The organism is Micromonospora globbae (genome assembly GCF_003610785.1).
GTDB lineage: Bacteria > Actinomycetota > Actinomycetes > Mycobacteriales > Micromonosporaceae > Micromonospora > Micromonospora globbae.
The window spans coordinates 1-173,445 of sequence record NZ_RAQQ01000017.1; the positions used below are offsets into that span (position 1 = coordinate 1).

156 protein-coding genes, 1 tRNA gene and 4 pseudogenes are annotated in these 173,445 nt (G+C 73.4%); 91 read left to right on the forward strand and 70 right to left on the reverse strand.

Annotated features, from left to right (window positions below):
* Positions 1-183 precede the first annotated feature (183 nt).
* The 3 genes from D7I43_RS21860 to D7I43_RS21870 all read right to left on the reverse strand — a co-directional run bounded on the left by D7I43_RS21860 (position 184) and on the right by D7I43_RS21870 (position 2,644).
* On the reverse strand, positions 184-876 hold the full coding sequence (locus D7I43_RS21860; protein WP_120330427.1) for a winged helix-turn-helix domain-containing protein: 693 nt from the start codon (positions 874-876) through the stop codon (positions 184-186).
* Between the two features lie 296 nt (positions 877-1,172).
* The gene (locus D7I43_RS21865; protein WP_120330428.1) at positions 1,173-1,835 is read right to left on the reverse strand and encodes a DUF305 domain-containing protein; all 663 of its coding nucleotides are present in this window, start codon (positions 1,833-1,835) and stop codon (positions 1,173-1,175) included.
* A gap of 8 nt (positions 1,836-1,843) precedes the next feature.
* Entirely contained in the window at positions 1,844-2,644 is an 801-nt protein-coding gene (locus tag D7I43_RS21870; RefSeq protein ID WP_120330429.1) for a DUF3105 domain-containing protein, read from the reverse strand.
* Between the two features lie 99 nt (positions 2,645-2,743).
* On the opposite strand from D7I43_RS21870, the gene argS reads away from it, so the two are divergent.
* From argS to D7I43_RS21915, 9 genes are all read left to right on the forward strand, one after another.
* Complete coding sequence (gene argS / locus D7I43_RS21875) at positions 2,744-4,411, forward strand: arginine--tRNA ligase (protein ID WP_120330430.1); 1,668 nt, start codon at positions 2,744-2,746, stop codon at positions 4,409-4,411.
* 3 nt (positions 4,412-4,414) lie between these two features.
* A complete protein-coding gene (gene lysA / locus D7I43_RS21880) occupies positions 4,415-5,800 on the forward strand; it encodes a diaminopimelate decarboxylase (RefSeq protein WP_120330431.1) in 1,386 nt (461 codons plus the stop codon).
* A gap of 8 nt (positions 5,801-5,808) precedes the next feature.
* A complete protein-coding gene (locus D7I43_RS21885) occupies positions 5,809-7,128 on the forward strand; it encodes a homoserine dehydrogenase (RefSeq protein ID WP_192902240.1) in 1,320 nt (439 codons plus the stop codon).
* A 203-nt stretch (positions 7,129-7,331) separates the two neighbouring features.
* On the forward strand, positions 7,332-8,381 hold the full coding sequence (gene thrC / locus D7I43_RS21890) for a threonine synthase (protein WP_120330433.1): 1,050 nt from the start codon (positions 7,332-7,334) through the stop codon (positions 8,379-8,381).
* 314 nt (positions 8,382-8,695) lie between these two features.
* Positions 8,696-11,974, forward strand: a complete 3,279-nt coding sequence (locus D7I43_RS21895; RefSeq protein WP_120330434.1) for an efflux RND transporter permease subunit — start codon at positions 8,696-8,698, stop codon at positions 11,972-11,974.
* Between the two features lie 234 nt (positions 11,975-12,208).
* On the forward strand, positions 12,209-13,453 hold the full coding sequence (locus tag D7I43_RS21900) for an MFS transporter (RefSeq protein WP_120330435.1): 1,245 nt from the start codon (positions 12,209-12,211) through the stop codon (positions 13,451-13,453).
* 98 nt (positions 13,454-13,551) lie between these two features.
* Positions 13,552-14,496: a homoserine kinase gene (gene thrB, locus D7I43_RS21905; RefSeq protein WP_120330436.1), complete on the forward strand. Its 945-nt coding sequence runs from the start codon at positions 13,552-13,554 to the stop codon at positions 14,494-14,496.
* Positions 14,497-14,793: 297 nt separating this feature from the next.
* Positions 14,794-16,818: a transcription termination factor Rho gene (rho, locus tag D7I43_RS21910; protein ID WP_120330437.1), complete on the forward strand. Its 2,025-nt coding sequence runs from the start codon at positions 14,794-14,796 to the stop codon at positions 16,816-16,818.
* A gap of 280 nt (positions 16,819-17,098) precedes the next feature.
* Positions 17,099-20,578: a phosphodiester glycosidase family protein gene (locus tag D7I43_RS21915; RefSeq protein WP_120330438.1), complete on the forward strand. Its 3,480-nt coding sequence runs from the start codon at positions 17,099-17,101 to the stop codon at positions 20,576-20,578.
* Positions 20,579-20,637: 59 nt separating this feature from the next.
* Here D7I43_RS21915 and D7I43_RS21920 read toward each other — a convergent pair whose 3' ends face one another.
* Positions 20,638-21,534, reverse strand: a complete 897-nt coding sequence (locus D7I43_RS21920) for a phosphatase domain-containing protein (RefSeq protein ID WP_120330439.1) — start codon at positions 21,532-21,534, stop codon at positions 20,638-20,640.
* 313 nt (positions 21,535-21,847) lie between these two features.
* Here D7I43_RS21920 and rpmE point away from each other — a divergent pair, with 313 nt between their 5' ends.
* Both rpmE and prfA read left to right on the forward strand, forming a co-directional pair.
* The gene (gene rpmE / locus D7I43_RS21925; RefSeq protein WP_120330440.1) at positions 21,848-22,072 is read left to right on the forward strand and encodes a 50S ribosomal protein L31; all 225 of its coding nucleotides are present in this window, start codon (positions 21,848-21,850) and stop codon (positions 22,070-22,072) included.
* Between the two features lie 126 nt (positions 22,073-22,198).
* Positions 22,199-23,287, forward strand: coding sequence for a peptide chain release factor 1 (prfA, locus tag D7I43_RS21930; RefSeq protein WP_120330441.1), 1,089 nt, complete (start codon positions 22,199-22,201; stop codon positions 23,285-23,287).
* A 50-nt stretch (positions 23,288-23,337) separates the two neighbouring features.
* On the opposite strand, the gene D7I43_RS21935 is transcribed toward prfA, so the two are convergent.
* On the reverse strand, positions 23,338-24,888 hold the full coding sequence (locus tag D7I43_RS21935) for a GGDEF domain-containing protein (RefSeq protein WP_120330442.1): 1,551 nt from the start codon (positions 24,886-24,888) through the stop codon (positions 23,338-23,340).
* A gap of 71 nt (positions 24,889-24,959) precedes the next feature.
* On the opposite strand from D7I43_RS21935, the gene prmC reads away from it, so the two are divergent.
* The 4 genes from prmC (at position 24,960) to D7I43_RS21955 (ending at position 29,383) form a co-directional block, all read left to right on the forward strand.
* On the forward strand, positions 24,960-25,880 hold the full coding sequence (gene prmC, locus D7I43_RS21940; RefSeq protein ID WP_120330443.1) for a peptide chain release factor N(5)-glutamine methyltransferase: 921 nt from the start codon (positions 24,960-24,962) through the stop codon (positions 25,878-25,880).
* Between the two features lie 26 nt (positions 25,881-25,906).
* Entirely contained in the window at positions 25,907-26,548 is a 642-nt protein-coding gene (locus D7I43_RS21945) for an L-threonylcarbamoyladenylate synthase (RefSeq protein WP_120330564.1), read from the forward strand.
* Positions 26,548-27,159 (forward strand): arsenate reductase/protein-tyrosine-phosphatase family protein, encoded by a 612-nt coding sequence (locus D7I43_RS21950; RefSeq protein WP_120330444.1) that lies wholly within the window; start codon positions 26,548-26,550, stop codon positions 27,157-27,159. Before D7I43_RS21945 ends, D7I43_RS21950 begins: the two co-directional genes overlap by 1 nt.
* Positions 27,160-27,271: 112 nt before the next feature.
* Positions 27,272-29,383, forward strand: coding sequence for a transglycosylase domain-containing protein (locus tag D7I43_RS21955; RefSeq protein ID WP_120330445.1), 2,112 nt, complete (start codon positions 27,272-27,274; stop codon positions 29,381-29,383).
* On the opposite strand, the gene D7I43_RS21960 is transcribed toward D7I43_RS21955, so the two are convergent.
* A complete protein-coding gene (locus tag D7I43_RS21960; RefSeq protein WP_120330446.1) occupies positions 29,358-30,845 on the reverse strand; it encodes an SDR family oxidoreductase in 1,488 nt (495 codons plus the stop codon). The genes D7I43_RS21955 and D7I43_RS21960 overlap by 26 nt on opposite strands.
* Positions 30,846-30,880: 35 nt before the next feature.
* Between D7I43_RS21960 and D7I43_RS21965 the strand changes: the two genes are divergently transcribed.
* From D7I43_RS21965 to D7I43_RS22025, 13 genes are all read left to right on the forward strand, one after another.
* The gene (locus D7I43_RS21965) at positions 30,881-32,170 is read left to right on the forward strand and encodes a serine hydroxymethyltransferase (RefSeq protein WP_204985260.1); all 1,290 of its coding nucleotides are present in this window, start codon (positions 30,881-30,883) and stop codon (positions 32,168-32,170) included.
* Entirely contained in the window at positions 32,163-32,594 is a 432-nt protein-coding gene (locus D7I43_RS21970) for a hypothetical protein (RefSeq protein ID WP_120330447.1), read from the forward strand. Before D7I43_RS21965 ends, D7I43_RS21970 begins: the two co-directional genes overlap by 8 nt.
* A gap of 182 nt (positions 32,595-32,776) precedes the next feature.
* A complete protein-coding gene (locus tag D7I43_RS21975; RefSeq protein ID WP_120330448.1) occupies positions 32,777-33,013 on the forward strand; it encodes an AtpZ/AtpI family protein in 237 nt (78 codons plus the stop codon).
* A gap of 11 nt (positions 33,014-33,024) precedes the next feature.
* Positions 33,025-33,822, forward strand: a complete 798-nt coding sequence (gene atpB / locus D7I43_RS21980; protein ID WP_120330449.1) for a F0F1 ATP synthase subunit A — start codon at positions 33,025-33,027, stop codon at positions 33,820-33,822.
* Positions 33,823-33,889: 67 nt separating this feature from the next.
* Positions 33,890-34,129 carry an ATP synthase F0 subunit C gene (locus D7I43_RS21985; RefSeq protein WP_120330450.1) on the forward strand — a complete coding sequence of 80 codons (240 nt, stop codon included), beginning with the start codon at positions 33,890-33,892 and terminating at the stop codon, positions 34,127-34,129.
* A 27-nt stretch (positions 34,130-34,156) separates the two neighbouring features.
* On the forward strand, positions 34,157-34,693 hold the full coding sequence (locus D7I43_RS21990) for a F0F1 ATP synthase subunit B (protein ID WP_120330451.1): 537 nt from the start codon (positions 34,157-34,159) through the stop codon (positions 34,691-34,693).
* Positions 34,693-35,514 (forward strand): F0F1 ATP synthase subunit delta, encoded by an 822-nt coding sequence (locus D7I43_RS21995; RefSeq protein WP_120330452.1) that lies wholly within the window; start codon positions 34,693-34,695, stop codon positions 35,512-35,514. The genes D7I43_RS21990 and D7I43_RS21995 overlap by 1 nt, the downstream gene beginning before the upstream one ends.
* A 93-nt stretch (positions 35,515-35,607) precedes the next feature.
* On the forward strand, positions 35,608-37,257 hold the full coding sequence (gene atpA, locus D7I43_RS22000) for a F0F1 ATP synthase subunit alpha (protein WP_120330453.1): 1,650 nt from the start codon (positions 35,608-35,610) through the stop codon (positions 37,255-37,257).
* Between the two features lie 9 nt (positions 37,258-37,266).
* Positions 37,267-38,196, forward strand: coding sequence for a F0F1 ATP synthase subunit gamma (locus D7I43_RS22005; RefSeq protein WP_120330454.1), 930 nt, complete (start codon positions 37,267-37,269; stop codon positions 38,194-38,196).
* A complete protein-coding gene (gene atpD / locus D7I43_RS22010) occupies positions 38,196-39,632 on the forward strand; it encodes a F0F1 ATP synthase subunit beta (RefSeq protein ID WP_120330455.1) in 1,437 nt (478 codons plus the stop codon). The genes D7I43_RS22005 and atpD overlap by 1 nt, the downstream gene beginning before the upstream one ends.
* 219 nt (positions 39,633-39,851) lie before the next feature.
* On the forward strand, positions 39,852-40,988 hold the full coding sequence (locus D7I43_RS22015; RefSeq protein ID WP_120330456.1) for an LCP family protein: 1,137 nt from the start codon (positions 39,852-39,854) through the stop codon (positions 40,986-40,988).
* A gap of 73 nt (positions 40,989-41,061) precedes the next feature.
* Complete coding sequence (locus D7I43_RS22020) at positions 41,062-41,346, forward strand: F0F1 ATP synthase subunit epsilon (protein ID WP_120330457.1); 285 nt, start codon at positions 41,062-41,064, stop codon at positions 41,344-41,346.
* Positions 41,347-41,358: 12 nt separating this feature from the next.
* On the forward strand, positions 41,359-41,814 hold the full coding sequence (locus D7I43_RS22025) for a DUF2550 domain-containing protein (protein ID WP_120330458.1): 456 nt from the start codon (positions 41,359-41,361) through the stop codon (positions 41,812-41,814).
* A gap of 6 nt (positions 41,815-41,820) precedes the next feature.
* Here D7I43_RS22025 and D7I43_RS22030 read toward each other — a convergent pair whose 3' ends face one another.
* Positions 41,821-42,240, reverse strand: coding sequence for a VOC family protein (locus D7I43_RS22030; protein ID WP_120330459.1), 420 nt, complete (start codon positions 42,238-42,240; stop codon positions 41,821-41,823).
* On the reverse strand, positions 42,216-42,788 hold the full coding sequence (locus tag D7I43_RS22035) for a cob(I)yrinic acid a,c-diamide adenosyltransferase (protein WP_120330460.1): 573 nt from the start codon (positions 42,786-42,788) through the stop codon (positions 42,216-42,218). The genes D7I43_RS22030 and D7I43_RS22035 overlap by 25 nt, the downstream gene beginning before the upstream one ends.
* Between D7I43_RS22035 and murA the strand changes: the two genes are divergently transcribed.
* Together murA and D7I43_RS22045 are read left to right on the forward strand one after the other, a co-directional pair.
* A complete protein-coding gene (gene murA / locus D7I43_RS22040) occupies positions 42,787-44,226 on the forward strand; it encodes a UDP-N-acetylglucosamine 1-carboxyvinyltransferase (RefSeq protein ID WP_120330461.1) in 1,440 nt (479 codons plus the stop codon). The two genes, D7I43_RS22035 and murA, sit on opposite strands and share 2 nt — an antisense overlap.
* 80 nt (positions 44,227-44,306) lie before the next feature.
* Positions 44,307-45,155 carry a 3-hydroxyacyl-CoA dehydrogenase family protein gene (locus D7I43_RS22045; RefSeq protein WP_120330462.1) on the forward strand — a complete coding sequence of 283 codons (849 nt, stop codon included), beginning with the start codon at positions 44,307-44,309 and terminating at the stop codon, positions 45,153-45,155.
* 58 nt (positions 45,156-45,213) lie between these two features.
* Here the strand turns inward: D7I43_RS22045 and D7I43_RS22050 are convergent, their stop codons facing one another.
* Both D7I43_RS22050 and D7I43_RS22055 read right to left on the reverse strand, forming a co-directional pair.
* Positions 45,214-46,059, reverse strand: a complete 846-nt coding sequence (locus tag D7I43_RS22050; protein ID WP_120330463.1) for an ABC transporter permease — start codon at positions 46,057-46,059, stop codon at positions 45,214-45,216.
* Positions 46,056-46,904 (reverse strand): ABC transporter ATP-binding protein, encoded by an 849-nt coding sequence (locus D7I43_RS22055; RefSeq protein WP_120330464.1) that lies wholly within the window; start codon positions 46,902-46,904, stop codon positions 46,056-46,058. Before D7I43_RS22055 ends, D7I43_RS22050 begins: the two co-directional genes overlap by 4 nt.
* Before the next feature lie 151 nt (positions 46,905-47,055).
* Here D7I43_RS22055 and D7I43_RS22060 point away from each other — a divergent pair, with 151 nt between their 5' ends.
* The gene (locus D7I43_RS22060; RefSeq protein WP_120330465.1) at positions 47,056-49,062 is read left to right on the forward strand and encodes a protein meaA; all 2,007 of its coding nucleotides are present in this window, start codon (positions 47,056-47,058) and stop codon (positions 49,060-49,062) included.
* Between the two features lies 1 nt (position 49,063).
* Here the strand turns inward: D7I43_RS22060 and D7I43_RS22065 are convergent, their stop codons facing one another.
* Positions 49,064-49,360: a DUF1540 domain-containing protein gene (locus tag D7I43_RS22065; RefSeq protein ID WP_120330466.1), complete on the reverse strand. Its 297-nt coding sequence runs from the start codon at positions 49,358-49,360 to the stop codon at positions 49,064-49,066.
* Between the two features lie 510 nt (positions 49,361-49,870).
* Between D7I43_RS22065 and D7I43_RS22070 the strand changes: the two genes are divergently transcribed.
* Positions 49,871-50,461 (forward strand): hypothetical protein, encoded by a 591-nt coding sequence (locus D7I43_RS22070; RefSeq protein ID WP_120330467.1) that lies wholly within the window; start codon positions 49,871-49,873, stop codon positions 50,459-50,461.
* A gap of 58 nt (positions 50,462-50,519) precedes the next feature.
* Here D7I43_RS22070 and D7I43_RS22075 read toward each other — a convergent pair whose 3' ends face one another.
* Positions 50,520-51,137, reverse strand: a complete 618-nt coding sequence (locus tag D7I43_RS22075) for a DUF4126 domain-containing protein (RefSeq protein ID WP_120330468.1) — start codon at positions 51,135-51,137, stop codon at positions 50,520-50,522.
* A 71-nt stretch (positions 51,138-51,208) separates the two neighbouring features.
* On the opposite strand from D7I43_RS22075, the gene nucS reads away from it, so the two are divergent.
* A complete protein-coding gene (gene nucS, locus D7I43_RS22080; RefSeq protein WP_120330566.1) occupies positions 51,209-51,868 on the forward strand; it encodes an endonuclease NucS in 660 nt (219 codons plus the stop codon).
* Positions 51,869-51,886: 18 nt separating this feature from the next.
* Here nucS and D7I43_RS22085 read toward each other — a convergent pair whose 3' ends face one another.
* A complete protein-coding gene (locus tag D7I43_RS22085; RefSeq protein WP_120330469.1) occupies positions 51,887-53,383 on the reverse strand; it encodes an aldehyde dehydrogenase family protein in 1,497 nt (498 codons plus the stop codon).
* Positions 53,384-53,657: 274 nt separating this feature from the next.
* Between D7I43_RS22085 and D7I43_RS22090 the strand changes: the two genes are divergently transcribed.
* The 5 genes from D7I43_RS22090 (at position 53,658) to D7I43_RS22110 (ending at position 58,592) form a co-directional block, all read left to right on the forward strand.
* The gene (locus tag D7I43_RS22090) at positions 53,658-54,074 is read left to right on the forward strand and encodes an FHA domain-containing protein (protein ID WP_120330470.1); all 417 of its coding nucleotides are present in this window, start codon (positions 53,658-53,660) and stop codon (positions 54,072-54,074) included.
* A gap of 166 nt (positions 54,075-54,240) precedes the next feature.
* Complete coding sequence (locus D7I43_RS22095) at positions 54,241-55,305, forward strand: alpha/beta fold hydrolase (RefSeq protein WP_120330471.1); 1,065 nt, start codon at positions 54,241-54,243, stop codon at positions 55,303-55,305.
* A 254-nt stretch (positions 55,306-55,559) separates the two neighbouring features.
* A complete protein-coding gene (locus D7I43_RS22100) occupies positions 55,560-57,350 on the forward strand; it encodes a 3-hydroxyacyl-CoA dehydrogenase family protein (RefSeq protein ID WP_120330472.1) in 1,791 nt (596 codons plus the stop codon).
* Between the two features lie 38 nt (positions 57,351-57,388).
* Complete coding sequence (locus D7I43_RS22105; protein ID WP_120330473.1) at positions 57,389-57,715, forward strand: hypothetical protein; 327 nt, start codon at positions 57,389-57,391, stop codon at positions 57,713-57,715.
* 67 nt (positions 57,716-57,782) lie between these two features.
* Positions 57,783-58,592 carry an alpha/beta hydrolase gene (locus D7I43_RS22110; protein WP_120330474.1) on the forward strand — a complete coding sequence of 270 codons (810 nt, stop codon included), beginning with the start codon at positions 57,783-57,785 and terminating at the stop codon, positions 58,590-58,592.
* Between the two features lie 67 nt (positions 58,593-58,659).
* On the opposite strand, the gene D7I43_RS22115 is transcribed toward D7I43_RS22110, so the two are convergent.
* The 5 genes from D7I43_RS22115 to mce all read right to left on the reverse strand — a co-directional run bounded on the left by D7I43_RS22115 (position 58,660) and on the right by mce (position 66,606).
* The gene (locus tag D7I43_RS22115) at positions 58,660-59,925 is read right to left on the reverse strand and encodes an AI-2E family transporter (protein ID WP_192902234.1); all 1,266 of its coding nucleotides are present in this window, start codon (positions 59,923-59,925) and stop codon (positions 58,660-58,662) included.
* A 324-nt stretch (positions 59,926-60,249) separates the two neighbouring features.
* The gene (locus tag D7I43_RS22120; protein ID WP_120330475.1) at positions 60,250-62,526 is read right to left on the reverse strand and encodes a hypothetical protein; all 2,277 of its coding nucleotides are present in this window, start codon (positions 62,524-62,526) and stop codon (positions 60,250-60,252) included.
* A gap of 175 nt (positions 62,527-62,701) precedes the next feature.
* Positions 62,702-63,958, reverse strand: coding sequence for a DivIVA domain-containing protein (locus tag D7I43_RS22125; protein ID WP_120330476.1), 1,257 nt, complete (start codon positions 63,956-63,958; stop codon positions 62,702-62,704).
* 494 nt (positions 63,959-64,452) lie between these two features.
* A complete protein-coding gene (gene ccrA, locus D7I43_RS22130) occupies positions 64,453-65,808 on the reverse strand; it encodes a crotonyl-CoA carboxylase/reductase (protein WP_120330477.1) in 1,356 nt (451 codons plus the stop codon).
* A 318-nt stretch (positions 65,809-66,126) separates the two neighbouring features.
* On the reverse strand, positions 66,127-66,606 hold the full coding sequence (mce, locus tag D7I43_RS22135) for a methylmalonyl-CoA epimerase (protein WP_120330478.1): 480 nt from the start codon (positions 66,604-66,606) through the stop codon (positions 66,127-66,129).
* Between the two features lie 61 nt (positions 66,607-66,667).
* On the opposite strand from mce, the gene D7I43_RS22140 reads away from it, so the two are divergent.
* The 6 genes and pseudogenes from D7I43_RS22140 to D7I43_RS22165 all read left to right on the forward strand — a co-directional run.
* Positions 66,668-67,867 (forward strand): acetyl-CoA C-acetyltransferase, encoded by a 1,200-nt coding sequence (locus D7I43_RS22140; RefSeq protein ID WP_120330479.1) that lies wholly within the window; start codon positions 66,668-66,670, stop codon positions 67,865-67,867.
* Between the two features lie 92 nt (positions 67,868-67,959).
* Entirely contained in the window at positions 67,960-68,895 is a 936-nt protein-coding gene (gene meaB / locus D7I43_RS22145; RefSeq protein WP_396844436.1) for a methylmalonyl Co-A mutase-associated GTPase MeaB, read from the forward strand.
* A gap of 83 nt (positions 68,896-68,978) precedes the next feature.
* Positions 68,979-69,392 (forward strand): Asp23/Gls24 family envelope stress response protein, encoded by a 414-nt coding sequence (locus tag D7I43_RS22150; RefSeq protein WP_120330481.1) that lies wholly within the window; start codon positions 68,979-68,981, stop codon positions 69,390-69,392.
* Positions 69,393-69,503: 111 nt separating this feature from the next.
* Positions 69,504-71,192, forward strand: a complete 1,689-nt coding sequence (locus D7I43_RS22155) for a coenzyme B12-dependent isobutyryl-CoA mutase large subunit (RefSeq protein WP_120330482.1) — start codon at positions 69,504-69,506, stop codon at positions 71,190-71,192.
* Between the two features lie 205 nt (positions 71,193-71,397).
* Entirely contained in the window at positions 71,398-72,303 is a 906-nt protein-coding gene (locus D7I43_RS22160; protein ID WP_120330483.1) for a tetratricopeptide repeat protein, read from the forward strand.
* 84 nt (positions 72,304-72,387) lie between these two features.
* Positions 72,388-73,434 (forward strand): annotated as a pseudogene (locus D7I43_RS22165) (arginase family protein); the annotation flags it as partial.
* Between the two features lie 155 nt (positions 73,435-73,589).
* Here D7I43_RS22165 and D7I43_RS22170 read toward each other — a convergent pair.
* On the reverse strand, positions 73,590-75,551 hold the full coding sequence (locus D7I43_RS22170; RefSeq protein ID WP_120330484.1) for a penicillin-binding transpeptidase domain-containing protein: 1,962 nt from the start codon (positions 75,549-75,551) through the stop codon (positions 73,590-73,592).
* A 289-nt stretch (positions 75,552-75,840) separates the two neighbouring features.
* Here D7I43_RS22170 and D7I43_RS22175 point away from each other — a divergent pair, with 289 nt between their 5' ends.
* Complete coding sequence (locus tag D7I43_RS22175; protein WP_120330485.1) at positions 75,841-80,898, forward strand: NAD-glutamate dehydrogenase; 5,058 nt, start codon at positions 75,841-75,843, stop codon at positions 80,896-80,898.
* Positions 80,899-80,958: 60 nt separating this feature from the next.
* Here D7I43_RS22175 and D7I43_RS22180 read toward each other — a convergent pair whose 3' ends face one another.
* Positions 80,959-81,657 (reverse strand): class F sortase, encoded by a 699-nt coding sequence (locus D7I43_RS22180; protein WP_120330486.1) that lies wholly within the window; start codon positions 81,655-81,657, stop codon positions 80,959-80,961.
* On the reverse strand, positions 81,641-82,642 hold the full coding sequence (locus D7I43_RS22185) for a hypothetical protein (protein ID WP_147427278.1): 1,002 nt from the start codon (positions 82,640-82,642) through the stop codon (positions 81,641-81,643). The genes D7I43_RS22180 and D7I43_RS22185 overlap by 17 nt, the downstream gene beginning before the upstream one ends.
* Positions 82,643-83,259: 617 nt before the next feature.
* Here D7I43_RS22185 and D7I43_RS22190 point away from each other — a divergent pair.
* A complete protein-coding gene (locus tag D7I43_RS22190) occupies positions 83,260-85,002 on the forward strand; it encodes a glycoside hydrolase family 6 protein (RefSeq protein ID WP_120330488.1) in 1,743 nt (580 codons plus the stop codon).
* Positions 85,003-85,114: 112 nt separating this feature from the next.
* Here D7I43_RS22190 and D7I43_RS22195 read toward each other — a convergent pair whose 3' ends face one another.
* The 5 genes and pseudogenes from D7I43_RS22195 to D7I43_RS22215 form a co-directional block, all read right to left on the reverse strand.
* Entirely contained in the window at positions 85,115-85,498 is a 384-nt protein-coding gene (locus D7I43_RS22195) for a hypothetical protein (protein ID WP_120330489.1), read from the reverse strand.
* A gap of 174 nt (positions 85,499-85,672) precedes the next feature.
* Positions 85,673-86,023: a hypothetical protein gene (locus D7I43_RS22200; protein ID WP_120330490.1), complete on the reverse strand. Its 351-nt coding sequence runs from the start codon at positions 86,021-86,023 to the stop codon at positions 85,673-85,675.
* A 16-nt stretch (positions 86,024-86,039) separates the two neighbouring features.
* Positions 86,040-87,696 (reverse strand): annotated as a pseudogene (locus D7I43_RS34280) (sodium:solute symporter family protein).
* A 151-nt stretch (positions 87,697-87,847) separates the two neighbouring features.
* The gene (locus tag D7I43_RS34425) at positions 87,848-88,873 is read right to left on the reverse strand and encodes a hypothetical protein (RefSeq protein ID WP_120330491.1); all 1,026 of its coding nucleotides are present in this window, start codon (positions 88,871-88,873) and stop codon (positions 87,848-87,850) included.
* A 13-nt stretch (positions 88,874-88,886) separates the two neighbouring features.
* Positions 88,887-89,522, reverse strand: coding sequence for a hypothetical protein (locus D7I43_RS22215; protein ID WP_240033095.1), 636 nt, complete (start codon positions 89,520-89,522; stop codon positions 88,887-88,889).
* A gap of 482 nt (positions 89,523-90,004) precedes the next feature.
* Between D7I43_RS22215 and D7I43_RS22220 the strand changes: the two genes are divergently transcribed.
* From D7I43_RS22220 to D7I43_RS22250, 7 genes are all read left to right on the forward strand, one after another.
* A complete protein-coding gene (locus D7I43_RS22220; protein WP_120330492.1) occupies positions 90,005-92,374 on the forward strand; it encodes a sensor histidine kinase in 2,370 nt (789 codons plus the stop codon).
* Positions 92,374-92,796, forward strand: coding sequence for a roadblock/LC7 domain-containing protein (locus D7I43_RS22225; protein WP_120330493.1), 423 nt, complete (start codon positions 92,374-92,376; stop codon positions 92,794-92,796). Before D7I43_RS22220 ends, D7I43_RS22225 begins: the two co-directional genes overlap by 1 nt.
* Complete coding sequence (locus D7I43_RS22230; protein WP_120330568.1) at positions 92,786-93,172, forward strand: DUF742 domain-containing protein; 387 nt, start codon at positions 92,786-92,788, stop codon at positions 93,170-93,172. Before D7I43_RS22225 ends, D7I43_RS22230 begins: the two co-directional genes overlap by 11 nt.
* Positions 93,153-93,755 (forward strand): GTP-binding protein, encoded by a 603-nt coding sequence (locus tag D7I43_RS22235; RefSeq protein WP_120330494.1) that lies wholly within the window; start codon positions 93,153-93,155, stop codon positions 93,753-93,755. Before D7I43_RS22230 ends, D7I43_RS22235 begins: the two co-directional genes overlap by 20 nt.
* Positions 93,756-93,906: 151 nt before the next feature.
* Positions 93,907-94,944: a lactonase family protein gene (locus D7I43_RS22240; protein WP_120330495.1), complete on the forward strand. Its 1,038-nt coding sequence runs from the start codon at positions 93,907-93,909 to the stop codon at positions 94,942-94,944.
* A 155-nt stretch (positions 94,945-95,099) separates the two neighbouring features.
* Positions 95,100-96,845, forward strand: coding sequence for a substrate-binding domain-containing protein (locus tag D7I43_RS22245; RefSeq protein WP_120330569.1), 1,746 nt, complete (start codon positions 95,100-95,102; stop codon positions 96,843-96,845).
* A 297-nt stretch (positions 96,846-97,142) separates the two neighbouring features.
* Positions 97,143-98,618 carry a sugar transferase gene (locus D7I43_RS22250; RefSeq protein ID WP_240033096.1) on the forward strand — a complete coding sequence of 492 codons (1,476 nt, stop codon included), beginning with the start codon at positions 97,143-97,145 and terminating at the stop codon, positions 98,616-98,618.
* Positions 98,619-98,625: 7 nt separating this feature from the next.
* On the opposite strand, the gene D7I43_RS22255 is transcribed toward D7I43_RS22250, so the two are convergent.
* Complete coding sequence (locus tag D7I43_RS22255) at positions 98,626-99,756, reverse strand: PP2C family protein-serine/threonine phosphatase (protein ID WP_120330496.1); 1,131 nt, start codon at positions 99,754-99,756, stop codon at positions 98,626-98,628.
* 57 nt (positions 99,757-99,813) lie between these two features.
* Here D7I43_RS22255 and D7I43_RS22260 point away from each other — a divergent pair, with 57 nt between their 5' ends.
* Positions 99,814-100,389 carry a MarR family winged helix-turn-helix transcriptional regulator gene (locus D7I43_RS22260; RefSeq protein ID WP_240033097.1) on the forward strand — a complete coding sequence of 192 codons (576 nt, stop codon included), beginning with the start codon at positions 99,814-99,816 and terminating at the stop codon, positions 100,387-100,389.
* Between the two features lie 75 nt (positions 100,390-100,464).
* Here D7I43_RS22260 and D7I43_RS22265 read toward each other — a convergent pair whose 3' ends face one another.
* Positions 100,465-101,703, reverse strand: coding sequence for an ROK family protein (locus D7I43_RS22265; protein WP_192902235.1), 1,239 nt, complete (start codon positions 101,701-101,703; stop codon positions 100,465-100,467).
* 75 nt (positions 101,704-101,778) lie between these two features.
* Here D7I43_RS22265 and xylA point away from each other — a divergent pair, with 75 nt between their 5' ends.
* The 3 genes from xylA (at position 101,779) to D7I43_RS22280 (ending at position 105,944) form a co-directional block, all read left to right on the forward strand.
* The gene (xylA, locus tag D7I43_RS22270; RefSeq protein WP_120330498.1) at positions 101,779-102,966 is read left to right on the forward strand and encodes a xylose isomerase; all 1,188 of its coding nucleotides are present in this window, start codon (positions 101,779-101,781) and stop codon (positions 102,964-102,966) included.
* A 10-nt stretch (positions 102,967-102,976) separates the two neighbouring features.
* A complete protein-coding gene (gene xylB / locus D7I43_RS22275; RefSeq protein ID WP_120330499.1) occupies positions 102,977-104,446 on the forward strand; it encodes a xylulokinase in 1,470 nt (489 codons plus the stop codon).
* Positions 104,447-104,516: 70 nt separating this feature from the next.
* Positions 104,517-105,944: an MFS transporter gene (locus D7I43_RS22280; protein WP_120330500.1), complete on the forward strand. Its 1,428-nt coding sequence runs from the start codon at positions 104,517-104,519 to the stop codon at positions 105,942-105,944.
* A 46-nt stretch (positions 105,945-105,990) separates the two neighbouring features.
* Here the strand turns inward: D7I43_RS22280 and D7I43_RS22285 are convergent, their stop codons facing one another.
* The 5 genes from D7I43_RS22285 to D7I43_RS22305 all read right to left on the reverse strand — a co-directional run bounded on the left by D7I43_RS22285 (position 105,991) and on the right by D7I43_RS22305 (position 112,290).
* Positions 105,991-107,652 carry a glycoside hydrolase family 13 protein gene (locus D7I43_RS22285; RefSeq protein ID WP_420870230.1) on the reverse strand — a complete coding sequence of 554 codons (1,662 nt, stop codon included), beginning with the start codon at positions 107,650-107,652 and terminating at the stop codon, positions 105,991-105,993.
* An 80-nt stretch (positions 107,653-107,732) separates the two neighbouring features.
* Complete coding sequence (locus D7I43_RS22290; RefSeq protein WP_120330501.1) at positions 107,733-108,797, reverse strand: LacI family DNA-binding transcriptional regulator; 1,065 nt, start codon at positions 108,795-108,797, stop codon at positions 107,733-107,735.
* Between the two features lie 63 nt (positions 108,798-108,860).
* Positions 108,861-109,826: a carbohydrate ABC transporter permease gene (locus tag D7I43_RS22295; protein ID WP_120330502.1), complete on the reverse strand. Its 966-nt coding sequence runs from the start codon at positions 109,824-109,826 to the stop codon at positions 108,861-108,863.
* 1 nt (position 109,827) lies between these two features.
* Complete coding sequence (locus D7I43_RS22300) at positions 109,828-110,874, reverse strand: carbohydrate ABC transporter permease (protein ID WP_120330503.1); 1,047 nt, start codon at positions 110,872-110,874, stop codon at positions 109,828-109,830.
* Positions 110,875-110,943: 69 nt separating this feature from the next.
* Positions 110,944-112,290: an ABC transporter substrate-binding protein gene (locus tag D7I43_RS22305; RefSeq protein WP_120330504.1), complete on the reverse strand. Its 1,347-nt coding sequence runs from the start codon at positions 112,288-112,290 to the stop codon at positions 110,944-110,946.
* 245 nt (positions 112,291-112,535) lie between these two features.
* On the opposite strand from D7I43_RS22305, the gene D7I43_RS22310 reads away from it, so the two are divergent.
* Positions 112,536-113,312, forward strand: coding sequence for a M23 family metallopeptidase (locus D7I43_RS22310; RefSeq protein WP_120330505.1), 777 nt, complete (start codon positions 112,536-112,538; stop codon positions 113,310-113,312).
* 261 nt (positions 113,313-113,573) lie between these two features.
* Here D7I43_RS22310 and D7I43_RS33110 read toward each other — a convergent pair whose 3' ends face one another.
* Genes D7I43_RS33110 through D7I43_RS22325 form a run of 4 tightly spaced genes read right to left on the reverse strand, consistent with a single transcriptional unit; the run spans position 113,574 to position 115,351 of the window.
* A complete protein-coding gene (locus D7I43_RS33110) occupies positions 113,574-113,717 on the reverse strand; it encodes a GPGG-motif small membrane protein (RefSeq protein WP_167363573.1) in 144 nt (47 codons plus the stop codon).
* Positions 113,718-113,722: 5 nt separating this feature from the next.
* Positions 113,723-114,484 (reverse strand): metallophosphoesterase family protein, encoded by a 762-nt coding sequence (locus tag D7I43_RS22315; protein ID WP_120330506.1) that lies wholly within the window; start codon positions 114,482-114,484, stop codon positions 113,723-113,725.
* A gap of 10 nt (positions 114,485-114,494) precedes the next feature.
* Positions 114,495-114,770 (reverse strand): hypothetical protein, encoded by a 276-nt coding sequence (locus tag D7I43_RS22320; RefSeq protein ID WP_120330507.1) that lies wholly within the window; start codon positions 114,768-114,770, stop codon positions 114,495-114,497.
* Entirely contained in the window at positions 114,767-115,351 is a 585-nt protein-coding gene (locus D7I43_RS22325) for a nucleotidyltransferase (protein WP_120330508.1), read from the reverse strand. Before D7I43_RS22325 ends, D7I43_RS22320 begins: the two co-directional genes overlap by 4 nt.
* Before the next feature lie 156 nt (positions 115,352-115,507).
* Here D7I43_RS22325 and D7I43_RS22330 point away from each other — a divergent pair, with 156 nt between their 5' ends.
* Complete coding sequence (locus tag D7I43_RS22330; protein ID WP_120330509.1) at positions 115,508-116,233, forward strand: dTMP kinase; 726 nt, start codon at positions 115,508-115,510, stop codon at positions 116,231-116,233.
* Here D7I43_RS22330 and D7I43_RS22335 read toward each other — a convergent pair.
* Complete coding sequence (locus D7I43_RS22335) at positions 116,218-116,910, reverse strand: SDR family NAD(P)-dependent oxidoreductase (RefSeq protein ID WP_120330510.1); 693 nt, start codon at positions 116,908-116,910, stop codon at positions 116,218-116,220. The two genes, D7I43_RS22330 and D7I43_RS22335, sit on opposite strands and share 16 nt — an antisense overlap.
* Before the next feature lie 296 nt (positions 116,911-117,206).
* Here D7I43_RS22335 and D7I43_RS22340 point away from each other — a divergent pair, with 296 nt between their 5' ends.
* The 3 genes from D7I43_RS22340 to D7I43_RS22350 all read left to right on the forward strand — a co-directional run bounded on the left by D7I43_RS22340 (position 117,207) and on the right by D7I43_RS22350 (position 120,559).
* A complete protein-coding gene (locus D7I43_RS22340) occupies positions 117,207-118,121 on the forward strand; it encodes a MurR/RpiR family transcriptional regulator (protein WP_120330511.1) in 915 nt (304 codons plus the stop codon).
* On the forward strand, positions 118,118-119,077 hold the full coding sequence (gene murQ / locus D7I43_RS22345; RefSeq protein ID WP_120330512.1) for an N-acetylmuramic acid 6-phosphate etherase: 960 nt from the start codon (positions 118,118-118,120) through the stop codon (positions 119,075-119,077). Before D7I43_RS22340 ends, murQ begins: the two co-directional genes overlap by 4 nt.
* Before the next feature lie 492 nt (positions 119,078-119,569).
* A complete protein-coding gene (locus tag D7I43_RS22350; RefSeq protein ID WP_192902242.1) occupies positions 119,570-120,559 on the forward strand; it encodes a sigma-70 family RNA polymerase sigma factor in 990 nt (329 codons plus the stop codon).
* A 72-nt stretch (positions 120,560-120,631) separates the two neighbouring features.
* On the opposite strand, the gene D7I43_RS22355 is transcribed toward D7I43_RS22350, so the two are convergent.
* Positions 120,632-121,603 carry a C40 family peptidase gene (locus D7I43_RS22355; protein WP_120330514.1) on the reverse strand — a complete coding sequence of 324 codons (972 nt, stop codon included), beginning with the start codon at positions 121,601-121,603 and terminating at the stop codon, positions 120,632-120,634.
* 544 nt (positions 121,604-122,147) lie between these two features.
* Between D7I43_RS22355 and D7I43_RS22360 the strand changes: the two genes are divergently transcribed.
* Entirely contained in the window at positions 122,148-122,633 is a 486-nt protein-coding gene (locus D7I43_RS22360; RefSeq protein ID WP_120330515.1) for a DUF6232 family protein, read from the forward strand.
* 88 nt (positions 122,634-122,721) lie between these two features.
* Here D7I43_RS22360 and D7I43_RS22365 read toward each other — a convergent pair whose 3' ends face one another.
* Complete coding sequence (locus D7I43_RS22365; RefSeq protein ID WP_120330516.1) at positions 122,722-123,048, reverse strand: DUF3817 domain-containing protein; 327 nt, start codon at positions 123,046-123,048, stop codon at positions 122,722-122,724.
* A gap of 25 nt (positions 123,049-123,073) precedes the next feature.
* Positions 123,074-123,496 (reverse strand): hypothetical protein, encoded by a 423-nt coding sequence (locus tag D7I43_RS22370; protein WP_192902236.1) that lies wholly within the window; start codon positions 123,494-123,496, stop codon positions 123,074-123,076.
* Between the two features lie 130 nt (positions 123,497-123,626).
* Between D7I43_RS22370 and D7I43_RS22375 the strand changes: the two genes are divergently transcribed.
* From D7I43_RS22375 to D7I43_RS22385, 3 genes are all read left to right on the forward strand, one after another.
* Positions 123,627-123,968, forward strand: a complete 342-nt coding sequence (locus tag D7I43_RS22375) for a DUF6158 family protein (RefSeq protein ID WP_120330518.1) — start codon at positions 123,627-123,629, stop codon at positions 123,966-123,968.
* Positions 123,965-124,294 carry an SRPBCC family protein gene (locus tag D7I43_RS22380; protein WP_120330519.1) on the forward strand — a complete coding sequence of 110 codons (330 nt, stop codon included), beginning with the start codon at positions 123,965-123,967 and terminating at the stop codon, positions 124,292-124,294. The genes D7I43_RS22375 and D7I43_RS22380 overlap by 4 nt, the downstream gene beginning before the upstream one ends.
* Before the next feature lie 134 nt (positions 124,295-124,428).
* Positions 124,429-124,980: a DUF1360 domain-containing protein gene (locus D7I43_RS22385; RefSeq protein ID WP_120330520.1), complete on the forward strand. Its 552-nt coding sequence runs from the start codon at positions 124,429-124,431 to the stop codon at positions 124,978-124,980.
* A 60-nt stretch (positions 124,981-125,040) separates the two neighbouring features.
* Here D7I43_RS22385 and D7I43_RS22390 read toward each other — a convergent pair whose 3' ends face one another.
* From D7I43_RS22390 to D7I43_RS22400, 3 genes are all read right to left on the reverse strand, one after another.
* Complete coding sequence (locus D7I43_RS22390) at positions 125,041-125,244, reverse strand: hypothetical protein (RefSeq protein WP_120330521.1); 204 nt, start codon at positions 125,242-125,244, stop codon at positions 125,041-125,043.
* Positions 125,245-125,272: 28 nt separating this feature from the next.
* Positions 125,273-125,497, reverse strand: a complete 225-nt coding sequence (locus D7I43_RS22395; RefSeq protein WP_120330522.1) for a hypothetical protein — start codon at positions 125,495-125,497, stop codon at positions 125,273-125,275.
* Positions 125,498-125,759: 262 nt separating this feature from the next.
* A complete protein-coding gene (locus tag D7I43_RS22400) occupies positions 125,760-126,854 on the reverse strand; it encodes a 3-deoxy-7-phosphoheptulonate synthase (protein ID WP_120330523.1) in 1,095 nt (364 codons plus the stop codon).
* Between the two features lie 363 nt (positions 126,855-127,217).
* On the opposite strand from D7I43_RS22400, the gene D7I43_RS22405 reads away from it, so the two are divergent.
* On the forward strand, positions 127,218-127,430 hold the full coding sequence (locus tag D7I43_RS22405; protein ID WP_120330524.1) for a hypothetical protein: 213 nt from the start codon (positions 127,218-127,220) through the stop codon (positions 127,428-127,430).
* On the opposite strand, the gene D7I43_RS22410 is transcribed toward D7I43_RS22405, so the two are convergent.
* Complete coding sequence (locus D7I43_RS22410) at positions 127,397-128,143, reverse strand: phosphodiesterase (protein WP_240033098.1); 747 nt, start codon at positions 128,141-128,143, stop codon at positions 127,397-127,399. The two genes, D7I43_RS22405 and D7I43_RS22410, sit on opposite strands and share 34 nt — an antisense overlap.
* Before the next feature lie 113 nt (positions 128,144-128,256).
* Between D7I43_RS22410 and D7I43_RS22415 the strand changes: the two genes are divergently transcribed.
* From D7I43_RS22415 to D7I43_RS22445, 7 genes are all read left to right on the forward strand, one after another.
* Positions 128,257-129,549 (forward strand): M16 family metallopeptidase, encoded by a 1,293-nt coding sequence (locus tag D7I43_RS22415; protein WP_120330525.1) that lies wholly within the window; start codon positions 128,257-128,259, stop codon positions 129,547-129,549.
* A complete protein-coding gene (locus tag D7I43_RS22420; protein ID WP_120330526.1) occupies positions 129,546-130,886 on the forward strand; it encodes a M16 family metallopeptidase in 1,341 nt (446 codons plus the stop codon). The genes D7I43_RS22415 and D7I43_RS22420 overlap by 4 nt, the downstream gene beginning before the upstream one ends.
* 323 nt (positions 130,887-131,209) lie before the next feature.
* Positions 131,210-132,235: an aspartate-semialdehyde dehydrogenase gene (locus D7I43_RS22425; protein ID WP_120330527.1), complete on the forward strand. Its 1,026-nt coding sequence runs from the start codon at positions 131,210-131,212 to the stop codon at positions 132,233-132,235.
* Between the two features lie 23 nt (positions 132,236-132,258).
* Positions 132,259-132,699 (forward strand): PPOX class F420-dependent oxidoreductase, encoded by a 441-nt coding sequence (locus D7I43_RS22430; protein WP_120330574.1) that lies wholly within the window; start codon positions 132,259-132,261, stop codon positions 132,697-132,699.
* Positions 132,700-132,793: 94 nt separating this feature from the next.
* Complete coding sequence (locus tag D7I43_RS22435; protein WP_120330528.1) at positions 132,794-133,210, forward strand: CBS domain-containing protein; 417 nt, start codon at positions 132,794-132,796, stop codon at positions 133,208-133,210.
* A 267-nt stretch (positions 133,211-133,477) separates the two neighbouring features.
* A complete protein-coding gene (locus D7I43_RS22440) occupies positions 133,478-133,846 on the forward strand; it encodes an SCP2 sterol-binding domain-containing protein (protein ID WP_120330529.1) in 369 nt (122 codons plus the stop codon).
* Positions 133,846-135,906, forward strand: coding sequence for an amylo-alpha-1,6-glucosidase (locus tag D7I43_RS22445; protein WP_120330530.1), 2,061 nt, complete (start codon positions 133,846-133,848; stop codon positions 135,904-135,906). Before D7I43_RS22440 ends, D7I43_RS22445 begins: the two co-directional genes overlap by 1 nt.
* 45 nt (positions 135,907-135,951) lie before the next feature.
* On the opposite strand, the gene D7I43_RS22450 is transcribed toward D7I43_RS22445, so the two are convergent.
* Positions 135,952-136,599, reverse strand: a complete 648-nt coding sequence (locus D7I43_RS22450) for an alpha/beta hydrolase (RefSeq protein WP_120330531.1) — start codon at positions 136,597-136,599, stop codon at positions 135,952-135,954.
* 154 nt (positions 136,600-136,753) lie between these two features.
* On the opposite strand from D7I43_RS22450, the gene D7I43_RS22455 reads away from it, so the two are divergent.
* A complete protein-coding gene (locus tag D7I43_RS22455; protein WP_120330532.1) occupies positions 136,754-137,503 on the forward strand; it encodes a lysophospholipid acyltransferase family protein in 750 nt (249 codons plus the stop codon).
* 15 nt (positions 137,504-137,518) lie between these two features.
* Here D7I43_RS22455 and D7I43_RS22460 read toward each other — a convergent pair whose 3' ends face one another.
* From D7I43_RS22460 to D7I43_RS22480, 5 genes are all read right to left on the reverse strand, one after another.
* Entirely contained in the window at positions 137,519-138,244 is a 726-nt protein-coding gene (locus tag D7I43_RS22460; protein ID WP_120330533.1) for a hypothetical protein, read from the reverse strand.
* Between the two features lie 87 nt (positions 138,245-138,331).
* Complete coding sequence (locus tag D7I43_RS22465; RefSeq protein WP_120330534.1) at positions 138,332-139,045, reverse strand: response regulator; 714 nt, start codon at positions 139,043-139,045, stop codon at positions 138,332-138,334.
* Positions 139,018-140,172 (reverse strand): hypothetical protein, encoded by a 1,155-nt coding sequence (locus D7I43_RS22470; protein ID WP_240033102.1) that lies wholly within the window; start codon positions 140,170-140,172, stop codon positions 139,018-139,020. The genes D7I43_RS22465 and D7I43_RS22470 overlap by 28 nt, the downstream gene beginning before the upstream one ends.
* A gap of 112 nt (positions 140,173-140,284) precedes the next feature.
* On the reverse strand, positions 140,285-141,463 hold the full coding sequence (locus tag D7I43_RS22475; RefSeq protein ID WP_120330535.1) for a sensor histidine kinase: 1,179 nt from the start codon (positions 141,461-141,463) through the stop codon (positions 140,285-140,287).
* Between the two features lie 198 nt (positions 141,464-141,661).
* Positions 141,662-142,555 (reverse strand): septum formation family protein, encoded by an 894-nt coding sequence (locus D7I43_RS22480; protein ID WP_120330575.1) that lies wholly within the window; start codon positions 142,553-142,555, stop codon positions 141,662-141,664.
* A 254-nt stretch (positions 142,556-142,809) separates the two neighbouring features.
* On the opposite strand from D7I43_RS22480, the gene D7I43_RS22485 reads away from it, so the two are divergent.
* Positions 142,810-143,553 (forward strand): class I SAM-dependent methyltransferase, encoded by a 744-nt coding sequence (locus D7I43_RS22485; protein ID WP_120330536.1) that lies wholly within the window; start codon positions 142,810-142,812, stop codon positions 143,551-143,553.
* Between the two features lie 31 nt (positions 143,554-143,584).
* Here D7I43_RS22485 and D7I43_RS22490 read toward each other — a convergent pair whose 3' ends face one another.
* On the reverse strand, positions 143,585-144,421 hold the full coding sequence (locus D7I43_RS22490) for an SDR family NAD(P)-dependent oxidoreductase (protein WP_204985261.1): 837 nt from the start codon (positions 144,419-144,421) through the stop codon (positions 143,585-143,587).
* 108 nt (positions 144,422-144,529) lie between these two features.
* Between D7I43_RS22490 and D7I43_RS22495 the strand changes: the two genes are divergently transcribed.
* Positions 144,530-145,126: a TetR/AcrR family transcriptional regulator gene (locus D7I43_RS22495; protein ID WP_120330538.1), complete on the forward strand. Its 597-nt coding sequence runs from the start codon at positions 144,530-144,532 to the stop codon at positions 145,124-145,126.
* Positions 145,127-145,130: 4 nt separating this feature from the next.
* On the opposite strand, the gene D7I43_RS22500 is transcribed toward D7I43_RS22495, so the two are convergent.
* The gene (locus tag D7I43_RS22500) at positions 145,131-145,658 is read right to left on the reverse strand and encodes a hypothetical protein (RefSeq protein ID WP_147427279.1); all 528 of its coding nucleotides are present in this window, start codon (positions 145,656-145,658) and stop codon (positions 145,131-145,133) included.
* Between the two features lie 434 nt (positions 145,659-146,092).
* Between D7I43_RS22500 and D7I43_RS22505 the strand changes: the two genes are divergently transcribed.
* Positions 146,093-146,668 (forward strand): TlpA family protein disulfide reductase, encoded by a 576-nt coding sequence (locus tag D7I43_RS22505; RefSeq protein WP_240033100.1) that lies wholly within the window; start codon positions 146,093-146,095, stop codon positions 146,666-146,668.
* Between the two features lie 129 nt (positions 146,669-146,797).
* Here the strand turns inward: D7I43_RS22505 and D7I43_RS22510 are convergent.
* A tRNA-Arg gene (locus D7I43_RS22510) sits at positions 146,798-146,873 on the reverse strand.
* A 231-nt stretch (positions 146,874-147,104) separates the two neighbouring features.
* Here D7I43_RS22510 and D7I43_RS22515 point away from each other — a divergent pair.
* On the forward strand, positions 147,105-147,791 hold the full coding sequence (locus D7I43_RS22515) for a hypothetical protein (protein ID WP_120330540.1): 687 nt from the start codon (positions 147,105-147,107) through the stop codon (positions 147,789-147,791).
* A 49-nt stretch (positions 147,792-147,840) separates the two neighbouring features.
* Here the strand turns inward: D7I43_RS22515 and D7I43_RS22520 are convergent, their stop codons facing one another.
* Positions 147,841-148,872, reverse strand: a complete 1,032-nt coding sequence (locus D7I43_RS22520; protein ID WP_120330577.1) for an alpha/beta hydrolase — start codon at positions 148,870-148,872, stop codon at positions 147,841-147,843.
* A gap of 879 nt (positions 148,873-149,751) precedes the next feature.
* Here D7I43_RS22520 and D7I43_RS22525 point away from each other — a divergent pair.
* From D7I43_RS22525 to D7I43_RS22535, 3 genes and pseudogenes are all read left to right on the forward strand, one after another.
* Positions 149,752-149,919, forward strand: a pseudogene (locus D7I43_RS22525) (single-stranded DNA-binding protein); the annotation flags it as partial.
* A 19-nt stretch (positions 149,920-149,938) separates the two neighbouring features.
* Positions 149,939-151,468 (forward strand): recombinase family protein, encoded by a 1,530-nt coding sequence (locus D7I43_RS22530; protein ID WP_120330541.1) that lies wholly within the window; start codon positions 149,939-149,941, stop codon positions 151,466-151,468.
* Between the two features lie 57 nt (positions 151,469-151,525).
* Positions 151,526-152,200 carry a hypothetical protein gene (locus D7I43_RS22535; RefSeq protein WP_120330542.1) on the forward strand — a complete coding sequence of 225 codons (675 nt, stop codon included), beginning with the start codon at positions 151,526-151,528 and terminating at the stop codon, positions 152,198-152,200.
* A 21-nt stretch (positions 152,201-152,221) separates the two neighbouring features.
* Here D7I43_RS22535 and D7I43_RS22540 read toward each other — a convergent pair whose 3' ends face one another.
* From D7I43_RS22540 to D7I43_RS22600, 13 genes are all read right to left on the reverse strand, one after another.
* Complete coding sequence (locus tag D7I43_RS22540; protein WP_147427280.1) at positions 152,222-152,536, reverse strand: hypothetical protein; 315 nt, start codon at positions 152,534-152,536, stop codon at positions 152,222-152,224.
* Positions 152,537-152,777: 241 nt separating this feature from the next.
* On the reverse strand, positions 152,778-153,551 hold the full coding sequence (locus tag D7I43_RS22545; RefSeq protein WP_147427281.1) for a hypothetical protein: 774 nt from the start codon (positions 153,549-153,551) through the stop codon (positions 152,778-152,780).
* A gap of 11 nt (positions 153,552-153,562) precedes the next feature.
* Positions 153,563-153,799, reverse strand: coding sequence for a hypothetical protein (locus D7I43_RS22550; RefSeq protein WP_120330545.1), 237 nt, complete (start codon positions 153,797-153,799; stop codon positions 153,563-153,565).
* Positions 153,796-154,341, reverse strand: a complete 546-nt coding sequence (locus D7I43_RS22555) for a hypothetical protein (RefSeq protein WP_120330546.1) — start codon at positions 154,339-154,341, stop codon at positions 153,796-153,798. The genes D7I43_RS22550 and D7I43_RS22555 overlap by 4 nt, the downstream gene beginning before the upstream one ends.
* Positions 154,342-154,614: 273 nt before the next feature.
* A complete protein-coding gene (locus D7I43_RS32795) occupies positions 154,615-154,764 on the reverse strand; it encodes a hypothetical protein (protein WP_158610133.1) in 150 nt (49 codons plus the stop codon).
* Between the two features lie 12 nt (positions 154,765-154,776).
* A complete protein-coding gene (locus tag D7I43_RS22560) occupies positions 154,777-155,016 on the reverse strand; it encodes a hypothetical protein (RefSeq protein WP_120330547.1) in 240 nt (79 codons plus the stop codon).
* A complete protein-coding gene (locus D7I43_RS32800; protein ID WP_158610134.1) occupies positions 155,013-155,888 on the reverse strand; it encodes a hypothetical protein in 876 nt (291 codons plus the stop codon). The genes D7I43_RS22560 and D7I43_RS32800 overlap by 4 nt, the downstream gene beginning before the upstream one ends.
* 355 nt (positions 155,889-156,243) lie before the next feature.
* Positions 156,244-156,435, reverse strand: coding sequence for a hypothetical protein (locus tag D7I43_RS22575; protein ID WP_120330549.1), 192 nt, complete (start codon positions 156,433-156,435; stop codon positions 156,244-156,246).
* A 458-nt stretch (positions 156,436-156,893) separates the two neighbouring features.
* On the reverse strand, positions 156,894-157,121 hold the full coding sequence (locus tag D7I43_RS22580; RefSeq protein ID WP_120330550.1) for a hypothetical protein: 228 nt from the start codon (positions 157,119-157,121) through the stop codon (positions 156,894-156,896).
* Positions 157,118-158,881 carry a type IV secretory system conjugative DNA transfer family protein gene (locus D7I43_RS22585; protein WP_120330551.1) on the reverse strand — a complete coding sequence of 588 codons (1,764 nt, stop codon included), beginning with the start codon at positions 158,879-158,881 and terminating at the stop codon, positions 157,118-157,120. Before D7I43_RS22585 ends, D7I43_RS22580 begins: the two co-directional genes overlap by 4 nt.
* The gene (locus D7I43_RS22590) at positions 158,878-159,603 is read right to left on the reverse strand and encodes a DUF2637 domain-containing protein (RefSeq protein WP_120330552.1); all 726 of its coding nucleotides are present in this window, start codon (positions 159,601-159,603) and stop codon (positions 158,878-158,880) included. Before D7I43_RS22590 ends, D7I43_RS22585 begins: the two co-directional genes overlap by 4 nt.
* On the reverse strand, positions 159,600-159,794 hold the full coding sequence (locus tag D7I43_RS22595) for a hypothetical protein (RefSeq protein ID WP_120330553.1): 195 nt from the start codon (positions 159,792-159,794) through the stop codon (positions 159,600-159,602). The genes D7I43_RS22590 and D7I43_RS22595 overlap by 4 nt, the downstream gene beginning before the upstream one ends.
* On the reverse strand, positions 159,791-160,408 hold the full coding sequence (locus D7I43_RS22600) for a helix-turn-helix domain-containing protein (protein ID WP_158610135.1): 618 nt from the start codon (positions 160,406-160,408) through the stop codon (positions 159,791-159,793). Before D7I43_RS22600 ends, D7I43_RS22595 begins: the two co-directional genes overlap by 4 nt.
* A 99-nt stretch (positions 160,409-160,507) precedes the next feature.
* Here D7I43_RS22600 and D7I43_RS22605 point away from each other — a divergent pair, with 99 nt between their 5' ends.
* From D7I43_RS22605 to D7I43_RS22615, 3 genes and pseudogenes are all read left to right on the forward strand, one after another.
* Positions 160,508-161,068: a single-stranded DNA-binding protein gene (locus tag D7I43_RS22605; RefSeq protein WP_420870232.1), complete on the forward strand. Its 561-nt coding sequence runs from the start codon at positions 160,508-160,510 to the stop codon at positions 161,066-161,068.
* A 431-nt stretch (positions 161,069-161,499) separates the two neighbouring features.
* Positions 161,500-162,471, forward strand: a pseudogene (locus D7I43_RS22610) (cobalamin biosynthesis protein); the annotation flags it as partial.
* A 161-nt stretch (positions 162,472-162,632) separates the two neighbouring features.
* A complete protein-coding gene (locus tag D7I43_RS22615) occupies positions 162,633-164,174 on the forward strand; it encodes a cobyric acid synthase (protein ID WP_120330557.1) in 1,542 nt (513 codons plus the stop codon).
* A 1,222-nt stretch (positions 164,175-165,396) separates the two neighbouring features.
* On the opposite strand, the gene D7I43_RS22620 is transcribed toward D7I43_RS22615, so the two are convergent.
* Positions 165,397-165,798 (reverse strand): rhodanese-like domain-containing protein, encoded by a 402-nt coding sequence (locus D7I43_RS22620; RefSeq protein WP_120330578.1) that lies wholly within the window; start codon positions 165,796-165,798, stop codon positions 165,397-165,399.
* Between the two features lie 235 nt (positions 165,799-166,033).
* On the opposite strand from D7I43_RS22620, the gene D7I43_RS22625 reads away from it, so the two are divergent.
* The 4 genes from D7I43_RS22625 (at position 166,034) to D7I43_RS22640 (ending at position 170,198) form a co-directional block, all read left to right on the forward strand.
* Positions 166,034-166,660 (forward strand): uridine kinase family protein, encoded by a 627-nt coding sequence (locus D7I43_RS22625; RefSeq protein WP_192902238.1) that lies wholly within the window; start codon positions 166,034-166,036, stop codon positions 166,658-166,660.
* 255 nt (positions 166,661-166,915) lie between these two features.
* Positions 166,916-168,268, forward strand: coding sequence for a dipeptidase (locus D7I43_RS22630; protein WP_192902243.1), 1,353 nt, complete (start codon positions 166,916-166,918; stop codon positions 168,266-168,268).
* A 77-nt stretch (positions 168,269-168,345) separates the two neighbouring features.
* Complete coding sequence (locus D7I43_RS22635) at positions 168,346-168,552, forward strand: hypothetical protein (RefSeq protein WP_120330559.1); 207 nt, start codon at positions 168,346-168,348, stop codon at positions 168,550-168,552.
* 62 nt (positions 168,553-168,614) lie between these two features.
* Positions 168,615-170,198, forward strand: coding sequence for an ATP-dependent DNA ligase (locus tag D7I43_RS22640; protein WP_120330560.1), 1,584 nt, complete (start codon positions 168,615-168,617; stop codon positions 170,196-170,198).
* A gap of 135 nt (positions 170,199-170,333) precedes the next feature.
* On the opposite strand, the gene D7I43_RS22645 is transcribed toward D7I43_RS22640, so the two are convergent.
* Positions 170,334-171,155: an SURF1 family cytochrome oxidase biogenesis protein gene (locus D7I43_RS22645; protein WP_192902239.1), complete on the reverse strand. Its 822-nt coding sequence runs from the start codon at positions 171,153-171,155 to the stop codon at positions 170,334-170,336.
* Between the two features lie 153 nt (positions 171,156-171,308).
* Between D7I43_RS22645 and D7I43_RS22650 the strand changes: the two genes are divergently transcribed.
* The gene (locus tag D7I43_RS22650; RefSeq protein ID WP_120330562.1) at positions 171,309-172,712 is read left to right on the forward strand and encodes a cobyrinic acid a,c-diamide synthase CobB; all 1,404 of its coding nucleotides are present in this window, start codon (positions 171,309-171,311) and stop codon (positions 172,710-172,712) included.
* Entirely contained in the window at positions 172,709-173,278 is a 570-nt protein-coding gene (locus D7I43_RS22655; RefSeq protein WP_120330563.1) for a GNAT family N-acetyltransferase, read from the forward strand. The genes D7I43_RS22650 and D7I43_RS22655 overlap by 4 nt, the downstream gene beginning before the upstream one ends.
* The last annotated feature ends 167 nt before the right edge of the window (positions 173,279-173,445 follow it).

Here is a 173,445-nt window from a genome sequence, read left to right on the forward strand (position 1 = left end):
CGGTCCGTCGACGCCACCCGACCCGGCGACAACACCCCCCGGATCATCCGTACGACAGGGGCAGTAAGTCATACCGGGCCGGGCGACCGAGCAGTCCCCGGCTGGGGACGATCAAAAAGGTAACGGGGGTGGGTGGGGCCCAGGGTCCAGGGGGCGGGGTCCGGGGGGCGGGGTGGGCCTGGGTTAGGCGGCTACGGCGCGGCCGCAGCTGGGCAGCGGGTGCAGCACGATCCGGCGGGGCAGCCGGCGCGGCCACTCGCTGCGGGTCCAGGACCCGTCCACGATGAGGTGGACCGTCCGCTGCTCCTCGCCACTCAGCCGCAGGACGAAGTCCCGGGGGAGCGGCGGGTCGACGTTGGGTGTGGTGATCATGAAGCGCACCCGACCGCGCGAGGAGACGGCCGAGACCACGTCCGCCGCCGGCATCGTGCCGCGCAGCCGCACCCGGCCGATCCAGTACACCTCGGCGAGGTGCTCCTGGGCCGCCCGGGTGATCGCCGGGTACTCGCTGCGCACCCAGCGCTCGACCGCCCCGACGCACAGGCCGCACGCGCGCTCCCGTGGCTCCCGCGGACCCAACCCCCAGGCCCGCAGGTACGCCCCGACGGCGCCGGCGTCCATCGACAGGTCGAACCGGCGCTGGATGAGCGCGGTCAGGCTCTGCCGCGTCCACAGCTCCTCGTCGAGACCGAACTGGTCCGGGTGGACGCCCCGCAGGGTGTCGATCAGTTCGAGTTCCTGTTCGCGGCTGAGCATTCCGGGCTCGCCCTGCCGCTGTCCGCGACGGACGGCTGCCACCGCCCCGTCACCGCCGATGGTGTGGCGCCGGCACCAACTGGTGACCGAACGCCGTGCGTCTCTGAGTGCAACCCCCACGTCCTGCGCAACGAGCCCGAATCGCATCTGGTCACGATATGTGGGGAGAAAACTCCCCAAGCAACGCAATCGGTCAGAGTTCCCAAACCAGACATAGGCCTAGCCGAGGCGATGACGGACGCCGGCAACCTGCTCGGGCTGCCCCGGTGACCACCAGGGCGAGGGCGAGCACGGGCCAGGGTCAGCGGGCCCGGCCGGTGCGCCACCGACAGTCCCCGGGGCTCGACCGCACGCCAGACGGCACCGCGCCCCGGCCGGTACGGCACGGGGCGCGGTGAATGAAGGGGCGGCCGGCGTCAGCCGCCGAGGCGCTTTTGGGCGTTCTGGAGATTCACGAGGTCGGTCTGCTGGGTGTTCTTCATGGTCTGCGCGGTGCGGACCACGTCCTTCTCGTCGCTGGCGTCGAGCACGCCGTCGATCATGTGGACGCCACCCACGTGGTGCTTGATCATCAAGTCGAGGAACAGGAGGTCGAACTCCCGGCCCTGCGCGGTCCGCAGGCGTTCCATCTCCTCGGGCGTGGCCATGCCCGGCATGAGGCCGTCCCTGACCATCTTCGGGCCGTCCGGCATCCAGGCCATCCGCGGCTGCGAGCCGGTCGGATCCAGGCCCCACTCGCGCAGCCAGGTCTGCATGGTGCCGATCTCGCCCTGTTGGTTGGTGGCGATGTCGCCACCGATGCCGCGCACCTCCGGATCCGTGGCCCGCTGGAAGGCCATCAGCCCCATCTCCACCGCCTGGGCGTGGTGGGCGGTCATGTCCCGGGCGAAGCCGGCCTCGACCGAGTCGTCCCCGGGGCGGGTCAGCTGGGGGGTGAGCAGGCCCCCCGCGTACCCGAGCAGGAGGGCGACCACGACGGCGACGGCCACGCCCACCAGGCCGATGCGTCGGCCGGACGCCCGGCCGCCGTCGGCGGCCGGGGTCTCGGGCGTGCTGTCCAGGGTGGCGGGAGCCGTCATCGGAATCCTTACTGGGTCGGCATCTGCGGCTGGAGGTCGTCACGCGGCGTCGTGCCGGTGGCCGTGATGCCCTGGTTGCAGAGGGCGGTCGGGCCCTCGATGGAGGCGTTCACCCGCAGCGTCTTGATGAACTCGTCGATCCGCTTGTCGTCGGCGTTGTCGACCTTGAGCTGGTAGCCCCAGGTCTGCAGCGAGATCGGCTTGTCGAGGCCCTCGAACGGGCTCATGAGCATCTTCTCGTTGCCGCGGACCTTGTCGGCCAGCTTGCTGACCTGGTCGGCGGGCAGGTCGGGGCGGTACGTGATCCAGATGGCGCCGTGCTCCAGGCTGTGCACCGCGTGCTCGTTGGCGATCGGGGCGGGGTAGACGTCGCCCATGCAGTTCTGCCAGGCCTGGTTGTGCGGCCCGGCCACCGGCGGGAGGATGTCGTACTTGATCTGGCCGGGCTGGTGGTTGCTGCCCTTGACCAGCTCCGGGTCCTTCTCGCGGTAGTTCACGATGCCGTCGATGGCGTTGGCCCGCTCCTCCCACGGCTTGGAGCCCTGGAACGCGGCCCACGCGCCGTAGCCGATGATCGCGACGGCGATCACGCCAACGGCCACGAAGAGGGCGATCGGACCCAGCGAACGGCCCTGACTGACCTTGACCGGGGTCACCGGCTTGCGCGGCCCCTTGCCACCGGAGGAGGCGCCCTTCGGCTTGCCGGCTCCGGCCTTGGCGCCGGACGCCGGCCGGCCCGCGGCCGGCTTCTTGCCCGTGCTGACCACGGTCGGACGGCGCTGCTCGCCGCCCGGGGTGCTGATGCTCATCGTGCCTCGTCAGGTCGGTCGGTCAGGGAACCGGCGGGTCTGGTGCACACAACGGGTCGCCGCCGCGGGCACCGAGTCTACCCCCGATACCATGGATCGGTGACTCCCGCAGAACTCGCCGAGGTCGTCCTCGCCGCAGCCCACGCCGTCTTCACCCAACGGGGTCTGGACCCCGCCGTGCTGCCCGGGGAGACCACCGTCGAGCGACCCCGCAACCCCGAGCACGGGGACTACGCCTCCACGCTGGCGTTGCAGCTGAGCAAGAAGGTCGGCCTGCCGCCGCGGGAGCTGGCGGGCGCCCTCGCCGACGAGCTGGGCAAGGCGCCCGGGGTCAAGTCCGTCGAGATCGCCGGGCCGGGCTTCCTCAACATCCGGCTCGACGCGGCCGCCGCCGGCCAGCTCGCCCGCGTGATCGTCGAGGCCGGTACGGAGTACGGGCGCAGTGATCGTCTCGCCGGCCAGCGGATCAACCTGGAGTTCGTCTCCGCCAACCCCACCGGCCCCGTGCACATCGGCGGTGTCCGGTGGGCCGCGGTCGGCGACGCGCTGAGCCGGCTGCTCCGCGCCACCGGCGCCGACGTCGGCACCGAGTACTACTTCAACGACGCGGGCTCGCAGATCGACCGGTTCGCCCGGTCGCTGCTGGCCGCCGCGAAGGGCCAGCCGGTGCCGGAGGACGGCTACGGCGGGGCGTACATCTCGGAGATCGCCGCGGAGGTCCAGGCCCGGCGCCCGGACGTGCTCTCCCTCGACGACGCGCAGGCCCAGGAGGTCTTCCGGGTCGAGGGCGTCGCGCTGATGTTCGACGAGATCCGGTCGTCGCTGCGCGACTTCGGGGTCGAGTTCGACACCTACTTCAACGAGAAGGACCTGCACGACCGCGGCGAGCTGGACCTCGCCCTGACCCGCCTGCGGGAGCAGGGGCACGTCTTCGAGGCCGAGGGCGCGACCTGGCTGCGCACCACCGAGTTCGGCGACGACAAGGACCGGGTGCTGCGCAAGTCCAACGGCGAGTGGACGTACTTCGCCGCGGACTGCGCCTACTACCTCGACAAGCGCGAGCGCGGCTTCGAGCGGGTCGTCATCATGCTGGGCGCCGACCACCACGGCTACATCGGCCGGATGCGGGCCATGGTCGCCTGCTTCGGGGACGACCCGGACCGGAACCTCGAGATCCTCATCGGTCAGCTCGTCAACCTGGTCCGCGACGGCGCCCCCGTGCGGATGAGCAAGCGGGCCGGCACGGTCGTCACCCTGGAGGACCTCGTCGACGCCATCGGGGTCGACGCCGCCCGGTACGCGCTGGCCCGCTACTCCAGCGACTCGCCCATCGACATCGACGTGGAGCTGTGGACCCGGGCCACCCGCGACAACCCGGTCTACTACGTGCAGTACGTGGCGGCCCGCACCGCCGGCGTGGCCCGCAACGCGGCCGAGGTGGGGCTGACCCGGGGCGACACCGACGCGTTCCGGCCCGAGCTGCTCAGCCACGAGAAGGAGAACGAGCTGCTCAAGGCGCTCGCCGAGTTCCCGTCCGTGGTGGCCACCGCCGCCGAGCTGCGCGAACCGCACCGGGTCGCCCGCTACCTCGAGGAGAGCGTCGCGCAGGCGTACCACCGGTTCTACGACAACTGCCGGATCCTGCCCCAGGGCGACGAGGAGGTCAGCGACCTGCACCGGGCCCGGCTCTGGCTCAACGACGCCACCCGAACGGTGATCGCCAACGGCCTGCACCTGCTCGGCGTCTCCGCGCCCGAGAGGATGTAGCACATGCGTGCTCACGAGGCCGGTGCGCTGCACGGCGAGATCGGCAGCCGCGGGCCGGCCTGGTTGCGTACGCCGGTCGACGTCAACGCCCTGGTGCCGGACCTGTGGCCGCGCAACGTGGCGCGCGCCGCGGACGGCGCGCTCGCCGTCGCGGGGCTCAGCGTCCGCGACCTCGCCGCCGAGTTCGGCACCCCGGTGTACGTGCTCGACGAGGACGACCTGCGCTCGCGCTGCCGCGACTTCCGGGCCGCCTTCGCCGGCGTCGACGTCTACTACGCGGGCAAGGCGTTCCTCTGCCGCGCCGTGGTGCGGATGATCGACGAGGAGGGCATGCACCTCGACGTGTGCAGCGGCGGCGAGCTGGCCACCGCGCTCGCGGCGGGGATGCCGCCGGAGCGGATCGGCTTCCACGGCAACAACAAGTCCGTCGCCGAGCTGGCCCGGGCGCTGGACGCCGGGGTGGGGCGCATCATCGTCGACTCGTTCGTCGAGATCGACCGGTTGACGGCGCTGGCCCGCGAGCGGGGCGTACGCCCCAACGTGCTCGTCCGGGTCACCGTCGGCGTGGAGGCGCACACCCACGAGTTCATCGCCACCGCCCACGAGGACCAGAAGTTCGGCTTCTCGCTGGCCGGTGGCGCCGCCGCGGCGGCCGCCTTCAAGATCCTCGACGAGGACGTGCTGGAGCTGCGCGGCCTGCACTCGCACATCGGCTCGCAGATCTTCGACGCCAGCGGCTTCGAGGTGTCCGCCCGCCGGGTGCTCGCGCTACAGGCGCAGATCCGCGACGCGCGCGGCGTCGAACTGCCCGAGCTGGACCTCGGCGGCGGCTTCGGCATCGCGTACACCACGCAGGACGACCCGGCGACCCCGCACGACCTGGCCAAGCGACTGCGCAAGATCGTCGACTCCGAGTGCGAGGCCGAGCGGCTCGCCGTGCCGCGGCTGTCCATCGAGCCGGGCCGGGCGATCGTCGGTCCGGCCATGTTCACCCTCTACGAGGTCGGCACCGTCAAGGACGTCGACGGCATCCGCACGTACGTGAGCGTCGACGGCGGGATGAGCGACAACATCCGCACCGCGCTCTACGACGCCTCGTACTCCGCCACCGTGGCCTCGCGGGCGTCGGGCGCCGACCCGATGCTCGCCCGCGTGGTGGGAAAGCATTGTGAGTCCGGGGACATCGTGGTGAAGGATGAATTCCTGCCCGCCGACGTGCAGCCCGGAGATCTTGTCGCAGTGCCCGGCACCGGCGCGTACTGCCGGAGCATGGCCAGCAACTACAACCACGTGCCGCGCCCCCCGGTGGTCGCGGTGCGCGACGGCCAGGCGCGCCTGATCGTCCGGCGGGAGACCGAAGAGGACCTGCTCGCATTGGATGTTGGATGACGTCACCTGTGCGCCTGGCGCTGCTCGGCTGCGGCACGGTCGGCGGGGAGGTGGTCCGCCTGCTGCACGAGCAGTCGGCCGACCTCGCCGCCCGCATCGGCGCCCCGCTGGAGATCGCCGGCATCGCCGTACGCCGGCTGGGCCGTGACCGCGGCGACCTGCCGGTCGACCCGGCGCTGTTCACCACCGACGCGCTCGGCCTGGTCAAACGCGACGACGTGGACGTCGTGGTCGAGGTGGTGGGCGGCATCGAACCGGCGCGCGGCTGGCTGGTCGAGGCGCTGCGCGCCGGCAAGAGCGTGGTGACGGCGAACAAGGCGCTGCTCGCCGAGGACGGCGGGACGCTGCACGACGCGGCCGCCGAGGGCGGCGCGGACCTCTACTACGAGGCGGCCGTGGCCGGGGCGATCCCGCTGCTGCGCCCGCTGCGCGAGTCGCTGCACGGCGACCGGATCACCCGGGTCACCGGCATCGTCAACGGCACCACGAACTTCATCCTCTCCGCCATGGACGCCACCGGCGCCGGCTTCGCCGAGGCGCTCGAGGAGGCCACCGAGCTGGGGTACGCCGAGGCAGACCCGACGGCCGACGTGGAGGGCTTCGACGCGGCCGCGAAGGCCGCGATCCTCGCGTCGCTGGCGTTCCACACCCGGGTGAGCGCGGCCGACGTGCACCGGGAGGGCATCACCGAGGTCACCGCCGCCGACGTGGCCAGCGCCAAGGCGATGGGCTGCACCATCAAGCTGCTCTGCATCGCCGCCCGGGGCGTGGACGCCGCCGGCCGGGAAACCGTCAACGTCCGGGTGCACCCGGCGATGATCCCGTTGACGCACCCGCTCGCCAGCGTCGGCGACGCGTTCAACGCGGTCTTCGTCGAGGCGGAGGCGGCCGGCCAGCTGATGTTCTACGGCCGGGGCGCGGGCGGCGCGCCGACCGCCAGCGCGGTGCTCGGCGACGTCGTGGCGGTCGCCCGCAACCGGCTCGCCGGGGTGCGGGCGGCCAGCGAGAGCGCGTACGCCGACCTGCCGGTGCGGCCCATGGGTGAGGCGCTCACCCGCTACCACGTACGCCTCGACGTGGCCGACCGTCCCGGTGTGCTGGCCGCCGTGGCGGGGGTCTTCGCCCGGCACGACGTGTCGATCGCGACCGTACGGCAGGGATCGGCGGACGGCTCCCCCGGCACCACCGGGCGCGGCGGTGACGCCGAGCTGGTGATCGTCACCCACGTCGCGCCGGACGCCGCGCTCGCCGCCACCGTCGCCGAGCTGCGCGGCCTCGACATCGTCCGGTCGGTGACCAGCGTGCTCCGGGTCGAGGGCGGGTTCTGAGTCGTCGACCGGGTGACCGGCGGGTCCGGGGCCGGCTGGCGGCGGGCCGGTGGCCGGGCGGCTCAGGGACACGTCCGGCGCCGCAGCGGTGGGCGTGTCCCGCCAGGTGGGTATTCGTGGGCCTGGTCGGGGGCGCTCGGGCAGGCTGGTCCAGGCTGGGCGTGTCCCCAGGTCAGCGGGGCGGACGAGGCGAGGAGAGCGACATGTGGCGGGGTCTGATCGAGGCGTACCGGGACCGGCTGCCGGTCACCGACGCCACGCCCGTCGTGACGCTGCACGAGGGGAACACCCCGTTGCTGCCCGCGCCGGTGCTGTCGGCCCGGCTCGGCTGCGACGTCCACCTGAAGGTCGAGGGGGCCAACCCGACCGGCTCGTTCAAGGACCGGGGCATGACGGTCGCCGTCTCGAAGGCCGTCGAGGCGGGCAACAAGGCGATCATCTGCGCCTCCACGGGCAACACCAGCGCCTCCGCCGCGGCGTACGCGGCCCGCGCCGGCCTGACCTGCGCCGTGCTGGTGCCGCAGGGCAAGATCGCGCTGGGCAAGCTGGCGCAGGCGCTGGTGCACGGCGCGAAGCTGCTCCAGGTCAACGGAAACTTCGACGACTGCCTCGCGCTGGCCGCCAAGCTCGCCCAGGACTACCCGGTCGCGCTCGTCAACTCGGTGAACGTCGACCGGCTGCACGGGCAGAAGACCGCGGCGTTCGAGATCGTCGAGGCGCTGGGCGACGCCCCCGACATCCACTGCCTGCCGGTCGGTAACGCCGGCAACATCTCCGCGTACTGGATGGGGTACTCGGAGGAACTCGCCGACGGCCGCGCCACGCGCGCCCCCCGCATGTACGGCTTCCAGGCCTCGGGCGCGGCGCCGCTGGTCACCGGTGCGGTGGTGCGGGAGCCGTCGACCATCGCCACCGCCATCCGCATCGGCAACCCGGCCAGCTGGACCCGGGCCATCGACGCCCGGGACGCCTCCGGTGGCCTGATCTCCGCGGTGACCGACCGGGAGATCCTCGCCGCGTACCGGCTGCTGGCGAGGGAGGTCGGGGTCTTCGTGGAGCTGGGCAGCGCGGCGAGCGTGGCCGGGCTGCTGCAGCAGGCCGCGGAGGGACGGATCCCGGCCGGCTCGACCGTGGTCTGCACGGTGACCGGGCACGGCCTCAAGGACCCGGAGTGGGCCATCTCCACGGCGCCCGCCCCGATCACGATCGCCAACGATCCCCTGGCCGCCGCCCGCAGCCTCGACCTGGCCTGACGCCCACCCCCTCCGCGCCCGCGCCCGTCCGCGCTCCGGGGGCGCCTACGCGTTGATCATGACGTTGTTGCCACCCGCGCCGGCGTGTCGTGACGACAACTTCATGATCACCGGGACGGCCGGGGGGATGGCGGGGACGGGCCCGGGGGATGGGCCGGGGCAGGGGCCGGGACGGGCGGGACTGGGTGGGGGCTGAGGGGTTGCTGGGGCCGGGCTGGACGGGGGCTGACGGGCTGTACCCGGCGCGGGGCGAGGTGAGCGGATCGGGCACACTTTGCGTGCCCCGCAGACTTTCCTAGGAGTGAGCCAGGCCGATGTCGCTGCTCGCCAGATTCAGTCTCGCCAACCGAGCGCTCATCGCGCTCATCGCGGTGGTGACCACGGCGTTCGGACTGTTCGCCGTGCCGTCGCTGAAGCAGCAGCTGCTGCCGTCGCTGGAGTTCCCCGCGGCGTTCGTCATGGCCGCGTACCCCGGCGCGGCCCCCGAGGTCGTCGAGTCGCAGGTCGTCGAGCCGATCGAGAACAGCCTCCAGGGCATTCCGGGGCTGGAGCAGGTCACCTCGACCTCCCGCGAGGGCATGGCGACCGTCCAGGTGATGTTCGAGTTCGGCACCGACCTGGACGACGTCGTCAACAAGATGCAGACGTCGCTCAACCGGATCGACGCGCAGCTGCCGGAGAGCGTGGACCCGCAGGTGATCGCGGGCAGCACCGACGACCTGCCCGCCCTGGTGCTCGCCGCGGCCGGTGACGGCGACGAGCGGGCCCTCGCCGACAAGCTGCGTACCACCGTCCTGCCCGAGCTGGAGGCGATCGACGGCGTCCGTACCGTCGAGCTGACCGGCACCCGGGACGACATCGTCGTGGTCACGCCGGACATGGCGAAGCTGGCCGCCGCGAAGCTCCAGCCGACCGCAATCGGGGAGGCGCTGCGGACGAACGGCGTCACCGTGCCCGCCGGCACGGTCGGCGACGGCAGCATGTCCCTGCCGGTGCAGGTCGGCACGCCCGTGGCGAGCCTGGACGACCTGCGCGGCATCGTCGTCGCCCCCGGCCCGACCCCGGTCCGGCTCGGCGACATCGCCACCGTCGAGCAGTCGCTCGCCCCGGCGACGGCCATCACCCGCACCAACGGCCAGGACAGCCTGGGCATCGCCGTCACCGCCGCGCCGGACGGCAACGCCGTGGAGATCTCGCACGAGGTCCGCGACCGGTTGGACGCGCTCACCGACGCCTCCGGCGCCCAGTTGACCATCGTGTTCGACCAGGCGCCGTTCGTGGAGAAGTCCATCGAGAGCCTCACCACGGAGGGCCTGCTCGGTCTGGTGATGGCGGTCGTCGTCATCCTGGTCTTCCTGCTGTCGGTCCGCTCCACGCTGGTCACGGCGGTCTCCATCCCGCTGTCCGTGCTGGTGGCGCTGATCTCGCTCTGGATCGGCGACTACTCGCTCAACCTGCTGACCCTCGGCGCGCTGACCATCGCCGTCGGCCGCGTGGTCGACGACTCGATCGTGGTGCTGGAGAACATCAAACGGCACCTGGAGTACGGCGAGGCCAAGCGGGACGCCATCCTCAACGCCGTCCGCGAGGTGGCCGGCGCCGTGACCGCGTCCACCCTCACGACGGTCGCCGTCTTCGCCCCCATCGCGCTGGTGGGTGGCTTCGTCGGGCAGCTCTTCGCCCCGTTCGCGATCACGGTGACGGTGGCGCTGCTCGCCTCGCTGCTGGTGGCGCTCACCATCATCCCGGTGCTCGCGTACTGGTTCCTCAAGCCGCCGAGCGCCACGGCGGACCACGCCGCGATCCGGCGGGCCGCCGAGGAGAAGGAGCTGCGCAGCCCGTTGCAGCGGGGCTACCTGCCGGTGATCGGGTTCGCCACCCGCACCCGGCGTACCCGCTGGATCACCCTGGGGCTCGGCGTGCTCGTGCTCTTCGGCACGCTCGGCCTGGGCAGCCGGCTGGAGACGAACTTCCTGGACGACTCCGGCCAGGACACGCTGAGCATCCGGCAGGAGCTGCCGGCCGGCACGGGCCTGGCGGCGACCGACGCCGCGGCCCGCAAGGTCGAGGCGGTGCTGGAGCGTACGGCGGGCGTCGAGACGTACCAGGTGACGGCCGGCGGAGGCGGTGACATGGCGTTCTTCGGCGGCGGCCGGAACAACGTGGCCAGCTGGTCGCTCGCGCTGAGCGGCGACACCGACGCCGCGCGGATGCGGGAGGTGCTGCGCAAGGAGTTCGACGCCCTCGGCAGCGACGCCGGCGAGTTCACCTTCGGCGGCGGCCAGGACGCCTCCGCTAACCAGCTCGAGGTGATCGTCCAGGCCGACGACCCGGAGGTGCTGAGCCGGGCCGCGGACGCGGCGCGCGAGGCGATGGCCGGCACGCCGGACGTGGCGGACGTCACGACGAGCCTCGCCGACCGGGTGCCGCGGGTCGACGTGACCGTCGACCGGGTGAAGGCCGGCCGGGCCGGCCTCACCGAGGCCGCCGTGGGCCAGCTCGTGGCGCAGGTCTTCCGGGGCGCCCCCCTCGGCCAGGTCACGCTCGACGGCGGCCAGCAGGACGTCGTGCTGCGCCTGTCCGCCAAGGCGCCGGTCAGCGTCGAGGAGCTGCGTGCCCTGCCCGTCGGGCCGGTGCGGCTCGTCGACATCGCCACGGTCGAGCGGGCCGAGGGCCCGCAGCAGGTCACCCGGATCGACGGTGAGCGCAGCGTGACGGTGACCGGTACGTCCACCGGCTCGAACCTCGGCGCCACCACACAGGAGCTGCGCGAGCGGCTGGACGCGATCGACGTGCCGGGCGCGACGTTCACCATCGGCGGCGTCAGCGCGGACCAGGAGGACGCGTTCGCCGACCTGCTGCTGGCGGTGCTCGCGGCCATCGCGATCGTCTTCCTGATCATGGTGGCCACCTTCCGCAGCATGGCCCAGGCGCTCATCCTGCTGATCTCGATCCCGTTCGCGGCGACCGGCGCGATCGGCCTGCTGCTGGCCACCGGTACCCCGCTCGGCGTGCCGGCGTTGATCGGTGTGCTCATGCTGGTCGGCATCGTGGTGACCAACGCGATCGTGCTGCTGGACCTGATCAACCAGTACCGGAACCAGGGCCTGGGCGTACGGGAGGCGGTCGTCGAGGGCGGCCGGCACCGGCTGCGGCCGATCCTGATGACCGCGGTGGCGACCATCTTCGCGCTGCTGCCGATGGCGTTCGGGCTCACCGGCGAGGGCGGCTTCATCTCGCAGCCGCTGGCCGTCGTGGTGATCGGCGGTCTGCTCAGCTCCACGGTGCTGACGCTGATCCTCGTGCCGACGCTCTACACGATGGTGGAGCGCACCAAGGAGTCGCTGCGCGAGCGGCGCCGGCGGCGTGCCGGCGGCCCGTCCGCCGGGCCGACCGGAGCGGGCGCCCCGTCCGAGTCGGAGCCTCGGCCCGAGCCGGTCCCGGCCGGCGCGGCGGCGACGGCCCGCGCGGCGGAGCAGCCGGCGGGCGAACCGCGGCCCGTGCCCTCGGCCGCGCTCGTCGACGGTACGGACCAGTTCGAGGTGCTCCGGCTGCCGAAGAGCCGCACCTCGCCGTTGCCGCCGACCGAATAGGCGACCGGACGAAGGTCGCGCCCCCGGCAGGCCGGCGCCTGCCGGGGGCGCGCCGTCTCCGCCGGCGCCCCTCCAACCCGAGCGTCCGCGGTCCCGGCGGCCGCCGGCGTCGACCATGAGGTTGTTGCCACGACACGCCGTCGCGGGCGGCAACAACTTCATGATCAACAGGGTGGCCGCGCCGGGGGCGGCGCGCACGGGGAGACGTTCCGGGGCGGGGTAGGGTCCTGCTCCGTGGCGTCCACCCTGTCGGTCCTCACCCGGAACCGGAGCTTCCGCAATCTCTTCCTGGCCGAGCTGGTGGTCTTCGGGTCGGACTGGTTCGTCATGGTCCCGCTGCTCGTGCTGCTCCCGGACCTCACGGGGAGCGGCGTGTGGGGAGCGCTGGTCCTCGCCGTCGACACCGGGGTCGTGGCGCTGCTGCTGCCGTTCACCGGCACCCTCGCCGACCGGTTCGACCGCCGCAAGATCATGATGGTGGCCAACGTGGCGGCGTCGGCCGGGGTGCTGCTCCTGCTCGGCGTACGCAGCGCGGGCACCGCGTGGCTCGCCATGGTGGCGATCGCGGTGATCGCCGTCGCCAAGGGCTTCTACTCGCCGGCCGCCCAGGCGGCCCTGCCCAACGTGCTCGACCCCGACGAACTGGCGGCCGGAAACGCGGTCGCCGGATCGGCGTGGGGCACGATGACGGTCGTCGGCGCCTCGCTCGGCGGTGTGCTGAGCGACCGGGTCGGCGCGTACGCCTGCTTCTGGATCGCCGCGGTCGGCCTGGCGCTCGCCGCGGTCCTCGCCGCGACCATCCGGCGGCCCCTCCAGGCGCCCCGGGAGGCCGACCTCGCCCCGCAGCGGGCCTGGGCGGCGGTGGGCGAGGCGCTGCGCTACATCGGGCACCGGCCGCGCGTGCTGGCGCTGGTCACCGTGAAGTCGGCGGTCGGCCTCGGCAACGGGGTGCTGACCGTCTTCCCGCTGCTCGCCGGGGTGTACGGGGCCGGCCCGTCCGGCACGGGTCTGCTCTTCGCGGTCCGCGGCGCGGGCGCGCTGGTCGGGCCGATCCTGATGCGCCGGGTGCTCACCAACCGGGCCTGGCTGCTGCCCGGCCTGGCGCTGTCGATGTCCCTGTACGGGCTGGCCTACCTCGGCACCTCGGTGGCGGGCTGGTTCCCGCTCGTGCTGCTGCTCGTGTTCGTGGCACACCTCGCGGGCGGCAGCAACTGGGTGATGTCGAACTTCGCCCTCCAGGGCGAGGTGCCGGACCGGCTGCGCGGCCGCGTGTTCGCCACCGACATGATGCTGGCGACGCTCGCCGTCTCGATCAGTCAGCTCGTCGTCGCGGCGGTCGTGGACACCGTGGACGAGCGGGTGGTGCTCGCCGGCTGCGGGCTGGTCACCCTCGTGTACGCCGTCGGCTGGCGCTTCGCCACCCGCCGGCTCTCCCTCACCGACCCGGTTCCCGAACCGGCCCCCGACGCGGCCCGCTGACCCGGGCATCCCGACCGCCCCGCCCGCCTCACGCGGCTGTCGTCCCACCGCTCGGGCCGAGATCCGGAACCGTCGGTCCCCGGCCCTAGCATGAGCCCGTGCCGACGAACTTCACCGCCGGGCCGGTCCGGGTCCGGGTCCCCGCCACCAGCGCCAACCTGGGGCCGGGCTTCGACGCGTTGGGGCTAGCCCTCGGTCTCCACGACGACGTGAGCGCCGAGATCGTGCCGACCGGGGTGCGCGTGACGGTGACCGGGCAGGGCGCGGGGGAGCTGCCCGACGACGACCGTCACCTGGTGGTCCGGTCGATGCGCGCGGCCTTCGAGCGGCTCGACGCGCGACCCACGGGCCTCGCCGTGGAGTGCGTCAACCGCATCCCGCAGGCGCGCGGGCTCGGGTCGTCGTCGGCGGCCATCGTCGCGGGGGTGTTGCTGGCCCGGGCGCTGGTGACCGACGGCGAGCGCCGCCTCGACGACGACGCGGTGCTCCGGCTCGCCGCCGAGCTGGAGGGGCATCCCGACAACGTGGCGCCGTGCCTGCTCGGCGGGTTCACCGTCGCCTGGACCGAGCCCACCGGGGCGCGGGCCGTCACCCGCGAGGTCGCGGAGGGCGTACGCCCCACTGTCTACGTGCCCACCGAGCGCGGGCTGACCGCGGAGGCCCGGGCGGCGCTGCCCGCCACCGTGCCGCACGGCGACGCGGCGTTGACGGCCGGGCGGGCGGCCCTGCTCGTGCACGCCATCACCACCGACCCGACGCTGCTGCTGCCGGCCACCGTCGACCGGCTGCACCAGGACTACCGGGCCGCCGGCATGCCGGCCACGGCCGCCCTGGTGGGTGCGCTGCGTGAGGCCGGTGTGGCCGCTGTGGTCAGCGGGGCGGGTCCGACTGTGCTCGCGCTCAGCGATCCGCCCGAGGGCTTCGACCCGGGAAGAGACTGGCAGGTCTGGCGGTTACCGATAGATGTCAGCGGTGCCCGGGTCGCCCGGGGTAGACTTGGACACGCCGAGCGGGACCCTGTTGCCGCAGGTCGGAAGAGTTGATTACGCTCTAGACTTAGCACAGCCGCGAAGCATGCGATCTTCCTGCGGGTCGGCGCACCCCCGAAGCTCTCGGCGGTCAGCCCGTCACCCCTGCCAAGGCCCAACGCCGCACCGCAGTTTCCACAGGTCGCCGCAGACGGCGAGACCTGCTCACCGATGTTGGTGAGTCGGGAAACCGACCGGCTGCTGTGTTACAGACTCCCGCGCCGCGTTCGTGCGAGGCGGGTGCACCGAGGCCGCCCGGCCACCTGCTCTGTCGACTCCGGGCAGTCCCGGCCTATCGAGGGAAGGAATCCATTGAGCGACACCACCGACGTGACGTCGGATGTTTCCAACGTCGCTGGCGAAGCCACCAACGCCGCTCCCACCCGTCGTCGGCGTGGCGGCACCGGTCTGTCGGCGATGCTGCTGCCAGAGCTCCAGAGCCTGGCCGCGTCGCTCGGCATCTCCGGCACGGCTCGCATGCGTAAGGGCGAGCTGATCAGCGCGATCACCGAGCGGCAGGGCGCCGCCGCCGGGACCCCTCGACCGCGGGCCGAGGTCGCGGCCGCGGCCGCTCCCGCGCGGGAAGAGGTGCACGCCGAGGTCCGGGAGACCACCGAGCGGCCGGAGGCCGAGCGGCGTACCGCCGAGCAGGCGCCCGCCGAGCAGGCCACCGTCGAGACGGAGGGCCGTGGCCGGACCCGGCGCCGGGGCGCCGCCGCGGAGGCGCGAGCCGCCGAGGCGCGTACGGCGGAGACGCGCACCGACGAGGCCGAGGCCGGCGAGCGCGCCGACCGCGGCGGACGCGAGCGCGGTGAGCGTGCCGAGCGCGGTGAGCGTGCGGAGCGTGCCGAGCGCGGTGAGCGTGCCGAGCGCGGTGAGCGTGCGGAGCGCGGCGACCGGGCCGAGCGCGGTGAGCGTGGCGAGCGCGGTGAGCGTGCGGAGCGCGGCGACCGGGCCGAGCGCGGTGAGCGTGGCGACCGGGCCGACCGTGCCGAGCGCGGTGAGCGTGGCGAGCGGGCCGAGCGCAACGACCGTGGCGACCGCAACGAGCGGGGCCAGCGTGCCGAGCGGGACACCGACGGCGAGGAGGACGGCGAGAGCGGCGGCCGGCGTGGCCGGCGCAGCCGCTTCCGGGACCGTCGCCGTGGCCGGGGCGAGCGCTCCGAGGGCGGCGACGGCGGTCGCGAGCCGCAGGTCAGCGAGGACGACGTGCTCGTCCCGGTGGCCGGCATCATCGACGTGCTCGACAACTACGCCTTCGTACGGACGACCGGCTACCTGGCCGGCCCGAACGACGTGTACGTGTCGATGTCCCAGATCAAGAAGTACGGCCTTCGCCGCGGTGACGCGATCACCGGTGCGGTCCGCGCGGCCCGGGAGGGCGAGCAGCGGCGGGACAAGTACAACCCGCTGGTCCGCCTCGACACGATCAACGGGATGGAGCCCGAGGAGGCCAAGCGCCGCCCCGAGTTCTACAAGCTCACCCCGCTCTACCCGCAGGAGCGACTGCGGCTGGAGACCGAGCCGCACATCCTGACCACCCGTGTCATCGACCTCGTGATGCCGATCGGCAAGGGCCAGCGGGCGCTCATCGTGTCGCCGCCGAAGGCGGGCAAGACGATGGTGCTGCAGGCGATCGCGAACGCGATCACGCGCAACAACCCGGAGTGCCACCTCATGGTGGTGCTCGTGGACGAGCGGCCCGAAGAGGTCACCGACATGCAGCGGTCGGTGAAGGGCGAGGTCATCGCGGCCACGTTCGACCGTCCGCCGCAGGACCACACCACGGTGGCGGAGCTGGCGATCGAGCGGGCGAAGCGCCTCGTCGAGCTGGGTCACGACGTCGTCGTGCTGCTCGACTCGGTGACGCGGCTCGGCCGGTCGTACAACCTGGCGGCGCCGGCCAGCGGCCGGATCATGTCGGGTGGTATCGACTCCACGGCGCTCTACCCGCCGAAGCGCTTCCTCGGCGCGGCTCGCAACATCGAGAACGGCGGCTCCCTGACCATCCTCGCCACGGCGCTGGTCGAGACCGGCTCCATGGCGGACACGGTCATCTTCGAGGAGTTCAAGGGCACCGGTAACGCGGAGCTGAAGCTGGACCGGAAGATCGCCGACAAGCGCACCTTCCCGGCCATCGACATCCACCCGTCCGGCACGCGCAAGGAGGAGATCCTGCTCGCGCCGGAGGAACTGGCCATCATCCACAAGCTCCGCAAGGTCCTGCACTCGCTGGACTCGCAGGCGGCGCTGGACCTGCTGCTGGACCGCCTGAAGCAGTCCCGCACCAACATCGAGTTCCTCATGCAGATCGCGAAGTCCACGCCGGGGGAGTGACCTCTCCCGACGGGGAACCCACGAAGGGCACGGCCACGGCCGTGCCCTTCGTCGTGTCCGCGCCCGGTCGCTCGACGCCCGACGACCGCGTCCCCATCCGGTGTCCGCGCGCCGGTCCCGCTGTCGGATGCGCGTCCGGCGCCCGCCGGCAGCCGTGGCTTCCGGGTGAGCCGGCGGTCGCGAGTGGACGGCGGCCGGGGCCACGACGCCGTCGAAGTTTTCCTTCGGTTAAGGCGTCGCCTATTGAAACTTCTATTCACCGTCCGGTTGACTGTCGTCCATGCGTACCCGCAGACGATCCCTCGCCGGCGTCCTGCTGCTGACGCCCCTGCTCACCCTGGCCGGTCCGCTCCCGGTCGGTGCCGCCCCACCGACGCCCGCGGCCGGCCCGTCCGGCACCCTCGCCGAGGACGCCCCGCGCGCCTCGTCCCTGACCTCCGAGCCGGTCGCCCTCGCCCCGTCCCGGCAGGCCGGTCCGGCCGCCACGGGCGGCGTGGAACCGGCCGGCGGCCTGGAGACCGCGAAGAAGACCCGGCCGGTCGCGCCGGGCGTCCAGCTCACCTCGTTCGACCGCTACGACGCGGACGGCTGGCTGCGCGCCGACGCGCTCACCGCCGACCTGAGCGGCGGTGTCACCGTCGACTACGTCAACTCGGGCGCGGTGAGCCGGGCCGAGCCCCTGCGCGCCGCCGTGGACCGCACCCGTGCCGTCGCGGCCGTCAACGGCGACTTCTTCGACATCAACAACTCCGGCGCCGCCCAGGGCGTCGGCATCCGCAGCGGCGAGCTGATCCAGTCGGCGGTCAGCGGGCACCGCAACGCGGTGGCCGTGACCACCGAGGGCGTCGGCCGGGTGATCGAGGTGAACTTCGACGGCACCGCGACCCTGCCCACCGGTCCGGTCCCGCTCACCCAGTTCAACAACATGGTCCAGGCCGGCGGCATCGGCGTGTTCACCGCGCTCTGGGGGTCGTACACCCGGGAACGTGCGGTGGCGGGCGCGGCGCGCGTCACCGAGGTCACGGTGGTCGACGGCCGCGTCACCGGCGTGGCCTCGGCCGCCGGCAGCGGCCAGGTGCCCGCCGGCACCACCATCCTGCTCGGTCGGGAGGCGGGCGCCGACGCGCTCGCCGGGTTGCGACCGGGTGACCCGGTGAGCGTGGCCTGGCAGCCGAAGCCGTCGGACGGCAGCCGCCTGCACGCCGCCGTGGGAGGCGGCAACGTGCTGGTCCGCGACGGCGTGGTGCAGACGATCGCCGACACGTCGCTGGCCCCGCGCACGGCCGTCGGCTTCACCGCCGACGGACGCAAGATGATCATGCTGACGGTGGACGGCCGCCACGTCGACAGCCGGGGCGTCACCCAGACCGAGATGGGCCGCATGATGGCCGAGCTGGGCGCCCACCACGCGCTCAACCTCGACGGCGGCGGCTCGTCGACGCTGCTCGCCCGCGAGCCCGGCGCGGCGACCGTCCAGGTCGAGAACACCCCGTCGGACGGCTCCGAGCGCCCGGTCCCCAACGGTCTCGCCCTCTACGCACCGCAGGGCAGCGGGCGGCTGACCGGCTTCTGGGTGGAGACGGCCAGCGACCCCACGGCCGCGCCGGGCGTCTCCCCGGTGCGGGGCGGCCGGCCCGACCGGGTCTTCCCCGGGCTCACCCGCCGGCTCACCGCCGCCGGACACGACGAGACGTACGGGCCGGCGGCCGGCGCACCCACCTGGCGGGTCACCCCGGCGGTGCACGGGCGGGTCGACCGCGACGGCGTGTTCCGCGCCCTGGTCCCCGGCGCCGCCACCGTGACGGCCAGCCGGGGCCGGGCGGAGGGCTCCCTGGACCTCACGGTGCTCGGGCCGTTGCAGCGGATCGACTCCACGGTCGAGCGCATCGGTCTGACCGGCCGCGACGGCAGCTCCCTGTTCGGCGTCGTCGGCCTCGACGCCGAGGGGAACACCGCACCGATCGAGCCCGCCGACCTGAAGCTCGACTACGACCGCGACCTGCTCCGCATCGCGCCGAACGCCGACGGCAACCTGGTCGTCACGGCGCTGCGCGACTCCGGTTCCGGGCTGGTCACCGTCCACGTCGGAACGAAGAAGACCGTGATCGCGGTGACCGTGGGCCTCACCGACCAGCCGGTGGCCGACTTCGAGGACGCGTCCGCCTGGAAGTTCAGCCAGGCACGGGCGAGCGGTTCGGTCGCGCCGGCGCCGGGCCACACCGGCACCGGCCTGAAGATGACGTACGACTTCAGCCAGTCGACCGGCACCCGGGCCGCGTACGCCGACCCGCCCGCCTGGATCGAGGTGCCCGGCCAGCCGCAGGCGTTCGGCATGTGGATCCACGGCAACGGCAAGGGGGAGTGGCCGAGCCTGCACCTGCACGACGCCCAGGACACCCAGCACGTGCTGCGGGGGCCGTACATCACCTGGACCGGATGGCGGTACGTCGAGTTCGCGGTTCCCGCCGGGGTGCAGTACCCGGTGCGGATCCGGCGGTTCTACGTGGCGGAGACCAACGCCGCCGCCCAGTACACCAGCGAGATCGTCATCGACGACCTGGTGGCGAAGGTGCCGCCGTCGGTGGACGCGCCCGCCGAGCCGTCGCGTACCGACCGGGTGGTCGTCACCGACGGCACGGTCGACGGCGCGCCGTGGCGCTTCGCCGTGATGTCCGACGCGCAGTTCGTGGCCGCCGACCCGGACAGCGAGCTGGTCGCCCAGGCCCGCCGCACGCTGCGTGAGATCCGGGCGGCACGGCCGGACTTCCTGGTCGTCAACGGTGACCTCGTGGACACCGCGTACCCGGAGGACTTCGCGCTGGCGAAGCGGCTGCTCGACGAGGAGCTGGGGGACGCCGTGCCCTGGTACTACGTGCCCGGCAACCACGAGATCATGGGGGCGCCGATCGGCAACTTCCAGGCCGTGTTCGGTGACACGTACCGGACCTTCGACCACCGGGGCACCCGGTTCGTGACGCTCAACACGTCCACCGGTTCGCTGCGGGGTGGCGGGTTCGACCAGGTCCGCATGCTGCGCGCGGCGCTCGACTCGGCCGCCACCGACCCGACGATCGGCTCGGTGGTCGTCCTGCACCACCACCCGCCGCGCGACCCCACCCCGGCCAAGGCGAGCCAGCTCGGTGACCGCAAGGAGGCGGCGCTGCTGGAGCAGTGGCTGGCCGACTTCCAGCACCGCACCGGCAAGGGCGCTCTCTTCGTCGGCGGCCACGTGGGCACCTTCCACGCCGAGCGGGTGGACGGCGTCCCGTACGTCGTCAACGGCAACTCGGGCAAGACGCCGTCGACCCCCGCCGACCGCGGCGGCTTCACCGGCTGGACGGAGTTCGGGGTCGACCCGGTCACCGCCGCCGAGGCCGACCGGGCCCGGCGCAGCCCGCTCGCCGAGGGGCCGCGCTGGGTGGCGGCCGAGGTCCACGCCCACACGGACGCGGTCACCGTGACGGCGCCGGCGAGCATCGAGGTGGGCGTCCCGGTGACCGTCGCCGCGACGCTCCAACAGCCGGGCGGACGGGCCGTGCCGGTGGCCGCGCCGGTCAGCGCGGACTGGTCCGCCTCCCCGAACGTGCACGTCGGGCCGGTGACGGGCCTGCGGCCGTGGCACGCGGCCTGGTTCGACCCGGCCACCGGCCGGCTCGTGGCGCTGCGGTCCGGCGCCTCGCTGGTGCTCGCGGTGACGGTCAACGGCGTCCGCGCCGAGGCCACGGTCACCACCGCCGCCGCGAGCCGCGCCGCCGCCTGAGGTGGCCAGCGGGGCCCCTCCCCGGCCGGACCGGTCGAGGAGGGGCCCCGCTCGCACGGTCAGAAGTCGCCGTCGGCCACCTGGAACACGGTGAGACCCAGGGCGCGCCACATCCGGACCACCTGGACACGGTCGTCGAAGACGCCGATCACCCGGTACCGGTCCCGGATCTCCCGCTCGTAGATCTCCCGCTTGACCACCGAGTCCTTGCGGGAGTCGCCGACCGCCCGCAGGTGCAGGGCGAGGTACGGCACCCGGACGTGCCGGGCCAGCCACGCCACGGTGTCCGCCCGCGCCGAGGCGTCCCGACCGGAGCAGAACACCACCCCGTACCCGGCCGAGTGCATGGCGCGCACGGCCGCGATCACCGCCTCGTTCGGCTGGTCCTCGCCGACCCGGGTCATGTCGTACGGGCTGCGGGACACGTTCAGCGCCACGGTGCCGTCGATGTCCACGAGGACGATCTCCGGCGCCCCGGTCGGCGCCGGGTGCACCCGGGCCGGGCGGCCCGTGCGGGCCTGCGGCACCGGCAGCGGCAGGGGCCGTCCCTCGAGGTAGCGCGCGTGCAGCCGCCGGATGGCGGCCTCGCCGACCCGGTCCGCCTCGGGCCGCGTCGCGTCCCGGCGCAGGCACTCGTCCAGCGGCACGTCGGTGAAGTCGTGCACCTCGAACTCGGCGCCGTACCGGGCGGCCAACTCGGCCCAGTCGCGCAGCGTCCGCGCCCGCAGGTTGGTGTCGTCGACACAGACGTCGGCCCGGGCCCGCAGCAGCGCCTCGACCTGCGCCCGCTGGGCGACGGTCACCTGCGCCTCCGCCCACTGCGTGAAGAGGCGCTCGCCGTGCAGCATCCGCCGCAGGTCGTCCCGGTTCACGCGGACCACGGACGGCTGGAGCCGCCGTGCGAAGGTGGTCTTCCCCGAGGCGGGCAGACCTCGGGTCGCGATCAGGCGGGGCATACCGCTCATCTCCGTGTCCGTCGACCTCCGGCGGCCGTTGACCACCGCCGCGTTCCGGGTCGATCGTGCCCCGTCCGGGGTACGCCGGCCCGCACCGGAGCCCCGTGAATGCCCCGCCGGCCGGCGGGAATGCCGGAAGGATGCCGGGCGTTGTCGATGCCGGACCTGCTGTGCCGCCCGATGACGGGCCCGGCCCGCGCCCATGGCACACTGGTCAATCGGCCACCGGTTCCGGTTCACGCCCGAGCCCGTCGTACGGAGCGGCGGGTGGTGACGGCGACCCGGCGACCACCGACGAAAGGACCGAGGCGACATGAAGCCCAACATCCACCCGGAGTATGTGACCACCGAGGTCACCTGCTCCTGCGGCAACACCTTCACGACCCGCAGCACCGCCAAGGGCGGGGCGATCCACGTCGAGACCTGCAGCGCCTGCCACCCGTTCTACACCGGTAAGCAGCGCGTGCTCGACACCGCCGGCCGGGTCGCCAAGTTCCAGCAGAAGTACGCCAAGGTTCAGGCCAAGAAGGGCAAGTAGCTCCTCGTTCGGCGCCCGCGTCCGGTTCCGCACCGGACGCGGGCGCCGTCCGTATTGCGGCCGTTTCCCGGCCGCGCCGCCGGCCCGTACCCCCGTCCTCCCCGCCGTCGAAGGAGCATCCGCAGCATGAGCAGCGAGCGTCTGACCGCTCTCCTCGACGAGTACGCCGAGCTGGAGAAGCGGCTGGCCGACCCGGGCATCCACGCCGACCAGGCCACCGCGCGGCGGGTCGGCCGCCGGTACGCCGAGCTGGTGCCGCTGCACAAGGCGGCCGGTGAGCTGGCGCAGGCGCGGGCCGACCTGGCCGCCGCGCGGGAGCTGGCCGCCGAGGACCCGTCCTTCGCGGCCGAGGCCGAGTCGATCGCGGCGTCCCTGCCCGTGCTCGAGGAGCGCCTGGCGGAGCTGCTCATCCCCCGGGACCCGCACGACGCCAAGGACGTCATCGTCGAGATCAAGGCGGGCGAGGGTGGCGAGGAGTCCGCCCTGTTCGCCGGCGACCTGCTGCGGATGTACACCCGGTACGCCGAGCGGCGGGGCTGGCTGGTCGAGGTGATCGACTCGCAGGACTCCGACCTGGGCGGGGTGAAGGACGTCTCGCTGGCCATCAAGAGCAAGGGTGTGCCGGAGGGGGGCAACGGCGTCTGGTCCCGGCTCAAGTGGGAGGGCGGGGTGCACCGCGTGCAGCGGGTCCCGGTCACCGAGTCGCAGGGCCGGATCCACACCAGCGCCGCCGGTGTGCTGGTGCTCCCGGAGGCCGAGGAGGTCGACGTCACGATCGACCCCAACGACCTGCGGATCGACGTCTTCCGCTCGTCCGGCCCGGGCGGTCAGTCGGTGAACACCACCGACTCGGCGGTCCGGATCACCCACCTGCCGACCGGGATCGTGGTCTCCTGCCAGAACGAGAAGTCGCAGCTGCAGAACCGCGAGCAGGCCATGCGCATCCTGCGTGCCCGGCTCCTGGCCGCCGCGCAGGAGCAGGCCGACGCGGCCGCCTCGGACGCGCGCAAGGCGCAGGTCCGCACGGTCGACCGGTCCGAGCGGATCCGCACCTACAACTTCCCGCAGAACCGGATCACCGACCACCGGATCGGCTACACGGCGTACAACCTCGACCTGGCCCTCGCCGGCGAGCTGGACGGTGTGCTGGACGCGCTGGCCGAGGCCGACCGTGCCGCCCGCCTGGCCGGCGACGCCGAACTCGCCCGTCGCTGATCCCGCCCCGCGTCCGGTCCGGCCCCCGCAGCTTCGACCGCAGCGACGGGTCAGGAGGCGCGCGGGCGGGTCTTCGCGCGCAGCATCGCCCGGTCGGCCTCCTCGAACGCGGTGCTGAGCGCGTCGCGTAGCGCCGACCCGGTGCCGGAGACCTCGGCGAAGCCGACGCTCACGCCGACCGGCGTGCCGGGGACGAGCGCCTCCCAGTCCTCGCTGGCGACCGCCGCGCCGATACGGCGGGCCACCTCGGTGGCCTCGGCCATGCCGGCGCCGGGCAGCACCACGACGAACTCGTCGCCGCCGTAGCGGGCCACGAAGTCGCCCCGGCGCATCACCCGGTTGATCACCCCGGCGATGCGCTGGAGCACCAGGTCACCCGAGTGGTGTCCGTGGCGCGTGTTGACCGCCTTGAAGCCGTCCAGGTCGCAGACCCCGATGACCACGCGCTCCCCGCGGGCGACGACGCTTGCGATGTAGCGCTCCAGCCGGCGCCGGTTCGGCAGCCCGGTCAGCGGGTCGGTCAGCGCCTCGCCCTCGTAGCGCGCGGCCTCCCGGCGCATCTCCTCGTGGTCGATCCGGGCCGCGATGCCGTCGATGTAGACGTCCCGCAGCCGGTCGTTGCGCTGGGCCGCCAGCCGGAACGCCAGCCGGTCCACCCGGTGCGCCGCCGCGTGGTCGCCGGCCCGTGCCAGCGCGATGCTGCGCAGCCGCGCCGGCTCGGCGGCGCCGAGCGTCTCGCTCGACACCCGTACGGAGTCCAGCCGGGTGACCGCCTCGATGGGCCGGCCGGCGGCGATGGCGAGGCAGACCGTGCCGAGGTCACGCATGTCGCGGGCCCGGGCGCTGTCGCCGCCGTGGGCGAGCAGCCGGGCGGGCGCGGCCTCGTCGCCGGGCTCGATCTCGTCGCCGAGCGCGGCGCGTCGGGCCGCCGCGTAGCCGTACGCGGCGAGGCTGCTGGGGCGCAACCGGCCGGCCCGCCCGCTCCGGAGGAAGCGGGCGAGGTCGGAGGCCACGTCGCGGAGCACCCGCAGACAGCCGTCGCTGTCCCCGTTGTGGTCCAGCGCGACGGCGTTGCGCAGCCGGATGCCGGGTGCGGCGAACGTCTCCTCGGGGATGCCGGCCGTGAGGCCGAGTTGCCGGGCCCGCTCGATGGCGCCCAGGGCGTACCCGTGGAAGCTGAGGTAGGAGTACGCCATGGCGAGGTCGTGCCAGCCCCAGGCGGTGTCCCGGTCCGGGTCCTCGACGGCGTTCAGCGCGCGGGCGGCCTTGACCAGGTGGGTGACGCAGCGGTCGAGCGCGCCCTGGTGGTGGGCGGCGAGCGCGGCCAGCGCGTTGAGGTGGCCGTGCAGGTAGGGCTCCGGGAGGTCGCGGACGGCCGCGGAGGCCTCCTCGATGGCCCGGGTGAACTCCGCCGTACGTCCGAGATTGATCAGAGCGGAGAGGCGTTGCACGAGCGCGTCGGCGCGCGTGCGGGGATCGGTCGTGGTGTGCAGGACCCGCTCGAGCACCGTGTACGCCTCGGCGGAACGGCTGGACTCCTGCAACGCCCGCGACTGCGTCAGCGCGTCAACCTGGTCACCGACCCGGTCGAGCCAACCCACCAGCGACCTCCTGTCGGCTGCGCCTGACGCACCCGATCGTGACGTGACCCGCGACGCTTCATGATTATGTCGTGACCACCGAGCCGCAACACCCCTCCGAAGGGACGAACCGGATCAGGCCCTCGATCGCCGTGGCGCGGGCGGCCCGGATCCTCACCGACGCCGGGGTGGAGGCCGCCCGTACGGAGGCCGAGCTGCTCGCCGCGTACGTGCTGGACGTGCCGCGCGGGCGGCTGGCCCTCGCCGACGGGTTCGACGGCGACCAGCTCGCCACGTTCGACGCGCTGGTGGCCCGGCGGGCCGGCCGCGAGCCGTTGCAGCACCTCACCGGCAGCGCGGCGTTCCGCCGCCTGGAGCTGGCCGTCGGGCCGGGTGTCTTCGTGCCCCGGCCGGAGACCGAGCTGCTCGCCGGCTGGGGGATCGCCCAGGGGCGGGGTCGGGAGGCGCCGCTCGTGGTGGACCTGTGCAGCGGGTCGGGCGCCATCGCCCTCGCCGTGGCGCAGGAGCTGCCGCAGGCCCGGGTCGTCGCCGTGGAGCGGTCTGCGGCGGCGCTGCGCTGGCTGCGGCGCAACGCCGCGGACCGGGCGGCGGCGGGTGACCGGCCGATCGAGGTGGTCGAGGCGGACGTCACCGCGCCGGACCTGCTGGCGGACCTGGTCGGCCGGGTCGACGTGCTGCTGTGCAACCCGCCGTACGTTCCGGCGGACACACTCGTGGCCCCGGAGGTGGCCGGGTACGACCCGGCCGAGGCGGTCTTCGGCGGCACGGACGGCCTGGCCGTGATCCGCCCGGTCGTCGCCCGCGCGGGCGCGCTGCTGCGCGCCGGCGGGGTGGTCGGCATCGAGCACGACGACACGCACGGCGCGGACGTGCCCGCGCTGCTCGTCGCCGACGGCCGGTTCACCGACGTGGCCGAGCACCGGGACCTCACGGGGCGGCCCCGCTTCGCCACCGCGTCCCGACGGGCGGACGGCCGCCGTCGCGAACCGTGACCGGCGTGGCAGACTGACTCCTCGTGATGCTCTACGACTGCCGGTCGCCCGCCGACCGGGACCGCGGCATCGCCGCGGCCATCGAGGCGGTCAAGAACGGGGAACTGGTCGTCCTGCCGACGGACACCGTGTACGGCATCGGCGCGGACGCGTTCACCCCGTACGCCGTGAAGGCCCTGCTGGACGCCAAGGGCCGCACCCGCCAGATGCCGCCCCCGGTGCTGATCGGTTCCCGGCACACCCTCGACGGTCTGGTCCTCTCCCTGCCCCGCGCCGCCCGTGACCTGGTCGAGGCGTTCTGGCCGGGCGCGCTCACCATCGTGGTCGAGCACTCGCCGAGCCTGCAGTGGGACCTGGGGGACAAGACCGGCACGGTGGCGGTGCGCATGCCGCTGCACCCGGTGGCCCTGGAGGTGCTGCGGGAGACCGGGCCGATGGCCGTCTCCTCGGCGAACAAGACGGGCCAGCCGGCGGCGGTCACCGCCGAGGAGGCCCGCGACCAGCTCGGCTACTCGGTCCGCGCCTACCTGGAGGCGGGCCCCTGCCCCGACCCGGTGCCGAGCACGATCGTGGACCTGACCGGCGAGGTGCCGCAGGTCCTGCGCCACGGCGCGATCCCGATGGAGAAGCTGCGCGACGTGGTGCCGGACATCACCGAGGGGGCCTAGTGCCGCCGTTCACGGTCCTGCACGTCTGCATGGGGAACATCTGCCGCTCGCCGATGGCCGAGCGGCTGCTCACCCTGGCGGTGCGGGACCGGCTGACGCGGCGCGGCGTCGATCCCGCCCGGGCCGACGAGCTGCTGCACAGCCACAGCGCCGGCACGGGCGGCTGGCACGCCGGTGAGGAGATGAACCCGCCGGCGGCCCGGCAGGTCACGTCGCGGGGAGGCGACGTGGCGGGGTTCGCCGCGCGCAAGCTCCGCTCGGACCACATCGACGCCGCCGACCTGGTCCTCACCGCCACGGCCGACCAGCAGGAGTACGTGGTGGCGCTGCGTCCCGACGCGGCCGACCGCACCTTCGTGCTCGGGGAGTTCGGCCGGCTGCTCGGCGCCGTGGACGCGGCCGGGCTGCCGCCGGCCGAGGCGACCCCGGACGCGGTGTACGCGCGCGGGGTCGCGCTGGTGGCGGCGGCGCACGCGGCGCGCCAGGGCGCCGGACCGCTCTCGACGGACGACCTGGACGACCCGTGGGGTCGGGGCGACCAGTGCTTCAGCCGGGTTGCCGACGAGATCGAGGAGACGGTGCAGCCGCTCGCGGCGACCCTGCTGCCGTGACTGTCGCGCCTCGCGAAATTCCTCCGGGTTTGCCCTAAACACGGGGCGAATCGGCGCATTCCGGGTCATCCTGAACGGGTCCTAGCGTGACCGGCTCCTGCGGGGAGAGCTGATGATCCGGGCCCATCTCGACAAAGTGCTGACCGTGTTGATCGCCGGCGTGCTGGCCGGGCTCGTGCTGGCGGGGGCCGCCCTTCCGGTCGCGCTGGTGTTCGGGATCGGGTTCAGCGCGCTCTCCACGCCCTACTCCGAACTGCCGAACACCCTCCGGACGCCGCCCACCGCCCAGCGTTCGAACCTCTACGCCAACGACGGCACCACCCTCATCACGTCCTTCTACGAGGAGGACCGGGTGGACGTGCCGCTGCAGGAGGTGGCGCCGGTCATGCGGCAGGCCATCGTGGCCGCCGAGGACACCCGGTTCTACGAGCACAGCGGGGTGGACCTGCGCGGGGTGGCCCGCGCCTTCACGGTCAACCAGCGCGACGGGCAGACCCGGCAGGGGGCCTCCACGCTGACCATGCAGTACGTGCGCAACGTGCTGAGCAGCGATCCCCGCCTCTCCGAGAAGCACCGCAAGGCGGCCACCGAGGTCAGCACGGCCCGCAAGGTGCAGGAGATGCGGTACGCGCTCGCCCTGGAGCGGGAGCTGAACAAGGAGGACATCCTCGTCCGCTACCTCAACATCGCGTACTTCGGCGCCGGGGCGTACGGGATCGCGGCGGCCAGCAAGCGGTTCTTCTCGAAGTCGCCGGCCGACCTCACGCTCGCCGAGGCGGCGTTGCTCGCCGGCCTGGTGCGCTCGCCGCACACCGACGAGCCGATCAACGGTGACGCGGACGCGGCGCTCGCCCGCCGGGCGTACGTGCTGGACCGGATGGTCGAGACCGGCCAGGTCCCGGCCGACGTCGCGGCGCGCGCCAAGGCCGAGCCGCTGAACCTGCGGCCCAGCGAGACCCCGAACGACTGCACGGCGGTGCCGGGGGAGCACAACGACTGGGGCTTCTTCTGCGACTGGTTCACCCGGTGGTGGAGCGCCCAGCCGGCGTTCGGCGCCACGGCCGACGAGCGGCAGCGCGCCCTGCGCCGGGGCGGCTACTCGATCGTCACGTCCCTCGACCCGGCCGTGCAGCGCGCCACCGTCGAGCAGGTGCTGAGCGTCTACCCGAAGACCGACCGCCGGGCCGCGCCCACGGCGGTGATCCAGCCCGGCACCGGCCGGGTGCTCGCCATGGCCGTCAACCGCACCTACAGCGTCGACGAGAACCCGGACGGTGGGGAGAACTACCCGAACACCGTCAACCAGCTCGTCGCCGGGGGCGGGACGATCGAGGGGTACCAGGCCGGCTCCACCTTCAAGCTCTTCACGATGCTGGCCGCCCTGGAGGCCGGCCTGCCGCTGCGGACCGAGTACGACGCGCCGGGCCGGCTCGTCACGAACTTCCCGGTCACCGGGGAGGCGAGCTGTGGCGGGCGCTGGTGCCCGGAGAACGCCTCGGTGTCGCTGGACGGGCGGCACGACATGTGGAGCGCGTTCGGCAGGTCGGTCAACACGTACTTCGCCTGGCTCATCGAGCGGGTCGGCGCGGACCGGGTCGTCGAGATGGCCCAGCGGCTCGGCATCGTCTTCCGCTCCGAGTCCGACGCCCGGCTGGCGCGGGAGGGCGCGAAGGAATGGGGACCGTTCACCCTCGGCGTCTCGGCCACCACGCCGCTGGACCTCGCCGGCGCCTACGCCGCGGTGGCCGCCGAGGGGACCTGGTGCGCGCCGCTGCCCGTGGTGTCGGTCACCGACGCGGCCGGGAGGCCGGTGGCGGCCGGCCGGCCGGACTGCCGCCAGGTGCTCGACACCGACGTGGCGCGGGCGGCCGCCGACGCGGCCCGGTGCCCGGTGGGCGACCAGTCGATGTACCAGGGGTGCGACGGCGGCACGGCGGAGTCGCTGCGGCAACGGCTGGGCCGGCCGGTCGCGGGCAAGACGGGCAGCTCCGAGCGGTACGCGACGGAGACGGTCGTGGCGTTCACCCCGCAGCTCGCGGTCGCCACGATGGCCACGAACCCGGACGATCCGCGGGACGCCGTGGGGCAGGCCGTGCAGTCGCGGCTGGTGGCGGCGGTCGGTGAGGTGCTCTCGTTCGGCCTGCGCGACGAGCCGGTACGGGACTTCGTGCCGCCCAGCGAGCGGATCGCGTACGAGGTCACCGGCCCGCGGACGGGGAACTGAGGCCGGCGGCCCGCTCGGCGCCGCGGGCGATGTTGCGGGCCATCCCGCCGAAGACCACCGCGTGGAACGGCGCCACCGCGCCCCAGTACGCGTGACCGGCCAGCCCGCGCGGCAGGAACACGGCCCGCTGCTGGTACCGGCTGCGCCCGCCGTCGCGCGGCAGCGCGCGCATCTCCAGCCAGGCCCGGCCGGGCAGCCGCATCTCCGCCCGCAGCCGCAGCAGCTTCCCCGGCTCGATCTCCTCCACGCGCCAGAAGTCCAGCGCCTCGCCGACCTGGAGCCGGTGCGGATCGCGCCGCCCCCGGCGCAGCCCCACCCCGCCGATCAGCCGGTCCAGCCAGCCACGGACGGACCAGGCGAGCGGGAACGAGTACCAGCCGTGCTCGCCGCCCACGCCCTCGATGACCCGCCAGAGCGCCTGCACGGGAGCGTCGACCTCCCGCTCCCGCAGGTCGGTGTAGGCGGTGCCGCCGGACCACCGCGGGTCGCTGGGCAGCGGCTCGGCCGGGGCGTGCGGGCCGCTCGCGGTCGACCAGCGCGTCTCCACCTCGGCGTTGCGGACCCGGGCGAGCGCCAGCTCGAGCGCCCGGTCGATGCCGGTGAGCCCCTCGGGCGGGTCGGGAACGAACGCGGCGATGTCGTGCTCGTGGGCGACCGCCTCGTGGATGAGGCTGCCCACGAGCGGCCGGGCGATCGCGTTCGGCACCGGGGTCACCAGCCCGACCCAGTACGACGACAGCGTCGGCGTGAGCGCCCGCACCGGGACGATGACGCGCCGGGGCAGACCGGCCACCCGCGCGTAGCGCTGGATCATGTCCTCGAAGGTGAGCACGTCCGGGCCGCCGATGTCGAAGGCGCGGTTGACCTCGGGCGGCAGTCCCGCGCAGGCGACGAGGTAGCGCAGCACGTCCCGCACGGCGATCGGCTGGATGCGGTTGCGCACCCAGCGTGGGGTCACCATGGCCGGCAGCCGCTCGGTCAGGTACCGGAGCATCTCGAACGACGCCGAGCCGGACCCGATGATCACCGCGGCGCGGAGCACCGCCGTGGGCACGCCGCTGGCGAGCAGGATCCTGCCCACCTCGGCCCGGGAGCGCAGGTGGGCGGAGGTGCCGCCGTCGGCGGCCGGTTGCGGCCCGCCGAGGTACACGATCCGGCGTACGCCCGCGGCGCGGGCCGCGGCGGCGAAGGTCTCGGCCGCCTCCCGGTCGGCCGACTCGAACCCGGCCTGGCCCAGCGAGTGCACGAGATAGTAGGCCACGTCCACGCCGGCGACGGCGGCCGGCAGCGTCTCCGGACGGCGCAGGTCACCTTCGGCGATCTCCACGTCGGCGGCCCAGGGCACGTCACGCAGCCGGCCGGCGTTGCGGGCCAGGCAGCGCACCTGGTGCCCGTCGGCCAGCAGCCGCGGGACGAGCCGCCCGCCGATGTACCCCGTCGCGCCGGTGACCAGGCATCTCATGGTCTCCAGTCTGCGGCCCCCTAGACTGCTTCGTCGTGGACACCGTGACGAGCACCTTCTGGGGGCCGGATTTCGACCAGCTCCGGGCCACCGACCCGGAGATCGCCGGGGTGGTGCTCGGTGAGCTGGACCGGCTGCGCGGCGGGTTGCAGCTGATCGCCAGCGAGAACCTCACCTCCCCGGCGGTGCTCGCCGCGCTCGGCTCGACGCTCACCAACAAGTACGCCGAGGGCTATCCGGGACGGCGCTACTACGGCGGGTGCGCCGAGGTGGACCGGGCCGAGGCGATCGGCATCGCCCGGGCGAAGGACCTGTTCGGCGCCGACCACGCCAACCTGCAACCGCACTCGGGGGCCAGCGCCAACCTGGCCGCGTACGCGGCGCTCGTGCAGCCCGGCGACACGGTGCTGGCCATGGACCTGCCGCACGGCGGCCACCTCACCCACGGCAGCCGGGTCAACTTCTCCGGCAAGTGGTTCCACACCGTCGGCTACACCGTCCGGCGGGACACGGAGCTCATCGACTACGACGAGGTACGCGACCTGGCCCGGGCGCACCGGCCGAAAATGATCATCTGTGGGGCGACGGCGTACCCCCGGCTGATCGACTTCGCCCGGTTCCGGGAGATCGCCGACGAGGTCGAGGCGTACCTCATGGTGGACGCCGCGCACTTCATCGGACTGGTGGCCGGCAAGGCGATCCCCTCGCCGGTGCCGTACGCCGACGTGGTCTGCTGCACCACCCACAAGGTGCTCCGCGGCCCGCGCGGGGGCATGATCCTCTGCCGGGAGTCGCTGGCCCAGCGGATCGACAAGGCGGTCTTCCCGTTCACCCAGGGCGGGCCGCTCATGCACGCCGTGGCGGCCAAGGCGGTGGCACTGCGCGAGGCCGCCCAGCCCGAGTACCGGGCGTACGCCGCGCAGGTGGTCCGCAACGCGCAGGCGCTCGCGGCCGGGCTGGCCGAGGAGGGGATGCGGCCGGTCTCCGGCGGCACCGACACCCACCTGGCCCTCGTCGACCTGCGTGAGGTCGGTGTGACGGGAGCGGACGCGGAGGCGCGCTGCGACGCGGCCGCCATCACGCTCAACAAGAACGCGATCCCGTACGACCCGCAGAAGCCGATGGTCGCCTCCGGGATCCGGGTGGGCACGCCGAGCGTCACCACCCAGGGCATGCGGGAGCCGGAGATGCGGCAGGTGGCGAGCCTGATCGCCCGGGCCGTGCGTACCGACCCGGCCGCTCCCGGCGGCACGGCCGAGCTGGCCCGGATCGGCGCCGAGGTGGCCAACCTGGTCGCCGCGTTCCCGGCGTACCCCCGTGGCTGAGCCGACGACCCGCGGACAGCGGGCGGCCGAGGACCGGGGCTGGCGGCTGCGGCACCTGCCGGTGCTGCTCGCGGCGTCGGCGGTGCTGGCGGCCGGCGCGGCCGTCCTCGGCGGGGTGACCGGCGGCGGCGACGCGGCGCTCGGCGCCGCGCTCGGTGTCGCCGTCACGGTGGTCAGTTACAGCCTCACCACCGTGGTGCTGGCCTGGGCCGACTCCCGGAACTCGCAACTGGTGCTGCCCTTCGGCCTCGGCCTGTACGTCGCCAAGTTCACGCTGCTCGGCGTCGTGATGGTCGCCGTGGCGTCCACCGGGTGGTCCGGCCTGATCCCCCTCTGCCTGGGCATCGCCGCCGGCGTGGTGGTCTGGACGGGCGTGCACATCTGGTGGCTGACCGCGGTCCACGCCCGACGAACGCGCGCCTGAGCCGACGGCGCGTCCCACCTTTCGGGCGACGCGCCGTCGTGTCCCCGATCGGTCATTCTCTCCCCGGCCGAAGGGGAGTACCGTGCCTTGCGACGACTTCGCCCACCCGTGTCCCACACAACCAGGTTGTGCGGGGGGTGAGGCACAGCCTTCTCTGCTCGACTGATATCGTTCGCCCCGTCATGGCCGGTGACCAGAAACCCCCCAACGCTGGCGGCCCGGGCGACGTTCCGTCCGGTGCCGGTCAGGGTTGGACCGCGCTCAGCTACCTGATCGCGGGCATGCTCGTGTGGGGCTTCATCGGCTGGCTGGTTGACGGATGGCTGGACACCGGCGGCATCGCCACCGGCATCGGGATCGTCCTCGGCATGGCCGGGGGCGTCATCCTGGTCATCCGAAACCTCGGCACGCCTAAATAGGAAGGGACGCGGTGTTCGGACAGTCGAACGTCCTGGCACAGGGCGAGGTTAATTTCCCACCCAGCGTGGAGGACTTCTACCTGCCCAGCATCGCCCCGTGGGGCGCGCACAACAACTACTGGTTCACCAAGATCACGTTCATGGTGTGGCTGGCGGTCGGGATCCTGATCCTGTTCTTCCTGCTCACCTACCGCAAGCCGCAGCTGGTGCCGACCAAGAAGCAGTGGATCGCCGAGTCGATCTACGGCTTCGTGCGGAACAACATCGCGGTCGACATGATCGGGCACCAGGGCGTGCGGTTCGCGCCGTACTTCACGACGCTCTTCTGCTTCGTGCTGCTGACGAACTTCTTCGCGATCGTGCCGTTCTTCCAGATCTCGCCGAACTCGCACATCGCCTTCCCGGCGTTCCTCGCCTTGATCAGCTACGTGCTCTTCAACTGGGTCGGTATCAAGAAGCACGGCTTCGGCAAGTACTTCAAGCACGCCCTCATCCCGCCGGCGCCCTGGTACATCCTGCCGCTGCTGATCCCGATCGAGGCGTTCTCGACCTTCCTCGTCCGGCCCTTCTCGCTCGCCGTCCGTCTCTTCGCGAACATGTTCGCCGGCCACATGCTCCTGCTGGTCTTCACGCTCGGCGGCTTCGCGATGCTCAACGCCAACGCCCTGCTGGCGCCGGTCTCGGTGCTGTCCTGGGTGATGACCGTGGCGCTCACCTTCCTCGAGTTCCTGGTCATCGTCCTGCAGGCCTACGTCTTCACCGTGCTGACCGCCAGCTACGTGCAGGGCGCGCTCGCCGAGGAACACTGATCCACTCGCACCAACCGTTGTCGTCCCGCGTGACCGTCACGCGTGATAACCAGGAGGAACCACACCAATGGACGCTAGCGTTCTCGCCGCGGTAGAGGGCAGCACCGCCGCCATCGGCTACGGCCTCGCCGCCATCGGCCCGGGTATCGGCGTCGGCCTGGTCTTCGCCGCCTACATCCAGTCGACCGCCCGCCAGCCGGAGTCGTCGCGGATGACCCTGCCGTACGTCTGGATCGGCTTCGCCGTCATCGAGGCGCTCGCCCTGCTGGGTGTCGCATTCGGCTTCGTGTGGCAGGGCCAGCTCTAATCCCGCCCTTCGACCGGGAGGTCTTCCATGTACTTCCTCGCCGCAGAAGGCGGTGAAGCGCACAACCCGATCCTTCCGCTGTGGCAGGAGATCGTGGTCGGTGGCATCGCCTTCGTCATCCTCTGCTTCGTGCTCATGAAGTTCGTCTTCCCCCGCATGGAGCAGACGTTCCAGGCGCGCGTCGACGCGATCGAGGGTGGCATCAAGCGCGCCGAGGCCGCGCAGGCCGAGGCGAACCAGCTGCTCGAGCAGTACCGCGCGCAGCTCGCCGAGGCGCGCACCGACGCCGCCAAGATCCGGGACGACGCCCGGGCCGACGCCGAGGGCATCCGGCAGGACATCCTCGCCAAGGCGCGGGAGGAGGCCGACCGGGTCATCCAGGCCGGCAAGGACCAGCTCGCCGCCGAGCGGGCCACCATCGTGCGCGAGCTGCGCGCCGAGGTCGGCACGATCGCGGTGGACCTGGCCAGCAAGATCGTCGGTGAGTCGCTCGCCGACGAGGCGCGTCGCAAGGGCACCGTCGACCGGTTCCTGAGCAGCCTCGAGAGCACGGGGGCCCGCTGATGCAGGCCGCCAGCCGGGAGTCGTACAAGATCGCGGCCGAGCGCCTCGACGAGTACGTCCGCGGCGCGGAGCCGTCGGCGGTGGCCACCACCGCCGACGACATCCTCTCCGTCGCCGCCCTGCTGCGGCGGGAGCCGCGGCTGCGCCGGGTGCTCTCCGACCCCGCCCGGTCCGGCGCCGACCGGACCGGGCTGCTGGGCGACGTGCTCCGCGGCAAGATCGATTCCGAGGCGCTCGACCTGCTCGCCTCGCTGGTGTCCGGCCGCTGGTCGGCTCCGTCGGATCTGCTCGACGGCACCGAGCGGCTGGGCGTGGAGGCGCTGCTCGCCAGCGCCGACGTCGCGGGCGAGCTGGGCGAGGTCGAGGACGAGCTGTTCCGCTTCGGGCAGGTCGTGGCCGGCCAGCCGGACCTGGCCGCGGTGCTGGGCGACCCGATCGCCCCGGCGGCGCAGCGGGCCGGGCTGGCCCGCCAGCTGCTGGAGGGCAAGGCCCGCCCGGTCACGGTCCGTCTCGTCGAGGTGGCCCTCGCCGGTTTCGGGGGTCGGTCCTTCACCGGGGCGCTCACCCGACTGGTCGAGCTCGCCGCCGACCGGCGCGACCGGCAGGTCGCCTACGTGACGGTGGCCGCCCCGTTGAGTGACGAGGAGGAGCAGCGGCTGGGCGCTCGCCTCTCCGCGATATACGGTCGGGAGGTATCCGTCCGACAGACGGTGAACCCCGACGTCCTGGGCGGCGTGAGCGTTCGGGTCGGCTCCGACCTGTACGACGGCACCGTCCTGCGCCGCCTCAACGAGACCCGCAACGCGCTCGCGAAGCGCTGACGGCTCCCGCCGCGCAGCGCCCTGAACGACAGACGCCACTCGGACCGGTCGGTACTAGGTATCCCGGGCCCCTGATACATAAGGAAGCAGAGGATGGCCGAGCTGACCATCTCGACGGAGGAGATCCGCGGCGCCCTGGAGCGCTACGTCTCCTCCTACTCGACCGACGTCTCCCGTGAGGAGGTCGGCACCGTCGCCGACGCCGGTGACGGTATCGCCCACGTCGAGGGTCTGCCCTCGACCATGACCAACGAGCTCCTGGAGTTCGAGGACGGCACGCTCGGCGTGGCGCTGAACCTCGACGTCCGGGACATCGGCGTCGTCGTTCTCGGTGACTACGCCGGTATCGAGGAGGGCCAGCGCGTCAAGCGCACCCAGCGGGTGCTCTCCGTGCCGGTCGGCGACGCCTTCCTCGGCCGGGTGGTCAACGCGCTCGGCCAGCCGATCGACGGCCTCGGCGACATCCCGAACGAGGGCTACCGCGAGCTGGAGCTCCAGGCCCCGAACGTGATGGCCCGGCAGTCGGTGTTCGAGCCGCTGCAGACCGGCATCAAGGCCATCGACGCCATGACGCCGATCGGCCGCGGCCAGCGCCAGCTGATCATCGGTGACCGGAAGACCGGCAAGACCACCGTCGCGCTGGACGCGATCCTCAACCAGCGCGAGAACTGGCGCTCCGGCGACCCGAAGAAGCAGGTCCGCTGCATCTACGTGGCCATCGGGCAGAAGGCCTCCACCATCGCCTCGATCAAGGGGACGCTGGAGGAGGCGGGCGCGATGGAGTACACCACCATCGTGGCCTCCCCGGCGTCGGACCCGGCGGGCTTCAAGTACCTCGCCCCGTACACCGGCTCCTCCATCGGCCAGCACTGGATGTACGGCGGCAAGCACGTCCTGATCGTCTTCGACGACCTGAGCAAGCAGGCCGAGGCGTACCGGGCCGTGTCGCTGCTGCTGCGCCGCCCGCCGGGCCGCGAGGCGTACCCGGGTGACGTCTTCTACCTGCACTCCCGTCTGCTGGAGCGCTGCGCCAAGCTCTCCGACGAGATGGGCGGCGGCTCGATGACTGGCCTGCCGATCATCGAGACGAAGGCCAACGACATCTCGGCCTTCATCCCGACCAACGTCATCTCCATCACCGACGGCCAGATCTTCCTCGAGACGGACCTGTTCAACCAGGGCGTCCGGCCGGCCATCAACGTCGGCACCTCGGTCTCCCGGGTCGGTGGCGCCGCCCAGGTGAAGCCGATGCGGAAGGTCGCCGGCTCGCTGCGGCTGAACCTCGCCCAGTACCGCGAGCTGGAGGCGTTCGCCGCCTTCGCCTCCGACCTGGACAAGGCGTCGCGGGCGCAGCTGGACCGCGGTGTCCGCCTGGTCGAGCTGCTCAAGCAGCCGAACTACTCGCCGTTCCCGGTCGAGGAGGAGGTCGTCTCCGTCTGGGCCGGCACCGAGGGCAAGCTGGACGACGTTCCGGTGGGTGAGGTCCGGCGCTTCGAGGCCGAGTTCCTGCAGTACCTGCGCCACAAGCACGCGGGTGTGCTGGCCGCGATCGCGGACAACCAGTGGGACGACGAGATCATCGGCTCGCTCGAGTCGGCCGTCACCGAGTTCAAGCAGGTCTTCCTGGGCAAGGAGGACGAGCGCCGGATCAACGAGGCCCCGGCCGCGCCGCTGGAGGGCGAGGAGAACCGCGAGACGGTGACCCGCTTCCGCGACGGCGCGACCGACCGGCCGGCGGAGTAGGGCTGATCGATGGCGGCCCAGGTACGCGTTCTTCGTCAGCGGATCCGTTCCGCGAAGGGGATGAAGAAGATCACCAAGGCGATGGAGCTCGTGGCGACGAGCCGTATCGCCAAGGCCCAGGCCCGGGTGGAGGCGTCCCTGCCGTACGCCCGGGCCATCACCGGCGTGCTCACGGCGCTGGCGTCCAACGCGCGGATCGACCACCCGCTGCTCACCCCGCGCGAGCGGGTGCGGCGGGCGGGCGTCCTGCTGGTCACCGCCGACCGGGGCCTGGCCGGCGGTTACAGCTCGAACGCGATCAAGACGGCGGAGTCGCTGCTCGCCCGGCTGCGCGAGGACGGCAAGGAGCCCGTGCTCTACGTCATCGGACGTAAGGGCGTGAGTTTCTACCGGTTCCGTAACCGGCCGATCGAGGCGAACTGGACCGGGTTCTCGGAGCAGCCGTCGTTCGCCGACGCGCGCGCCGTGGGTGAGACGCTCATCAAGGCGTTCACGGCGGGTGCGGACGACGTCGACGGCGGCGCCGGGGCGGACGGTGTGCTCGGCATCGACGAACTGCACGTCGTCTACACCGAGTTCCACTCGCTGATGACCCAGACGCCGGTTGCCAGGATCATCGGGCCGATGCAGGTCGAGGACCGTCCGCGGTCCGAGGGGCTGCTGCCGGCGTACGAGTTCGAGCCGGAGGCGGACGCGCTGCTCGACGCCCTGCTGCCGAGGTACATCAACACGCGGATCTACGCGGCGTTGATCGAGTCGGCGGCGAGCGAGTCGGCGGCGCGGCGGCGGGCGATGAAGAGCGCCACCGACAACGCCGAAGAGATGATCGAGAAGTACACGCGTGAGATGAACTCGGCCCGCCAGGCCGGGATCACCCAGGAGATCAGCGAGATCGTCGGCGGCGCGAACGCGCTGGCCGCGTCGGGAAGTGAAGTGTGATGACTGCCCCAGTAGAGACCAAGACGGCCACGGGTCGCGTGGTCCGGGTCATCGGCCCGGTCGTCGACGCCGAGTTCCCGCGCGACGCCATGCCGGACCTGTTCAACGCCCTGCACGTGGACGTGACGCTCTCCGGTGGCGAGAAGACGCTGACCCTGGAGGTCGCCCAGCACCTGGGTGACAACACGGTCCGCGCCATCTCGATGCAGCCGACCGACGGCCTCGTCCGCGGCTCGGTCGTGCGCGACACCGGCTCCCCGATCAAGGTGCCGGTCGGTGACGCCATCAAGGGTCACGTGTTCAACGCCATCGGCGAGGTGCTCAACCTCGCGCCCGGCGAGACCCTCCAGGCGGACGACTACTGGCAGATCCACCGCAAGGCCCCGGCCTTCGCGGACCTGGAGCCGAAGACCGAGATGCTGGAGACCGGCATCAAGGTCATCGACCTGCTCGCCCCGTACGTGAAGGGCGGCAAGATCGGTCTGTTCGGCGGCGCGGGCGTGGGCAAGACGGTGCTCATCCAGGAGATGATCACCCGTGTGGCCCGCAACTTCGGTGGTACGTCGGTGTTCGCCGGCGTGGGGGAGCGGACCCGTGAGGGCAACGACCTCATCGCCGAGATGACCGAGTCCGGCGTCATCGACAAGACCGCGCTGGTCTACGGCCAGATGGACGAGCCGCCGGGCACCCGGCTGCGGGTCGCCCTCTCCGCGCTCACGATGGCGGAGTACTTCCGCGACGTGCAGAAGCAGGAGGTGCTGCTCTTCATCGACAACATCTTCCGCTTCACGCAGGCCGGTTCGGAGGTCTCCACCCTGCTCGGCCGCATGCCGAGCGCCGTGGGTTACCAGCCGACCCTGGCCGACGAGATGGGCGAGCTCCAGGAGCGGATCACCTCCGTCCGGGGCCAGGCCATCACCTCGATGCAGGCGATCTACGTGCCGGCGGACGACTACACCGACCCGGCGCCGGCCACCACGTTCGCCCACCTGGACGCGACCACCAACCTGGAGCGGTCGATCTCCGACAAGGGCATCTACCCGGCCGTGGACCCGCTGGCGTCCTCGTCCCGGATCCTCGCCCCGGAGTTCGTCGGCCAGGAGCACTTCGCGGTGGCCAGCGAGGTGAAGCGGATCCTGCAGCGGTACAAGGACCTGCAGGACATCATCGCCATCCTCGGTATCGAGGAGCTCTCCGAGGAGGACAAGGTCACGGTCGGCCGCGCCCGGCGGATCGAGCGGTTCCTGTCGCAGAACACCTACGCGGCGGAGCAGTTCACCGGCGTGCCGGGGTCGACGGTCCCGATCAAGGAGACCATCGAGGCCTTCCGGAAGATCAGCGAGGGTGAGTACGACCACTTCCCCGAGCAGGCGTTCTTCATGTGCGGCGGTCTGGACGACCTGGAGCGCAAGGCACAGGAGCTGATGAAGGGCTGACGAGGCCCGAGAAAAAAGGCCGCCCCGGCAATGCCGGGGCGGCCTTTTGTTCATCTTCGGGCGCTACCGTCCCCGCTGATCCGTTTCCACCGGTCGGCGCAGGCGCAGACGCGAGGTACCGTTCATCGCGCCTCACCGGGTCAACGTGGATCGGTGCAAACTTTTGATGATCCACGCCGTATTCCTCGACAGGATGCGGCGTGACGGACGGAGAGTGTCGTGGCGAAGGCCGGAACGAACGGCCGCAAGCGGTCCATCTGGCGGGGTGTCCCGCGCTGGGCGAAGGTCTGCACCATCTTCGGCACCGTGCTCATGGTGCTCAGCGGCGCGGTGCTCGTCGGCACCGAGGTGCTGACGGCCCGGTACGAGGGCGCCGTCGGCAAGGCGGACCTCTTCGGCGACCAGGCCTCCGGTGCGACGCCGCGCAAGAGCGACATCAAGGGGCCGCTGAACATCCTGCTGGTCGGCATCGACCCGCGCAAGCCGGAGACCCCGCCGCTGGCCGACTCGATCATGGTGTTGCACGTGCCGGCCTCGATGGACCGGGCGTACCTCTTCTCCGTGCCGCGCGACCTCTACGTCGACATCCCCCCGTTCGAGAAGGCCGACTTCCCCGGCGAGACCACGAAGCTGAACGCCGCCATGTCGTTCGGCAGTCGGGTGCCCGGGCAGAACCCGGACGCGGCCCGCGGCTTCGAACTGCTGGCGACCACCGTCGGGCAGGTCACCGGCATCGAGCGGTTCGACGCCGGTGCGATCGTCAACTTCACGGGCTTCCAGAAGATCGTCGACGCCATGGGCGGCGTCACGATGTACATCGAGCGGGACGTGCGCTCCGAGCACCGGCAGCCCGACGGCACGCACCGCGCGCCCAACCCGAACGGGGAGGGTTACGTCGGGCCGCAGGCGGTGTACACGAAGGGCACCCACCACCTCAGCGGGTGGCAGGCGCTGGACTACGTCCGGCAGCGCTACCCGAAGAACGGCGTCCCGGACGCCGACTACGGCCGGCAACGCCACCAGCAGCAGTTCATCAAGGCGATGGTCGGCCAGGCGTTCAGCGCCGACGTGGTCACGAACCCGATCAAGCTGGACCGGGTGCTGCGCGCCGCCGGCCAGTCGTTGATCTTCAACGGGCGGGGCAACAGCGTCCTCGACTTCGCCCTCGCGCTCAAGGACATCCGGCCCAACACCATCCAGATGGTCAAGCTGCCGGGTGGGCCGGTCTACGAGGGCAAGACGTACAAGGGGGAGCGGTTCAAGCCGGAGGTGGACGATTTCTTCACCGCCCTGCGGAACGAGCAGCTCGACCCGTTCCTGCTGGAGCACCCGGAGTTCCAGAACAAGACCAAGTAGTCCACCCGCGTGGGGGACCCGGGCGGGGCGGGACTAGAATTTGCCCATCCCGCCGCCGCAGCAAGGAGACAGCGTGGCACAGCAGCTTCACGTCGAGCTCGTAGCCGTCGAGGAGAAGGTCTGGTCCGGCGAGGCCGAGATGGTCGTCGCCCGGACGACCGAGGGCGAGCTGGGTGTGCTGCCAGGGCACGCGCCGCTGCTCGGCCAGCTCGCCGAGCCCGGGCAGGTACGCATCAAGCTCCCCGGTGGCGAGCAGGTCTCCTACGAGGTGGCCGGCGGCTTCCTCTCGGTCACCGGTGAGGGTGTCACGATCCTCGCCGAGTCCGCGACCCCCGTCTCCGCCGCGCAGAGCCGCTGACCGTCACCGCCGATGGAGATCGTCGAAGGGATCGGAATCGGCATCGCCGCCGTCATCGGCGCGCTCCTGATCCTCTTCGTCCGGCGGGCCCTCTTCAGCCGTAGCGGCGGCACCATCCGGTGCAGCGTCCGGGTCTCCACGCTGCTCGACGGCCGCGGCTGGTCGCCCGGTTTCGGCCGGTTCGTCGGCGACGAACTCCGCTGGTACCGGATGTTCAGTTTCGCGCTCCGCCCGAAGCGGGTGCTCACCCGCAAGGGGCTCGCGGTCGAGCGGCGGCGACTTCCGGAGGGGCAGGAGCGGCTCTCGATGCCCGCCGACTGGGTGATCCTCCGCTGTACCAGTCACCACGCTCCGGTCGAGATCGCCATGGCGCGGTCCACCGTGACCGGCTTCCTCTCCTGGCTCGAGGCCGCCCCACCCGGGGCGGTCTCGCCGCGTCTGGCGTCCCAGGACTGGCCCGCGGCCTGACCTCGGTCACCGGTCGACGGCCGCGACCAGCTCCACCTCGTAGCCCTCGCCGTCGGCCAGGTAGGCCGCGTACGTCTGCGGGCCGCCGGCGTACGGGTGCCGCTCCGGGAAGAGCAGCGTCCAGCCGTACGCCGGCGCGGCCGCGACGAGCCGGTCCACGGCGGCGGGCGGGCCGGCGTGGAAGGCCAGGTGGTTCAGGCCGGGTGCCAGCCGGTCGTGCCGCCGCCCGCGCATCGCCGGTGACTCCTCCAGCACGAGGTACGTCGGGCCGAGCCGCCAGGACCGGCCGGCCGGCCACTTCTGGAAGGGCGTCCAGCCCAGCTCGCCGAGAAGCCAGCCCCAGGCACGTTCGGCGGCGGCCAGATCGGGGACCCACACCTCGACGTGGTGCAACCCGCCGGTCACCGCTCCCCTCCGGGGACCCATACCACATCTCCGGCCGGATTTGCCGTTCTTGACAGGATAAAGAGCAGATCCGAGAGCCGGTTGAGATACTTGGCCGGGAGAGTGCTGGTCCGCTCCGGGTCGTGGCTGACCAGCGCCCATGCCGCACGCTCGGCCCGCCGGGCGACGGTCCGCGCCACGTGCAGCAGCGCGGCACCCGGGGTGCCGCCGGGGAGGACGAAGGAGTCGAGCTTGCGCAGGCGTGCGTTGTACTCGTCGCACCAGCTCTCGAGGCGCTCCACGTACTCCTCGGTGACCCGCAGCGGCGGATACTTCGGCTCCGGCTCCACCGGGGTGGCGAGGTCGGCTCCCACGTCGAAGAGGTCGTTCTGGATCGACCCGAGGACCGCCCGCAGGTCGTCGTCGAGCTGGCCGAGGGCGAGCGCGACGCCGATCGCCGCGTTGCACTCGTCCACGTCGGCGTACGCGGCGATGCGTGGATCGGTCTTCGGCACCTGCTCGTTGTTGTTCAGCCTGGTCGTGCCGGCGTCGCCGGCCCTGGTGTAGATGCGCGTGAGGTGGACGGCCATGACGCACAGCCTACGGATACCGGAACTGACGATCCCGGCCCGGCCGGACGCCCCCGGTTGGCCGGCCACGGTCGGTCCCGGCGACGCGGGTGATCCGGCGGTCAACGACGTCGACGTCATCCGGGTCCGCGGTGACGCCCGGCTGGCCGGGACGGTGCACGTGGTCGGCGCGAAGAACTCGGCGCTGAAGCTCATGGCCGCCGCGCTGCTCGCGCCCGGCCGCAGCGTGATCACCAACGTCCCCCGGATCACCGACATCGCGATCATGGGGGAGGTGCTGCGCCGGCTCGGCTGCGACGTCCGGTTCGACGCCGACGACCCGGTGGACCCGATGGTGGCCCGCGGCGGGGTCGCGCGGTCCCGGTCGGTGTCCATCGACGTGCCCGAGCAGCCCGGCACGGACGCCGACTACGACCTGGTGCGCCGGCTGCGCGCGTCCATCTGCGTGCTGGGGCCCCTGCTGGCCCGCCGGGGGTACGTGCGGGTGGCCCACCCGGGCGGTGACGCCATCGGCTCGCGCGGGCTGGACATGCACATCTCCGGGCTCACCCGGATGGGCGCGGAGATCTCCGGGGAGCACGGCTTCGTCATCGCGTCCGCCCCGCACGGCCTGCACGGCGCCGAGATCATGCTGGACTTCCCGAGCGTGGGCGCCACGGAGAACCTCGTCATGGCGGCGGTGCTGGCCCGCGGCGCCACCGTGATCGACAACGCCGCCCGGGAGCCGGAGATCGTCGACATCTGCACGATGCTCCAGCAGATGGGGGCGCAGATCTCCGGCGCCGGCACCTCCACCCTGCACATCGAGGGGGTGCCCGCGCTGCGGCCGGTGCGCCACGCCACCGTGGGCGACCGGATCGTGGCCGGCACCTGGGCGTTCGGTGCCGCCATGACCCGGGGGGACGTCACGGTCACCGGGGCGGACCCGGCCTTCCTGGAGGTCGCGCTCGACAAGCTCGTCGCCGCGGGCGGGCTCGTGGAGACCCGGGCGGACGCGTTCCGCATCCGGATGGACGACCGGCCGGCGGCGGTCGACGTGGTCACGCTGCCCTTTCCCGGCTTCGCCACCGACCTGCTGCCGATGGCCATCGGGCTCGCCGCGGTCAGCGAGGGTGCCTCGCTCATCACCGAGAACATCTTCGACGGGCGGTTCATGTTCGCCAACGAGATGATGCGGCTCGGGGCGGACATCAAGACCGACGGGCACCACGCGCTGGTGTGCGGCCGCGAGCGCCTCTCCGGGGCGCCGGTGCGCGCCACCGACATCCGGGCCGGCGCCGGCCTGATCATCGCCGGGCTCTGCGCGGACGGGGTCACCGAGGTGTCCCACGTGCACCACGTGGACCGGGGATACCCGGACTTCGTGGCCGATCTGCGGGCGCTCGGCGTGGAGGTCGAGCGCGGCACGGCGCCGGAGGAGCCGGACCTCACCATCTGAGCGCCGACCACGGCTTAGCCGTCGTTCAGCTCGCCGACTAGGGTGCTGGCAGACACCCAATCAGGCGAGGGAGAGAACAGATGGCGGGTCGACTCGCGGTCGTCGGGGCCGGGCTGATGGGCTCCGGGATCGCCCAGGTGGCGGCGCAGGCTGGCTGGCAGGTGACGCTCCGGGACCTGGACGACGCGGCCACCGGCCGGGGCATCGACGGCATCCGGCGGTCGCTGGAGAAGTTCGCCGAGAAGGGGAAGATCGAGGCGTCCGAGGTCGAGGCGACCCTGGGGCGGATCACCCCGACCACCGACCTGGAGGCCGCGGCCGACGCGGACATCGTCGTGGAGGCGGTCTTCGAGCGGCTGGAGGTCAAGCACGAGGTCTTCCGGGCGCTGGACAAGATCTGCAAGGCCGACGCGGTCCTCGCCACCAACACCTCGGCCATTCCCGTCACCCAGATCGCCGCGGTCACCGAGCGCCCCGAGTCGGTGGTGGGCACCCACTTCTTCTCGCCGGTGCCGATGATGAAGCTCTGCGAGCTGGTCCGCGGCTTCAAGACGAGCGACGCCGCGCTGGCCACCGCCCGGGCGTTCGCCGAGGAGATCGGCAAGACGGTGGTCGTGGTCAACCGGGACATCGCCGGGTTCGTCACCACCCGCCTCATCGCCGCCCTCGTCGTGGAGGCGGTCAAGCTGGTCGAGTCCGGTGTCATCTCGGCCGAGGACCTGGACACCGCCTGCCGGCTGGGCTTCGGTCACGCCATGGGCCCGCTGGCCACCACGGACCTGACCGGCGTCGACGTGCTGCTGCACGCGGCGAAGAACATCTACACCGACACGGCCGACGAGAAGTTCTTCCCGCCGGAGCTGCTCCAGCGCATGGTCACCGCGGGCGACCTCGGCCGCAAGACCGGCAAGGGCTTCTACACGTACTGATCGTGCGAAAGGGCCCCCTGTTGCCGCGCGGCGGCAGCAGGGGGCCCTTCGTGCGCCGTCAGCCGTCGCGGCGCGTGGTCCAGCGGAACGTGGTCAGGCAGAGCACCAGGCCGATCACGCACCAGGCGGCGAGGACCACGGCGACGCGGCCCAGCTCGAACGAGCCGCCCGCCTCCTGCGCGCCGAAGCTGTCTGGCAGGAAGACGGCCCGCAGCCCCTGGCACATCCACTTGAGCGGGAAGAGCGCCGCCACCTGCTGCATCCACGTGGGCAGCTCGGTGAAGACGAAGAACACCCCGGAGATGAACTGCAGCACGAGCGCCACCGGGGTGACGACGGCCGAGCCGCTGCGCGCGGTGCGGGCCAGCGACGAGATCGCGATGCCGCAGAGGGTGCAGGCGGTCACGCCGAGCACCGCCACCCAGCCGAACGTGAGCCAGCGCCCGGCGGTCGAGGGCAGGTCGAGGTCGAAGAAGGCGACCGAGACGGCGAGCAGCAGCAGCGTCTCGGCCACACCGATCGCCACCACCATGATCACCTTGCCGGCGAAGTACACCCACTTCGGCATGGGCGTGCCCCGGTAGCGCTTGAGCACCCCGCGGTCCCGTTCGATGGGGATCCAGATGCCGAGGTTCTGGAAGCTCACCGTCATGAGGCCGGTGGCGATCATCCCGGTGATGAAGTACTGGGTGTAGCTGACCCCGGGCGCGATCTCGTCGTTGAAGATCGCCGCGAAGATCAGGATCATGATGACCGGGAAGCCCATCGTGAAGACGACGGACTCCCGGCTGCGCAGGAACTGGGTGATCTCCAGCCGGCCCTGCCGCAGACCGAGCGCGACCGGTCCGACCCGCCGGGTCGGGACGGCGGGGCGGGTCGCCGGCTTCGAGGTGGTGGTCGTCATCGGTGTCCGATCATCGTGAGGTAGACGTCTTCCAGGGTCGGCCGGGTCACGGTCAGGCCGGGCACCTCGCCGCCGAAGCGCGCGGCCAGCTCCGCGACCAACGCCGTCGGCGTCGCGCTCTGCGCGCTCTCCAGCGCCCCCTCGGGCGTACGCCAGGAGACGGTGGCCAGCGCGGCCTGCCGGTTGCCCAACTGGTCCGGCGCGGCGACCTCCACCACCTGCCCGCCGGCGATCACACCGACCCGGTCCGCGAGGGCCTCCGCCTCGTCGAGGTAGTGGGTGGTGAGCAGGATCGTGGTGCCGGCGGCGGCCAGGTCGCGGATCAGTTCCCAGAAGTCCCGGCGCGCCTCCGGGTCGAAGCCGGTGGTCGGTTCGTCGAGGAAGAGGAGTTCGGGCCGGCCGATGATGCCCAGCGCCACGTCGAGCCGGCGCTTCTGCCCGCCGGAGAGGGAGTGCGTGCGGGCCCGCCGCTTGTCGCCGAGACCGACGCGTTCGATCACCTTCTCCGGGTCGTCGGCGTCCGGGTAGAAGCCCGCGAAGTGCCGCACCACCTCGGCCACGGTCAGCTCGTCGAACTCGCCGGTGCCCTGGAGCACGATGCCCACGCGGGAGCGCCAGTCCGGGGCCGGCGCGGCCGGGTCGCTTCCCAGGACGCGTACCTCGCCGGCGTCGCGCCGGCGGTAGCCCTCCAGGATCTCCACCGTGGTGGTCTTGCCGGCGCCGTTGGGGCCCAGCAGGGCGAAGACCTCGCCACGGCGGACGTCGAGGTCGACGCCGGCCACCGCGACGTTGTCGCCGTACGCCTTGCGCAGCCCCCGTACGGAGATCGCCAGCTCGTCATCCATGCCGTCAAGTGTGCTTCGTGACGGAGGCCGAGCGGCGGGCGGGGTGTGGTGGTCGCGCCCATGTCACGCCCTTCGGGCCCGGGCGTCCCCTCCATGGACCTGTGTAATTTTCCACAGCCCAAGTGACTGAACGGTAACTTAGACTCCGGCCATGGACGAGAAGGGTCTCCCGGGCCGGTTGCCGGAGCGCGACCGCCCGTGGGTGATGCGCACGTACGCCGGGCACAGCTCGGCCGCCGCGACCAACGCCCTCTTCCGCCGCAACCTGGCCAAGGGGCAGACCGGCCTGTCGGTCGCCTTCGACCTGCCCACCCAGACCGGGTACGACCCGGACCACGAGCTCGCCGCCGGCGAGGTGGGGCGGGTGGGTGTCCCGGTCGCCCATCTCGGTGACATGCGGGCGCTGTTCGACGGCATCCCGCTCGCCGAGATGAACACGTCCATGACCATCAACGCTCCGGCCATGTGGCTGCTCGCCCTCTACGCCACCGTCGGCGTCGAGCAGGGCGCGGAGCGGGCCCGGCTCGCCGGCACGACGCAGAACGACATCATCAAGGAGTACCTGTCCCGGGGGACGCACATCTTCCCGCCGGCGGCGTCGCTGCGGCTCACGGCGGACGTCATCGCGTACACGCTGCGCGAGATGCCGCGCTGGAACCCGGTGAACATCTGCTCGTACCACCTCCAGGAGGCCGGCGCCACGCCCGTGCAGGAGGTGGCGTTCGCGCTGGCCACCGCGGTCGCGGTGCTCGACACCGTCCGGGACGCGGGTCAGGTGCCCGCCGAGCGGATGGGTGACGTGGTGCAGCGCATCTCGTTCTTCGTCAACGCCGGGGTGCGCTTCGTCGAGGAGATCGCCAAGATGCGGGCGTTCGGCGCGCTCTGGGACGAGATCACCCGGGACCGGTACGGCGTGGCCGACCCGAGGCAGCGGCGGTTCCGCTACGGCGTGCAGGTCAACTCGCTGGGCCTCACCGAGGCGCAGCCGGAGAACAACGTCCAGCGGATCGTGCTGGAGATGCTCGGCGTCACGCTCTCCCGCGACGCCCGGGCCCGCGCCGTGCAGCTGCCCGCGTGGAACGAGGCGCTGGGCCTGCCCCGCCCGTGGGACCAGCAGTGGTCGCTGCGGATGCAGCAGGTGCTCGCGTACGAGTCGGACCTGCTCGAGTACCCCGACCTCTTCGCCGGCTCCCACGTGATGACGGCGCTCGTGGACGAGATCGTGGCCGGGGCGCGGGTCGAGCTGGAGAAGGTGCTGGAGATGGGCGGCGTGGTCACCGCCGTGGAGACCGGCTACCTGAAGAGCGCCCTGGTCGCCTCGCTCGCGCAGCGGCGCCGCCGGATGGAGTCGGGCACGGATGTGGTGGTCGGCGTCAACCGGTTCACCGAGACCGAACCGTCCCCGCTGACCGCGGCCGGCGCGCAGGCGATCGAACAGGTCGACCCGGCCGTGGAGGCGCAGGCGGCGAGCGCCGTCCGTGCGTGGCGGGCCGGGCGGGACGCGGGAGCGGTGGACGCCGCGCTGGCGCGGCTGCGGGCCGACGCGGCGACGGCCACGAACCTGATGCCGGCGACGCTGGAGTGCGTGCGGGCCGGCGTGACCACGGGGGAGTGGGCCGGGGCGCTGCGCCAGGTCTTCGGCGAGTACCGGGCGCCGACCGGCCTGGCCGGCGCCGGCACCGCGGGTGCCGACGGGGGGCTGGCCGCCGTGCGGGCCCGGGTCGCGGCGACCGCGCGGGAGTTGGGCAGCGGTCGGCTGCGCCTGCTGGTCGGCAAGCCCGGCCTGGACGGCCACTCCAACGGGGCCGAGCAGATCGCGGTACGCGCCCGCGACGCCGGCTTCGAGGTGATCTACCAGGGCATCCGGCTGACCGCGGGGCAGATCGTGGCGGCCGCCGTGGAGGAGGACGTCGACCTCGTCGGGCTCTCGGTCCTCTCCGGCTCGCACCTGGCGGCCGTCCCGGCGGTGCTCGACGGGTTGCGTGCCGCGGGGCGGGGTGACCTGCCGGTGGTCGTCGGGGGCATCATCCCGGCCGGGGACGCCGCGCAGCTGCGAGACGCCGGCGTGGCCCGCGTCTTCACGCCGAAGGACTTCGCCCTGACCGGCATCGTCGACGAGCTGGTGACGGTGATCCGCGAGGCGAACGGGCTGACCTGACTCAGCGCTCGTCGTACGTCATGCAGTCGGCCATGTCGTTGTCCGGGCCGACGCGGATCGCCGGGGCGCGGCACTCCAGCTGCTCGTTGTGCCGGCAGTCCGCCCGCTGGCACGCGCCGACCTGGGCGACCATCTCGGCCACACCGGCGCGTACCGGCATCTCCACGAACGTGTGGCAGTGGGCGTGGTCGGCGCTGCCGATCGTGATGGCGAAGGCGTGGCAGTCACCGGTGTGGTTGTACGCGCAGGCGGCGACCACACATTCCTCGACGCGCGGCATCTGCATGGCTGCGGTCATGCCGACCTCCTCTGGCCTTTTGCCCGATTCTATGTTTTCGCCCTGATTGTCGCGACCGATCCGTGACACGCGGGCGCGACGGTCTCGCGGAGTCACCCACCGTCTGTCCGGTTCCGGGTGATCCGCCGCCCCGGGGGCCGGTGTCCGGTACGGCGGGCGGACCGCCGCCCCACAACAGGCCAACCTCCGCCGGCATGTCCGCTTCGACGGTGTGACCGGCGGCACCCGAGGCCCGGAATCGTCGGCGGCCCGGGGCCGTTGACATCCCCGACGGCCGAGGGAGGACGCCGGTCGGGCCGCGGAGCCGCGAGCCCGGTGCGGAATGCCGACGGGACCCCGGTCGTTGGAGATGGACCCGGCGCCGTGTGGCACCCCCGCCCGCGGGCCGCCCGTGACGGCCGACGAGCCGGTCACGGATATCCCCCGAGTCTTCGAGCGCCCGACGAGGTGCTTACAGCCGCGTGCCCAACCCCCCGGTCGCGTGGCTGTCAACCCCCGAAGGAGCTTGTCATGAACACGATCCTGCGGAAGAGCGTGCTCGGTATCGCTGGTCTGGCGTTCGCCGGTGGCGTGGTCGGTGGCCCGATCGCGGCCCACACCAGCGGCCACCACACCGTCGACGCGCGGCCGGTGGCGGTCGTGCAGACCGACAAGCCCGACACCGGGAAGCTGATCCCGCACGGCACTCAGGGTGCGCAGTCGCGTATCGAGCTGAACGACGAGCAGGTCGCGAACGTCAAGGCGATCATCGCGGCGACGAAGAAGTCCGGTATGGACGAGCGGGCGGCGGTCATCGCGATCGCGACGAGCCTGCAGGAGTCGAAGCTGGAGAACCTGGGCCACCTGGGTGACGCCAACGACCACGACTCGCTGGGCCTGTTCCAGCAGCGCCCGAGTTCGGGTTGGGGTACGCCGGAGCAGATCACCGATCCGGAGTACTCGACGATGGCGTTCCTCAAGGGCCTCAAGCAGGTCGACGGCTGGCAGGACATGCCGCTGACCGACGCCGCCCAGACGGTGCAGGTGTCGGCCTACCCGGACGCCTACGCCCAGTGGGAGCAGCAGGCCGCTGACCTGGTGGCCCAGTACTGGAACAGCTGACAATCGCACGACCACACGCTGGCCGGCACCCCCCTCGGGGTGCCGGCCAGCGTCGTGCCTACACCCGGAAACCGGCCGCGCGCGCGGCCCGCCGCTCCCGCCGGCGGTCGGCGCGGCGGCGCCGGAACCAGAGGACGAACGCGACCAGCCCGACCAGGAAGAGCAGCACCAGCACCGGCAGGAGGATCGCCACCACGGACATCAGCACGCTTGTGGCGTCCTCGGCCGTGCTGGCCACGGGGGCGCCGACCCCCGCCGTCGTGGCGTTCACCACCGGGCGGGCCGCCGACTTGAGCAGGTGCACGCCGAGGGCGATGAGCACGCCGATCGCCACCGGCACCCACTCGTGGGAGGAGAAGAACGTGCCGGGGTCGCTCACCGTCACCGTCTCGGCGGTCGACCCCGCGCCGAACGCGAGGCCGCCGGCGGTCGGCCGGACCACCGTCTGCACCACGTCGTTGACGTGGTCGACGACCGGCACCTTGTCGGCGACCACCTCGACGGCGAGCAGCGCCGCGAGGATGCCCAGGACCCAGCCGTCACCCAGCCAGGTCCAGCCGCTGGGCAGGTCGACCAGGTCGGTGTACCGGGCCAGCAGACCCATGGTGAGCAGGGGAATGTAGGCGTTCAGGCCCGCCGAGGCCGCGAGGCCGGTGCCGGTGAGGAGTTCGAGCACCGTCTCAGCATCCCACCGGCACGCCAGTGCCGCTCGCCGGCGAACCGGGGCTCCTCCGCTACCCTCGTCGGGTGCGGTTGGTGATTGCGAAGTGCTCGGTGGACTACGTCGGACGGCTCTCGGCCCACCTGCCGCCGGCCACCCGGCTGCTCATGGTGAAGGCGGACGGGTCGGTCTCGATCCACGCCGACGACCGGGCGTACAAGCCGTTGAACTGGATGAGCCCGCCCTGCCGGCTGGAGGAGGCCCCGGGTGTGTGGCGGGTCGTCAACAAGGCCGGTGAGGAGCTGCGCATCACCCTGGAGGAGATCTTCCAGGACACCTCGTACGACCTGGGCGTCGATCCGGGCCTCCGCAAGGACGGCGTGGAGGCGCACCTCCAGGAGCTGCTGGCCGCCAGCCCGGGCGTCCTCGGTGAGGGTTACACGCTGATCCGCCGGGAGTACATGACGGCCATCGGGCCGGTGGACCTGCTCTGCCGGGACGCCGACGGCGGCACGGTCGCCGTCGAGGTGAAGCGGCGCGGCGAGATCGACGGCGTGGAGCAGCTCACCCGCTACCTGGAACTGCTCAACCGCGACCCGCTGCTCGCCCCCGTGGCCGGGGTGTTCGCCGCCCAGGAGATCAAGCCGCAGGCCCGGGTGCTCGCCACCGACCGGGGCATCCGCTGCGTGGTGGTCGACTACGACAAGCTGCGCGGCATCGAGCGCGACGAGCTGACCCTGTTCTGACCCGCCCGCCGGCGGCCGTCAGCGTCCGTACAGCGTCTTGATGACCTTGACGAGGCGGGCCACGTCGGCGGGGGTGCGCTCGAACGTCATCGACGGCAGCAGCGACCGGGCGCGCCGGCGCGTGATCGCCTTGGCCCGGCCGAACTCGCGCAGCCCGTCCTCGCCGTGGATCCGGCCGAAGCCGGACTCGCCGACGCCGCCGAACGGCAGGGTGGACATCCCGGCGAACGTCAGGGTGGAGTTGACCGAGGCCATCCCGGACCGCAGCCGCCGGGCCACGGCCACGGCGCGGCGCCGGCCGAAGACCGAGCCGCCCAGGCCGTACGGGAGGGCGTTGGCCCTCGCGACGGCGTCGTCCACGTCGCGTACCCGGTTGATGGTGAGCGTCGGCCCGAACGTCTCCTCCCGCACGACGGCCGAGTCCTCGGGGACGTCGACCAGCACCGTCGGCCGCACGTACGGCGGCTGCACCGCGTCGGCCCCGCCGAGCACGGCCCGCCCGCCACGGGCCAGCGCGTCGTCGATGTGCCGGCGGATCACGTCGAGCTGGGCCGGCATCGTGATCGGGCCGATGTCCTCGCCGTCGGGGCCGACGGTGAGCCGGCCGGCCCGGGCGACCACCTTCTCCACGAACGCGTCGAAGACCGGCTCGACCGCGTAGACCCGCTCGATTCCGATGCAGGTCTGCCCGGCGTTGGTCAGGGCACCCCAGACGCAGGCCTCGGCGGCGGCGTCCAGGTCGGCGTCGCTGTCGACGATCATGGCGTCCTTGCCGCCCGCCTCCACGAGCACGGGGGTCAGGGTCTCGGCGCAGGCGGCCATCACCTTCCGGCCCGTGGCCGGGGAGCCGGTGAAGGCCAGCTTGCCCACGCCGGAGCGGCACAGTGCCGCGCCCACGTCGCCGAGGCCGTGCACCGCCGTGAGCACCGGCTGCTCGGGCACCACCTCGGCGAAGCTGTCGGCCAGCCACTGCCCGACGGCCGGCGTGTACTCGCTGGGCTTGAAGACGACGGCGTTGCCGGCGGCCAGCGCGTACGCGATCGAGCCGATCGGTGTGAAGACCGGGTAGTTCCACGGGCCGATGACGCCGACCACCCCGTACGGCTGGTACTCCAGGTGGCCGGAGAACTCGGCGAGGATCAGCCGGGACCGGACCCGACGCGGACCGAGCACCCGACGGGCGTTGCGTGCCGCCCAGTCGATGTGTTCGACGGCCGTGACGATCTCGACGACGGCGTCCGCGATCGGCTTGCCACCCTCCCGGTGCACCAGGTCGGCGAGCTCCTCGATCCGGCGGGCGAGTTGTGCGCGCCAGCGCAGCAGCCGCTCCCGGCGACCGGTGAAGCCGAGACCGGCCCACCACTGCCCGGCGGACCGGGCCCGATCCACCGCCTCCGTGACGTCGGCGGGCGTGGCGACCGGGAACCGCCCGGCCTCGTCACCGGTGGCGGGGCTGGTGGAGATCAGCGTGCCGTGATCGATGACCGGGGCGCCGGGCACATGGACAGCCGTCATGGCGGAAGTCTAGACCCGAGCATTACTCGCCGGTAGCCCTGTGACCCCTGGCCGGCGGGGCCCCGTCGCGCCACCGCCGGCACCTCGGCAGCGGGCCCGCCCGGCGGTCGACGCCCGACCGCACGACGGGGTGCCGGTCGACCATCGCCGATCCGGTGATCGGAAGCTGGCCGGCCGGAGAGGCGGAGGTGTCCGCCAGGCGGTGGAACGCGACTACCGTCTGATGGCACGCTGGCGCGGGGAGTGACGGTGTGGGTGGGAGGGTGGACTGTCCATGGAGGAGCATCCGCAACTGCTGCCGTTGTTGACGATCGCGGGCGGACCGATGCGCGGAGCCAGTGTCCGCCTGCGGGCCGACGCCCAGACGATCGGCCGGGCGCCGACGGCGGACATCGTCGTACCGGACCCGCACCTGAGTCGCCGTCACGCCGAGGTCTGGCTGGCGCCGGAGGGCGCCTCGCTGCGTGACCTCGGCTCGACCAACGGCACCTGGGTGAACGACCGGCGGATCACCGGCGTGGAGCAGTTGGCCGACGGCGACGTGATCCGGCTCGGGCGTACCGAGCTGCGGTTCTTCGACCCGGGCGTGGCCCGTACCGACCCGGTCGGGCTTCGCCTCGGCACGCCCCGGCGGGACCACCACCGGCCCACGCTGCCGCTGCCGTTGCCGGCGCCTCCCGCGCTCCGCTGAGGCGGGCGGCGACGCCCGCCATGCCGGGCCTCCCCGCCGTCACGTTCGGCGGCGGGCATATGTTTCGCCGGTTCGCCGGGGCCGGTGACCGGCCACATCTCCGCACGGTCGCGGGTGGGGCGACGCCACATGGACGGCCGCCCGGCCGGGTGGCAGCATGCCGCGGATGAGGAGCGAGCAGCGCGTCGTCACGGCCAACGGCATCACCCAGTCGGTACGGGTGGCCGGGCCGCCGGACGGCGTACCCGTGCTGCTCGTGCACGGCAACTGCTCCTCGGCGGCGTTCTGGGAGCCGCTGGTCCGGCGCCTGCCCGACACGATGCGCGTCGTCGCTCCCGACCTGCGCGGCTACGGCGACACGCAGACCGCGCCGGTGGACGCCACCCGCGGGCTGCGCGACTTCGCCGACGACGTGGCGGCCCTGCTCGACGAGCCGGCGCTCTTCGGCGCCGCGGACGCCCGCCCGGTCGTGGTCGGGCACTCGCTCGGCGGGGGAGTGGCCATGACGCTGCTCGTCGACCACCCGCACCGGTTCTCCGGGCTGCTGCTCGCCGCGCCCGTGTCCCCGTACGGATTCGGCGGCACCCGGGACCTGGCCGGCACTCCCACCACCCCGGACTTCGCGGGCACCGGCGGCGGCACCGCGAACCCGGACTTCGTGGCCCGGCTGGCGGCCGGTGACCGGGGCGACGACGCCCCGACCAGTCCGCGGGCCGTGCTGCGCGCCGCCTACGTGGCGGACCCGGCGTCGCTCGGCGCGGACGAGGAGCTGCTGCTCGACACGATCCTGTCGACGGCGACCGGCGACGACAACTACCCCGGCACGGCGGTGGCCTCGGCCAGCTGGCCCGGCACGGCACCGGGCGAGCGCGGTGTGCTGAACGCGTTGGCGCCGACCTGGTTCCGGATCGCGGACGAGCTGGTCGCGGTCGCCCCGAAACCGCCCATCACCTGGGTGCGCGGCGACGCCGACGTGATCGTCTCCGACACCTCGCTCTTCGACCTCGCGTACCTCGGCTCGCTCGGCGCCGTGCCCGGCTGGCCGGGCGCGGCGGAGTGCCCGCCGCAGCCGATGATCGGGCAGACCCGGGCGGTGCTGGAGCGGTACGCGCACGCCGGCGGCGTCTACCGCGAGGTGGTGCTCCCCGGCTGCGGGCACAGCCCGCACCTGGAGCGGCCGGACGAGTTCGTCGCCGAGCTGCTGTCCCTGACCACCGTCCCCACGCCCTGACCCCGCCCGGCCAGCCGGCCCCTTGCCCCGGCTCTTGCCCCGGCGATCATGAGGTTACTGCCGCGACACGCCGACGAGGCCGACGACAACTTCATGATCGACGGGGAGAGCCGTCGGGGAGGCGGGGGTCGGATGGGACGGGGTGGGTGAAATAGGCCACGGCGTCTCGACAACGCAGCGTCGCATGGCAGACTCGCGCGCATAACCTTAGCGGCCGTTCATGCGGCCGTACGGAGTGTTTGGGGAGGCCGGTCGTGGCGCGCGAGTTCACCAGCGTGGGCGTTGTCGGGCTGGGCACCATGGGTGCCGGCATCGTGGAGGTCTTCGCGCGCAGCGGCATCGACGTGGTGGCCGTGGAGGTCTCCGAGGCGGCGCTGGAGCGCGGCCGGGCCACCCTCACCGGCTCCACCGACCGGGCGGTCGCCAAGGGCAAGCTCGCGCCCGCCGACCGGGACGCCCTGCTCGGCCGGGTCAGGTTCGCCGCCGGCCTGGACGCCCTGCACACGGTCGACCTCGTGATCGAGGCGGTTCCCGAGCACCTCGACCTGAAGCAGCGGATCTTCGCCGAGCTGGACCGGGTGTGCAAGTCCGAGGCCATCCTCGCCACGAACACGTCGTCGTTGAGCGTCACCGAGATCTCCGTGGCGACCAGCCGCCCCAACCAGGTCATCGGCATCCACTTCTTCAACCCGGCGCCGGTGATGAAGCTGGTCGAGGTCGTCCGGACGGTGGTCACCTCGCCGGACGTGGTCGCCGACGTGGAGGCGCTCTGCGCCCGGCTCGGCAAGGTCGACGTGACCATCAACGACCGCGCCGGTTTCATCGCGAACGCGCTGCTGTTCGGCTACCTCAACCATGCGGTGGCCATGTTCGAGTCGAACTACGCCAGCCGGGAGGACATCGACGCCGCCATGAAGCTCGGCTGCGGCCTGCCCATGGGCCCGCTCGCGCTCATGGACCTCATCGGCGTGGACACCGCGTACGAGATCCTCGACACCATGTACCGGCGCGGCGGGCGGGACCGCCGCCACGCACCCGTGCCCCTGATCAAGCAGATGGTCACCGCGGGGCTGCTCGGCCGGAAGACCGGCCGGGGCTTCTACACCTACGAGCGGCCCGGCTCGCCGGTGGTCGTACCGGACGAGGCGACGCCGGTGGCCGACGCGGCCGCGCTCGCCGACGGCGCGCGCGGCATCACGAAGGTCGGCGTCGTCGGCTCCGGGACGATGGCCACCGGGATCATCGAGGTCTTCGCGAAGGCCGGGTACGAGGTCGTCTCGGTGACCCGGGGCGCCGAGAAGTCGGCGAGCGTCTGCGAGGCGGTGAAGACCTCGCTCAACAAGGGCGTGGTACGCGGCAAGGTCAGCGAGGACGACCGGGACGCCGCGCTCGGCCGGATCACGTGGTCGGCCACGCTCGAGCACCTCGCCGACGTCGACCTCGTGGTCGAGGCGGTGGTCGAGGAGTTGAGCGTGAAGAAGGCGCTCTTCGCGAGCCTGGACGAGATCTGCAAGCCGGGCGTCGTACTGGCCACCACCACGTCGTCGCTGCCGGTGATCGAGGTGGCGATGGCCACCCAGCGGCCCGCCGACGTGATCGGGCTGCACTTCTTCAACCCGGCGCCGATCATGCCGCTCGTCGAGGTGGTGCGGACGATCCGTACGTCGCCGGAGACCGTCGCCACGGCCCGCGCCGTCTGCGCGGCGCTCGGCAAGACCGCCGTGGTGTGCGCCGACCGCTCCGGGTTCATCGTCAACGCGCTGCTGTTCCCGTACCTGAACGACGCCGTGAAGATGCTGGAGGCGAGCTACTCGACGGCCGACGACATCGACAACGCCATGAAGCTCGGCTGCGGCTACCCGATGGGGCCGTTCGAGCTGCTCGACGTGGTCGGCCTGGACGTCGCGCTGGCCATCCAGCGGGAGCTCTACCTGGAGCTCCGCGAGCCGGGCTTCGCGCCCGCGCCGCTGCTGGAACACCTGGTCACCGCCGGCTACCTCGGGCGCAAGACCGGCCGGGGCTTCCGCGACCACACCCACCGCTGATCCCGGGGTCGCCCGCGGCCGCCCGTACCCTTGACGACGTGAGTCCCCGTCGCAACCGTCCCCGCCGGGACGACGCCCCGCACCTGGACACCGACCGGGTACGGCAGGGCGTCGCGTCGGTGCAGCAGTGGCGCGACGGCGACTGGCAGGTGCGCGGCATCAGCGGCGGGGCCTCGGTCAAGACGTACCGCTGCCCGGGCTGCGACCAGGAGATCCGTCCCGGGGTGGCACACGTGGTCGCCTGGCCGGCCGACGGCCGGGGCGACCTCAGCGACCGCCGGCACTGGCACAGCGGCTGCTGGCGGGCCCGGGACCGCCGGGGCCCGGTGATCCAGCGCGGGCGCGGCGCGCCCCGCTACGGCTGAGCGATCTGGATCACGCTGATTCCTCCCCGGGCGGGCGGCGGGGGCGACTTCGCGCCAGACTTGACCGGTGAGCACACCGATCCGCGCGTCGTCCATCCTCCCCGGGCAGCGGGAGGACATCGAGCTGCACACCGCCGACGGGCTGCGCCTGGTCGGTGAGCTGGCCCGTCCGGTCGACCGCGAGCCGGCGGCCACCCTCGTCTGCCTGCACCCGCTGCCGACCCACGGCGGGATGATGGACAGCCACGTCTTCCGCAAGGCCGCGTGGCGGCTGCCGGCCCTGGCCGACGTCGCGGTGCTCCGGTTCAACACGCGGGGCACGAGCAGCGTCCGGGGGACCAGCGAGGGGGCCTTCGACAACGCCGTGGGCGAGCGCTACGACGTGGCCGCCGCCATCGAGTACGCCGAGTTCCACGAGCTGCCGAACATCTGGCTGCTGGGCTGGTCGTTCGGCACCGACCTGGTGCTGAAGTACGGCTGCGACCCGGCCGTCTCGGGCGCGATCCTGCTCTCCCCGCCGCTGCGCTACTCCACCCCCGACGACCTGGCGCAGTGGGCGGGCTCCGGCCGGCCGCTGGTGGCGCTCGTGCCGGAGTTCGACGACTACCTGCGTCCGGCCGAGGCGCGGGAGCGCTTCGCGGTGGTGCCGCAGGCCGAGGTGATCGGGGTGCCGGGCGCCAAGCACCTCTGGGTCGGTGACGCCGAACGGGTCCTCGACGAGGTGGTCCGCCGGGTCAACCCGTCGGTGCCGGTCCCGCTGCCCACGACGTGGGACGGCCCGATGGAGACCGGCGACGTCAGCGCGTACGCCGACCGGACGGTGGCCTCGTTCGCCGACCGGCCGGTGCCGGGCCCGCCGCAGCGCCGGGCCGACTGATCCGGCGGTGGGCCGACCGAGTCGGCGGCGGGTTGGCTGAGCGGGCGCCGGCCGGTTTCGAGCGGGCTCAGCGGGCCTGCTGGCGGGGCAGCACCACCTCGCGCAGGATGATCTGGATGGCGGCCACCGTGGGGATCGCGATGAGCGCGCCCACCACGCCGATCAGCCCGACCCCGAGCAGCGCGGCGAGCAGGGCGGCCACCTCGTTGACGTGCACCGACCGGCGCATCACCTTCGGGTAGATGAGGTAGTTCTCGACCTGCTGGTAGACGAGGAAGAAGATCACGCAGGCGATGCCGGCGGACAGGTCGGTGGCGAAGCCGACGAGGCTGACGATGATCGCGCCGAGGGTGGCCCCGATCTGCGGGATCAAATCGGTCACGGCGACCACCACGGCGAGCGCCATCGGGTACGCCAGCCCGACGATCAGCGCGAAGACGAACGTGCTGAGGCCGGCCAGCACGGCGATGCACAGCGCGCCCACCATGTACGCACCCACCCGGGTGAGGATCTCGTCGCCGATCAACTGCACCCGCTCCCGGCGGGACCGCGGCACGAGCGAGTACGCGAGCGTGCGCAGCCGGTTGAAGTAGGCCAGGAAGTAGATGGTGAGCACCAGCACGGTGAGCGCCTTGAAGAGGGTGCCGAAGAGCAGTTGGGCGCCGCCGAGCACCCCGCCGAGGGCCCGGCCCACGGTGCCCGCGTTCACGGCGCCCTGCACCTTCTCCACCACGTCGTACCGCTCGACCAGCTCGTTGACCGTCTCGCTGCGGCGCAGCTCCTCGATGTACGTCGGCAACTGCTCGATGAACTGCCCGGACTGGGTGATGATCGGCGGCACGAGCGCCACCACGCCGCCGCAGAGCAGCAGCAGGACGGCGAAGGCGACCAGCCCCACGGACAGGGCGTGCGGCAGGCCCCACGACCGCAGCCGTACCACGGCGGGGTTGAGGCCGATCGCGAGGAACAGCGCGATCACCACCAGGACGAGGATGCCGGCGGCGTTGCGGATCCCGCCGTAGAGGGAGTACGCCGCGAGCGCGCCGAGCGCCCAGGTGAAGCCGACCAGGAAGCTGTTGCGCCGCAGGGGCCGCCCCGGCGGGCCGAACCGGCCCGAACCCGTCGACGGCGGTGCGATCGGGTCGTCCGGCGACTCGCCGGCGGGCGCCGCCTCGCCGTGCGGCGGCTCCGCGCCCTCGGGCCGGGGGGTATGCCGGTGCGCCCGGCGTCCCTCGGCGGCCGGGCCCTCACTCCCGGCGGGCTCGGGGACGGGGTGCCCCGCGCCGGCGCCCTCCGGCTCCGGTCCGTCGGCCGTCGGCCCGTCCTGCGTCACCAGTCCTCCGCTCAGGTCCGGCGGGTCCACCGCCCCGTGCGGGCACCCGGCCGCCTCCGGCCGGTCCTGCCCGGCAGACTACTGGCCGGCGACTCCCGCAACCACCCGTCCGCGGCGCCCTCGCCGTTAGGGCACGGGAGGGGTGGCACGCCGGCACCGGCTGACCGTCGGACGGTCTACCCGCCGGACCACACGGTCGACGACCGCCGCGGTCATGCCCGCCGCGGTGACCGCCGGGGTCACGCCCACCGCGCCGTGACCGTCGGCAGGCCGCGCGGTGACCCGTCCCGGGCACCTGCGCCGGTCGCCGCCTCGGACCGGCCGTCACTCCTTCTCGACGGAGACGGTGTTGGGCCGTGCGGCGCGTTCGTCGGTCGTCGGCTTGGTGGGTCGCTTGCCGTTCTCGCCCTTACTGGTGATCTTCGTGGGGGTGGCGCCCCGGCCGCCCTCGCCCGGCACCGCGGCGACCGTCGGTTCGCCGTCCACCGGGGCGCCCGCGTCCGCCGTGGTCACCGGCTCGGCCACCGGTCGCGCCTTCGGCTGGCCGCCAACCTCCGGCTCGGCCTCGGTCGCCGGCTCGGCCGTCGCGGCGGCCGTCGACTCCGATTTCGCGGCGACCACCGGCTCCGGCTTCGCCGTGACCGCCGGCTCGGGCTTCGCGCCGTGCGGTGTGCCGGCGGGACCGGGCTTCGCGGGGCTTCCCGCGCCGCCGCGAGCGCCCGCGCCGGCGGGTCGTCCCGCACCCTGCGTCGGCCGGGTGCCGTCCGCCGGCGTCCCGCTGCCGGGCTGCGCCTTCGTGGCCTGCTCCGCCTTCCCGCCGGCCGGCTTCGCGGTCGGGTCGCTCGTCCCGCGTCCGGCGTCGACCGGCTTCGCGGCCACGGCGGGCCCGGCCGCCGAGGCGGGGGCGACGGTACCCGCCGGAGGCGGTGAGGTGGGGCCGTCGGAACCACCCGGTGCGGTGGCCACCTGCACCCGCAGCTCCGCCAGCCGCCGCTGGAGCTCGTCGGACTCCTGCCGGGACTTCCAGGTCTCCTGGCGCAGGTCGGCGAGCTGCTGCTGGGCCTGTGCGATCTCCAGCATCACCTGGGCGAGCTGCTGGCGGCCGGCCGCCACCTCCTGCTGCGTCGCGGCGAGGTGCTGCTGCGTGGTGGCGAGGGCCTGCTGGGTCGTCGCCGCGTACTCCTCGAACTGCCGTCGGGACGCCGCCACGTGCTCGTCGGCGGCACGCCGCTTCTCGGTGGCCTCCGACTCGGCCCGGCGCAGCAGCTCGGTGGCCTGCTCCTCGGCCTGCTGGCGCAGGGTCGTGGCGTCCCGCTCGGCGGCCTGGCGGATGCGGTCGGCGCCCTGCTCGATCTCGTTCTTCCGGGCCGTGTACTCGGACTCCAACCGCTCGCGCCGGCTGGTGAAGCCGGACTCCAGCTCCTGCTTGCGGCGCTCGAACGTGGTCTCCAGCTCCTGCTGGCGGGACGTGAACTGCTTCTCCAACTCGTCGCGGCGCTTGGCGAACTCCTTCTCGGCGGCGGCGCGGCGCTGGGCCAGCTCGCGGTCGGCCGCCTCGCGGCGGGAGTTCACCTCCTTCTCGACGCCGGCCCGCCACGCGCCCAGCTCCTGCTGGGTCTGCGCGCGCGCCTGCTGCACGTACGTCTCGGTCTCGCTGCGCATCCGCTGCACGTACGCCTCGGTCTCGGCCCGGCTGCGCTTGGCCGCCTCGGCCGCCTGCGTCGTGAGGCGCTCCGCCTCCTGCTGCGCCTTGGCGCGGGTGGCCCGGCCCGCCATCGAGGCGTCGTCGATGATCTGCTTGGCCTCCCGCTGGGCCTTGGCGTGGGTGGCCCGACCGGCCTCGGTCGCCTGGTCGATGAGGCGCTTGGCCTCCTGCTGGGCCTTGGCGTGCACCTCCTTGGCCGCGTCGCGCAGCTCGGTGGCCTCCTGCTGCGCCTTCGCCAGGGCCTCCCGCGCCGCCTCGCGCAGCTTGGTCGACTCCTGCTGCGCCCGGGTGTGGATCTCCTTGGCGGCCTCGCGCAGCTGGGTCGCCTCCTGCTGCGCCCTGGCCAACTCGTCCTGCGCGTTGCGGCGCAGCTTCGCGGACTCCTCCTTGGCGGCGCGCAGCGCGGTCTCCGACTCGGCCTTGCGCGCGGCGGCCTGCCGCTCCTCCTCGGCCCGCCGGGCGGCGAGGGCGATCTCGAAGTCCTTCAGCGCCTTGGCGGCCTGCTCCCGGGCGTCCTCGACGATGTGCTCGGCGGCGGCCCGCCGGGACTCGATCTCCTCGTGGGCGGCCCGCAGGATGTCCTCGGCCTGCTCCTCGGCGAGGGTGAGGATCTGCTCGACGCGGGGGCCGAGGTGCCGGAACGAGGCCCGGTCCACCACGCCCACCTGTTTGCGCACCTGGGCGAGGTCACGCTGGAGCACCTCGACCTGACCGGCGAGCTTGTGGATCTGTGTGTAGGCCTGCTCCCGCTCGGCTGCGAGGGTCGCGATCTCGTGCTCCGCACGCGCGACGTAACGGTCGACCTGCTTCTTCTCGTACCCCCGCAGAGCGGACTCGAAGCTTGGCTCCGTGGCCACGTCCCCGCCGAGAGCGAACAGTTCCTCGCCGTGCGACATGCCCCCATCCTCACACGCAACCGGCCCTGCTGGGGCGATACGGACGCCCCTGTTGGCCTACTTCACTCGGTTCGTACCGGTGGATGACAGTGGGTGGTGAAAAGCGCGCGGCGCGGGACCGCACCGGTCACCCGGTGCCGCCCCGCGCCGCGTCATGCCCCGACCTGGCGTGGCGTCAGCTGTTGGACTCCGCGGCCACCTTGCCGTCGTCGCCGGCCTTGTCGGCGTCCGCCTTGGCCGCCGCGCCCCCGTTCGGCACGCCGGGCACGATGCCGGCGAGACCGGAGAGCATCTGCCCGAGCTGGGCGGTGACCGCGTCCTTCTGGCGGGTGAGGTCCTCGACCTCGCGGCGCGCGGCCTGCGTGGTCAGCTCCGCCTCCGTCCGGGCCTCGCTGAGCAGGCGCTGCGACTCGGCCCGCGCCTCGTTGAGGGTCTTCTCGGCCAGCGCCTTGGCCTTCTCGACCGTCTCGGCCGCGGTGCGCTCCGACTCGACCCGGCGGGCCTCGGCGCGCTGCTCGATCTCCTTGGCCCGCTCCTGGGCGGCCCGCGCCCGCTGCTCCGCCTCGTTGACCAGCTTCTGGGTCTGCGCGACCTGCGCGGCGTGCCGCTCGGACTCCTCGCGCTCGGCCTTCTCCCGGCGCTCGGCGAGCTGCAGCTCCAGCGCCTGGAGGTCCTTGTCGCGCTTGTCCCGCGCGTCGGTGAGCAGCTTGGTCGCCTCGGCGCGCTTCTCCTCGGCCTCGCGCGCGGCCTTCGCCCGCAGCTGGGTGATCTCCCGCTCGGCGGTGGCCCGCAGCGTCGCCACCTCACGCTCGACGGTGGACTTCAGCTCGGCCACCTCGTGCGCCGTCACGGTGCGCAGCTGCTTGGTCTCACGCTCGGCGTCGGCGCGCAGCGTGTCGGCCTCACGGCGGGCCTGGACGCGCACCTCCGCCGCTTCCCGCTCGGCCGCGGTGCGGAGGTTGCCGGCCTCGCGCTCGGCGGTGGCCTTCATGGCGGCCGCCTCGGCGCGGGCCTTGTCGGTGATCTCACGCGCCTCGAGGCGGGCGGCGGAGAGGATCCCCTCCGACTCGCGCTTGGCCTCGTTGCGGTGGTCGTTGGCCTGCTCCTCCGCGAGCCGGAGGATCTGCTCGACGCGGGTGCCCAGGCCGGAGAGGGTCGGCCGGCTGTTCTCCTCGAGCTGCTTGCTGGCGTCCGCGAGCTTCTGCTCCAGCGTGGCCATGCGCTGTTCGGCCTGGCGGAGCCGGCGCTGGGCGTCGTTCATCCGCTGCTCGGCCTCGGCGCGGGCCTGCTCGGACTGGGTCAGCGCGGCGGTCATCCGGCCGATGAAGTCATCGACCTGGTGGGTGTTGTATCCGCGCAGGCCAACCGTGAAATCTGGCTGTGAGTTCGCGTTGTCGAAGAACGCGAGAGGGGAGGATTGCTGCTGGGGCATTGGGACATACTGGCAGACGCCCCAGGGTGCTCCGCAAGAGCGGTAGGAACCTTTCGAGTCCTCTTTACATGGTCAACTCCCGGTGGTCACGGTAGCCGGTCGAAGGGGCGATCTTGGCAGGTCCGGGCCGGGCGGATCGCGTGGCGCGGATCATGAAAAAGGACGGTGCCGGATGCCGGTGCGGCCCTTTGCCGCGTCACCCGTCGGGCCATGCGAACGCGCGCCGTCGAGCGCCGCGAATGGGTGCGCGCGGCCCCGGAGAAACGCGACGGCGTACGCCGCAATGCGCGCCCGCGACGGCCGTCCCGCTCCGGCCGTGCGCGCCCGCGACGGCCGTCCCGCTCCGGCCGTAGGGACGGCGGCCGGAGCGGGACGAGGCGCCGCGCCGGGACGCGGTGTCCCGTCGGGACGCGGCGCCGGAGGACGCGGCGCCGGAGCGCGACGGTGTCGTGTCGGGGCGCGGTGTCGTGTCGGTACTGCGGCGCCGGGGCGGGTCAGTGCCCCCGGAACCGGTTGATGGCGTCCTCGTGACGGGAGCGCAGCTCCGGGTCGCGGACGCCCAGGCCGTCGCGCGGCGCCAGACAGCGGACGCCGACCTTGCCCTGGTGGGCGTTGCGGTGCACCTCGTACGCGGCCTGGCCGGTCTGCTCCAGCGCGTAGGTCTTCGACACCGTCGGGTGCACCCGGCCCAGGGCCACCAGGCGGTTGGCCTGCCACGCCTCCTGGTAGTTGGCGAAGTGGCTGCCGATGATCCGCTTGAGGTGCATCCACAGGTACCGGTTGTCGTACTGGTGCTGGAAGCCGCTCGTGGAGGCGCAGGTGACGATCGTGCCGCCCCGCTTGGCGACGTACACGCTGGCGCCGAACGTCTCCCGGCCCGGGTGCTCGAAGACGATGTCCGGGTCCTCGCCGCCGGTGAGTTCCCGGATCCGCTCGCCGAAGCGGCGCCACTCGTCGGGGTCCTGGGTCTCCTCGTCCCGCCAGAACCGGAAGCCCTCGGCGGCGCGGTCGATGACCAGTTCGGCGCCCATCCTGCGGCACAGCTCGGCCTTCTCCGGCGACGAGACCACGCAGACCGGGATCGCGCCGCCGTGCAGCGCCATCTGGGTGGCGTAGCTGCCCAGGCCGCCGGACGCTCCCCAGATCAGCACCACGTCGCCCTGCTTCATGTTGGCGCCGTGGTGGGACACCAGCTGGCGGTACGCGGTCGAGTTCACGAGGCCGGGGCTGGCCGCCTCCTCCCAGCTGAGGTGCCGCGGCTTCGGCATCAGCTGGTTGGCCTTCACCACGGCCAGTTCGGCGAGGCCGCCGAAGTTGGTCTCGAAGCCCCAGATGCGCTGCTGGGGGTCGAGCATCGTGTCGTCGTGGCCGGGCGCGTCCTCCAGTTCGACGGAGAGGCAGTGCGCCACCACCTCGTCGCCGGGCTTCCACCGGGTCACGCCGGGACCGGTGCGCAGCACCACGCCGGCCGCGTCCGAGCCGACCACGTGGTACGGCAGGTCGTGCCGGCGGGCCAGGTCGGAGAGCCGGCCGTACCGCCGGAGGAACGTGAAGGTGGGCAGCGGTTCGAAGATGCTCGTCCAGACGGTGTTGTAGTTGATGGCGCTGGCCATCACGGCGACCAGCGCCTCACCCGGCCCCAGTTCCGGCGTCGGGACCTCCTGGACGTGCAGCGCCTTGCGCGGGTCCTTGTCGCGGGTGGCCATGCCGTCGAACATCCGGGTCTCGTCGGCCCGGACGACGACGCCCCGGTAGCTGTCGGGCACGGGCAGTCCGGCGACCCCGGCGAGTTCCCGCTCCGGCCGGCTGGAGCCCTCCGCCGCCATGATCGCTTCGAGGATGTCCTGCACGGTGACCTCCCGTTCGTCCGCACCCGCGCGCGCGGGCCTGGGGTGCTGCCATCGTCGGCGCCGATGCGACCGAGCCGCCATGTCGGCGTCCGACACAGGCCGGTCGTGCTCCTGTTGCGGGCGGACGTTACTGAACGGTAGCTAGGGCGGGAAGTCCTCTGTGAAGAATTGCATCCGCCGATGCGTGAAGGTGTCCACGGGGCTGTCGAACCGCGCACCAGTAGGCGGCCCGGGCCGCGTCGATCATGAGGTTGACGGGGCGACACGCCGGCGCCCGCACCCGCCAACCTCATGATCGACGCGTTGGTCGCGCGGGACTCAGTGGGCGTCGGTGGCCGCCGGCTCGACCAGCTCCACCAGGACGCCGCCGGCGTCCTTGGGGTGCACGAAGTTGATCCGGGAGTTCGCGGTGCCGCGTCGCGGCGTGTCGTAGAGCAGCCGCACCCCGCGCTCGCGCAGCGCCGCGCACGCCGCGTCGATGTCCGCGACCGTGTACGCCACCTGCTGCACGCCCGGGCCGTTGCGGTCGAGGAACCTCGCGATGGTCGACTCCGGGGTGAGCGGGGCGAGCAACTGCACGCAGCCGCCCTCGGTGCCGGGGCCGACCGCCATCATCGCCTCGCGGACGCCCTGCTCGGCGTTGGTCTCGGTGTGCACGCACCGCATCCCGAACGTCCGCTCGTAGAAGTCGATCGCGGCGTCCAGGTCCGCGACGGCGACGCCGACGTGGTCGATTCGGCGGAGCCCGATGTCTGTGACATAGTCCGCAGCGGGCTCGACGGGGGAGTTCTCTGCCATGGCGCTAGTCTGGCCGAACAATCGTTAAGGCGTACAGGTCGGCACCCCCTCGGAGGCGGCTATGGCTTCGGTGATCGTCAGCGGCGCGCGGACCCCGATGGGGCGCCTGCTCGGCAACCTCAAGGACCTCCCTGCCACGAAGCTCGGCGGCATCGCCATCAAGGCGGCCCTGGAGCGCGGCGGCGTCAGCCCCGAGCAGGTGCAGTACGTGATCATGGGGCAGGTGCTCCAGGCCGGCGCCGGCCAGATCCCCGCCCGCCAGGCGGCCGTCGAGGCGGGCATCCCGATGTCCGTGCCGGCGCTGACCATCAACAAGGTGTGCCTCAGCGGCCTGGACGCCATCGCCCTCGCCGACCAGCTCATCCGTGCCGGTGAGTTCGACATCGTCGTCGCCGGCGGCATGGAGTCGATGACCAACGCCCCGCACCTGCTCATGGGCCAGCGCGGCGGCTACAAGTACGGCGACGTGGTGGTCAAGGACCACATGGCGCTGGACGGGCTCACCGACGCCTGGGACTGCTGCTCGATGGGCGAGTCCACCGAGCGGCTCGGCGCGCGGCACGGCATCAGCCGTGAGGAGCAGGACGCCTTCGCCGCCGCGAGCCACCAGAAGGCCGCCGCCGCGCAGAAGAACGGCCACTTCGCCGACGAGATCACCCCGGTGGTCATCCCGCAGCGCAAGGGCGACCCGGTAGTGATCAGCGAGGACGAGGGCATCCGACCGGACACCACGGTCGAGACCCTGGGCAAGCTGCGTCCGGCGTTCACCCCTGACGGCACGATCACCGCCGGCAGCTCGTCGCCGATCTCCGACGGCGCGGCCGCCGTCGTCGTCATGAGCAAGGCCAAGGCGAAGGAGCTGGGGCTGACCTGGATCGCCGAGATCGGGGCGCACGGCAACGTCGCCGGCCCGGACAACTCGCTGCACTCCCAGCCGTCCAACGCGATCCAGCACGCGCTGCGCAAGGCGGGTCTGACCGTCGCCGACCTCGACCTCATCGAGATCAACGAGGCGTTCGCCCAGGTCGGCATCCAGTCCATCCGTGACCTCGGTGTGTCCCCGTCGAAGGTGAACGTCAACGGCGGCGCCATCGCCCTGGGGCACCCGATCGGGATGTCCGGCGCGCGGCTGGTGCTCACCCTCGCCCTGGAGCTGAAGCGCCGGGGTGGCGGCACGGGCGCGGCGGCGCTCTGCGGCGGCGGTGGCCAGGGCGACGCGCTGATCGTCCACGTCCCCGCCCCCGCCGAGAGCGGTCGGTGACCGGGGTTGTGTGAGCTGGCTCAGTGAGCGGAACGATCGAGAACGTCCCGGCGGCATCCCCCGGCTCGGTGCGGCGCAGCCGGGACGTACCCATGCTGGTCGAACGGGCTCGCGCGGGCGACCACCGCGCGGTGGCCCGCCTCATCACGCTGGTGGAGAACGGCGACGAGCTGCTGCGCGACATCGCCGCGGCGCTCGCGCCGTACGCGGGTCAGGCCCAGGTGGTGGGGCTGACCGGCTCGCCCGGCGTGGGCAAGTCCACCACGACGAACGAGCTGGTCCGGGCGCTGCGGGCGCGCGGGCACCGGGTCGGCGTGCTGGCGGTCGACCCGTCCAGCCCGTTCACCGGCGGCGCCATCCTCGGTGACCGGGTACGGATGCAGGACCACGCGACGGATCCGGGCGTCTACATCCGCTCGATGTCCAGCCGCGGGCACCTCGGTGGGCTCGCGGCGGCCACCCCGCAGGCGGTGCGGGTGCTGGAGGGCGCCGGCTGCGACGTGGTGCTCGTGGAGACGGTCGGTGTCGGGCAGGCCGAGGTGGAGGTCGCCTCGCTGGCGGACACCACGCTGGTGCTGCTCGCACCGGGCATGGGCGACGCCATCCAGGCCGTGAAGGCCGGCATCCTGGAGATCGCCGACGTCTTCGTGGTGAACAAGGCCGACCGGGACGGCGCCGACGCGACGTACCGCGACATCCAGGGCATGATCGCGCTCGGCGAGCGCGGCCCGGGTGAGTGGCGGCCCCAGGTCGTCCGCGCGGTCGCCGCGCGGGGCGAGGGGATCGACGACATCGCGGCCGCCGTCGACAAGCACCGCACCTGGCTGGTCGAGCGCGGTGAGCTGCGCCGCCGGCAGGAGGCGCGGGCCGCCGCCGAGATCGAGGCGATCGCGGTGGGTGTGCTCCGCGACCGGATCGGGTCGCTGCGCGACGGTACGGAGCTGCCGTCGCTCGCCGCGAAGGTGGCCGAGGGGGCGATCGACCCGTACGCGGCCGCCGACGAGCTGCTCGCGCAGCTGGGCACCTGACGCGTCCACTACGGACGGGCCCCGCCTAGTACGCTCGCACCGCCCCACGGACGGCGTGGGGCGGTGCGACGTGTGGGGAGACCATGGCTGACGAGGCGACGCAGGAGCTGACGGTGACGCCGGACGCGGTGGCGGGCGGTACGACGTCCGTCTCCGACGAGGTGGTGGAGAAGATCGCGGTGGCCGCCGCCCGATCGGTGCCGGGGGTGACCGAGCTGGGTGGCGACGTCGCCCGGTTCTTCAACTCGGTGCTCGACCGGGTCGGGCTGGACAAGGTCGGCGACGCCACCCGGGGCGCCTCGGCGGCCGTCACGAACGGCGCGGCCGTGATCAACCTGGTGATCGTCATCGAGGCGGGCCGGACGGTGCCCGAGGTGACCGAGGCGGTCCGGGCGAAGGTGACCGAGGCCGTCGAGGCGTACGGGCTGCGGGTCGACGAGGTCAACATCCGGGTCGACGACGTCTCCCTGGGCGAGCCCGCCGCGCCGACGGCCTGACCGGGCCCCCGCGCGTCGGGGCTACCCGCCGGTACGACACTCCTTAGTGATCGTTCAGGCTCCGGCTCTACACTCGAGGGGCAGTCGAGGACTCGAGGAGGAGCCCCGCCGATGAACGCCGACGAGATCGCCGCCGGACGGGCCCGCTGGCAGGCCCGGTACGACGCCGCGCGCAAGCGGGACGCCGACTTCACCACCCTCTCCGGGATGAGCGTGGAACCCGTCTACGGGCCGCCGGAGGGGACCGACTACCCGGGCTTCGAGCGGATCGGCTGGCCGGGGGAGTACCCGTACACCCGGGGGCTCTACCCGACCGGCTACCGCGGGCGGACCTGGACCATCCGGCAGTTCGCCGGCTTCGGCAACGCCCGGCAGACCAACGAGCGCTACAAGATGATCCTGGGCGCCGGCGGTGGCGGGCTCTCCGTCGCCTTCGACATGCCGACCCTCATGGGGCGGGACTCGGACGACCCCCAGTCCCTGGGCGAGGTGGGCCACTGCGGCGTGGCGATCGACAGCGCCGCCGACATGGAGGTCCTGTTCGACGGCATCGACCTGGCCGGCGTCACGACCTCGATGACCATCTCCGGCCCGGCCGTGCCGGTCTTCTGCATGTACCTCGTCGCCGCCGAGCGGCAGGGCGCCGACCTCTCCACCCTGGACGGCACGCTCCAGACCGACATCTTCAAGGAGTACATCGCGCAGAAGGAGTGGCTCTTCGACCCGGAGCCGCACCTGCGCCTCATCGGCGACCTCATGGAGTACTGCGCGCGGGAGATCCCGCGGTACAAGCCGCTCTCAGTCTCCGGCTACCACATCCGGGAGGCCGGGTCGACCGCCGCGCAGGAGCTGGCGTACACGCTGGCCGACGGCTTCGGCTACGTCGAGCTGGGCCTCAGCCGTGGGCTTGACGTCAACGTCTTCGCCCCCGGCCTGAGCTTCTTCTTCGACTCGCACGTCGACTTCTTCGAGGAGATCGCCAAGTTCCGGGCCGCCCGCCGGATCTGGGCCCGCTGGCTGCGCGACGTCTACGGCGCGACCAGCGAGAAGGCTCTCTGGCTGAGGTTCCACACCCAGACCGCCGGCGTGTCGCTGACCGCCCAGCAGCCGGTCAACAACGTGGTCCGCACGGCCGTCGAGGCGCTCGCCGCGGTGCTCGGCGGGACCAACTCGCTGCACACCAACGCGCTGGACGAGACGCTCGCGCTGCCCACCGACGAGTCCGCCGAGATCGCCCTGCGTACCCAGCAGGTGCTCATGGAGGAGACCGGGGTCACCAACGTGGCCGACCCGCTCGGCGGCTCCTGGTACGTCGAGGCGCTCACCGACAAGATCGAGGCCGAGGCCGAGGCCATCTTCGCCCGGATCCGCCAGCTCGGCGGCGAGGGCCCGCACGAGATCGGGCCGATGACGTCGGGCATCCTGCGCGGCATCGAGGACGGCTGGTTCACCAGCCAGATCGCCGAGGCGGCCTTCGCGTACCAGCAGGCGCTCGAGAAGGGCGAGAAGAAGATCGTCGGGGTCAACTGCCACACCAACACGGTCGCCAAGGACCTGGAGATCCTGCGGATCTCGCACGAGGTCGAGCTGGAGCAGCGCCGGGTGCTGGCCGAGCGCAAGGCCGAGCGGGACGACGCGGCGGTGAAGGCCGCGGTGGCCCGGATGGTCGAGGTGAGCCGGACGGGCGAGAACATGATCCCGGCCATGCTCGACGCCGTCCGGGCCGAGGCCACCCTCGGCGAGATCTGCGACGCGCTGCGCGCCGAGTGGGGCACCTACCGCGAACCCGCGCGCTTCTAACCCACCGCGCCCCCACCCGCCCCCGCGATCTTGCACTTTCTGCCCCGGCATACGGTACGAATGCCGCGAACCGCGGGCCGAAAGTGCAAGATCGCGGGGGTGTGGCGTCGTGGGGGCCGGGGGCGGGCTGAGCAGGGTGAGAACTGCAACTGTCGCCGTCGCGGTTGATCTGAGTTCGGCGACGTCCGTGCGAAACTAGATAACCATGAGCGACCCACGGATCACCTCGTCGATCTTCACTCGCGGCGCGGTCGACCTCAGCGCCCTGCGCACCCCCGCCCCCTCGTCCGCTCCGGCCCAGTCCGGCCCGCCCGCTGGCGCGCCGGGTGGCGCGGTCGGCGGTGTCACCGTCATCGACGTGACCGAGGCGACCTTCCAGTCCGAGGTGCTGGAACGCTCGCTCAACACCCCGGTCGTCGTCGACTTCTGGGCCGAGTGGTGCGAGCCGTGCAAGCAGCTCTCCCCGGTGCTGGAACGGCTCGCCGTCGAGGGCGGCGGCGCGTGGGTGCTCGCCAAGATCGATGTGGACGCCAACCCGCGCATCGCGCAGATGTTCCGGGTCCAGAGCATCCCCATGGTGTACGCGGTGGTCGGCGGCCAGCCGATCGACGCGTTCGCCGGCGTGGTGCCCGAGGCGCAGCTGCGGCAGTGGATCCAGGCCGTGCTCAAGGCCGGCGGCGTGAGCGTCGCCGCGCCGAGCGACCCCCGCCTCGACGAGGCCGACGACGCGCTCATGAACGGCGACCTCGACGCCGCCGAGCGGGCGTACCGCAAGATCCTGGCCGAGTCCCCGGCCGACGCGGCGGCCGAGGCCGGTCTCGCCCAGGTGGGCCTGGCCCGCCGGGTGGCCGGCGCCGACCCGCAGGCCGCGCTCGCCGCGGCGGCGGCGAACCCCGACGACGTCGACGCGCAGTTGCTCGCCGCCGACATCGAGGTGCTCAGCGGGCTCGCCGAGCAGGCCTACAAGCGCCTCGTGGACACGGTGCGCCGCACCACGGGCGACGACCGGGAGAAGGTACGTCAGCACCTGGTCGGCCTCTTCACCATCGCCGGCCCCGAGGACCCGGCCGTCGCCTCGGCCCGACGGGCCCTGGCCAGCGCCCTGTTCTGACCACCCGAACGGTTCCGAGCACGTAGCACACCAGCGCGGGCCGGCGGACCGGCCGGCCCGCCCGACCACCGAGGACGGGAGCCCATGACGCGCCGGATCGCCGTCCTCGACGCGCCGACAAACCTCGGCCTGCGCCCGCCCACGCCCAGCTCCGTGCCGGGCTGCGCGAAGGCGCCGGGCGCCCTGCGCGACCACGGGCTGCTCGCCCGCCTGCGGGCCCGGGACGCCGGCTGCCTGACCCCGCCCCGGTATGACCCGGGCGACTGGCGGCCCGGCGACGGCGTGTGCCACGCCCGGGAGATCTCCGCGTACTCGGTGGCGCTGGCCGACCGGATCGGGGGCATCATCGACCGGGGGGAGTTCCCGCTGGTGCTGGGCGGCGACTGCTCGGTGCTGCTCGGGTCGGCGCTGGCCATGCACCGGCTCGGCGAGGCGGTCGGCGGCAGGATCGGGCTGGTCTTCGTCGACGGCCACTCCGACTTCCGGCACCCCGGCAACGCGTCGTACGTCGGCGCCGCCGCCGGTGAGGACCTGGCCCTCGTCACCGGCCGGGGGCAGGCCGACCTCGCCGCCATCGAGGGGCGCCGGCCGTACTTCCGGGACGTCGACGTGGTGGTGCTCGGCATCCGCGCGCAGGACGAGTACCGCCTCGACCTCCAGGCCGCCGGGATCGTCACCCGGCCGGTGCCGGCGCTGCGGGCCGAGGGCGCGGCCCGGACCGCGCAGTGGGCGCACGAGCAGCTGGCCGACTGCGCCGGCTACTGGGTGCACATCGACGTGGACGTGCTCGACCCGGCCGTGATGCCGGCCGTCGACGCGCCCGACCCGGGCGGGATCGCGTTCGCGGAGCTGGAGATCCTGCTCGCCGGCCTGGTGGACACGCCGCACTGCCTGGGCGTCGAGCTGACCGTGTTCGACCCCGACTACGACCCGGACGGCGCGTACGCCGCCGAGATCGTCAACACCGTGGTGGCGGGGCTGACGCCGGTGACCTCGCCCGGGGCCGTGCCGCCCCGGCTGCTGCCCGGCTCGACACCCCCGCCGGCGCCCGCGCCCCGCCGGGGCGCCGGCCGCCCGCCCGTCAGCGCCGCCGGCGGGCTCGACCCGGCGGACCGGCCCGCCCCGGAGCCGCAGTCGTCGGACGACGACAGCCCACGCTCCGCCGCCGGCTTCGCCTGACCGGTACCCGGACCGGGAAGGCCGGCAGGACGCGCGCGTCGATCATGAGGTTGGCGGGGCCTTCGATCTCCAGATCGCCCGCCAACCTCATGATCGACCGGGTCGGGTCAGCGGAGGGCGCGGAGGAAGCGCTCGGCGATCGGTACGGCGGACGCCGTGCTGGACCCGCCCTGCTCCACGAAGACGGCGAACGCCACGTCGCCCTGCCAGCCGACGAACCACGCGTGCGTGTGGGCGGGGTTGTTGTCGTACTCGGCGGTGCCCGTCTTGCCGTACACCGGCTGGCCCGGGACGTCCTTGAGGGCCGTGCCGGTACCGGCCGTCACCACCTCGCGCATCATGGCCCGCACCGCCTCGACCGACTCGGGCTTCAGCTCCGGGCCGGCCGCGGCGGGCTTGGCCGGGGCCGGGTCCAGCAGCAGCTTGGGCTGCGCGAAGCGCCCCCGCGCGACGGCCGCCGTGGCGGACGCCATGGCCAGCGGGCTCACCACGGTGGTGCCCTGGCCGAACGAGGCGGCGGCCTGCTCGGCCGGCGACCCGTTCGCCGAGACCTTGCCGGTGAACGCGTCGATGCCGAGGTCCCACTGGCCCTCCAGGCCGAGCGAGCGGCCGGCGACGGCGAGGCCGTCGGCCCCCAGCTTCGGGGCGAGGGCCGCGAAGGCCGTGTTGCAGGACTTCGCGAAGTCGGTGCGGAACGGCACCGAGCCGAGCGCGAAGTTGTCGGAGTTCTTGAACGACCGGCCGTCCACCGTGAACGTCTTGTCGCACGTCACCGGCGTGTCCGGGGTGACGGCGCCCCGGTCGAGCAGGCCCAGCGCGCTCACCATCTTGAACGTGGAGCCGGGCGGCACCTGGGCGGTGAAGGCGAGGTTCTCCCCGGCCGCCCCCGGACCGTTCGCCGCGGCGAGCACCGCGCCGTCGCTGATGCGGACCGCCACCAGGGCGGAGCGCCGCTTCTCACCGCGCAGCGCGGCGTCGGCCGCGTTCTGGGTGGCGACGTCGAGCGTCGTCTTCAACGGCTGGCCCGGCTGCGGCTCGCTGTGGAACAGCTCCGTGCCGGTCGGGACCAGCGTGCCGTCCTCGCCGGGACGCTCGACGAGCACCGTGAGACCCGGCCGGCCGCGCAGCCGGTCGTCGTAGCGGCCCTGGAGCCCGCCGTGGCCGACGAGGTCGCCGGCCGCGTACTTGTCGGGATGCTCGGCCAGGTCGTCGGCCTGGGCCGGGTCCACCGTGCCCAGCAACGCCCGGGCGAACTCGCGGGTGGGCGCGAGGTCGAGCTTGTCGGCGCGGAACTTGGTGCCGGGCAGGTCGTAGATGCGGGACTTGATCTGCCGGTACGCCTCGTCCCGCAGCGTCACCACCTCGACGAACGCGCCCGGATCGGCCTCGTCGAGACGCTTCGGCAGGTCGGAGAGGTCGACGGCCGGGACGAGCGCCGGACGGATCGCGCGGAAGGCGGCGTCGAGCTGGCGGACGAGGGCCTTGGCGTCGCTCACCTCGCTGGGCTGCACACCGACCCGGACCACGGGACGGGGCGCCACGATCGGCTGACCGGCGCCGTCGAGCACCGCGGCCCGGGGGCCGGTGTCCCGGCGCAGCCCCAGCCGGTCACCGTCGGTGAGCTTCTCGTGCACGACCCGCGGCTCCCACATCACCTGCCACTGGTCGTCGTCGCCGCGGACCAGGGTCACCTGCCGCTCGTATTCCCAGCGGGTGTCACCGGGCAGGGTCCACTCGACCTGGACCGCCGCGGTGGCGGTGTCCGCGGTGACCTTGGCCTCACCCTGACGGCGTAGGGTGGGCGGCGTGTTCGCGAGCTCTCCCGAGAGTTCCTTGAGCTGCTTGGTCACCTCCGACGCCGCGACCTTGGCGCCGGTGGGGTCCACGAACCCCACCTTCTGCAGGTCGCCGGAGTGCCAGCCGGACAGGAAGGCGTCGACGCTCTGTTCGGGGCCGTCCCCGTCCGAGCAGGCCGTGAGCGCGCCGGCGGCGAGGACGGTGACGGCGAGTGCGACGAGCGGACGCCGGGTCCGGCCTCGGGCGGGGTGGCGCGGGTACGACAGGAGCATGAAGCGGATTCCCTCCGTTCTCGGGACGCCCCACCGTAGTACGTCCGCGCCGCCCCCATCGTCCCGGCATGGGTCCCGACGTGCGAAAAGACGGACCCGTGGCGGCGTGATGAACATCGCGCGACGGGGTACTCCCGGGTCGGCCAACCTCGGACCGGCAACGGGCGAAAGGACAGAGTCGCGATCCGGACGTCCGGCCCGTGGTCCGCCGGCAGAGGGGCAGATCGGCAGGGCCTAGGCTGGGCGGCATAGTGACCCACAACGCGGTGGGTCGAGGGGAGTGGCACCGATGGACCGGCGTCCGGCGATCAAACCGGAACCCGACCTCCGGCAGGATGACACCGGCCGGAACGACGACAGCTTCGACTCGGCGACCGACGGGGACGGCTACGGCCGGCTCGACACGGGCGTGACAGGGTTGACCGGGTCGAGCATCGACACCATCTACGATCTCGGTCTGCCGGCGGAGGCGCTGGCCGACGAGTCCGAGGACAGCGAGCTCGATGAGCCCGTGCCCAACGCGGAGCGCCTGGTGGCCCAGGCGGTCGCGCTGGCGGGCGACGACCACGAGGCGGCGGCGCTGGTCAGCCGCTTCTGGCGGTTCGCTCCGGACGAGGAGCTGATCGGTTTCACCGCCGAGGAGATGCTCGCCGCGGCGCGCGCCCACCGGGAGCTCGCGCAGCAGCGGGTGCCCGGCGAGCTGAAGCTGCGCATCCACGAGCCGGACGCCGAGCAGCACCACACGGTCATCGAGATCGTCGTGGACGACATGCCATTCCTGGTCGATTCGGTCACCGCGCTGCTCAACTCGCACCACCTCGACGTCCACCTGCTGGTGCACCCGCTCGTCGTCGTGCGCCGGGAGCCGCTCGGCCGGCTGACCGAGGTGGCCGCCGACGTCGAGCCGGACGACGCGATCGCCGGTGACCTGGTGGAAAGTTGGATGCGGATCGAGATCGATCCGGTCCGCGACGCCGCCGGACGCGACCGGCTCCGCCGGGAACTCCAGCGGGTCCTCACCGACGTGCGCGAGGCCGTGGAGGACTGGCCCAAGATGCGCCAGCGGGCGCTGTCGCTCGCCGACGAGCTCGCCGCGGCCCGGACCAGCGACAACCGGCCGCCGGTCCCGGAGAAGGACATCACCGACTCGGTCGAGCTGCTGCGCTGGCTCGCGCACGACCACTTCACCTTCCTCGGCTACCGCGAGTACCGGCTGGTGGACACGCCGGAGGGCGGTCAGGCCCTGGAGGCGGTGCTCGGCAGCGGGCTGGGCATCCTCCGGCAGGACTCGACGGAGCCCCGGACGCTGTCGTCGATGACGCCCGAGGCGCACGAGAAGGTGCTGGAGAAGCGCCTGCTCATCATCACGAAGGCCAACTCGCGGGCCACCGTGCACCGCTCGGCGTACCTCGACTACATCGGTTTCAAGGTGTTCGACGAGGCCGGCGAGGTCGTCGGCGAGCGCCGCTTCATCGGCCTGTTCTCCACCGCCGCGTACCGCACGAGCGTGCGGGAGCTGCCGGTGGTCCGCCGCAAGGTGGCCGAGGTGCTCGAACGTTCCGGCCTCAGCCAGCGTAGCCACTCCGGCAAGGATCTGCTGCAGATCCTGGAGACCTACCCGCGCGACGAGCTGTTCCAGATCAAGACGGACGACCTCTACCACGCGGTCATCGGCGTCCTGCGCATGGCCGGCCGCCGGCAGCTGCGGGTCTTCCTGCGCAAGGACGCGTACGGGAGGTTCATCTCCTGCCTCATCTACCTGCCGCGGGACCGGTTCACGACGCAGAACCGCCTGCGCATGCAGGACATCCTGCTGCGGGAGCTGAACGGTGTCGGGGTGGACTACACCACCCGGGTCACCGAGTCGATGCTCGCGCGGGTGCACTTCATCGTCCGCACCGACCCGACCAAGCCGCCGAGCGAGATCGACGCCGACCTGCTCGCCGAGGAGCTGGCCGACGCGACCCGACTCTGGGACGACGACTACCGGCTGGTGCTGGAGCGCAAGCTCGGCGACGAGCAGGCCAAGCACCTCTTCGCCCGGTACGCCGACGCGTTCCCCGAGGGCTACAAGGACGGGCACACGCCGTACGAGGCGATGAAGGACCTGGCCAAGCTGGAGCTGCTGGAGGAGCCCGGCCAGCTCGAGATGCACCTGTTCCGCAAGCAGCTCGCCCCGCGGGCGGGCGCGCGCGCCGGCGCGGACGTCGACGAGTCGATGGACGTGCGGTTCAAGGTCTACCGGTACGGCGAGCCGATGATGCTCTCCGCCGTGCTGCCGGTGCTGCACTCGCTCGGCGTCCGGGTGATCGACGAGCACCCGTACGAGGTGGACCGGATCGACGGCCGGATATGGCTTTACGACTTCGGGCTGCAACTGCCCGAGGGCCATCAGGAGCTGGCCGAGGTGCGTCCGCACGTGGAGAACGCGTTCGCGGCCGCGTGGCGGGGCGAGGCCGAGGTCGACCGCTTCAACGAGCTGGTGCTGCGCGCCGGGCTGACCTGGCGTCAGGTGGTCGTGCTCCGGGCGTACGCGAAGTACCTGCGGCAGGCCGGGACGGTCTTCTCGCAGGACTACATGGAGCAGACCTTCATCGCGTACCCGCAGATCGCCGAGCTGCTGGTGCGGCTCTTCGAGGCGCGGTTCGCGCCCGGCCCGATCGAGGCCGAGGAGCGGGAGCGGCACAGCGCCGAACTGGTCGCCGCGATCGGCGAGGCGCTCGACGACGTGGCGAGCCTCGACCAGGACCGGATCCTGCGCGCGTACCTCACGCTCATCCAGGGCACCCTGCGGACGAGCTTCTACCAGCGGCGCGAGGACGGCCGACCCAAGTCGTACGTGGCGTTCAAGCTGGATCCGCAGGCCATCCCGGACCTGCCGGCGCCGCGGCCGAAGTTCGAGATCTTCGTGTACTCGCCGCGCTTCGAGGGTGTGCACCTGCGCTTCGGGCCGGTGGCGCGCGGTGGTCTGCGCTGGTCCGACCGGCGGGAGGACTTCCGCACGGAGGTGCTGGGCCTGGTCAAGGCGCAGATGGTGAAGAACACCGTCATCGTGCCGGTCGGCGCCAAGGGCGGCTTCGTGCTCAAGCAGAAGCCGGGCGACCGCGACGAGGCCGTCATCTGCTACAAGGAGTTCATCTCCGGCCTGCTCGACGTCACCGACAACATCGTCGGGGGCCGGATCGTGCCGCCGCAGGACGTGGTCCGGCACGACGGCGACGACCCGTACATGGTGGTCGCGGCGGACAAGGGCACGGCCACCTTCTCCGACATCGCCAACGAGATCTCGGCGGCGCACAACTTCTGGCTCGGCGACGCGTTCGCCTCCGGCGGGTCGGCGGGCTACGACCACAAGAAGATGGGCATCACGGCCCGGGGCGCCTGGGAGTCGGTCAAGCGGCACTTCCGGGAGCTGGGCCACGACACCCAGACCCAGGACTTCACCGTGGTCGGCGTCGGCGACATGAGCGGCGACGTCTTCGGCAACGGGATGCTGCTGTCGCAGCACATCCGGCTGGTGGCCGCGTTCGACCACCGGCACATCTTCCTCGACCCGGATCCGGACGCCGGCATCTCGTACGCCGAGCGGAAGCGGCTGTTCGAGCTGCCGCGCTCGTCGTGGGAGGACTACAACCCGGAGCTGATCTCCGAGGGCGGCGGGGTGTATTCGCGTACGGCCAAGTCGGTGCCGATCTCGCCGCAGGTGCGGGCGCGGCTCGGCCTGGAGGACGACGTGACCCAGATGTCTCCCCAGGAGCTGATGCGGGCGATCCTCACGGCGCCGGTGGACCTGCTCTGGAACGGCGGCATCGGCACGTACGTCAAGGCGTCCAGCCAGACCAACGCGGAGGTGGGCGACAAGTCCAACGACGCGATCCGGGTGGACGGCAGGAACCTGCGCTGCCGGGTGGTCGGCGAGGGCGGCAACCTGGGCTTCACCCAGCTCGGCCGGATCGAGTACGCGCTGACCGGCGGGCGGATCTACACCGACTTCATCGACAACGCGGCCGGTGTGGACACGTCCGACCACGAGGTGAACATCAAGATCCTGCTCAACACCGCGGTCGCCGACGGGGAGCTGACCACGGAGCAGCGGGACGAGCTGCTCGCCGAGATGACCGACGAGGTCGCCACGCTGGTGCTGCGCGACAACTACGACCAGGCCCGGGCGATCAACAACGCCCAGGCGCAGGCGGCCTCGCTCCTTCCCGTGCACCGGCGCATGATCAACGAGCTGGAGCGCTCCGGTGCGCTGGACCGGTCGCTCGAGGCGCTGCCGCCGGACGAGGAGCTGGCGGTCCGGTCCGAGACCGGCCTCACCGCGCCGGAGTTCGCGGTGCTGCTCGCGTACGTCAAGATCGTGCTGGAGCGGGACATCCTCGCCGACGGCCTGGCGGACGAGGAGTGGACGACCGACGTCCTGGTCAACTACTTCCCGACGCCGATGCGGGAGCGGTTCGCCGACCGGATGTCCCGGCACCGGCTGCGCCGCGAGATCGTCACCACGGTGCTGGTGAACGAGGCGATCAACCGGGGCGGCATCTCGTTCGTCTTCCGGGTCATGGAGGAGACGGCCGCATCGCCGGCGGACGTGATCCGGGCGTACGTGGTGGTCCGCGACGTGTTCGGGCTGCGGGAGCTGTGGGACGCGGTCGAGGCGCTGGACAACAAGGTCTCGCCCGAGCTGCAGACGACCGTCTACCTGGACACCCGCCGGCTGCTCGACCGGGCGGTGCGGTGGCTGGTGACCAACCGCCGCTCGCCGATCGACGTGCCGGGGGAGATCGCCCGGTTGCGGGACGGGGTGGCCCGGCTCCTGCCGGAGCTGGAGAACCTCTTCTACGGCAGCGAGCGGGAGGCCATCCGGGCCCACATCGACTCGATGACCGAGCGGGGCCTCCCGCGCGAGCTGGCCGAGCAGGCGACCCGGTTGATGTACAGCTTCGGCCTGCTCGACGTGGTGGAGACCGCGGCGAGCCGGGGTCGGGACGTCGGCGAGGTGGCTCCGGTCTACTTCGTGCTGTCCGACCTGTTCCGGGTGGACGCGCTGCTGTCGAAGATCTCCCTGCTGCCGCGGGAGGACCGGTGGCAGACCCTCGCCCGGATGGCGCTGCGCTACGACCTGTACGCCGCGCTGGCCGCGCTCACCGCGGAGGTGCTCGACTCCACGCCGGACAGCCTGCCCCCGCAGGAGCGGGTGCAGCAGTGGGAGCAGTCGAACGCCATCTCCGTCCACCGCACCCGCCGGGCGATGGGGGAGTTCGACGAGTCCCGGGCGGACCTCGCCGCCCTGTCGGTGCTGCTGCGCCAGATCCGCACGCTGGTGCGGACCTCGGCCGCGGCCTAACGCCGCCGGACGCGGTCCGGCCGGTCGGGACAACCCGACCGGCCGGACCGCGCCGTCGTGTCAGCCGACCAGGCTGGCGAAGACGATCACGTTGTTCAGATAGCTGCGGGCGGTCTCGTCGAACTGGCCGCCGCAGGTCACCACGCGCAGGCCGGGCCGGTCGTTCGGCCCGTACACCCGCTCGGTGGGGAACGCGTCCTTCGGGTACGACTCGACCGAGTCGATCCGGAAGGTGACCGACCGGCCGTCGTCCCGCTTCACCGTGACCGTGTCGCCGGCCTGCAGGGCGCCGAGGTCGAAGAAGACCGCGGGCCCCATCTTGGCCGAGTCGACGTGGCCGACGATGACGGCGTTGCCGACCTCGCCGGGGGCCGGGCCGGGCTCGTACCAGCCGGCGAGCTGCGCCTGGTCGAGCGGCGGCACCTGGACGGTGCCGTCCGGGTTGGTGCCCAGCTTCATGATCTGCGCGTCCACCCCGATCCGGGGGATCGTGATGGTGGTGGGCGTGGCGCGGGGGAGGCCGGTCGGGGCCGGCTGCCCCTCGCCGGGCTGGTCCGCCTCGCTCGGCCGGCCGGACTCGGGGGCGGCCTGGGCCAGCGGCTGGGGCGGGCGGGGTGCGGGGGTGGTCTTGAACGCGGCGCCGACCATGCCGGCGCCGGCCAGGGCGAGGAGGGCGACGACGGCGGTGCCGGCGGCGCGCCACGGTCTCCCGTGACGGCCGCCGGCCCGTGTCGCCGTCGCGTCAGGCGACGAACTCATCGGTCCGCCGGCGACGCAGCAGGACGATCCCGCCCAGGGCGGCGGCGCCCAGCAGGCTGGCGCCACCCGCGGCGAGGTTCATGTCCGCACCGGCGCCGACGCCACCGTCACCGCCGTCGACCCCGCCGCGCGGCGTGACGACCAGCTCGCCCTCGCCGCAGGAGCCCTTGAGCTCGTAGCGGCCCGGCTTGGCGTGCTCGTCGACCTTCGCCTCGCCGTAGTAGACGAAGTCCCGCTTGTGCTCCCACTTGTCCTCGCCCTTGCCGTGGTCGCGGGAGTCCTCGCCGTTCCAGCCGCCGTCGCGGCCCTTGTCCTCCCACGAGCCGCGCTCCTCCGAGCCGTACTCCTCGTGGTCCTTCTTGTCGCCGTGGTCACCGCGGCCCTCGGCGTCCTGGCCGTGCTCGTAGCCGTTCCAGTCCTTGCCCTTGTCCTCGTCCTTGCCCTCGTCGGCCGCGTCGGCCGCGGCGCCGCCACCCTGGCCGTCGGGCTGCGCCTCGTCGGCCGGCGGCTGCGGCTTCGCCGTCTCGCCGTTGTCGCCCTTGTCCTCGTGGTCGCGGCCCTTGTCGTCCTTGCCGTGCTCGTCCTTGCCGTGCTCGTCCTTGCCCTTGTCGTCCTTGCCGTGCTCGTCCTTGCCCTCGTGGTCGCGGCCCTTGTCGTCCTTGCCGTGCTCGTCCTTGTCGTCGCGGCCGTAGGAGTCCTCGTCGCGCCAGTCGCCCCGGTCCTCGCCGTCCTTGACCGGCTTCAGGTCGACCTTGCCGGTGACCTTCGACCAGACGTACGCGTGCTTCTGCGGCTCGCTGCAGATCTCGAGGAGCTTGACCTCCTCGCCGGCCTTCACCACGTGCGGCTTGGCGAGGACCTTGCCGTCGCGGTCCTTCCCGTCGTGGTGACCGTCCGCGAACGCGACCCCCGGCGCGAACACCAGGAGGGACGCCCCACCGAGGGCGGCGCCCGCGACGACCTTCCCGAGCATCTTCTTAGCCATGACCTGCGTCACTCCATCCCTTTGTCCTGGACTCGGTGCCCCCGAGCTAGGGCTGACGTTAGACCGTTTCATGACTTATGAAGGAGAAGATTCGCGTTTATACGTGTATTGGTTGTACGACCGTTCGGAGGTGGTAAGTACCGTCGCGGACGGCCAGCCCTGTTGCGGGTCGGTCAGGGGGTTCCGGACCTGCGGTGCCGCGCTTCCGGCAGCGGCCCGGACGGTCCCGACCGTCCGGGTTCGACCCGCGCGGGGTCGCTGTCCCGCCCGGGTGCGGTGTCCCGCCCGGGCCGCGCATCGGCCGGGGGTCCCGCCTCGCCGGGAGCGGTCAAGGCATCGAGGGATTGCCATGGAAGCGCTCCCATGCAAGAATCGCTCCACGCGGTCGCGGAGCCACACCGCCAGGCAGGAGCCGTAGGGCACCCGGTCCACCGGGACGGTCTCCGGCCGCCGAAGCGACCGGCCGGGTCACGCCGGTCGCGCACCACCACCGCCCGTCCGGGTCGGGCACTCCCGAGCAATCCCGTCGGCGCCGGCGGCCGTCCCACCGCGACGTCCACCGGCCCCCCTCGCCGGGCCGTCCGCGGGCCCGGTCTCGCCCAAGGAGTTCAGTGGCAATGAACGTCTGGAGAAGACTGTCCGCCCCACGCCGGGCCCTCGCGCTCGCCGGCGCGGGCGTCCTGGTCGCCGGCGGGCTGGTGACCCTACCGGTCACCGTGGCGCACGCCGCGACCCGCTGCGACGTGACCTACTCGACCAACGACTGGCCGGGTGGCTTCACCGCCAACATCACCATCCACAACCTCGGCGATCCGATCAACGGCTGGACGCTCGGCTGGACCTTCCCGAACTCCAGCCAGCGGGTGCAGCAGGGGTGGTCGGCCGAGTTCTCCCAGTCCGGGAGCCAGGTGACGGCCCGCAACCTGTCGTACAACGGCAGCCTCGCCACCGGCGCGTCCACGAGCATCGGCTTCAACGGCGCCTGGAGCGGGAGCAACCCGAAGCCCACCTCGTTCACCCTCAACGGGGTGACGTGCGACGGCGGCACCACCCCGCCCACCACGCCTCCGCCCACCACGCCGCCCCCGACCGACCCGCCGGACGGCCGGGTCGACAACCCGTACCAGGGGGTGCGGGGCTACGTGAACCCGGAGTGGAAGGCGAAGGCGGACGCCGAGCCGGGCGGCAGCCGCGTCTCCAACAACCCCACCGCGGTCTGGCTGGACCGCATCGCCGCCATCGAGGGCACGCCGGACAGCAGCTCGAACGGCGCCATGGGCCTCCGCGACCACCTCGACGAGGCGCTGCGCCAGGGCGCCGGCTACATCCAGTTCGTGATCTACAACCTGCCCGGCCGGGACTGCGCGGCGCTGGCGTCGAACGGCGAGCTGGGCCCGGACGAACTGCCCCGGTACAAGGCCGAGTACATCGACCCGATCGCCGCGATCCAGGGCGACCCGAAGTACGCGAGCCTGCGGATCATCAACATCATCGAGATCGACTCGCTGCCCAACCTGGTCACCAACACCTCCGGCCAGCCCGGCGGCACCGCCATGTGCGACACCGTGAAGGCCAACGGCGCGTACGTCAACGGCGTCGGCTACGCCCTCGCGAAGCTGGGCGCGATCGGCAACGTCTACAACTACATCGACGCCGCCCACCACGGCTGGATCGGCTGGGACAGCAACTTCGGCCCGACGGCCGACATGCTGAAGACCGCCGCCACGGCCTCCGGCAGCACCGTGCGGAACGTGCACGGCTTCATCGTCAACACGGCCAACTACTCGGCGCTGCGCGAGCCGTACGTCAAGGTCACCGACACGGTGAACGGCCAGACGGTGCGGCAGTCCAAGTGGATCGACTGGAACCAGTACGTGGACGAGCTGTCGTTCGCCCAGGCGTTCCGGCAGAAGCTGGTATCGGTGGGCTTCGACGCGGGCATCGGCATGCTGATCGACACCTCCCGCAACGGGTGGGGCGGCTCCGCCCGGCCCGCCGGCCCCGGCCCGACGACCAGCGTCGACGCGTACGTCAACGGCGGCCGGATCGACCGCCGGATCCACGCCGGCAACTGGTGCAACCAGGCCGGTGCGGGTCTCGGTGAGCGGCCGCGGGCCAACCCCGAGCCGGGCATCGACGCGTACGTCTGGGTGAAGCCCCCGGGCGAGTCGGACGGCTCCAGCGAGTACATCCCCAACGACGAGGGCAAGGGGTTCGACCGGATGTGCGACCCGACGTACGGGGGCAACGCGCGCAACGGCAACAACCCGACGGGCGCCCTCCCGAACGCGCCGATCTCCGGCGCCTGGTTCTCCGCCCAGTTCCAGGAGCTGATGCGGAACGCCTACCCGCCGCTGTGAGTGTGCTGCCCGCCGGCCGCCGCGGGTAGGTGAGGCAGCGGCGGCCGGCCTCCCGGGTCCCTGGCCCGACCGTCCCCCGGTCGGGTCAGGGACCTCCTCGCGTGTGCCGGTGTCAGGGCACCGTCCGCTCCACGGCGGCCTGCCCCAGCTCGTCGAGGTCCCGGCGGGCCCGTTCGATGTTCTCCGGCGTGAGGTCCTGACCCCGGGCCATCACCAGGTCCTCCGGCTCCCAGGGCTGCTCGGCCCCGGTGCGGATGTTGTCCCCGCCGGCACCCGTGCCGGTCCCGGTGGCCCCGGTGCCGGCCGCGTACGGGTCGCCGAGAAGGTCCTCGGTCGGCGGGCCCGAGGCGCCGCCCTCGCCCGGCTGGGCGAACGCCGGGTTGTCCCGGTCCGCGCCGCCGCCGGTGCGGAGCTGCGGGACGGTGCTGTCGTCGTCCACCGCCGCGGCCATCTCCGGGCTCTCCTCCAGCGGCGGTTGGCGGTCGCGATCGCTCATGCTGCTGCCCTCCTGTCCCGAGGCGCGTTCCTCCCGTCGCGTACCCCGTGCGCGCGACGTCATGCCCGGACCGGCGCCGGCGAGGCCGGGCGCGGTGCGGCGGCGTGCCCGGGCCGTCCTCCGGGCGCCCGGCCGACGGCGGGGGCGTGGCGGGCCGAGTGAACGCCCGTCGGGTCAGCCGATCTTTGAGGAGCCGGGTCCGCTGTCCTCGGGCGGCCCGATCACGCCCCGCTCCTCGGGCTCGGCGGGCGGCTCCGCGGGCCGGAGCCACTGCCAGAGCAGCATCAGCAGGCCGAACGCGAGCATCGCGAGCCCGGACCAGAGGTTGATCCGCACGCCCTCGGCCTTGTCGATCTCGGCCTGGCTGTCGAAGACGCCCATCAGGGTCACGATGATCCCGTAGGCGACGAAGAGGGCGCCGATCACCCGGCGGATGTCGAACAGGCGTGCGGCGGCCGAACGCCGCTGTTCGGCCTCGGCCGCCGTGACGAGCGGATCGCGGGCCGGCTCACTGCGGTTGTCCATCTCGCGCGCACCTTTCCTAGAAGACCGGGATGTAGAGGACGACGGCCAGGGCGAGGGCGATCACGCCGAGCAGCACGGGGAGCGGTACCAGGCGGTGTCCCCGGCCAGCACGTCGGCCTTCAGGTCGATGCCGCCGGTGCCGTAGACCAGCCCGCGCAGGTCCTCGTCGCGCTTCGGCGCGGTCAGCGGCGTGAGGATCACGGCGACGACGGCCACCGTCACGAAGGCGATGCCGGCGCCCCAGAAGCTCTCCTCCAGGTCCGAGTTGAAGTGGATCACGCCGCCCTTGTAGAGCAGGTACGTGAGCAGCGCCGCCAGGGTGCCGAGCAGCAGGGACCAGAAGCCGGCCAGTGCGGTCATCCGCTTCCAGAACATGCCGATGATGAACGTGGCGAACAGCGGGGCGTTGAACAGCGAGAAGAGCGCCTGGATGTAGTTCATGATGTTGCTGAAACCGGCGGCGATGAAGGCGGTGCCGATCCCGATGACCACGGCCGCCACCGTCGCGTACCGGCCGATCCGCAGGTAGTAGTCGTCCGGGCGACCACGGCGGACGTACGCCTGCCAGATGTCGTACGTGAACACCGTGTTGAAACCGCTCACGTTTGCCGCCATGCCGGCCATGAACGAGGCGAGCAGGCCGGTGACCGCCACGCCCAGCACGCCGTTGGGCAGCAGGTCTCGCATGAGCAGCGGGATCGCGTTGTTGTACTGCAGGTCGCCGCTCGGGGCGCCGAGCCCCTGCACGGTCACGAGGGCCACCAGGCCGGGATGACGGTCACCGCGGGGATCACCAGCTTCGGGTACGCGGCGATGATCGGCGTACGCCGGGCCGCGCTCATGTTCTTCGCCGAGAGGGCGCGCTGGACCTCGGCGAAGTTGGTCGTCCAGTAGCCGAACGACAGCACGAAGCCGAGGCCGAAGACGATGCCGATCCAGTGCGCCCCGAGCGGGTTGGCCGTGCTGCCCGTGTCCTGCCAGGCGTGCAGTCCCGCCTCGCCGAGCTTCGACTCGCGGACCGCGTCCATCAGGCCGGAGACGCCGCCGACCTTCACGAGGCCGATCACGGTGACCGGGATCAGGCCGGCGAGGATCACGAAGAACTGGAGCACCTCGTTGTAGATCGCGCCGGAGAGCCCGCCGATGGTGATGTAGACCAGCACGATGGCGGCGCCCACGACGATGGCCACCCAGAGCGGCCAGCCGAGCAGCGCCTGCATGACCAGTGCCAGCGCGTAGAGGTTCACCCCGGCGATCAGCACCTGCGCCACGGCGAAGCTGATGGCGTTCAGCAGGTGGGTCGGCCGGTTGAAGCGCAGCCGCAGGTACTCGGGGACGCTGCGGACCTTGGAGCCGTAGTAGAAGGGCATCATCACGATGCCGAGGAAGACCATCGCCGGCACGGCGCCGATCCAGTAGTAGTGGACCGTCATGACGCCGTACTGGGCGCCGTTGGCGGCCATGCCGATGATCTCCAGCGCCCCCAGGTTCGCCGAGACGAAGGCGAGGCCGGTGACCCAGGCCGGCAGCGACCGGCCGGAGAGGAAGAAGTCGACGCTCGTGCGGATCGCCCGCCGCGCCGCGAAGCCGACGCCGAGAACGGTGACGAAGTAGAGCCCCAGCAGCGCGTAGTCCAGGGCGTTCATGTTGAGCCGTAGTCCGCCGCCGTCCATCCCCGTCACCTTTCGTCCCGTCCGTCGCGTCCGTGGTGCGCGCGGCCTATTACCCCGATCGCGAAAATCCACGCCTGCCGCGGCGCGGCGCGGCACGCGGGCGGACACACGGGGGCGCCCCGGCCGTCCGGCCGGGGCGCCCCCGCGACGGTCAGCGGCCGAGCACCCGGTCCAGGAAGTCCCGGTACCGGCGTACGGCCATGCGCAGCTCCTCGGTGTCTGCCGAGCCCGCCTCCTGCCAGCCGCCGAGGGTGTCCTTCTGTGCGGCCAGCGCCGCGGAGAGCGCCTCGATGGCCTCCTCGACCAGCGCCTCGGCCTCGCCGGCCGCCGCGCGCGGGTCGTCCACGAACCGCAGCTGGACGTCCCGCCAGCGGTCGCGGAAGGTCTGCGCGGTCCGCGCGTCGAAGAGGCTGGCCGGTTCGGCCGCCACGGTCGAGCCGGCTGGCCGGGCCGTTCCCGCCGACGCCAGGGAACCGGGTGCGCCCGCGGCGGCCGCCACGGCCCCGACGCCCCCGCCGGCGGCCGGGTCCGCGTCGGGGTCGACCATCCGGGGCGCCGGGCTGCCGTACGGGGCGGCGTCGGGGTCGGCGGCATCGGGCCGCCGTCCCGGGTCGCCGTCGACGGCGGGTGGCACGACACGGGCCCGGGGCGGTTCCTCCGTCCGGACCCGGCCGGGCTCGGCGGCCGCCGCGGTGACCGGGCCGCCGCGACGGTGCAGTTCGGCCGTCGGGTCGGCCCGCAGGCCCTCGCGCTCGCCCTCTTCCGCGCCGTCTCCCGGGCGGGCCGTCCGCTCCTCGCGGGCGTCCACCTCGTCCTCGGGACGCGGGCTGGCCAGGGCGGACGCGGCCACGGCGCCGGCCACGGTGGGGGCGCCGAGCGCGGTCGGCACCGGTGCGGGGTCGTGGAAGCCCCCCTCGTCGGCGTCCCGCCGCGCGGTCCGCGTCACCCGGGTGTCGTCGTCGGTCGCGCCGTCGCCGCCGGCCCGCGGGGACCGGTCGTCGTCGCCGGTCCGGCGGCTCCGGTCGTCGCCGGCCACGGACGGGTCGTCGAAGGTGCCCCGGTCGTCGAGGGCGTCCTCGGGCACCTCGGTCCGCCCGCCGGCGGACGGCACGGGTACCGGGGCCGACCGGACGGCCTCGGGGTGGTCGTTGCTCACCTGCTGCTCCTCGTGGCGCATCGCGGTGCCCTCCTCAGCGGTTCGTGGCGTCCTGGGACTGCTCGGGCCGTCCCCGTTCCGGGTGCCGCCCGTCGGGCTGCCGCTCCGGGCCGGGCTGCTCCGGCACCCGCGGCCGTACCGGCTCCTCGCCGAGCAGGTCGGCGAAGAGGGCCCGGTAGTGGACGACCGCCTGACGCAGGTCCTCCGTGCTGGCCTCACCCCGGCTGTTGCGCAGGTGGATCTCGTGAGCGTCCCGGTAGTGGGACAGCGTGCGGGCGTGCTCGACGGAGAGATGGGCGATCTGGTCGGAGAAGTCACCCGTGGGGTAGCCCCGCTCGGCGATCAGGCGGGTGACCAGCTCGTCCGCGTCGCCGACGGTCTCGGCCGGTGCGTCGATGAAGCGCGCCTGGAGTTCCTCCCAGGCGGCGGCGTACCGGGCCCGGGACTCGGGGTCGAGCGGCGTGAGCCGCAGCTCCGCGTGCCGCCGTTCCCGTTCCCGCAGCTCCCGCTCGGCGGCGGCGCGGCTGTTCCGCTCGGCGACCACCCGGTCGTACTCGGGGCCGAACCGGTCGCGCAGCGACCGGCGGCGGGCGAGGGTCAGGCCGGCGGCGACCAGCGCCGCGACCACCAGCACGACGACGACGATGACGACTATCTGCGTGGGTGACATGGCTCCTCCTTCGTCACCCGGTATTCCCTCCGTTCCCTGATCGGCAATCCCGATTCGCGGCACTTTCCTGGGTCGTCGCCCCGCAGGCCACCGTGCGCCCGGCGTCCGTCCCCGCCCGTCGCGGCGTCCGTCCCCGCGCGTCCCGGGGTCGTCGGCGGGCCGGTCCACGCGCCTGCCCAACCAGCCGCACCCGGCTCAGCTGACGCGCTGGCACCAGCACCCACTGGCGCATCGCGGTCAACGTCCGATCGACCGGCGCCGGGGACCCGTCGGGCCGGACCGCCGGGCGGCCGTGCGGCCCGCGCCTCCACATCGGAGCGTCGCGGTGGTCACAACGGCCGGTAGTGCTTCGGCCCCGGATTACGTATCCTGCCCAAGGCGCCCGTGCCGGTGCCCGGCGCCGGACGCCGGGAGCTGCCCGGTGGGAGCGCTGCCCGGCCGTCGCCGGCGCCCCTCCTGCCACACCTTCCGGGCGAGGTCCGATGAGAACGCGCGACTGGCCGATCCGCTCGAAGCTGACGGCGCTGGTCGTCGTGCCGGTGACCGCGTTGCTGGCGCTCTGGATCTTCGCGACCACGCTCACCTTCGGGCCGGCCCTCGACCTGCTCGCCGCCCGTACCCTCCTCTACGACCTGGGCCGCCCCGGCGAGGCGGTCGTCGCCGAACTGCAGCGGGAGCGGCGGCTCACCGTGGTGCAGCTGGCCGGCACCGAGTCGCTGCCGGCACTCGCCGCGCAGCGCCGGCGGACGGACCAGGCGATCGGCGAACTGCGCGCCCGCGTCGCGGGCGACGAGCTGCGGGACGCCGCCGACGCCTCGCTCGAAGCGCGCATCGACCAGCTGGTCACCGCCCTGGAGGCGCTTCCCGCCGGCCGGGGCTTCATCGACGAGCGGAAGCTCGACCGGGCGGGCGCCCTCGGCCTCTACAACGGGATGATCGGCTCGGCGTTCCAGGCGTTCTCCGCCATGGCGGTGCTGCCGGACCCGGACCTCGACCGGCAGGCCCGGGCGCTGACCGCCCTCGGCCGGTCCCGGGAACTGCTCGGGCAGGCCGACGCGCTGCTGGCCGCCGCCGTGACCGACGGCCGGTTCGCCCCGGGGGAGCACACCCGCTTCGTGCAGATCATCGGCAACCAGCGCTTCCTCGTCGAGGACGCGGTCGCCGACCTGCCCCCGGCGGAGCGGGCGGCGTACCAGCGGCTCACCGAGCAGTCGGCCTTCACCCGGCTGCGGAGCATGCAGGACACCATCATCGCCGCCGGCGCCACGGACGCGCCGTCGGTCGATCCGGCGGCGTGGCAGGCCGGCTACGACGAGGTCCAGCGGCAGCTGCGCGAGTTCGAGCTGGACGCGGCGGACGGCCTCGCCGACCGGTCGGTGCCCACGGCCGTACGCATCCTCGTCCGGCTCGCCGCCGCCGGTCTGCTCGGCCTGGTCGCCGTCGTGGTGTCGGTGCTGGTCGCGGTGCGCGTGGGTCGGACGCTGGCCCGCCGGCTCAGCGGCGTACGGACCGCCGCCCTGGAACTCGCCGAGCAGCGGCTTCCCGACGTGGTGGCGCGGCTGCGCCGCGGGGAGCAGGTGGACGTCGCCCGCGAGGCGCCCCCGCTGGAGTACGGCGACGACGAGATCGGCCAGGTGGGGCGGGCGTTCAACGAGGTGCAGCGCACGGCCGTCCGGGCGGCCGTGGACGAGGTCACCCTGCGCCGCGGGCTCAACGAGGTCTTCCTGAACATCGCCCGCCGCAGCCAGGGGCTCGTGCACCGGCAGCTCGCCCTGCTCGACCGGATGGAGCGCGGCGCCGAGGACCCGGACGAGCTGGCGGAGCTGTTCCAGGTGGACCACCTGGCCACCCGCCTCCGCCGGCACGCCGAGGACCTCGTCATCCTCGCCGGCGCCGCACCCGGCCGGGGCTGGCGCAACCCGGTGGCGATGGTCGACCTGGTCCGCGGGGCGATCTCCGAGGTCGAGGCGTACGACCGGGTGGACATCGCGGCCGTGCAGCCGGCCGGCGTCCTCGGGCGGGCCGTCGGTGACGTGATCCACCTGCTCGCCGAACTCATCGAGAACGCCACCGCGTTCTCGCCGCCGTCCACCCGGGTCACGGTGTCGGGGGAGCGGGTTCCCGACGGGTACGCCCTGGAGGTCACCGACCACGGCCTGGGCATGTCCGACGCCGCCCTGGCCGACGCCAACCGGCGGCTGTCCCAGCCGCCCGAGTTCGACCCCGCGGAGAGCGCCCGGCTCGGCCTCTTCGTGGTGGCCCGGTTGGCGGCCCGGCACGCCGTGCGGGTGAACCTGCGCCGCTCCGGCACGGGCGGCGTCACCGCCGTGGTGCTCGTCCCCACCGACCTGATCACCGAGGAGCCGGCCCCGGGCGTGGGGGACGTCGTGGGCCGCGAGCCGGGACGGCCGGAACGGCGGCTGGCCGCCGCGCGCCGCCGCACGGTGCCCCGGCCCCGCGCGGGCCGCCGGGCCGGTGCGCCGACCCTGCCCGACCGCCCCGCGCCGGTGGACGTCCCGCCGGCCGGCGGCGCGGCCACGGCCACCACCCCGCAGCCGGCGCCGCCTGCCGGCGCGGAGCCTTCCGACGCCGAGCTCGGCGGCCTGCCCCGCCGGGTGCGCCGCCGCCCGCCGTCGGGCCGCCCCCGGCCGGCGGCCACCGACACGCCGAGCCCCCGCCCACCGGAGGAGGTGCGCCGGGTGATGTCGGCGCTGCAGGCGGGCACCGCCCGGGGCCGCGCCGCCGCCGCCGAGGCGGCCCGCCCGACCGCTTCCGCCGGCCACGACCCGGTCCCGCCGTCCGACGCCCCGACGGCTGGCGACCAACCGACCGATACTGAGAGGGACGCCTAGTGCGGCAATCGACGAAGCAGAGCGCCGATCTCGACTGGTTGCTCGACGAGCTGGTGCAACGGGTACCGGCCGCCCGCGAGGCGGTGGTGCTGTCGGCGGACGGGCTGCTGCTCGGCGCCTCCGCCGACCTCGACCGGTCCGACGCCGAGCACCTGTGCGCCCTGGCCGCCGGCTTCGCCAGCCTGGCCCGGGGCGCGAGCCGGCACGTCGACGGCGGGCCGGTGCGGCAGACCGTGGTGGAGATGGAACAGGCGTACCTCTTCGTCACCGCCGCCGGCTCCGGCGCCTGCCTCGCCGTGGTGAGCGACGCCGACGCGGACATCGGGCTGGTGGCGTACGAGATGGCCATGCTGGTCACCCGGGTGGGCGAGTACCTCACGGCGCCCGCCCGGTCGGCGGCGGGTGCCGTCGATGCTGGCTGACCCGTCCCCCGGGCCGCACGAGTGGCTGGACGCCGACGCCGGCCCGGTCGTCCGCCCGTACACCCTCACCGGCGGCCGGGTCCGGCCCGCCGGCGACGCGTTCGACCTCGTGGCGTTCGTGCTGGCCGGGCGGGACGTCGACGCCGCCGACCCGTGGCTGGCGCCGGAGCACCGGCGTCTGGTCGAACTGGCGCACCGGCCCGTCCCGGTGGCCGAACTGGCGGCCGAGCTGGACCTCGCGGTCGGCGTGGTCCGGGTGCTGCTCGGCGACCTCCTCGCGCGCGGTCTGGTCGCGGTGCACGAGCCCCCGGCCGTGGCCGCGCGTCCCCACGACGACATCCTCAAGGCGGTGGTCAGTGGACTCCGTGCGCTCTGACGGGGCGGGCACCGGCGCCCGGCTCCCGCTGGCCCTGAAGATCCTCGTCGCCGGCGGCTTCGGCGCGGGCAAGACGACGCTGGTGAGCGCGTTGAGCGAGGTCCGGCCGTTGCAGACCGAGGAGGTCCTGACCGGCGCCGGCGTCGGCACCGACGACCTCTCCGGCGTGGAGACGAAGTCCACCACCACGGTCGCCATGGACTTCGGGCGGATCACCATCAACGACGACCTCCAGCTCTACCTCTTCGGCACCCCGGGCCAGGACCGCTTCTGGTTCCTCTGGGACGAGCTGGCCTTCGGCGCGCTCGGGGCGGTGGTGCTCGCCGACACCCGCCGCCTGGCCGACTGCTTCCCGTCGATCGACTACTTCGAGCAGCGGGGGATCCCGTTCGTGGTGGGGGTCAACTGCTTCGACGGCGCCCGCCGGTTCGACCTGGAGACCGTCCGCCGGGCGCTGGACCTCGACCCCGACGTGCCGCTCGTGCTCTGCGACGCGCGCGACCGGCAGTCGGGCAAGCAGGTGCTGATCTCCCTGGTCGAGCACGTGGCCCGGCAGCGGGGTGAGCCGGTGCCGGCGGCCTGAGCCCGCCGGCCGTCCGGCCGTCGGCCGTGCCCCGTCCGCCGCCGGCCGGGCGGCCGGGAAAATCGGGGGCGGCGCGGTTCACCGGGGCCGCGGCGCGGGAAGCCTCTGGTTGGATCGGACCGGAGGGACCGGCGCGGGAAGGACGGGACACGTGAACGGTCGGGGCGAGATCGTCCACATCGGGTGCTACACGGCGGAGAGCGACGGGCGCGGCACGGGCATCATGGCCGTCCGGCGCGATCCGGACTCGGGGGCGTTGACGCCGCTGGGCACCGTGGCGCCCACCGCCTCGCCGTCGTTCCTCGCCCGGCACCCGGAGGCGCCCGTGCTCTACGCGGTGAACGAGCTTCCCGACGGCCAGGTCAGCGCCTGGCGGGTGGACGCCGACGGCGGCCTGACCCTGCTGGGGAGCCGGGCCACGGGCGGCGGCGAGCCCTGCCACCTGGCCGTGCTGCCCGGGGGTGGGCACCTCGTCGCCGCGAACTACGGCGGCGGGAGCGTGGCGGTCTTCCCCCTCGACCCGCGGGGTGTGCCGGGCGAGCGCAGCGACCTGGTGGTGCACGAGGGGCACGGCCCGGACCCGCAGCGCCAGGAGCGGGCGCACACGCACATGGTCTCGCCGGACCCGGCCGGCGGGCCGCTGCTCGCGGTCGACCTCGGCACCGACTCGGTCTACCGGTACGACGTGGACGCCCCCACCGGCCGGCTGGTGCCGCGCGGGCCGCGGATCCGTACGGCCGCCGGCACGGGCCCCCGGCACCTGACCCGCCATCCCGACGGCCGGCGCTGCTATCTCGTGGGCGAGCTGGACGGGACGGTGACCGCGTACGACCTCGGCGACGACGGGTCGCTGCACGAGCGGGGCCGGTTCGACGCGAGCGGGCGGTCCGGGCACATCCAGCCCTCGGAGGTCGCCGTACGCCCGGACGGGGCGTTCCTCTACGTCGCCAACCGGGGAGTCGGCACCATCACCGTGTTCGACCTGCGGGGCGAGCGGCCGGAACGGGTCGGCGAGGTGGCGGCCGGCGGGGACTGGCCCCGGCACTTCGCGCTGATCGGCGACCACCTCTACGTGGCCGACGAGCGGGCCGACGTGGTCACCGTCTTCCGGGTGGACGCCGACAGCGGGATGCCCACCCCGGCCGGCGAGCCGCTGGCGGTGCCGAGCCCGACGTGTGTGCTGCCCTGACCGCGCCCGGGCCGGTGCGACAGGGGCCGTCACGACGACACGGCGAGGCCGGATCGTCACTCTCCGTCGCTCATTGTAGATCAACTGTTTCTGCTCCGTAACTTTCGTCCGAACGGACGTGGCAGTCCGGTGACGGGGTACGCAAGATGGTCTGCGTGTCTGCAGGCCGCCACCGCATGCGTTCAAAGATTCCCGGAGCAGCCGTCGCCGCATCGGCGCTGGCGCTCGTCGTCGTCGCGGCGGGCTCCTGGTTTGGTTACCGAGAGTTAGTGCAGCCCTCCTGCTCCGGGCAGATCCAGCTCACGGTGGCGGTCGCCTCCGAACTCGCCCCGGCCGTCGACGACGCCGCCACGCAGTGGGTCGAGGACGGCGCCGCCGTCGGTGGCACCTGCATCGCCGTCAACGTCACCGCCTCCGACCCGGTCGAGGTGGCCGCCGTGGTCGCGGCCAAGCACGGCGCCGTCCTCGCCGGTGTGGGCCAGGCCCCCGGCACCGCCGTGGCGCCCGACGTCTGGATCCCGGACTCGTCGACCTGGCTGCTGCGCCTCAAGAAGGACGCCACCGCGTTCGCGCCCACCAACGGGGCCTCGATCGCGCGCAGCCCCGTCGTGGTCGCGATGCCCGAGCCGATCGCCACCCGGCTCGGCTGGCCGAACGCGAAGCTGGGCTGGAACGACCTGCTCAACCAGGTCAACAGCAGCAAGCCGCTGCGGACCGGCATCGTGGAGCCGACCCGTGACGCGGCCGGCCTCTCCGGCCTGCTGTCGCTGGCCACGGCCGCCGGCGGCGACCAGCAGCGCCAGATCGGCGCGCTGCGGGCGCTGGCGACCGGCCGGTCCGCCCTCCGCAACGACCTGCTGGCCCGGTTCCCGACCTCGAAGGACCCGACGGCGATCGCGAGCGGGCTCGGCGCGGCGGCGCTCTCCGAAGAGGACGTCATCGAGTACAACAGCAAGCAGCCGCCGGTGCCGCTGGCCGCGCTCTACCTGGACCCGGCGCCGGCTCCGCTCGACTACCCGTTCGCCGTGCTGCCCGGCATCGACCCCGACAAGGCCGCGGCGGCCCGGGTGCTCTACGAGCTGCTCACCACCTCCAGCTTCCGGGACCGGCTGGCCGCCCAGGCGCTGCGGGCGCCCGACGGCAACTGGGGCAAGGGGTTCGCCGCGCCGCAGGGCGCGCCGAGCCCGGCCGGCGGGCCGCCGACCGCGCCGAGCACCGGCGGGACGGCGGCCGGTGGATTGGACGCCGACTCCATCGACCGGGTCGTGTCCAGCTGGTCGATCGCCACCCAGACCGGACGCATGCTCGCCGTCATCGACGTCTCCGGCTCGATGAAGGCGGAGGTGCCGAGCGCCAACAACCGCAGCCGGGAGGAGGTCACCGTGGAGGCGGCCCGGCGCGGGCTCGGCCTCTTCGACGACTCCTGGTCGATCGGGCTCTGGACCTTCTCCACCAACCTCGTCGGCAACCGCGACTACCGGCAACTGGTCGACATCGGCCCGCTGTCGAGCAACCGCGGCAAGCTGGAGTCGGCGCTGAGCACGATCCGCCCGTCCAGTGGCGACACCGGCCTCTACGACACCATGCTGGCGGCGTACGAGGAGGTCCAGGAGGACTGGCAGGCCGGGCGGGTCAACTCGGTGGTGCTCTTCACCGACGGCAAGAACGAGGACGCCGACGGCATCTCGCAGGCGACGCTGCTCGCCGAACTCAAGAAGCGCGCCGACCCCGAGCGGCCCGTGCAGGTCATCCTCATCGGTATCGGTGACGAGGTCAGCAAGGCGGAGCTGGAGTCGATCACCAAGGTGACCGGTGGCGGCGCCTTCGTCGCCAAGAACCCGACCGAGATCAGCGGCATCTTCCTGAGGGCCATCGCCCTGCGCCCGCCGGCGCCGCGCTGACCGGAGCGCTTCGTCCGATCCCGGTGCGGAAGGGTCCCCTCACGGGCCCTTCCGCACCGGCGTCTTGAGTCCTTCCGCACGGACGCCTCGGGCCCTCCCGCACCGACTTCGCCGGCCCTCCCCGCCGGCGCGTGCCTTCCGCTCGGCCCCGGCGGCCGGCAAAGTGACGGCAATACGTCGGAAGCAATCGCTTGCCACGCTTGGCGGGGCAGGATGTCGTCGGTGCTCCGGATCGGCGCCGTGCTGCCGGCCGGCCGGATGGTCGACCGGGGCGTCCTGAGCGAAGTGGGAGGGCCCGTGACCTCGGCTACGCTGTTGACCCCCGCCAGGACGCCGTCGGAGGCCGCGTCCACGGTCGCGAACCGCATCGACGAACGGGCCTACATCCGGGTCCTCGTCGTACTGGACTCCGCCGTGCTCACGGTCGCGCTGCTGACGGGCTACCTGGCCCGCTTCGGCGACGAGACGCCGGGCGGTTCGAAGATCCCGTACGTGCTGGTGGCTCCCGGGCTCGTGCTGGCCTGGCTGGTCTCCCTGAAGGCGCTGGGCTGCTACGACGACCGCGTGATCGGCTACGGGGCCGACGAGTACCGCCGGGTCGGCACCGCGAGCCTGCGGCTGGCCGGCGGCATCGCCATCGTCGGCTACGTCGCCGACGTGGGCGTCTCCCGGGGCTTCCTGGCCATCACCTTCGCGGTGGGCACCGTCGGCCTCGAGGTGGCCCGCTTCGCCGCCCGCAAACGGCTGCACCGGGCCCGGTCGCGCGGTGACGGCTGGTCCCGCCGGGTGCTCGTGGTGGGCGACACGGCGCACGCGCTGGACCTGGTGCAGACCCTCCGCCGCGAGCCGTACGCGGGCTACACCGTGGTCGGGGCGTGCATCCCGGACGCGCTGCTCGCCCCCGTGCCGCAACGGCTGGGCGACGTGCCGGTGGTCGGCTCGTTCCGGGGCATCCCGGAGGCGGCCACCGCGATCGGCGCGGACACGGTGGCGGTGACGGCGTCCGTCGAGCTGACCGCCGGACGCCTGCGCCGGCTCGGGTGGCAGCTCGAGGGGACCGGGATCGACCTGGTGGTCGCCCCCGCGCTGACCGACGTCGCCGGCCCGCGGATCCACACCCGCCCGGTGGCCGGCCTGCCGCTCATCCACGTCGAGGCGCCCGAGTTCCGGGGCGCCCGCAAGCTCGTGAAGGGCCTCGTCGACCGGTCCGCGGCCGCGGTCGCGCTGACGCTGCTGATGCCGCTGCTGGCGGCCATCGCGGTCGCCGTACGGGTGGACAGCCGTGGCCCGGTGCTGTTCCGCCAGACCCGGGTCGGTCAGGGCGGCCGGGAGTTCGGAGTGTGGAAGTTCCGCACCATGGTGGTCGACGCCGACGCGCTGCTCGGCGGGTTGGCGGCCCGCAACGAGACCGACGGCCTGATGTTCAAGATGCGCGAGGATCCGCGGGTCACCCGCGTCGGGCGCCTGTTGCGCAAGTGGTCGCTGGACGAGCTGCCGCAGCTGGTCAACGTCCTGCTCGGCCAGATGAGCCTGGTCGGTCCCCGTCCGCCGCTGCCGTCGGAGGTGGCGCGCTACGACGGGGACGTGGCCCGGCGGCTGCTCGTCAAGCCGGGCATGACGGGGCTCTGGCAGGTCAGTGGCCGGTCCGACCTGAGCTGGGAGGACGGCATCCGCCTCGACCTGTACTACGTGGAGAACTGGTCCCTCGCCGCCGACCTCACGATCCTCTGGAAGACGTTCGGGGCGGTGGTCAACGGCCGCGGGGCGTACTGAGCGGCGGTCAGGCGTCCGGCCCGGTCCAGTCGAGGCAGACCACGACGGCGTCGTCGACCAGGTCGCCGGACACGAAGGCGCGCAGGTCGCCGAGGAGCGACCGGACGGCGTCCAGCGGCTCCATGGGCCCGGTCCGGCGCAGGAAGCGGTCCAGCGCCGTCTCGCCGTACCGGGCGTGCTGGCCGGCGGCCTCCATGACGCCGTCGCTGAGCACGAAGAGCCGCTCTCCCCGGCGCAGCGGGAACCGCTGCTCGCGGTAGTCGGTGCCCTCGAACATGCCGAGCGGGAACTGGGCCTCCAGCGGCTGCTCGGTGACCTCGCCGTCACTCACCCGTACCAGGCGCGGGGAACCCGCGTCGACGGCCGTCATCACGCCGCTGGCCAGGTCCAGCTCCATGAGCAGGGCGGAGAGGTACCGCTCGCCGCGGTGCTGGTCGTAGACGGCCTGGTCGGCGAGGGCCGCCTGGTCCGCGAGGGGGAGACCGGCCCGGCGCGCGTTGCGCAGGGCGCTCGTCGCCAGCGCGGTGAGCATCGACGCGGCGACCCCCTCGCCGGTGCCGTTGATGATGGCGAGCCAGAGCCGGTGCCCGTCGTCGGACCAGTCGAAGCTGTCGCCCCGCACCGCGTACGCCGGCTCCAACTGACCGGCCAGCCGGAACGCCGGGCGGTTCCGGCTCCGGCCGGGCAGCAGCTCCCACTGCATCTCGGCGGCGAGCGTCAGCCGGCGGGTGCGGCGGGCGGCCCGGTAGACGTCCGTGCCGGCCGCGACGGCCGCCAGCTCGTGGGCGAGCGCGGTGGCGATCTCGGCCAGCTCCGCCAGTACGGCGGACGCGTCGGGCACCGGGGCCAGCCGGAGGACGCCCCGCCGCTCGCCGCGCATGCTCACCGGGACGTAGGCGGTGTGCCCGTCCCGCACCGGCTCCTGGTGGTCGAAGCAGCGCCACGCGGGGTGGCCGGGGCTGGTGACCGGCTCCTCCGGGCCGAGCGGCACCAGGGCCGCGAGGCGGTAGTCGACCTGGAGCAGCTCGACGGCGGTGATCCCGTACGACCCGGCGAGCACGTCGGCGACGGCGTCGACCAGCCGGTCGACGGGCGCCTCCGTGAGGGCACTTCGTGCCCGGTCGACCGGTTCGCTCATCCCCGCTCCTCGCTCACCGGCCCGATCCGCCTCGCTGCGGAGTAGTCTCGGGCCACCATGGCCGAACTGCACGGTCCGCCGGACCCCGAGACGAGTATGGCCGCCGCGCTGGACGCGGCGGCGGGCGCCCTGCTGACCGTGTGGGAGGCGGCGCGGGAGCGGACGACCAGCCGGCTGTCCGGTGCCCAGTTGCGCGCCGTCATGGTGATCGAGCAGCACGACGGCATCAACCTGCGACGGCTCGCCAGCCGGCTCGACATGTTGCTCAGCTCGGCCAGCCGGCTCTGCGACCGGCTGGTGGCCGCGGGGATGCTGGAGCGCGAGCCCGGCCGGCTCGACCGCCGGGAGATCTCGCTGCACCTGACCCCGGAGGCCCGGCGGCTGCTGGCCGAGCTTCGCGAGGACCGGCGCGAGCAACTCGCCCGGATCCTCTCCGGCATGTCACCGGAGGGGCGGGACGCGCTGCTGCGCGGGATGCGGGAGTTCGACGAGACGGCCCGCCGGCAGGAGGCCGAGTCCGCGCCGGTCGAGCCGGTCCCGGTCCGGCCCGACGCCCTCGACGACGATGCCCGGGCGCTGCCCGCTCCCCGGGACTGGCCGGCGGGTGACCCGCCGGTGGCGCGGACGGCCTGACGCCGGTACCGCAGCACCACGCCGCGCGCCGGTGCACGCGGGATCGCGCGGCGCGGCCCGCCGGGGGTCCGGTGCTCAGGCGGCGCGGGCGAGCCAGCCGGAGGGCCACGCGATGATCCGGCGGACGACCGAGCCGGCCGCGCCCACCACGGCGGCGTCCGCGCCCAGCGCGGCGGGCCGTACGGTGACCGGCGACCAGGCCGCCGTGAGCACCCGGCGGGAGATCTCGGCGAGGACCGGTGGCCGCAGCCACGGCGCGAGCGGGGCGTACCCGCCGCCGAGCACCACGGTGTCGAGGTCGAGCAGGTTCACGACGGCGGCGACCGCCACGCCGAGCGCCGTGCCGGCCTCGTGCAGCGCGTCCAACGCGGCCGTGGACCCCGCCTCGGCGAGTTCGGCGAGGCGGGTGGCGGCGGTGTCCGCCGGCAGGTCGGCCTCGGCCAGTCCGGCGGCGGCCAGGATGGCCTCCTGCCCGGCGTACCGCTCCAGGCAGCCGCGCCCGCCGCAGCGGCAGGGGCGTCCCTCGGGCCGGACGGGGATGTGCCCGATCTCGCCGCTCCAGCCCCGGGTGCCCCGGAAGAGGGCGCCGTCCAGCACGATCCCGGCGCCGATGCCGACCTCGCCGGTGATGTGCAGGAAGCTGGCCGGGGCCGCGGGGCCGGCGTGCAGTTCGCCGAGCGCGGCCAGGTTGGCCTCGTTGTCGACCACGAGCGGGGGCACCCCGTCGACTCGCTCGGTCAGTGGCGCGTGCCCGGCGAGCAGGGCCGGCACGGGGACGTCCCGCCAGCCCAGGTTCGGCGCCAGCCGGACGGTGCCGGCGTCGTCGACCAGTCCGGGTACGGCGAGTGCCGCCCCGGCCAGGGGGAGGCCCTGCGCGGCCGCGTCGGTCCGGGCCCGTACGGCCAGCGCGACGAGCCGGGTGAGCGCGTCGGCGGGGGAGAGCGGGCGCAGGTCGGCGCGGTGCACCGTGTGGTGGCGTACCCGGCCGGCCAGGTCGACCACGCAGGCGGCCAGGTAGTCGACGTTGACCTCCAGGCCGAGCCCGGCCGGCCCGTCGCCGGCCAGAACGAGTCCCCGGGCCGGGCGGCCCGCTCCGGCGCGTGGCGCCGGCTCGGCCTCGGTGACCAGTCGGCCGGTGATGAGGTCCTCGACGACCGCGGAGACGGTGGCCCGGGTGAGGCCGGTCTCCGCGGCGAGGTCGGCCCGGGAGGGAGGGCGTTCGGCGGCGGCTATCCGGCCGAGCACCACGGCGAGGTTGAGTTCCCGCAGGCTGCCCTGGCGGACCGCCCCCACGGGTCCGGAGGTAGTCGTCACCCCTTGACAGTGCCACAGGTCACGCAAATAATTCAATCGCTGAACAAATAGCCGACACCACCTGCGGAGGCCGCCATGGCACCCCGTCCCACCCCCGCCGACAAGTTCTCCTTCGGGCTCTGGACCGTGGGCTGGCAGGCCCGCGACCCGTTCGGTGACGCCACCCGCCCCGCCCTCGACGCGGTCGAGGCGGTGCACCGGCTCGCCGAGCTCGGCGCGTACGGCATCACCTTCCACGACGACGACCTGGTCCCCTTCGGTGCGGACGCCGCCACCCGCGACCAGCACATCGCCCGGTTCCGCAAGGCGCTCGACGAGACCGGGCTGGTGGTGCCGATGGTCACCACCAACCTCTTCACCCACCCCGTCTTCAAGGACGGCGGGTTCACCAGCAACGACCGTGACGTGCGGCGGTACGCGCTGCGCAAGGTGCTGCGCAACGTCGACCTCGCGGCCGAGCTGGGCGCGCGCACCTTCGTGATGTGGGGCGGCCGGGAGGGCTCCGAGTACGACGTGGCCAAGGACGTGCGTGCCGCGCTGGACCGTTACCGCGAGGCCGTCGACCTGCTCACCCAGTACGTCATCGACCGCGGCTACGACCTGCGGTTCGCGCTCGAACCGAAGCCGAACGAGCCGCGCGGCGACATCCTGCTGCCCACCGTCGGGCACGCGCTGGCGTTCATCTCCACGCTGGCCCATCCCGAGCTGGTGGGCCTGAACCCGGAGGTCGGCCACGAGCAGATGGCCGGGCTGAACTACGCCCACGGCATCGCCCAGGCGCTCTGGCAGGGCAAGCTGTTCCACCTCGACCTCAACGGCCAGCGCGGCATCAAGTACGACCAGGACCTGGTCTTCGGTCACGGCGACCTGCTCAACGCGTTCGCCCTCGTCGACCTGCTGGAGAACGGCGGCCCCCAGGGCGGGCCGGCGTACGACGGCCCCCGGCACTTCGACTACAAGCCCTCCCGCACCGAGGACTTCAGCGGGGTGTGGGCCTCCGCCGAGGCGAACATGCGGACCTACCTGCTGCTCAAGGAGCGGGCCGCCGCGTTCCGCGCCGACCCCGAGGTCGCCGAGGCGCTGGCCGCCAGCAAGGTCGCCGAGCTCGCCGTCCCGACGCTGGGCGACGGGGAGAGCTACGCCGAGCTGCTGAACGACCGCTCCGCCTTCGAGGAGTTCGACGTCGACGCGGTCGCGGCCCGGGGCTTCGGTTTCGTCCGGCTCAACCAGCTCGCCGTCGAGCACCTGCTCGGCGCGCGCTGAGGCGGTCGCCATGCCGCTCGTGGCGGGGGTGGACTCGTCCACCCAGTCGTGCAAGGTGGTGATCCGGGACGCGGAGACCGGAGCCCTGGTCCGCGAGGGCCGGGCGCCGCACCCGGACGGCACCGAGGTCGACCCGGCCGCCTGGTGGACGGCGCTGCGGGCGGCGGTCGACGCCGCCGGCGGGTTGGCCGACGTGGCGGCCGTCTCGATCGGGGGTCAGCAGCACGGGATGGTGGTGCTGGACGAGGCGGGCCACGTCGTCCGTCCCGCGCTGCTGTGGAACGACACCCGTTCGGCCGGCGCCGCCGCCGACCTGATCGCCGAGGCCGGCGGCGGCGAGGCCGGGCGCCGGTTCTGGGCCGACGCGGTGGGCAGCGTGCCGGTGGCGAGCTTCACCGCCACGAAGCTGCGCTGGCTGGCCCGGCACGAGCCGGAGCACGCCGCCCGGGTCGCCGCCGTCTGCCTGCCCCACGACTGGCTCACGTGGCGGCTGGCCGGTGCGCCGGGCCTCGCGGCGCTGCGCACCGACCGCGGGGACGCCAGCGGCACCGGGTACTGGTCGACGGCGACCGGGGAGTACCGGTTCGACCTGCTGGAACGCGCCTTCGGTCGCCGCATCGCGGTGCCCGCGGTGCTCGGTCCGGCGGAGGCGGCCGGGGAGCTGCACCCGGACGCGCTCGGCACCGGGGTGCCGCAGGCCGCCGCGAGCGGGGTGCTGCTGGGCCCCGGCACCGGGGACAACGCCGCCGCCGCACTGGGCGTCGGCGCCGGCCCGGGCGACGTGGTGGTCTCCATCGGCACGTCCGGCACCGTGTTCAGCGTCGCCGAGGGCCCGTCCGCCGATCCCAGCGGCATCGTGGCCGGCTTCGCCGACGCCACCGGGCGGTTCCTGCCGCTGGTCTGCACGCTCAACGCCGCGCGCGTGCTGGACGCCGCCGCGGCGATGCTCCGGGTCGGCCTGGACGAGCTGGCCGACCTGGCGCTCTCCGCGCCGGCCGGCGCCGACGGGCTCGTGATGGTCCCCTACCTGGAAGGGGAGCGGACCCCGAACCGGCCGGACGCCACCGGGGCCGTGCACGGCCTCACGCTGCGCACGTCGACCCCGGCGCACCTCGCGCGGGCGGCCGTCGAGGGGCTGCTCGCCGCGCTCGCCGACGGGCTGGACGCGCTCGTCGCCCAGGGCGCCGAGGTGCGCCGGGTGATCCTCGTCGGCGGCGGGGCCCGGTCGGTCGCGGTGCGGCGGATCGCACCGCAGGTCTTCGGCTGCCCGGTGGTCGTGCCGCCGCCCGGCGAGTACGTCGCCGACGGCGCGGCCCGCCAGGCCGCGTGGGTCGCCCTGGGCGGTGCCGCGCCGCCCGCGTGGCACCTCGCCGGCACCGAGGAGTACGACGCCGAGCCGGTCCCGGCGATCCGCGAGCGGTACGCGGCCGCCCGCGAGCACCACCTCGACCGGGTCGGCGCGGCGGGAGACGACGGCTGACCGCCGGGCACGGGCGGGTGGCGGCCGTGCCGTCACCCGCCCGTGACCTTGGGCTGCTTGGCTTCGGCACATGACCTTGACCCGGGGTGGGATGGCACGGGCCTGGGGCGGGACGGCGGCGCACCGCGGCTACAGCGTGGTGGTGTTCGTGGTGCTCGCCTCTCTGGACAACGTGGCGATCGGGCTGGTGCCGCCGCTGTACGGTCCGATCGCCGACGCGTTCGGTGTGCCGCAGCGCCTCCTCGGCCTGGTCACCGCGGTCAGCTTCGTGGTCAGCGCGGCGGCCGCCGTCGGCTGGGCGTACGTCGGCGACCGCGCCAACCGCAAGCCGCTGCTCATGGTCGGCACGCTCATCTGGGCGGCGGGCACCGGTGGCAGCGCGGTCGCCGGGAACTACCCGCTCTTCCTGGCCGCCCAACTGGTGGCCGCCGTGGGGCTGGGCGCCGTGGGCTCGGTCGGCTTCTCCGTGGTCACCGACCTGATCTCGCCCCGCCGCCGGGGGCTGGTCATGAGCTTCTGGGGGCTCTCGCAGGGCGTCGGCACGCTGGCCGGGACGCTGGTGGCCGGCCTGCTGGGCAACACCGACTGGCGCCGGCCGTTCCTGCTGCTGGCCGTCGTCGGCCTGGCCGCCACGGCGGCGTACCTGTTCACGTACGACATCCGGCGTGGCCAGAGCGAGCCGGAGCTCGCCGACGCGCTCGCCGCCGGCGGCGACTACGACTACCGGATCAGCCGGGCCGACCTGCCGCGCATCCTGGCCCGGCGCACCAACCGGTGGCTGATCCTCCAGGGGCTCACGGCGCAGGCCGCGTTCGGCTCCCTCGTCTGGCTGCCGGTGCTGTTCACCGAGCGGGCCGAGGACCAGGGCTACTCGACCGCCACGGCGGTGGTGGTGGGCAGCATCTTCGCGACGCTCTTCCAGCTCGGCGGCGTCTTCTCCATCGTGGGCGGGCTCGTCGGCGACGCGGTGCAGCGGCGTACGCCGCGCGGACGCGGGCTCGTGGCGGCCGTCGGCGTCCTCGCCGCGGTGCCGTTCTACGTGGTGCTCTTCTTCGTGCCGATGCGCATCGACGTGCCCGACGGCGGGAGCACCGGCGCCGTGGTCGCCGCCGTGCTGGCCAGCGTGGTCACCGAGCCGACGGTCGGGCTCAGCCTGCTCACGGCGCTGTTCGCGCTCGCGTTGACCTCGGCCAACTCGCCGAACTGGTTCGCCCTGATCGCCGACGTCAACCCGCCCGAGCACCGGGGGACGGTCTACAGCCTCGGCAACCTCGTCAACGGGGTCGGCCGGGCGGCGGGCAACGGCCTGGTCGGCGTCGCGTTCCAGGCGCTGCGGGGCGCGTTCCCGCCGCCGCTGAACTACGCCGTGGGGCTTGCCGCGTTCCAGCTCTTCTTCGTGCCCACCGGCGTCATGTACTGGCTCGCCGCGCGCCACTCACCGACCGACATCGGCGCGGTCCGCGACCTCCTGCACACCCGCGCCGAGCGCCTGGAGTAGGAGGGGGGCCCTGTCGACGCGTGGCCAGGGCCCCCTCCCGCCGATCTCAGGCGCGGAACCAGACGGTCACGTCGGTCGGGACGCCACCGTCGTCGGTGAGCGGGGCGCTGGCGTGCAGCACCTCGGCACCGGCCGGCAGCGGCACGGGCGCCGCACCGAAGTTGGTGAGCACGGTCAGCCCGCCGTTGTCGAAGATGAGCACCTCGTCGCCGGACTCCCGCCAGCGCAGCGTGCCCCGGCCGAGCCCGTGCTCGCGGCGCAGCCGCAACGCCGTCCGGTACATCTCGTACGTGGAGCCGGGCACATCCCGCTGCCGGTCGAGGGCGTACTCGGCCCAGACCGCGGGCTGCGGGAGCCAGCTCGCGTCGGTCGGGCCGAAGCCGTACGACGGGGCGTCGGCCTCCCACGGGATCGGCACCCGGCAGCCGTCGCGCCCGCGCTGCGTGTGCCCGCTGCGCTCCCACGTCGGGTCCTGGCGGGCCTCGTCGGGCATCGTCGTGTGCTCGGGCAGCCCCAGCTCCTCGCCCTGGTAGAGGTAGGCCGAGCCGGGCAGGGCGAGCATGAGCAGCGTGGCCGCGCGGGCCCGGCGCAGGCCGAGCGCCGCGTCGGGCTGCGGGTCGCCGACGCCGATGCCGTTCGGCCGCGGCGTGCCGACCGGCAGGCCCAGCCGGGAGGCGTGCCGCACCACGTCGTGGTTGGACAGCACCCAGGTGGTCGGCGCGCCGACCGCGTCGGTCGCCTCCAGGGAGCGGGTGATCACCGCGTACTGGGCGGGTGCGGTCCAGGAGGCGAGCAGGTACTCGAAGTTGAACGCCTGGTGCATCTCGTCCGGGCGCACGTACCGGGCCAGCCGCTCGGCGGGCTCCACCCACGCCTCGGCGACGAGGACCCGCTCGCCCGGGTAGGAGTCCAGCACGCGCCGCCATTCGCGGTAGATCTCGTGCACGCCGTCCTGGTCCCACATCGGCGGGCGCGGCCGGTCCTCCTCCCGGCCGGAGAGGATCTCCTGCGGCTCCTGCCAGTCGGCCAGGTCGGCCTGCTTCACCAGGCCGTGCGCCACGTCGACCCGGAAGCCGTCCACGCCCCGGTCCAGCCAGAACCGGAGGATGTCCAGGAACTCCGCCCGCACCTCGGGGTTGTCCCAGTTCAGGTCGGGCTGACCGGTGTCGAACAGGTGCAGGTACCACTGCCCGGGCCGCCCGTCCGGCTCGACGACGCGGGTCCAGGCCGGCCCGCCGAACACGCTCTGCCAGTCGTTCGGCGGCTGCGCGCCGTCCGGTCCGCGGCCGTCCCGGAAGACGTACCGGGCGCGTTCCGGGCTGCCGGGAGCCGCGGCCAGCGCCGCGGTGAACCACGGGTGCGCGGACGAGGTGTGGTTCGGCACCAGGTCGACGATCACCCGCAGGCCGCGCGAGTGCGCCTCGGCGATCAGCTTGTCGGCGTCCGGCAGCCGACCGAACAGCGGGTCGACGTCGCGGTAGTCGGCCACGTCGTACCCGGCGTCGGCCTGCGGCGACGGGTAGAAGGGGGAGAGCCACACGGCGTCGACCCCCAGTTCCACGAGGTGGTCGAGGCGGCCGGTGATGCCGGGCAGGTCCCCGATCCCGTCGCCGTCGGAGTCGGCGAACGACCGCGGGTAGATCTGGTAGATGACCGCCTCGGTCCACCAGCCGGTGATCGGGTCGCCGGACGGGCTGTGCTGCGTCACGTTGCTGCTCAGGGCCTTCTCCCGTGTTGTCGTGCGTGTGCTGCCGTGGGACTCCCGTCGACGCTGGCGGGCGGTCCCCGTTAGTGTGCCCGGGGCGGCGCGGTCGACTCCCGTACGACCAGCCGAGTGGGCAGGATCACCGGTGGGCCCGGCGTGTCCGGCGGGCAGGGGTGGTCGACGGGCCGGCCACCGACCCGGTCGAGGCCCTGACCGCCGAGCGGGTCCAGCAGGATCCGCGCGGCCAGCCGGCCCTGCTCGGCCGCCGGCTGGGCCACGGTGCTGAGACCGAGCACGCCCGCGAGGTCGTGGTCGTCGATGCCGACGACGCTGACGTCCTGCGGCACCCGCAACCCGGCGTCCCGCAGCGCGGCCATGGCGCCCATGGCCATCTCGTCGCACGCCGCCACGATCGCGGTCGGCGGTTCGCCCCGGGCCAGCAGCTCGGCGGTGGCCCGCGTGCCGCCGTCGATCGTGAACTGCGACTCCACGTCGAGGCTCGGGTCGGGCCGGAGCCCGGCCTCCCGCAGCGCCTCCTGGTAGCCGCGCCGCCGGTCGACGTGGGTGGTGTAGGCCAGCTCGTCGTCCGGGTCGCCGGAGATGTGCGCGATGCGGCGGTGGCCGAGGTCGAGCAGGTGGCGGGTGGCCGTCCGCGCGGCGGCCACGTCGTCGATGCGTACGCGCGGCCAGCCGGGCACGGGCGTGCCGGAGCTGATCGTGATCCCGGGCAGGTCGAGCGCGGTGAGCGCGGTGAGGTCGGTGGCGCCCAGCGGGGTGGCGACGAGCATGATGGCGTCCACCCTCTTGTGCAGGTTCGCCGTCCGCAGCACCCGCTGCCGCATCTGCTCCCGACCGCCGAGGTTGTAGAGCAGCAGGTCGTAGCCGGACTGGTGGAGGAAGTCCTCGACCGCCTCGACCACCGTCGCGAAGAACCACCGGGTGATGCGCGGCACCACCACGGCGACGGTGCCGGTGCGGCCGCCGGCCAGGCGCGACGCGCTCGGCGACACGGCGTACTGCAGCTGCTCGGCCGCGGCGAGCACCCGGCGGCGCGTCGCGGGTGAGACGGTGGGGAGGTCGCGCAGCGCCCGGGAGACGGTGGCCGTGGAGACCCCGGCCAGCCGGGCGACATCATCGATCGTCGTCACGGTTCCCCCAGCCTCGCTTCCGCGACCGCCGCCGCCCCGACCGGGGCGGCGGCGGTCGCGCGGTCAGCCCTTGACGCTGCCGGCGAGCAGGCCTCGCACGAAGTAGCGCTGCAGGGACAGGAACACGATCAGCGGTACGACGATCGAGACGAACGCGCCCGCCGTGAGGCGCTGCCACTCGTTGCCGCGGGTGCCGGCCATCTCGGCGAGCCGGACGGTGAGCGGCGCCGTCTCGTCGTTGCCGCCGGCGAAGATGAGCGCGACCAGCAGGTCGTTCCAGACCCAGAGGAACTGGAAGATGCCGAACGCGGCCAGTGCCGGCGTGATGAGCGGCAGGACGATCGTGCGGAAGATCTTCGGGTGGCTCGCGCCGTCGACCCGGGCCGCCTCCATCAGGTCGCCGGGCAGCTGCGAGATGAAGTTGTGCAGCAGGAACACCGCCAGCGGCAGCGCGAAGCAGGTGTGCGCGAACCACACCTGGGCGAACTTCTGCTCGTCGACCAGGTCCCACGCCGGCAGCACCTGGACGCCGGCCACGGTCACCCCGGCCGAGAAGAACCGCAGCAGCGGCACGAGGGCCATCTGCAACGGCACGATCTGCAACGCGAAGATCGCGATGTAGACCCAGTCCCGGCCGCGGAAGTTCATCCACGCCAGCGCGTACGCGGCCAGCGCCGCGAAGGCGAGCGGGAACAGCACCGACGGGATCGTGATCGCCAGCGAGTTGATGAAGTAGCTGGCGAGCTGTCCCGACGAGGCGGACCGCCCGAACAGCACCTCCTGGTAGTTCTCCAGGGTGAACTGGGGGTTGGTGAAGAACGTCCACCAGCCCGTCGTCTTGATCTCGTCCTCGGGGCGGAACGACGAGACGAACAGCCCGAACGTCGGGACCGTCCACACCACCGCGATGACGATCGACACGAGCGAGGCGACGGGGCTGTTCAGCCGCCTGCGTACCCGCCCGACCCGGGTCGGGGTGGCACCGGTGCGCTGCGTTCCGGTGGGGACCGTGGGGGTTGTCGTGGTCATCTCAGCCCTCCCGCTGCTGGCGCAGGTTGCGGATCTGGTAGATCACGATCGGGATCACCAGGATGAAGAGGACGACGGCCAGCGCGGAGCCCTGGCCGTTCTCGCCGTACCGGAACGCCTGGTTGTACATCTCGTTGGCGATCACGCTGGTGTCGTAGTTGCCGTTGGTCGAGGTGCGGACGATGTCGAACACCTTGAGCGTGGCGATGGTGATGGTCACCACGACGACGATCAGCGCCGGCCGGATGCTCGGGAGGGTGATCCGCCAGAACATCTGCCACGAGGTGACCCCGTCGAGCCGGGCGGCCTCGACGATGTCCGCGGGGATGGCCTTGATCGCGGCGGAGAGCACCACCATGGCGAAGCCGGCCTGGATCCAGACCATGATGACGATGAGCAGCAGGGTGTTCAGCGGTGACTCGAGGAGCCACTGCTTCGGCTCCCCGCCGAGGCTCACCACGATCTGGTTCAGCAGGCCGATCTGCTCCTGCTCGTCACCCCGGTAGGCGTAGACGAACTTCCAGATGATGCTGGCGCCGACGAACGAGATCGCCATCGGCATGAAGATCAGTGACTTGGCGACGGCCTCGAACCGGGCCCGGTCCACCATCACGGCGTAGAGCAGGCCGATGGTGGTGGCCACGAGCGGGACCAGGAGCACCCAGACCAGGGTGTTGACCAGCACCCGGACGATGGAGCCGTCGGAGAACATCCAGCCGTAGTTCTGCAACCCCACCCACTGGTCGCTGTCCTTGTCCATGAACGACAGCAGCGTCGTGCGGATCGCGGGGACGACCAGCCCGACGACGAGCAGCAGCAGCGTCGGCAGCAGGAAGAACAGAGCGAGGAAGCCCTCCCGCTGCCGGCGCCGGGGGAGCGGGGCCCCGCTGGCGGAGGCGGCGACGAGCTGCGCCTCCCGGCGGCGGGCGAACCAGGCCGGCACCACGTCGAGAAGCAGGAGCAGGCCACCCACCACCGCGACGAAAGCGATCAGCCCGTACATCAGCATGAGGAACTTCGGCTGTTCCTCCGCGAAGTCGAACTCCATCGACCCTCCCAGGTCCTCATGGCCGGTGGGCCGGCCCGCGCGTCACGCGGACCGGCCCACCGTCTCAGATCACTTCCAGCTGCTCTCGATGCCCTGGAGCACGGACGCGGTGTCCTTGCCGTTCACCCAGTCGACCATGCCCTTCCAGAACGTCCCCGCGCCGACCGCGGCCGGCATCAGGTCGGAGCCGTCGAAGCGGAAGACCGTGCTCTGGTCCTGGAGGATCTGGACCGAGAGCTTGTCGATCGGGTTGGCGACGTTGGCCAGGTCGAGCTGCTTGTTCGCCGACACCCAGTCGCCGATCTTGGCGCGGCTGTTGGCGTACTCGCCGGAGGCCAGGTAGGTCTGGACGGCCTGCACCTCGGGCCGGTCGTTGAAGGCCGCCACGAACTCGCCGCCGCCGAGCACCGGCTTGCCCTTGGCCGGGTCGATGGCCGGGAAGTAGAAGGCGAAGACGTCGCCGTCCTCACCCACCTTGGTGCCCTCGGGCCACTGGTTCGCGTAGAAGGACGCCTGGCGGTGCAGGGCGCACTTGCCGGTGGTGATCGGCACGCCGGCCTCCTGGAAGGAGGTGGTGGCGAGGCTCTTCACGCCGCCGAAGCCGCCGTTGACGTACTTCTCGTTCTTGAGGATGGAGCCGGCGCGGTCGAGCGCCTCGGCGACCTTCGGGTCGTTGAACGGGATGCCGTGCGTGGTCCACTGGTCGTAGACCTCGGGGCCCGCCGTCCGCAGCAAGACGTCCTCGATCCAGTCGGTGGCCGGCCAGCCGGTGGCGTCACCGGACTCGATGCCGGCGCACCACGGCTTGATGCCGCTCGCCGCGATCGTGTCGCTGAGCTTGATCAGGTCGTCCCAGGTGGTCGGGACGGTCCAGCCCTTCTCCTTGAACATCTTCGGCGAGTACCAGACGAAGGACTTGACGTTCGACCCGAGCGGGGCGCCGTAGAGCGTGCCGTTCACGGTGCTGTACTTCAGCCAGTCCGGCGAGTAGTTCTGCTCGGCCATCGCCTTGGTGTCGGCGCCGACCGGCTTCAGCTTGCCCGCGTCGGCGAACCGCTTGAGCAGACCCGGCTGGGGGATGAAGGCCAGGTCGGGCGCGTTGCCGCCGTCCACCCGGACGGGGAGCTGGGCCTCGAACTCGCCGCTGCCCTCGTGGTCGATGTCGATCCCGGTGCACTCCTCGAACTGCTCCCAGGACTGGTCGAGGCGGTCGGCCTCGATGTCCCGGATCGACGAGTAGATGCTGACCTTCTTGCCGTCGTGGCCCTTGTACTTGTCGTATGCGGCGCACTCCGCGGAGTCCGCGTTGCTGCTGCTTCCCTTGTCGTTGCCGGTGCCGCAGGCGGCGGCGCTGAGCGCCAGCCCGAGTACGCCGGCGATCACGAAGGCCTGGCGTGGTCTGGCAAAGACCGCCATGCCGTCCTCCTTTCTTGCCGGCGCGGTCGTCCAGACCCGGCGCCGGTCCGATGGGCGTCCCCACATGTAAGCGCTTGCATCGGACCGGGTCCACCCCCTGTCAGACACGACCGAGTAACAATCCGGAAACCCGCCGGCCGCCCGTGGGCACGCTCCCGCGGCAGATCCCTCCCTCTTTCGATGTCTGGCGATATCTGTCACCCTGGACGCATCCGATCGAAGGTTTTCAACATAGGAGGCGCTGGATGCGTAGACGGTGGTTCAGCCTGATGGTGGCCGGTCTGCTGATCGGAGGCACCCTGGTGCCCGCGACACCGGCCATGGCCGCCCCCACCTTCAAGGTCCCCTTCCCCTGCGGCCAGGTCTGGTCCGGCCAGACCCGCACCAACCACAGCCCGGCCAACGCCATCGACTTCAACCGGACCGACGACCTCGGCGACCCGGTGGTGGCCAGCGCCCCGGGCACCGTCGACCGGGTGACCGACCTCGGCGGCACGAGCTACGGCAAGTACGTCCGCATCAGCCACGCCGGCGGCTACCACACGTACTACGCCCACCTGAACGGCTTCAACGTCTCGGTGGGTCAGAGCGTCGGCTACGGGAAGGTGATCGGCTGGGTCGGCAGCACCGGCGGGTCGACCGGGCCCCACCTGCACTACGAGCAGCGCCTCAACGGCAACGACATCCAGGTGCGCTTCAACGGCACGCTGGCGCTCTACTGGGGCACGAAGAACTACACGAGCGACAACGGCTGCTCCTCCGGCGGCACCGCCACCGGCACGGTGAACACCAGCGGCACCCCGCTGACCGTGCGCTCGGGCCCGGGCACCGGCTACACGGCCGTCGGCACGGTGGCCGACGGCACCCAGGTGACCATCCAGTGCCAGACCAGCGGCACGAGCGTCACGGGCACCTACGGCACCAGCTCGATCTGGGACCGCATCGGCGCCGGCCGCTTCATCGCCGACGCGTACGTCTACACCGGCTACGACGGGTACATCCCGAACCTGCCGCGCTGCTGACGACGACCGGCGGGGCCCCGTCGTGGGACCCCGCCGGCCGGAGCGTGTCGCCCGGGGTGGTGGAACGCCGCCGTCAGCGCCGGGCGGTCGTGGAGACCGAACGCCGCCGTCAGCGCCGGGCGGTCGTGGAGACCCCGCCGGCGCGGGCGGTCGCGGTCCCGGACAGCACGAAGCCGGGGTCGTCGCGACCGGATGCCCCTGTCGGGAGGACGGAGCCCGGCCGCGGCGACCCCGGCGGGTCAGAGGTGCGTCCGTACGGCGTCAATTGAAGACGCTGACGCCGCCGGGGCCCACGAGCAGCCCCACGATGATGAGGACGATGCCCCACAGGATCTGCCGGCGGAACAGCGCCAGGATGCCGGCAACCACCAGTACGACCGCGAGAATCCAGAGAATCAGCTCCATGCGGTTCAGGTACCCGACACGCTCATCCGGGAAACCTCGCCCTGGTCGAGATGATCACCCAGGTGGAACACGCTGTACGCCTGCTTGATGACCGGGTGCGCGACGTTGCGGACCCGTACCCCGCCCGGCGTCGTACCGCGCTCGCTACCGGCGTGCGCGTGCCCGTGCAGGGCGAGCGCCGTCGGCGCCGAGTCGATCGCCTGGCCGAGCTGGTACGCGCCGAGGAACGGGTAGATCTCCAACGGCTCGCCGGCCAGGGTGTCCGGGACCGGCGCGTAGTGGGTGAGCGCCACCAGCACGTCGCAGTCCAGGCTCCGCAGGGCCCTCGACAGGCGGTCGGCGCTGTCGGTCGTGGTGCGGACGAACGCCTTCATCTCCGGCTCGCCGAAGTCGCTCGCGCAGCGTCCGGCGAAGCCGCCGCCGAACCCCTTCACGCCGGCGACGCCGAGCCGCCCGCCGGCGCAGTCGAGCACCACGCCGTTGCCCTCCAGCACGGTGATGCCGGCGTCCTCGAGCACCTTGACCACCTGCGGCACCTCGTCGCACTGGTGGTCGTGGTTGCCGAGCACGGTCACCACCGGCACGCCCAGCCCGCCGAACTCCTGCGCCACGCAGCGGGCCTCCGCCTCCGTTCCGTGCCGGGTGAGGTCGCCGGCGAGCAGCAGGACGTCCGCGCAGTCGGGAAGCTCCTCCAGGGCCGGCCGGAACCGGCCGACCACGTCCTCGTCCAGGTGCACGTCACCGACGGCAGCGATCCGGATCACGATGAGAACCTCCTCAGGGCAGTTGCTCGATCTGCGTCGGCGCCTCGGTGCGGATCACCCCGATCTCGGCGGTGACCGGCACGCCCGGGAACCGTTCCGCGACCCGGCGGAGGATCTCCTCCCGGCGGTGCGCGCTCTCCACCTCGCCGTAGAGCACGAGGCCCGTCTCCCGGCGGACGACGGTGATGCCCTGTTCGGCGACGGACGGGTCCTCGGCGAGCAGCCGGTGGATCTCCGCCTCGACGTACTCGTCCGGTGGTCCGATGCCGGTTTCTCGGTGCTGGCTCACGATGTCCCCTTCCCTGCCGGGGTGCCGGAGTACGGCACGACCTCGAGCCGGTCCAGCAGCACCAGGAACGCCTCGGCGTACGGCGAGTGCTGCGTCTCCTTCCGTACCCGTTCCCAGTCGATCTGCTCCCGCAGGGAGCGGGCGAGGGGCAGGCCCCGGGCGAAGTCGCAGTAGTGCTGCGAGAAGCTGAGCAACTTGTGCACCATGAGCTGGGTCGCGGAGAGGACCGGCATGTGGATCGCGTCGACCGGGCGTACCACGGTGTCGGCGAACGTCTCCTCGGTCACCGGCGTCTCGATCGGCCGGTGGATGAGATCCACCATGCGCCCGTCGTCGAAGACCTTGACCAGCCAGTCCTCCGGTGGCCGCTCGGCCGTGAAGCCCTCCGCCACCAGCGCCTCCAGCGCCCGGTCGACGTCCGACTCCCGGATGAGGAAGTCGACGTCGTGCTCACTGGAATGGCCGCCGTGCGCGTACACCGCGAAGCTGCCGCCGAGCGCGAAGGGGATCTCGGACTGCTTGAGCACGGCGGCGACCTTCTTGAGGGTGTGCAGAAGACTCTCGTCCCCGCGCTCGGCCATCTGGTTCTCCCGTCGGTCGTAACAGGCGGATGATTCCGACTTCCGTACCCGGCGTTCCGGTCGGCCACACCTGCGGCGGTGGCGGGTGGGCGCGAAACGGGCGTAACAGGTACATAACGGCGCGGCCGAGAGCGCGGGTCCGATAGCCTGGGCAAGGTGGCCAGATCACTACGGGCGCGACGCCGCCGGGGCCGGTTGCGTACGGTCGCCCTGATCGGCATCGACGGCTCCGGCAAGACCACCCAGGCGCACCGCCTCGCCGACGCGCTCACCGCGGCCGGACGCCGCGCCACCTACCACCGCAACGCGGGCGGGCGGCGCTGGCTCGGCCGGATCGCCCAACGGTTCGGACGGCCGGACGCGCAGCGGTTGGTGGGGCGGAACGGGCTGCTCGCCGTGGAGTCGGTGCTGCGCTGGCTCGCCATCGCCCTGGCCCTGGTGAGTTGCCTCGTCACCGGCCGGACGGCGGTGATGGACCGGTACGCCGTCTGCCAGTACGCCAGCATCCGCGCCCACGGCGGCCACCGCTGGGAACGGCTCGCCCGGGCCACCTACCGGGTCTTCCCGCAGCCGCAGGTGACCTTCCTGCTCTCGGTCGATCCCGCCGAGGCGTACCGGCGGATCGAGCGGCGCGGCACCGACCACGAGACGATGGGCTGGCTCACGGCCGCGGACACCGCGTACCGGACGCTGCCGGAGTACCCGACCTTCGTCGTGGTGGACGCCGGCCGGCCCGCCGACGAGGTGTCCCGCCAGATCCGGCACCACCTCGCCGACTGGTTCCCGCAGACCGCTTCCGCTCCCGAGGACCCGGAGCCCGAGGACCCCGAGCCGGAGGAGCCGGAGCCGCGGCGCGACGCGACGGCTCAGGCCCGGCCGTAGACCGGCACCGCCGCCCCGCTCGTCGGCGCGGACTCGTCGGAGGCCAGGAAGCGGATCACCGACGCGATCTCGGCCGGCGCCACCCAGCGCGAGTGGTCGGCGTCCGGCTGGGCGGCCCGGTTGGCGGGCGTGTCGATGACGCTCGGCAGCACGGTGTTGCAGCGGACGCCGGAGCGGCGGTACTCGACCGCCACCGCGTTCGCGAAGGCGAGCACGGCGGCCTTCGCGGTGGCGTAGCCGGCCGCGCCGGCGAACGGCGAGACCGCGGCCCGGGCCGCGACGCAGACGACGGCCCCGCCGCCCGCCGCCAGGAGGTGCGGCAGCGCCGCGCGCGTGACGAGGTGGGTGGGCCGCAGGTTCACCGTGAACATCCGCTCGAACTCCTCGACCGGCGTCTCGTGCACGAGCCCGCCGCTCGCGTACCCGCCGGCCAGGTTCACCACGGCGCGCAGCGGCGCCGCCGGGTCGTCCGCGGCGGCCCGCACCGCGCGCTCGGCGCCCTCCGGATCGGTGAGGTCCGCGACCAGCCGGTGCACCCCGTCGGCCGCCGGCCGCGTCCCGGGCCGGCTCGACCGCTCCGGTACGACCACCCGCCATCCCGCCTCGACGAAGGCGGCCGTCACCGCCCCGCCGAGCCCGCCCGCGCCACCGGTGACCAGCACACTGCGTCCCGCCATGCGGCCCACGCTAGCGCCGCCCCCGACGGGGCGTGACGCGGGTACGCCGGTGGACGCGCCGGGTCGTCGGATCCCGGTCCACCGGACCGGACGCCGCCCGACGCCGTACGGTTGGACCGGACCGGATGGCCGCGGCCCCGACCGCCGTGGGGGACAGCGGAGCCGACCCGGCGGCTGACGCGACGGCGTCGCCCGGATGGCACGCTGTTTCGGACGGAGGATTCCGGTCGGCGGTACTTTCGCCAACACGCGCAGTCATGGTTGACGCTCACGCCTCATGAAAGTAAGTTTCATCCGTGGCGAAGAGTCCGAAGATTTCTGCGAGTCACGAGCCCGGTGGGCTGATCGTCCACATCAGTGGCTTGCTCCCGTCGCTGTCGCCGGCCGAGCAGCGCGTCGCCCGCCTGGTCGTCGCCGACCCGGCCGACGCCGCCCGGCGGACCATCACCGACCTCGCCACCGCCGCCGAGACATCGGAGGCGACCGTCATCCGGTTCTGCCGGTCCGTCGGCATGGACGGCTACCCGCAGTTGCGGATCCGCCTGGCCGCCGAGGCCGCCCGCCGCGTCGAGCCGCCGGACGCCCGGGTGGTCGGCGGTGACATCCCGCCCGGCGCCGACCTGGCCCAGATCATCGCCACGATCGCCTTCAACGACGCGCGGGCCGTCGAGGAGACCGCCGAGCAGCTCGACCCCGCCGTCTGCGAGCGGGTGGTCGACGCGATCGCGGCGGCCGGACGCATCGACGTCTACGGCGCCGGGGCCAGCGGCTTCGTGGCCTCCGACTTCCAGCAGAAGCTGCACCGCATCGGCCGCACCGCCTTCTACTTCCCGGACGTGCACACGGCGCTGACCTCGGCCGCGCTGCTCGGCCGGGGGGACGTCGCGGTGGGCATCTCGCACACCGGCACCACCTCCGACGTCATCGAGGTGCTGGAGCAGGCCCGGGCCCGGGGCGCGGCCACCGTGGCGCTCACCAACTTCCCGCGCTCGCCGATCACCGAGGTGGCCGACTTCGTGCTCACCACGGCGGCCCGGGAGACCACCTACCGGTCCGGGGCGATGGCCAGCCGGCTCGCCCAGCTCACCGTGGTCGACTGCCTCTTCGTGGGCGTGGCCGCGCGCAACCGCGCCCGGGCGAGGAAGGCCCTGGAGGCGACGGCCGAGGCCGTGCAGTCCCACCGGGTGGGCGGCGGACGGAGGCGGGCATGACGGCCGGCGCCGTGGAGCCGGACGAGGTGTCGTCACCCAACCCGGACTCCCGCCCGGCGGTCCGGGTGGGCGCCCCCACCGAGCATCGCAACCCGCTCAGCGTCGACCTCGACCTCATGTCGACCCGCGACGTGCTCACCGTCATCAACGAGGCGGACCACCGCGTCCCGGCCGCGGTCGCCGACCTGCTCGACGAGATCGCCACCACCGTCGACCTGGCCGTCGCGGCACTGCGGGGCGGCAACCGCGTGCACTACTTCGGCGCCGGCACCTCGGGCCGGCTCGGCGTGCTCGACGCCGCCGAGCTCGCCCCCACCTTCAACTCGCCGCGGGGCTGGTTCTGCGCCCACATCGCCGGCGGGCCGGACGCCATGTGGCGTGCCGTCGAGGACGCCGAGGACGACGACCGGGGCGGTGCGGCGGAGGCCGCCGACTGCGTACGCGCCGGCGACCTCGTGGTCGGGTTGACGGCCAGCGGGCGCACGCCGTACGTCCTGGGTGCGCTCGCCGCGTCCCGCGCCAAGGGCGCCTCGACGGTGCTGGTGTGCGCCAATCCGGAGGCGGAGGCCGCGGGTTCGGTCGACGTCTTCATCGGGGTGGATACCGGACCCGAGGTGGTCACCGGGTCGACCCGGATGAAGGCGGGCACGGCGCAGAAGCTGGTGCTCAACGCGTTCTCCACCGCCGTGATGGTCCGCCTGGGTCGCGTCTACTCGAACCTCATGATCGACATGGTGGCGACCAACGCCAAACTCCGCGGCCGGATGATCTCCATCCTCATGGAGGCGACCGGCTGCTCCGAGGAGGTCTCCCAGAAGGCCCTCACCGAGGCCGACGGCGACCTCAAGACGGCCCTCGTGGCGCTGGTCTCCGGTGCGGGGATCCCGGCGGCCCGCGCCGCCCTGGCGCGCTCGGCCGACCAGGTGCGCGGCGCGCTGGCCCTGCTCGCCTCCTGACCCGGGGCGCCGGGCTCCCCGCCGGCCCGCCCCACCGGCGGACGTGCTTCGCGTCACGCTCCCACGACGCCTCCCGGAGCGTTCGCGAGGGCTTCCGGCGGGCGGGCATAGAACCCGGCTCCGGATTGTTCAACCAGGCGCGGGGTATTACCAACTCCGTGGATGAACCGACCCGTTCACCGGTGCGTATTCGGCAGTGACCAGGATCGCACCACCGTGGTGACCCGGGTCGCTGTCTCCTCCGACGTGCGGTGCTGCCATAGACAGGGGTGACGGCGATCCGTGGATCCGCCGACCCGCACGTGGTGCCCATCGGCGAGCCACCCGGCGGGGTGCTGACAGCAAACATGGACCGTGCTTTCAGCTACTACTCAGGCATTCGTGACAGTTTCGACTCACGACATGGAATCCCCGACACGTCTCATCTGTTGTGTAGGTGTCAGCACCGACGGGCACAGCGGAAGTTACGGGGGAGGGCTGATGGACGTGGGGATGGCAAGGAACCGGGCAACCGGCGCGAGCGAGGGGACCGTGGGCAACGTGGACAAGAACATCGGCATGCGGACCGACGAGGTCGCCGAGGAGCGCGACCTGGTCGGCGTCTACCTTCACGAGATCTCGCGGACGCCACTGCTGGACGCCGCCAAGGAGGTCGACCTCTCCAAGGCCATCGAGGCCGGCCTCTACGCCGAGCACCTGCTCGACGAGGACCGCGTCCCCGCCGGTGTCGCCCGTGAGGAGCTGGAGCGGCTGGTCGTCGAGGGTGAGCGGGCGAAGGACCTCTTCATCCGCGCCAACCTCCGGCTGGTCGTCTCGATCGCCCGCCGCTACGTGCGATCGGGCATGCCCATGCTGGACCTGATCCAGGAGGGCAACACCGGCCTCGTCCGGGCGGTCGAGAAGTTCGACTACGAGCGTGGCTACAAGTTCTCCACCTACGCCACCTGGTGGATCCGCCAGGCGATCAGCCGGGCGATCGCCCAGCAGGAGCGCACCGTCCGACTGCCGGTGCACCTGGTGGAGGACGTCAACCGGATGCGCAACGTGGCCCGCCAGCTCACCCGTGAGCTGGGCACCGACCCGGAGCCGGAGCAGATCGCCGCGGCGCTCGGCGTCACCGTCGAGCGGGTGAACGAGCTGGTCCGCTGGTCGCAGGACACCGTGTCGCTGGACACGCCCGTCGGCGACGACGGCGACACCAACCTCGGTGACCTCGTCGCGGACAGCGACGCCCCGTCGCCGGAGGACATCGTCCTGACCGGGCTGGAGCGGCAGCGCATCGAGGGGCTGCTCAACCACCTGGACGACCGCTCGGCCGGCATCATGCGGGCCCGCTACGGGCTGGAGGACGGCCGTGAGCACTCCCTCACCGAGGTCGCGTCGCGGTTCTCGCTCTCCCGGGAGCGGATCCGCCAGCTGGAGATCCAGGCGCTCGGCCGGCTCCGCGAGCTGGCCCGCGCGGAGGGGCTCCAGGCGGCCTGACCTGGTACCAATGACGGCGAACGGCCGGCGTCCGATAGGGGGACGCCGGCCGTTCCTGTCACTACGGCGAGGTCAGCGCACCCGGCCGTAGCCGTGGATGGGCATCAGGTTCATGCCCCGCTTGAGGACGTTGCGTCCCGCGCTGGGCGCGTCGATCACCTGGCCGTCGCCGACGTACAGGGCGACGTGCCCGAGGCCCCGGTAGAACACGAGGTCGCCGGGGCTCAGCTCACCGCGACCGATGTGGGCGACCGCGCCCCACTGCATCCGGGCGTTGTGCGGCAGCGACTTCCCGGCGGCCCGCCACGCCGCCGAGGTCAGGCCCGAGCAGTCGTAGCCGTTCGGGCCGGAGCCGCCCCAGACGTACGGCTTGCCGATGGCGCCGTAGGCGTACCGGACGGCCACGCCGGCCCGGCCGGAGATGGACGGCGCCTCGCGGGCGGCGTCCGGTCGCGCGGCCGGCGCCTCGGTGGTCCGGCCGTACGCCTGGCGGCGCAGCTCGTAGAGGCGGGCGAGGTCCCGCTCGATGCGTGACTTCGTGGTGGCCAGCGCACGGGCCTGGGCGTCCTGCCGGGCCAGCACCTTGTTCAGCCGGGCCTTCTCGGCGACGAGTTCCCGCTGGCGGCTCGTGAAGCCCGCGATCCGTTCCTGACGCTCGCGGGTCAGGTGGTCGATGGTGCCGAGGCGGTCGAGCAGCGCGGCGGAGCCGCCGGGGCGCAGCAGCGCGTCCGCGGTCCGCAGCCCGCCGGTCTTGTACGCCGTCACGGCGATCTCACCGACGTCGGCCCGGCTCTGCTCGGTCTGCCGTTCCAGCGGGGCGATGCGGGCCTGTAATCGGTCCACCGCGGCCTTGTTGGCCTTCATGTCCTCGCGGAGCCTGTTGTACGACTCGACGACCCGCTCCAGCTCCGCGGAGGAGCGCTCGATCCGGCGGTTCAGGTCGGCGGGGGACGGCTCGGCGTGGGCCGCCGCCGCCGGGGCGACCAGCGCGGCCGACAGGCCGGTGATCGCGAGAGTACGCAGCAGGTTTCTCAGGGATGGCAAGAGCGGAAGGCTCCTCTCCCACGGCCGCCGGCGGGTGCTGATGCCCCCGGCGGCACCGGTCCGGGGCCCTCCGGTTGGCGGGCGCTGGGCCGGGCCGGCTCGCCCAACCTAACCCGGGGCGGGAGTGGTCCGCAGTGGAAGCCGGGACGAATGTTGGCAAAGTGGCGGCAAGCACCCGGTGCGACAGGTGACCTGCTGTGATCATCAACGAGGCGTCCCCGCGCGGGGTGCGCCCGGGTTGCGGCATTTGCACAACCAGTGACATTCGTCGTTCTCACCGGATGGCGACGGATAGCGTCGCGTCAAAACCGATAAAGCCGGAAATGGATTCCCATTTCCCGCGAACCGCTCGCCGTCAATGCCGCGACCGAGTCCGATAACCGGCGGTTGCCCTGGCAGGACCCCAACACAATGAAGTCGCGTAGCCGGGATTCCCGTCGACCGGCATTGATGCCTCCAGCGGACGGGCCGACCCGGTGGACCGCCGCGGGAGGCAACCGTGAACCCTGAAGGCGCCACCACACGAGCGTCGGGATCACCGAGGGTGACCGGCCGACAGAAGACCACGCTCCTCTACGCGCGTCCCGGCATCATCGTGACGGTCGACCGGTTCACCGTCGGCCGCAACACCTTCCGGGTCGCGGACCTCACCCACCTGCGCAGCCGGCGCGGCCCGCACGACCGGATCGCCGTACGGGCGGTGGCGACGAGCGGGGCGATGATCGCCGGGGTGGGCCTGCTGCTCGGCTTCACGGGCGGCTTGCACCGGCTCACCGCCGGGGCGTACCTGATGTTCGGGGCGGTCCTGCTGGTACCGGCGCTGCTCGGCCTCGCCGGCGACCGCTGGCGGCCCCCGGCGTACGAGTTGTGGGGCGTCTACCGGGGCGAGGAGATGCTGCTGTTCAGCGCCGACGACGAGCGGCAGTTCGGCCAGGTCACCCGCGCGCTGGTGCGGGCGCGGGAGATGAACCGGTACGGCGGGTGGAACGAGCCGCTCGCCTCGGTGGACCCGTGGCGCCCGAGCCGCTGACCGGGCCGCCGGGGCGGCCGACCGCCGGCTCGGGCGGCCCGACGCCGGGCGGCCGCACCCTCGCCCGGGCGGCCCGACGCCGGGTGGCTCAGCCGGCGACCGGCTCCGGGGCGCGCTCGGCGGGGCGGTGCACCCAGCCGGTCACCCGGCGCTCGGCGTAGAAGGAGACGAACGGGATCGTCCCGGCGAGCATCACGGCGAGCATCCGCTTCAGCGGCCAGTCCGCACGGCGGGACAGGTCGAACGCGGCCACCAGGTAGACCATGTAGAGGAAGCCGTGGGCCGGGCCGACGGTCTCGACGACGGTCGGGTTGTCGAACGCGTACTTCAGCGGCATGCCGATCACGACCAGAACGATCAGCACCACACCCACGATCCAGGCGATCGCGCGGTACCGGGTAAGGGCTCCGCCCACCTCTGTCCGTCCTTCCTGGCCCGGCTCAGCCGGGGTAGTCACCGGGCCGGGCGCCCGGATTCGCGTTCAACCATGACAGGTAGCGGTTGTAGGCAGCCAGTTCGGCGTCGTCCTCCACGCCGTCCGCCGGCACCGGCACCCGGGCCACCCGGACCGGCCGGCGCACCGCCGGACGCGCCGACGGCGCCTCGCTCTCCCCGGCCGCCGTCTCCCCGCCGGTCCGCCGCGCCGGAGCGGCGTCGCCGCGCAGCGTGTGCCGCACCTCACGCCACCAGACGAAGACCACGAACCCCGCGAAGACCGGCCACTCGAAGGCGTACGCCCAGCTGAGCGTGTTGCCCCCGGCGGCCCGGCTGATCTGCCACCAGCCCAACGCGAGGAACGCGACGACCAGCACGATCGCGGCCACGTGGCGCGCTATCCACGCCGGGGTCCAGAGCCGCTTCATGGCATCGAGGGTACCGGGACGGGCGGCGCTCTCCGACGCGGTGTCGTAGTTGTCGCGGCCACGGCATGGTTTGGTGCCACCCGGCGTGGGCATCCGTCTAGACGCCAGCCCAAACGAGAGCAGGGGGGCGATGATGACCGGATCCGTACGACAGGGCGGCTACCCGACGAGTGGTGACGCGGGTGCCAGCCCGGAGCAGCGGGTGACCGAGTGGAGCGGCGACCACCTGGCCGACCCGGCCACCGCCGGCCCCGACCCGGACGGCGAACTGGGTGTCGACCCCGCCGAGCTGACCGACGAGGACCTGATCCGCGAGATGCACAGCCTGCACCGCACGCGCCTGGACACGCTGCGGCACGCGGCCGACTCGGCCCTGGCCCACCACCTGCGCCGCACGGCGGAGTTGGAGACCGAGTACCTGGCCCGCCACCCGGGCCGGGAGGTCGACCCGAGCCGGCTGCGGGACGAGTGATGGCCGCCGAGCGCCACATGTCCGCGCCGCCGGAGGTGGTCTTCAACACGGCGACCGACCCCGCCCGGGCCTCCGCCTGGCTGCCTCCGGCGTTGCGCGTCGACGGCGCGCCGACCCCGGACATCGAGGGGGAGGAGCTGCGCGCCCGGTGGCGTGGCCCGTCCGAGGCCACGGCGGAGATCCGGGTGGACCCGGAGGACTCCGGCGGGGCCGTCGTCCGGCTCGACCTCGCCGACCCGCAGGACGGGCGGGACGCCGACCGGCTCGCCACCGAGGCGCTGGACAGCCTGGCCCGCGAGGTGGCCGACAACCTCCAGGCGGGCTGAGCCGGGCCACCGGCGCGGCGGGGCGTGCCTCGTCGGCCGCCGTTCGCGGCCCGGGTCCCACCGGCGGTGGCCTGGGGCAGGGTCCCGTCCGCCACGGGGCGGCGGGTGGCAGGACTGAGAGCGGAGGAGACCGGGTGACCGACAACGGCTTGAAGCAGAAGGTGACGCGGCTGCGGCAGGCGTACGCGCCGCACGAACACCGCCCGCTGGGCGGCTACCTGGCGGCGATGGGCACGTACGTCGGTGTGACCGGAGCGCTCGCCGGTCTCGTCCGGCTGACGGGCCGTCCGGTGCCGGAGCGCCCGTCGCCCGCCGACGTGGTCCTGCTCTCCGTCGCCACCCACAAGCTGAGCCGGCTGCTGTCGAAGGACGCCGTGACCAGCCCGTTGCGGGCCCCGTTCACCCGCTACGACCGGCCCATCGGCAGCGGCGAGGTGATGGAGCAGGTCCGCGACTCCGGCAGCGCCACCCGGCACGCGATCGGGGAGTTGCTGAGCTGCCCGTTCTGCCTCGCGGTCTGGGTCGCCACCGGGCTCACCGGTGGCCTCGTGCTCGCGCCGCGGCTGACCCGGCTGGTGGCCACGGCGCTGACCGCCGTGGCCGCGTCCGACTTCCTCCAGATGGGGTACGCCGTGGCCCAGCAGGCCGCCGAGGGCGGCGGGCACGACGGGCACGACGAGCACTGAGCCCGACCACGACGAAGGGCCGGCGATCCGCGCCGGCCCTTCGTCGTGCGTACGTCGTGGTCACGTCGGGGTGGTGCCGTGGTCCTCGCCGGCCCAGCCGCGGGCCGCCTCCGGCTCCCGCCGGCCCTCGTCCTCGCCGGTGATCACCTTCTTGTCCACCGAGGTCTGGTCGTGCTCGCCGGCGAAGTCCGGGTCGGGCAGGGTGTCCACGCCCTCCGGCGGCTGGCCCAGTGCCTTCTCCGGCCGTTCCTCGTGGTGGGACATCTCGTGCTCCTCTCGCCGGGGGGCGGGTTCACGTGACCGAGCCGCCCAGCAGGTCCGCCGCCTCGTCGACCGAGTACTCGCCCTCGGGGAGGGCGGCGATCCGGGTGAGCCACTGCGCGGGCATCTCCGCGGCGACCGCCCGCCGGTAGATGTCCGCCTGGCTGATCCGTTCCTGGCCGTGATACAGGTCCTCGAGGAGGTCGTCGAGGCGCCGGGTGTCCGGCATGTCGGTCACGGGTACGTCGTCGGTCACGGCGATCAGCTACCCGCGCCGGAACCGGTCAAACACCGGGGAGACGGCGGCGCCCCGGCCGCACGACCGGGGCGCCACGTGTCGGTGTGCAGGTCGCCTCTCGGCGAGTGGCGCGACGCGGCTCCAGCCGGACGGTATTCCGCGAAGGCAATTGGGTGAGGCCCGGGGACACTGGACACACCGACACCTCACTCAACCCGGCCACCCCGCCCGATCTTCCGACCGGTGGTGTGCGCTGCGCCACACGCGGGGCGGAGCCCGGTCAGGCCCGGGTCGGCAGGACGGCCCGCCGGGCGCGTACGGCGGCGGCCAGCCGGTCGAGGACGTCCTCGGTCGTCTCCCAGCCGATGCACGCATCGGTGATCGACTTGCCGTACTCCAGTTCCCGGGTGGGGTCGAGATCCTGCCGGCCCGGCCGCAGGAAGCTCTCCAGCATGATGCCGACGATGCCGCGCTGACCGGCGGCGAGCTGGGCGGCCACGTCGGCGGCCACCAGCGGCTGGTTGCGGTGGTCCTTGCCGCTGTTGGCGTGGCTGGCGTCGACCACCACCCGCTCCGGCAGGCCGGCGGCCCGCAGCAGTTCGAGCGCGCCGGCCACCGACTCCGCGTCGTAGTTGGGCCGGCCGCCGCCACCGCGCAGCACCAGGTGCCCGTCCGCGTTGCCGCGGGTGTGCATGATCGCCGGGGTGCCGGAGAAGTCGATGCCGGGGAAGACGTGCGGCACGCCCGCCGCGCGGATCGCGTCCACGGCCGTGGCGATGCTGCCGTCCGGGCGGTTCTTCATCCCGATCGGCATCGAGAGCCCGGAGGCGAGCTGCCGGTGCACCTGGCTCTCCACCGTCCGGGCGCCGATCGCGCCCCAGGCCACCGTGTCCGCGATGTACTGCGGGGTGATCGGGTCGAGGAACTCGCAGCCGACCGGCAGGCCGAGGCGCAGCACGTCGAGCAGGAGCGCCCGGGCGAGCCGCAGCCCGGTGTTGACGTCGCCGGAGCCGTCCAGCCGCGGGTCGTTGATCAGGCCCTTCCAGCCGACCGTCGATCGCGGCTTCTCGAAGTAGACCCGCATGACGACGAGCAGGTCGTCGGCGAACCGGTCGGCCGCCTCGCGCAGCCGCCGGCCGTAGTCCAAGGCGGCGGCCGGGTCGTGCACCGAGCACGGGCCGACCACCACCAGCAGGCGGTCGTCGGCACGGTCCAGCACCCTGCCGACCGCGCGTCGGCCGGCCAGCACGGCCGAGGCGAGCGTGTCGTCGAGCGGCAGCTCGTGGTGGAGCAGGGCGGGGGTGGTCAGTGGCACGACGCGGTCGATCCGCTGGTCGCTGACCCGATCGGTCTCCGGGGTCGTCACGGTGGGCATCCTTCCGCCGACCGCGCCCGGGTGCCGGTGCCCGGGGTCGAGCCGGCTGCTCGTACACGAAAGGGCAGGACCAGAAGGCCCTGCCCAGCCGGCTCGAAGAGAGGTGACGTCAGATCATGGTGAAGTCACCGGCTCCTCCAGCCGGCTGCCTAAACCATCGATACGACCGCGTCACGCCGACCAGCCTACCCGACGTGGCGCGGGTGTTCACCCGGACGCCGGTGAGGTTCCCAACCTGCGGGCACGCGGCGTGGCCGCTGCCGCCGCGGGGTAAGGGGGACGCATGAGCGAGCGCAGCGAGCGAATCATCGGGCACAGCGCGGTGGAGCCTCGTGACGGCGCCGACCGGAGGGAGGTGGCGGCATGAGCGACGAGTGGAGCGAGGCCGACCGGGTCGAGTCCCGGGCCCACCTGTTGCCGGAGGAGGCGGCCGTGGGCAGCGACGACCCGGAGGCGCAGGCGGAGGCGATCCTCACCGAGTCCGACGTCCGCGAGGACCGGAACGTGGCGCCGGACACGGTGCTGGAGCACCGCACCTCGGATCAGACGGTGACGCCCAGCGAGCCGCCGGACTGAACGGAGGCACCGCGCGCCCGCCGGGAGCCGCGGTAGGTGTGGTCCCGCAGCCACGCGAGCACCCCGGTGGCCCGCAGCCCGTCGGGGAGGTTGTGGATCGGGTCGAACGCCAGCACGGCGTCCTGCCGGGCGCTGAGCTGGGTGCCGATGCTGACCTGGCCGAACGGCCGCCACGGGCCGACGGCGGAGGCCGTCGCGAGCACCAGGCGCGGCTCGTCGACCCGGGTCGCGGCCGCCGCCTCGGCGAGGCTCCGGCCCAGGCCGGGGGAGTCCGGGTCGGCCAGCGCCGCGAGCCAGAGCCGCCCCCGGCCGCCGTGCAGCGGCACGATCGTGCTGTACGTCCCGGCGAAGCGGCGTCGGGGCAGCGGCACCGACCGCAGCACCGGCGGCGCGCCGCTCGAACTCACCAGCAGGTCGAACGGCCGGTCGCCCTCGGTGTGCACCCGCACGGCCAGGCCGAGCACGTCCGGCCAGCTTCCCGGGGTGGGCATCCCCTTGGACAGCCGGATCGTCGCCGGGTACCGGCCCGGCTCGTCGAGGAGCGGCACACCGGTGGGCGGGCCGCCCGTACCCCAGATCGTGACCTCGCCGGCGAACGACCGGCCGGCGGGATGCAGCAGCCGGGCCCGCCGCAGGCGGGTCAGGACCTCGGCGGCGTGGGTGAGGGCCTCGCCCGCGCGGGCCGCGACGGTGGACGGGGTGGGCACGGACATGCCCCTCCGGTACCCCGGCCCGGCCGGTCGATGCCCCGATCCGGGCTCCCGCCGCGGGACGCGGCGCGACCGCGCGTCACCTTTCCGCCCGGGAGATCGGATAGCGTCGTCCCATGCCCGACAGCGGTTACCCCTGGCCCATCGAGACGACCCGACTGGACAACGGCCTGCGCGTGGTGGTGAGCGAGGACCGCACCGCGCCGGCGGTCGCGGTGAACCTCTGGTACGACGTCGGTTCCCGGCACGAGCCGCAGGGGCAGACCGGCTTCGCCCACCTGTTCGAGCACCTCATGTTCGAGGGCTCGGTGAACGTCGCGAAGACCGAGCACATGAAGCTCATCCAGGGCGCCGGCGGTTCCCTCAACGCCACCACGAACCCGGACCGGACGAACTACTTCGAGACGGTCCCGGCCGAGCACCTGGAGCTGGCGCTCTGGCTGGAGGCCGACCGGATGGGTGGCCTGGTGCCGGCGCTGACCCAGGAGACGCTGGACAACCAGCGGGACGTGGTCAAGAACGAACGACGCCAGCGCTACGAGAACGTGCCGTACGGCGACGCGTGGCTGCGGCTGCTGCCGTTGCTCTACCCGCCCGGGCATCCGTACCACCACGCCACGATCGGTTCGATGGCCGACCTGAACGCCGCCGACCTGGCCACCTTCCAGGCGTTCCACCGGACGTACTACGCGCCCGACAACGCCGTCCTCACCGTGGTCGGCGACACCTCCGCGGCCGAGGTGTTCGCGCTCGCCGAGAAGTACTTCGGCGGCATCCCGGCGCGGGGGGACATCCCGGCCGCGCCGGACGGCCGGACGGTGCCGGCCACCGGCCGGCCGGTCGCGGAGACGGTCACCGCCGACGTGCCGGCTCCCCGGGTGTACGTGGCGCACCGCACCCACCCGTTCGGCAGCCCCGGCTACGACGTGATCACCGTGCTGGCGGCCGTGCTCGGCAGCGGCCGGGGGAGCCGGCTCTACCAGCGGCTCGCCGACGGGGAGCGGATCGCCCAACCGGACCTGGTCGGGGCGTACGGGGTGGACCTGGCGCACGCGCCGGCGCCGCTGATCGCGACGGTGACCGCCCGGCCCGGGGTGGGCGCCCAGCGGCTGGCCGACGGGCTGCACGCGGTCATGGACGAGCTGGCCACCGTGCCCGTCACCCCCAGCGAGCTGGACCGCGCCAAGGCGCTGCTCAGCACCGCGTGGTGGCGGCAGATGTCCACGGTGGACGGGCGTGCGGACACGCTCAGCCGGTACGCCACCCAGTTCGGCGACCCGGCCCGGGCCGCCGAGCGGTTGCCCGCCTGGCTCGCGGTGACCGCCGAGCAGATCGCCGAGGCCGCCGCGGAGGTGCTCGCCGCCGACGACCGGGTGACCCTGACCTACCTCGCCGAGGAGAAGCCATGACGCTCATCGCCACCCGCCCCGGGCCGGGTCCGGCCCGCCCGTACCGGTTCCCGTCGGTGGTCCGCCGCGCCGTGGCCGGCGGTCAGGTCGTCGCCGCGCACCTGCCGGGACAGAACCTCGCGGTCGCGCTGCTGCTGCTCGACGCCGGCGCCGAGCGGGAACCGGTCGGCAAGGAGGGCCTCGGCGGGGTGCTCGCCAAGGCGCTGGAGGAGGGGACGGCCCAGCGGGACGCGGCCGCGTACGCCCTCGCCGTCGAGGGGCTCGGCACCGAGCTGGTGACCGCGCTGGACTGGGACTCGTTCCAGGTCAGCGTGCAGGTCCCGGTCGACCGGCTGGGCGCCGCCGTCGAACTGCTCGCCGAGGCGGTCCGTACGCCCCGGCTCGACCCGGCCGACGTGGTCCGGGTCCGGGACGACGAGGCCACCGCGCTGCGGATGGACTGGGCCAACCCGGGGCCGCGGGCGGACGCCGCGCTGCGCGCCGACCTGTTCGGCGCGGAGAACCGTTGGGGCCGCCCGATGTACGGCGACCCGGAGTCGGTCGCCGGCCTGGACGTCGAGGACGTGCGGGTCTTCCACTCGGAGTGGTTCATCCGGCCCGGCACGCTCGTCGTCGCCGGCGACCTGGACCGGGTGGACCTCGACGCGCTCGGGGCGGCGGCGTTCGCCGGCACCGGCGGGGGGCCGGTGGACCGGGCCGGCCCGATCGACGTCCGGCTGCGCGAGGGGCGGCGGATCATCCTGGTCGACCGGCCCGGGTCGGTGCAGTCCACGCTGCGGCTGGGGCATCCGTCCCCGCACCGCGCCCACCCCGACCACGTGCCCATGACGCTGGCCGGCACGGTCCTCGGCGGCGCCTTCACGTCGCGGCTCAACCACCTGATCCGCGAGGTGCGCGGCTACACGTACGGCATCCGCGGCGACTTCGCCTCGTCCCGGCGCTTCGGCCGGTTCGCGGTCAGCTCCGGGGTGCAGACCGCCGTCACCGCTCCCGCCCTCACCGAGGCGGTCGGCGAGATCTCGCGTACGCAGAGCGGCGGGGTCACCGAGGAGGAGTTGGCCGTGGCCCGCTCCTGGCGGGCCGGGCAGCTCTCGGTGGAGCTGCAGAGCCCTCGGGCGATCGCCGCGGCGCTCGCCACCCTCGTGGTGCACGACCTGCCGGACGACTACCACGCGCGGCTGCGGGAGGCGCTGCTCGCCGCCGACGTCGACCAGGTGAGCGCGGCGGCCGCCACGCACCTGCACCCGGAGTCGCTCACCCTCGTCGTCGAGGGCGACGCCGCGGTGATCCGCGACGAACTCGCCGCGACCGGCCTCGGCGAGATCGTCGAGTCCTGACGGCCCGCCCGCGCGGCGCCCGCCGGTCCCGCCTCCGTTCGGGGCGGGGTCGGCGGGCCGCCGCCCGACCGGCCGTGCCCGGACCTGATGTGATCTCGGTCGCGCCTCCCGTGCCGGCGGGCGCCGGGCGGTCGCCCGTGCCGACGGGAACGGCTGCGGCCGGACGGCCCTCCCGCCCCGGGATCTTCCGTACGTCGGGCCGCCGCGCGCGTACGTTTGCGGGCCGCCGGCCGTCCCGGTGACGGCCGTGACGGGGAGGCGGGGCGTACGGCTGGTGGGAAACGGTTCCCGGTTCCGGTGGCCTCCTGGGTAGCCTCGCGAGCATGAGGATCGGCATTGTGGGGGCCACCGGGCAGGTCGGTGGCGTGATGCGGCAGGTGCTGGCGGAGCGGGAGTTCCCGGCGGAGCAGGTGCGGTTGTTCGCCTCGGCGCGGTCGGCCGGCCGGACCCTGCCCTGGCGGGGCGACGAGATCACCGTGGAGGACGCGGCCACCGCCGACTACTCGGGTCTCGACATCGTGCTGTTCTCCGCCGGCAAGGGCACGGCGAAGGAGCTGGCCCCCCGGGTGGCCGCCGCGGGCGCCGTCGTGATCGACAACTCGTCGGCGTTCCGGATGGACCCGGACGTGCCGCTGGTGGTCGCCGAGGTCAACCCGCACGCCGCCGCCGTACGCCCCAAGGGCATCATCGCCAACCCGAACTGCACGACGATGGCCGCCATGCCGGTGCTGCGCCCGCTGCACGCGGAGGCGGAGCTGGTCAGCCTCGTCGTCGCCACCTACCAGGCGGTCTCCGGGGCCGGCCTGGCCGGCGTCGCCGAGCTGGACGAGCAGGTCCGCAAGGTCGCCGAGCACGCCGCCGGGCTCACGTTCGACGGCGACGCCGTGGAGTTCCCCGCCCCCCGCTCGTTCGCCGCGCCGGTGGCGTTCAACGTGCTCCCGCTCGCGGGCGCGATTGTCGACGACGGCTCCTTCGAGACCGAGGAGGAGCAGAAGCTCCGCAACGAGAGCCGCAAGATCCTCGAAATTCCGGGTCTGAAGGTCTCCGGCACCTGCGTCCGGGTTCCCGTGTTCACCGGCCACTCCCTCCAGATCAACGCCCGGTTCGCCCGGCCGATCACCCCGCAGCGCGCCCGCGAGCTGCTCGACGGTGCTCCCGGCGTGACGCTGTCCGACGTGCCGACGCCGCTTCAGGCGGCCGGCAGGGACCCGGTCTACGTCGGCCGGATCCGCGCCGACGAGACCGTCGCGCACGGGCTGGCCCTGTTCTGCTCGAACGACAACCTGCGCAAGGGCGCCGCCCTCAACGCCGTGCAGATCGCCGAACTCGTCGCGGCCGAGCGGCGCTGACCGGGGCGGGGGTGGAGAAGACCGTGGCGGACGAGCGTACGCGGCGGGCGTTGACGGACCTGGTCGCCGCCCGCCGGCTGGGCGTGCTCGCGACGATCAAGCGGGACGGGCGGCCGCAGCTGTCCACCGTGATCTACTCGTACGACGCGGACGCCGGCCTGATCCGCGTCTCGGTGACCGACGACCGGGCCAAGACCGCGAACCTGCGCCGCGACCCCCGAGCCACCTTCCACGTCGCCAGCGAGGACGGCTGGGCGTACGCGGTGGTGGACGGGCGCGCCGAGCTGACCCCGGTGGCGGCCGATCCGGGTGACGCCACCGTCGAGGAGCTGATCGCGCTCTACCGGTCGATCCAGGGCGAGCACCCCGACTGGGACGACTACCGGCGCGCGATGGTCGCCGAACGGCGTCTCGTGCTGCGCCTGCACGTCGAGCGCGTCTACGGGCTTCCGCCCCGCGCCTGACGCGGCGCGGCTTCCGCCCCGCGGCTGACGCGGCGGCGTTACCCCGCCCGGCGGGACGGGTAGACGGCCGGTGCCGACACCGAGAGGGGGCACCATGACAACGGTCGGAGAGTTCATGACGACCCGGTTGGTGACGATGGACGGCGACGACACGCTCACCGCGGCGGCGCAGGAGATGCGCGACATGGCCATCGGCGACGTGGTCGTGACCGACGGCGACAACGTGGTCGGCATCGTGACGGACCGCGACATCACGGTACGGGCCGTGGCGGAGAACAAGGACCCGAACACCACGCGGCTCAACGAGATCACCTCGAAGGACGTGATCACCGTGAGCCAGTACGACGACGCGGTCGCGGCCGCCGACCTGATGCGCACCTACGCGGTGCGCCGGCTGCCGGTCGTCGAGGACGGGCGCCTCATCGGGCTCGTGTCCATGGGTGACCTCGCCGTCGAGCGTGAGCCCCAGTCGGTGCTCGCCGACATCAGCGCCGACGATCCCAACAACTGACCGTCCGCCGCGGGCGTACGCCGGCTCCCCGCACCGTCGGGGAGCCGGCGTTCACGTCTGCGCCGGGGCGGCCGTGCCCGCGGCGCGCCGGCTCGCCGCCGCCCCGAGCGGTCCGGGCTCTCCGCCCCCTCGCGCCGCTCACCCGAACTGGGCGAGGTTGACGGCGTCGCGGGCGGGGACTTCTGCTCCGATGCCGTGCGGCCGCCCGGAGGACCACCCGCCCCGGCCGGGCGGGACCGGGCGCGATCGACCGGGAGGAGGGGACCCTTGGACGCCACGACGAGGTTCTTCGAGGAGATCGACCGGCGGGGGTACGAACCGCGGCTGGCCAAGACGACCGGCAGTCTCCGGATCGACCTCCAGGAGGGGCCACGGACGATGCACTGGTTCCTGAAGATCGACCACGGCCGGATCGAGGTGAGCCAGCAGAACCAGGAGGCGGACACGGTGGTGGGGACCAGTCCGCAACTGTTCGAGGAGATCGCGTCCGGCCGCGAGCACGGGATCGCGGCCATCCTGCGCGGCGACATGACGGTGTCCGGCGACGCCCGGCTGCTCGTACAGGTGGAGCGGATCTTCCCCGGCAACCCGGACGCGCGCGGTCCCCGGCGGCGGTTCCAGCAGGAGGTGCGCTGATGGCTTCGAACAGCACGATCCGGATCCTGGACGGCAACACGTTCGTCGTCTCCGAGGACACGGGGGACATCGAGGCGACGCCGAGCGAGCCCACCGGCCTCTTCTCCCTCGACACCCGCTTCCTGTCCCGCTGGGTGCTGACGGTCAACGGCGAGCGCCTCAACGCCCTCTCCTACGACGACCTCCAGTACTACGAGGCGCGGTTCTTCCTCGTGCCCGGCATGGCGACGCACTACATCGACGCCAAGTTGTCGATCATCCGGGAACGGACCGTCGGCGGCAGCTTCCGGGAACAGATCATCATCCTGAACCACGACGAGAAGCCGGTCGACCTGGAGATCCGGCTCGACGCCGGTTCCGACTTCGCCGACCTGTTCCAGGTGAAGGACGAGATCGTCAACAAGAAGGGCGAGCTGTACAGCGAGGCCGAACCGGACCGGCTGCGGCTGGGCTACCGGCGGGGCAACTTCGTCCGGGAGACGTCGATCAGCTCCTCCGCACCGGCCCGTTACGACCGGGAGGGCCTCGCGTACACCATCCACCTCGAACCGAACGAGCAGTGGGAGACCCGGATCGAGGTGCAGACCACGGCGGTCGGCCCGGGCGGGCGCGACCTGCGCATCGGTGTGCAGGCCCACGGGGGCGAGCGGCCCGCGCTCCAGCACGACCTGGAACGCTGGATCGCCGAGGCGCCGAAGGTGAACAGCCAGCACGAGGACCTCGCCTCGACGTACCGGCGCAGTCTCGTCGACCTGGCGGCGCTGCGCTTCTCGCCGCTGTCGCTCGGCGGCGCGACGCTTCCCGCCGCGGGGCTGCCCTGGTTCATGACCATGTTCGGCCGGGACAGCATCCTGACGTGCCTGCAGACCCTTCCGTTCACCCCGGCGCTGTCGAAGACCACGCTGCGGATCCTCGCGTCGTTGCAGGGGACCCGGTTCGACGACTTCCGCGACGAGGACCCGGGCCGGATCCTGCACGAGATGCGGTACGGCGAGACGGCCGCATTCGAGGAGCAGCCCCACTCGCCGTACTACGGCTCGGTGGACGCCACCCCGCTGTTCCTGATCCTGCTCGACGAGTACGAACGGTGGACCGGGGACGTGGCCCTGGTCAAGGAGCTGGAGCAGGAGTCCCGGGCCGCGCTGCGCTGGATCGACGACTACGCGGACCTCGTCGGCAACGGCTACATCTGGTACGAGCGCCGCAACAGCGACACCGGCCTGGAGAACCAGTGCTGGAAGGACTCGTGGGACTCCATCTCGTACTCCGACGGCCGGCTGCCGCCGTTCCCCCGCGCCACCTGCGAGGTGCAGGGGTACGCGTACGACGCGAAGACGCGCGCGGCGCGGCTGGCCCGGGAGTTCTGGAACGACCCCGCGTACGCCGACCAGCTCGAGCGGGAGGCGGAGGACCTCAAGCAGCGGTTCAACCGGGACTTCTGGGTGGAGGACGGGGAGTACTTCGCGCTCGCCCTCGACCCCGACGGGCGGCAGTGCGACGTCCTGAGCTCCAACATCGGCCACCTGCTGTGGAGCGGCATCGTCGACCACGCGCGGGCCGAGAAGATCGCGCAGCATCTGGTCGGGCCGCGGCTGTTCTCCGGCTGGGGCGTGCGGACGCTCGCCGTGGGGGAGGTCCGCTACAACCCGATCGGCTACCACAACGGCACGATCTGGCCGTTCGACAACTCCTTCATCGCCTGGGGTCTGCGCCGGTACGGCTTCGCCGAGGAGGCGTCGACGATCGCGAGCGGCATCCTGGACGCGGCGACCTACTTCGACGGCCGGTTGCCCGAGGCGTTCGGCGGCTACGAGCGGGAGCTGACGAAGTTCCCGGTGGAGTACCCGACGGCCTGCAGCCCGCAGGCGTGGTCGACGGGAACCCCGCTGCTGCTGCTGCGCACGATGCTCGGGCTGGAACCGCACGAGGGGCACCTGGCGGTCGACCCGCGGCTGCCGGTCGGCATGGGGCGTATCGAGGTCCTCGACATCCCCGGCCGGTGGGGCCGGGTGGACGCCTTCGCCCGGGGTCGGATGGAGATGCACAAGCTGGTCGACTGACGCGCCGGCCGGCGGGGTCCGCCGTGGGCGCGAGGGCCGGGCCGGTCAGCCCGCCGGCAGGACGGTGTCGAGGAAGGCGGCGGTCACCCCGCGCAGGTCGGGCCGGTCCAGCGCCAGCGCGTGCCCGCCGTGGGTGAGCCAGCTGTGCACGGGGTGCCCGGCGGCGAGGAGCGCGGCCGTGAGCCCGACGGTCTGGCTCGCCGGCACCGAGCGGTCGTCGACGCCCTGCACGAGCAGCACGGGCACCCGGTTGCCCAGGTGGGTCGCGACCGTGGCGTCGATGGTGACGGGGTCGCCCGCGGCGGGCGGGCGGCCGAGCAGGCCCTCCCACGGGTCGTCACCGGCGCGCAGCCGCTTCCAGTCCGCGGCGAGCGGGTCCACCGGCGGCCAGTACGCCAGCACACCCGCCACGTCGTCCGGCCGGTCGACACCGCGCAGCGCCAGGTGGAGGGCGAGCATCCCGCCGGCCGAGTCACCGGCGACCAGCAGGGGCAGCTCGCCCGCCTCCGCCCTGGCCCGGCGGGCGGCGGCGCGGACGTCGTCGAGCTGCGCCGGCCAGCGGGCCTCGGGCACCAGCCGGTAGTCGGCCGGCACCACCCGCAGCCCGTGCGCCGCGAGCGCCGCGCCGTCCTCGCTCGCCCGGGCGCGCCAGCCGCCGCCGTGGATCCAGAGCAGGACTGCGCGTTCGGTCATGCGCCCATGCTGCCGCCCGCGACCGCGTACGCCCAGGCCTTCCGCTACGGGCAGAAGTACCGCCGGGCGGCGATGCCCGTCGGCAGAAGTGCCGCCGGATGGCGGCGCCCGTCACATTCAGGTTGGCCACAGCTGGAGCGGGTAGGTTCCGCGAATGCCGGAGCTCGTGTACCCGCCCGTGATCGCCTTCGCCAAGACGATGTTCCGCGTCCTCGACCTGAGGATCACCGTCGAGGGAGCCCGCCACGTGCCCCGCTCCGGCGGGGCGGTGCTGGCCAGCAACCACGTCAGCTACCTGGACTTCATCTTCTCCGGGCTCGGCGCCCACGAGTCGCGGCGTCTGGTCCGGTTCATGGCCAAGCAGTCGGTCTTCCGGCACCGCGTCTCCGGCCCGCTCATGCGGGGCATGCGGCACATCCCCGTCGACCGGTCGGCGGGCGCCGAGTCGTACGCGGCGGCCGTGGACGCGCTGCGCCGTGGCGAGGTGGTGGGTGTCTTCCCCGAGGCCACGATCAGCCGGTCGTTCACGGTGAAGGAGTTGAAGAGCGGGGCGGCCCGGATGGCCCGGGAGGCGGGCGTGCCGCTGCTGCCGGTGGCGATCTGGGGCACCCAGCGCCTGTGGACCAAGGGACGCCCCCGGACGTTGACCCGGCGGCACACCCCGATCACCATCCTGGTCGGCGAGCCGATGGACCCGGCCGGTTGGCCGGACGCCGCGGCGATGACGGCCGCGCTCAGGGAGCGGCTCACGGCTCTCGTCGACCGGGCGCAGCGGGAGTACCCGGAATCGCCGACCGGCCCGGAGGACCGCTGGTGGCAGCCCGCGCACCTGGGCGGCACGGCGCCGACCCCCGAGGAGGCCGCGGCCCTGGACGCCTCACCGCGCGAGCCGTCGACCGCCTGACCCGGCCGCCCGGTCTCACCGGCGCCCGAAGGCCGCGTCCCCCGCGGAATCGCGGGACGGCGCGTCCACGGTCCGGTAGTAGTCGTCCCGCGAGCGGAACTCCACCGGCAGCGACCCGGGAAGCATGATCCGGCCCGCGTCGCGGCCGGGCCCGGCCGCGCGTTCCGCCAGCGCGTCGCGCTCCTGGGCGGAGAGGTCGACGAGGTGCGGACGGGACAGCCGGAAGGTGGCCACCGCCCGGCACACCTGCCCGGCCAGCTCCCGGACCTCCCCGTCGGGGCCGCCGAGGGCGAGCGCCGGTTGCCGGATCGTCCGCAGCGCGTCGCAGACGATGAGCACCTGGGCCGGATGATCGGGCCCGGCCGGCAGCAGCTCCAGCCGGGACGGCCACTGCCAGCGGATCTGCCCACTCATCAGGCCAGGCAGCCGCAACGGCGGACGGTGCCGGGCGATGCCGACGGCCCGGCCGCCGGGCACCACGGCGAGCTGGGACCCCTCACCCACCCAGACGAGCCGCTGGTCGGTGACGGTCACCGCCACGGCGCCGGGCAGCGCCCACACCCGCCGCACCTCGCTCGGGCCGAGCAGGTGGCCCGCCACCTGGAGCCGGTGCCGCCCGAGCACCCGCTCGCCCCCGACCGGCACCAGCTCGTACCGGCGGTCGAGCACCGGTCCCACCTCGTCATCGGCGGCGTCGAACCGGTACGGACCGATGAAGAAGGGGGACGCGTCAGCGTGCATCGTCACGACCTCCCGCAGAGCTCACCGTCGCCGTGCTTCCCTCGGGTCGAGGGTGGCGGATCCGCAGACCAGGTGTCATGACAGCCGTTAGGGGGTCGGCCGGTCGTACCGCGCCTGCGACCGGTAGATGCCGATCTCCTCCGGCCGGATGAGGCCGTCCTCGATCGCACGGGCCAGCAACGCCGCCTTCGTGGCGGCCGGGCGGCCCGCTCGGGTGTACTTGATCCGCGCACGGTCGACGTACTGCTTGACGGTGTGTTCGCTGATCCGCATCCGACGGGCCACCGACGCCTTCGACATCGACTGGAACCAGAGCAGCAACGCCTCGCGTTCCTTGTCGGAGAGGACCGGCCGGTCCGGTCGCGGGTCGCCGACCATCGCCCCGGCGAGCGCCGGCGGCACGTACGGGCGGTCGCTCGCGGCCGCGAGCACGGTGGCCACGCAGTGCTCGCGCCCCTCGTGCTTCGCGAGGAAGGCCACCGCACCGGCGTCCAGCGCGGCGAGCATGGTCTCCGGGTCGCTGTGCTCGGAGTAGACCACCACCCGGCGGCCGGCCGCGCTCAGCTCCGACAGCTTGTCGAGCACCATGCGGCCGTGCAGGCGCAGGTCGAGCAGGACGACGTCGGCGTCGGGCGCGGACCGGAGCACCTCGTCCGGGTCGTCCCCGGTGGCCAGCACGGTCAGCCGGGGCTCGGTGGCCAGCCAGGCGCGTACGCCGTCGACCACGACCGGGTGGTCGTCCACGATCGCCACTCCGACCGGCCGTTCACCGCTCATCTCCGCCACCGGGCCTGCGCCCATCTGATCTCCCCGTCCCGCTCGTAGAGCTGATCCACCCGACCGTCGTCCGTGTCATCCCACCCGGGCGGCGGACCCGTCGCGTCCGGGCCGTCCCGGTCCGGGGTGACGAGGCTGACCACCACCTCGTCCGGGGCGGAGACCACCGTGAGCCGGGCCCACCCCCGCGCGTCGGCCAGCGTGGCGGTGAGGGGTTCGGCGAGCCGGCGGCGGACGTCCACCGGCAGCGGCGGTGGCGTGCCGATGGTCACCAGGTCGATGGGTACGCCGTTGCGCTCGGCCAGGTCGGCGGCGGCCCGCAGTTCGTGCAGCAGAGGGTCGGGCACGTCGTCCGACTCGGCGATCAGCCGCCGCAGCCGGGACGCCGCCAGCACCGCCCGGCGCTGCACGTGCGGGTCGGCCGGGTCGGCGCGCCCCTCCGCCAGGTCCGCCAGCACCGCCCCGGCGGCGCCGCTCACCAGGGCCAGCCGCTCGCGCCGGTCGCGTCGGGCCCGCTCGGCGGCGTCCCGTTCCGCCGTCGTCGCCCGGGTGGCCGCCGCGGTGGCGGCCCGCTGCCGGGCCAGCGCGGCGATCACGGCGCTCCCCGCGAACGCGGCGATCGGCAGCGAGACCGTGCCGTAGACGTACATCGCGTAGCGGGCCAGGTCGGCGGGGGCGGTCGCGCCGTACCCGACGACCGCGGCGAACGCGATGAGCGAGTGTGCGGCGAGCAACGCGACGAGCCCCACCACCCGCCGGCCCCAGAGCGCGAGCACGAAGAACCAGCCGAGGGTGCTCCACACCCAGTTCGCCGCGGTGAAGAGTTGCGTACCGCCGACGGCGGCGAAGACCGTGACGTCGACGGCGAGCAGCAGCCCGGCCAGCGGCCACGCCGGCAGCGGCGTGTCGTGCAGCAGCCGGACACCGGTGAGCACGCCGAGCACCGCGACGAGCGCCCAGGCGGCGAGCACCACCCCGGGCGCCGCCAGGCCCGCGTGGCCGGCCAGCACGGCGGGCAGCGCGACGGCCGTGTGCCAGGCCAGCGCGATGGTGATGGCCGCGACGCGGGCGCCACGGTCGGAGGCCCGGGCCACGGCCGCCGCGATCTGACCCACGGCCGCACGGACCGGCGCCTCCCCGACCGGCGGCACCTCGACCGGCGGCGCCTCCCCGACCGGCGTGCGCGAGACGGGGAGGGCCGCCGCGCCGGGCCCGGTGGCCGGCACGGCGGCGTGGAGTGGGGAGGGCGTGGCGGCGTTGAGGTCAGCCGACACCGGGCCACTCCAGCCGGATCCGGGTGCCCGCGCCGGGGGCCGAGTCGATCCGTACGCTGCCGCCGACCGCCGTCATCCGACCGCGCACCGACTCGCGCAGCCCGTACCGGTGCGGCGGCACGGCCGCCGGGTCGAAACCGGGACCGTCGTCGACCACCTCGACCACGACGCCACCCCCGTACGGCGTGAGGCGCAGTGCGGCCGCCGCCCCCGGCGCGTGACGGACCACGTTGGACAGCGCCGCGTACACGCTCGCCGCCATGGCCTCGGCCACCGCCGGGGGCACGGCGCACGGCGTCAGGTCGGTGTCCAGCGGCAGCTCCGGCAACCGGTCACGCACCGACCGCAGCCGCTCGTCGAGCGGTACCGGACCGTCGGCGGGCACCGCGCGCGCGTCGGCCAGGGCGGCGAGGGTACGCAGGTCGGCCGCGCACCGCCGACGCAGCGCCGCCGACGGGCCGGGGACCGCGCCGAGGCCGACCATCGTGAGCGTGCCGAGCACGGTGTCGTGCAGGTCGCGGTTCTGCCGGCGTTCCGACTCCCGTGCCGTACGCGCCGCCAGCGCCTCCCCGACGAGCCGCTGGTGTGCCGCGAAGGCGCGGTCGGCGCGGCCGATCCGGCGGCGCATCACCGTGCTCATCGCGGCCGTGCACCCGGTCTGCACCAGGAGGGTCGCCGCGTGGGCCGTGGCCTCGCGCGGGTTCCCCGCGCCGTGCGCGCCCACCGCGTAGGCGGCGGTGACCACGAGGGCGGCCGGGACCGACCAGCGCGCCGGTGCGGTGACCTGGGTGTTGATGACCGTCGTACTGGCCAGCACGGCGATCCAGCTCCCCTCGCCGGGCAGCACCTCCGGCGCCACGAGATGGGGGATGAGCAGGCAGGTGGCCGTGGTGAGCGCCACGTCGCCGACCACCAGGAGCGGGGTGACGCCGCCGCGCAGGGCACGCGCCGCGTACCAGACGGACCACGCGGTCAGCACGGCGACGGCGGGGAGCAGAAGCTCCACCCGCACGGGAGGGGTGCGTACGGAGACGGCGACGACCGCGCCGACCAGGCCGCAGGTGAGCCGGAGCAGTGCCGGCAGGGTGGCGAAGATGAGGCTGAGCGCGCCGCCGGCCGGGCTGTCCAGCACGGCAGGGGCCACGGTCCGAACGGGAACGGCCGGCATCGGGTTGAGGCGTCCTTCCGGCGACGACCCGATCCGGGGTCGCGCGGCATAGATCGACGCCGAAGAATAACACGCGGGCGGAGCGTACGATCACACACGGTGTGCGACATGCGATCGTACGGCTGGCGGTCGCCCGTCTGTGCTGGCCGCGGCTCCGGGTTCCCCCGCCGGCCCGGTTACGGCGCGTCGCCCCGCCGCTCAGTTGATCGGCAGCACGGCCGGCCCACCGCCCGCGATCGAGCGGGTGAGCCGGCGGCCACCGGACCAGAAGTAGCACCGCACACCCCGGTCGCCGCGCTCCCACGCCTCCTGCGACGGGAAGCGGAAGGTGGTGCCGGTGCGGTAACGGAGCATGCGGTCGACCGGCACCTTCGCGTACTCGGCGACGACCGTGCGACAGCGGGCGTGGACGGTCTCCCCGTCGCGCTGCGCGACCTCGTACGGCCGCTCCGGCGCGGTCCAGACGCCCACGTACTCGTACTGGTGGGGAGTCGTGCAGGCGGTCGGCAGCAGCCGCCGCCAGCCGTCCTCGGCCATGCAGCCGAGCCGTACGCCGGATCCGCTCCGCACGGCGTCGCGCAGGCTGCCGGCGCGGCTGACCGCCGTGTCGTCCTCCCCGTTGGCGCCCGTCACGGCGTTCAGTTCGTAGAGGTCGCAGCGGAACCAGCGGGAACCGGCGGTCCAGCCCACCGCCGAGGCGGCCACCGCCCGCACGGACAGCCGGGCGCCGCGCCAGTCGCCGCCCACGAACTCCCTGGCTCGCGCGTCGCACTCGCGGAAGGCCTCGCGCATCGGCGCCGACCCCGGCGGGGGAGGGTGCGGACGACGGGCCGTGTCGCCGGTGAACGTTCCGACGTGGAGCGTCTCGACCAGGTGCACCTCGCCGCAGTCCACCGGGGCGTGACCGCTGAGGTGGCCGGACTCGCCGGCGACCGTGTGGCACTCGCCCGGCCGCGGGGTGAACTGCCGTGCCTCGGCCGCCGGGCGCCAGTCGTCGGTGAGGTCACCGTCGATGCCGGTCGGATCGCCGCACCCCGCCAGCGCCATCATGATCAGCGCAGCCCCCACCGCCGCGCGCCGCCGGCGTCGCATGCCACCCTCCCGCAGGTCCCCCGTGACACGGCGGAGCATAGGCCACCGCGGGGACCGTCCCCCCGACCGAGCGGTGTGACCCGGCGCACGACTGCGGCGACGACGCTCCCGTGTGGACGCTTCCGCCTCGCGCCCCGCCCACGAGGCGGGCGGTGGGCGGCTTGCGGGCCTGCGGCTGCGGACGTTCGCGGGCCGAACCGGGGCGGCCGGAAAACGCGTTGAGCGGAGGCCGCCCGAGGGGCAGGGTTGCCGGCATGCAGCAGGACGAGATCTGGGACGCCGAGGTCGCCGAGAGCTACGACACCCCCGGCACCGGCATGTTCGCGCCCGATGTCCTGGGGCCGACCGTCGACCGTCTCGCCGAACTGGCCGACGGTGGGCGCGTCCTCGAATTCGCCATCGGCACCGGCCGGGTGGCCGTCCCGCTGGCCGAGCGCGGGGTGCCCGTCACCGGCATCGAGCTGTCCCAGCCGATGATCGACCGGCTGCGGACCAAGGTGGACGAGGCCACGATTCCCGTGGTCGTCGGCGACATGGCGACGGCCGTGGCCCCGGGGGAGTACACGCTCGTCTACCTGGTCTTCAACACCATCTCGAACCTGCTCACACAGGACGAGCAGGTCGAGTGCTTCCGCAACGCCGCCCGGCACCTGGTGCCCGGCGGTCGGTTCGTGATCGAGCTGTGGGTGCCGGAGCTGCGCAAGCTCCCACCCGGCCAGCAGGCCGTCGTGTGGCACACCGAGCCCGGCTACCTCGGACTCGACACGTACGACGTGCTCAACCAGCAGGTCGTGTCGCACCACGTGCGTTTCGACGACAGCCGGCAGGCCCGCCTCACCCGCAGCCCGCACCGCTACATCTGGCCCGCCGAGCTGGACCTCATGGGCCGGCTCGCCGGGTTCGAGCTGGAGAGCCGGCACGCCGACTGGACGGGCGGCGAGTTCACCGCCGAGTCCCGGTCGCACGTGTCGGTGTACCGGCTCTCGTCCCGCGCCTAGCGGCGCTGCCCAGTGGCGCGGGACGCCAGCCTCAGCCCGGGGCCTTGCGGCTGAGGTGTTCCCAGGCCCGGTACTCGTCGGCGCGTGCCTGCTCCATCTGCTGGACGAGGTCGTAGGAGACGCTGCCGACGATGAGGCGCAGTGGCGGATCGGGCAGGTCCACCAGCTCCATGACGACGGGCGCGGCGGTCTCCGGGGCCGGGCCGGCGTCGTCGCCCCACATCTCGGCGAGCCGTGCCCGCAGCGGCTCGTAGACGGGGTTCGGGTCGGTGGCGGTGGTGCCCACCGTGTAGAGCCCGGTGTCGTAGCCGCCCGGCTGGACGATGGTGAGCTTGACGCCGAACGGCTCGACCTCCATGGCCACCGACTGGCTGAGCGCGTCGAGGGCGGCCTTGCCCGCCGCGTAGAACCCCACGGCGGCCACACCGCCCCCGCTGCCCATCGAGGTGACCTGGAGGATGTGGCCCGACCCCTGTGCCCTCAGGTGCGGGACGACCGCCTGGGTGACCCACACCGCGCCGAAGAAGTTGACGTCGAGGTGGGCGCGGATCTGTTCCTCCGTGGCCTCCTCGAGCATGCCGTAGAGCAGCCCGCCGGCGTTGTTGACCACGATGTCCAGCCGGCCGAACGCCGCCACCGCCCGGTCGACCGCCGTACCGACGGCGGCGCGGTCGGAGACGTCGAGCGGCAGGCGTACGAGCGCGTCGGGGTGCTGGGCGGCGAGGTCGTCGAGGGGCGCCACGTTGCGGGCGGCGGCCACGACGCGGTCACCGGCGCCGAGGGCGGCCTCGGCGATGGCCCTGCCGAGGCCCCGGGACGCGCCGGTGATGAACCATACGCGTGAGGTCATGCGACCCCACCTCCTCATCCTTAGAGAGACGAGACGATCCGTCTCGTTGGATGACGGCAGTCTGCCGTACCTCGATCGAACCTGTCAAGACGGACCGTCTCGTCTTGCTTGCGGTACGCTCCCGTCATGCCGTCCGTGCCGAGGAAGCCCGACCCCACCCGCCGTAGCGAGCGCTCGCGGCAGGCGATCCTGGAGGCCACCCGCGAGCTGATCTCCGAGGTCGGCTACGCGAAGCTCTCCGTCGAGGCCATCGCCGCCCGGGCCGGCGTCGGCAAGCAGACGATCTACCGGTGGTGGCGGTCCAAGGGCGCCGTGGTGTTCGACTCCTTCCTCGCGCTGAGCGAGGGCGTCGACGGGATGGCGCTGCCCGACACCGGCGACATCGAGGCCGACCTGAAGGCCGTCATACGGGCGACCGTCGCCGAGTTCGCCGACCCCACGTTCGAGGCGCCGATCCGGGCGCTCAACCTGGAGATCGCCAGCGATCCCGACCTGGCCGCCCAGTACCGGGAGAAGCTGGCCGGGCCGGTCGACGAGGCCAAGAAGGAGCGGCTGCGCAGCGCGCAGCGGGCCGGCCAGATCGCCGCCGACGCCGACCTGGACCTGGCCCTGGAACTGCTGTACGCCCCGCTCTACCAGCGGTGGCTGCTCCGCTCCGGGCCGCTCACCCCGGAGTACGCCGACGCCGTCGTCGACCACGTACTCCGGGCGCTACGCCCGTGACCCGTCAGTGGTCGTCGAGCCTGAAGAGCAGGATCCCGCGCTCGACGTCGAGGAACGCGACCCGCCACCGCGTCGACGGTTCCGACTCGTTGTAGATCCGGCTGTACCGCCACCGGGGCTCGGCCGGAAGGAACGGCACCAGGCCAGGCCACGTGTCGGCGGGGCCACTGTCGGGAAGCTCGGCCGGGTCGACGGAGTCGTACGGGATGAACGCGTACCGCTGCGCCAAAGTCCGGGCGTCCTCCGGGCGTAGCGTGACCACGCCCTGGTACGCCCACTCCGTCGGGCCGGGCCCCCGCGAGCAGGGGTTGCCCTTCGCGCGGACCTGCCAGTGGATCTCGGGGTAGTCCCCGAGACCGGGCAGGTCCTTCGGAGGATCCCAACGGTCGGTGCGGATCTTCGCCTCGTCGGCGCGCAGGGCCTCCTGGCAGGTACGCGACGGACCCGCCTCGTCGCCGCCGACCGCGGCGCATCCCGCCGTCACCAGCAGCAGGCCGAGGCTGGCAGCCCACCCTGGTCCACGTTCCTTCACCGGCATGAGGATAGGAGCTGATCCCGTCGTCGGCGGCCCCGTCGTCGGCCCGCCTCGCCGGCACGGCTGGCGTCGGCGTACCGGTCCCCGAGGTGCTCTCGCGCGACTGGAACTGCGCTTCGGTACGCACCACGCCGTCCTGCGGGCCGCCGACCTCGACGGACCCGCATGCGGCTCTACCGGCTGGCGTTGTCCGTCTCACTGGTCGAGGGCCGCTGCGCCTGCTGGAGACGGGCTTTCCGTGCGGCTCTGCGACGGGGAGAAGATCGGCGGAAGCTGGTCCCACGGCTGGGCACCTGGTCAGCCCGTCCGTTGCTGTCGCGTGACGTCGGCGTCAGCCGGTGGTCTTGGCTGTACGACCGGCTGTACAGCCGCGCGGTTCAGGCGTGCCGTCTATCGTGGCAGCGGGTGTGGCAGACCCGGGGAGCCCTTCGATGAGACGAACAGGGGTGTCGGTGCGTCGTCGACACATGATTGCGGCTGTTGGCGCTCTCCTGACCACGGCAGTCGTCGGCTGCGATCGAGCGAGCGGCGAGGACAGGGGCGGTGCCATCGTTCCCCAGACCGTTTACCCCGTGGGGAAGCGACCCGCTGGTACGCAGCTAGCCGGCACGCTGCTCGACGACAGCGCCTTTGATCCGGCAACACTGACCGGCAAGGTGGTTGTGATCAACTTTTGGGCGTCGTGGTGTGCTCCATGCCGTGCAGAGTTCGACGACCTCGAAGCCGTGTATCAGGCCAGCCGCGACACCGGGGTGACCTTCCTCGGTGTGAACACTCAGAACGGCAAGGACGCCGCCACAGCCTTCGCGCGCGGCCGGGTTACCTTTCCTAGCCTCTTCGACCCTCCCGGCCGGGTCGCCCTTCAGTTTCGTGAGGTTGGACTTGTCGGCTTACCCAACACGGTCGTCCTCGACCGTCAAGGACGTATCGCCACGGTATTCCGCCGGGCCATCGTGAAATCGGAACTCGAACCGGTCGTGGCGCAACTCGCGGCCGAGCAGTCCTGAACCGCAGGAATACCTCCGCCGACAGTGCAGCCCTGATCGGGGCTGTGCTACCAGCGGATCTTGAATGTTTGTCCTCCGTCTGCAAGACCTGCGCACGCCTAGCGCCACGTTCCTGCTCGTCTCCGACGTTGGTGCGCCCGGCAGGATTCGAACCTGCGGCCTTGGGATTAGAAGTCCCCTGCTCTATCCGCTGAGCTACGGGCGCGTGGCGTGGCGTTGCGCCAAGAGGGTACCGCCCGACCCTCGGCTGATCGACGTAACGGTCCGGCAGACGTACGCCGGTCAAGGTTCGCACGGGCCGGCGGGGCCGGACATCGGGTTTCCGGTCCGGTGATCTTCCCGCGAACGGCCCCGGCCAGGCCGGGTGCCGGCGGCGCGCCCAGGGCGGCCACCGCGGTCGCGCCGGCAGCACGCGCCGGGACGTACCCTCGGCGACGTGCTGCTTGACCCCGACGCCGAGGACGCGGTCGCCTACGAGCTGTGCCAGCTCGTAGGACGCGCCATCCTGCCGTACCGCCGCACCGACCAGCCCGACCCCGGCGGGCCCGGTGGTGACGGCACGGCCTTCTTCTTCCAGGACGCGAGCGGTGAGTACCTCCTGACCGCCGACGCGGTGACCGGCGGCACGGGTGACCTCGGCCTGCGGGCGAGCGTCACCGAGCCGGTCGGCGTGGCTCCCCCGACGCTGGGGGTCGGCGGCTGGACCCGGCGTCCGGAGATCGGCGTGGCGATCCTGCCCACGAGCGACCTGCACCGGCAGGCGGCGGAGGGCGGCTGGGCGTGGCGCGTCCAGCCGGTGATCGACGTGATCGCGGCCGACGCCGCCGTGGTCGAGCGGGTCGGCGCCGCGCCGGCGTCGGCGTTCGTGCTGGCCCATGGCGTACGCGAGGACGGCGACCGGCCGCTGGAGGTGGCCGTCGAGCGGGTGGTGCGTGCCGACGGCGTGGTCCGGGTCGCCGCCGAGCTGCCGCCCGGCTACGTCGGGGCGCCGGTGTTCAGCGTCGAGGCGGACGACGACGGCGGGATGCGCCTGCACTGCCTGGGCCTGCTGCTGCCGGGCAGCGACGGGCATCCGGTGGCGACGTTCGACAGGATCCGGGCGGCGCTGCCGGACGCGGCCTGACCCGGCTCCGGCCGCCGGAGAGCCCTGACCGAGGTGCCCCTGACCCGGGTCAGCCGCCGGAGGCCGCCGCGTCGGCCGGGTCGGCGGGCCGGCGGGGTGCCGGCGTCGTCACGGCGTCGGCCGGTGCCGTCGGGCCGGCGCCGAGGAACGCCTCGGCCCAGCGGCCGACCTCGGTGAAGACCCTCTCCCGGACGGCGGGGCCGGAGAGCGTGAGGTCGTGCATGCCGCCGTCGAACCGGGACACGGTGACGTGCCGGCCGAGGCGCGGGGCGTACCGGACCATGTGCGCGACGTCCAGGACGGCGTCGGCCAGCGCCGCCGACTCGTGCCACCGCTTGCCCCGGAACGAGCGGGTGGAGCAGGCGAGCAGCACGGGCACCGGGATGTCCAGCCCCGCGCGCAGCTGCCGTTGCGCGGCCCGGATGGCACGCAGCCAGCCGGCCCGGACGGGGAACCCGGCCAGCGGCTTCCAGGTCAGGTCGTAGCTCCACTCGCCGCGGTGGTCGGCGTGGATGCTCTCGCCGTACACGGTGCCGAGGCCGAAGGGGACGACGCGGTGCGGCGCCCGGCGGCCGAGCCCGGACACGGCGGCCACGAGGGGGCGCCGCACGACCCAGGGGGCGTTGAAGTCGAAGAACGGGCTGTTCAGGAAGATCCCGTCGACGATGCGCGCGTCGCGTCGGGCGTGCGCCCAGAGCGACACGATGAGGCCGCCGGTGGAGTGACCCACGGCGAGCAGCGTGTCGTGCCCGTCGTCCGTGCGGATGATCTCCGCGGCGGCGTCCAGCTCGGGGATGTAGTCGGCGAGGTCGCGGCAGAAGTTCGGGGTCTGGTGGGGCAGCAGGCTGCGGCCGTACTTGCGCAGGTCGAGGGCGTAGAAGTCCCAACCCCGCTCGGCGAAGAAGTCGGCCAGGTGGGTCTGGAAGAAGTAGTCCACGAAGCCGTGCACGTAGAGCACCGCCCGGCGGGTGGGGCGGTCGGCGCGCCGCCGGACCAGGGTGGCGACCACCGGTCCCTCGTCGTCGGCGCCCAGGTCGATCGTCTGCCGCTCGTAGGGCGGGCCCAGCACGTCCGGTTCCACGACCCGACGGTACGCCGGCACGTTACCCGGCGGTAGGGGTCGGCGGCTCCGCGCGTGCGAGGTGGGTGCGCTGTGCCCTGTCGACCTGCCCCAGATGTGGGGCAGCACGGTCATCGTGGTGCGGGCGGGCGCGCCGCCGGGACCCCCGCAGCATGCCACCCGGCGGCCACCGCACGGCGCCCTCCCCATGCGGGTCACTCGTCAAGATCGCGCAATTTCCTGGATGTTGTCGCATCGAGGGGCGATCGAGGCCACAACATCCCCGATGTTGTGGCCTCGATCGCCCCGGAGCGCACCATGCCGTGAGGCGCGACTCGGCCTCGGCGCGCACCCCGAGGCCACGGCGTCCCTGCCGTCCGGCCGGGGCACGTTCCAGGCGACAACGTCCCCGGATGCCGGCGGATCGGCGCGCGGTGGGCGCCGACTTCCGGGAGGTTGTCGGGTTGGGGCCGTCGAGGGCCGGTGGTTCGGCGGGGACCGGTTGTCGAATCGTCTACGACGTCAGCTCCGAAGGATCCGACCACCACACTCGCGCCCCTGCCGCCCCGTTGAGCAACCAACATGGCGGCGCGGCGGTCAGCGGGAGCCGTCGGGATCCCCGCAACGGAAAGCCACCGGATCCCCGCAACACGCCGATGCGGTTGCGGATCCGGGCGACCAGCTCCAGGAGACCAGCGCGTTCCGATCCGCCTGGCCGCGAGCCTTGTCACCGGTCGCCGAGGGCCGGTCGCGTAGCAGATTCGAGCTTGATCAGGGCGTTGTCCACAGGCACTCGCGTCATCCACAGAACGGGCATGGGCGGTGGCGCCGGATCGCGGCGCGGCGGAGGCTCGGCACGAGTCGACTCGCGATGGCAGCCCCGGATCCCCTGGAGGGACGATGTTCGACACCTACGTCACCGTCGTCGGCAATGTGCTGACGGCGCCGGAGTGGCGGCGCACCACCCAGAGCAACACCCTGGTGGCCAACTTCAAGGTCGCCTCGACGGCCCGGCGCCTCGACCGGGACAGCGGCCGCTGGGTCGACGGCAACAGCCTGCGCGTGCGACAGATTAGCATGTCCCACCATGACCACGGCGATCATCTACGTGCGGCTCTCGTCGCACCGGGGCGATCTCGACCCCTCGACCTCTCCGGCGCGGCAGGAGGAAGCCTGCCGCGCGTACTGCACGGCGAAGGGGTGGGACGTACACCCGCACGTCGTGCGCGACCTGGACGTGAGCGGCTCCGACAAGGGTCTCAGGCTCGACCGGCCGGGCCTCGGCGAGATCAGGGAGCGTTGGGGCGAGGTCGACGTCGTGATCTTCGCGAAGCTCGACCGGCTCGCGCGCAACGTGGTCGACTTCCGGGCCTTCGCCGAGGAGGCCGAGCAGCACGGCGCGGCGCTCGTCTCGGTCGCCGAGTCGCTCGACATGACGACCGTCTCCGGCCGGTTCGTCGCGACGATCCTCGCGGCCTTCGCCGAGATGGAAGCGGCGACGATCGCGGAGCGGACGGCGGCCGGTATCGCCGGGGCGAGGAAGCTCGGGCGGTGGGCCGGCGGTGCCGCGCCGTACGGCTACAAGGTCACTCCGGCGCCGGACGGCCCCGGCTACGTGCTCGCGCCGGACCCTGACGCGGCGCCCTACGTCCGCGAGGCGGCCGAGCGGGTGCTCGCGGGCGAGTCGCTGTACCGGATCGCGCACGACTTCAACGCTCGCGGCGTACCGACGAGGTCGGCGCTCCTGATCGCGCAGGGCCGGACGCGGCGGACGAAGCCGGCGCCTTGGTCGACACAGGTCATCGCGCAGATGCTCCTCAATCCGGCGACGGTCGGCCGCTCGGTCTACCGGGGCGAGGTGATCCGGGGCGACGACGGCATGCCGCGCCAGTTGTGGGAGCCGATCCTGCCTCTCGACGTCTGGCACCAGCTCCGCGCGACGCTCGCGGCGAACGGCGACGGCGTCGAGGGGCGCGGCCGGCGGGTGCGGGCAGCACGGCTCCTCTCCGGCATCGCGTACTGCGCCGGGTGCGGCAGGAAGCTCTACGCCTCGTCGCGGAAGCACGCCAGCGGCGCCAACGTGCCGACGTACGCGTGTGCGGCGCGACGCAACGGGCAGGGATGCAAGGGCGTCGCGATCACGGCCGAGCAGACAGAGGCAGTCGTCGAGCGGCAGTTTCTCGGCCTTGTCGGCGCGTGGCCGGTCGTCGAGGTCGTCACGGTCGCAGTGGACGACGGCCGCCGGGCCGACGTCGAGGCAGCCATCGCCGACACGGCGCGGCAGATGACCGAGCGCGGGGCCGACGTCGGCGCGCTCGCGGCACGGCTCTCGGCGCTGCACGCGGAACGCGAGGCACTGCCGGCGACGGCCGTCACGGAGGTGCGCCGGGTGCCGACCGGGCGCACCTTCGCCGAGGAATGGGCAGCGCGCGATGTCGACGGCCGGCGGGCGCTGCTCGCCTCGGCCGGCGCACGGGTGGTTATTCACCGGGCGACCCTGCCGGGGCGGAAGGTCTTCGAGGAGGGGCGGGTGCAGCTCCTCCTCGGCGAGGTCGGCGACCTGGGCGACGCGGAGGCACAGCGGCTCGCCGAGGTCGCGGCCGAGGAGGCGATGTAGCGGGGCGTACCCATTGCGCTGCCTCGATACAGTCGCGCCGGTGATCGAGGAGGCTACGTGAACTGGCGTCAATTCAGCGTCGCGCTCGTGCAGGCGCTCGCATGGCCGTCGGTCGTCCTGGTCGTGCTGCTCCTGTACCGGCGGCGGGTTGCGCAACTGCTCGGCGATAACCTGCGCAGGCTGACGGTTGGGCCGGTCCAAGCTGAATGGGACCGAGCCGTCGAGGAGGCGAGCGCGACGATCGAGGCGGCCGAAACGCTGCCGAAGCTCCAAGAAGGAGTGGCTCAGCGAACCCATCCGCAGCAGTTGCTCAGCCTGGCTCGGGCGCTCGTCCGGCTCAATCCCCAGTCGTCGATCGTCTATGCCTGGCAGGCAGCACGCGAGGCGTTCGAAGCGCATCTACCGATGGACGACGAGGAATTGATCGAACTCCGCACGATCATGCGGATGGCGAAGCGGGCGAGAGAGCGCGGATTGATCAAATTCGAGACAATGTCTGTTCTCGAGCAACTCATGAGGCTTTCCACCATCGCCTACCGAGTGGACGAGCGCCCGAAGCCGACGGCCGAGCAAGCCGAGGATTACCTGCATTTGGTTGAGGCGTTCTTGGGGCTCCTCGAAGCAGCTCCCGAGGGCAACGGTGGTAGCAGGGAGCCAGCCCAGACCGGCCCGCGCGCACCCGACCAGTCGACCGCAGACGTGCGAAAGCGCCCCGCCCCTAGTCCTAGCTAGGGCCGGGGCGCTCAGGCGGTCTCAGGCGAAGTTGACGTACTGGCGGGCGCCGACGACGACCAGGCGGCCGGCGAGGTGCTCGGCGGCGAGCGCGGCGAAGTCGGAGGCGGGCAGGATGCGCGGGTCGGGGTCGACGGTCCGGGTGTCGCGGCCTTGGGTGAATCGCTCGCGGTGGGCGGACACGTAGGCGTTGTGCGCCGCGCCGACGTCGATCCGGTCGCGGCCGGCGTCGCGGGCGTCGGCGGCGTGCCGGTCGACGACGGCGAGCGCGAGGGCGCGGCGCTCGGCGATCGCGGCGTCGGTCGGCACGGAGCCGATCGGCGAGATACGGGGCAAGGCGTCTCCTTCGAGGGTAACAGAGCGTGACTTCTGGACACGGGTCGGGGTCTCTGAACTTGACGGACCTGCGAGCGCGCTCTCCGGCGGTTCTGTGACCTGCGGCGATGGGAGGTACCCCCCAGGGCGTGCGGGCCTCGCTGTCACGCACAGTGACGCATCGCAGAACGTGATCGTTCAGTCGTCCGCGGCGGCCGAGGGCGCGCCGGCCGTGGTGGTCGACGCGCCCAGGGCGACGAGGTCAGTTCGCGGGGATGGTCTTGCGCACGCGGTCGACGTGCCGGCGCGTCATGCCGAGCGCCGACTGCAACGCAGCCGCAGCCTTCCGAGCGTTGGTCGTCGCCATCGCCGCGCGAGCGGCAGCCTGCCGGCTCCGGTCGGTCGAGGCGGCGGCGGCCTTGAGCGCTTCGTGCCGGGCCTTGAGGGTCAGCGCCTCGATCCGCTCCGGCGAGGCACCCTTCGCGATGAGGTAGAGGCGCAGGTAGTCGCTCGCGGCGAGGTGCGCGGCCGGCGAGTCGGTCGCCATCAGCGCCTCAAGGCGAGCGGATACGGTGCCGTCGTTCACGTTGCCGAGCACGAGGTCGAGGTCGTGCCTCGCGGTCAGCGCGTCGCGCCGGTCGACCTCAGGCGTCGCGGAGGCGACGGCCACGGTCTCGGCGACCTCGGCGGCCTCGGTGGCGGTCTTGACGGCCTCGGCGACCTTCGCGGCGGTGCGCTGCATCAGTTCGTTGATCTGCGCGTGCCGGCCGGTCGGGTAGATGTTGATGTCGGCGGCGATCTCGCGCGCCTTGGCGACGGCCGAGCGGACGGCGTCGTAGGCGTCGTCCAGGGCGGCGGCGGCGTCCCCGGCGAAGTCGGCGGCGGTGTCGGCCTCCGAGGTCTCGCCGACGTACTCGCCGAGCGCCTGAGCGCCGGTGTCGAGCGCGGTCGTGATGTGGCCGGCTTCGCGGTCGAGGGCCTCGGGCGTCGGGGCGCCGGCCGGGGTCGGGATCGGGGTCGGGGTCGGGTCGCTCACGCGGGTCTCCTTCACAGGTAGTCGACGGTCTCGGCCGTCGGGTGGGTGGTCGGGTCGAGCAGGTACGCGCGCAGCTCGGCAGCGCGCCGTCGGCGGCGCCGGGCGACCTCGTCCAGGTGCTCGGCGAGGTCGTCGGCGAAGTCGGTCGGGCGGCACACGGCGATGCGTAGGGCGCGCTCGAGCGCGTGGCAATCGGCGTCGGTCAGGTCGTACGTGGGCGGCCGGCGCGGGCCGAGGTCGTCGGTCACGGCGACGGCCTCCGTACGCGAAGCCTCACGGTCGCACTGTCACGCGGGTGGTTGAACTGCACGCGGTGTTCGCGCAGCAGGACGCCGTGCGCGCCGGTCAGGTCGTGCCAGTCGACGTCACGGCCGAGGCGCTCGGCGACGGCGGCGCACAACTCGCGCCGGGTGCCGCGCCAGTGCTCGCCGGGCGCGAGCCAAGCGATCTCGGCGAGCACCTGGGCGACGCGCTCGGCGTCGGCCTCCTCCGGCGCCACGCTGGGCGGGGCGTCGGCCTCCTCCGGCGAGCGGATCGCCTGCGCGTACAGCCACACGCGGCCGGCGCGGAGCCGGAGCGCGACGCGGTAGATGTGCTTCAACGTGGACAGCGCGTGCGTGATCCGGCCGAATGTCACCAGCACATCCGGCAGGCGCGCGGCGACCAGCTCGGCGAGCTGCTCCGGCGTGCCGTGCCAACGCTCGCCCGGCGCGGCGAGCGCGATGCCGGCGAGCACCTTCGCGATGCGCTCGATCTCCTCCGGCGTCGCGGGGCGGTCGACGGCGGTCACGGCGTGACCTCCTCGGCCAGGGCGCCACCGTGGCGGGCGCAGACAGCGCGGAGGCGGCCGTCGAGCTGGGCGACGCGGCGGGTCGGTCGGCGGCAGAGTCGACGGCGACCAGGAGGTGATGCGTCGCGTGGGTGCCTGCATCTGTAGGCGTCCGCGCGGAGGGCGCGGTGCGCGTCGAGCCAGGTCATCGGGTAACTCCTCGGGGTGCGTGTAAACGCAAGCGACCCCCGGCCGGCGAGGTGCCGGTCGCGGGGGTCGGTGCGGTGGTGCGGGTCAGTCGGTACGCGCGGTGCGAGCGCGTAGCCGTTCGGCGAGTAGGTCGGCGAGGCCGTCGAGTGCGTGCTCGCGCCATTCGGCGGTGAGGCGGTCAACGATCAGAGCCGCGAGGTCGCGGCGTTGCTCGCGGGTCATCTGGCGGGACATCGGCGGTACCTCCTACGCCACGCGGGCGCGGCCGGCGCGAGCTGCTCGGCGAGCGCGCCACGCGCCCAGGTCGACGACGTTTCCGGCGACGGCCGGCGCGGGCGCGGCGGGTGCCGGCGCGGCCTGCTTGCGGGCAGCCTGCCGGCGAGCGGCGTGCGCGTCGATCTCCGGCCGCATGTCGCGGTAGAGCAACTCGGCACACTTCTGTAGGACGGCCTCGGCGAACAGTTCGGCGACCTGGGCGTGAGTCATGCGGCGCGCATCTCCTTCGTGGTCTCGGTCATCTCCTCGGTACGGGCGAGCAGCTCGGCGAGCACGGTCGACGGCGCGGCAGGGACGTTCCAGAGGCGCACGCCCCGGACGGTCACCGGGTCGCCGAACAACTCGCGGCCGAGCGCAAACAGGCGGTGCTTGCCGACACGGGCTTTCGCGTCGGCGGCGGCGTCGTAGGCGCGCCACACCTCCGGCATCGGGTGCCGGCCGGGCGGCAGCGCGAGCAGGAAGCGCCGGGCGGCCTCCTCGGCGGCGGCCTGGGCGGCGACCTTGCCGGCGCGGCGAGCGGCGACCGTAGCGGCGCGCTTGGCGACGGCCTCCGGGGCGTTGAGCGTCTCGCGCCAGATCACCTCGACGTCGTCCGGGGTGCCTTCGTCGTCCAGGGCGTAACGCACCTCGTCGGCCACGCGGCGGCACCAGTTCGCGACCTTGCGACGTGGTGCGCCGGAGCGGCCGAAGCGGGCGATAGCGCGGGTGTCTGCTACGGCTTGGGCGAGCTGCGGGCCGAGGTGTGCGGGCGGATCGGGCAGCGCGGCGAGCAGGTCGCAGACGGTCGCGTCGAAGTCGGGCCGGCGGATCGGGTCGGCCGTGTGCGGGTCGTCGTCGCGGCGACGGGCGATGCGCGTCACGCCGAGGTCGGGGTCGTCGGCGACGAAGTAGACCGGCAGCAGCACGGGCTCGATCACGCGGCCGGCGACGCGCTCCGGGCTGAATGCGAGCGTGTCGCGGGCGAGCAGCCACGATGACCACTCGAAGATGCGCGGGCGCTCGGCGTAGAAGTCGTGGGCGAACAGGGCGAGACGCCGCACGAGGGCGGCGCCGGTTGATGACTGGCCGGCGTCGGATGACACGGCTCGATCCTTTCGACGTAGGGGCGGGGCCGGCGGGGCGGGGCCGGCATGGTGAAGCGCGGGCAGGTGGCACGGGCGGTCTCCTCGGTGTCGTGGGTGGTCGTCACTCTCATGCGCCAAACGGGGCCGAGGTGTGCAGCGCGGGGCGAGGCCGGCGCGGCGACGAGGGCGGGCCGGAGGAGGGTGCAGTTTTGACGAAGTGACGCTGTAACACCTCCTCCTATTTGTTGCTCTTGGAGGAGGAGAAGAAGAAGTAGAGCAACTATGTAGGAGAGGTGATTCAGCGTCACAACGTCGAAACTGCACCCTTGATCATCTCCGCAGCCCGGCGCCCGTCGCCGCGCCACGGCCGGCGCTACTCGCGCGGCACGCCGAGCAAGTGCGCCAGCGCCTCGCGCGCCTCGGCCAGCTCCTCGCGCAGCTTCGCGACCTCGGCGGCCTCGCGGGTGCGTCTCGCGGCCGAGCGGCATGCGTCATTGCAGTAGGCGGCCGAGCGGCGGCGCCCAGGGCGGAGCGGCTGTCCGCACGCGTCGTACTGACAGATCATGTGATCACCTCCTCGCGCATGGCGGTCGCCCGCAATCGGGCCAAAAAGAAACGCCCCACCCGCGAGCGTGTGCTCGAGGCGAGGCGTTGAAATTGCGCGGCAGCGCCGGCCGACCCCGTCCGCTGGGCAGGACCGACCGGCGCGCGCTCAACCGGTGCAGACCCGCGCGGCACGCCGGGAGTCATCGGGGCGCTGTTCCCTCGTAAGTCTCATGCGCCCGAACGGTGGTAACGGTCGCCCGCAATCTCTCCGTAGGTCTCATGCGCCTAGGCCGTGGTAACGGTCGCCCGCAATCTCTCCGTAGGTCTCATGCGCCTGAATAGCGACGCGCGGCGAGCAGCTCCTCGCCCAGGTCGACAACGACAACGGCCCGGACACCTCGCGGGTATCCGGGCCGTCTCCGACCGTGGCCGGACAGCGGGAGGGTGGGGCGCCCTCCTGCCTACGTGTTGAACCGATCAGGCCGGCGCGGGCAGGCCGTCGGCCTCCTCGCGGATCACGCGGCGCACCTGGGCGCGGGCGTTGCGGGCTGCCCGGTAGTCGCTCGGCGTGGCCGGCAGCACGACCAGCCGACCGCGCGGCGAGACCAGCCTCGGATGTCTGCGGCCGGCGACCAGGCGCCAGCCGGCGGCCTCGGCCTCGGCGACGACCGGCCGGAGGTCGGCGGCGATGCTCCGGCGCTTCACGCGGCCTCCTTCGTCGGCGAGCTGCTCGCCCAGGCGACGAGATCGGCGCGGGCGTAGGCGTCGGCGTTGCCCTTGCGCGTGCGAGGCGCGGGGACGTTGCCGACGCGCCTCTGCAAGCGCTTCTTCGCGGCCTCGTACGACCACGGGAGCACGCCCTCGTCGCACGCCTCGCGCAGCGTCAAGAAGTTGTCCCGCGAGGGCTTGATAGGCGCGCTGACCTGGGCAGGGGACAGGGACTCGGGACATGCCAGCGCCCGCGCCTCGGCGATCGTCAGGTAGGCGACCTGCGTCTCGGTCGCCACGCCGCCGACGACGACCTGCCAGCGGCCAAGGTGCCGCGAGGGCCGGGGCATGGCGGCCTCGGGCACGAGCATCTTCCACGCGTTGACCGTGTAGCGGGCGAGCAGGCGGCAACCAAAGTTCTCTCGGGCCTCGGGGCCTCCGATGGCGCGGGCGGTCAAGAGCTGCGCGACCGCAAGCACGTTCACCTTCGCGCTCCGGCCCATGAAGAGCAGGTCGGCGAGCGCGGCGATGGCCGGCGAGCGCTTCGGGTCGCCCTTGCCGCGCGCCTCGGCCCAGAAGTTGGCGAGCTGCCCGATGGTGGCGTTCAGCTCCTCGCAGATGACCAGCACGCGCTCGCCGGGGTTCCAGTCGTCCGGCTCGTGCAGCGCGAGCGTGTTCCGCTCGTCGGCGAGCTGGGCGAGGCGCACGAGGGCCTCGTGCATCTGCTCCGGCCTCGTGCAGTAGTCGACACGGTCGAGGCCGAGCGCCCAACGGTGCGACCCCTTGCGGTCGAGGATGACCACGCGACCGCCACGGGCGAGCACCTGCACGGCGACCAGCTCGGCGAGCACGCTCTTGCCGGCGCCCGTGCCGGCCGAGACGGCGATGTGCGGCGAGTCATCGCGCAGCGAGATCGTGACCGGCCGGTCGCCCGCGCCCAGGCCGAGGAAGAACTCATCTTCGGCGAGGCGCGGGAGGTGCTCGGCGACCTGGGCGACGCCGACGCGGGCCGGCGGGCGCTTGCGGACCGTCCACGTTGCCGTTACCCGCGGACCGACCTGCTGCCAGGTCTCGACGAGGTCGGAGACCGGAATCTTGCTGCTGATGATCGACGAGACGAGGGCGCGCTGCTCCTTCGTCAGATAGGGCGTGTCGGCGACCAGCTCGATGCGCGGGCCGGCGTCCGGCGGCGTCGGCCGGCGGAACACTGCCAGGCGCGAGGTGACCGGCTCGGCGGTGCGCTGCACGGCCCAGGCGGCACGCTGCGCCCGGTCGGGGAGCCAGCGGATGACCGGCTCAACGTGAGCGCCGTACCACGCGCGTACGGCCTCTTCGGCCGGGCTGAGCGGCTTCGCGAGGCGCGGGGTCAAGTTGCCGAGCGTCGGGTCGACGTGTAGGCGCACCTGTCCCGGCTCGCGGCCGAGCGCGGGCGCGAGCGCGGCCTGCGTCGGCGCGATGTACTCGCGACGGAAGCGGCGAGCCGTGAGCCGGCGCCTGAGCCGGTAGCCGGCGACGAGGGCGACCGAGCCGACGGCTGAGCCGGTCTGCTCCGGGGCGACCACGGCGGCGAGGCTCACGGCCGGCGCGCTGAGCCGGATCACTTGACGCTGCCAGCCGGTCAGCCGGCCCGCGCCACGGCTCAGGTACGGGTAACCGTCGCGGCCGTCGAGCGGCCGACCGGCGAGGTAGCGGTACGTGAGCCGGGGCACGGTGTGCTTGCGCCGGAGGCGGCGGATGGCGCGCTCGAGGTCGTTCACCGGATCACCTCGGCCAGCTCGGTCACGGCGCCGTTTACACGCGTCTCCGCAGGCTGCGCGCCGGTCGGCGAGCCGTTGATCTTCGACGGCCGGTAGCGCTTCACGGTCGCGAGGCTCACGCCCGCAAGCTCAGCGATCCGGGCGTGCGTCGCGTCCGGCTCGGCGAGGTGAGCCGCCATCACGCGGTCAGCGGACGTCGCCGAGCGTGGCGTGAGCCGCTTCGGCCTCGGCGCGGCGACCGGCTCAGGCTGCGGCTCAGCGACCGGCTCGGCGTACCGCCACGGGTCGACCGGCTCAGGCTCGGCGACCGGCTCAGGCGCGGGGATCACGACCGGCTCGGCGACCGGCTCGGCGATCAGCTTGCCTCGGCGGCTCAGCACCTCGACGGCGATCAAGAACGCGACCGGCGGCACAGCGGCGACAAGCCGAGCCGTGAGCGTCGGCGCAGCCGAGGCGATGTTCGCGGCGATCGTCGCCACGATGCCGAACGCGAGCGCCACGCGGGCCGACAGTCGCGGCTTCCGGCCGGCGCGCTTGTCCTCGAGCATCGCCAGCGTGCCGACCAGGATCGCGCCGTCGATCGCGAGCGGGTAGACGACCGCGACCGAGGCGTGCTCGCCGGCCTCGAGGGCGACGGAGACGATATGCCGATAGCTCGCGTAGCCGGCGACGAGGGCGACGAGACCGGTCGTCAGGCGAGAGGTAACGGCGGTGGCGTTCATCGGGCGGTCTCCTTCGCAATGGCGCGGAAAGCGGCAGGGTCGAGGTCGTCGCGGCCGGCGGCACGGATGACCGGGCCGACCTCGTCGGCGTGGCGGTCGACGAGGCGGCGGGCGACGACGAACGGGGCGAGCATCACGGCCGGGCCGCCGAGCAGCACGGCGGCGAGGGCGTAGGCGGCGGTGGTGGTCACGCGGCACCTCCGGCGAGCGCCTCGGAGCGGCAGCAGCGGCAGTTGTGGGCCAGCTCGCCGAGGTGACGCGGGCAGCGCTCGGTGCCGGCAGCCGGCGGGAGAGCGGCGCCGCGACGCTCCGGGTAGGGCGTCGCCGACGGCGGAGCGGAGCGATCGCCGAGGCGGCTCTTGCTCTTGGGAAGCCAGTTGCGCCAATCGCGCGCGGAGCGCGCCTTCACACCTTCGGGGTGATCTTCAAATGACCTTTGGGCGACATCCTGCGTGTCGCCCCCGGCGGCCGTGGTGTCGCCCCCGCGCTCGCGGATGTCGCCCCCGGCGGCCTCGGTGTCGCCCCCACCGACGACGAGGCGGTAAACCCGCGTGGCGATGCCGGCGACCTTGCGCACGACCAGGCGGCCGACCTCGACGAGGCGGCGCAGCGCCCGCTGCACGGTCCGCTCCGAGCAGCCGACGTACTCGGCGATGGTGGCGACGCTGGGCCACGCGTGTCCCTCAGCGTTGCTGTGGGCCACGATCGCGACCAGCACGAGGCGCTCGGTGGGCTTGAGGTCGTGAGACGCGCGCAGGGCGTCCTTCACGGCGGCGGCGCCGCCCCGGTAGGTAGGCTGAGACATAGCCGAGGTCCTTTCTCGGTCAGGCCCCGGATCACGGCGTTGCAGCGCCGCCGGGGCCGTCTTCATTTGTGATGGGGCCGCATCAGGACCCGCGTCCGCGTGAACTGCTGGCGGAAGCTGGCCGAGGGAGTGGCCGCCTCCGTGATGGTCGGCGACCCGGTGGTGGTCTGCGGCCGCCTCTACACGCGGGACTGGACCGACGACGCCGGCAACCACCGCACCCTCTACGAGCTGGAGGCGGTGGCCGTGGGCCACGACCTGTCCCGAGGCCGGGCCCGGTTCCTGCGCAACCGGCCGAGCACGACCACCAGCACCGTCGAGGACGCGGAGGCGGAGACCCGGGTGCACGGCGAGCCCACCGAGCCGGTGCCCGACGGCCAGGCCCCCGCGCTGCCCGAAGACCGGTCGCTCGACGACGAGTTCGAGCTGCCCGACTTCAGCACCTCGCGGCCCTACCGTGACCCGGGCGAGCTCGACGGGCCGGCCGACGCGGGCGCGGGTGACGGGCAGCTCGCGGGCGACACCGAGGAGCTGGCGCCCGTGGCGGGCGGGTCCGCCGGCGACGGCGACCTCGACCCGGTGCCCGACGAGCCGCTGGAGAGCGGTGCCGCGCCGGCCCGTGGTCGCCGAGGTCGGGGGCGGGTGCCGCAGCCGGCCTGAGCCTGGCGCCGGCGGCGCGACGGGGGCGGGGTGGCGGCGGAGAGCCGACGTCACCCCGCGCGCCGGGCCGTTCCCCTCAGCGCCGCCCTGGCGTTGACTCGTGGACCTTGTCGGCATCACCGAGACACGCGACATGCTGGGCGGCATATCGCGGCAGCCTGGTCATCGCCGCGACGAAGGGTTCCCAGACCCCTCGGGCGGCGGCTTCGGCTCGATCCTGATCCACCTGTGGCGGTGCTGAGGATGGGCATGGTGTGGCGTCGGCGCGACGTCGAGGAACTGGATCGCCCGGCATCGACCGGCGGCCGAGGACTGACCGCGGGCGGCTTCCTGGCCGCCCCGGCGGGACGGGGACCGGCCCACCCGGAGCCCCCGCACCGGCGGGTCTGTTCGGGGCGCTCGTCTAGGCTGGCCGGCCGGAGGTGATGCGCGTGCGGCACGCGCCGGTGGCGAACGCGGCGGGACTGGTGGCGGGCTACGCCCTGGACCGGCTGTTCGGCGACCCGCGCCGGTGGCACCCGGTGGCCGGGTTCGGTCGTGCGGCCGGTGCGTTGGAGCAGCGGATCTACCGGCCGGACCGCACCGCGGGCGCGGCGTTCACCGCCCTGGCCGTCGGTGTGCCGGTGCTGCTCGGCGCGGCCGCCACGGTGGCGACCCGCCGGCGGCCCGTCGCCCGGGCGGCCCTGGTCGCCGCGGGGACCTGGACGGTGCTGGGCGGTCGCACCCTGCGCCACGAGGCGCACGTGATGGGGCGTGCGCTGCGTGACGGAGACCTGCCGGCCGCGCGGCAACGCCTCGGGCACCTCTGCGGTCGGGACCCATCCACCCTCGACGAGCCGGAACTGGCCCGGGCCACCGTCGAGTCGGTCGCCGAGAACACCTCCGACGCCGTGGTCGCCCCGCTGCTGTGGGGCGCGGTGGCCGGGCTGCCGGGCCTGCTCGGCTACCGGGCCGCGAACACCCTCGACGCGATGGTCGGGCACCGCTCGCCGCGGTACGCGCGCTTCGGCACCCCGGCCGCCCGCCTGGACGACCTGCTCAACCTCGTGCCGGCGCGACTGACCGGGCTGCTCACCGTGGCGGTCGCCCCAGTGGCGCACGGCGACCGGGAACGGGCGTGGCGCGTGTGGCGGCGCGACCGCAACGACCACCCGAGCCCCAACGCCGGCCAGTGCGAGGCCGCGATGGCGGGTGCGCTCGGCGTACGGCTCGGTGGCCGCAACGTCTACTTCGGCCGCTCCGAGGTGCGGCCGTTCCTCGGCGACGGGCCGCGTCCGGAGGCGCGACACCTCCCACGGGCGGCCCGCATCTCCGGTGCCGTGGGGCTGGCCGCCCTCGCCGTGGCGGCCGTCTACCCGCTGACCGCCGGACGGCTGGTGGCCGCCGCCGGCCGCCGTACGCTGCGGGCCGTGGTGCCCGCCCGCACCCGACGGGCGGCGCTCCGCCCCGCACGTTCCGGCGACGCGCCGGGCGGGAGCCGGTGGGGGCTGCCGCGACCCGGCGTACGCGACCGTGCCGAACCGGCGGCCCTGCCTCGGGGTGCGGCGGCGACCGGGAGGCGGCGGTGAGCGGCGGGCTGCTGGTCGCCGGCACCACGTCCGACGCCGGCAAGAGCGTGCTCACCGCGGGCATCTGCCGGTGGCTGCACCGCCAGGGCGTGAAGGTGGCGCCGTTCAAGGCACAGAACATGTCCAACAACTCGGCCGTGGTCGTGGGGGCGGACGGGCGCGGCGGCGAGATCGGCCGGGCCCAGGCGATGCAGGCCGCCGCCTGCGGCCTCGCCCCGGACCTGCGCTTCAACCCGGTGCTGCTGAAACCGGGCAGCGACCTCGCCAGCCAGGTCGTGCTGCTCGGCGAGGCGGTCGACACGGTCACCGCCGGCACGTTCCGGGAGCTGCGACCCCGCCTGGCACAGACGGCGTACGCGGCGCTCGCCGAACTGCGCGAGGCGTACGACGTGGTGATCTGCGAGGGCGCCGGCAGCCCCGCCGAGATCAACCTGCGCGCCGGTGACTACGTCAACATGGGGCTGGCCCGGCACGCCGGGCTGCCGACGATCGTCGTCGGCGACATCGACCGGGGCGGCGTCTTCGCGTCCATGTTCGGCACGCTGGCGCTGCTCGACCCGGCCGACCAGGCGCTCGTCGCCGGCTTCGTCATCAACAAGTTCCGGGGCGACCTCGGCCTGCTCCGCCCCGGGCTGGACATGCTGCGCCAGGTCACCGGCCGCCCGACGTACGGGGTGCTGCCCTGGTCGCTCGACCTCTGGCTGGACGCGGAGGACTCCCTCGCGTACGGCCGGGTGCTCGGCCGCCCCGCGGCCCCGCACGGCACCGACTGGCTCGACGTGGCCGTGGTCCGGCTGCCCCGGATCAGCAACGCCACCGACGTCGAGGCGCTCGCCACCGAACCGGGCGTCCGGGTGCGGCTCACGGTCGAGCCCGCCGAACTGGCCGCCGCCGACCTGGTCGTCCTGCCCGGCTCCAAGTCGACCGTGGCGGACCTCGCCTGGCTGCGGGAGACCGGCCTCGCCGACGCGGTCCTCGCCCACGTCGCCGCCGGCAAGCCGCTGCTCGGCATCTGCGGCGGCTTCCAGATGCTCGCCCGGGAGATCCACGACCCGGTGGAGAGCCGGCGGGGCAGCGTACCCGGCCTCGGCCTGCTCCCCATCGAGATCACGTTCGACCCGCGCAAGACCGTCCGGCAGTCGGTGGGCACCGCCGGGGAGGGGGTGCCGGTCCGCGGCTACGAGATCCACCACGGGTACGTCTCCACGGCCGACCCGGGGCTCACCCCGCTCATCACCGCGGCGGACGGCACCGGTGAGGGTGCCGTCCTCGGCGCGATCCACGGTACGCACTGGCACGGCACCTTCGAGTCCGACGAGTTCCGCCGCCGGTTCCTCACCGAGGTGGCCCGCCTCGCCGGCCGGCACGGATTCCGGGTCGCCCCGGACACCGCGTTCGCGGCGGCCCGGGAACGGTCGCTCGACCTGCTCGGCGACCTGGTCGAGGAGCACCTGGGCACCGACGCCCTCTGGCGCCTCATCGAGTCCGGCCCGCCCGCCGACCTGCCCTTCGTCCCCCCAGGCGCCCCACACCTCTGAGACGCCGACCCGACGCGCAACCCTCACCTGAGCCCGCGCCCGGCCCCGGCAGTCGGCGCCAGGTTGCCGGTGCCCCAGCGCCGGCAGCGGGCGCCGGGTTGCCGATGTCGGTGCCCGGGGTGGCCGTTTGCCCGGTGCCGTTGCCCGGGGTGGCCGTTTGCCCGGTGCCCGGTGCCCGGTGCCCGGGGTGGCCGTTCGCCCGGTTCCCGGTTCCCGGTTCCCGGTGCCCGGTGCCCGGTGCCCGGTGCCCGGTTCCCGGTGCCCGGTTCCCGGTGCCCGGTGCCCGGTGCCCGGTGCCCGGTGCCCGTGCAGAGGTGCTCGGCGCCCACGTGCGCGTGCTCGATGCCCGGCGGCCGAACGGGCAGCTGCCCGGTGCGCGGCGTCCGAGGCGTGGCCCATCCAAGGGGCCGCAACTTCGCGGAGTTGTCGTCGCTCGCGCGTGGGAGGTCGCTGTTTCCTGGATGTTGTTGTATCCCGGGATGGTCGAGGCCACTACTTCCGGGTTGTTGTGGTCGTTCCGTCCCGAGGGGCAACGTCCCGGGGGATGCCGCGTTCGGCGCCGTTGTTGGCCGCGTTGCCCTTGGCGTGGCGTGGCGTGGCGTGGCGAGGCGGGGCCGGGCAGGTCTGGTCGCCGGAGTTGTGCGGTTCGCGGAAAGGCTCCGACTTCCCGGTGCTGCCGCCGTGCCCGAAGGTTGAGCCCGCCTCGCTCGGCTCAGGTGTGCGGGGCGCAGCTTGACCAGTGCGCTCCTGCCGGAGGAGGCCACAACTTCCTGGATGGTGCTGTCACGCCGCGCGAGTGAGGCGACTCTTTCCGGGATGTCGTTGTCTCCCTGTGCGGTGAGGCCGCTCCGTCCCGGATGTTGCCTCGTTCCGCACCGGGAGGACACCTCCCGGGTGTTGCCCTCGCCGGACGCAGAGCCCACTACTTCCTGGATGTTGTTGCCTTTCCGCACCGCGGAGGCCACTACATCCATGATGTTGCGGTCGCTCCGCCCGGAGGCGACTCATCAGGGATGTCGCGTCATTCAGGGACATCGCGGTCGTCCTGCGCGAAGGTTGCTCGCTTCCGCGGGTCACTCGGCGTGCGGGATCCCACTACTTCCTGGGAATTGCCGCCTCCCTCGGCGGCGGAGGCCACCACATCCAGGATGTCGCGGACCAGCCGCCTCGCTCGGCCGCGGAGGCCACTACCTCCGGGGTGGTGCGGGCCAGCCGTCTCCGGTCAGGGGCGGACGTCGGCGGGGCCGTCGGAGAGCGGCAGGCCGGCGGTGATCCAGTCCTGCACACCGCCGATCATGTCGGTCGCCCGGCGTAGCCCCAGCGCCTGGAGGCTCGCCGCCGCGAGGCTGGAACTGTAGCCGTGCCGGCACACCACGACGATCTCCCGGTCGTACCCGGTGGCTTCCGGGATGCGCCACGGGCTCGCCGGGTCGAGCCGCCACTCCAGCACGGTCCGGTCGATGACGATCGCGCCGGGCAGGTCGCCCTGCTCCCGGCGGTGCCGATCGGTCCGGATGTCGACCAGCAGCGCGCCACCGCGGACCGCCTCGACGGTCTCGTGCGGGGTCAACCGGTGCAGCCCGGAGCGGGCCTGTTCCAGCAGGGCCTCGACGCCGGGGCTCATCACGTCACGGAGCACGTCTCGATCATGCCGAGTGGACGGCTGTCCCACCCGGCGAACGGGTCGGCGGCAACCGGTGGGTGACGTGATTCCCCCGGACGTGATCGGCGCACCGGACGGCCGTACCCCGAACGGGGCGGCGGACCCCAGGCCGAGGGAGATCCGACGCGGCCAGCGCGTCGCGACCCCGGCATACTGGCGCCGTGCTGACCACGCTCCGAGCTGCCGCGACCGGCGCGTGACTCCGGTCGCGGTCGTCGAGCCGTACGCCGATCTGGCCCGGCGGGTGCTCGCGGGCCCGCCGCGGCTGGGGCGTACGCGTCTGGTGGCGGTCGACGGGCCGAGTGGGGCGGGCAAGAGCCGGTTCGCGACGCACCTCGCCGATGCCCTCGCCGCGCTGCCCGGCGGCGGTCGGCCGCCCCTGGTGCACACCGACGACCTGCTCGACGGTTGGGACGACCAGTTCACCTTCTGGGCCCGGTTGGAGGAGCAGGTGCTCGCGCCGCTGCGTGCGGGGCGGGCGGGGGCGTACCGCCGGTACAGCTGGGTGCGGCGGGAGTTCCTGCCCGACGTGGTGCCGGTGCCGGTCGGCCCGGTGCTGCTCGTGGAGGGCGTGAGCGCGGCCCGTGCAAAGGCCCGGCCGGAGCTGACGCTCGGAGTCTTCGTCACGGCGCCGGCGCCGCTGCGCCTGGCCCGCGCCGTGGCCCGGGACGGCCCGGAGATCCTTCCGCACCTGCGCCGCTGGCACGCGGGGGAGGAGGCGCACTTCACCGCCGACCGTACGGCCGAGCGCGTCGACCTGGTGGTCGACGGGGCGCCGGGCCTGCCGCACGACCGTGCCCGCTACTACGTGCGCCTGCCCTGACCGGCGTGGCGACCGCCGGCCCGGGCCCGCCGGCTCGGGTCGCTGCGCAACCGCGCCGCTGCCTGCCCTGACCGGCGCGCCGGCTGCCGGCTCGGCTCGCTGCGCAACCAGGCGCCTCAGGACCCGTCGCGCAAGGTGCGGCGCACGACGCGCTCGACGGCACGTCGCCAGCCGTCCGATCGCTCTGTATCCCTCCACCGGCCCGGGCGGGCACGGTAAGGCCGGCATACGATGCCGGTCATGACCACACCGATCATGTCCGAGTCCGAGATCCGGGCCGCCGTCGAGCGGGAGATGCCCGGCGTCCGCGCCGACCTGGAACGCCTCGTCCGCATCCCCGGCATCGCGTTCGACGGCTTCGACCACTCGCACGTCGAGCGTTCCGCCGAGGCGGTGGCCGAGCTGCTGCGCGGCTGCGGCCTGGACGTCACGATCGCGCGTTCCGGCGGGCAGCCCGCGGTGATCGGCAGGAAGGCCGCCCCGCCCGGCGCGCCGGCGGTGATGCTCTACGCCCACCACGACGTGCAGCCCGTCGGTGACCTGTCGCTGTGGGAGTCGGACCCGTTCGAGCCGGTGGAGCGCGACGGCCGGCTCTACGGCCGCGGCGCGGCCGACGACAAGGCCGGCATCATGGCGCACGTGGCGGCGCTGCGCGCGTACGGCGACAAGCTTCCGGTCGGCGTGGTCCTGTTCATCGAGGGCGAGGAGGAGTACGGCTCGGACTCGCTGGAGCGGCTGCTCGCCGAGCACCGGGACGAGATCGCCTCGGACGTGATCGTCATCGCCGACTCGGGCAACTGGGACATCGGCGTGCCGGCGCTGACCACCTCGCTGCGCGGCATCGTCAACTGCTTCGTGGAGGTCCGCACCCTCGACCACGCGGTGCACAGCGGCATGTTCGGCGGCGCCGTCCCGGACGCGCTCACCACGCTGGTCCGGCTGCTCGCGACGCTGCACACGGACGCGGGCGACGTCGCCGTCGAGGGTCTGGTCGGCCGGGAGGGCGCGACGGTCGACTACCCGGAGGAGCGGGTCCGCGCCGAGGCCGGGCTCATCGAGGGCGCCGAGTTCATCGGCACGGGCCGGCTCACCGACCGGCTGTGGACCAAGCCGGCCCTCTCCGTGCTGGGCATCGACGCGCCGCCCACCGGGGAGGCGCCGAACGCGCTGGTCCCGGCGGCGAAGGCGAAGCTCAGCGTCCGGCTCGCGCCGGGCGACGACCCGAAGCGGGCGTACGCGGCGCTGCGCGCCCACCTCGAGAAGCACGCGCCGTGGGGCGCCCGGGTGACGGTCACGTTCGAGCACGACGGCGAGCCGTGCGTCATCGACGCGTCGGGGCCGATGTTCGACGCCGCCCGCTCGGCGTTCCGGACCGCCTGGGACGGCACCGACCCGGTGGACATCGGCGTGGGGGGCTCGATCCCGTTCATCGCGACCTTCCAGCAGATGTTCCCGCAGGCCGCGATCCTGGTGACCGGCGTGGAGGACCCGCACGCCCGGGCGCACGGCCCGAACGAGAGCCTGCACCTGGGCGAGTTCGCCCGGGTCTGCCTCGCGGAGGCGCTGCTGCTCGGCAAGGTCGCCGAGGTGGCCCGCAGCCGGAGCTAGGTGTCGAAACCGTAACGCCCGGGTCGATTCTGGACTTTGCGGCGTGTCGCGGGCCACGGTGGTATAGCCTTTCGAACATGAGTACGAACGAGGTGATGGCCCGGTTGCAGGCCGCCGTCAGCGCTCTGGGGGACGTCGACGTCTCCGCGTGGTCCGAGGACACGCTCAAGGAACAGCTCGGTGAACTCTCCGCCTCCCTGGTCGCGCTCGACTCGCTGCTCAGCCGGGTGGCCGACGAGGTCCGGGCCCGCGGGCTGCGGATCGAGGAGCCGGTCTCGGCCTGATCGACGGCTCCGCCGCCGCGCAATCTCGGGGTGATGTCGGAGGTGGCTGGCAGGATGAACCCGTGCGGTTCCTCGACCTGGCAGCCACCTCCGCGGCCGTGGCCGCCACCAGCGGCCGGCGGGCCAAGGTGGAGCTGCTGGCCGGTGCGCTGCGGGCGCTCGACCCGGCCGAGGTGTCGGCGGGCGCCGGGTGGCTCGCCGGCGAGCTGCGCCAACGGCAGACCGGGGTCGGCTACGCGAGCCTGCGCGACCTGCCACCTCCCGCCGCCGAGCCGACGTTGACGGTGGCCGCCGTCGACGCGGCCATCGACGAGATCGCCGCGGTGCGCGGGGCCGGCTCCCAGGCGCGCCGTCGGGCGCTGCTCGGTGCGCTCTACGCCGCCGCCACGCCCGAGGAGCAGCGGCTGTTGACCGGCCTGTTCAGCGGCGAGTTGCGCCAGGGTGCGCAGGCCGGGCTGCTCGCCGACGCGATCGCCCGGGCCGCCGAGGTGCCGGTCACGGCCGTACGCCGGGCGCTGCTGCTCGCCGGTGACCTGCGGGCCGTCGCGGCGGCCGCGCTGTCCGGCGGCGCCGCCGCGCTGGCCGACTTCGGTCTCCAGGTGGGGCGTCCGCTCGCCCCGATGCTGGCGCAGAGCGCGCCCACGGTCGACGAGGCGCTCACCGCGACCGGCACGCCGGCGGTGGTCGACGTCAAGCTCGACGGCATCCGGATCCAGGTGCACCGCTCGGGGCAGGACATCGCGGTCTTCACCCGCAGCCTCGACGAGATCACCGCCCGGGTGCCCGAGGTGGTGGCCGCGGTGCGCGCCCTGCCCGGCCGGGAGCTGGTGCTCGACGGCGAGGCGATCGGCCTCGACGAGGTCGGCCGGCCGCTGCCCTTCCAGCAGACGTCCAGCCGGGCGGCACGGCGCACCACGCCGAGCACCACCGGCCGCTCGCCGGTCGCCCCGGCGGTGCTCGCCGCGGCCGAGACCACCGGCGAGACCGTGCTGACGCCGTACTTCTTCGACCTGCTGCACCTCGACGGCGAGGATCTGATCGACCTGCCCGGCCGTGACCGGTGGGCCGCCCTGGCCGGCGCGGTCGACGAGTCGCTGCTGGTCGGCCGGGTGGATGTCGACGGGCCGGAGCAGGCCGGCGCGGCGTTCGCCGCGGCCGTCGACGCCGGCCAGGAGGGGGTCGTGGTCAAGGCGCCGGACGCGCCGTACGACGCGGGCCGGCGGGGCTCGGCCTGGGTGAAGGTCAAGCCGCGGCACACGCTCGACCTGGTGGTGCTCGCGGTCGAGTGGGGCAGTGGCCGGCGCCGGGGCTGGCTCTCCAACCTCCACCTGGGGGCCCGCGACCCGCGCACGGGCGACTTCGTCATGCTCGGCAAGACGTTCAAGGGCCTCACCGACGAGATGCTGCGCTGGCAGACCGAGCGCTTCCTGGGCCTGGCGGTCGAGAAGGGCGACTGGGTGGTGCGGGTCCGCCCCGAGCAGGTCGTGGAGATCGCGTTCGACGGGGTGCAGACCAGCTCCCGCTACCCGGGCGGGATGGCGTTGCGTTTCGCCCGGGTCGTGCGCTACCGCACCGACAAGTCGGCCGCCGAGGCGGACACCATCGACGCCGTCCGGGCCATCCACGCGGGCCGCCCGACCGGTTGAGCGCCGCCGGTCCAGGGGCACCGCCGCCCGACCGATCCGCCGGTCCACGGGCATCGCCCCGCCCGATCGAGTCTCGGCGGACCCCGCCCGATCGAGTCTCGGCGGACCCCGCAGCGGCGGGCGCCCGGCGCCGGGTCAGGCGGAGGTGCTGGTGGCGGGCTCCGCGGCCCGGTCGACGGGGCGGGGGTCGTGGCCGGCCGCACGGCGGGCCTCCCGGCGGGCGGCCCAGCCGTAGCCGAACAGGGTCATCCCGGCGAAGAGCCACCACTGCACGACGTAGCCGAAGTTCTGCCAGTTGTTGGTGTGCCCGATCGGCACCGCCGTGAAGGCCGGGTCGGCGGCCGGGATCTGCTCGTCCAGCAGCAGGTACGCCCCGTAGACCGGGTACGGCAGCTCACGCGCCAGCCGGGGGACGGCGATCCGCCGCGTCTCCAGCCGCCCGTCGCGTCGCTCCACCGCGCCCGCGCCGCTCTCGCTCTCGTGCACCCGGCCCACCACGGTGACCTCGCCGGACGGCGTGGCGGGCAGGTCCGGCCGGGCGGTCGCCCCGCCCGGCGCCGGCGGGATCCAGCCCCGGTCCACGAGGACGGCGGTGCCGTCGCCCAGCACCAGCGGGGTGACGACCTCGAAGCCCACCCGGCTGTCGACGGTGCGGCTGCGGACGAGGACCATGTTCGACGGGTCGTACCGCCCGGTGACGGTGACCCGGGTCCAGACCTTGTCCTCGGCCGGGGCCGGCCCGGCGGTGCCCGCGCCACCCGTCGGGGCGGACAGCGCGTCGCGCAACGGCGTCGGGGCCATCCTCGCGCCCGCGTCGATCCGCTCGTTGATCTCGGTGCGCCCCCGGTAGCGGTCCAGCTGCCAGTTGCCCAGGAACACCATCACGGTGGCCGCCACCAGCGTCAGCGCCAGGATGCCGAGCCAGCGCGGGGTCAGCAGGAACCGGTACACAGCCACGAGGCTACTCGTATGACCGGCACCACTGCCCGCGACCGCCCGGCTGCGCGTCGCGACAGGACATCGGGTGCCGCTCGCCCGGCGGTCCGGACCGGTATCGTCACCGGGCGGGCAGCCGCCCCGCGACCGCGTACCGCACGCGAGGAGTCGATGATGACCGTCGTGCCGCGCCTGGTGCTCAGCGCGCCGTCCTCCGGCCACGGCAAGAACGCGCTGGCGATCGGGTTGCTCGCCGCGTTCGCCGACCGCGACCTCACGGTCGCCGGATTCAAGATCGGCCCGGATCCGGTGGACGCGGCCTACCTCGGGCTCGCCGCCGGTCGGCCCGGGCGTGTCCTCGACCCGCGGCTGGTCGGCGCCGACCGCCTCGCCCCGCTGCTCGCCCACGGCGCCGCGGGGGCCGGGCTTGCCGTCGTCCAGGGCAGCATGGGGCTGTACGACAGCGTGAGCGGCCGGCCGGAGCACGACTCCACGGCCGCCGTGGCGACGGCGCTGCGCAGCCCGGTGGTGCTGGCCGTCGACGTCGCCGCGATGGGTCAGTCGGTGGCCGCCCTGGTACACGGCTTCCGGTCGTACGACGACCAGCTCTGGCTGGGCGGGGTGATCCTCACCCGGGTCGCCTCGTCCCGGCACGAGGCCATGCTGCGCGAGGCGCTCGACGACCTCGGCGTGCCCGTCTACGGGGCGCTGCGCCGGCAGGACCTGCCCGCCGTGCTGCCCAGCCGGGGGCACGGCGTGGTGCCGGCGATCGGCGGTTCCGCCGAGGCGGGCCGCGCCGTACGCCGGCTGGGTGAGGCGGTGGCCGCCACCGTCGACCTGGACCGGCTGCTCGGGCTGGCCCGGTCGGCCCCGCCGCTGCCGGCCACGGCCTGGTCGCCCGGCGACGAGCTGGGTGACCCGGTGGCCCCGGCCGAGCCGCCGGTGGTCGCGCTGGCCGGCGCCGCGGGCGGGAGCTACAGCCCGCCGGAGACGGCCGAGCTGCTCGCCGCCGCCGGCGCCGAGGTGGTGACGCTCGACCCGCTCCGCGACGAGGCGCTGCCCCCGGGCACCCGCGCGCTGGTCGTCGGCGGGGCGCTTCCCGAGACGTACGCCGAGCAGCTCTCGGCCAACCGGCGGCTCTGCATCGCGGTGGCCGAGCTGGCCCGCACCGGCCGTCCGGTGGTCGCCGAGGGGACGGGCCTGCTCTGGCTGGCCCGCGAGCTGGACGGGCTGCCGATGTGCGGGGTGCTCGACGCGGTGGGGACCAGCCGCGACGGCCTCGTGATCGGCTACCGGGAGGCGACGGCCCGCGCCGGCAGCGTGGTGGCCGCGGAGGGGTCGGTCGTGGTCGGCCACAAGCAGCACCGGGCGGTGCTCGATCCGCGCGCGGGCCGGCGACCGGCCTGGAGCTGGGAGGGCGGTACGCCGGAGGGCTTCGTCTGGCGCAACGTGCACGCCTCGCAGCTCGCCGTGCACTGGGCCGGCTACCCCGGGATCGCGACGCGCCTCGTGGCCGCCGCGGTGGCCGATCCGGCGCCCGATCCGGCCGAGACGGGTTCCGGCGGGGTGCCGGCGTGATCGGTCAGGTCGCCGTACGGCGCTTCCCGGCACTGACCGTCTCGACGCCGCGTACCGAGGTCCGCCAGCTCGTGGCGGCGGACGCCGCGGCGGTCGGGGAGATCCTCGCCGACAAGATGACCCGGCGCTGGCTGCCGCTGGCCGACGACTCCGGGCCGATCGACGGGCACGCGTGGTGCACCGACCTGGCCCGGCAGCGCCGGGACAGCGGGGAGGGCGACCACTACGGGATCATCCGCCGGGAGGACGCGCGGCTCGTGGGCTGCCTGTGGACCCGGCGTACCGACTGGGGCGCCCGGGTCACCGAGGTCTCGTACGCCGTGGCGCCGCACGCCCGGGGCTTCGGCCTGGCCGCCGAGGCGGTGGACGCGGTGGCCATCGCGCTGATCCTGGAGCACGGCTTCCAGCGGGTCGAGCTGCGGGTGGCGCCGGGCAACACGGCTTCTCGGCGCGTGGCCGAGAAGGCCGGCTTCAGCTACGAGGGGCTGCTCCGCAACGCCGGCTACGTCCGCGGCGCCCGGGTCGACCTGGAACTGTGGTCGTTCGTGGCCGCCGACCTCCGCTAACCCGCACCCCGCCGCCCGCCCCGCCCCGCCCCGCCCCGGCCCCGCCCGTTACCTTTTTGATCGTCCCCAGCCGGGGACTGCTCGGTCGCCCGGCCCGGTATGACTTACTGCCCCTGTCGTACGGATGATCCGGGGGGTGTTGTCGCCGGGTCGGGTGGCGTCGACGG

What these genes read in the sequence shown, in the direction of transcription:
- D7I43_RS22630 (WP_192902243.1), top strand. Translation starts at nt 166,916, where the DNA reads ATGTCCGAGTCCGAGATCCGGGCCGCCGTCGAGCGGGAGATGCCCGGC.
- xylB (WP_120330499.1), top strand. Translation starts at nt 102,977, where the DNA reads ATGCCGCTCGTGGCGGGGGTGGACTCGTCCACCCAGTCGTGCAAGGTG.
- D7I43_RS22295 (WP_120330502.1), bottom strand. Translation starts at nt 109,826, where the DNA reads ATGACCACGACAACCCCCACGGTCCCCACCGGAACGCAGCGCACCGGT.
- D7I43_RS21870 (WP_120330429.1), bottom strand. Translation starts at nt 2,644, where the DNA reads ATGAGCATCAGCACCCCGGGCGGCGAGCAGCGCCGTCCGACCGTGGTC.
- D7I43_RS22190 (WP_120330488.1), top strand. Translation starts at nt 83,260, where the DNA reads ATGAACGTCTGGAGAAGACTGTCCGCCCCACGCCGGGCCCTCGCGCTC.
- mce (WP_120330478.1), bottom strand. Translation starts at nt 66,606, where the DNA reads ATGGCAGAGAACTCCCCCGTCGAGCCCGCTGCGGACTATGTCACAGAC.
- D7I43_RS22370 (WP_192902236.1), bottom strand. Translation starts at nt 123,496, where the DNA reads ATGAAGCGGCTCTGGACCCCGGCGTGGATAGCGCGCCACGTGGCCGCG.
- thrC (WP_120330433.1), top strand. Translation starts at nt 7,332, where the DNA reads ATGTGGCGGGGTCTGATCGAGGCGTACCGGGACCGGCTGCCGGTCACC.
- D7I43_RS22620 (WP_120330578.1), bottom strand. Translation starts at nt 165,798, where the DNA reads ATGAGCCCCGGCGTCGAGGCCCTGCTGGAACAGGCCCGCTCCGGGCTG.
- D7I43_RS22375 (WP_120330518.1), top strand. Translation starts at nt 123,627, where the DNA reads ATGATGACCGGATCCGTACGACAGGGCGGCTACCCGACGAGTGGTGAC.
- D7I43_RS22485 (WP_120330536.1), top strand. Translation starts at nt 142,810, where the DNA reads ATGCAGCAGGACGAGATCTGGGACGCCGAGGTCGCCGAGAGCTACGAC.
- D7I43_RS22195 (WP_120330489.1), bottom strand. Translation starts at nt 85,498, where the DNA reads ATGAGCGATCGCGACCGCCAACCGCCGCTGGAGGAGAGCCCGGAGATG.
- D7I43_RS34425 (WP_120330491.1), bottom strand. Translation starts at nt 88,873, where the DNA reads ATGCGCCACGAGGAGCAGCAGGTGAGCAACGACCACCCCGAGGCCGTC.
- D7I43_RS22065 (WP_120330466.1), bottom strand. Translation starts at nt 49,360, where the DNA reads ATGACCGCAGCCATGCAGATGCCGCGCGTCGAGGAATGTGTGGTCGCC.
- D7I43_RS22090 (WP_120330470.1), top strand. Translation starts at nt 53,658, where the DNA reads ATGGAGGAGCATCCGCAACTGCTGCCGTTGTTGACGATCGCGGGCGGA.
- D7I43_RS21975 (WP_120330448.1), top strand. Translation starts at nt 32,777, where the DNA reads ATGGCCGGTGACCAGAAACCCCCCAACGCTGGCGGCCCGGGCGACGTT.
- D7I43_RS22600 (WP_158610135.1), bottom strand. Translation starts at nt 160,408, where the DNA reads ATGTCTCAGCCTACCTACCGGGGCGGCGCCGCCGCCGTGAAGGACGCC.
- D7I43_RS22050 (WP_120330463.1), bottom strand. Translation starts at nt 46,059, where the DNA reads ATGACGACCACCACCTCGAAGCCGGCGACCCGCCCCGCCGTCCCGACC.
- D7I43_RS22085 (WP_120330469.1), bottom strand. Translation starts at nt 53,383, where the DNA reads ATGACGGCTGTCCATGTGCCCGGCGCCCCGGTCATCGATCACGGCACG.
- D7I43_RS21865 (WP_120330428.1), bottom strand. Translation starts at nt 1,835, where the DNA reads ATGACGGCTCCCGCCACCCTGGACAGCACGCCCGAGACCCCGGCCGCC.
- D7I43_RS22140 (WP_120330479.1), top strand. Translation starts at nt 66,668, where the DNA reads ATGGCTTCGGTGATCGTCAGCGGCGCGCGGACCCCGATGGGGCGCCTG.
- D7I43_RS22120 (WP_120330475.1), bottom strand. Translation starts at nt 62,526, where the DNA reads ATGTCGCACGGCGAGGAACTGTTCGCTCTCGGCGGGGACGTGGCCACG.
- D7I43_RS22005 (WP_120330454.1), top strand. Translation starts at nt 37,267, where the DNA reads ATGGCGGCCCAGGTACGCGTTCTTCGTCAGCGGATCCGTTCCGCGAAG.
- D7I43_RS22530 (WP_120330541.1), top strand. Translation starts at nt 149,939, where the DNA reads ATGACCACGGCGATCATCTACGTGCGGCTCTCGTCGCACCGGGGCGAT.
- D7I43_RS22560 (WP_120330547.1), bottom strand. Translation starts at nt 155,016, where the DNA reads ATGACTCACGCCCAGGTCGCCGAACTGTTCGCCGAGGCCGTCCTACAG.
- D7I43_RS22035 (WP_120330460.1), bottom strand. Translation starts at nt 42,788, where the DNA reads ATGGCCGTCCACCTCACGCGCATCTACACCAGGGCCGGCGACGCCGGC.
- D7I43_RS22445 (WP_120330530.1), top strand. Translation starts at nt 133,846, where the DNA reads ATGGCTTCGAACAGCACGATCCGGATCCTGGACGGCAACACGTTCGTC.
- D7I43_RS22575 (WP_120330549.1), bottom strand. Translation starts at nt 156,435, where the DNA reads ATGATCTGTCAGTACGACGCGTGCGGACAGCCGCTCCGCCCTGGGCGC.
- rpmE (WP_120330440.1), top strand. Translation starts at nt 21,848, where the DNA reads ATGAAGCCCAACATCCACCCGGAGTATGTGACCACCGAGGTCACCTGC.
- D7I43_RS22450 (WP_120330531.1), bottom strand. Translation starts at nt 136,599, where the DNA reads ATGACCGAACGCGCAGTCCTGCTCTGGATCCACGGCGGCGGCTGGCGC.
- D7I43_RS32795 (WP_158610133.1), bottom strand. Translation starts at nt 154,764, where the DNA reads ATGTCCCGCCAGATGACCCGCGAGCAACGCCGCGACCTCGCGGCTCTG.
- D7I43_RS22070 (WP_120330467.1), top strand. Translation starts at nt 49,871, where the DNA reads ATGAACACGATCCTGCGGAAGAGCGTGCTCGGTATCGCTGGTCTGGCG.
- D7I43_RS22025 (WP_120330458.1), top strand. Translation starts at nt 41,359, where the DNA reads ATGGAGATCGTCGAAGGGATCGGAATCGGCATCGCCGCCGTCATCGGC.
- D7I43_RS22425 (WP_120330527.1), top strand. Translation starts at nt 131,210, where the DNA reads ATGAGGATCGGCATTGTGGGGGCCACCGGGCAGGTCGGTGGCGTGATG.
- D7I43_RS22475 (WP_120330535.1), bottom strand. Translation starts at nt 141,463, where the DNA reads ATGCCGGCCGTTCCCGTTCGGACCGTGGCCCCTGCCGTGCTGGACAGC.
- D7I43_RS22405 (WP_120330524.1), top strand. Translation starts at nt 127,218, where the DNA reads ATGAGCGACGAGTGGAGCGAGGCCGACCGGGTCGAGTCCCGGGCCCAC.
- D7I43_RS21985 (WP_120330450.1), top strand. Translation starts at nt 33,890, where the DNA reads ATGGACGCTAGCGTTCTCGCCGCGGTAGAGGGCAGCACCGCCGCCATC.
- D7I43_RS22055 (WP_120330464.1), bottom strand. Translation starts at nt 46,904, where the DNA reads ATGGATGACGAGCTGGCGATCTCCGTACGGGGGCTGCGCAAGGCGTAC.
- D7I43_RS22420 (WP_120330526.1), top strand. Translation starts at nt 129,546, where the DNA reads ATGACGCTCATCGCCACCCGCCCCGGGCCGGGTCCGGCCCGCCCGTAC.
- D7I43_RS22200 (WP_120330490.1), bottom strand. Translation starts at nt 86,023, where the DNA reads ATGGACAACCGCAGTGAGCCGGCCCGCGATCCGCTCGTCACGGCGGCC.
- D7I43_RS21995 (WP_120330452.1), top strand. Translation starts at nt 34,693, where the DNA reads ATGCAGGCCGCCAGCCGGGAGTCGTACAAGATCGCGGCCGAGCGCCTC.
- D7I43_RS22590 (WP_120330552.1), bottom strand. Translation starts at nt 159,603, where the DNA reads ATGAACGCCACCGCCGTTACCTCTCGCCTGACGACCGGTCTCGTCGCC.
- D7I43_RS22125 (WP_120330476.1), bottom strand. Translation starts at nt 63,958, where the DNA reads ATGCCCCAGCAGCAATCCTCCCCTCTCGCGTTCTTCGACAACGCGAAC.
- D7I43_RS22465 (WP_120330534.1), bottom strand. Translation starts at nt 139,045, where the DNA reads ATGGGCGCAGGCCCGGTGGCGGAGATGAGCGGTGAACGGCCGGTCGGA.
- murA (WP_120330461.1), top strand. Translation starts at nt 42,787, where the DNA reads ATGACGCACAGCCTACGGATACCGGAACTGACGATCCCGGCCCGGCCG.
- prfA (WP_120330441.1), top strand. Translation starts at nt 22,199, where the DNA reads ATGAGCAGCGAGCGTCTGACCGCTCTCCTCGACGAGTACGCCGAGCTG.
- D7I43_RS22185 (WP_147427278.1), bottom strand. Translation starts at nt 82,642, where the DNA reads ATGGCTAAGAAGATGCTCGGGAAGGTCGTCGCGGGCGCCGCCCTCGGT.
- D7I43_RS22180 (WP_120330486.1), bottom strand. Translation starts at nt 81,657, where the DNA reads ATGAGTTCGTCGCCTGACGCGACGGCGACACGGGCCGGCGGCCGTCAC.
- D7I43_RS22045 (WP_120330462.1), top strand. Translation starts at nt 44,307, where the DNA reads ATGGCGGGTCGACTCGCGGTCGTCGGGGCCGGGCTGATGGGCTCCGGG.
- D7I43_RS22255 (WP_120330496.1), bottom strand. Translation starts at nt 99,756, where the DNA reads ATGAGCGAACCGGTCGACCGGGCACGAAGTGCCCTCACGGAGGCGCCC.
- meaB (WP_396844436.1), top strand. Translation starts at nt 67,960, where the DNA reads ATGCTGGTCGAACGGGCTCGCGCGGGCGACCACCGCGCGGTGGCCCGC.
- murQ (WP_120330512.1), top strand. Translation starts at nt 118,118, where the DNA reads ATGACGGCCGGCGCCGTGGAGCCGGACGAGGTGTCGTCACCCAACCCG.
- D7I43_RS21960 (WP_120330446.1), bottom strand. Translation starts at nt 30,845, where the DNA reads ATGAGATGCCTGGTCACCGGCGCGACGGGGTACATCGGCGGGCGGCTC.
- xylA (WP_120330498.1), top strand. Translation starts at nt 101,779, where the DNA reads ATGGCACCCCGTCCCACCCCCGCCGACAAGTTCTCCTTCGGGCTCTGG.
- D7I43_RS22030 (WP_120330459.1), bottom strand. Translation starts at nt 42,240, where the DNA reads ATGGGTCCCCGGAGGGGAGCGGTGACCGGCGGGTTGCACCACGTCGAG.
- D7I43_RS21955 (WP_120330445.1), top strand. Translation starts at nt 27,272, where the DNA reads ATGATCCGGGCCCATCTCGACAAAGTGCTGACCGTGTTGATCGCCGGC.
- D7I43_RS21915 (WP_120330438.1), top strand. Translation starts at nt 17,099, where the DNA reads ATGCGTACCCGCAGACGATCCCTCGCCGGCGTCCTGCTGCTGACGCCC.
- D7I43_RS22160 (WP_120330483.1), top strand. Translation starts at nt 71,398, where the DNA reads ATGAGCGACCCACGGATCACCTCGTCGATCTTCACTCGCGGCGCGGTC.
- D7I43_RS22435 (WP_120330528.1), top strand. Translation starts at nt 132,794, where the DNA reads ATGACAACGGTCGGAGAGTTCATGACGACCCGGTTGGTGACGATGGAC.
- D7I43_RS22175 (WP_120330485.1), top strand. Translation starts at nt 75,841, where the DNA reads ATGGACCGGCGTCCGGCGATCAAACCGGAACCCGACCTCCGGCAGGAT.
- D7I43_RS22170 (WP_120330484.1), bottom strand. Translation starts at nt 75,551, where the DNA reads ATGCTCCTGTCGTACCCGCGCCACCCCGCCCGAGGCCGGACCCGGCGT.
- D7I43_RS22455 (WP_120330532.1), top strand. Translation starts at nt 136,754, where the DNA reads ATGCCGGAGCTCGTGTACCCGCCCGTGATCGCCTTCGCCAAGACGATG.
- D7I43_RS22325 (WP_120330508.1), bottom strand. Translation starts at nt 115,351, where the DNA reads ATGGCCGAGCGCGGGGACGAGAGTCTTCTGCACACCCTCAAGAAGGTC.
- D7I43_RS22215 (WP_240033095.1), bottom strand. Translation starts at nt 89,522, where the DNA reads ATGTCACCCACGCAGATAGTCGTCATCGTCGTCGTCGTGCTGGTGGTC.
- D7I43_RS22505 (WP_240033100.1), top strand. Translation starts at nt 146,093, where the DNA reads ATGAGACGAACAGGGGTGTCGGTGCGTCGTCGACACATGATTGCGGCT.
- D7I43_RS21920 (WP_120330439.1), bottom strand. Translation starts at nt 21,534, where the DNA reads ATGCCCCGCCTGATCGCGACCCGAGGTCTGCCCGCCTCGGGGAAGACC.
- D7I43_RS33110 (WP_167363573.1), bottom strand. Translation starts at nt 113,717, where the DNA reads ATGGAGCTGATTCTCTGGATTCTCGCGGTCGTACTGGTGGTTGCCGGC.
- D7I43_RS22410 (WP_240033098.1), bottom strand. Translation starts at nt 128,143, where the DNA reads ATGTCCGTGCCCACCCCGTCCACCGTCGCGGCCCGCGCGGGCGAGGCC.
- D7I43_RS22480 (WP_120330575.1), bottom strand. Translation starts at nt 142,555, where the DNA reads ATGCGACGCCGGCGGCGCGCGGCGGTGGGGGCTGCGCTGATCATGATG.
- D7I43_RS22415 (WP_120330525.1), top strand. Translation starts at nt 128,257, where the DNA reads ATGCCCGACAGCGGTTACCCCTGGCCCATCGAGACGACCCGACTGGAC.
- D7I43_RS21990 (WP_120330451.1), top strand. Translation starts at nt 34,157, where the DNA reads ATGTACTTCCTCGCCGCAGAAGGCGGTGAAGCGCACAACCCGATCCTT.
- D7I43_RS22400 (WP_120330523.1), bottom strand. Translation starts at nt 126,854, where the DNA reads ATGCCCACCGTGACGACCCCGGAGACCGATCGGGTCAGCGACCAGCGG.
- D7I43_RS22650 (WP_120330562.1), top strand. Translation starts at nt 171,309, where the DNA reads ATGACCGTCGTGCCGCGCCTGGTGCTCAGCGCGCCGTCCTCCGGCCAC.
- lysA (WP_120330431.1), top strand. Translation starts at nt 4,415, where the DNA reads ATGCGTGCTCACGAGGCCGGTGCGCTGCACGGCGAGATCGGCAGCCGC.
- D7I43_RS22220 (WP_120330492.1), top strand. Translation starts at nt 90,005, where the DNA reads ATGAGAACGCGCGACTGGCCGATCCGCTCGAAGCTGACGGCGCTGGTC.
- D7I43_RS21945 (WP_120330564.1), top strand. Translation starts at nt 25,907, where the DNA reads ATGCTCTACGACTGCCGGTCGCCCGCCGACCGGGACCGCGGCATCGCC.
- atpA (WP_120330453.1), top strand. Translation starts at nt 35,608, where the DNA reads ATGGCCGAGCTGACCATCTCGACGGAGGAGATCCGCGGCGCCCTGGAG.
- D7I43_RS22350 (WP_192902242.1), top strand. Translation starts at nt 119,570, where the DNA reads ATGGCAAGGAACCGGGCAACCGGCGCGAGCGAGGGGACCGTGGGCAAC.
- D7I43_RS22490 (WP_204985261.1), bottom strand. Translation starts at nt 144,421, where the DNA reads ATGAGGAGGTGGGGTCGCATGACCTCACGCGTATGGTTCATCACCGGC.
- atpD (WP_120330455.1), top strand. Translation starts at nt 38,196, where the DNA reads ATGACTGCCCCAGTAGAGACCAAGACGGCCACGGGTCGCGTGGTCCGG.
- D7I43_RS22335 (WP_120330510.1), bottom strand. Translation starts at nt 116,910, where the DNA reads ATGGCGGGACGCAGTGTGCTGGTCACCGGTGGCGCGGGCGGGCTCGGC.
- D7I43_RS22155 (WP_120330482.1), top strand. Translation starts at nt 69,504, where the DNA reads ATGAACGCCGACGAGATCGCCGCCGGACGGGCCCGCTGGCAGGCCCGG.
- D7I43_RS22460 (WP_120330533.1), bottom strand. Translation starts at nt 138,244, where the DNA reads ATGCACGCTGACGCGTCCCCCTTCTTCATCGGTCCGTACCGGTTCGAC.
- D7I43_RS21895 (WP_120330434.1), top strand. Translation starts at nt 8,696, where the DNA reads ATGTCGCTGCTCGCCAGATTCAGTCTCGCCAACCGAGCGCTCATCGCG.
- D7I43_RS22150 (WP_120330481.1), top strand. Translation starts at nt 68,979, where the DNA reads ATGGCTGACGAGGCGACGCAGGAGCTGACGGTGACGCCGGACGCGGTG.
- D7I43_RS22260 (WP_240033097.1), top strand. Translation starts at nt 99,814, where the DNA reads ATGGCCGAACTGCACGGTCCGCCGGACCCCGAGACGAGTATGGCCGCC.
- D7I43_RS22060 (WP_120330465.1), top strand. Translation starts at nt 47,056, where the DNA reads ATGGACGAGAAGGGTCTCCCGGGCCGGTTGCCGGAGCGCGACCGCCCG.
- D7I43_RS22305 (WP_120330504.1), bottom strand. Translation starts at nt 112,290, where the DNA reads ATGGCGGTCTTTGCCAGACCACGCCAGGCCTTCGTGATCGCCGGCGTA.
- D7I43_RS22095 (WP_120330471.1), top strand. Translation starts at nt 54,241, where the DNA reads ATGAGGAGCGAGCAGCGCGTCGTCACGGCCAACGGCATCACCCAGTCG.
- D7I43_RS22310 (WP_120330505.1), top strand. Translation starts at nt 112,536, where the DNA reads ATGCGTAGACGGTGGTTCAGCCTGATGGTGGCCGGTCTGCTGATCGGA.
- D7I43_RS22300 (WP_120330503.1), bottom strand. Translation starts at nt 110,874, where the DNA reads ATGGAGTTCGACTTCGCGGAGGAACAGCCGAAGTTCCTCATGCTGATG.
- D7I43_RS22280 (WP_120330500.1), top strand. Translation starts at nt 104,517, where the DNA reads ATGACCTTGACCCGGGGTGGGATGGCACGGGCCTGGGGCGGGACGGCG.
- D7I43_RS22390 (WP_120330521.1), bottom strand. Translation starts at nt 125,244, where the DNA reads ATGTCCCACCACGAGGAACGGCCGGAGAAGGCACTGGGCCAGCCGCCG.
- D7I43_RS22495 (WP_120330538.1), top strand. Translation starts at nt 144,530, where the DNA reads ATGCCGTCCGTGCCGAGGAAGCCCGACCCCACCCGCCGTAGCGAGCGC.
- D7I43_RS22635 (WP_120330559.1), top strand. Translation starts at nt 168,346, where the DNA reads ATGAGTACGAACGAGGTGATGGCCCGGTTGCAGGCCGCCGTCAGCGCT.
- D7I43_RS22230 (WP_120330568.1), top strand. Translation starts at nt 92,786, where the DNA reads ATGCTGGCTGACCCGTCCCCCGGGCCGCACGAGTGGCTGGACGCCGAC.